This is a genomic window from Kribbella sp. NPDC050459, from assembly GCF_040655315.1.
In the GTDB taxonomy this organism is placed as follows: domain Bacteria; phylum Actinomycetota; class Actinomycetes; order Propionibacteriales; family Kribbellaceae; genus Kribbella.
Map to the genome: position 1 here is coordinate 1 of NZ_JBFAJQ010000014.1, position 210,117 is coordinate 210,117.

At 69.0% G+C, this 210,117-nt stretch carries 210 protein-coding genes, 3 tRNA genes and 1 pseudogene; 94 read left to right on the forward strand and 120 right to left on the reverse strand.

Annotated features, from left to right (window positions below; genetic code table 11):
- Nucleotides 1–121 precede the first annotated feature (121 nt).
- From AB0I12_RS33700 to AB0I12_RS33710, 3 genes are all read right to left on the reverse strand, one after another.
- Nucleotides 122–2,596: a ComEC/Rec2 family competence protein gene (locus AB0I12_RS33700; RefSeq protein ID WP_359937499.1), complete on the reverse strand. Its 2,475-nt coding sequence runs from the start codon at nt 2,594–2,596 to the stop codon at nt 122–124.
- Nucleotides 2,583–3,620, reverse strand: coding sequence for a helix-hairpin-helix domain-containing protein (locus AB0I12_RS33705; protein WP_359937502.1), 1,038 nt, complete (start codon nt 3,618–3,620; stop codon nt 2,583–2,585). Before AB0I12_RS33705 ends, AB0I12_RS33700 begins: the two co-directional genes overlap by 14 nt.
- 328 nt (nt 3,621–3,948) lie before the next feature.
- Nucleotides 3,949–4,791, reverse strand: coding sequence for a DegV family protein (locus AB0I12_RS33710; protein ID WP_359937505.1), 843 nt, complete (start codon nt 4,789–4,791; stop codon nt 3,949–3,951).
- Nucleotides 4,792–4,844: 53 nt separating this feature from the next.
- Between AB0I12_RS33710 and AB0I12_RS33715 the strand changes: the two genes are divergently transcribed.
- Nucleotides 4,845–5,363: a pyridoxamine 5'-phosphate oxidase family protein gene (locus tag AB0I12_RS33715; RefSeq protein WP_359937508.1), complete on the forward strand. Its 519-nt coding sequence runs from the start codon at nt 4,845–4,847 to the stop codon at nt 5,361–5,363.
- Between the two features lie 629 nt (nt 5,364–5,992).
- Here AB0I12_RS33715 and AB0I12_RS33720 read toward each other — a convergent pair.
- The 5 genes from AB0I12_RS33720 to AB0I12_RS33740 all read right to left on the reverse strand — a co-directional run bounded on the left by AB0I12_RS33720 (nt 5,993) and on the right by AB0I12_RS33740 (nt 13,010).
- Nucleotides 5,993–8,581: a helix-turn-helix domain-containing protein gene (locus tag AB0I12_RS33720; RefSeq protein ID WP_359937511.1), complete on the reverse strand. Its 2,589-nt coding sequence runs from the start codon at nt 8,579–8,581 to the stop codon at nt 5,993–5,995.
- A gap of 183 nt (nt 8,582–8,764) precedes the next feature.
- Entirely contained in the window at nt 8,765–8,959 is a 195-nt protein-coding gene (locus AB0I12_RS33725) for a hypothetical protein (RefSeq protein ID WP_359937514.1), read from the reverse strand.
- A gap of 100 nt (nt 8,960–9,059) precedes the next feature.
- The gene (locus AB0I12_RS33730; RefSeq protein ID WP_359937517.1) at nt 9,060–9,464 is read right to left on the reverse strand and encodes a YjbQ family protein; all 405 of its coding nucleotides are present in this window, start codon (nt 9,462–9,464) and stop codon (nt 9,060–9,062) included.
- The gene (leuS, locus tag AB0I12_RS33735; RefSeq protein WP_359937520.1) at nt 9,464–11,944 is read right to left on the reverse strand and encodes a leucine--tRNA ligase; all 2,481 of its coding nucleotides are present in this window, start codon (nt 11,942–11,944) and stop codon (nt 9,464–9,466) included. The genes AB0I12_RS33730 and leuS overlap by 1 nt, the downstream gene beginning before the upstream one ends.
- Nucleotides 11,945–12,149: 205 nt before the next feature.
- Complete coding sequence (locus AB0I12_RS33740) at nt 12,150–13,010, reverse strand: trypsin-like serine protease (protein ID WP_359937523.1); 861 nt, start codon at nt 13,008–13,010, stop codon at nt 12,150–12,152.
- A gap of 131 nt (nt 13,011–13,141) precedes the next feature.
- Between AB0I12_RS33740 and AB0I12_RS33745 the strand changes: the two genes are divergently transcribed.
- Entirely contained in the window at nt 13,142–13,486 is a 345-nt protein-coding gene (locus AB0I12_RS33745; protein ID WP_359937526.1) for a DUF1801 domain-containing protein, read from the forward strand.
- 36 nt (nt 13,487–13,522) lie between these two features.
- Here AB0I12_RS33745 and AB0I12_RS33750 read toward each other — a convergent pair whose 3' ends face one another.
- The 4 genes from AB0I12_RS33750 to AB0I12_RS33765 form a co-directional block, all read right to left on the reverse strand.
- A complete protein-coding gene (locus tag AB0I12_RS33750; protein ID WP_359937529.1) occupies nt 13,523–14,425 on the reverse strand; it encodes an AraC family transcriptional regulator in 903 nt (300 codons plus the stop codon).
- Nucleotides 14,422–15,189, reverse strand: coding sequence for a phytanoyl-CoA dioxygenase family protein (locus AB0I12_RS33755; RefSeq protein ID WP_355485842.1), 768 nt, complete (start codon nt 15,187–15,189; stop codon nt 14,422–14,424). The genes AB0I12_RS33750 and AB0I12_RS33755 overlap by 4 nt, the downstream gene beginning before the upstream one ends.
- Before the next feature lie 97 nt (nt 15,190–15,286).
- The gene (locus tag AB0I12_RS33760) at nt 15,287–15,535 is read right to left on the reverse strand and encodes a hypothetical protein (protein ID WP_359937532.1); all 249 of its coding nucleotides are present in this window, start codon (nt 15,533–15,535) and stop codon (nt 15,287–15,289) included.
- A 13-nt stretch (nt 15,536–15,548) separates the two neighbouring features.
- Nucleotides 15,549–17,228 (reverse strand): sodium:solute symporter family protein, encoded by a 1,680-nt coding sequence (locus tag AB0I12_RS33765; RefSeq protein ID WP_359937535.1) that lies wholly within the window; start codon nt 17,226–17,228, stop codon nt 15,549–15,551.
- Nucleotides 17,229–17,387: 159 nt separating this feature from the next.
- Between AB0I12_RS33765 and AB0I12_RS33770 the strand changes: the two genes are divergently transcribed.
- From AB0I12_RS33770 to AB0I12_RS33780, 3 genes are read left to right on the forward strand one after another with little or no spacing between them, the layout of a single operon-like run.
- Nucleotides 17,388–17,873, forward strand: coding sequence for a hypothetical protein (locus AB0I12_RS33770; RefSeq protein ID WP_359937538.1), 486 nt, complete (start codon nt 17,388–17,390; stop codon nt 17,871–17,873).
- A complete protein-coding gene (locus tag AB0I12_RS33775; protein WP_359937541.1) occupies nt 17,870–18,982 on the forward strand; it encodes a histidine kinase in 1,113 nt (370 codons plus the stop codon). The genes AB0I12_RS33770 and AB0I12_RS33775 overlap by 4 nt, the downstream gene beginning before the upstream one ends.
- On the forward strand, nt 18,975–19,619 hold the full coding sequence (locus AB0I12_RS33780) for a response regulator transcription factor (RefSeq protein ID WP_359937544.1): 645 nt from the start codon (nt 18,975–18,977) through the stop codon (nt 19,617–19,619). Before AB0I12_RS33775 ends, AB0I12_RS33780 begins: the two co-directional genes overlap by 8 nt.
- On the opposite strand, the gene AB0I12_RS33785 is transcribed toward AB0I12_RS33780, so the two are convergent.
- On the reverse strand, nt 19,608–20,603 hold the full coding sequence (locus AB0I12_RS33785; RefSeq protein ID WP_359937547.1) for an endonuclease/exonuclease/phosphatase family protein: 996 nt from the start codon (nt 20,601–20,603) through the stop codon (nt 19,608–19,610). The two genes, AB0I12_RS33780 and AB0I12_RS33785, sit on opposite strands and share 12 nt — an antisense overlap.
- Before the next feature lie 174 nt (nt 20,604–20,777).
- On the opposite strand from AB0I12_RS33785, the gene AB0I12_RS33790 reads away from it, so the two are divergent.
- The gene (locus AB0I12_RS33790) at nt 20,778–21,392 is read left to right on the forward strand and encodes a hypothetical protein (protein ID WP_359937550.1); all 615 of its coding nucleotides are present in this window, start codon (nt 20,778–20,780) and stop codon (nt 21,390–21,392) included.
- 939 nt (nt 21,393–22,331) lie between these two features.
- On the opposite strand, the gene AB0I12_RS33795 is transcribed toward AB0I12_RS33790, so the two are convergent.
- From AB0I12_RS33795 to AB0I12_RS33830, 8 genes are all read right to left on the reverse strand, one after another.
- Nucleotides 22,332–22,625, reverse strand: a complete 294-nt coding sequence (locus AB0I12_RS33795; protein ID WP_359937553.1) for a carboxymuconolactone decarboxylase family protein — start codon at nt 22,623–22,625, stop codon at nt 22,332–22,334.
- Nucleotides 22,626–22,710: 85 nt separating this feature from the next.
- Nucleotides 22,711–23,403 (reverse strand): VOC family protein, encoded by a 693-nt coding sequence (locus tag AB0I12_RS33800; protein WP_359937556.1) that lies wholly within the window; start codon nt 23,401–23,403, stop codon nt 22,711–22,713.
- A 66-nt stretch (nt 23,404–23,469) separates the two neighbouring features.
- Nucleotides 23,470–24,483 carry an iron-siderophore ABC transporter substrate-binding protein gene (locus AB0I12_RS33805; RefSeq protein ID WP_359937559.1) on the reverse strand — a complete coding sequence of 338 codons (1,014 nt, stop codon included), beginning with the start codon at nt 24,481–24,483 and terminating at the stop codon, nt 23,470–23,472.
- 140 nt (nt 24,484–24,623) lie between these two features.
- Entirely contained in the window at nt 24,624–26,918 is a 2,295-nt protein-coding gene (locus AB0I12_RS33810) for a glycoside hydrolase family 95 protein (RefSeq protein WP_359937562.1), read from the reverse strand.
- A gap of 5 nt (nt 26,919–26,923) precedes the next feature.
- Nucleotides 26,924–28,585 carry an ABC transporter substrate-binding protein gene (locus AB0I12_RS33815; protein WP_359937564.1) on the reverse strand — a complete coding sequence of 554 codons (1,662 nt, stop codon included), beginning with the start codon at nt 28,583–28,585 and terminating at the stop codon, nt 26,924–26,926.
- A gap of 28 nt (nt 28,586–28,613) precedes the next feature.
- The gene (locus AB0I12_RS33820) at nt 28,614–29,558 is read right to left on the reverse strand and encodes a carbohydrate ABC transporter permease (RefSeq protein WP_359937567.1); all 945 of its coding nucleotides are present in this window, start codon (nt 29,556–29,558) and stop codon (nt 28,614–28,616) included.
- Nucleotides 29,555–30,553 (reverse strand): ABC transporter permease subunit, encoded by a 999-nt coding sequence (locus AB0I12_RS33825; RefSeq protein ID WP_355689141.1) that lies wholly within the window; start codon nt 30,551–30,553, stop codon nt 29,555–29,557. Before AB0I12_RS33825 ends, AB0I12_RS33820 begins: the two co-directional genes overlap by 4 nt.
- Nucleotides 30,554–30,898: 345 nt before the next feature.
- Complete coding sequence (locus AB0I12_RS33830) at nt 30,899–31,786, reverse strand: phosphotransferase (RefSeq protein ID WP_359937570.1); 888 nt, start codon at nt 31,784–31,786, stop codon at nt 30,899–30,901.
- A 265-nt stretch (nt 31,787–32,051) separates the two neighbouring features.
- Here AB0I12_RS33830 and AB0I12_RS33835 point away from each other — a divergent pair, with 265 nt between their 5' ends.
- On the forward strand, nt 32,052–33,293 hold the full coding sequence (locus AB0I12_RS33835; protein WP_359937573.1) for an MFS transporter: 1,242 nt from the start codon (nt 32,052–32,054) through the stop codon (nt 33,291–33,293).
- Here the strand turns inward: AB0I12_RS33835 and AB0I12_RS33840 are convergent.
- The gene (locus AB0I12_RS33840; protein ID WP_359937576.1) at nt 33,277–34,263 is read right to left on the reverse strand and encodes a TerC/Alx family metal homeostasis membrane protein; all 987 of its coding nucleotides are present in this window, start codon (nt 34,261–34,263) and stop codon (nt 33,277–33,279) included. The genes AB0I12_RS33835 and AB0I12_RS33840 overlap by 17 nt on opposite strands.
- 274 nt (nt 34,264–34,537) lie before the next feature.
- On the opposite strand from AB0I12_RS33840, the gene AB0I12_RS33845 reads away from it, so the two are divergent.
- The 6 genes from AB0I12_RS33845 to AB0I12_RS33870 all read left to right on the forward strand — a co-directional run bounded on the left by AB0I12_RS33845 (nt 34,538) and on the right by AB0I12_RS33870 (nt 40,719).
- Nucleotides 34,538–35,086 (forward strand): helix-turn-helix domain-containing protein, encoded by a 549-nt coding sequence (locus AB0I12_RS33845; protein WP_359937579.1) that lies wholly within the window; start codon nt 34,538–34,540, stop codon nt 35,084–35,086.
- The gene (locus AB0I12_RS33850) at nt 35,083–36,579 is read left to right on the forward strand and encodes an MFS transporter (RefSeq protein ID WP_359937582.1); all 1,497 of its coding nucleotides are present in this window, start codon (nt 35,083–35,085) and stop codon (nt 36,577–36,579) included. Before AB0I12_RS33845 ends, AB0I12_RS33850 begins: the two co-directional genes overlap by 4 nt.
- Before the next feature lie 285 nt (nt 36,580–36,864).
- Nucleotides 36,865–37,098, forward strand: a complete 234-nt coding sequence (locus AB0I12_RS33855; protein WP_241997717.1) for a septal ring lytic transglycosylase RlpA family protein — start codon at nt 36,865–36,867, stop codon at nt 37,096–37,098.
- A 13-nt stretch (nt 37,099–37,111) separates the two neighbouring features.
- The gene (locus tag AB0I12_RS33860) at nt 37,112–37,714 is read left to right on the forward strand and encodes a cell wall protein (protein WP_359937585.1); all 603 of its coding nucleotides are present in this window, start codon (nt 37,112–37,114) and stop codon (nt 37,712–37,714) included.
- A 1-nt stretch (nt 37,715) separates the two neighbouring features.
- Entirely contained in the window at nt 37,716–38,531 is an 816-nt protein-coding gene (locus AB0I12_RS33865) for a MauE/DoxX family redox-associated membrane protein (protein ID WP_359937588.1), read from the forward strand.
- 133 nt (nt 38,532–38,664) lie between these two features.
- On the forward strand, nt 38,665–40,719 hold the full coding sequence (locus AB0I12_RS33870; protein ID WP_359937591.1) for a PQQ-dependent sugar dehydrogenase: 2,055 nt from the start codon (nt 38,665–38,667) through the stop codon (nt 40,717–40,719).
- A gap of 9 nt (nt 40,720–40,728) precedes the next feature.
- Here AB0I12_RS33870 and AB0I12_RS33875 read toward each other — a convergent pair whose 3' ends face one another.
- The 3 genes from AB0I12_RS33875 to AB0I12_RS33885 are packed head-to-tail and all read right to left on the reverse strand — an operon-like array spanning nt 40,729 to nt 42,677.
- Nucleotides 40,729–41,235 (reverse strand): NUDIX hydrolase, encoded by a 507-nt coding sequence (locus AB0I12_RS33875; RefSeq protein ID WP_359937594.1) that lies wholly within the window; start codon nt 41,233–41,235, stop codon nt 40,729–40,731.
- 27 nt (nt 41,236–41,262) lie between these two features.
- Nucleotides 41,263–42,150, reverse strand: coding sequence for an RNA polymerase sigma factor SigJ (sigJ, locus tag AB0I12_RS33880; protein WP_359937597.1), 888 nt, complete (start codon nt 42,148–42,150; stop codon nt 41,263–41,265).
- Nucleotides 42,147–42,677 carry a cupin domain-containing protein gene (locus AB0I12_RS33885; protein ID WP_359938167.1) on the reverse strand — a complete coding sequence of 177 codons (531 nt, stop codon included), beginning with the start codon at nt 42,675–42,677 and terminating at the stop codon, nt 42,147–42,149. The genes sigJ and AB0I12_RS33885 overlap by 4 nt, the downstream gene beginning before the upstream one ends.
- A gap of 143 nt (nt 42,678–42,820) precedes the next feature.
- Between AB0I12_RS33885 and AB0I12_RS33890 the strand changes: the two genes are divergently transcribed.
- Nucleotides 42,821–43,243 carry a DUF1801 domain-containing protein gene (locus AB0I12_RS33890; RefSeq protein ID WP_359937600.1) on the forward strand — a complete coding sequence of 141 codons (423 nt, stop codon included), beginning with the start codon at nt 42,821–42,823 and terminating at the stop codon, nt 43,241–43,243.
- A 57-nt stretch (nt 43,244–43,300) separates the two neighbouring features.
- Nucleotides 43,301–46,414, forward strand: a complete 3,114-nt coding sequence (locus tag AB0I12_RS33895) for a BTAD domain-containing putative transcriptional regulator (protein ID WP_359937603.1) — start codon at nt 43,301–43,303, stop codon at nt 46,412–46,414.
- Here AB0I12_RS33895 and AB0I12_RS33900 read toward each other — a convergent pair.
- Nucleotides 46,398–47,141: an ABC transporter permease gene (locus tag AB0I12_RS33900; RefSeq protein ID WP_359937606.1), complete on the reverse strand. Its 744-nt coding sequence runs from the start codon at nt 47,139–47,141 to the stop codon at nt 46,398–46,400. The two genes, AB0I12_RS33895 and AB0I12_RS33900, sit on opposite strands and share 17 nt — an antisense overlap.
- Nucleotides 47,138–48,073, reverse strand: coding sequence for an ATP-binding cassette domain-containing protein (locus AB0I12_RS33905; protein ID WP_359937609.1), 936 nt, complete (start codon nt 48,071–48,073; stop codon nt 47,138–47,140). Before AB0I12_RS33905 ends, AB0I12_RS33900 begins: the two co-directional genes overlap by 4 nt.
- Before the next feature lie 139 nt (nt 48,074–48,212).
- Here AB0I12_RS33905 and AB0I12_RS33910 point away from each other — a divergent pair, with 139 nt between their 5' ends.
- Entirely contained in the window at nt 48,213–48,887 is a 675-nt protein-coding gene (locus AB0I12_RS33910; protein WP_359937612.1) for a DUF4097 family beta strand repeat-containing protein, read from the forward strand.
- Between the two features lie 85 nt (nt 48,888–48,972).
- On the opposite strand, the gene AB0I12_RS33915 is transcribed toward AB0I12_RS33910, so the two are convergent.
- Entirely contained in the window at nt 48,973–49,854 is an 882-nt protein-coding gene (locus AB0I12_RS33915; RefSeq protein ID WP_359937615.1) for a helix-turn-helix transcriptional regulator, read from the reverse strand.
- A 101-nt stretch (nt 49,855–49,955) separates the two neighbouring features.
- Between AB0I12_RS33915 and AB0I12_RS33920 the strand changes: the two genes are divergently transcribed.
- The 8 genes and pseudogenes from AB0I12_RS33920 to AB0I12_RS33955 all read left to right on the forward strand — a co-directional run bounded on the left by AB0I12_RS33920 (nt 49,956) and on the right by AB0I12_RS33955 (nt 57,648).
- On the forward strand, nt 49,956–51,155 hold the full coding sequence (locus tag AB0I12_RS33920; RefSeq protein ID WP_359937618.1) for a multidrug effflux MFS transporter: 1,200 nt from the start codon (nt 49,956–49,958) through the stop codon (nt 51,153–51,155).
- Entirely contained in the window at nt 51,140–52,162 is a 1,023-nt protein-coding gene (locus tag AB0I12_RS33925; RefSeq protein ID WP_359937621.1) for a zinc-dependent alcohol dehydrogenase family protein, read from the forward strand. Before AB0I12_RS33920 ends, AB0I12_RS33925 begins: the two co-directional genes overlap by 16 nt.
- A gap of 125 nt (nt 52,163–52,287) precedes the next feature.
- Nucleotides 52,288–52,386: pseudogene (locus AB0I12_RS33930) on the forward strand (hypothetical protein); the annotation flags it as partial.
- Nucleotides 52,387–52,532: 146 nt separating this feature from the next.
- Complete coding sequence (locus tag AB0I12_RS33935) at nt 52,533–53,543, forward strand: ROK family protein (RefSeq protein ID WP_359937624.1); 1,011 nt, start codon at nt 52,533–52,535, stop codon at nt 53,541–53,543.
- Entirely contained in the window at nt 53,527–54,345 is an 819-nt protein-coding gene (locus AB0I12_RS33940; RefSeq protein WP_359937627.1) for an ABC transporter permease, read from the forward strand. Before AB0I12_RS33935 ends, AB0I12_RS33940 begins: the two co-directional genes overlap by 17 nt.
- Nucleotides 54,342–55,136 (forward strand): ABC transporter ATP-binding protein, encoded by a 795-nt coding sequence (locus AB0I12_RS33945; protein ID WP_359937630.1) that lies wholly within the window; start codon nt 54,342–54,344, stop codon nt 55,134–55,136. The genes AB0I12_RS33940 and AB0I12_RS33945 overlap by 4 nt, the downstream gene beginning before the upstream one ends.
- 8 nt (nt 55,137–55,144) lie before the next feature.
- Entirely contained in the window at nt 55,145–56,164 is a 1,020-nt protein-coding gene (locus AB0I12_RS33950; RefSeq protein ID WP_359937633.1) for an aliphatic sulfonate ABC transporter substrate-binding protein, read from the forward strand.
- Complete coding sequence (locus AB0I12_RS33955; RefSeq protein ID WP_359937636.1) at nt 56,161–57,648, forward strand: sulfatase-like hydrolase/transferase; 1,488 nt, start codon at nt 56,161–56,163, stop codon at nt 57,646–57,648. Before AB0I12_RS33950 ends, AB0I12_RS33955 begins: the two co-directional genes overlap by 4 nt.
- A 42-nt stretch (nt 57,649–57,690) precedes the next feature.
- Here the strand turns inward: AB0I12_RS33955 and AB0I12_RS33960 are convergent, their stop codons facing one another.
- Entirely contained in the window at nt 57,691–58,980 is a 1,290-nt protein-coding gene (locus AB0I12_RS33960; protein WP_359937639.1) for a family 43 glycosylhydrolase, read from the reverse strand.
- 65 nt (nt 58,981–59,045) lie between these two features.
- On the opposite strand from AB0I12_RS33960, the gene AB0I12_RS33965 reads away from it, so the two are divergent.
- The gene (locus AB0I12_RS33965; protein WP_359937642.1) at nt 59,046–59,528 is read left to right on the forward strand and encodes a DUF1990 family protein; all 483 of its coding nucleotides are present in this window, start codon (nt 59,046–59,048) and stop codon (nt 59,526–59,528) included.
- 78 nt (nt 59,529–59,606) lie between these two features.
- On the forward strand, nt 59,607–60,254 hold the full coding sequence (locus AB0I12_RS33970; RefSeq protein WP_359937645.1) for a dihydrofolate reductase family protein: 648 nt from the start codon (nt 59,607–59,609) through the stop codon (nt 60,252–60,254).
- Between the two features lie 3 nt (nt 60,255–60,257).
- Here the strand turns inward: AB0I12_RS33970 and AB0I12_RS33975 are convergent, their stop codons facing one another.
- Entirely contained in the window at nt 60,258–61,352 is a 1,095-nt protein-coding gene (locus AB0I12_RS33975) for a HAMP domain-containing sensor histidine kinase (RefSeq protein ID WP_359937648.1), read from the reverse strand.
- Nucleotides 61,345–62,019 carry a response regulator transcription factor gene (locus tag AB0I12_RS33980; RefSeq protein WP_359937651.1) on the reverse strand — a complete coding sequence of 225 codons (675 nt, stop codon included), beginning with the start codon at nt 62,017–62,019 and terminating at the stop codon, nt 61,345–61,347. Before AB0I12_RS33980 ends, AB0I12_RS33975 begins: the two co-directional genes overlap by 8 nt.
- A gap of 87 nt (nt 62,020–62,106) precedes the next feature.
- Between AB0I12_RS33980 and AB0I12_RS33985 the strand changes: the two genes are divergently transcribed.
- The 11 genes from AB0I12_RS33985 (at nt 62,107) to AB0I12_RS34035 (ending at nt 71,180) form a co-directional block, all read left to right on the forward strand.
- Nucleotides 62,107–62,700, forward strand: a complete 594-nt coding sequence (locus tag AB0I12_RS33985) for a M15 family metallopeptidase (protein WP_359937654.1) — start codon at nt 62,107–62,109, stop codon at nt 62,698–62,700.
- The gene (locus AB0I12_RS33990) at nt 62,697–63,824 is read left to right on the forward strand and encodes a peptidoglycan bridge formation glycyltransferase FemA/FemB family protein (protein ID WP_359937657.1); all 1,128 of its coding nucleotides are present in this window, start codon (nt 62,697–62,699) and stop codon (nt 63,822–63,824) included. The genes AB0I12_RS33985 and AB0I12_RS33990 overlap by 4 nt, the downstream gene beginning before the upstream one ends.
- A gap of 235 nt (nt 63,825–64,059) precedes the next feature.
- Complete coding sequence (locus tag AB0I12_RS33995) at nt 64,060–64,491, forward strand: VanZ family protein (protein WP_359937660.1); 432 nt, start codon at nt 64,060–64,062, stop codon at nt 64,489–64,491.
- A 9-nt stretch (nt 64,492–64,500) separates the two neighbouring features.
- Nucleotides 64,501–65,493, forward strand: a complete 993-nt coding sequence (locus tag AB0I12_RS34000; RefSeq protein ID WP_359937663.1) for a D-isomer specific 2-hydroxyacid dehydrogenase family protein — start codon at nt 64,501–64,503, stop codon at nt 65,491–65,493.
- A complete protein-coding gene (gene vanA / locus AB0I12_RS34005) occupies nt 65,486–66,553 on the forward strand; it encodes a D-alanine--(R)-lactate ligase (protein WP_359937666.1) in 1,068 nt (355 codons plus the stop codon). The genes AB0I12_RS34000 and vanA overlap by 8 nt, the downstream gene beginning before the upstream one ends.
- On the forward strand, nt 66,550–67,152 hold the full coding sequence (gene vanX / locus AB0I12_RS34010) for a D-Ala-D-Ala dipeptidase VanX (RefSeq protein ID WP_359937669.1): 603 nt from the start codon (nt 66,550–66,552) through the stop codon (nt 67,150–67,152). Before vanA ends, vanX begins: the two co-directional genes overlap by 4 nt.
- Nucleotides 67,152–67,583 (forward strand): GNAT family N-acetyltransferase, encoded by a 432-nt coding sequence (locus AB0I12_RS34015; RefSeq protein ID WP_359937672.1) that lies wholly within the window; start codon nt 67,152–67,154, stop codon nt 67,581–67,583. Before vanX ends, AB0I12_RS34015 begins: the two co-directional genes overlap by 1 nt.
- 1,053 nt (nt 67,584–68,636) lie before the next feature.
- On the forward strand, nt 68,637–69,191 hold the full coding sequence (locus AB0I12_RS34020; RefSeq protein WP_359937675.1) for a dihydrofolate reductase family protein: 555 nt from the start codon (nt 68,637–68,639) through the stop codon (nt 69,189–69,191).
- A 378-nt stretch (nt 69,192–69,569) separates the two neighbouring features.
- Complete coding sequence (locus AB0I12_RS34025) at nt 69,570–70,055, forward strand: AAA family ATPase (protein WP_359937678.1); 486 nt, start codon at nt 69,570–69,572, stop codon at nt 70,053–70,055.
- 166 nt (nt 70,056–70,221) lie between these two features.
- Nucleotides 70,222–70,581, forward strand: coding sequence for a YciI family protein (locus AB0I12_RS34030; RefSeq protein WP_359937681.1), 360 nt, complete (start codon nt 70,222–70,224; stop codon nt 70,579–70,581).
- Nucleotides 70,582–70,613: 32 nt separating this feature from the next.
- Nucleotides 70,614–71,180 carry an AAA family ATPase gene (locus AB0I12_RS34035; RefSeq protein WP_359937684.1) on the forward strand — a complete coding sequence of 189 codons (567 nt, stop codon included), beginning with the start codon at nt 70,614–70,616 and terminating at the stop codon, nt 71,178–71,180.
- Between the two features lie 244 nt (nt 71,181–71,424).
- On the opposite strand, the gene AB0I12_RS34040 is transcribed toward AB0I12_RS34035, so the two are convergent.
- On the reverse strand, nt 71,425–72,192 hold the full coding sequence (locus AB0I12_RS34040; protein ID WP_359937687.1) for a hypothetical protein: 768 nt from the start codon (nt 72,190–72,192) through the stop codon (nt 71,425–71,427).
- Nucleotides 72,193–72,303: 111 nt separating this feature from the next.
- Here AB0I12_RS34040 and AB0I12_RS34045 point away from each other — a divergent pair, with 111 nt between their 5' ends.
- From AB0I12_RS34045 to AB0I12_RS34055, 3 genes are all read left to right on the forward strand, one after another.
- Complete coding sequence (locus AB0I12_RS34045) at nt 72,304–72,930, forward strand: macro domain-containing protein (RefSeq protein WP_359937690.1); 627 nt, start codon at nt 72,304–72,306, stop codon at nt 72,928–72,930.
- Nucleotides 72,931–72,983: 53 nt separating this feature from the next.
- Nucleotides 72,984–73,529 carry a hypothetical protein gene (locus tag AB0I12_RS34050; RefSeq protein ID WP_359937693.1) on the forward strand — a complete coding sequence of 182 codons (546 nt, stop codon included), beginning with the start codon at nt 72,984–72,986 and terminating at the stop codon, nt 73,527–73,529.
- Nucleotides 73,530–73,601: 72 nt separating this feature from the next.
- Entirely contained in the window at nt 73,602–74,093 is a 492-nt protein-coding gene (locus tag AB0I12_RS34055) for a hypothetical protein (RefSeq protein ID WP_359937696.1), read from the forward strand.
- Nucleotides 74,094–74,185: 92 nt separating this feature from the next.
- On the opposite strand, the gene AB0I12_RS34060 is transcribed toward AB0I12_RS34055, so the two are convergent.
- The 7 genes from AB0I12_RS34060 to AB0I12_RS34090 form a co-directional block, all read right to left on the reverse strand.
- Nucleotides 74,186–75,139 (reverse strand): cyclase family protein, encoded by a 954-nt coding sequence (locus tag AB0I12_RS34060; protein ID WP_359937699.1) that lies wholly within the window; start codon nt 75,137–75,139, stop codon nt 74,186–74,188.
- 375 nt (nt 75,140–75,514) lie between these two features.
- Nucleotides 75,515–76,135 (reverse strand): hypothetical protein, encoded by a 621-nt coding sequence (locus tag AB0I12_RS34065; protein ID WP_359937702.1) that lies wholly within the window; start codon nt 76,133–76,135, stop codon nt 75,515–75,517.
- Between the two features lie 76 nt (nt 76,136–76,211).
- Nucleotides 76,212–76,979: a phosphotransferase gene (locus tag AB0I12_RS34070; protein WP_359937705.1), complete on the reverse strand. Its 768-nt coding sequence runs from the start codon at nt 76,977–76,979 to the stop codon at nt 76,212–76,214.
- Nucleotides 76,980–77,078: 99 nt separating this feature from the next.
- Nucleotides 77,079–77,576 carry a hypothetical protein gene (locus AB0I12_RS34075; RefSeq protein ID WP_359937708.1) on the reverse strand — a complete coding sequence of 166 codons (498 nt, stop codon included), beginning with the start codon at nt 77,574–77,576 and terminating at the stop codon, nt 77,079–77,081.
- Between the two features lie 495 nt (nt 77,577–78,071).
- The gene (locus AB0I12_RS34080; RefSeq protein WP_359937710.1) at nt 78,072–78,878 is read right to left on the reverse strand and encodes a hypothetical protein; all 807 of its coding nucleotides are present in this window, start codon (nt 78,876–78,878) and stop codon (nt 78,072–78,074) included.
- Between the two features lie 124 nt (nt 78,879–79,002).
- The gene (locus AB0I12_RS34085) at nt 79,003–79,467 is read right to left on the reverse strand and encodes a DUF6228 family protein (protein ID WP_359937713.1); all 465 of its coding nucleotides are present in this window, start codon (nt 79,465–79,467) and stop codon (nt 79,003–79,005) included.
- A gap of 133 nt (nt 79,468–79,600) precedes the next feature.
- Complete coding sequence (locus AB0I12_RS34090) at nt 79,601–79,954, reverse strand: helix-turn-helix domain-containing protein (RefSeq protein ID WP_359937716.1); 354 nt, start codon at nt 79,952–79,954, stop codon at nt 79,601–79,603.
- A gap of 155 nt (nt 79,955–80,109) precedes the next feature.
- Here AB0I12_RS34090 and AB0I12_RS34095 point away from each other — a divergent pair, with 155 nt between their 5' ends.
- The 3 genes from AB0I12_RS34095 (at nt 80,110) to AB0I12_RS34105 (ending at nt 82,908) form a co-directional block, all read left to right on the forward strand.
- Complete coding sequence (locus AB0I12_RS34095; RefSeq protein ID WP_359937718.1) at nt 80,110–80,421, forward strand: EthD family reductase; 312 nt, start codon at nt 80,110–80,112, stop codon at nt 80,419–80,421.
- 630 nt (nt 80,422–81,051) lie between these two features.
- Nucleotides 81,052–81,609: a dihydrofolate reductase family protein gene (locus tag AB0I12_RS34100; protein WP_359937721.1), complete on the forward strand. Its 558-nt coding sequence runs from the start codon at nt 81,052–81,054 to the stop codon at nt 81,607–81,609.
- Between the two features lie 393 nt (nt 81,610–82,002).
- Nucleotides 82,003–82,908 carry an aminoglycoside phosphotransferase family protein gene (locus AB0I12_RS34105; RefSeq protein WP_359937724.1) on the forward strand — a complete coding sequence of 302 codons (906 nt, stop codon included), beginning with the start codon at nt 82,003–82,005 and terminating at the stop codon, nt 82,906–82,908.
- Between the two features lie 206 nt (nt 82,909–83,114).
- Here the strand turns inward: AB0I12_RS34105 and AB0I12_RS34110 are convergent, their stop codons facing one another.
- The 4 genes from AB0I12_RS34110 to AB0I12_RS34125 form a co-directional block, all read right to left on the reverse strand.
- Nucleotides 83,115–83,426 carry a hypothetical protein gene (locus AB0I12_RS34110; RefSeq protein ID WP_359937727.1) on the reverse strand — a complete coding sequence of 104 codons (312 nt, stop codon included), beginning with the start codon at nt 83,424–83,426 and terminating at the stop codon, nt 83,115–83,117.
- A 37-nt stretch (nt 83,427–83,463) separates the two neighbouring features.
- The gene (locus AB0I12_RS34115; RefSeq protein ID WP_359937730.1) at nt 83,464–83,952 is read right to left on the reverse strand and encodes a hypothetical protein; all 489 of its coding nucleotides are present in this window, start codon (nt 83,950–83,952) and stop codon (nt 83,464–83,466) included.
- Between the two features lie 149 nt (nt 83,953–84,101).
- Nucleotides 84,102–84,371, reverse strand: a complete 270-nt coding sequence (locus AB0I12_RS34120; RefSeq protein WP_359937733.1) for a hypothetical protein — start codon at nt 84,369–84,371, stop codon at nt 84,102–84,104.
- Between the two features lie 245 nt (nt 84,372–84,616).
- A complete protein-coding gene (locus AB0I12_RS34125) occupies nt 84,617–84,952 on the reverse strand; it encodes a hypothetical protein (RefSeq protein WP_359937736.1) in 336 nt (111 codons plus the stop codon).
- 389 nt (nt 84,953–85,341) lie between these two features.
- On the opposite strand from AB0I12_RS34125, the gene AB0I12_RS34130 reads away from it, so the two are divergent.
- Nucleotides 85,342–85,866, forward strand: a complete 525-nt coding sequence (locus tag AB0I12_RS34130) for a DUF2185 domain-containing protein (RefSeq protein WP_359937739.1) — start codon at nt 85,342–85,344, stop codon at nt 85,864–85,866.
- 113 nt (nt 85,867–85,979) lie between these two features.
- Here AB0I12_RS34130 and AB0I12_RS34135 read toward each other — a convergent pair whose 3' ends face one another.
- Entirely contained in the window at nt 85,980–86,501 is a 522-nt protein-coding gene (locus AB0I12_RS34135; protein WP_359937742.1) for a hypothetical protein, read from the reverse strand.
- Nucleotides 86,502–86,869: 368 nt separating this feature from the next.
- A complete protein-coding gene (locus AB0I12_RS34140; RefSeq protein ID WP_359937745.1) occupies nt 86,870–87,145 on the reverse strand; it encodes a hypothetical protein in 276 nt (91 codons plus the stop codon).
- 198 nt (nt 87,146–87,343) lie between these two features.
- Here AB0I12_RS34140 and AB0I12_RS34145 point away from each other — a divergent pair, with 198 nt between their 5' ends.
- From AB0I12_RS34145 to AB0I12_RS34155, 3 genes are all read left to right on the forward strand, one after another.
- Complete coding sequence (locus AB0I12_RS34145; protein WP_359937748.1) at nt 87,344–88,276, forward strand: hypothetical protein; 933 nt, start codon at nt 87,344–87,346, stop codon at nt 88,274–88,276.
- Nucleotides 88,277–88,412: 136 nt separating this feature from the next.
- Nucleotides 88,413–88,829, forward strand: coding sequence for a hypothetical protein (locus tag AB0I12_RS34150; protein ID WP_359937751.1), 417 nt, complete (start codon nt 88,413–88,415; stop codon nt 88,827–88,829).
- The gene (locus AB0I12_RS34155; protein ID WP_359937754.1) at nt 88,826–89,065 is read left to right on the forward strand and encodes a hypothetical protein; all 240 of its coding nucleotides are present in this window, start codon (nt 88,826–88,828) and stop codon (nt 89,063–89,065) included. Before AB0I12_RS34150 ends, AB0I12_RS34155 begins: the two co-directional genes overlap by 4 nt.
- A 159-nt stretch (nt 89,066–89,224) precedes the next feature.
- Here the strand turns inward: AB0I12_RS34155 and AB0I12_RS34160 are convergent, their stop codons facing one another.
- Nucleotides 89,225–89,350 carry a hypothetical protein gene (locus tag AB0I12_RS34160; RefSeq protein WP_359937757.1) on the reverse strand — a complete coding sequence of 42 codons (126 nt, stop codon included), beginning with the start codon at nt 89,348–89,350 and terminating at the stop codon, nt 89,225–89,227.
- A 165-nt stretch (nt 89,351–89,515) separates the two neighbouring features.
- On the opposite strand from AB0I12_RS34160, the gene AB0I12_RS34165 reads away from it, so the two are divergent.
- Nucleotides 89,516–89,830 (forward strand): hypothetical protein, encoded by a 315-nt coding sequence (locus tag AB0I12_RS34165; RefSeq protein ID WP_359937760.1) that lies wholly within the window; start codon nt 89,516–89,518, stop codon nt 89,828–89,830.
- A 631-nt stretch (nt 89,831–90,461) separates the two neighbouring features.
- Here AB0I12_RS34165 and AB0I12_RS34170 read toward each other — a convergent pair.
- Nucleotides 90,462–90,986, reverse strand: a complete 525-nt coding sequence (locus tag AB0I12_RS34170) for a hypothetical protein (protein ID WP_359937763.1) — start codon at nt 90,984–90,986, stop codon at nt 90,462–90,464.
- A 274-nt stretch (nt 90,987–91,260) separates the two neighbouring features.
- Between AB0I12_RS34170 and AB0I12_RS34175 the strand changes: the two genes are divergently transcribed.
- Complete coding sequence (locus AB0I12_RS34175; RefSeq protein WP_359937766.1) at nt 91,261–91,608, forward strand: hypothetical protein; 348 nt, start codon at nt 91,261–91,263, stop codon at nt 91,606–91,608.
- A gap of 525 nt (nt 91,609–92,133) precedes the next feature.
- Here AB0I12_RS34175 and AB0I12_RS34180 read toward each other — a convergent pair.
- Nucleotides 92,134–93,087, reverse strand: coding sequence for a CHRD domain-containing protein (locus AB0I12_RS34180; protein ID WP_359937769.1), 954 nt, complete (start codon nt 93,085–93,087; stop codon nt 92,134–92,136).
- A gap of 470 nt (nt 93,088–93,557) precedes the next feature.
- Between AB0I12_RS34180 and AB0I12_RS34185 the strand changes: the two genes are divergently transcribed.
- Nucleotides 93,558–95,171, forward strand: coding sequence for a hypothetical protein (locus AB0I12_RS34185; protein WP_359937772.1), 1,614 nt, complete (start codon nt 93,558–93,560; stop codon nt 95,169–95,171).
- A gap of 293 nt (nt 95,172–95,464) precedes the next feature.
- On the opposite strand, the gene AB0I12_RS34190 is transcribed toward AB0I12_RS34185, so the two are convergent.
- From AB0I12_RS34190 to AB0I12_RS34215, 6 genes are all read right to left on the reverse strand, one after another.
- Nucleotides 95,465–95,537, reverse strand: a tRNA-Ala gene (locus tag AB0I12_RS34190).
- Between the two features lie 675 nt (nt 95,538–96,212).
- Nucleotides 96,213–96,857 (reverse strand): histidine phosphatase family protein, encoded by a 645-nt coding sequence (locus tag AB0I12_RS34195; protein ID WP_359937775.1) that lies wholly within the window; start codon nt 96,855–96,857, stop codon nt 96,213–96,215.
- Nucleotides 96,854–97,234 carry a ribosome silencing factor gene (rsfS, locus tag AB0I12_RS34200; RefSeq protein ID WP_355689275.1) on the reverse strand — a complete coding sequence of 127 codons (381 nt, stop codon included), beginning with the start codon at nt 97,232–97,234 and terminating at the stop codon, nt 96,854–96,856. The genes AB0I12_RS34195 and rsfS overlap by 4 nt, the downstream gene beginning before the upstream one ends.
- Before the next feature lie 7 nt (nt 97,235–97,241).
- A complete protein-coding gene (gene nadD, locus AB0I12_RS34205; RefSeq protein WP_355689722.1) occupies nt 97,242–97,853 on the reverse strand; it encodes a nicotinate-nucleotide adenylyltransferase in 612 nt (203 codons plus the stop codon).
- Between the two features lie 14 nt (nt 97,854–97,867).
- Nucleotides 97,868–98,026 (reverse strand): hypothetical protein, encoded by a 159-nt coding sequence (locus AB0I12_RS34210; protein WP_355483897.1) that lies wholly within the window; start codon nt 98,024–98,026, stop codon nt 97,868–97,870.
- Between the two features lie 87 nt (nt 98,027–98,113).
- Nucleotides 98,114–98,242: a hypothetical protein gene (locus AB0I12_RS34215; RefSeq protein WP_359937779.1), complete on the reverse strand. Its 129-nt coding sequence runs from the start codon at nt 98,240–98,242 to the stop codon at nt 98,114–98,116.
- A gap of 144 nt (nt 98,243–98,386) precedes the next feature.
- Here AB0I12_RS34215 and AB0I12_RS34220 point away from each other — a divergent pair, with 144 nt between their 5' ends.
- Complete coding sequence (locus tag AB0I12_RS34220) at nt 98,387–98,836, forward strand: Lrp/AsnC family transcriptional regulator (protein WP_355689279.1); 450 nt, start codon at nt 98,387–98,389, stop codon at nt 98,834–98,836.
- On the opposite strand, the gene AB0I12_RS34225 is transcribed toward AB0I12_RS34220, so the two are convergent.
- Complete coding sequence (locus tag AB0I12_RS34225) at nt 98,769–99,968, reverse strand: MFS transporter (protein WP_359937782.1); 1,200 nt, start codon at nt 99,966–99,968, stop codon at nt 98,769–98,771. The genes AB0I12_RS34220 and AB0I12_RS34225 overlap by 68 nt on opposite strands.
- Nucleotides 99,969–100,055: 87 nt before the next feature.
- On the opposite strand from AB0I12_RS34225, the gene AB0I12_RS34230 reads away from it, so the two are divergent.
- Nucleotides 100,056–101,123, forward strand: coding sequence for a winged helix-turn-helix transcriptional regulator (locus AB0I12_RS34230; RefSeq protein WP_359937785.1), 1,068 nt, complete (start codon nt 100,056–100,058; stop codon nt 101,121–101,123).
- Here the strand turns inward: AB0I12_RS34230 and AB0I12_RS34235 are convergent.
- On the reverse strand, nt 101,110–101,997 hold the full coding sequence (locus AB0I12_RS34235) for an alpha/beta hydrolase (RefSeq protein WP_359937788.1): 888 nt from the start codon (nt 101,995–101,997) through the stop codon (nt 101,110–101,112). The genes AB0I12_RS34230 and AB0I12_RS34235 overlap by 14 nt on opposite strands.
- A 65-nt stretch (nt 101,998–102,062) precedes the next feature.
- Here AB0I12_RS34235 and AB0I12_RS34240 point away from each other — a divergent pair, with 65 nt between their 5' ends.
- Nucleotides 102,063–102,641: a PadR family transcriptional regulator gene (locus AB0I12_RS34240; RefSeq protein WP_359937791.1), complete on the forward strand. Its 579-nt coding sequence runs from the start codon at nt 102,063–102,065 to the stop codon at nt 102,639–102,641.
- Here the strand turns inward: AB0I12_RS34240 and AB0I12_RS34245 are convergent, their stop codons facing one another.
- From AB0I12_RS34245 to AB0I12_RS34255, 3 genes are all read right to left on the reverse strand, one after another.
- Nucleotides 102,642–103,886, reverse strand: a complete 1,245-nt coding sequence (locus AB0I12_RS34245) for a glutamate-5-semialdehyde dehydrogenase (RefSeq protein ID WP_359937794.1) — start codon at nt 103,884–103,886, stop codon at nt 102,642–102,644.
- A gap of 177 nt (nt 103,887–104,063) precedes the next feature.
- Entirely contained in the window at nt 104,064–104,537 is a 474-nt protein-coding gene (locus AB0I12_RS34250) for an HXXEE domain-containing protein (RefSeq protein ID WP_359937797.1), read from the reverse strand.
- Complete coding sequence (locus AB0I12_RS34255; RefSeq protein ID WP_359937800.1) at nt 104,534–105,001, reverse strand: spore germination protein GerW family protein; 468 nt, start codon at nt 104,999–105,001, stop codon at nt 104,534–104,536. The genes AB0I12_RS34250 and AB0I12_RS34255 overlap by 4 nt, the downstream gene beginning before the upstream one ends.
- 158 nt (nt 105,002–105,159) lie before the next feature.
- On the opposite strand from AB0I12_RS34255, the gene AB0I12_RS34260 reads away from it, so the two are divergent.
- Nucleotides 105,160–105,594: a hypothetical protein gene (locus AB0I12_RS34260; protein ID WP_359937803.1), complete on the forward strand. Its 435-nt coding sequence runs from the start codon at nt 105,160–105,162 to the stop codon at nt 105,592–105,594.
- On the opposite strand, the gene proB is transcribed toward AB0I12_RS34260, so the two are convergent.
- From proB to AB0I12_RS34310, 10 genes are all read right to left on the reverse strand, one after another.
- The gene (proB, locus tag AB0I12_RS34265) at nt 105,591–106,703 is read right to left on the reverse strand and encodes a glutamate 5-kinase (protein WP_359937806.1); all 1,113 of its coding nucleotides are present in this window, start codon (nt 106,701–106,703) and stop codon (nt 105,591–105,593) included. The genes AB0I12_RS34260 and proB overlap by 4 nt on opposite strands.
- Nucleotides 106,704–106,707: 4 nt before the next feature.
- Nucleotides 106,708–108,291, reverse strand: a complete 1,584-nt coding sequence (gene obgE, locus AB0I12_RS34270; protein WP_359937809.1) for a GTPase ObgE — start codon at nt 108,289–108,291, stop codon at nt 106,708–106,710.
- 112 nt (nt 108,292–108,403) lie between these two features.
- Nucleotides 108,404–108,664: a 50S ribosomal protein L27 gene (rpmA, locus tag AB0I12_RS34275; RefSeq protein ID WP_132152713.1), complete on the reverse strand. Its 261-nt coding sequence runs from the start codon at nt 108,662–108,664 to the stop codon at nt 108,404–108,406.
- Between the two features lie 12 nt (nt 108,665–108,676).
- Nucleotides 108,677–108,994, reverse strand: coding sequence for a 50S ribosomal protein L21 (rplU, locus tag AB0I12_RS34280; RefSeq protein WP_344191216.1), 318 nt, complete (start codon nt 108,992–108,994; stop codon nt 108,677–108,679).
- Between the two features lie 161 nt (nt 108,995–109,155).
- Entirely contained in the window at nt 109,156–112,587 is a 3,432-nt protein-coding gene (locus tag AB0I12_RS34285) for an Rne/Rng family ribonuclease (protein ID WP_359937812.1), read from the reverse strand.
- A gap of 156 nt (nt 112,588–112,743) precedes the next feature.
- Complete coding sequence (locus AB0I12_RS34290; protein WP_359937815.1) at nt 112,744–113,571, reverse strand: TIGR03936 family radical SAM-associated protein; 828 nt, start codon at nt 113,569–113,571, stop codon at nt 112,744–112,746.
- Between the two features lie 34 nt (nt 113,572–113,605).
- Nucleotides 113,606–114,265, reverse strand: coding sequence for a hypothetical protein (locus tag AB0I12_RS34295; RefSeq protein ID WP_359937818.1), 660 nt, complete (start codon nt 114,263–114,265; stop codon nt 113,606–113,608).
- A gap of 147 nt (nt 114,266–114,412) precedes the next feature.
- Nucleotides 114,413–114,913: a DUF1772 domain-containing protein gene (locus AB0I12_RS34300; protein ID WP_359937821.1), complete on the reverse strand. Its 501-nt coding sequence runs from the start codon at nt 114,911–114,913 to the stop codon at nt 114,413–114,415.
- A 101-nt stretch (nt 114,914–115,014) separates the two neighbouring features.
- Complete coding sequence (locus AB0I12_RS34305; protein WP_359937824.1) at nt 115,015–116,028, reverse strand: hypothetical protein; 1,014 nt, start codon at nt 116,026–116,028, stop codon at nt 115,015–115,017.
- Nucleotides 115,934–117,250 carry a M64 family metallopeptidase gene (locus AB0I12_RS34310; protein ID WP_359937827.1) on the reverse strand — a complete coding sequence of 439 codons (1,317 nt, stop codon included), beginning with the start codon at nt 117,248–117,250 and terminating at the stop codon, nt 115,934–115,936. The genes AB0I12_RS34305 and AB0I12_RS34310 overlap by 95 nt, the downstream gene beginning before the upstream one ends.
- A gap of 167 nt (nt 117,251–117,417) precedes the next feature.
- On the opposite strand from AB0I12_RS34310, the gene AB0I12_RS34315 reads away from it, so the two are divergent.
- The 3 genes from AB0I12_RS34315 to AB0I12_RS34325 are packed head-to-tail and all read left to right on the forward strand — an operon-like array spanning nt 117,418 to nt 119,750.
- Nucleotides 117,418–118,215 carry a lysophospholipid acyltransferase family protein gene (locus tag AB0I12_RS34315; protein ID WP_359937830.1) on the forward strand — a complete coding sequence of 266 codons (798 nt, stop codon included), beginning with the start codon at nt 117,418–117,420 and terminating at the stop codon, nt 118,213–118,215.
- Between the two features lie 39 nt (nt 118,216–118,254).
- A complete protein-coding gene (locus AB0I12_RS34320; RefSeq protein WP_359937833.1) occupies nt 118,255–119,133 on the forward strand; it encodes a prephenate dehydratase in 879 nt (292 codons plus the stop codon).
- 2 nt (nt 119,134–119,135) lie between these two features.
- Nucleotides 119,136–119,750 (forward strand): AAA family ATPase, encoded by a 615-nt coding sequence (locus tag AB0I12_RS34325; protein WP_359937836.1) that lies wholly within the window; start codon nt 119,136–119,138, stop codon nt 119,748–119,750.
- A gap of 16 nt (nt 119,751–119,766) precedes the next feature.
- On the opposite strand, the gene AB0I12_RS34330 is transcribed toward AB0I12_RS34325, so the two are convergent.
- Nucleotides 119,767–120,186 (reverse strand): NUDIX domain-containing protein, encoded by a 420-nt coding sequence (locus tag AB0I12_RS34330; protein WP_359937839.1) that lies wholly within the window; start codon nt 120,184–120,186, stop codon nt 119,767–119,769.
- A 176-nt stretch (nt 120,187–120,362) separates the two neighbouring features.
- Here AB0I12_RS34330 and AB0I12_RS34335 point away from each other — a divergent pair, with 176 nt between their 5' ends.
- Entirely contained in the window at nt 120,363–121,343 is a 981-nt protein-coding gene (locus AB0I12_RS34335; protein WP_359937842.1) for a GNAT family N-acetyltransferase, read from the forward strand.
- Nucleotide 121,344: 1 nt separating this feature from the next.
- Here the strand turns inward: AB0I12_RS34335 and AB0I12_RS34340 are convergent, their stop codons facing one another.
- Nucleotides 121,345–121,956, reverse strand: coding sequence for a DedA family protein (locus AB0I12_RS34340; RefSeq protein ID WP_359937845.1), 612 nt, complete (start codon nt 121,954–121,956; stop codon nt 121,345–121,347).
- Between the two features lie 266 nt (nt 121,957–122,222).
- Here AB0I12_RS34340 and AB0I12_RS34345 point away from each other — a divergent pair, with 266 nt between their 5' ends.
- From AB0I12_RS34345 to AB0I12_RS34365, 5 genes are all read left to right on the forward strand, one after another.
- Nucleotides 122,223–124,478 carry a M43 family zinc metalloprotease gene (locus AB0I12_RS34345; protein WP_359937848.1) on the forward strand — a complete coding sequence of 752 codons (2,256 nt, stop codon included), beginning with the start codon at nt 122,223–122,225 and terminating at the stop codon, nt 124,476–124,478.
- Nucleotides 124,479–124,588: 110 nt separating this feature from the next.
- Nucleotides 124,589–124,762 carry a hypothetical protein gene (locus AB0I12_RS34350; RefSeq protein WP_359937851.1) on the forward strand — a complete coding sequence of 58 codons (174 nt, stop codon included), beginning with the start codon at nt 124,589–124,591 and terminating at the stop codon, nt 124,760–124,762.
- 24 nt (nt 124,763–124,786) lie between these two features.
- The gene (locus AB0I12_RS34355; RefSeq protein ID WP_359937854.1) at nt 124,787–126,112 is read left to right on the forward strand and encodes a M20/M25/M40 family metallo-hydrolase; all 1,326 of its coding nucleotides are present in this window, start codon (nt 124,787–124,789) and stop codon (nt 126,110–126,112) included.
- 5 nt (nt 126,113–126,117) lie between these two features.
- Nucleotides 126,118–127,431, forward strand: a complete 1,314-nt coding sequence (locus tag AB0I12_RS34360; RefSeq protein ID WP_359937856.1) for an HAD-IA family hydrolase — start codon at nt 126,118–126,120, stop codon at nt 127,429–127,431.
- Nucleotides 127,432–127,477: 46 nt separating this feature from the next.
- A complete protein-coding gene (locus tag AB0I12_RS34365) occupies nt 127,478–127,855 on the forward strand; it encodes a hypothetical protein (RefSeq protein ID WP_359937859.1) in 378 nt (125 codons plus the stop codon).
- On the opposite strand, the gene AB0I12_RS34370 is transcribed toward AB0I12_RS34365, so the two are convergent.
- The 4 genes from AB0I12_RS34370 to AB0I12_RS34385 form a co-directional block, all read right to left on the reverse strand.
- Nucleotides 127,852–129,783 carry a TIGR03960 family B12-binding radical SAM protein gene (locus tag AB0I12_RS34370; protein ID WP_359937862.1) on the reverse strand — a complete coding sequence of 644 codons (1,932 nt, stop codon included), beginning with the start codon at nt 129,781–129,783 and terminating at the stop codon, nt 127,852–127,854. The genes AB0I12_RS34365 and AB0I12_RS34370 overlap by 4 nt on opposite strands.
- A 70-nt stretch (nt 129,784–129,853) precedes the next feature.
- Nucleotides 129,854–130,306, reverse strand: coding sequence for a YcxB family protein (locus tag AB0I12_RS34375; protein ID WP_359937865.1), 453 nt, complete (start codon nt 130,304–130,306; stop codon nt 129,854–129,856).
- Nucleotides 130,307–130,343: 37 nt separating this feature from the next.
- Complete coding sequence (gene pcaD / locus AB0I12_RS34380) at nt 130,344–131,087, reverse strand: 3-oxoadipate enol-lactonase (RefSeq protein ID WP_359937868.1); 744 nt, start codon at nt 131,085–131,087, stop codon at nt 130,344–130,346.
- A 487-nt stretch (nt 131,088–131,574) separates the two neighbouring features.
- On the reverse strand, nt 131,575–132,033 hold the full coding sequence (locus AB0I12_RS34385; RefSeq protein ID WP_359937871.1) for an Lrp/AsnC family transcriptional regulator: 459 nt from the start codon (nt 132,031–132,033) through the stop codon (nt 131,575–131,577).
- A 79-nt stretch (nt 132,034–132,112) separates the two neighbouring features.
- Between AB0I12_RS34385 and AB0I12_RS34390 the strand changes: the two genes are divergently transcribed.
- On the forward strand, nt 132,113–132,517 hold the full coding sequence (locus AB0I12_RS34390; RefSeq protein WP_359937874.1) for a DUF2000 domain-containing protein: 405 nt from the start codon (nt 132,113–132,115) through the stop codon (nt 132,515–132,517).
- On the opposite strand, the gene AB0I12_RS34395 is transcribed toward AB0I12_RS34390, so the two are convergent.
- From AB0I12_RS34395 to AB0I12_RS34450, 12 genes are all read right to left on the reverse strand, one after another.
- Nucleotides 132,500–133,381, reverse strand: coding sequence for a sigma-70 family RNA polymerase sigma factor (locus AB0I12_RS34395; RefSeq protein ID WP_359937877.1), 882 nt, complete (start codon nt 133,379–133,381; stop codon nt 132,500–132,502). The two genes, AB0I12_RS34390 and AB0I12_RS34395, sit on opposite strands and share 18 nt — an antisense overlap.
- Entirely contained in the window at nt 133,330–133,761 is a 432-nt protein-coding gene (locus tag AB0I12_RS34400) for a carboxymuconolactone decarboxylase family protein (RefSeq protein ID WP_359937880.1), read from the reverse strand. The genes AB0I12_RS34395 and AB0I12_RS34400 overlap by 52 nt, the downstream gene beginning before the upstream one ends.
- 67 nt (nt 133,762–133,828) lie before the next feature.
- Nucleotides 133,829–134,536, reverse strand: a complete 708-nt coding sequence (locus AB0I12_RS34405; RefSeq protein WP_359937883.1) for a hypothetical protein — start codon at nt 134,534–134,536, stop codon at nt 133,829–133,831.
- A gap of 70 nt (nt 134,537–134,606) precedes the next feature.
- Nucleotides 134,607–135,773 carry a rod shape-determining protein RodA gene (gene rodA, locus AB0I12_RS34410; RefSeq protein ID WP_359937886.1) on the reverse strand — a complete coding sequence of 389 codons (1,167 nt, stop codon included), beginning with the start codon at nt 135,771–135,773 and terminating at the stop codon, nt 134,607–134,609.
- Between the two features lies 1 nt (nt 135,774).
- Nucleotides 135,775–137,826, reverse strand: coding sequence for a penicillin-binding protein 2 (gene mrdA, locus AB0I12_RS34415; RefSeq protein WP_359937889.1), 2,052 nt, complete (start codon nt 137,824–137,826; stop codon nt 135,775–135,777).
- Nucleotides 137,823–138,356 carry a rod shape-determining protein MreD gene (gene mreD / locus AB0I12_RS34420; protein ID WP_359937892.1) on the reverse strand — a complete coding sequence of 178 codons (534 nt, stop codon included), beginning with the start codon at nt 138,354–138,356 and terminating at the stop codon, nt 137,823–137,825. The genes mrdA and mreD overlap by 4 nt, the downstream gene beginning before the upstream one ends.
- Nucleotide 138,357: 1 nt before the next feature.
- A complete protein-coding gene (mreC, locus tag AB0I12_RS34425) occupies nt 138,358–139,302 on the reverse strand; it encodes a rod shape-determining protein MreC (protein WP_359937895.1) in 945 nt (314 codons plus the stop codon).
- A gap of 11 nt (nt 139,303–139,313) precedes the next feature.
- Nucleotides 139,314–140,330, reverse strand: coding sequence for a rod shape-determining protein (locus AB0I12_RS34430; RefSeq protein WP_167219028.1), 1,017 nt, complete (start codon nt 140,328–140,330; stop codon nt 139,314–139,316).
- 142 nt (nt 140,331–140,472) lie between these two features.
- Nucleotides 140,473–141,120 (reverse strand): CatB-related O-acetyltransferase, encoded by a 648-nt coding sequence (locus AB0I12_RS34435; protein WP_359937898.1) that lies wholly within the window; start codon nt 141,118–141,120, stop codon nt 140,473–140,475.
- On the reverse strand, nt 141,117–141,527 hold the full coding sequence (gene ndk / locus AB0I12_RS34440; RefSeq protein WP_359937901.1) for a nucleoside-diphosphate kinase: 411 nt from the start codon (nt 141,525–141,527) through the stop codon (nt 141,117–141,119). Before ndk ends, AB0I12_RS34435 begins: the two co-directional genes overlap by 4 nt.
- A 3-nt stretch (nt 141,528–141,530) precedes the next feature.
- A complete protein-coding gene (locus tag AB0I12_RS34445; protein ID WP_359937904.1) occupies nt 141,531–141,893 on the reverse strand; it encodes a DUF4233 domain-containing protein in 363 nt (120 codons plus the stop codon).
- The gene (locus tag AB0I12_RS34450) at nt 141,890–143,248 is read right to left on the reverse strand and encodes a folylpolyglutamate synthase/dihydrofolate synthase family protein (RefSeq protein ID WP_359937907.1); all 1,359 of its coding nucleotides are present in this window, start codon (nt 143,246–143,248) and stop codon (nt 141,890–141,892) included. Before AB0I12_RS34450 ends, AB0I12_RS34445 begins: the two co-directional genes overlap by 4 nt.
- A 74-nt stretch (nt 143,249–143,322) precedes the next feature.
- Between AB0I12_RS34450 and valS the strand changes: the two genes are divergently transcribed.
- Both valS and AB0I12_RS34460 read left to right on the forward strand, forming a co-directional pair.
- Entirely contained in the window at nt 143,323–145,863 is a 2,541-nt protein-coding gene (gene valS, locus AB0I12_RS34455; protein ID WP_359937910.1) for a valine--tRNA ligase, read from the forward strand.
- Nucleotides 145,864–146,417: 554 nt separating this feature from the next.
- Nucleotides 146,418–147,041: a hypothetical protein gene (locus AB0I12_RS34460; RefSeq protein ID WP_359937913.1), complete on the forward strand. Its 624-nt coding sequence runs from the start codon at nt 146,418–146,420 to the stop codon at nt 147,039–147,041.
- 139 nt (nt 147,042–147,180) lie between these two features.
- On the opposite strand, the gene AB0I12_RS34465 is transcribed toward AB0I12_RS34460, so the two are convergent.
- Nucleotides 147,181–148,107: an AEC family transporter gene (locus AB0I12_RS34465; RefSeq protein WP_359937916.1), complete on the reverse strand. Its 927-nt coding sequence runs from the start codon at nt 148,105–148,107 to the stop codon at nt 147,181–147,183.
- 69 nt (nt 148,108–148,176) lie between these two features.
- Nucleotides 148,177–148,692 carry a MarR family transcriptional regulator gene (locus tag AB0I12_RS34470; protein WP_359937919.1) on the reverse strand — a complete coding sequence of 172 codons (516 nt, stop codon included), beginning with the start codon at nt 148,690–148,692 and terminating at the stop codon, nt 148,177–148,179.
- A 71-nt stretch (nt 148,693–148,763) separates the two neighbouring features.
- Here AB0I12_RS34470 and AB0I12_RS34475 point away from each other — a divergent pair, with 71 nt between their 5' ends.
- The 4 genes from AB0I12_RS34475 (at nt 148,764) to AB0I12_RS34490 (ending at nt 151,559) form a co-directional block, all read left to right on the forward strand.
- The gene (locus AB0I12_RS34475; RefSeq protein ID WP_359937922.1) at nt 148,764–149,192 is read left to right on the forward strand and encodes a PPOX class F420-dependent oxidoreductase; all 429 of its coding nucleotides are present in this window, start codon (nt 148,764–148,766) and stop codon (nt 149,190–149,192) included.
- Nucleotides 149,189–149,647, forward strand: coding sequence for a nitroreductase/quinone reductase family protein (locus AB0I12_RS34480; RefSeq protein ID WP_359937924.1), 459 nt, complete (start codon nt 149,189–149,191; stop codon nt 149,645–149,647). The genes AB0I12_RS34475 and AB0I12_RS34480 overlap by 4 nt, the downstream gene beginning before the upstream one ends.
- A gap of 74 nt (nt 149,648–149,721) precedes the next feature.
- Nucleotides 149,722–151,002, forward strand: a complete 1,281-nt coding sequence (locus tag AB0I12_RS34485; protein WP_359937927.1) for a phosphodiester glycosidase family protein — start codon at nt 149,722–149,724, stop codon at nt 151,000–151,002.
- Between the two features lie 20 nt (nt 151,003–151,022).
- A complete protein-coding gene (locus tag AB0I12_RS34490; protein ID WP_359937930.1) occupies nt 151,023–151,559 on the forward strand; it encodes a YbhB/YbcL family Raf kinase inhibitor-like protein in 537 nt (178 codons plus the stop codon).
- Here the strand turns inward: AB0I12_RS34490 and AB0I12_RS34495 are convergent.
- Nucleotides 151,553–152,050 (reverse strand): hypothetical protein, encoded by a 498-nt coding sequence (locus tag AB0I12_RS34495; RefSeq protein ID WP_359937933.1) that lies wholly within the window; start codon nt 152,048–152,050, stop codon nt 151,553–151,555. The genes AB0I12_RS34490 and AB0I12_RS34495 overlap by 7 nt on opposite strands.
- A gap of 88 nt (nt 152,051–152,138) precedes the next feature.
- Here AB0I12_RS34495 and AB0I12_RS34500 point away from each other — a divergent pair, with 88 nt between their 5' ends.
- Together AB0I12_RS34500 and AB0I12_RS34505 are read left to right on the forward strand one after the other, a co-directional pair.
- Nucleotides 152,139–152,639, forward strand: a complete 501-nt coding sequence (locus AB0I12_RS34500) for a sigma-70 family RNA polymerase sigma factor (protein ID WP_359937936.1) — start codon at nt 152,139–152,141, stop codon at nt 152,637–152,639.
- Nucleotides 152,636–153,247, forward strand: a complete 612-nt coding sequence (locus AB0I12_RS34505; protein ID WP_359937939.1) for a zf-HC2 domain-containing protein — start codon at nt 152,636–152,638, stop codon at nt 153,245–153,247. The genes AB0I12_RS34500 and AB0I12_RS34505 overlap by 4 nt, the downstream gene beginning before the upstream one ends.
- Nucleotide 153,248: 1 nt before the next feature.
- Here AB0I12_RS34505 and AB0I12_RS34510 read toward each other — a convergent pair whose 3' ends face one another.
- From AB0I12_RS34510 to AB0I12_RS34525, 4 genes are all read right to left on the reverse strand, one after another.
- The gene (locus AB0I12_RS34510) at nt 153,249–154,487 is read right to left on the reverse strand and encodes a hypothetical protein (protein ID WP_359937941.1); all 1,239 of its coding nucleotides are present in this window, start codon (nt 154,485–154,487) and stop codon (nt 153,249–153,251) included.
- A gap of 2 nt (nt 154,488–154,489) precedes the next feature.
- Nucleotides 154,490–156,037: an alkaline phosphatase D family protein gene (locus AB0I12_RS34515; protein WP_359937943.1), complete on the reverse strand. Its 1,548-nt coding sequence runs from the start codon at nt 156,035–156,037 to the stop codon at nt 154,490–154,492.
- A gap of 126 nt (nt 156,038–156,163) precedes the next feature.
- Nucleotides 156,164–156,538 (reverse strand): DUF1304 family protein, encoded by a 375-nt coding sequence (locus tag AB0I12_RS34520; protein ID WP_359937946.1) that lies wholly within the window; start codon nt 156,536–156,538, stop codon nt 156,164–156,166.
- Complete coding sequence (locus AB0I12_RS34525; RefSeq protein ID WP_359937949.1) at nt 156,535–156,981, reverse strand: cupin domain-containing protein; 447 nt, start codon at nt 156,979–156,981, stop codon at nt 156,535–156,537. The genes AB0I12_RS34520 and AB0I12_RS34525 overlap by 4 nt, the downstream gene beginning before the upstream one ends.
- Before the next feature lie 122 nt (nt 156,982–157,103).
- Between AB0I12_RS34525 and AB0I12_RS34530 the strand changes: the two genes are divergently transcribed.
- Complete coding sequence (locus AB0I12_RS34530; RefSeq protein WP_359937952.1) at nt 157,104–158,135, forward strand: helix-turn-helix transcriptional regulator; 1,032 nt, start codon at nt 157,104–157,106, stop codon at nt 158,133–158,135.
- Here AB0I12_RS34530 and AB0I12_RS34535 read toward each other — a convergent pair.
- Nucleotides 158,122–159,021, reverse strand: coding sequence for an AraC family transcriptional regulator (locus AB0I12_RS34535; RefSeq protein WP_359937955.1), 900 nt, complete (start codon nt 159,019–159,021; stop codon nt 158,122–158,124). The genes AB0I12_RS34530 and AB0I12_RS34535 overlap by 14 nt on opposite strands.
- A 121-nt stretch (nt 159,022–159,142) precedes the next feature.
- On the opposite strand from AB0I12_RS34535, the gene AB0I12_RS34540 reads away from it, so the two are divergent.
- Nucleotides 159,143–159,994, forward strand: a complete 852-nt coding sequence (locus tag AB0I12_RS34540; protein WP_359937958.1) for an SDR family oxidoreductase — start codon at nt 159,143–159,145, stop codon at nt 159,992–159,994.
- 85 nt (nt 159,995–160,079) lie between these two features.
- Here AB0I12_RS34540 and AB0I12_RS34545 read toward each other — a convergent pair whose 3' ends face one another.
- From AB0I12_RS34545 to AB0I12_RS34565, 5 genes are read right to left on the reverse strand one after another with little or no spacing between them, the layout of a single operon-like run.
- Nucleotides 160,080–160,826 carry a sugar isomerase domain-containing protein gene (locus tag AB0I12_RS34545; protein ID WP_359937961.1) on the reverse strand — a complete coding sequence of 249 codons (747 nt, stop codon included), beginning with the start codon at nt 160,824–160,826 and terminating at the stop codon, nt 160,080–160,082.
- Nucleotides 160,823–161,650, reverse strand: a complete 828-nt coding sequence (locus tag AB0I12_RS34550; protein ID WP_359937964.1) for a fumarylacetoacetate hydrolase family protein — start codon at nt 161,648–161,650, stop codon at nt 160,823–160,825. Before AB0I12_RS34550 ends, AB0I12_RS34545 begins: the two co-directional genes overlap by 4 nt.
- On the reverse strand, nt 161,647–163,164 hold the full coding sequence (locus AB0I12_RS34555; protein ID WP_359937967.1) for a hypothetical protein: 1,518 nt from the start codon (nt 163,162–163,164) through the stop codon (nt 161,647–161,649). The genes AB0I12_RS34550 and AB0I12_RS34555 overlap by 4 nt, the downstream gene beginning before the upstream one ends.
- Nucleotides 163,165–163,191: 27 nt before the next feature.
- Nucleotides 163,192–164,040 (reverse strand): carbohydrate ABC transporter permease, encoded by an 849-nt coding sequence (locus AB0I12_RS34560; protein ID WP_359937970.1) that lies wholly within the window; start codon nt 164,038–164,040, stop codon nt 163,192–163,194.
- Nucleotides 164,040–164,921: a sugar ABC transporter permease gene (locus AB0I12_RS34565; protein WP_359937972.1), complete on the reverse strand. Its 882-nt coding sequence runs from the start codon at nt 164,919–164,921 to the stop codon at nt 164,040–164,042. Before AB0I12_RS34565 ends, AB0I12_RS34560 begins: the two co-directional genes overlap by 1 nt.
- 189 nt (nt 164,922–165,110) lie before the next feature.
- Here AB0I12_RS34565 and AB0I12_RS34570 point away from each other — a divergent pair, with 189 nt between their 5' ends.
- Genes AB0I12_RS34570 through AB0I12_RS34600 form a run of 7 tightly spaced genes read left to right on the forward strand, consistent with a single transcriptional unit; the run spans nt 165,111 to nt 173,804 of the window.
- On the forward strand, nt 165,111–166,415 hold the full coding sequence (locus tag AB0I12_RS34570; protein WP_359937975.1) for a sugar ABC transporter substrate-binding protein: 1,305 nt from the start codon (nt 165,111–165,113) through the stop codon (nt 166,413–166,415).
- Between the two features lie 2 nt (nt 166,416–166,417).
- Nucleotides 166,418–167,458, forward strand: coding sequence for a Gfo/Idh/MocA family oxidoreductase (locus tag AB0I12_RS34575; RefSeq protein WP_359937978.1), 1,041 nt, complete (start codon nt 166,418–166,420; stop codon nt 167,456–167,458).
- Nucleotides 167,455–169,593, forward strand: a complete 2,139-nt coding sequence (locus AB0I12_RS34580) for a heparinase II/III family protein (RefSeq protein ID WP_359937981.1) — start codon at nt 167,455–167,457, stop codon at nt 169,591–169,593. The genes AB0I12_RS34575 and AB0I12_RS34580 overlap by 4 nt, the downstream gene beginning before the upstream one ends.
- Entirely contained in the window at nt 169,586–170,347 is a 762-nt protein-coding gene (locus AB0I12_RS34585) for an amidohydrolase family protein (protein WP_359937984.1), read from the forward strand. The genes AB0I12_RS34580 and AB0I12_RS34585 overlap by 8 nt, the downstream gene beginning before the upstream one ends.
- Nucleotides 170,344–171,150, forward strand: a complete 807-nt coding sequence (locus tag AB0I12_RS34590; protein ID WP_359937987.1) for an amidohydrolase family protein — start codon at nt 170,344–170,346, stop codon at nt 171,148–171,150. The genes AB0I12_RS34585 and AB0I12_RS34590 overlap by 4 nt, the downstream gene beginning before the upstream one ends.
- On the forward strand, nt 171,147–172,505 hold the full coding sequence (locus tag AB0I12_RS34595; RefSeq protein ID WP_359937990.1) for a hypothetical protein: 1,359 nt from the start codon (nt 171,147–171,149) through the stop codon (nt 172,503–172,505). Before AB0I12_RS34590 ends, AB0I12_RS34595 begins: the two co-directional genes overlap by 4 nt.
- A 9-nt stretch (nt 172,506–172,514) precedes the next feature.
- Nucleotides 172,515–173,804, forward strand: coding sequence for a glutamate-1-semialdehyde 2,1-aminomutase (locus AB0I12_RS34600; protein WP_359937993.1), 1,290 nt, complete (start codon nt 172,515–172,517; stop codon nt 173,802–173,804).
- Nucleotides 173,805–173,896: 92 nt separating this feature from the next.
- Here the strand turns inward: AB0I12_RS34600 and clpX are convergent, their stop codons facing one another.
- The 5 genes from clpX to AB0I12_RS34625 all read right to left on the reverse strand — a co-directional run bounded on the left by clpX (nt 173,897) and on the right by AB0I12_RS34625 (nt 178,550).
- Nucleotides 173,897–175,195: an ATP-dependent Clp protease ATP-binding subunit ClpX gene (clpX, locus tag AB0I12_RS34605; RefSeq protein ID WP_359937996.1), complete on the reverse strand. Its 1,299-nt coding sequence runs from the start codon at nt 175,193–175,195 to the stop codon at nt 173,897–173,899.
- A gap of 157 nt (nt 175,196–175,352) precedes the next feature.
- Nucleotides 175,353–175,964 (reverse strand): ATP-dependent Clp protease proteolytic subunit, encoded by a 612-nt coding sequence (locus AB0I12_RS34610; RefSeq protein ID WP_359937999.1) that lies wholly within the window; start codon nt 175,962–175,964, stop codon nt 175,353–175,355.
- A gap of 30 nt (nt 175,965–175,994) precedes the next feature.
- On the reverse strand, nt 175,995–176,618 hold the full coding sequence (locus AB0I12_RS34615; protein ID WP_355689390.1) for an ATP-dependent Clp protease proteolytic subunit: 624 nt from the start codon (nt 176,616–176,618) through the stop codon (nt 175,995–175,997).
- Between the two features lie 392 nt (nt 176,619–177,010).
- Complete coding sequence (gene tig, locus AB0I12_RS34620; protein WP_359938002.1) at nt 177,011–178,399, reverse strand: trigger factor; 1,389 nt, start codon at nt 178,397–178,399, stop codon at nt 177,011–177,013.
- 78 nt (nt 178,400–178,477) lie between these two features.
- A tRNA-Pro gene (locus AB0I12_RS34625) sits at nt 178,478–178,550 on the reverse strand.
- 108 nt (nt 178,551–178,658) lie between these two features.
- Here AB0I12_RS34625 and AB0I12_RS34630 point away from each other — a divergent pair.
- Together AB0I12_RS34630 and AB0I12_RS34635 are read left to right on the forward strand one after the other, a co-directional pair.
- Nucleotides 178,659–178,732, forward strand: a tRNA-Gly gene (locus AB0I12_RS34630).
- 275 nt (nt 178,733–179,007) lie between these two features.
- Nucleotides 179,008–179,334 (forward strand): HAD hydrolase-like protein, encoded by a 327-nt coding sequence (locus tag AB0I12_RS34635; protein WP_359938005.1) that lies wholly within the window; start codon nt 179,008–179,010, stop codon nt 179,332–179,334.
- Between the two features lie 60 nt (nt 179,335–179,394).
- On the opposite strand, the gene AB0I12_RS34640 is transcribed toward AB0I12_RS34635, so the two are convergent.
- Both AB0I12_RS34640 and AB0I12_RS34645 read right to left on the reverse strand, forming a co-directional pair.
- The gene (locus AB0I12_RS34640; RefSeq protein WP_359938008.1) at nt 179,395–180,198 is read right to left on the reverse strand and encodes a hypothetical protein; all 804 of its coding nucleotides are present in this window, start codon (nt 180,196–180,198) and stop codon (nt 179,395–179,397) included.
- A 387-nt stretch (nt 180,199–180,585) separates the two neighbouring features.
- Nucleotides 180,586–181,188 (reverse strand): hypothetical protein, encoded by a 603-nt coding sequence (locus tag AB0I12_RS34645; RefSeq protein WP_359938011.1) that lies wholly within the window; start codon nt 181,186–181,188, stop codon nt 180,586–180,588.
- Nucleotides 181,189–181,459: 271 nt separating this feature from the next.
- On the opposite strand from AB0I12_RS34645, the gene AB0I12_RS34650 reads away from it, so the two are divergent.
- Nucleotides 181,460–182,170 (forward strand): phosphotransferase, encoded by a 711-nt coding sequence (locus AB0I12_RS34650; RefSeq protein WP_359938172.1) that lies wholly within the window; start codon nt 181,460–181,462, stop codon nt 182,168–182,170.
- Entirely contained in the window at nt 182,167–182,493 is a 327-nt protein-coding gene (locus AB0I12_RS34655; protein WP_359938013.1) for a hypothetical protein, read from the forward strand. Before AB0I12_RS34650 ends, AB0I12_RS34655 begins: the two co-directional genes overlap by 4 nt.
- A 1-nt stretch (nt 182,494) precedes the next feature.
- Here the strand turns inward: AB0I12_RS34655 and AB0I12_RS34660 are convergent, their stop codons facing one another.
- The 4 genes from AB0I12_RS34660 to AB0I12_RS34675 form a co-directional block, all read right to left on the reverse strand.
- The gene (locus AB0I12_RS34660) at nt 182,495–184,066 is read right to left on the reverse strand and encodes a nitric oxide synthase oxygenase (protein WP_359938016.1); all 1,572 of its coding nucleotides are present in this window, start codon (nt 184,064–184,066) and stop codon (nt 182,495–182,497) included.
- 45 nt (nt 184,067–184,111) lie between these two features.
- Nucleotides 184,112–184,741 (reverse strand): DivIVA domain-containing protein, encoded by a 630-nt coding sequence (locus AB0I12_RS34665; protein ID WP_359938019.1) that lies wholly within the window; start codon nt 184,739–184,741, stop codon nt 184,112–184,114.
- Nucleotides 184,738–185,919 carry a globin domain-containing protein gene (locus AB0I12_RS34670; protein WP_359938021.1) on the reverse strand — a complete coding sequence of 394 codons (1,182 nt, stop codon included), beginning with the start codon at nt 185,917–185,919 and terminating at the stop codon, nt 184,738–184,740. Before AB0I12_RS34670 ends, AB0I12_RS34665 begins: the two co-directional genes overlap by 4 nt.
- A 293-nt stretch (nt 185,920–186,212) precedes the next feature.
- On the reverse strand, nt 186,213–188,105 hold the full coding sequence (locus tag AB0I12_RS34675; RefSeq protein WP_359938023.1) for a hypothetical protein: 1,893 nt from the start codon (nt 188,103–188,105) through the stop codon (nt 186,213–186,215).
- Nucleotides 188,106–188,349: 244 nt separating this feature from the next.
- Between AB0I12_RS34675 and AB0I12_RS34680 the strand changes: the two genes are divergently transcribed.
- The 5 genes from AB0I12_RS34680 to AB0I12_RS34700 all read left to right on the forward strand — a co-directional run bounded on the left by AB0I12_RS34680 (nt 188,350) and on the right by AB0I12_RS34700 (nt 196,219).
- Complete coding sequence (locus AB0I12_RS34680) at nt 188,350–189,297, forward strand: MoxR family ATPase (protein ID WP_359938024.1); 948 nt, start codon at nt 188,350–188,352, stop codon at nt 189,295–189,297.
- Nucleotides 189,290–191,071: a hypothetical protein gene (locus AB0I12_RS34685; protein ID WP_359938025.1), complete on the forward strand. Its 1,782-nt coding sequence runs from the start codon at nt 189,290–189,292 to the stop codon at nt 191,069–191,071. The genes AB0I12_RS34680 and AB0I12_RS34685 overlap by 8 nt, the downstream gene beginning before the upstream one ends.
- Nucleotides 191,072–191,135: 64 nt before the next feature.
- Nucleotides 191,136–192,365 carry an MFS transporter gene (locus AB0I12_RS34690; RefSeq protein WP_359938026.1) on the forward strand — a complete coding sequence of 410 codons (1,230 nt, stop codon included), beginning with the start codon at nt 191,136–191,138 and terminating at the stop codon, nt 192,363–192,365.
- Nucleotides 192,366–192,683: 318 nt separating this feature from the next.
- Entirely contained in the window at nt 192,684–194,348 is a 1,665-nt protein-coding gene (locus AB0I12_RS34695) for an ABC transporter ATP-binding protein (protein WP_359938028.1), read from the forward strand.
- Nucleotides 194,345–196,219 carry an ABC transporter ATP-binding protein gene (locus AB0I12_RS34700; protein WP_359938030.1) on the forward strand — a complete coding sequence of 625 codons (1,875 nt, stop codon included), beginning with the start codon at nt 194,345–194,347 and terminating at the stop codon, nt 196,217–196,219. The genes AB0I12_RS34695 and AB0I12_RS34700 overlap by 4 nt, the downstream gene beginning before the upstream one ends.
- Before the next feature lie 44 nt (nt 196,220–196,263).
- On the opposite strand, the gene AB0I12_RS34705 is transcribed toward AB0I12_RS34700, so the two are convergent.
- Together AB0I12_RS34705 and AB0I12_RS34710 are read right to left on the reverse strand one after the other, a co-directional pair.
- Entirely contained in the window at nt 196,264–197,190 is a 927-nt protein-coding gene (locus tag AB0I12_RS34705) for an RNA polymerase sigma-70 factor (protein WP_359938033.1), read from the reverse strand.
- Nucleotides 197,190–198,122 carry an NAD(P)-dependent oxidoreductase gene (locus tag AB0I12_RS34710; RefSeq protein WP_359938035.1) on the reverse strand — a complete coding sequence of 311 codons (933 nt, stop codon included), beginning with the start codon at nt 198,120–198,122 and terminating at the stop codon, nt 197,190–197,192. Before AB0I12_RS34710 ends, AB0I12_RS34705 begins: the two co-directional genes overlap by 1 nt.
- Nucleotides 198,123–198,287: 165 nt before the next feature.
- Between AB0I12_RS34710 and AB0I12_RS34715 the strand changes: the two genes are divergently transcribed.
- The 3 genes from AB0I12_RS34715 to AB0I12_RS34725 are packed head-to-tail and all read left to right on the forward strand — an operon-like array spanning nt 198,288 to nt 204,076.
- Complete coding sequence (locus tag AB0I12_RS34715; RefSeq protein ID WP_359938038.1) at nt 198,288–201,707, forward strand: alpha-N-acetylglucosaminidase TIM-barrel domain-containing protein; 3,420 nt, start codon at nt 198,288–198,290, stop codon at nt 201,705–201,707.
- A gap of 8 nt (nt 201,708–201,715) precedes the next feature.
- The gene (locus tag AB0I12_RS34720) at nt 201,716–202,894 is read left to right on the forward strand and encodes an ROK family protein (RefSeq protein ID WP_359938041.1); all 1,179 of its coding nucleotides are present in this window, start codon (nt 201,716–201,718) and stop codon (nt 202,892–202,894) included.
- A gap of 30 nt (nt 202,895–202,924) precedes the next feature.
- On the forward strand, nt 202,925–204,076 hold the full coding sequence (locus AB0I12_RS34725) for an AAA family ATPase (protein WP_359938044.1): 1,152 nt from the start codon (nt 202,925–202,927) through the stop codon (nt 204,074–204,076).
- On the opposite strand, the gene AB0I12_RS34730 is transcribed toward AB0I12_RS34725, so the two are convergent.
- The 7 genes from AB0I12_RS34730 to AB0I12_RS34760 all read right to left on the reverse strand — a co-directional run bounded on the left by AB0I12_RS34730 (nt 204,073) and on the right by AB0I12_RS34760 (nt 209,414).
- Entirely contained in the window at nt 204,073–204,930 is an 858-nt protein-coding gene (locus tag AB0I12_RS34730) for a hypothetical protein (RefSeq protein ID WP_359938047.1), read from the reverse strand. The two genes, AB0I12_RS34725 and AB0I12_RS34730, sit on opposite strands and share 4 nt — an antisense overlap.
- Nucleotides 204,930–205,652 (reverse strand): CDP-alcohol phosphatidyltransferase family protein, encoded by a 723-nt coding sequence (locus AB0I12_RS34735; protein ID WP_359938050.1) that lies wholly within the window; start codon nt 205,650–205,652, stop codon nt 204,930–204,932. Before AB0I12_RS34735 ends, AB0I12_RS34730 begins: the two co-directional genes overlap by 1 nt.
- A gap of 150 nt (nt 205,653–205,802) precedes the next feature.
- Nucleotides 205,803–206,243: a nitroreductase family deazaflavin-dependent oxidoreductase gene (locus tag AB0I12_RS34740; protein WP_359938053.1), complete on the reverse strand. Its 441-nt coding sequence runs from the start codon at nt 206,241–206,243 to the stop codon at nt 205,803–205,805.
- Nucleotides 206,244–206,303: 60 nt separating this feature from the next.
- The gene (locus tag AB0I12_RS34745) at nt 206,304–206,723 is read right to left on the reverse strand and encodes an SRPBCC domain-containing protein (RefSeq protein WP_359938056.1); all 420 of its coding nucleotides are present in this window, start codon (nt 206,721–206,723) and stop codon (nt 206,304–206,306) included.
- Between the two features lie 48 nt (nt 206,724–206,771).
- The gene (locus tag AB0I12_RS34750) at nt 206,772–207,233 is read right to left on the reverse strand and encodes a hypothetical protein (RefSeq protein ID WP_359938059.1); all 462 of its coding nucleotides are present in this window, start codon (nt 207,231–207,233) and stop codon (nt 206,772–206,774) included.
- A gap of 88 nt (nt 207,234–207,321) precedes the next feature.
- Entirely contained in the window at nt 207,322–208,317 is a 996-nt protein-coding gene (locus tag AB0I12_RS34755; RefSeq protein ID WP_359938062.1) for a hypothetical protein, read from the reverse strand.
- A 965-nt stretch (nt 208,318–209,282) separates the two neighbouring features.
- Nucleotides 209,283–209,414 (reverse strand): hypothetical protein, encoded by a 132-nt coding sequence (locus tag AB0I12_RS34760; RefSeq protein WP_359938065.1) that lies wholly within the window; start codon nt 209,412–209,414, stop codon nt 209,283–209,285.
- A gap of 280 nt (nt 209,415–209,694) precedes the next feature.
- Between AB0I12_RS34760 and AB0I12_RS34765 the strand changes: the two genes are divergently transcribed.
- Nucleotides 209,695–210,117: hypothetical protein (locus AB0I12_RS34765; protein ID WP_359938067.1), on the forward strand; the 423-nt coding region annotated here is incomplete at its 3' end.

The window sequence follows — 210,117 nt, forward strand, 5'->3', positions numbered from 1 at the left end:
GCTCAACGCGTTCGCGATCACCTTCGGCGACCGATTCCCGGCAGCCGAAACCTACTGAAGAACACCGCCGGAAACACCGTTAGCGAGATAGTCCCGCCAAGACCCGTGGCGGCTCTGATCGTCACCTGGTGAGGTCGTTGTTTGGGGGTGGACGGGTGGTGAGGGCCAGGTGGTTGTTGGTGTTGGTGATTGTGAGAGGGCCGCTGAGGTTGGTCGTTGCTGTTTGGGTTGTGGTGTGGGACAGGAGGTCCAGGGTTCTGGGGGCTGGGTGGCCGTAGTCGTTGTTGCGGCCGGCGGAGATGATTGCCAGGCGTGCGTTGGCGGCCGCTATGAAGTTGGGGTCTTGTTGGGCTGAGCCGTGGTGCGGGACCTTGAGGACGTCTGCTTTCAGGTCGGCCCCGGTCGCTAGGACTGCGCGCTGCGACTCGGGCTCCAGGTCGCCGGTCAGCAGGATCCGGAGGCCGCCGACTACGGCCATCATGGCGATGCTGGCGTTGTTCTCGGGCGATCCTTCGTCCGTGGGCGTCGCCGACGACGTACCGGGAGCGGGTAAGGACGGCACTCTCGCCGGCCAGAGCGTAGTCCAGCTCACCTGGCCCGCGGCGCGTCGCTCGTGGAACGTGACGGTACGCACGGCGACGCCGTGCATAGCAGCAAGGGCGACCACGCGGTCGTACTCAGCCCGCGGCGAGAAGTACGGCGTCACCTCGATCTCGTCGACCTGCCGACCGCTGAGTACACCGGCCAAGCCGCCTACGTGGTCGGCGTGGAAGTGGCTCAGCACGACAACAGGGATGTGCTGGACGTTCAGATCCTTCAGGCACCTGTCCATCGCCGCCGGGTCGGGACCTGTGTCGACGACAACCGCCGTACGGTCGCCGGCTCGCAACACCAGGCCGTCGCCCTGTCCGACATCGCACGCGACGAACAGCCAGTCGTCGGGCGGCCAGCCGAGGGATCCGACGGGACGCAGTACGACGACTGCCAGCATCACCACCGCCAGGATCATCGCGATCGGGCGGGCGAGGATGCGGTGCAGGCCGAGGACGAGTGCGAGGCAGAGCAGCGTCAGTACGGCGATGCCGGCCACGGTCGCGGGCCAGGCGTTCGCGGCGCCTGGCAGGTCCGCGCCCTCGCGGGCGACGAGGATGATCCAGCGTGCCGGCCAGCCCGCGGCCCAGCCGACGACCTGTGCCAGCTCACTGCTCACGAGGGCCACGCCGGCCGCGATGAAGCCGAGGATCGTGGCCGGGCCTACCGTTGGCCCAGCCAATAGATTGGCTGCGACTGCGACCAGGGACACCTCTCCCGACAGCCAGGCGACGATCGGCGTACAGGCGAGCTGCGCGGCTAGTGGGCAGGCGATTGCGTCGGCCAGCCAACTTGGTAGCCACCTCGACAGCGCATTCCCCCAGCCCGGTCCGAGCAGGATGATGCCTGCGGTCGCGAGCACCGACAGGGCGAACCCGGGCGTGCGCGCGAGTGACGTGTCCAGGAGCAGTAGGGCGATCACTGCCACGGACAGGCTGCGTACGGCGCGGCGTTGACCCGGCCCGCCTGTCATCGCCGCCAACGCGATCAGGCCCATCGCGGCTGCGCGCAGCACGCTCGGCTGGGGTCTGGCGAGGACGACGAACACGACCACTGTCAGCAGGCCGACGACTGTGAGGCCGCGGGCGCGTACGCCGATCAGTCGAGCGAGCGGGAGGACGAACGCGAGGAGGAGGGTCAGGTTCGTACCTGAGACTGCCGAGAGGTGGGTCAGGCCGGTGGTTCGGAAGTCGGCGTCCAGGTCGGCTGATACTCCGGATACGTCCCCCATGACGAGCGCGGGCAGGAGTCCGCGTACGTCCTCGGGCTCGTCCGACACTGCGTCGCGCAGTCCGGCTCGGACACGCTCGGCGGCACGGAGCCACCACGGCGGGTCGTCCACAGTCCGCGGTGGCGAGCGGGTCGAGAGCATCGCGGCCACCTCGGCGCCGCCTTCGGCCGGCTCGAGTCTGCCGGTTGCGTCGATGTGCTGGCCGTACCTGACGTGTTGCCACTTCGCGGTGCCGATGACGAGCACCGGCGTACGTACTCGGGTGCTTGTGGTGCCGGTCGGGTTCGGTCCGGGGCGGCTGTGGATCTGCTCGATGGTTGCTCTGACTACGACGTACGGCGGGCGTCTGGTGGTGGATTGTCTGAGGGATGGATCGCTGGTGATCTTGAGTCGGACGGTGGCGGATGTGTTGTTGGCTGCTAGGTCGCGTACCGGGCCTTCGTGGAGGGCTGCGGTGTGGAGGGTGGCGGCGAGAGCCAGGCCGCTGGCGACGGTTAGCGAGCCGATGGTTGTCCAGCCTGTTGGGGCGTGGGTCGCCAAGCGGCGGCTGAGCGCCGTGCGGGTGGGGCGGCGGATCAGTAGGGCGAGGGTTGCGGCTGCGAGCAGTGCGAGGGCGGTTGCGAGTGCGCCGACGAGTGGGGGCCGGCCGAGCAGGAGTGCGGCTGTCAGCCAACCGGCGGTCGCTGGGATGAGTAGGCGCGCGTCTGCGCGTTGTTGCTCGGGACTGTCTGTGGGTGGCGGCTCGGGAGCTGGGGTGGGGTCATGTGCGGACATGGGGTCTCAGGGAGTCGAACTTCTTGGGGCCTACGCCGGGGACCTCCCGGAGTTGGTCGACGGTGGTGAAGGGGCCGTTCTGGGTGCGGTAGTCGAGGATTCTCTGGGCCAGGACTGGGCCTACGCCTGGGAGGGCGTCCAACTCGGCGAGGGTGGCGGTGTTGAGGTTTACCGGGGTGTTGGGGGTGGTGGTCGGGTCGGGTGGGGTGGGTGACGGTAGTTGGTTGGTGGGTGCGGGTTGGCCGACGATGATCTGTTCGCCGTCGGTTACCTGGCGGGCGAGGTTGAGGGAGGTCAGGTCGACGCCGCGGAGGGGGCCGCCGGCGAGGGTCAGTACGTCGGCTACTCGGGAGCCGGGTGGGGCTTTGATCAGGCCGGGGCGGCGTACTTTTCCGGCGACGTGGACTACGACGGGCGGCTGGGTGGGCGTGGCGCCGGGAGTCTGCGGGGATTGGGATGCGCCCGGTTGGGTTGGGGTGGGTTGCTGTCGGGTGGGGTTGGGTTGGGCCACGGGGCTGCCCGCCGTGGCGGTGGTCGGGCGGGTATCGGGGATGGGCTCGGGGCGGGCTCGGAGAAAGGTCCAGGCGACCCAGGTCAGCCCGAGGACGAGCAGGACGGCCAGGACCGCGATGTGGCGTGGGGCGAGAGTCCACCGCGCGTCGCGCAGCCGATCCAGGCGGGGCAGCTCAGGACGGGACGGATCACCGCGGGCGTCCTCGGGACCCAGGCGGTCGGTACGGGGTGCGTCGGTGTGCGGATGGTCGGGGCGTGGGTGATCCGGGCGTGGGTGATCCGGGCGTTGGTCGTCCGGGCGTGGGTGATCGGGGGGAGGTTGGTTGCGCGGGAGGTGGGTTGGGGGTTGTTGGTTGGGGGTCCATCCGCCTTGCACCTCTTCACGCTCCTCCGGGTGGGTGGGGGTTTGGGGGTGAAGGTGGGCGCGCGGTTGGGGGCGGGCGGCGAGGCGGGTCAGGGCTCGGGCTCGGGCGGCCGGGGTGGGGGGTGGGGTGCGGCGGAAGACCTTCACGCCTGGAGAAAGTACGAGTTCGGCGGCCTTGCGAACCTGTGACTTCGCGGCTGTGGAGAAATCCTCAGATCAGCCGCCCGCCGAAAGTCGGAAACGCCAGGCGGGCCGCAGAGAGCCGGGCCGCGGCGAGCGGGGCGCGGGCAGCCGGGCCACAGGGAGCGGGGGCGCGGGGAGCCGGGCCGCGGGGAACCGGGCCGCAGGCAGCCGGGCCACAGGACGCGTGGCCGCGCGCAGCCGGGCTACAGGGAGCGGGGGCGCGGGGAGCCAGAACGTGGAGAGGTGCTGGTCGGGTAGGGGCGAGGTCGTAGGTGGGTGGTGTGGGGGCCGGTTATTGGGGGCTTACTACTACTGCCAGGAGGCCGGGGCCTACGTGGGCGCCTATGACGGCGCCTACTTCGCGGAGGACTATTTCCTCGGCTTGGGGGAGGCGGTTGGCGAGGTCGTCGGCGAGGGTTTGGGCTTTTTCGAGGTTGGCCAGGTGGTGGACGGCCAATTGGACGGGGAGGTCGCCGGCGCGTTGGACGGCGATGTCGGCGAGGCGGGCGATGGCTCGGCTGGAGGTGCGGACCTTCTCGAGGGGGACGATGCGGCCGCCGCTGATCGTGAGCAGGGGTTTGACCGCGAGCGCCGTACCCAGCAGGGCCTGGGCGGCGCCGATGCGGCCGCCGCGGCGGAGGTACTCGAGGGTGTCGACGTAGAAGTACGACGAGATCGACTTCATCCGGCTCCGCGCGGCGGCCTCGACGGCGGCCGCGTCCTCACCGGCGGCGGCCGCTGCGGCCGCGGCGAGGACCGGGAAGCCGAGGCCCATCCCCAGGGAGCGGGAGTCGACCACGCGTACCGGGATCGGGGACTCTTTGGCGCCGATCATCGCCGCCTCGAACGTGCCGGACATGTCGCCGGACAGGTGGATCGACACCACCGCCTCGGCGCCGTCCTTGGCGCACTCGGCGTACGTGTCGGTGAACGTCTGCGGCGCCGGCCGGCTGGTCGAGACGGGGGTGAACGTCTTGAGCGCCTCCGCGACCGCGTCCGCCGAGGTGGCGCCGTCGTCGTACGACGTGCCGCCGATCACGACCTGCAGCGGTACGACGGTGAGCGGGTGCCGGAGCAGCTCGTGCGTGGACAGACCGGCCGTGGAGTCGGTGACGACCTGCACGCGGGCTGCCATGCAGCGAGGTTACCGGACGGTTTATGTCCGAGCGCAGTGCCAGACTCCACAAGATGAGGGAGACAGACAGGGAAATCACCGAGTTGCAGGAGCTGCTGGACGCGGCGTACGCGCGGTCGACAGAGCATCTGCGCGCCATCATCACGGATCCGCGGCGGCTGGACGCCGGTGAGCTGGTGCGGGTTCTGACCGGGATGTGCACGCTCAATCTGGCCACCGTGACCGCGCGCGGCGAGCCGCGGATCAGCGCGGTGGACGGCCACTTCCTGCACGCGCGGTGGGTGTTCACGACCTCGGGATCGGCGGCCAAGGCGCGGCAGCTGAAGCAGCGGCCGGCGGCGAGCATCTCGTACGTCGACGGTGAGCGGATCGGGGTGTTCAGCCACGGGAACGTCGAGTTCCTGACCGCGGATCATCCGGACTTCGCGGAGATCGAGCAGCACCTCACGAGCCACTACGGCAGCTCGCCGTCGAGCTGGGGCGACGACATCGTGTACTGCCGGCTCCAGCCCACCTGGATGGTGGGTTACGCGTTCGACAAGGCAGCTGTCCTGGACACACCAGCGAGGTGAAGGCCACCCCTCCCGGGGCCTTCACCTCGCTCTTGGTTGTGCCGGGCTACTGACGTCCCCTGTGCGTCAACAGCCCGGCTCCCGCTGACTCCCCCTGGCTGTCAGCTGAAGTTGGCGGAGCCTCGGCGAGCTACTCCCCGTGTCCGGCTCCCACAGAACCGGCTTGACCGCGAGCTCACCAAGGTCCCGGGAGGCCCCAGCGGCCGGCCGGCCGGCGGGTGACCAAACCCGCCGGTTGCTCCGCACCAGCCGGGCCGCGACACTCGTCCCCTGTGTCGTGTGCCTGACCCTGAGCTGGGACCCCGCCCCGGAAGCAGTGCCCTGACGGTGCACCGCGCCCGGTACAGGCAGAACAGGTCCGCAGTCCGCAGCACTCCGGAGCTCTCGGTCGCCGGTCGGCGCCCCCACCAACCAGCCGCCGGAGGCCCTCCGCGTCGCCTTCGCCGGGTGCCGGAGGCCGGTGGTTCGCCATGGCCTCTTCATGGGTTCACCACCTCTTTCGCTGCCGGTCGCCGGTGTCGGTCTCTGCTTCGTGGAACCTGCCCTACGGCTGTAATTCTTTGCCGGGCGGCCATGTCAGGACGAGGCAGAACAACCGGCAGTTACCCGGCAGCTTCGGCGGATCCGCGTCAGGAAAGCGCGGCGAGCACGTCGTTCGCCAGCCGCTGTACGGCGGCCGCCGGGTCCGGCTCGGGCCACCCCTCCGCGACCGACGCGCTCGCGCAGGACTCCTGCAGCACGGCCCACGCGGTGGGCAGCATCGGCGGGTCCATGGTCTGCTGCCAGGCCAGCAGCTGACCGCACACCGCGTCCCCGGCCTCGGAGCGACCGAGCGCGTGCAGGACCGCCACAGCCTCCGGAAGCACCTCGAGCAGGTAGACGACCCGCCCTTCGAGCAGCAGCCGGTTCAGCGCGTCGAGGACGGCCACCCGCGCCTGCTCGACCTCGCCGGCGTCACGCGCGAGCCGGGACCGGTAGAGCATCACCAGATAGTCGAAGTACCCACGGTGCCCGCGGATGTCCGCGTCGGCCTGGTCGAGCAGCGTCCGCGCCTCGTCGTACCGGCCCTCGTGATACTCGACCATCGCCAGGCAGCCGGCGACCTTGGTGCGCTCAGGATCGTCCGACGCCTGGCTGTCGCGCGCGAGCTCGGCCCAGTGCCGTGCGCCGGACAGGTTCCCCAGCTCAAGGTCGACGCGGCTGAGCGCCATGTACGCGATCTCGTCCGGGTAGACACCCGGATTGACCAGTGCGGCCTCCCAAGCGAGCAGCAGCTCCTTGGCCTCGACCAGACGGCCCCACCGGAGCAGGGCCAGCCCACAGGTCGCCTGCACCGTGGCTGAACGCTGTACGTCGCCATGCTTCCGGGCGTCGTCCACCAGCGCCGGTATCTCGGCCAGACTCTGCGTGTCGAGCAGATGCGAGCCGGACGACACCCAGCCGCCTCGCGCGACCAGGCCCATCTCGGTCTCACCAGGGATCCGCGTGCGCGCTTCCCCGTAGTGCCGGCGCGCGCCACGGATGTCGCCGGTCAGGCTGGACAGCCGGCCCGCGATGGCGAGCAGCCTGCCGCTCGTCTCCTTGTCGGAAACGTTCTCGGCGCACAGCGTCGCCCACCGGATCCCGCTCTCGGCCACACTCGCCTGGTACTGCCAGGCGATCCGGAACCCGAGCACGATCCGTGCCGCGGTGTCCCACTCCCCCAGCTCACCCGCCCGCGCCAGCGCCACCTCGAACAGCGCCGAGTTCGCATGCGCCGCCCGGTACCGCCGGTCGCGGTCCGGCGACGACCACGCGCCTTCCAGCCCCGATACGTACGTCGCGCACCACTCGACGGCACGGTCACGGAACTCGGTGAGATCGTCCTGCGACGACAGCCCGGCGTACGCGTGCTCCCGGATCGTCTCCAACAGCTTGTACCGCGCGCCGTACAGCTGCTCGAACTCGTGCACCGGCTGCAGCAGCGACTTCTCCACCAGCTCGGCCAGCAGCATGGGTACGTCGAGCTCGTCGATCGGTTCGCCCGTACAAACGCCCGCCACGGCCTCGAGCGTGAACGGCGAGCCGAGCACCGAGGCCCGGTAGAGCAGTTGCCGCGCCGGGTCCGACAGTGCGTCGACGCTCCACGCGATCGTGTCCGCCAGCGTCCGCTGATGCGGCGCACCGAACCGGCGCGGCCCGGACAGCAACCGGAACCGGTCATCCAGCGCGGCAAGGATCGTTTCCACCGACAGCGAGCCGGCCCGCGCGGCAGCGAGCTCCAGCGCGAGCGGCAGCCCGTCCAGCCGTCGGCACAGCCGCGACACGGTCGGAGCATTCGCAGGCGTCAGCTTGAAGTCAGGGCGCACGCGGGCCACGCGACGGCAGAACATCTCGACCGCCGGCGACGCCGAGACCTCCTCGAAGCTCTCGTCGTTCGCCGGTACGCCGAGGACCTGCACGCGGCGCACCACCTCGTCCGGCAGACCGAGCGGGATCCGGGACGTGACCAGCACGCCGATGCCCGGGAAGCTGCGCACCATCCGGTTGGCGACCGTCGCGACACCATCGAGGACGTGCTCGGCGTTGTCCTCGACGATCACCAGGTCACCGGGCTGGCGGCCGGACAAGACGTCGTCGAGGTCCGACGTACCGGGAGCTGTGCCGAAGGCGTCCAGGATCGCCGACGGTACGGCGGCGTCGCGCTGGACCGTGGTGAGGTCGACGACCACAACGGTCGTGTCGGCGCCCGAGAACCGGTCCGCGGCGGCGAGCGCCAGCTCGGTCTTCCCGACCCCGCCGGGTCCGACGAGGGTGACGAGCCGGTTCTGCCGCAGCAGTTCCTCGAGCTCGAACAGCTCCTGCTCGCGGCCGACGAGCCCGTCCGGGATCGGCCGGGTGCCGCGCCAGCGCAGACCGGTCGGCGCGGCGTCCGCGACCGAGACGACCTGAGCCGCGGCGACGGTCGGCCGGACCACGGGGCGCGCCGAGCCGTGGCCCGCGGCGGCGAGGAAGTGCTCGGTGTCGTCGGGCTGCAGGCCGAGCGCGGAGGCGAGCAGCCGGACGGATTCCTTGCGCGGCCGCGCGACGCGGCCCGCCTCCATCTCACGGATCGACCGGACACTCAGCCCGGCCCGATCGGCCAGCTCCTCCTGGGAAAGACCGGCCTGGACCCTCAAGTCGAGCAACAGATCGGCGAAGCCCCGCCGCCCGTCCGCCCGGCTTTCCGTGTCCGACACAGCCCGTCACCCCTCTGGAGGCCTCACGTTCCTGGAGGGTGTCCTCAGACATCCTCCGCACAACATAGCGTGACGGAAGGGCCGGTGCGGGTTCCGATCGGCGTGCGGGATGCGGCCTGGGTCACACAATTCGTTGACCGGAGCAACGGACGGGAAATAGCTGTGGGCTCAGAAATGCACGTTTCAAGCAGTCGCGCGAACTGCTGGGGATTCACTGTCGGCGGCGTACAGAGAAAGTACGCCGGACCAGTCGTCGAGGCGGGCGCGGGTATCGGCGCGACCGGAGTCCGCATTCAGCAGGCTGCCATCGGAAATGCCGCGGGTGGCGCGAACCAGGAGCTCGACGGTGACGTCGCGCAGCGTGTCAAGGGCAGCCATGCGGTAATTCAAGCGGAGTCGTGTTTCGCAAACGTAACGCGATCGGCAACATCACGATAAGTCACGAAAATCCCGGAATTACTTGTTACCGGGTAGTCCGCTAACCGGCCAGGAACGACAACCGGACCTGCCGGTCGGGATTGTCGCGATTGGTGTCGACCAGACAGATCGACTGCCAGGTGCCGAGTGTCAGCCGCCCGGCCAGGACCGGCGCCGTCGCGTACGGCGGGATCAGCGCGGGCAGCACGTGGTCGCGGCCGTGGCCGGGCGAACCGTGCCGGTGCCGCCAGCCGAAGTCCCGCGGCAGGAGATCCTCGAGCACCGCGAGCAGGTCGTCGTCGCTGCCCGCCCCGGTCTCCAGGATCGCCACGCCGGCCGTCGCGTGCGGCACGAACACGTGCAGCAGGCCGTCTCCACGGCCGTCGACGAACTGCGCACACCGGCTCGTGAGGTCGAGGACGACCTCACGAGCACCGGTGTGAACATCAAGGACGACGGAGTCCATCAGGCGGGGACGATGTTGACCAGCTTGGGCGCCCGCACGATCACCTTGCGGGTGCCGCGGCCGTCCAGCGCCTTCTGGATCGCCTCGGAGGCCAGCGCCAGCTGCTCCAGGTCGGCGTCGGAGATGTCCGGCGCGACCTCCAGCCGGTCCTTCACCTTGCCGGCGACCTGCACGACACAGGTGACGGACTCCTGCACCAGCAGCGCCGGGTCGACCTTCGGCCAGCCGGCCTTGGCGACCGTGGCCTCGTGCCCCAGCTCTTCCCACATCTCCTCGGCCGTGTACGGCGCGACCAGGCTCATCAGGACTGCCACCGTCTCGACCGCCTCGCGCACGGCCGGGTCGGCCGCACCGGGTCCGGAGTCGATCGCCTTCCGGGTCGCGTTCACCAGCTCCATGATCCGGGCGACCATGACGTTGAAGCGGTGCGAGTCGATCAGCTCGGAGGCGTCCGCGACCGTGCGGTGGGTCAGCTTGCGCAGCTCCACGTCACCGGTCGACGGGTCCGCGCCGGCCGGCGACTCGACCGCTCCGGCCAGCCGCCACGCCCGCTGCAGGAACTTCAGCGATCCGCCCGGCGACATGTCGGCCCAGTCGATGTCGTCCGACGGCGGACCGGCGAAGACCATGGTCAGCCGGACCGCGTCGACGCCGTACTCGTCGATCATGTCGCCCAGGTTCACGCCGTTGCCCAGGGACTTGCTCATCGACTTGCCCTGGTTGATGACCTGGCCCTGGTTCAGCAGCCGGGTGAACGGCTCGGTGACCCGCAGCAGGCCCATGTCGTGCAGCGCCTTGACGAAGAAGCGCGCGTACAGGAGATGCAGTACGGCGTGCTCCTTGCCGCCGACGTACTGGTACACCGACATCCACCGGTCGGCGGTGGCCTGGTCGAACGGGCCGTCGGTGTACTCCGGCGACAGGTAGCGCAGGAAGTACCAGGACGAGTCGACGAACGTGTCCATCGTGTCGGTGTCGCGCTCGGCCTTGCCGCCGCACTTCGGGCAGTCGACCTCGACCCAGTCGCGGGCCGCCGCCAGCGGCGACACGCCCTTGGGCTGCAGGTCGGCGCCGCGCAGGTCGGGCAGCTCCATCGGCAGCTGGTCGTCCGGGACCGGGACCTCGCCGCAGGACGGGCAGTGGATGATCGGGATCGGGCAGCCCCAGTACCGCTGGCGGCTCAGCAGCCAGTCGCGCAGGCGGTAGTTGATCGTCCGCTCGCCCAGGTCCTTGGTCTCCAGCCAGTCGATGATCCGCGACTTGGCCTCGGCGACCTCCAGGCCGTCCAGGCTGATCTCGTCGTTCGCGCTGTTGATCGCCGGGCCGTCACCGGTGTAGGCCTTGCCGTCGAAGCCCTCCTCGGGCTGCACGGTCCGGACGATCGGCAGGCCGAACTTCTCCGCGAACTCCCAGTCCCGGGTGTCCTGGCCGGGGACCGCCATGATCGCGCCGGTGCCGTAGTCGGCCAGCACGTAGTCGGCGGCCCAGATCGGGATCCGCTGCCCGGTCACCGGGTTGATCGCGTACGACCCCAGGAAGACGCCGGTCTTCTCCCGCTCGGTGCTCAGCCGCTCGATCTCGGTCTCGCCCTTGACCTTCGCCAGGTAGGTGTCGAAGGCCTCCTGCTGCTCCGGCGTGACCAGCGACGCGGCCAGCTTCGCGTCCGGCGCGACCACCATGAAAGTGGCGCCGAACAGCGTGTCCGGCCGGGTGGTGAAGACCTTGATCGGCTCGTCGCGGCCCTCGACCTCGAAGTTCGCGAACGCGCCCTCGGAGCGGCCGATCCAGTTGCGCTGCATCAGCAGGATCTCTTCCGGCCACTGCAGCAGCTCCATGTCGTCCAGCAGCCGCTGGGCGTACTCCGTGGTCTTGAAGTACCACTGGGTCAGCTCGCGCTTGGTGACCTCCCAGCCGCAGCGCTCACAGCGGCCCTGGACGACCTGCTCGTTGGCCAGCACGGTCTGGTCGTTCGGGCACCAGTTGACGAACGACGCCTTGCGGTAGGCCAGACCGCGCTCGTACAGCCGCAGGAACAGCCACTGCGTCCAGCGGTAGTACTCCGGGTCGGACGTGTGCAGCCGGCGGGACCAGTCGAAGCTCAGCGCGTAGCGCCGGATCGACTCCGCCTGGGTCTCGATGTTGGCGTAGGTGTACGTCGCCGGGTGCTCGTTGCGCTTGATCGCCGCGTTCTCGGCGGGCAGGCCGAACGAGTCCCAGCCGATCGGGTTCAGGACGTCGTACCCCTGCTGGAACCAGTAGCGCGCCAGCACGTCGTGCAGCGCGAACACCTCGGCGTGGCCCATGTGCAGGTCACCGGAGGGGTAGGAGAACATCGTGAGCGCGTAGCGGCGCTCCGCCGAGCCGTCGTCCTTCGCCCTGAACGGGTCCAGCTTCTCCCACACCGGACGCCACTTGGCCTGCATGGCGTTGAAGTCGTAGCCACCCCGGTCGATCGGGGCGTCCTCCACCTGCTCCGTCACGGTCCTACTCCTGCTTCGTGGATTGTTGAGCCTAAATCTGCCAGAAATGAAAAATCCCCTCACACAGGAGGGGGTGCCGCACTGACCGGCGCTCAGATTGCGCCTGGATGCCAGTACGGCTAACTAAGGAGCAGGCTCACTCGCATAGCGCCCAGGATAGCACCGGTGCCGCGGCTGCCCGGGGCAGGCGCGGCACCGGACGCCGTCAGCCGATCGGAACGCCGAACGTCTTCAGCCAGTCCTGGACGACCTTGATGTCGATCCGCTGCAGGCCGTCGAGGTAGCGGCAGTTGGCGGTGTAGCCGTAGCTGGTCACCGTCACCTGGTAGCCGTTGAGGAAGGTCGGGCCGCCGGAGTCACCGAAGCAGGTGCCGCCGGTGCCGCGGTTGTCGTTCTCGTTTCCGTTGACCTGCAGGATCTGCGGCGTGAGCTTCTGCCCGGGCTCCTCGGCCCAGCGGCGCAGCAGCGGGTACGACATCGGGGTCGGCTTCTGCGGGCCGGAGTCGGCCTTGCGGACCTCGGTGCCGTAGCCGACGGACGTGAAGATCGTGCTGTTCAGCTTGGGCTGCTGGTACGCGTTCAGGTAGTTGGCGGGCGCGATCTTCGCCGGGGCGATGTTCGTGACCGGCCGGTCGAGCACGATCACGCCGACGTCGTTCCAGTTGGCCAGGTCGGTGAAGTCGGAGTACTGCGGGTGCGCGTACGCCGTACCGGACTTGTAGCCGGCTGCTTCGAGCTCTGCCTGCGTGTAGCCCTTCGACGGGTCGGCGGCGACCGGGAACGGCGACGGCGGCTGCTCGGCGATCACCGAGTCGAACGTCACCAGGGTCTTGCCGAGGGTGCCGAGGGTGCAGTGCGCCGCGGTCACCACGACGGTCGGCGAGACGAGCGTCGCCGTGCACCGGAACCGCCCGTCCGGTTGGTAGAACAGGATCAGCCCGACGTTGGGGTGCGCGTTGCCGTCCGGTTGACCGCCGGTGATCGCGCTGGCGGACAGCGCCGGGGTGACGGCCAGTCCGAGAGCCAGTGCGCACAGACCGATGATGCGGCCGAGTCGTGTCCTCATACGTCCCCTCCTGGGGTATGCGGGATACCTGAGGGCATTGGAGCAATCACGCCTCGCGCTGTCCAGACTTCGTTTGACTACTGTCTGTAAGTGCCTGCGCGTTGTCGTTCTAGCAGTCGTACTGTCGGGGTATGGGGCCTGTGGACGAGTACTTCGACAGCCTGGACGCGGAACGACGCGGCGCGTTCGAGCGGATCCGCACGCTCGCGATGGACGAGGCGCCGGATGCCGAGCAGGGGACGAGTTACGGCATGGCGGCGCTCAGGTACCACGGGAAACCGCTGCTCGGCTTCCGTGCCGCTGAACGCCACCTCAGCATCTTCCCGTTCAGTTCTGCGGCGGTCGACGCCGTACGTGCGGTGCTGCCGGGCTTCGACCTGGCCAAAGGAACCGTCCGCTTCACGGTCGAGAACTCGTTGCCTGAGGACGCTGTCCGTGGACTCGTCCGTCGCCGGATGGCCGAGATCGCCGGCTGAGCAGGGGTCGATGCACAGGCGACCGTAGCAACGCCGCTACATGAACTCTGTGCCGCCGGCCCGGCGGTGGTCGCCCGGCGTACGGCCGTACTTGCGTTTGAACGCAGTAGAGAACGGCCGTACGTCGGAGTAGCCGCAGGCGCGTGCCACGTCGGTGATGGACAGGGTGTGGTCCAGCAGCAGCTGCGCGGACAACTCGAGCCGGAGGCGGCGGAGCGTCGACATGATCGAGGCTCCTGTCTGCTGCGTGAACAGTCGCTCAGCATGCCGCTCCGACAGGTGTACGACGGCTGCCACGTCCCGGACGGTGATCGGACGGGACAGGTTGTCGCGAAGGTGCCGCTGCATCGCCTCCACCACCAGCGGCCCACGGTCCCGCCTGATGGGCTCCACTGCCAGGTCCTCGTCCAACGCGAACGCACGAGCCGTTTCCAGCACGAGGGTGGCGCCAAGAGCAGCCAGCACTGTGCTGTAGCCCGATACCGGCGCAGCCGCCTCCGCAGCCAGGCCTGTGATGAGTGCCGGCAGCGAACCGCTTCTCGCGGACATGACCGGCCCATCAGCACGGGTCAGCCCTGACCACCACCCTCGCTCGTCGGACCCCGGACGAAAGGTGAAGCCCCAGAAGGCGATGCCGAGCGGCGACGTGCGCGAGGACTCGATCTCGTGGACGTCGCCGGGCCGCGCGAGGAACACCGAGCCGGGCGTCACGTCGTACTGCACGGTGCCGTTGTTGAAGCGGCCCTCCCCGGAGTACGCCAGGCACACCTCGTGGAACGAGTGGGTGTGCCAGTAGTTGCGCCAGTACTCGGGCCGGTAGTGCCCCCAGCTGAGGAAGTCCGCGCGGAAGCCGTCGACCTCGCAGGACTCGAGCAGTCCCGCGAGGTCGACGAACCGGCCCGCCGCAGCGACGCCGGACAGCATCGGGGGGACGGTCAAACAGCGCTCCTGCCGGTCGGGTCGACTCCTCGCAGCATCATGCCCTGGCCGAGCGACCACTCGTGGGTCTTCACCGTCGGCGGGTCCCCCGGGTCGCGGTACTGGATCAGCCACGTGGTGCGCGCCTCGTCGCTGGTGTTCACGCCGGACCCGTGCACGGTCAGGTACGTGAAGAACAGGACGTCGCCTGCCTCGGCCGGCTGCGGCGTCGCCGCGTCGAACGACGGCTCCAGCAGGTGGTACGACCCTTCCGGGCTGTGCTCCCGCGGCCCGTCCTTGTGGCTGCCCGGGATGACCCGCACGCAGCCCTTCTCCTCCGGCGCGTCGTCGAAGTGGAAGATCGCCGCCCCGACCCGGTGGTAAGTGTGCGGGAAGAACGGGTGGTCCTGGTGCAGCGGGAACGGCGAACCGTTCTCCGGCGGCTTCACGAACAGCTTGGTGTGGTGCAGCTGGACGTTGTCCACACCCATCACCGCGGCGGCCACGTCGGTGAACCGCGGGTCCACCAGCAGCTTCGAGAACTCGGCGTCGTAGAACTGCGCGTCGTGCAGGTGCTGCAGCTTCGTCGGCGCCTCGGTCATGTCCCGGGCGGCGCCCCAGGTCGGGTCGTCGGACCGGTTCAGCTGCGCCAGCAGGTCGTGGCTGCGCTGCCGGTAGTGGGCCGCTTCTTCCTTGCTGAGCAGGCCTTTCACCAGGACGAAGCCGTTCTCGGCGTACTGCTGCGCGAGCGTCGAGAGTTCGGGACGCCCGTCTGTGATCGTCATCTCGGAGTACCTCCTGATCGGGTACTTCGAGCCTACGAACGGCGGCGTCCGGACGGGAGGACCCGACCGGACGCCGATGTTCGCCGAACGGACATGACTACTCGCCGGCCGACGTCTCCTCGACCGGTACGACGATCGGCCGCAGCCGGGCCCAGAGCACGAACAGGACGGTGAACAGCAGCATCCCGAGGCCGCCCCAGAGGTTGATGTTGATCCCGGCCGCCTTGTCGATCTCGGCCTGCTTCTCGACCAGGCCGAGAACCGTCAGCACCAGGCCGTAGATCCCGACCAGGGCGGCGATCACGATCCGGATGTCGAATGCTCCGGACTTCTTCTTCCGTGCCATCACAAGCTCCCAATCAGCCGAAGACGATGTTGAGGACGACAGTCATCGCCAGCGAGATACCGGCCAGCAGCACCGGCCGGCGGTACCAGCCGTGGTCACCGCGCAGCGTCACCTCGGTGCGCTGCTCCTTCGGCGTCAGCGAGTACACCAGGCCGACCAGCTCGGACTCCTCCTTCGGCCGGGTCATCGTGCTGACCAGGACGCTGATCAGGATGTCGACCACGAAGGCCGCACCGGCGCCGACGAAGCTGGCGCCCTGACCGGGCAGGTTGATGACGCCGTTCTCGGACAGCACGAACACCACGATCGCGGTCGCCGTACCGCTGACCAGGCCGATCCAGCCGGCCGCCGCGGTCATCCGCTTCCAGAACATACCGAGGATGAAGGTGGCGAACAGCGGTGCGTTGAAGAACGAGAACAGCTGCTGCAGGTAGTCCATCAGGTTGCTGTAGCCGGAGGCGATCGCGGCCGTGCCGATCGCGATCACTGTGCCCGCGACCGTCACCCAGCGGCCGGTCCGCAGGTAGAAGTCGTCCGGCCGGTCCTTGATCACGTAGCGCTCGATGATGTCGTAGGACATCACGGTGTTGAACGAGCTCAGGTTCGCCGCCATACCGGCCATGAACGAGGCCAGCAGACCGGTGATCGCCAGGCCGAGCATGCCGTTCGGCAGCAGGTCGCGCATCAGCAGCAGCAGCGCGTCGTTGTAGTCGACCTCACCGCTGCCGGTGGCCTTGAACTGGGCCAGTTCGGGCACGATCACCGCGGCGATGATGCCGGGGATGATCACGATGAACGGCACGAACATCTTCGGGAACGAGCCGATGATCGGGGTCCGCCGGGCCGCCGACATGTTCTTCGACGCCATCGCCCGCTGGACCTCGACGAAGTTCGTCGTCCAGTAGCCGAACGAGAGCACGAACCCGAGGCCGAACACGATGCCGATCACCGACAGGAAGTCGTTGCTGAAGCCGCTCAGGGCGTTGCCCGGCCACGCGCTCATCTGCTCGGCGCCTCCCGGCGACGCGGTCACCTTGTCGACCAGGCCCTCCCAGCCGCCGACCTTGTGCAGGCCGATCAGCGTCAGCGGGAGCAGCGCGGCGACGATCACGAAGAACTGGAGCACCTCGTTGTAGATCGCGGCGGACAGCCCGCCGAGCGTGATGTAGCTGAGCACGATCAGGGCGGCGACGATCACCGACACCCAGATCGGCCAGCCGAGCAGCACGTTCACGATGGTGGCCAGCAGGAACAGGTTCACGCCCGCGATCAGCACCTGCGCCAGGGCGAAGCTGATCGCGTTCACCAGGTGCGCGGGCTTCCCGAACCGGCGGAGCATGAACTCCGGCACACTGCGGACCTTCGAGCCGTAGTAGAACGGCATCATCACGACGCCGAGGAACAGCATCGCCGGGATCGCGCCGATCCAGAAGTAGTGCACGGTCGGCATGCCGTACTGCGCGCCGTTCGCCGACATGCCCATGATCTCGATGGCGCCCAGGTTGGCCGAGATGAACGCCAGGCCGGTCACCCAGGCGGGCAGCGAGCGCCCGGACAGGAAGAAGTCCAGGCTGCTGGAGACCGCCCGTCTGGCCAGGTAGCCGATGCCGAGCACGAAGACGAAGTACAGGGCGATGATGATGTAGTCGATCGCCGTCGCGTCCAGTCTGAGGATGGATTGTTGGGCAAGCATCGGGCCTCCGGATCACCACAGTGACTGTTCGTGTTGTTACCGCTGAGGAACGTTACTCCTACTTTCAACCAACCCGGCGGCGACCCGGCCGGTTCTCCACCCGGATCTCCACCCCTGGTCGGTACCCAGGAACGACCGCGCCGACCTACCGTCCGTGACATGAGCCTCGGAACGTTGCCCAACGCACTCGTCGTGGTCGCCGTCGTGGTCGGCGTCCTCGCCCGGCGGCTGTCCTGGTCCGAGCTGGAGAACTCCGACACCGACGTCTGGCGCGGCCCGCTCGTGCTGATCGGGGTCGGCGTCTACCAGCTGTACGACCGGCACACCGGACTCGGCGCGCTCGACGTCGTTCTGCTCGTCGCCGGCGCCGTGCTGGCGCTCGTGGCCGGTGTCGGCTCCGGACGGGTCGCCCAGGTCGAGCGGCGCGCCGGGAAGGTGTTCTTCCGGCTCGGCCTGCCCGGACTCGGCATCATGGTGGCCTACCTGGTCGTCCGGCTCGGGCTCGCGGGTCTCGGCCACCTGCTCGGCGCCTCGGTCGCCGGCGGCGGTGCGCTGATGGTCTCGATGGGTGCGAACCTGTTGACCCAGTCGCTGATCATCCAGAGCAAGGCGAGCCAGATGGCCGAGGAGTACACCAACCAGTGAAGCTGAAGGCGCTGCTGCCGCCCCGTCCGCACGGAGAGAGCGGCTGGGTCGGCCGGGTACTCGCCAGCGGCGTCGCGGTCGCGGTGCTCTCGACGGCCCGCCCTGCGGACAGCTGGGTCTGGGTCGTGCTCGGTGTGAGCTTCGCCCTGTTCCTGGCTGGTTCAGTGCTGATGACAGCCAGGCCGTACGTCTCCTTCGCACTGCTGTCCGTCGTGGCCGTCAGCAGTGCTCTGATCGCCGGCTACCCGCAGTCGAACGCGCTGGTCCTGGTCCTGGTCGCGATCACCGACGTTGCCGTGCTCGACTTCCGACGGCATGGCAATCGCCCGATCGTTGCTGCCGGCATCGGCGTGGCAGCCGCCTACGCCGGGTCGGCGTGGCTGTTCGGCCAGTCCGACAGCTGGTACTTCACCCAGCTGCTGTGGACGGCCGTACTTGTCGCCTTCGGGTTGAACCGGCGTCAGTACGAGGTGCAGGCGCGACAGACCGAGCAGCTGCTGGAGCAGACCCGGCTGGCGCAGAGCGAGCACGCCCGCGCCGCCACGCTGGAGGAGCGCGGGCGGATCGCGCGGGACCTGCACGACGTGCTGGCGCACTCGCTCGGCGCACTGAGCGTCCAACTGGAGGTGGCCGAGGCGTTGCTGGAGGAGCGTGGCGACACGGCCGGTGCGCTCGAGCGGGTACGTCGTTCGCGGCGGCTCGCCGTACAGGGGCTGACCGAGGCACGGAACGCCGTGGCTGCGCTGCGGTCCGACGCTGTGCCAGAGCTTCCCGCCGCGCTCGCCGGGCTGGCGGAGCAGCACGAGAAGGACCACGGGACAGCTGTGCAGCTCGCTGTCACGGGCCACCCGCGGAAGCTGGACTCAGCTGTCACCGTGGCGCTGCTCGGCGCCGCTCGTGAGGCGCTGACCAATGCCGCCAAGCACGCACCCGGTCAGACGGTCGGGATGCGGCTCGACGGCGTACGGTTGTCGGTTCGGAACAAGGGCGTGACGAGCGGCGAGGGGTTCGGGTTGACCGGGATGCGGGAGCGGCTGGCCCTGGTCGGTGGGACGTTGACAGCGGGTCCGGACGGCGACGACTGGTTGGTGGTGGCAGAGGTTGAGTGACGCAATCAGGGTCGTCGTGGCGGACGACCAGCAGGTCGTGCGGGAGGGACTGGTCGCGCTGCTTGGGCTGATCGACGGCGTCGAGGTGACCGGCGCGGCCGCGAACGGCGTCGAGGCCGTCGACCTGGTTGCCGGGGGCAACGTAGACGTGGTGCTGATGGACCTGCGGATGCCGGTCCTGGACGGCACGCAGGCGACCGCGCGGATCACCGCCGACTTCCCGCACGTCGCCGTCCTCGTGCTGACCACGTACGCCGACGACACGTCGATCGCGAACGCGCTCCGCGCCGGGGCCCGCGGCTACCTCACCAAGGACGCCGGCCGCGCCGAGATCGGCGCCGCGCTGCGGTCCACCGCGGCCGGTCAGTCGACGTTCGACCCGGAGGTGACCAAACGGCTCGTGGCCGGCCTGGCGCCGGCGGCTGATCCCGGCGGCGACGGGCTGACCGCACGCGAGACCGAGGTCCTGCGGTTGATCGCGCAGGGACTGAGCAACCCCGAGATCGCCGGGCGGCTGTTCATCAGCGAGGCGACGGTGAAGACGCACATCAACAACACGTTCGCGAAGATCGGCGCCCGGCACCGCGCCGAGGCGGTGCGGTACGCCTACCGGAAAGGGATCGCGTCAGATTCGTAGCTCGGCGACGACCGGGCGATGGTCGCTGCCGGTCGGGCTCATCACCCAGGCCTTCGTCGGGGTGACGCCGCGCACCAGGATGTGGTCGATCCGCGCCATCGGGAACGCCGACGGCCAGGTGAACCCGAAGCCGGTACCGGCCGCGCCCTGCGCCGAGCGGAGGCCGGCCGTCAGCGGCGCGAGACTCCGGTCGTTCGCCGTACCGTTGAAGTCGCCCATCACGATCACGCCCGCGAGCCGCTCGTCGGCGATCTGCCGGCCGAGCGCCTTGATCGTGTTGTTGCGCTGGTCGGACGTGAACCCGCTGGTGCCGACCCGGACCGAGGCGAGGTGCGCGACGTACACCGCGACCTTGCCCTCCGGCGTGCTGACCTCGGCGCGCAGCGCACGCGTCCAGCTGAAGCCGACGTCGACGGACTTCGTCTCGACCACCGGGTACTTCGACCACAGGGCGACCGTGTCCCGGGACACCTCGTACGGGTACAGCTCGGCGAACGCGGACTTGTAGATCTTCAGGTCCCCCGCGGTGAGTTCCTCCAGCGCCATCACGTCGGCGTCGGCGGCGATCAGGTCCCGCGCGGTCCGCTCCGGGTCCGGGTTCGCCGCGTCGACGTTGTGGGTCAGCACACGCAGGTCGTACGCTCCCCCGCCGCCCTTGCCCGGGATCAGCAGGTCGCCGAACATCAGCGCCCAGATCACCGCCGGGACGAGGAGCGCGACACCGGCCGTCGCGGACCGCCGGACCAGCGCCGCGACGGCGAGGACCGGGATCGCGACACCGACCCACGGCAGGAACGTGTCGAGCAGGCTGCCGAGGTTACCGATCGAGTTCGGCACGTAACGGTGGAACAGCAGCGGCAGCGCCGACAGGATCGCCAGCACCGCGATCACCCAACCGCGCCGCCACATGCCACCCTTCCGGCGGCGCGCGTTCCTGGGCGACGACGGCTGGCGGGTGGCAACAGCGGTTTGGCGGTCCGGCATGCAGCGATTGTGGCGGACTGCCGGGCCGGACCAAAGTCCGTGCCCGGCCGGGTGCGGCGATTTCATCCGTACGGACGACCGGAGACCGCACCGGACGCAGCCGGGCACAGCCGGAATGATGAGGAATCCGTGAGGGTACTGGTGACTTCGGGTGACAGCGCCCACAATGCCCGTATGCAGTCCGCGCAGGCCACCGAGCCGTTCGTCGTCAAGCGCCACGGGCTCGGCACGACCAGGACCGCGCTCGCCGTCGGCACCGTGATCTTCGGCCTGATGGTCGCGCTGACCCTGACGATCGTCGTCGTCCAGGCGATCCGCGGCGAGTCCATCCGGGAACCGCTCGAAGCGGTCTGGCTGGCCTGGGGCGGGACGCCGCTGATCTTCGCGGTCGGCTTGCCGATCCTGCTGCTCGTCGGCGCGATCACCGCGCTCGAGGAACGGCGCGAGGAGAACGACGACGACGTCCTGCTGACCGTCGACGACGCCGGCATCCGCCTCGGCGGCGAACAGCCCCGCACGATCCCGTGGGGCGAGGTCCGCGGCGTGTGCCGGCTCGAACGCCACGAGGTCAATGACGAGGGCGAGGACACCTGGGAGCCGCACCTGGTCGTCATGCTCCTCGACGAGGACGCCCTCCCCCGCAGTACGAAAGCGTGGGGTCCGTCGTGCCCCTGGCCCGGCACACACGAGATTCTCGGGCGGACGCTGCCGTACGACGCCCTTGCCACCGCTGTGGCTCAGCACGCACCGCATGTCCCGGTGAGCAATCGCGGGCGAGTCGAGGACTGACTGACCCGCGTTTGGTGTCGTGGGACGCGGCGGGTGAAGCATGTGATGACAGACCCACGCGTGCTACGCCGGCGCTCACTTCGTCGCTACGCTCCTCAACGCACCCGCTACGCGCGCTCACACCCCCGGCTAGCGCCGGAGTATCCGTTTCCGGCTAACGCCGTGAGACTCCGGCTTGCGCCGGGGTACTTCCGGCTGGCGCCGGAGGGTTCCGGCTGCCGCCGGGAGTACCGGGCGGCTCCGCGCACTTCGACGCGGCGACCGGGCCGACGAGTTGTTGGGTGGGGTCGTCGGGGTTACTGACGACAGGACGTAGTCGTCTACGTATACGTCGCCGTGAGCATGGGACGGACCGCGCAACGAGGCCGGGAGCCGGATACCTCCTGTCCTCAGTGCACCGCTGCAGCGATGCTGGCTGCGATCGGGGTGGTAGGACGCCCGATCAGGCGGCTGAGGTCGCTGTTTCCGGCTGGCGCCGGGGTACCTCCGGCTGGCGCCGGGGGTTCCGGCTGCCGCCGGGAGTTTCCGGCTCGCGCCGGGGCGCTTCCGGCTTGCGCCGTGAGATTGCGGCTGGCGGCGGGGGTACGGCTTGCCCGGGGTGCTTCCGGCTGGCCTGGGGTGCCGGCTTGAGTCGGCGGGAGGTGGCTGGCGGCTGGGCCCGCCTTGCGTCGAGAGCCTGCGGTTGGCGCAAGGTCTGCCTGCTGGTGTTGGCGGGTGCTCGCTGCGGCTCTTGTCTGAGTGCCTGTGACGGTGGTGAACGGGTCGGTGGCCCCCGACGTGGCTGTGGATGGTTGAGCTGTGGGTGTGGCCTAGATGTGGTCGGTCCACCTTCTGCTCTCCCCATGCTCAGGCCGTACACCTGGGCCCGCCTCCGCGGTCAACGCTGCTGGTGGTGGTTGTGAAGGAGGAGATCGCGGGCTGGATGAGTGTGGCTCTGACTCAGCTCTCACGCACTGGGATTAGGTCCTGCTCGGTGAAGACCTTCTTGGCGACGGCGACCGCGTTGAGTGCGCGGGGGAACCCGGCGTACCCGGCGGCGTGAATCAGCGTCTCGACGAGCTCTTGCGGGGTGAGTCCGACGTTGAGCGACGTACGGAGGTGGACCTCGAGCTGGGGCTCGCAACCACCCAGGGCAGTCAGTACGCCGAGCGTGACCAGCTGCCGCTGCTTCGCGTCGAGACCGGGCCGTGCATAGATATCGCCGAATCCGAACGCCACAATGTGATGCGCCAACGCGGGCGCGATATCCGCCAGCACCCGACGCTAAGCCCCGACCGGTCCTCGCAAGCTGCTGGTGATGGGAGTGCCAGCGCGTGGCTCAGCCGTCTCGGCCCTGCCAGGTAGTTACGCAGGCTTCGTTTCCTTCCAGGTCGGCGAGTACCCAGAACGCGGGGGCACGCGTCGCGGATACGAGTCGACCGCCGGCCGCCAATGCGGTCTCGATGCGTCGAGTTGCCTCGTCGTGCGGAACACAGACGTCGAAGTGGATGCGATTGCGCTGCGGGCGCGGCTGATCCATCTGCTGGAACCAGATGGCGGGGCCCTGACCAACCGGGTCGACGAGCGGATCCTCCGGCCCCTCCCTACCCACCTCATCCGTGTAGCCCAGAGCTGCCTTCCAGAACGGCCGAATCCCGGCGATGTCGAGTGCGTCGATCGCGATCTCCAGAACCTGGACGGACCTGGGTGCGTCGGTGCCGATTTCCGGTTGCGCCTGCAAGCCGGACTTCTGTGCGACGGCAGTGATCCGCAGCGCGAGTTCGACATCCGTGGTGGTCACCGCAGCGCTCTCCACCGATTGCAGGGTGAAGACGACTCGATCGGGGCGAGCGTCGACCCGGAGGTGCCGGTCGGCGTCGTTGCCGCACACCGCGACAGCATCCGTCGCCAAGCCGATCGCCCGCGCCAGGGACTCGACCGGGACCGATGTCCGCAGACTGCCCAGCAAGAAGCGCCACCCAGATTCCTGAACAGCCTCCGACGCTTCCGGCCGACTCAGTACTTGTTCCATAGCTGCATCCTTGCAGCCCCACTGACAGCCCAGGCGTAAGCCGGAAGCGACGCGGGCGCGTGGGTGCTATCCCTTGGCGGCGAGCAGCTTCTGTAGATCGTCCAGGACCTTCATGGCGCCGATCGGGCCGAGGCCGAGGAACCAGACCTCGTCGTCGACGCGTTCGGCCTTGCCGGCCTTCACCGCGGCGAGGGACTTCCACAGGTTGCCGTTGACGATCTTGGTTTCGTCGGTGGTGTCGGGTTTGCCGTAGCTGGAGTAGAAGATCCGGTCGCCGGCGGCCTGGCCGATGTTCTCCTGGGAGACCTCGACGGCGAGGTCCTGCACGTCCTGGATCTTGGGCCGCGGCAGGCCGACGTCCTTCAGGATGACGCCGATGAACGACAGGTTGCCGTACAGCCGGATCTGCCCGGGACGGAACCGGACCAGCGAGATCGTCGGCGCGCCGTCGACCTTGGACTTCACCTCGTCGGCGCGCTTCTGGTAGTCGTTCAGCAGGCCGGTCGCCTTGTCCTCCTCGCCGACCGCGTCCGCGACCAGCAGGAAGTTCTCCTTCCACGGGAACCCGGGCCGGATGCTGAACACGGTCGGCGCGATCGCGCTCAGCTTCTCGTACAGGTCGTTGGCCCGCAGCTTGCTGCCCAGGATCAGGTCCGGCTTCAGCGCCGCGATCGCCTCGAGGTTCAGCTCGCTGATCCCGCCGACGGTCTTGATGCCCTGCGCCTTGTCCGCGAGGTACGACGGTACGCCGCTCTGGCCCGCCGTCGTCGCCATGCCGACGGGCGTGATGCCGAGCGCGAGGACGTCGTCCAGCTCGCCGCTGTCCAGGACGACGATGCGCGACGGCTTCTTCTCGATCTGCACCGAGCCGAGCGCGCCCTTCACCGTCCGCGGGAACGCCCCCGGCGCGGCGTCCGACCCGAGTTTCGCGGTCTCCGCGTCGGCGGTCTTGAACAGCCGCCCGCCGGTGGCCACTTCCTTGTCACCGACGCCGGTGTCCGAACTCTTGGTGTCCCCGCCGCCGCACCCGGCGAGCACCAGCAGAGCTGCCGCCACAACGACCCCGATCAGCTTCCTCACACCCACAGACCCTACACAACTTTGGTTAGGCATCCCTAACCAGACCCACTGTATGCACGGCCCAACCGCGGGGCCGCCGCCCAGACGGTTGGCCGGTGCTCAAGGACGACTTTGTGCACGGTTCGCGTGCCTCCGGGCGTCTACGGCGCGGACGTGGTGCACAAGGTCGCGCTTTCGCCGGCGGCGAGGGTGCGGGTGACGACGTGGTCGGAGGTGAGGGCGATGCGGTGGGTGCCGGCGTGGGTGGCTCGGACGACGGCCTCGGTCAGCTTGCCGTCGCGCCAGGTCGCGTCGAACACAAGCCCGCCGCGCGCCCGCAGGCCGCGGAACGACCCGTCCGGCCACTCGGCCGGCAGCGCGGGCAGGACGCGGACGACGTCGGTGTGGCTCTGCAGCAGGAGTTCCGGGATGCAGCCGGTGATGCCGAAGTTGGCGTCGATCTGGAAGATGTCGCCGTCGCGGTGCATCAGGTTGTCCGACACCAACCGGCTCAGATAGTCCTGGATCACCGCAGCGGCGCGCTCCGGCTCGAACAGCCGGGCCCACAACGCGACCAGCCAGGCGGCGGTCCAGCCGCCGTTCACCGCACCCGCCGTCCGCAACTCCAGCGAGGCACGGGCCGCCGCGGCCCACTCCGGCGTACGCAGCGGGTCGATCTCCGCGCCCGGATACAAACCGTAGAGGTGCGACTGGTGACGGTGCTGCGGCTCCGAGGGTTGCCAGTCGGTCGGCCACTCCAACAGCCGCCCGTCGGAGGCCGTACGGATCTTCGGCAACCGTTCCCGGGCGGCAGTCACCCGCTCGACGAGTTCGGAGGACAGACCGAGGACCGACGCGGCCTCGGCCAGGTTCGCGAACAGCTCGCGGATCAGCCAGACGTCGTACGTCGATGTGAGATCGACCGACGCCTTCGCGCCGGAAGGCAGGACGAAGTGATGCTCCGGAGCGGTCGACGGGACGAACTGCAGGACACCGTCCTGGTCCTCGACCAGCATCGCCAGGACGAACTCGGCCGCACCCGCCATCACCGGATAGGCGCGTTCCCGCAAGAACTCCACGTCGCCGGTGAACCGGTAGTGCTCCATGAGATGCGCCGTCAGCCACACTCCGCACGTCGCGCACATCGCCCAGACCGGATCGTCACCGCCCTCGCCCACGGGCCAGGTCGCCCTCCAGATGTCCGCGTTGTGGTGCGACACCCAGCCAGGAGCGTCGTACAGGATCCGCGCGGTATCGGCGCCGGACGCCGCCAGGCCTTCCAGCAGGTCGGTCAGCGGGTCGAAACACTCGCTCAACCCGGTCAGGTCGGCGAGCCAGTAGTTCATCTGCGTGTTGATGTTGTTGGTCCAGTCGCTGGCCCACATCGGCCGGCGGTCCTGGTTCCAGATGCCCTGCAGGTTGGCCGCCTGGGTCCCGGGGCGGGACGAGGCGATCAACAGGTACCGGCCGAGGTTGAACGCGAGCGCCACCAGATCCGGATCGTTGCCGCCGGCAGCGACCGCCTTGATCCGCTCGTCGGTCGGCAGAGTGACGACCGGGCCGAGCTGCAACTCGGCCCGGTCGTAGAGGGTGGCGTGGTCCTCGACGTGACGCTCACGCAGCTTGTCCACAGCCACCGCGTCCAGAGCGGCGGTCGCCTCCGCGAGCGCGACGGACAGGTCGCGGCCCGGCGGCACCGTCCACGCGGCGAACGTGCTGGCGGCGGCCACCAGCACAGTCAGCCGATCCGCCCCGCGAACCGCGACCCCGTCAGGCGAGGCCGTGACCGTACCGCCCTCGGCATGAGCCCGTAGCGCGACGCCGAAGCCGATACCGCGCCCGTCCTCGTACCGGATCGGGTCCGGCCGCTCGCGGTACTCGATGGTCAGGTCCGACGGCGCCCGGCCGACCACGCTGTAGCTGCCGCCGGCACCTTCCGCGGCGACCGGATGCGGGCTGTCGAGCGCGAGATCGAGATCGACAGCGCCGGCCCGGTCGGCCGTGACGGTCCACGCCAGCACCTGGTCCGGCGCGGACACGAAGGTCTCGCGCCGGAACCGCACGCCGTCGACCGTGTAGTCGACGGCGGCGATCCCGGTGCGCAGATCCAGGCTCCTCCGGTAGTCCGCAGGGTCACCCGAAGCCGACCGGATCACGAGGTCGGCGAGCGGCTGGTACGACTCCACCAGCGGCCCCTGCAGCGCACGGGTCCGCTCGGTGGCGGCCAGCTGATCGCCGTCCTCCAGCAACAACCGGCGTACGTCGGCCAGCACGGCCGGCCCGTCCGGGACGGTCAGCGTGCGCGGACCGTCACCGGACCAGACGTCGTCGAGGTTGAGCGCGATCCGCTCGTCGGCGACCCGGCCGTACACCTTCGCGCCGAGGTGCCCGTTGCCGAGCGGCAACGCCTCGAACCAGTCAGCCGCGGGGCTGCGGAACCACAGGAGATGAGACATCAGCCCTACTTCGAACCGCTCTTGTACTTGTCGTAGGCCTGCTGGTTGATCTCCAGGTACCGCGGCATGCCGGTGCTCTCCAGCCCCTTCACGTACGCGTCCCAGTCGGTGTCGATGTTCTTCGAACCCGTGATGAAGGCCAGCTGGTTCTGGTTGACGTACGTGTTCAGGTTGGTCTGCAGCGTGGCGAGCTCGCCGCTCAGGCTCGGGTCCGGCCAGACCGAGGTCTGCGGGAACCACTGCGCCTTGTCCTCGTGGCCCTCGTACAGCTTGGTGGCCTCCCACAGCCGCCGCTCCAGGCCGGCGCCGGTGTAGATGTCCTTGGGCACGACCTGCGCGTTCCGGTAGGCCAGCGTGTTGTTGTACTGACCGAGCGCGCCCCAGCTGATGTTCTTCGGCGCGTCCTGCTTCGGCTTGTACAGCGCCTTGGTGCTCGCGTCGAGCGCGATGTCACCGGCGGCGGGCTTGGTCCAGCCGACGCCCTCCGGGCCCATGTTGGTGATCATCTGGCCCTCGTCGCTGTAGATCCAGTCGAGCATCTTGATCGCCGCGACCTGGGCCTCCTTGCTGGCCTTGTTGGTCAGCATGAACGTGTAGCCGGTCGACGTCGGGTGGTTGTACCCGGTGTAGCTCTTGCCCTCGGGACCGGTCAGCGGCGGGACGGCGTCGTACTGCTTGTCCCGGCCGTCCTTGGAGTCGAGCTGGACGAAGATGCCCGGCCAGAGCACCGGCACGGAGCCGAGCACGACAGCCTTCGGGTTGTTGCCCTGCGCCTGCAGCGCCTGCGCGTTCTGGGTGAACGCGGCCTGGTCGATCAGTCCGTCCTTGTAGAGGCCGTGGATGTACTTCAGGCCTTCCTTCCACTGGTCCGAGGTGACCGGCGTGACGACCTTGTCGCCGTTCAGGGTGATCAGCGACCGGACGCCGTTGTTGGCACCGACCGGGTCGTAGGCGAACGCGTTCATCAGGTACGCGATCAGGCTGCTGTCCTGGGTGTCGGTGGTCATCGGGATCTCGTCGGCCTTGCCGTTGCCGTTCGGGTCCTTGGTCTTGAACGCCTGGAGCACGTTGCGCAGGTCGTCGGTGGTCTTCGGCACCTGCAGGCCGAGCTTCTTCAGCCAGGCGCTGTTGATCCACAGCTTGTCCGGGTAGGTGCAGTGGAAGCAGTCCGCCCACTGCGGCAGCGCGTAGATGTGACCGTCGGGCGCGGTCGACATCTCCTTGTACTCCTTGTTGGAGTCCAGCGCCTTCTGGATGTTCGGCGCGTTCTCCTTGATCAGGTCCTCCAGCGGCACCGCGATGCCCTGCTGGCCGAGCTTGAGCACCTCCGCCTGCGTGAACGCGTCGATCCACGGGATCAGGAAGAACAGGTCCGGGTAGTCGCCGCTGGCGAGCGCGATCTGCCGCTTCTCCTTGGCCGGCCCGGCGTCGTACGTCGTGGTCTGCCAGCGGAACTGGATCTTGAACTTGTCGCTGATGATCTTGGTCACCGCGTTGGTGTCCATGTTGGTGCTCTGGTCGGACGGCGTGAAGGTGTCGACGACGACCTTGCCGTCGGCCGACGTCTCGTTCGCCGCACCCTTGCTCGACTTGTCCGAGCTGCACGCCGCCAGGGCGAGCGCGCCGGCGGCGGCCAGCGCGACCACCTTGCTCACGGATGAGCGCATTGCTGTGTTCCTCTCTGAAGTGGCTGAATCAGCCCTTGACCGCGCCGACCATCACGCCCTTGGTGAAGTGGCGGGCGACGAACGGGTAGATGATCAGTACGGGCAGGCTCGAGATGACGATGAGCGCGTACTTGAGGACGTTGGCCAGCTGTTGCTGTTCGAGCTGCTGGGCCAGACTCGTCGTGGTGGTGGACCCGGTGAGGGTGTTCAGGATCAGCACGTTCCGCAGCACGATCTGCAGCGGGTACAGGCCGGGGTCCTTGAGGTAGATCAGCGCGTCGAAGTAGCTGTTCCACTGGAAGATCGCGTACATCAGCGCGATCACCGCGATCACCGGCTTGGACAGCGGCAGCACGATCGACCACAGGAACCGCAGGTCGCTCGCCCCGTCGATGGTGGCCGCCTCGTACAGCTCCTCCGGGATCGTGCTGCGGAAGAACGTCCGCGCGATGATCACCTGCCAGACCCCGATCGCGCTCGGGATCACCATCGCCCAGCGGGTGTTCAGCAGGCCGAGGTCCTGGACCACCAGGTACGTCGGGATCAGGCCGCCGGAGAACAGCATGGTGAAGATCAGCACGCTCATGATCACGTTCCGGCCGAAGAACGTCCGGCGGGACAGCGGGTACGCGATCGCGATCGTCAGCGTGACGCTGATCAGCGTGCCGCCGATCGCGTAGATGAACGAGTTCAGGTAGCCCTTCATGATCAGCGGGTCGCTGAACGCTTCCTTGTAGGCCTTGAGCGAAGGCTCGATCGGCCACAGCAGCACCCGGCCGGCGCTGACCGCCGACGGGCTGCTGAACGAGTTCGCGACGATGTAGATCAGCGGCACGGCGACCACGATCAGCGCGAGCCAGAGCATGATCTTCACGCCGGTGAGGAAGATCTTGTCGGCGCGCGTCTCTTCGATTGTGGTGCGTTCCGAACGCTGCACCGACGTACGGCGGAATCCTTGCAAGGTAACGCTCATGACCAGAGTCCGTTTCCGGTGATGCGCTTGGCGGCGAAGTTCACGCCCAGCAGCAGGAAGAGGTTGATCACCGAGTTGAAGAGCCCGATGGCGGTCGCCATGCTGAAGTCGGCGTTCAGCAGACCGGTCTTGTAGACGTAGGTGGCGATGATCTCCGACTGCGCGGTGTTCAACGGGTTCTGCAGCAGGAACGCCTTCTCGAACCCGATCGACATGATGTTGCCGACGCCGAGCACCAGGATGATCACCGCGGTCGGCATGATGCCGGGCAGGTCGACGTGCCGGATCCGCTGCAGCCGGCTGGCGCCGTCGATCCGCGCCGACTCGTGCAGCGCCGGGTCGATCCCGGACAACGCGGCCAGGTAGATCACCGCGGAGTACCCGGTGGTCTGCCAGACGTCCGACCACACGTAGATGTGCCGGAAGTAGTCCGGCCGCCCGAGGAAGTCGACCGACGGTACGCCGAACAGCCCGATCGCGTCGTTGACGAAGCCCAGCCGCGGCGACAGCACCAGGATCGTCATCGAGACCACGACCACGGTGGAGATGAAGTACGGCGCGTACGTGACGAGCTGGACGATCTTCTTGAAGCGGCCGTTGCGGATCTCGTTCAGCGCGATCGCCAGGATGATCGGGATCGGGAAGCTCGCCAGGACCGTGTAGACCGAGAGCAGGAAGGTGTTCTTGACCAGGGTCCAGAAGACCGGGTTCTGGAAGAACAGCTCGAAGTTGCGGAAGCCGACCCAGTCACTGCCCCACGGGCCCTTGATGGGGCTGTAGTTCTTGAACGCGATCACGGCGTTCGCGATCGGGACGTACTTGAAGATCACGAAGTACGCGAGCGGTACGACGACGAGCAGGTAGAGCTGCCAGTGCCGCCGAAGACTGCGCCGGGCCTGCGTCCGGCGACTCGTTCGCGGTGGTTTCCGGGCGGTTGCCGCCGCCGGCGGCGCCGGTGCGGCGGGCGCCGGTTTCACCTCGAAGGTTGCGCTCACTCCGCATCCTTTCCCTCACGCGCTGGAGTGGAACCGATATCCGATAGGATCTCGGGTTTCGCTATCCCGGAGGATGACACAGATCCCAGGGCAGCGGAAGAGTTTCCCGGCCGGTCGATACCGGACGGTGACCGATGTACTCAGATCCCTTGCCGACAAGGGATTCGCGGCGTTGCCCCCAGCAACTACCGGTCGGCAAACGCCAGCTGATCCGGTGGCCAGCCACCGGATCCGGGCACACGCCGATCACACCCGGGGTCGCTCTGAGCCACCGACACCGGACCGATCCAGAATTTATTTCTTGCGTTAACTATGTCGCAGTCAACCCGCCCACGGCGGCCCATGTCAAGACCTGGCTTTGGTCAGCTGCCGCCCGATCGCCGCCTCGTCGAACCGGCCGGCGCGCTGACCGTTCCAGAGCTCGGCCATCACCATCAGAACGCGCAGCACGACCTGCAACGACTCGATCGCAGCCAGTTCCCGTTCACTGAGCGGATCCTGGGCGGTGCGCTGGTAGCCGTCGATCATCTCGGGGGCTCTGTGCACGCGGGCGATGACGAACTCCCAGGCGCGGCTGTCCGGGTGGCACAGGTCGAAATCGATCACCCCGGCGAATCGGCCCCGCTCGTCGAAGTGCAGGTTCCAGCTCGCGAAGTCGCCGTGCACGATGGTCTGCGGCAGATCCAGCAACTCGCGGTCGGCCACGAGCTGCTTGGCGCGGTCCATCGCGCGCGATGCCCGGTCGGCGAGCGACGGACGCTGTCCGCGGAGCAGCTCGACACCCCGGGCCCAGTCCTGGAACTCCCCCATCGCATCCAGGTCCGCCGCCTGGAAGAAGCCCTCGCGACGTCCGAGGTCGAGGCCGGCGAGGTCCGCGTGCAGGCGAGCCAGGAGTTCGCCACGCTCGGCTCGTTGCGCCGCGGTCTCGTCCTGGTGCGGTCGGCCGGGTACGTAGCGGGTGACCGCCCAGAGCCGGTCTTCGAAGCGCACGGGCGGGCCGAGCTGCGCGGGCACACTCCAGCCGCGGGCCGTCAGGTGGTCGAGGACCTGCGCCTCGAAGGTCAGGTCGGATTCGGTGCGCAGGACGTGGTAGCGGCGCAGGATGTGGTGCTCGCCGTCCCGGGTCCAGAGATGCCAGTTGCCGTTGCCGATCGAGTCCGCGTCACCGGGGCGGGTGGACTCGAGCCGCGCGGTGTCGAGGCCGAAGGCGTCCAGCGGGGGTGTGCGCAGCATCCGAGCATGGTCGCAGCTCGGGAGGGGCCAGACAGGAACCTGACCCGACCATCACGGGGGAACGGCCGGGCCAGGCACTTTCGATACTACTCCTGATGACCAAGCGGGGCCGGGTAATTCGAGGGCGGACGCGCCGGGTGCTGCCCTACTCTTGGCGGCATGCGAACCCGCTCCTGACAGCGCACCACGGCGTGCGCCGAAACCAAGCGTTTGACCTCTCGTCGCGCTTCGTCCTGCCCGCACGCGTCCTCAGGAGCACCCCGCGATGCCTTCGTACCGATCGGCCGACCCGACCCGGACGTACTACGTCTACAACGCCGCCTGGTCCTTCCTCGCCGCGCTGTCCTTCACCCTGAACCTGGTGTACTACGTCCGCGACGCCGGACTCGACCCGCTGCAGATGGTCCTGGTAGGGACCACGCTCGAGGTGGCCTGCTTCCTCTTCGAGATCCCGACCGGCATCGTCGCCGACCTGTACAGCCGCCGGCTCTCGATCGTGATCGGCTTCCTGCTGATCGGCGCCGGCTTCCTGCTCCAGGGCCTGGTGCCCGCGTTCCTGGCGATCCTCGCCGCGCAGGTGCTGTGGGGCGTCGGCTTCACGTTCACCTCCGGCGCCGATCAGGCCTGGATCACCGACGAGATCGGCGCCGAGCAGGCCGGCCGGGTGTTCATCCGGGCGCAGCAGTTCGAGCTGGCGGCGAAGATCGCCGGCATCGTCACCGCCGGCGGTCTCGGACTGATCAGCCTGCCGCTGCCGATGGTGATCTCCGGCGCCGGGATGATGCTGCTCGGCCTGCTGCTCGCGCTGTTCATGCGCGAGCAGAACTTCCACCGCACCCCGCGCGCCGAGCGGGAGACGTTCCGGCACCTGGCGGAGACGTTCAAGCACGGTCTCGGGGTCGCCCGGCGGCGCCCCGTCGTCCGGACGCTGGTCGTGGTCAGCCTGATCGGCGGCCTGTCGAGCGAGGCGTTCGACCGGCTGTGGTCGGTGAAGATGCTGACCTTCACCTTCCCGGCCGTGTTCGGTACGTCGGACCCGGCGTTCTGGTTCACGGTCCTGGCCCTGATCGGCACGCTGCTGTCGCTCGGTACGTCGCTGACGCTCGACCGGCTCTCCCCGGAGCGGTTGTCGGCGGCGCACCCGACCGGGATCCTCGCGACGTTCGCGGTACTGCAGATCGTCGGGGTGGTCGGCTTCGCGCTGTCCGGCAGCCTCTGGCCCGCGCTGGCGGCACTGTGGCTGACCACCGTCGCCGGCACGGTCGCGTACCCGGTCCAGTCCGCGTGGCTGAACCGGCACATCGACTCCCGGTCCCGCGCGACCGTCCTGTCGATGGTGTCGCAGGCGAACGCGATCGGTCAGGTGGCCGGCGGCCCGCCGCTCGGCGCGGTCGGCCGCTCGTCGCTGCGGGCGGCGCTGCTCGCGTCGGGCCTGATCCTCGTCCCGATCCCCGCGCTCTACCTGCGCACCCGGGTCCCGGACGAGGCCGTCACTCGTCGATCTTGATCCGGACGGCTTCGCGGCGGTTGTCGTACGACGACTTGATCAGGCTGGCGACCGTGGTGACGAACAGGGTGCCGATGATGAAGCCGAGCGAGGTCAGGATGCCGATGTGCGGCAGGTGGATCGCGCCGATGTCGTCGATGTGCGAGCCGTGCAGCGCCTCGATGATCAGCTTCACGCCGATGAACGCGAGGATCACCGAGAGGCCGACGTTCAGATAGACGATCCGCTCCAGCAGCCCGCCGATCAGGAAGTACAGCTGCCGCAGGCCCATCAGCGCGAACGCGTTCGCGGTCAGCACGATGTAGGCGTCCTGGGTGAGCCCGAAGATCGCCGGGATCGAGTCGAGCGCGAAGATCACGTTCGCCATCCCGATCGCGGAGATCACGATCACCAGCGGGGTCAGCATCCGGCGGCCGTCGATCCGGGTGGTCAGGTTGGCGCCGTCGTAGTCGTGTGACAGCGGGAGAACCCGGCGCAGCCCGCGCAGTGCGGCGTTCTCCTGGAAGTCCTCGTCGTCGTTCTCGCCCTCGATCGCCAGGCGGACCGCGGTGTAGACCAGGAACGCGCCGAAGATGTAGAACACCCAGCTGGCCGCCGAGATCGCCGCCGCGCCGGCCAGGATGAACACCGCGCGGAGCAGCATCGAGACCACGATGCCGATGTACAGCACCTTGTCCTGCGCCAGGCTCGGGACGGCGAACCGGGCCATGATGATCACGAACACGAACAGGTTGTCGACGCTCAGGCTGTACTCGGTGATGTACCCGGCGACGAACTCGCTGCCCGACTGTCCCGGGCTGAACAGGAACAGGCCGAGCGCGAACAGCCCGGCCAGGCCGACGTAGAACAGCACCCAGCGGGTGGCGTCCTTGATCGTCACGATGTGGTTGCGGCGGGCGATCACGATCAGGTCGAACGCGACGATCGCGAGCAACCCGATGATCGTCAGCACCCAGACGGCTGGGGACATGACAGAGACCATGACGAACCTCCGGACGTCGGCGAACAGCTGCTTGGTCCGGAGGTCTCTCCCACCCGGATGACTCCGGGCCGGCAGCACCGGTTCGGCCGCCCAGGCCTCCCGTGATGACGACGCTGCCGCTTCGGGGATACTCCCCTCCACAAACGCGCCAAGTGTATCGGTACCCGGCGCGTTCGCAGCATGGTATACCGCATACTGGCTGCAGAACTAGATCGGACGCCAATATGAGACATCAATGTCTCATATGAGGTACCATCGTCTCATGGCAGTCGATCGGAACCAGGTCTTGCGGGCCGCTGCGGGCCTCCTGATGCGGAAGTCCACCGCAACCATGGACGAGGTCGCCCGGGCGGCCGGGATCAGCCGCGCCACCCTGAACCGGCAGTTCGCCGGGCGCGACGCGCTGATCCGCGCACTGGAGGAGCTCGGGATCGCCGAGTGCGAGGCCGCCGCGGCGCGGGCCGCCGTCGGCGACGGTCCGGCCCCGGACGCCGTACGGCGCTTGGTCCGCGAGCTGGAGCCGGCCGCCGGGCTGCTCGCGTTCCTGTACTCCGAGAACCAGCTGTTCGAGGGCGACGAGCAGAACGAGGGCTGGGCGCGGCTCGACGCCCGCATGGTCGGCCTCTTCCGGCGCGGCCAGGAGGCCGGCGAGTTCCGGATCGATCTGAGCCCGGTCTGGCTGACCGAGGCGCTCTACGGGCTGCTCGTCTCGGCGGCCTGGGCGATCAGCGAAGGACGCGTGGCCCCCAACGACTTCACGACGAACATCACCGAGCTGCTGCTCGGTGGCGCGACACGGAGACAGGCATGAAGCAGCAAGTGACGCGGCCCGGGCGCTGGCTCGCGCTCGCGGTCCTGGTGCTCGCCGTTCTGCTCGTCGCGGTCGACGCGACCGTGCTCGGTCTCGCGACCCCGTTCCTGTCCGAGGACCTGCAGCCGTCGGGCAACCAGCTGCTGTGGATCGGCGACGCGTACTCGTTCGTCCTCGCCGGACTGCTCGTCTCGATGGGCAGCCTGGGCGACCGGATCGGCCGCAAGCGCATCCTGCTGATCGGCGCGACGGCGTTCGGCGCGATCTCGGTGCTCAACGCGTACGCGACCTCGGCCGAGGTGATGATCCTGGCGCGCGCACTGCTCGGGGTCGCGGGCGCGACGCTGATGCCGGCCACGCTGGCGCTGATCCGCAACCTGTTCCACGATCCGCGCGAACGCAGTCTCGCGATCGGCATCTGGGGCGCCGCGGCGTCGGCCGGGATGGCGATCGGCCCGATCGTCGGCGGCGTCCTGCTGGAGAACTTCTGGTGGGGTTCGGTGTTCCTGATCAACCTGCCGGTGATGGCGGTCCTGGTCGTCGTCGGCGCTCGCCTGCTGCCCGAGTCCCGGAACCCGGCGCCGGGTCCGTGGGACCTGGTCAGCGTCGTGCTGTCGATGATCGGGATGGTCGGGATCGTCTACGCGATCAAGGAGTTCGCGGCGCACGGATTCGACTGGGTCCCGGTCGCCGCGGCCGTGGCCGGTGCGATCGCGCTGTACGGATTCGTCCGGCGGCAGCGCCGGCTCCCGATCCCGTTGCTGGACCTGAGCCTGTTCCGGAGCCGTGGATTCAGCAGCGCCGTCCTCGCCGACCTGCTCACGATCCTCGGGCTGTCGGGGCTGATCTTCTTCCTGTCGCAGTACCTGCAACTGGTGCAGGGGTTGCGGCCGATCGAGGCTGGGCTCGCGGAGTTGCCGGCTGCGATCGGGTCGATCGTCGCCGGTCTGCTCGCGGGACAGGTGGCGCGGCGGTTCTCGGTGCGCGCCGTCGTGGCCGGCGGGCTCGCGGCGATCGGCCTCGCCCTGGCGGCTCTCACCACGATCAGCGCGGACACGGGCTATCCGCTGCTCGGCGCGGCGCTGCTCGCCGTCGGAGCAGGCGCCGGGTTGTCCTTCACCGTGACGGCCGACGTGATCCTGGCCGCCGTACCGAAAGAGGAGGCGGGCGCGGCGAGTGCCGTGTCGGAGACGGCGTACGAGCTCGGCGCGGCGCTCGGTATCGCGCTGCTCGGCTCGATCGTGACCGGGGTGTACCGCAACTTCACCGGCCCCGCGGGCACGCCCGAGGCGGCTCACGAGTCGTTGGGCGGTGCGGTCGAGGCCGCCGCGCAGCTTCCGCCGCAGACCGCCGCCGCCCTGCTCGACGCTGCTCGGGAGTCCTTCGCGCACGGCGTTTCGATCGCGGCCGGCGTGGGTGCCGTCGTCCTGCTGGCCACCGCGGTCGCGGCGTGGTTCCTGCTCCGCGGCCAGCGACTCAGCACCGAACGCTAGGCAAAAAGTTTCCGTTTCTTCGCTGAGCCCTGGGAGATTTCGCCGGATCGGAGTACAAAAGAAGTTCTGTAGGTCTGTCCGCCCCTAGGCCTAGGAGGAACTGTCATGGCCGGATTCAACGGCGAAGCATCCTGGTTCTGTTGCGGAAACGCATGGGGACCCTGTGCGAGCACCGGTCACGGTGCCTGCGGCACGTGCAATTCCGGGAGCTTCCAGCACGCGTGGCCGAACACCTCGGACGCATGCCTGTCGATCACCCGTCCGGATCGCTGCGGGTTCACCGGGATGACCCGGCGTACCTGCGGTTTCCGGCACGCCACCACCAACCTGTGCAACGGAAAACGGGTCGTCACCTCGATCGCGGACTGCGGTCCGCAGACCGACCTGTTCTGCGGTGAACGCGCCTGCTGCGGCGGCACGTGCGCCGCGAACCGCCTGCTCGACCTCACACCGGCCGCGTTCTCCGCGATCGCCAGCCTGAGCGCCGGTCTGATCCCCGCGAACATCGACGTCGGCTGAGGAGTGAGCTGAGATGACTGCAACGATGGATCGCCGCGCCCTGCTCACCCGCGCCGCGCTCGGCGCGACCGGCCTGGTCGCCGCCACCGCGATGGGTTCACTCGCTCCGGAGACCGCGTTCGCGGCCGGTGCGCAGTTCCCCGACGCCGGGCAGCCGGACCCGAACTTCGCCGAAGGCCTGATCATCGGCCGGAACCAGGATCTCCTGCAGGTGCAGGGATCCGACGGCCGGCTGCACCGGATCCAGCTGACCGGCGTGACGAGTGTCTGGAAGCTCCGGCCGACCACGATCGACCAGGCCAAGATCGGCGACGGGCTGTACGCGCGCGGTGTGCTGCTGCCCGACGGGATCCTGGCCGCCGAGGCGGTCTGGGTGAACATCGTCAACCTGACCGTCGCGATCACCTCGATCGGGCGCAACGGCGTCCAGCTCGACCACCACGGGCAGAAGGTCGTCGGGCACGTCCAAGCCGGGACCACCGCGGCCGTGTACAACGGCACGCCGGCGGTGTCCGACCTGTCGATGCTCAAGGTCGGCCGGCACGCCCAGGTGATCGGCGCCTGGCGGCCGGGGACCAACGAGATCGACATCGCCACCATCTACACGTCGAACTGACATGGGCGCCGTAGCGGCTGCGCAGCCGCTCCTGATCGGACTGCTCCTGCTCTGCTCGGCCTACGGCAAGTTCAAGGCCCCCGACCAGGCCGACCGCACCGCCCTGCCGACGCTGGTCGGCGAGTCCCGAGCCAAACCCGTCTACCGGACCGTCGCCACCGTGGAGACCCTGCTGGCACTGGCGCTTCTCCTGCCGCCTTCCTGGGCGGTCGAGGCGTTCGCCGCTGCCGCACTGTCCGTCGGCTTCACCGGATTCCTGATCTACTCGAAGGTCGTCGTTCCCGAGGCCTCCTGCGGGTGCATGAAGGCCTCGGCGAAGCCGGTCGGCTACCGGGCGATCGCCCGCGCGTTGTTGCTCCTGGCAACCGCCGGCCTCGCGACCACGGCAGCCGCCGGCTGGTGGTCGGCCGGTGCGGGATTGCCGGTGCTCGTCGTCGAGGCAGCGGCGTTCGCGATGCTGTCCGCCGAGCTCGACCGGTACTGGCTGCTGCCGTTGCGGCGCTTCCGGATCCGGCTCAGCCACCCGTACGCCGGTACGGCATCCAGCACCACACCACTCGTCGCGACCCAGCGGCGCGTGATCCTCAGCCCGGCGTACCGCGCGGTCGACGGGATGCTGAGCTCCGACATCCACGACTACTGGGACGACGAGGACTGGCGGTTCGTGAGCTACGCCGCCAGGTACGACGGCCGCCGCGCGACCGCCGTCTTCGCCGTACCGCACCAGGACTCCACCCCGTCGGCGATCCGGGTCGCCGTCGTCGAGGAGACGACCGGCCTGACGCTGTACCGCCCGACGGTGCTCGCCACCGCCTAGCAGCCGAGGCCGAAAGCCCCCGCGGACCGTCCGCGGGGGCTTTCGTGCTGTTGACACGGACTCCGATAGTTAGGAAGCTTTCCTAATAGTTCGTCCCCTGCAGCTCCTCCGCCCCGGAACACCAGGAGACCTCATGACACCCCGCTCGCTCTGGGCCGTGACCGCGCTGGCGGTCGCCACGCTCGGACTCAGCTCTCCCCCGTCCGCGACCGCCACTGTCACCGCAACTGCCACCGACTACCAGGCCGAGGACGCGGCCGTCTCGCAAGGCGTGGTCGAGTCCAACCACAGCGGCTACACCGGCACCGGTTTCGTCAACTACGACAACGTCGTCGGCAGCTACGTCGAGTGGACCGTGACGGCCCCGGCCGGCCCGGCCGACGTGACGCTGCGGTACGCGAACGGTACGACGGCCGCGCGGCCGCTGGACTTCACCGTCAACGGGCAACCCGGCGCGGTCGGGATCACGTTCCCGGGGACGGGTGCGTGGACCACCTGGCAGACCAAGACCGTCCGCCTGCAACTCGCCGCGGGTACGAACACGATCCGCGCCCGCGCGACCACCGCCGACGGCGGCCCCAACGCCGACAAGCTGACCGTCACTCCCACCACCGACGACACCACTCCGCCGTCGGCCCCGGGCAATCTGACGGTGAGCGACATCAAGTCGAACGCCGCGACGTTCCACTGGACCGCCGCGACCGACACCGTCGGCGTGGTCCGGTACGAGATCAACCGCGGCGGCAACGTCCTGAAGGTTGTCGACGGCAACACCTTGAGCGCGACCGTGGACACGCTGACGGCGAACACGGCGTACGACATCTCGGTCGGCGCGTTCGATGCCGCGGGCAACGCTTCGCAGCAGAGCAACGTGGTCACGTTCACCACCCCCGGCAGCGGCGACGCGCAGCCGCCGACCGCGCCCGGCAACCTGCGCTCGACCGGCGTCACCGCGAGCAGCGTGTCGCTGGCCTGGGACGCGTCCACCGACAACAGCGGGAGCATCGCCGGGTACGACGTGTACCAGGGCACGGCGAAGGTGGCGTCGACCGGTTCGCTGACCGCGACGGTCACCGGCCTGGCGGCGAACACGGAGTACACGTTCACGGTGAAGGCCCGCGACCCCGACGGCAACGCGTCCGTTGCGAGCAACGCGGTCACGGTACGGACCGCGACCACCGGCGCGGGCGGCATTCCGGCGTACGACAAGGACATCGCGAAGGTCGATCTCGGGTGGAGTGCGGCGTTCCTGCCGGACGGCTCCGCGCTGGTGACCGAGCGGGACCGGTTCGAGGTCCTGCGGGTGACGGCGAGCGGGCAGAAGACGACGCTCGGGAAGGTGCCGGGAGTGGTCACGACGACCGGCGAAGGCGGTCTGCTCGGCCTCGCGCTCTCGCCCAATTTCGCCAGCGACCACTGGGTGTACTTCTACCACACGGCGTCCGGCGACAACCGGATCGTGCGGATGAAGTACGAGAACGGGCAGCTGGGCACGACGTCGTCGCCGGTGCTCACGGGACTCGCGAAGAACCGGTACCACAACGGCGGGCGGATCGCGTTCGGGCCGGACGGGAAGCTGTACGCGACCGTTGGTGACGCCAAGAACTCCGGCAACGCGCAGAACAAGAACTCGCTGAACGGGAAGATCCTGCGTCTCAACCCCGACGGGTCGGCGCCCAGCGACAACCCGTTCTACAGCAGCGGCGGCAACGCGCGGTACGTGTGGAGCTGGGGACACCGGAACCCGCAGGGCCTGGCGTGGGACTCACGCCGTCAGCTGTGGGCGGCCGAGTTCGGCGAGAACAGCCAGGACGAGCTCAACCTGATCCAGAAGGGCGGTAACTACGGCTGGCCGGCGTGCGAGGGCACGATCGGCGACTGCGGCGGGTACATCGCGCCGAAGCGCACCTGGTCGACGGCGCAGGCCGGTCCGAGCGGCGTCGAGATCGTCAACGACTGGATCTACATCGCCGGCGTCACCGGTAAGCAGTTGTGGGTCACGAAGATCAACTCCGCCGGCACGGGCGTCGGCACTCCACAGGCCTTGTTCTCCGGCCGCTGGGGACGCCTGCGCAGCGTCACGCGCACACCGGACGGCGGGCTCTGGCTGACGTCCACCAACAACGACAAGAACGGCGGCACACCGTCGACGATCGACAACGTGATCGTGCGCCTGAAGTTTCCGTAGCCAGGCACCTCACCGCCGTCCGAAGTCGGAGTAGACGGGGATGCCGGTGGTGAGGGATTCCTGGGCGAGGGTGAGGCGGCGGGTCATCGAGGGGCGGAGGCGTGGGGCTGCTTCGTCCAGCGGGAGAAAATAGTGGGCGCGGGCCTCGGTCGGGTCGAGGGTGAGGGTGTCACCGTCCAGGACACCACCGTCGAAGACGAACGCCAGCGAATCGGACCACGGGCCGTGCGCGGGGACCCAGTCGACGACCAGCAGGCGGCCGATGTCCAGGACGAGCCCGATCTCCTCCCGCACCTCCCGGCAGCACGCCTCGTACGGCGACTCGTTCGACTCGACGATGCCGCCGGGGATGTCGAGAGTCGGCTTGTACGTCGGCTCGAGGAACAGGATCCGCCCGTCCCGGTCCCGGATCAGCGCACCCCCGGCGGCGGTCTTCCGCGGCATCCGCGCCGCGATCCCGGGGTTGAACTCCCGCTCCGGCTCACCCTCGGCAGCAAGATCGTCTTGTCGGTTCACCGGTCCAGTGTCGTACGCCCAGCGTTTCTACGTCTGATCCAGTTGGGTGCGGAGGTAGGTGAGTTTGTCGGGGTTGAGGACGGCGCGGATCCTGGCGATGGCGCCGTCGCGGATCTCGGGGACGAGTACGCCGGTGAGGTTGCCGGACTCGTGGACCAGGATCGCGGGCGCGGCGTTGACCTCGATGACGGACAGCCGGGCCGTCAGGGCGCGGGGACCGGCGGCCAGGCCGGCCAGGTAGTGGGCGGCGTTGGAGCGGCCGAAGATCGGTTCGCGGGCCGCGATCGCCTTGCCGCCGCCGTCGGCCCAGATTGCCGCGTCCTCGGTCAGGAGCGCCTCCAGGCCCGTGACGTCGCCGTCCACGGTGGCCGCGATGAAGCGGTCGACCAGGGCCGTCGCGTCCGCGGGCCGCGCCTCGAAGCGTCGCCGCTCGTCGCCGAGGCGGGCGAGCGCGCGGTGGTACAGCTGCCGCGTGTGCCTTTCGTCGACCCCGAGCACCTCGGCGCTGTCCCGGTGCGTGTAGCCGAACGCCTCCCGCAGCACGAAGACCGCCCGCTCCGGCGGGGTCAGCTTCTCCAGCAGCACCAGGAATCCGAGCGACACCGTGTCCCGCCGCTCGACGAGCTCCTGCGGATCGTTGCCCGTAGCAATCGGCTCGGGCAGCCACGGGCCGACGTACCGCTCCCGCCGGGCGCGTGCCGACGTCAGCCGGTTGATGCACAGGTTCGTGACGACGGTGGTCAGCCAGGCGGCCGGCGTCTGCACCGGCCCGTGCCCCGATCGCCAGCGCAGGTACGCGTCCTGCACGACGTCCTCCGCCTCGCTCGCCTCGCCGAGCATCCGGTACGCGATCCCGAACAGCCGCGGCCGCTGCTGCTCGAACTCGGCGACCTCGTCCACGACGCCAATTGTCACGGACGCTCCGCGAACGGGACGAGCTGCTCCCGGTCCCCTTGCCGTACGGCGAGTTCCTGCCGCCAGACGGGGTTGTCGACGAAGTGGTTGTCGAAGCGCTCCGCGGTCGCGAGCACCTCGGCCGGCGACGCCGCACCCCGCCGGATGCGGTCGCCGAGCCGGAAGTACTCGAACCGGTTGTTGCCCGGGGCCTTCACGATCAGCACGTCGGCGCCGGTGTCCATCGGCGTACCCCAGGCGTGGTGCATCAGCGGCGGCACCAGCAGGTAGTCGCCCTTGCGGACGGTCAGGACCTGGTCGCCGGCGAGGATCCGGAGCGCGCCGTCGAGCAGATAGAACATCTCCGGCGACTCCTGGTGGAAGTGCGGCGGCGGGCCGTCGACGCCCGGGCCGAGCGTGGTCCGGACGACGTTCATGATCCCGCCGGTCTGGTCGGCGTCGGCGATCAGCCAGGTCTGGTTCGGCGCCGCGCCGAGCCGCTCGGCACCGGCGCCACGGGTCAGGACTGCGGTCTGGTCTGCGTTCATGCCCACCTGACCAGGCAACCGCCCCGATTCGTGACGACGCCGGACGTGACGGCCGTCACTGCGCGATCGATCAGTTTTCAAGAAGCACCGGAGGTACGGCCGCTCCTAGTGTTTGGAGTACCGACCAGCAGAAAGGCACTCCGATGGCCACCACGAAGAAGAAGTCGTACGACGGGTTCACCGCGGAAGAGCAGGCCGCGATGAAGGAGCACGCGAAGGAGCTGAAGAGCAAGCAGGATCCGGCCGAGGCGCAGGCGGAGAAGATCGCGGGGATGGCCGACGCCGACCGGGTGATGGCCGAGCGGCTCAACGAACTGATCCCGCAGATCGCGCCGGACCTCACCCCGAAGCTCTGGTACGGCATGCCGGGCTGGGCCAAGGACGGCAAGATCGTCTGCTTCTTCCAGGACGCCGCGAAGTTCAAGGCCCGGTACGCCACCTTCGGGTTCAACCCGCCGGCCGCCCTCGACGACGGCGACTTCTGGCCGACCTCGTACGCCCTGCTCGAACTCACCCCGGCCGTCGAGAAGAAGATCGTCGCCCTGGTCAAGAAGGCCGCCGGCTAGACCGCGGCCGGACCCGGGCGGCCGGTCCGGCTTTGCCTGCGTGGCAAAATCTGGCGGGTGCAGATCGGGATGCTGGGGCCGTTCGAGGTGCGGGCCGACGACGGGAGCGTCGTCGACGTGCCTGGAGCGCGGTTGCGCGGGCTGTTGGTCGCTCTGGCGCTCGACGCGGGACGCGTGGTGCCGAAGGCAACGCTCGTCGACTGGATCTGGGGCGAACAGCCCCCGGCGGACGCGGCGAACGCCCTGCAGCGCCTGGTCTCCCGCCTCCGCAAACTGCTGCCGGTCGAGGGGCACACGGACGGTTACCGGCTGCAACTCGACCCGGATGCCGTCGACGCCGTGCGGTTCGAGCGGCTCGTCACCCGCGCGCGCACCGACCAGGACCCGCAGGGCATCCGCCTGCTGCGGGAGGCGCTCGCGTTGTGGCGCGGGCCCGCGATGCAGGACGTCGGCCTGACCGAGAGCGGCGCGTTCGACGCGGCCGTGACCCGGCTGGACGGGCTCCGCCTGACCGCGACCGAGGACCGGTACGACGCCGAGATCACGCTCGGCCACGGCGCGGAACTCGTCACCGAGCTGACCGACCTGGTCGCCGCGCACCCGGTCCGCGAACGTCTCGTCGCCGCCCTGATGCGCGCGCTGGTCGCCTCCGGCCGCGACACCGAGGCGCTGCGCACATACGAGCGCACCCGCGAGATCCTCGCCGACGAACTGGGCGTCGACCCGTCGCCGGAGCTGTCCGCGCTGCACGTCGCGCTGCTCCGCGGCGAGCTGGTCCGACGCGACGAGAAGCGGAACACGAACCTCCGCGAGGAGCTGACGACGTACGTCGGCAAGGAGACCGACGTCGCCGCGGTCCGTGACCTGATCGCCGGGCACCGCCTGACGACGCTGATCGGGCCGGGCGGCTCGGGCAAGACCCGGCTCGCGTCGGAAACCGCCCGGACGGTGCTCGGCGATCTGCCGGACGGCGTCTGGATGGTCGAGCTCGCGGCGATCGGCGCCGACGGGGACGTGGCGCAGGCGACGCTCGGGGCGCTCGCGCTGCGGGACGCGTTGCTCGGCGACGTACCGGACACCGACCCGACCGACCGGGTGGTCGCCGCGGTCCGCGAGCGGGCGATGCTGCTGATCCTGGACAACTGCGAGCACGTGATCGAGTCCGCCGCGACGTTCGCGCACCGGGTGCTCGGCGAGTGCCCGCGGCTGCGGATCCTCGCGACGAGCCGGGAACCGCTCGGTATCACCGGCGAGGCGCTGTGGCCGGTCGCGCCGCTCGCCGTGCCCGCGGACGGCAGCGACATCGACGCGTCGCCGGCCGTCCGGCTGCTGCAGGACCGCGCTCGGACCGTGCGCGCGGACCTCGCGCTCGACCCGGAGACGATGGCCCGGATCTGCCGTGCGCTCGACGGGATGCCGCTGGCGATCGAGCTGGCCGCGGCCCGGCTGCGCACCATGTCGCTGGAGCAGCTCGCCACCCGCCTCGACGACCGTTTCCGCCTGCTGACGGGCGGCAGCCGTACGGCGCTCCCCCGCCACCGCACGCTGCGCGCAGTTGTCGACTGGAGCTGGGAGCTGCTGACCGACGCCGAGCGGTCGGTGCTGCGCAGGCTCGCGGTGTTCTCGGGCGGCGCCGGCCTGGAGGCGGCCGAGCAGGTCTGTGCGGGCGGCGAGGTCGAGTCGTGGGAGGTGCTCGACCTGCTGACCGCGCTGACCGAGAAGTCGCTGGTGGTCACCAAGGACGAGGGCGCGCCGCGGTACCGGCTGCTCGGCACAATCAAGGAGTACGCGCAGCAACGTCTCGAGGAGGCGGGTGAGACCGACTCGGCCCGCCGTACCCACCTCGCGTTCTTCACCGAGCTGGCCGAGACCGCCGACCCGCACCTGCGGCGCACCGAGCAGCTCGAGTGGCTGGCCATCGTCGAGGCCGAGCACGACAACATCGCCGGCGCGATGCGCGGGGCGCTGGCGGCGGGTGACGCGGAGGGCTCGATGCGGCTCGCCGCGGCCGCCGGGTGGTACTGGTGGTTCGCCGGGCACAAGGTCGAGGGCAGCGAGTTCCTGATGGCGGCCCCGGACGTGCCGGGCGAGGCGTCCGACGAGAGCCGCGCCGTCGTGTACGCGTTCGTGGCCAACTTCATGACGTCGGGGCGCGGCCGCGACCAGTTCGACGCCGAGGACTGGATCCGCAAGACCGCGGAACTCAGCCGGCGGGTCGAGAGCCCGCACCCGGCGGTGACCTTGTCGACCGCGCTGGAAGGCCTGCTGCGAGGGGCCGGCTCGTTCGTGTCCACGTTCGAGCCGCTGCTCACCGACAAGGATCCCTGGGTACGGGCGCTGGCGCGGCTGCAGATCGGCAAGATGCGGATCATGCTCGGCGACGGCGACCGGGACGCCGACCTGGCGCTGGCGACCGCGCTGTCCGAGTTCCGCGCGATCGGCGAACGCTGGGGCATGTCGTTCGCGCTCACCGAGCTGGCCGACCGGCTCGCGGTCCGCGGCGAGTTCGCCGACGCGTGCGCGTACTACGAGCAGGCGATCGCGGTCGCCACCGAGGTCGGCGCGATCGAGGACGTCGTCCGGATGCGGTCGCGGCAGGCACAGCTGTACTGGCTGGCCGGCGACCAGGACGCGAGCTCGGCCGCGATGGCGGACGCCCAGCGGCTGGCCGAGCGGGTCGCGTGGCCGGAGGCGCTCGTCGAGCTGGTGTTGTGCAAGGCGGAGCTCGCGCGCTGGCGCGGTGACGCCGAGGAGGCGCGCCGCCGGCTCGACCAGGCGACGGCGATGCTGGGCCGCGAGGCCGAACAGGCGACCCTGCGCGCGACGATCCAGGACGTGCTGGGGTATCTGGCCACGGATCTCGACGAGGCCTGGCAGCACCGCAGCGCGGCGTTCCAGGCGGCGGCCGAGGGCGGACACGTCCCCGGGATCGCCCAGATGCTCGTCGGTATCGCGGATCTGGCGCTGCGTACCGATCAGGACGAGCAGGCCGCGCGGCTGCTCGCGGCGAGTGCCGTCGTCCGCGGTCTGCCGGATCGCTCGAACCCGGATGTGGCCGCGCTGGAGCAGGAGACGCGCCGCCGCCTCGGTGACGCGAGGTTCACCGAGGCGACGGAGGAGGGCCGGCAGGCGAGCTGGCGAGAGCTCGTCGAGGTCACGCTCGCTTCTTGAACGTCGAGGTCGCCCAGACGTAGCCGACCACGGCGATCCCGAGGCACCACGCGAACGCGGCGATCATGTCACCGGTGTGCGGCGCGCCGTTCAGCAGGCCGCGCAGGCTCTCGATGATCGGCGTGAACGGCTGGTACTGCGCGAACTGCTTCACGCCGGGACCCATCTTGTCGGCCGGCACGATCGCGCTGCTGAAGAACGGCAGCATCACCAGCGGCACCGAGGCCAGGCCCGCGGTCTCCGGCGATTTCGCGAACAGGCCGAGGGCAACGGTCAGCCAGCCGGTCGCCAGTCCGAGCAGGACGACGAGACCGATCACGCCGAGCCACTGCGCGAAGCTCGCCGACGGGTCGAAGCCGAGCGCGAACGCGACGCCGATGATCGCGGCGATCGCGATCAGGTTGGTCAGCACGCTGGCGATCACGTGACCGGTCAGCACCGCACCGCGCGGCACGTCCATCACCTTGAACCGGTTGATGATGCCCTTGGTCATATCGGAGTTCACCGCGGTCGCCACGGCGCCGAGTCCGTAGCAGACCGCCAGCAGGAGCATGCCGGGCGTCGCGTAGTCGACGTACGGGACGCCGACGCTGAACGCGTCGCCGAGCATGTAGACGAACATCAGCATCACGACGACCGGCATCAGGACGGCGTTGAACACCGAGGTCGGGTTCCGCGCGATGTGCTTGAGGTTGCGGCGCAGCATCACGATCGAGGGGTTCTTCATTTCGCGACTACCTCCGCGGTGTCGTGCCCGGTCAGGGCGAGGAAAACGTCGTCGAGGTCAGGGGTGTTGACGGAGAACTCGTCGGCGGCGAGCGAATACTCGTCGAGCCGGTCGAGCAGTGCGCGGACGGACTGGGTGCCGCCGTCGCTGGGGACGCGCAGGGTCAGCGCGTCGTCGTCGCGGGTCGAGCCGGGCATGACCGCCGCGGCCTGGTCGAGGTCCTCGACCGAGCCGAAGCGGAACCGGACGTGGGTGCCGGGGATCTGCCGCTTCAGCTCCTCCGGGGTGCCCTGGGCAACCAATCGGCCCTTGTCGAGCACCGCGATCTTGTCGGCCAGCTGGTCGGCCTCGTCCAGGTACTGCGTGGTCAGGAAGATGGTCACGCCGTCGGCCAGCAGCTCGCGGATGATCGTCCACATGGTGCGCCGGCTGCGCGGGTCGAGGCCCGTCGTCGGCTCGTCCAGGAAGATGATCCGCGGGTTGCCGACCAGCGTCATGGCCAGGTCGAGCTTGCGGCGCATACCTCCGGAGTACGTCGCCGCGGACTTGTCCGCGGCCTCGGTCAGGTCGAAGCGCTCCAAGAGCTCGGTGACCGTGCCCTCGGCCGCGCCGGCCGTCAGGTCGACCATCAGCTGGAGGTTCTCGCGGCCGGTCAGCAGCTCGTCCACGGCCGCGAACTGGCCGGTGACGCCGATCGCCGACCGGACCGCCTTGGCGTCGGTCGCGACGTCGTGCCCGGCCACCCGGACCGTACCGCTGTCGGCCTTGGTCAACGTGGTCAGCACGTTCACCGTCGTCGTCTTGCCGGCCCCGTTCGGGCCGAGCAGGGAGAAGACGGTACCCGCGGGGACGTCGAGGTCGATCCCGTCGAGCACGGTCTTGTCGCCGAATGCCTTGCGCAGTCCTGTGACCGCGATCGCCGAAGTTGTCATGGGAACACCTTGGGCGGACGCCCTGACACGCACCTGACACGCCGCCTACACGGTGTCAGTCGCGTGTCCGCGGTCGTCGCAGGGCCCTGTCAGTGCGCGCGGCGAGAGTTGTCGGCAACCGACACCCCAAGGAGTTCAGATGTCCACCTTCACCACCCCCGCGCCGATCTCCGCCACCGTCGACATCATCTTCGGCAACATCACCGTCAAGGCGAGCGACCGCACCGACACCGTCGTCGAGATCCGGCCGACGGACCCCGCCTGGGAACTGGACGTCAAGGCCGCCGAGCAGGTGGTCGTCGAGTTCACCGACAGCAAGCTGCAGGTCAAGCACCCGAAGCTGCGGTCGATCTTCAGCAAGCGGTACGGCGCGATCGAGGTCCTGATCGAACTGCCGACCGGCTCGCAGCTGAACGGCTACACCGCCAAGGGCAAGTACGTCGTCGAAGGCGAGATCGGCTCGTGCGAGCTGAAGACCGCCAACGGTGACATCCGGGTCGGCACGGTGACCGGCAACCTGCGCGCCAAGTCGGCCACCGGCCACATCAGCGTCGACGCGGCCGGCGCCGAGGTGAACGCCCGGACCGCGAGCGGCGACATCCGCGTCGGCGCCCTCGGCACCGGCTCCGTCGACCTCTACACCGCCACCGGCGAGGTCGCGATCGGCGTCCCCGCCGGCACCGCGGCCGCCCTGGACGCGCACACCTCGGTCGGCCGCGTGTTCAACCACCTGGACACCGCCGACGCCACGACCCGCACTGTCCCCGTCCGCGCCCGCACCCACGGCGGCAACATCACCCTCACCCGCGCCTGACGTGCATTTTGGACAGGACGTCTCGGGTAGCACCTAGTGCACCTGAGCGTCGACTCGTCTGCGCGTACAGCGTCTCACCGGTGCACTACCTGTCGAGCTGCACACCGTCGTCCATCCGGTCGGCGGCGAGGGAAGCGAGGAGGCGGAGTTTCTCCGCGGACGGGGACCCCGGTTCGGCGGTGTAGACGAGGAGGACGAGGCCCGGTTCGGCCGTGATCGCGAGCTCCTCGTAGACGAAGGTGAGGTCGCCGACGGCGGGGTGGTGGAAGCGCTTGGTGCCGCTGCCGTGGGTGCGGACGTCGTGCGCGCCCCACAGCCGCCGGAAAGTCTCGCTCTGGGTGGAGAGTTCGCCGACGAGGTCCTGCAGGGCACGGTCGTGGGGGTCGCGGCCGGCCTCGGCGCGCATGATGCCGACGCACATGCGCGCGAACAGGTCCCAGTCCGGGTAGAAGTCGCGCGAGGCCGGATCGAGGAACTGGAAACGGGCCAGGTTCGGCGTCCGGCCGCCCGAGCCGATCACCGGCGAGTAGAAGACCCGGCCGAGAGCGTTCGTCGCCAGCAGGTCCTGCGCCGGGTTGCGGACGAACGCGACCCCGTCCGTGATCGCCTCCAGCGCCCACCGCAGGCTCGGCCGGGCGGCCGACTGCGCGGAGGCTCGGCGGCGACGGCGCCCCGAGGCCGGAATGCCGTCGGCCGCGCGCGCCAGATCGAGCAGGTGCGCGCGTTCGGTCTCGTCCAGCCGGAGCGCCTGCGAGATCGCCTCGAGCACCGAGGCGGAGGCTCCGGCGATCGTCCCGCGTTCGAGCTTCGCGTAGTACTCGACGCTCACGCCCGCGAGCGTGGCCACCTCGCTGCGGCGCAGACCGGCCACCCGGCGCTGCCCGACCGCGGGAAGGCCGACGTCCGACGGGGTCAGCTTCGCCCGTCGTGAGGTCAGGAACTCACGGACCTCGGCCTTGTTGTCCATGACCTCGACAGTACCGGCGCGGAACCTTCCGAGGGATGTACTGCCGGTACACCTCTCGAGCGTGACTTCTCCGGCCCGTCCCCCGGCGCTTGCATGGAGTCATGCCCCTCACCGCCACGCGGCCGACCGACCGTGACACGGCCTTGACCGCCACGGTGCTCGCCTCGGTCGTGCTGATCACCGCGATCGCGCCGCTGGCCACCGACACGTACGTGCCGGCGTTCCCGTTGGTGGCCCGCGAGCTCGGCACCGGCGCGACCGAGGTACAGCTGACCCTCACCACGTTCTTCGTCGGTATGGCGGCGGGCCAACTGCTCGGCGGTCCCTTCTCGGACCGGATCGGCCGGCGTCGCCCGATGCTGATCTCGCTCGTCGTACTGACCGCGGCCTCCGTCCTGTGCGCCTTCAGCCCGACGATCGGCGTTCTCATGGTCGCCCGGCTGCTGCAGGGGTTCAGCGGCGGCTGGGCGATGGTCATCGCCCGCTCGATCGTCGTGGACCTGACGTCGGGGGATGGGCTGGTCCGGGCGATGAACGTGGTCGCCGGTGTCGCAGGGATCGCGCCGATCGTCGGGCCGCTGCTCGGCGCGGCCGTCCTGCGCTTCTCACACTGGCGGGTGTCGTTCTGGGTCGTCGCGGGACTGGCCGCGTTGATGGTGGTGACAGTCGCAGTCGGCGTACCGGAAACCCTCCGGCAGCGCGGCGAGCCGTTCACGAGTGCGGTACTGCGGAACCGCGGGTTCACCGGCTACCTGGTGGTCTTCGCCTTCTCGATGGGCACGATCTTCGCGTACGTCGCGACGTCGGCCTTCGTGCTGCAGTCGATGAACGGCCTCTCCCCCGTCGCGTACTCGGTGGACTTCGCCCTCAACGCCGTCGGGCTGACCGTCGCCACCTTGATCTCCGCCCGGCTGGCCGATCGCGTCCCGACACGACAGGTCGTCCTGATCGGGCTGGCGGCGACCGGTGCCGCCGGCGTGACGTTGCTCGGAGGCGCTCTCGCGGGCATGCCGCTGCCCGCGGCGTTGATCGGCTTCTTCGTCCTGATGACCGCTCAAGGACTGGTCGGCCCGAACGCCGGCGCGCTCGCATCCGCCCACGTACCGGAGCATCCCGGCACCGGCTCGGCGTTGCTGGGCTTCCTGCAGTGGTGCATGGCGGGCGTCGTCGCTCCGCTCGCGGGCCTCGGCGGAGAGCGGAGCGCCGTACCCATGGCGGCCATCGTGCTCGCCCTCACCGCCCTTTCCCTGTTCGCACTGATCACCAACCAGAGAGGTTCCCACCCATGCGTGGAGTCATGATGTACGGTCCCGGCGACGTTCGCGTCGAGCACCGGCCCGACCCGGCGATCGAGCAGCCGACCGACGCGATCATCCGGCTGAGCGCCACCTGCGTCTGCGGTTCCGACCTGTGGCCGTACCGCGGCCACGACCAGCTCGACGGCCCGACGCCGATGGGCCACGAGTACGTCGGGGTTGTCGAGGAGATCGGTTCCGAGGTCCGCACGGTCAAGCCCGGTGACTTCGTGATCGGCTCGTTCTTCGCCTCCGACAACACGTGCGAGATCTGCCAGTCCGGATACCAGTCGCGGTGCGTGCACGCCGAGCTGATGGGTGCCATCGGCACCCAATCGGAGCTGGCCCGGGTTCCGCTCGCGGACGGCACGCTGGTCGCCACCGCCGGGATGCCCGACGCCGATCTGATCCCGTCCTTCCTGGCAGCGTCCGACGTTCTCGGCACCGGCTGGTTCGCCGCCGTGGCGGCAGCAGCCGGCCCGGGCAAGACGGTGGCCGTTGTCGGCGACGGCGCGGTCGGGCTCCTCGGCGTACTCGCCGCGAAGCAGCTCGGCGCCGAGCGCATCATCGCGATGAGCCGCCACGAACCCCGGCAGCAGCTGGCCCTGGAGTACGGCGCGACCGACATCGTCACCGAGCGCGGCGACGCGGGCGTCGCGCGGATCAAGGAGCTCACCAACGGGTACGGCGCGCACAGCGTCATCGAGGCCGTCGGCACCCAGGAGGCGATGATGCAGGCCATCCGCGCGACCCGGCCCGGCGGCCACGTCGGTTACGTTGGCGTGGCCCACGAAGTGGCGCTACCGGGCGACGAGCTGTTCTTCTCCGGCGTTCACCTGCACGGCGGTCCCGCGCCGGTCCGCCAGTACCTGCCGACGCTGATCGACCTGATCTCCCGCCGGGTGATCGACCCCGGCAAGGTCTTCGACCTCACCCTCCCCCTGGCCGACGCCGCCAAGGCCTACGAGGCCATGGACCAGCGCCAGGCGATCAAGGCGCTGCTGCAGCCCTGACGACGCGGAGCCCGGCACGGAGCGTGAGCGTCAGCTCACCGTCGAAAAGCGAGGTGAATTTTGTCGGAGTGTTGACGGAATAATTCCGGGTTCCTACCGTCGCCAGCGTGCAGACGTTTCCAGGAGTGCAGGCGCTGGTACGGAGGACCCACGAGGAGCGGGTCCTCCAGGTTTTGCGTGAGCAGGGGGCGCTGAGCCGGAACCAGATCGCCCGCGCGGTCGGACTGTCCCGCACGACGCTGTCGGAGATCACCGGGAGCCTGCTGCAGCGCGGCGCCATCGTGGTAACCGATACCGACGCGGCGCACCGGGAGGGCAGCGGGCGTCCGGCCGAGCGGCTGGGGCGCTGGATCCGGCCTCCGGCCAGTTCATGGGCGTCGACTTCGGGCACCGCCGCGTGCACGTCGTCGTGGCCGACGCCTCGCACGAGATCGTGGCGTCGGGCTCCGACCGGTACGACGACCGCGTGGACTGGCCTACCCGGCTCGACGTCGCGTTCCGGCTGGTGCAGCGGTTGAGCGACGAGTACGGCGTCCACTACGGCGCGTTGCAGGGCGTGGGCATCGGGATCCCCGGCCCGTACTCGGGCAAACCGGGCGTGCGCGACTACCCATCCCACGGGGCGTCCGCCGACGGTTTTCACCAGGCCTCGGTCGACGAGGCCTTCTGCGAGCGGTTCGGCGCGCCGGTGATCGTCGACAACAACACCCGGCTGGCGGCGCTCGCGGAGGCGATCTTCGGCGAGAAGGCGATCGAGAACCTCCTCTACGTCCGCCTGTCCGACGGCGTCGGCGGCGGCCTCGTCGTCGGCGGCCGCCTGGTCTCCGGATCGGCCGGTCTGGCGGGCGAACTCGGCCACGTCACCGTCCGCGCCGACGGCAACTCCTGCCGCTGCGGCAAGAACGGCTGTCTCGAGACGATCGCTTCGGTCCCCGCGATCCTGGCCGCCTGCCGCGCCGCCGGGCTGCCGGTCGAGAGCCTCGACGACCTCGCGGCCGCGGTCGCCCGTTCGCATCCGCTGGCCGACCGCGTACTGCGGGATGCCGCCGCCGCGGTCGGCCGAGTCCTCGCCGCTGTCGCGATGGCGCTCAACCCCGCCGAGATCGTGATCGGCGGCGAGATCACCCGGATCGCGCCGGTGATCGTCGCGCAGGCCGCCGCCACCGTCGCCTACGAACTCTTCCCGGGCGCCGCCTCCCCCGGCGTCCGCGCGGCGCGCCTCGCCGACGACGACGGCGCGCTCGGCGCCCTCGCCGCGGTGTTCCACAGCTCGCCGCTGCTGGCGGGCTACCCAGAGACGCCGGCGCCCGCCGGCCCCGGTTCGCGGGCGGCGATCCGCCCGCGGCAGACCCGAGGAGTGGCCGATGGCCGTGATCAGTGACCAGACCGCCCGCGGCGCCAAGCCGCGCGACCGCGCGGGAGGGCGAACGCGCACCCGAGCCGGTGGTCTTCTTCTGCTGCTGAACGCGGTGTCGGTCGGGCTCGGCATCGCGGTGTGGTGGGCGCTGGCGCTCGCCGGGCTGAAGCTGCCGACGCCGCCCGAGGTCGTCGCGCAGGCGATCACCCTGATCGGCAACGGGACGCTGGGCAAGGACGTCCTGGCCAGCCTGACGCGGGTGCTGATCGGCTTCGCGCTCGGCACCGCCGCGGCGATCCCGGTTGGCTTCCTGATGGGCTGGTACGCCGTGGTGCGCGGATTGGTCGAACCGTGGATCCAGTTCTTCCGCACCGTCCCGCCGCTGGCGATCATCCCGCTGGCCATCGTGCTGATGGGGATCGGCGAGGCGCCGAAGATCTTCGTGATCTTCCTGGCCGCGTTCCTGGCCTGCGTGATCTCGACGTTCCAGGGCGTGGTCAACGTCGACCGCACGCTGATCAACGCGGCCCGGGTGCTGGGCGCCAAGGACGCCGGCATCTTCGCCCGCGTCGTGGTGCCGGCCTCGACGCCGTTCATCCTGGTCGGCATGCGGGTCGGCCTCGGATCGGCCTGGGCGACCCTGGTGGCCGCCGAGCTGATCGCCGCCCAGCAGGGCCTCGGCTTCCGGATGCAGAACGCGCAGCTCTACTACGACCTGCCGACGATCTTCGTCGGCCTGATCTCGATCGGCATCCTCGGCCTGCTGATGGACCGGATCCTGCTGACCGCCGAACGCAAACTCACCGGATGGCAGGAGCGCCGATGAAGATCTCCGTCCAGTCCGTGACCAAGACCTTTGCCCTGGGCAAGGACACGTTCACGGCGCTCGACCAGGTGTCGCTGGACATCGCCGCCAACGAGTTCATCACCGTGGTGGGCCCGTCGGGGTGCGGCAAGAGCACGCTGATGAACATCCTGGCCGGCCTGGAGGAACCGACCTCGGGGCGGGCGCTGGTCGACGGCGTACCGGTCGAGGGGCCTGGGCCGGAGCGCGGCGTGATCTTCCAGCAGTACGCGCTCTTCCCCTGGCTGACCGTGCGCAAGAACGTCGAGTTCGGCCTCAAGACCGCGGGTGTCGGGAAGGCCGAGCGCCGCGAACGGGCGCAGCACTTCATCGACGTGGTGGGGCTCGGCGACTTCGCCGACGCGCTGCCCAAGATGCTGTCCGGCGGGATGCGGCAGCGCTGCGCGATCGCCCGCGCGTACGCCGTGAACCCGTCGATCCTGCTGATGGACGAGCCGTTCGGCGCCCTGGACGCGCTCACCCGGGTGAAGCTGCAGGAGCAACTGCTCGACACCTGGAGCCAGGAGCAGCGCACGGTCCTGTTCATCACCCACGACGTCGATGAGGCGGTCTTCCTGGCGAACCGCGTCATCGTGATGGCCGCGCGGCCCGGGCGGATCTACGACGTGATCGACGTCGACCTGCCCTACCCGCGGTCGGAGGAGTTCCGGCTCAGCGCCGAGTTCGCCGACCTGCGCAACCGCGTCTGGCACTCCGTCTACCACCAGGACGGCCGCACGGCCGCCGAATCCACCGTCACCGTTCGATCCTAAGGAACCTCATGTCTGTCTCACGCAAGCTCTCGGCCCTCGCCGCCGGGGCCGTTGCTCTCACGCTCGCGCTCGCCGGCTGCGGCGGGTCGGACGACAAGGCGGCCGACGGCGGCCCGCTGCAGGAGGTGAACTTCGGCTACATCGCCGACTACAACGGCACCAGCCTGCTGGCGATCGCGAACGACCAGAAGCTCTGGCAGCAGCACGGTCTGAAGGCGAGCACCAAGGTGTTCACGAACGGCCCGCTGCAGATCCAGGCGCTCGGCACCGGCGACCTCGACTTCGGCTACATCGGCCCGGGCGCGTTCTGGCTGCCGGCCTCCGGGCAGGCGAAGGTGATCGCGATCAACACGCTCGGCAACGCCGACCGGGTGATCGCCCGCTCCGGGACCACGTCGATCGACCAGCTGCGCGGCAAGACTGTCGGCGTACCGGAAGGCACGTCGGGTGACATGATCCTGACGCTGGCGCTGCAGAAGGCCGGGATGACGAAGAGCGACGTCAAGGTCGTGAACATGGACGCCTCGACGATCGTGTCGGCGTTCGCGTCGAAGAAGATCGACGCGGCCGGCTTCTGGTACCCCGCGATCGGGACGATCAAGAAGCAGGTCCCGGACCTGACCGAGCTCGCCAAGAACTCCGACTTCGAGGCGCAGGTCTCGTTCCCGACCGCGTTCGTGGCCGGTAACGACGTCGTGTCCGGCCAGAAGGACAAGACTGAGAAGACGATCGCCGTCCTGCGCGACGCGATGGCCTACCGCTCCGCCAATCCGGACAAGTCGATCGAGCTGACCGCGAAGATGCTCAACGTGCCGGTCGACCAGGTCAAGGCCGACGCGGGCAACGTCAAGGTGCTGTCGGTCGACGAGCTGGACGCCAAGACCAAGGACGGCACGATCGACAAGTGGCTGAACGGGATGGCCGACTACTTCGTCCAGGCCGGCAAGCTGAAGTCCAAGACCGACCCGAAGACGTACTACACCGGCGACCTGTTCACCGCGGCACGTTCCGGCTCGGTGGCGAAGTGACCGAGCCGACGAACATCCTCTTCCTGATGACCGACCAGCACCGGGCGGACACGCTCGGTGCCTACGGCAACCAGTTGGGGACCACCCCGAACCTGGACGAGCTGGCCCGGACCGGGACCCGCTTCGACCGGTGGTACACGCCGACGGCGATCTGTACGCCGGCCCGGGCCAGTCTGCTCACCGGGCAGGCGCCGTTCCGGCACAAGCTGCTGGCGAACTACGAGCGGAACGTCGGCTACCTCGAAGACCTGGGCGAGGGCACCTTCACGTTCTCCCAGGCGTTGCGTGACCGCGGGTACAACTGCGGGCTGATCGGCAAGTGGCACGTCGGCACCGACAAGTCGGCCGGCGACTTCGGCTTCGACGGGCCCGACCTGCCGGGCTGGCACAACCCGGTCGATCACCCGGACTACCTGGCGTACCTGGCGGAGCGGGACCTCCCGCCGTACGAGATCTCGGACCGGATCCGCGGCACGCTGCCGAACGGCGGGCCGGGCAACCTGCTCGCCGCCCGCCTGCACCAGCCGGTGGAGGCGACGTTCGAGCACTACCTGGCGACCCGGGCGATCGAGATGCTCGAGCGGTACGCCGCGGACGGCGGGAAGCCGTTCTTCCTGGCGCTGCACCTCTTCGGGCCGCATCTGCCGTACATCTTGCCGGACGAGTACTTCGACCTGATCGACCCGGCGGACGTCGAGCTGCCGCGGTCGGTGGCGGAGACGTTCCAGGGCAAGCCGATGGTGCAGAAGAACTACAGCGCGCACTGGACGTTCGACACGATGCCGATCGAGACCACGCGCAGGCTGATCGCGATCTACCAGGGGTACGTCGCGCTGATCGACTTCGAGCTCGGCCGGGTGCTGGACGCGATGCGACGGCTCGGGCTCGCCGACGACACGTCGGTGTTCTTCACCTGCGACCACGGGGAGTTCACCGGCTCGCACCGGCTGCACGACAAGGGGCCGGCGATGTACGAGGACATCTACCGCACGCCCGGTCTGCTCCGGGTGCCCGGGCAGCCGGAGGGCGTCGTACGGAACGAGTTCGTCAGCCTGCTCGACTGCACCGCGACGATCCTCGAACTGGCCGGGGCCGACCCGAAGAACGCGGTCGACTCGCGGAGCCTGCTGCCGCTGGTGGGTGGCGAGCCGGCCGAGTGGGACGACGACATCGTCTGCGAGTTCCACGGACACCACTTCCCCTATCCGCAACGGATGCTGCGCACGGACCGGTACAAGCTCGTCGTGAATCCGGACTCGGTGAACGAGTTGTACGACCTGGAGCTCGACCCGGACGAGTTGCTCAACGTGTACCAACACCCGGAGCAGGCCGGCGTACGGTCGCAGCTGATGCGGCGGCTGTACACGGTGCTGCGCGAGCGGGGCGACAACTTCTACCACTGGATGACGTCCATGTACGACGTGGGCGACGTCGGCTACGACCCGACGATGAGCGGCCTCGACGAGACGACCTACCAGAAGTAACGCGCCGCGGGGCCCTCTCAGTGAGAGGGCCCCGCGTTCTAATCAGGCGTTCTTCCGCCGCTGCACGTAGAGGCGGTTGGTGTCCGGGCCGGTCCACTCCATCCGGACGACGCCTGGTATGGCGGCGTCGCCGGCGCGGGCCGGATCCGCCCAGTAGCCGGCGGCCGGGTTGCGGAAGAACGTCGCCCACAAACGGCCGGCGGCGTCGGTGAAGATGTTGTTGTGGCCGGCACCGACACCGGCTGTCCACCTGTGTGAGTACGGGCCTTCGAAGTGGTCGGAGACCGCCATGATCAGGTCGTACTGGTACTGGACACGGCCCGGCGCCGGCGGGTCGTAGGCGTTCCGGGCGGTGCCGTCCGGGTTCGTCGACGCCCGGTCCCAGGCGGCGTGCAGGAGGTAGTACTTCCCGCCGTGCTTGAAGACGTACGCGCCCTCCAGGTACGGCTCGGGCGTGTACGGGCTCTGCTGGAACGCCGGCAGACCGGTCGTCGGGACGATGTCCTCCATGTCGTCGCGGAACTGCGCGTAGAGGTTGTTGTGCAGGACGAGCCAGGCCTGGTCGCCCTCGGAGTACAGGCCGCCGTCGATGTGGTGGTACGCGCCGGGCAGGATGAAGCCCGGTCCGCCGATGAAGGAGTCCCCGAACGGCTTATTGAGGTTGCCTTCGGCCAGGCGGTACGGTCCTTCGACGCCACCCTCGCTGATCAGCAGGAACGAGCCGACCTTGCGGGAGTGATCGCCCATGCAGGCCACGATGTACCAGGTGTCGCGGAAGTAGTGCAGCTCGGGCGCCCAGGCCTGGCCGCGCTTGCCGAACTGGGTGTCGTACCAGTACTCCTGCCACGGCGCGACGACGGTGCGGCCGGGCGTGTTCTCGCCGACGAACTCGGGCGACCAGACCTTGCCCCGCTCGGCGTCGGGCCGGATCCCGGTCGTGTCGGCGAGTTTCCACGGCCCGTGCAACGAGGGCGCTGTCCAGACGAAGATGCCGTCGTTCCACGGTCCGGCCGCGGGTAGGCCCGGTACGCGCGTCGTACCTGTCGCGACGTACAGCGGGCGGCCGTTGACCTTGAAGCAGTTCACGTAGGTGTCGCGCATCCACACCCGGCCGAGCTCCGCGTCGCGCGGCCGCAGCTCGAGCGGCAGCACGAAGGAGTTGTCGTCCCGCGGCCACAGATCCAGCCGCGTGTCGGCCGCGCCGTACGGCTCGGGCTGGGGCCAGGCCGCCGGGTACCGCCCCGCATCCGCGTACGCCGCCGTGGAAGGGAGCGCCGCCGCGCCGACAACCCCCGCCAAACCGCCGAGAACCGTTCTCCTGTTGATCTCCATGCGCGCACGCTAATCAGACTCATTTCAACGGTGAAGTACCGGCAAAAAGGTTCATGATGAGCGGTGTGAGACCAGCCTTGCCGGAGCTTGCGGCGACGTACGAGGGCACCCGGCGCGGGTACGAGCGCACCGTGCGTCTCGGCCACGGATCGCCGCTGTGGACCTTCGCCTCCACGGAGGTCCTGCGCTGGGGCGTGAAGACCCGCAGCGGCTTCTCCGTCGAGTCCGCCGTCGTCGACCGCGTGACTCCTGGAGACCGCTACTGGCTGGTCGCCCACCTGGGCCCGTTCCGCGTGCACGAACCCGTCGAGATCCTCGAGGTCGTCGACGAGCCGAGGCTGAAGGGCTTCACCTACGGCACGCTCAGCGGGCATCCGGTCCGGGGCACGGAGACCTTCCTGGTCGAGCGGCGGCCGGACGGCTCCGTCCAGCTGACGATCCGCTCCCGAACCCAGGCGGCGCCCGGCGCGTGGCGAGTCGCCTACCCCGTCGCGCTCCTCGCCCAGCGGTTCTACCGGAGGCGCTATTTCCGGGCTCTTTCGCGGTGATGTCAAGGTGGGGTGGTTGGCTCCGACCTTCTTGTGAGGGCGCCGGGAGGCGGTGCCGGTGATGTGAAGGAGCTGCAGATGTCCGAGGTGCGGGTTCACAACTTCGCGATTTCGCTGGACGGGTACGGCACGGGTGACGGCCAGTCGCTCAAGGCGCCGTTCGGGCATGCCGGGGAGCGGCTGCACGAGTGGCTGGTCGGAACGCGGTTCTTCCACGCCGCGGACGGGCTGCCCGGCGGCACGCTCGGCGTCGACAACGCGTACGCCGAGCAGCACGATCCGGGGATCGGGGCCGAGATCATGGGCGCCGGCAAGTTCGGCCCGCCCGGCTGGCAGGACGACCCGGACTGGAAGGGCTGGTGGGGCCCGAACCCGCCGTTCCACTCACCGGTCTTCGTCCTCACCCACCGCCCGCGCGCGTCGGTCGAGATGGAGGGCGGTACGACGTACCACTTCGTCGACGCGACCCCGGCCGAGGTGCTCGAGCAGGCGAAGGCCGCGGCGAACGGCGCCGACGTCCGCGTCGGGGGCGGGGCCACCGTCGTACGGGACTTCCTCGCCGAAAGCCTGATCGACTACCTGCACGTCGCGCAGGTCCCGATCGTGCTCGGCCGCGGCGTGCGGCTGTGGGACGGCCTGGAGGCGCTCGACGACAGGTACGCCGTCGAGGTGGTCGCGTCCCCGAGCGGTGTCACGCACCTGACGTTCACCCTCAAGAAGGCCTGAGACCTACCGGGCGGCGGGCACGTGCACGGTGGCCCGCAGCCCGCCGCCGATCCGCGGCATCAGCGCCAGGCTCCCTCCGTGGGCGCGGGCGATGGTGTTGACGATCGCCAGGCCCAGCCCGACGCCGCCGTGATCGGTGCGGGTCCGCTCGGCGCCGCGCTGGAACGGCTCGATGAGCGTGGCGACCAGCCGCAGCGAGAGCTCCTCGCCGGTGTTCTCGACGACCAGCTCCGCGGTGCCGGAGCGAACGCCGGTCGTGATCCACACGGTGCCGTGGTCGGACAGGTTGTGCACGATCGCGTTGTGCAGGAGGTTCGTCGTCAGCTGCAGCAGCAGCGCACGCGAGCCGTCGGCCATGGCGATGCCGCCGGAGACCTCGATCGTCAGACCGCGCTTCTCGGCGAGCGGCAGCAAGGTTTCGACGGCCTCCTCCACCAGCAGCGACAGGTCGACAGGCTCCGGCGTGAACGACCGCTGGTCGGCGCGGCTGAGCAGGAGCAGCGCCTCGGTGAGGTCGATCGCGCGGTTGTTGACGGCCCGGAGACGGTCGACGAGGACGCGGTTGTCGCTGTTCAGGTCGTTACGGGCGACGTCGAGCAAGGTCTGGGTGATCGCCAGCGGCGTACGCAGCTCGTGCGACGCGTTGGCCGCGAACCGCTGCTGCTCACTGACATGCGCTTCCAGCCGCGCCAGCATCGTGTCGAACCCGTCGGCAAGCTCGCGGAACTCGTCGCTCGGCCCGGGGAGCCGGATCCGGTGCGAGAGCGACCCGGTCGCGGCCAGCCTGGTGGCGTCGGTGATCCGGGTGAGCGGGGCGAGCATGCGGCCGGCCAGGAGCCACCCGCCCGCGAGACCGAAGATCAGCAGGACCAGGAGCACGACGCCGGCCCGCGGCGCGAACGTGCGCAGCAGCACGGAGCGGACCGGGAAGACGCCGTCGTCGATCCCGTCGGGCACGATGAGCATCGCCCGATCGGGCACGTACCGCAGCAGGAACGCCCAGACGGCAGCCAGCAGCAAGGCGCCGGCCAGCATCAGGAATCCCGCGTAGGTGAGCGTGAGTTTGAGCCGGACGCTCAGCCCGGGCTCCCTAACCATGCTTCGGCCCCGTGTCGATGCGATAGCCGGCACCGGCCACTGTCGCGATCAGCCACGGCTCACCGAGGCGTTTGCGCAGCGCCGAGACCGTGATCCGTACGGCGTTCGTGAACGGATCGGCGTTCTCGTCCCAGGCTCGTGCCAGGAGGTCCTCGGCGCTGACGACACCGCCCTCGGCGGAGACCAGCACTTCGAGTACGGCGAACTGCTTGCGGGTCAGCGCGACGTACCGGCCGTCGCGGTAGACCTCGCGGCGGAACGGGTCCAGGCGCAGCCCCGCGATCTCCCGCACCGGCGGGCGGTTGTGCGCGCGCCGCCGGTCGAGGGCGCGCAGACGCAGCACGAGCTCCTGCAGCTCGAACGGCTTGGTCAGGTAGTCGTCGGCGCCGAGCTCGAACCCGGACGCCTTGTCGTCGAGCCGGTCCGCGGCGGTCAGCATCAGGATCGGCAGACCGCTGCCGGAGGCAACGATCCGCTTGGCGACCTCGTCGCCGGACGGGCCCGGGATGTCGCGGTCGAGAACGGCGATGTCGTAGGTGTTGATGCTCAGCAGCTCCAACGCGGTGTCGCCGTCACCGGCCACATCCGCGGCGATCGCCTCCAGGCGCAGGCCGTCGCGGATGGCGTCGGCCATCTCGGGTTCGTCCTCCACAATCAGCACCCGCACATCCTCGATAGTACGAGGCGGCACATATCGCGCACGTATCGAAAACCGGATACGCGCCGGCAACACCGCGCCGATTTGACTGGCCACATGTCCGTCAGCGCACCGGCACCAGGCCGCCGTACCCGACTGTCGATCCGCGCGGCCCTCGTCGTCGCGAACGTGGCGATCATCGGCGTGTTCGTCCATCAGACGCTGGCGTTCCCGTCGTTCTCGGCCGGCGCCGCCCTCGGCGAGGCGGACGGCGCCGTACCCGAGGGTCTGACGGTCTTCGACGACCACATCCCGGCGGTCGGCAACCTCGACCCCGCCCTGCTCGGCGCGCTGCGCCGGGCCGCGACGGACGCCGGGAACGACGGGGTCAAGTTCTACGTCAACAGCGGGTGGCGCACACCGGCGTACCAGGAGCAGCTGTTGCGGGACGCGGTCTCGAAGTACGGCTCGATGGAGGAAGCGGCCCGCTGGGTCGCCACGCCCATCACGTCCCCGCATGTTCTGGGGCAGGCGATCGACATCGGGCGCTCCGACGCCACGGCCTGGCTGGCCGAGCACGGCGCGCGGTACGGGTTGTGCCAGATCTACGACAACGAGCCGTGGCATTACGAGCTGCGGCCCGAGGCCATCTCCCGCGGTTGCCCGCCGCGGTACGCCGACCCGACGCACGACCCGAGGATGCAGGGGTGACGCTGAGCGTCACGCCGATCAGCTCTGCCGAGCACCTCGCGTACATCGGCACGCAGCGGTCGGCCAGCTTCCTGCAGACGCCGGCGTGGGGCCGTGTGAAGACCGAGTGGCGGAGCGAGTCCCTCGGCTGGTATGACGGCCCGCGGCTCGTTGGGGCCGGGCTGGTTCTGCATCGGCCGGTACCGCGGCTCGAACGGCATACGCTGGCCTATCTGCCCGAGGGGCCGTCCATTGATTGGACCGGTGATCTCAGCGGGTGGCTCGATCCGCTGGCGGCATACCTGAAGGCGCAGGGGGCGTTCGCGATCCGGCTTGTGCCGCCGTTGCGCACGCACAGTTGGAGCGCCGATCAGGTCAAGGCGGGGATCGCCGATCCGGAGGTTGGGCGGCTTACCGAGGTGCCTGGTGCCGTTGATGCTATGGGCGCTCGCGTGACGAGCCAGCTGAGTGCGGCGGGGTGGTTGCCGCAGAGCCCGGAGGACGGGTTCGGCGCGGGTCAGCCGCAGTTCAAGTACGAGGTCCCGCTGGCCGGGCGGAGCGAGGACGACGTACTCAGGGGGATGAACCAGCTTTGGCGTCGCAACATCAAGAAGGCGGCCAAGGCGGGTGTCGAGGTCACGGTCGGGGACGACCTGAAGGCGTTCCACGATCTGTACGTCCATACGGCTGCGCGCGATCACTTCATGCCCCGGCCGCTCGCGTACTTCGAGACCATGTTCGCGGCGATGAGCGCTGAGGATCCCGAGCGGATCAAGCTCTACCTGGCACATCATTCCGGTGACCTCGTCGCCGCCACGATCCTGGTCCGGATCGGCGCGTACGCGTGGTACTCGTACGGCGCCTCCGCGACCGAGAAACGCGACGTCCGCGGCTCGAACGCCTGCCAGTGGGCAATGATCCGCGACGCATTGGCGGCCGGGTGCGACGTCTACGACCTGCGCGGCATCACGCCCACGCTCTCCGCCGACGATCCGCACGTCGGGCTCATCCAGTTCAAGGTCGGCACCGGCGGCCAGGCGGTGCGGTACGTCGGCGAGTGGGACCTGCCGCTGCGGCCGGTGATGTACCGCGCCTTCGACCTGTACATGAGGCGACGCGAACACCTGAGAAGCAAGCGGAAATAGCACGATGATCAGCGACTGGCACCACCTGCTCGGCACCTACACCGGCGTAGCGCTGCTGACCGCCGCAACCGCCCCACTGGCCATACTCCTCACCTGCACACTGGCCTTACGCCGAAGCACCCGCAAACCAACCCACACGCCTACCTCGTCAACCCCACACCACACCCCCGCATCCCCGCCGGACCCCGCGCCCAAGTCCGCGGTCCCGCGGCGTACGTCGGCGTGGGTGTGGTGGATGGCGGTCGCCGACGTGGGCATGGTCTACGGGACGGTGCCCTGGGTCTGGATGACGATGTTGCCGGGCAGCGGGGCGGGTGAGGTCCCGGGCCGGCTCAGCCTGATTCCATTGCGCGATCTGTTGTCGATGTCACCCTTGCAGATTGTCGGCAATCTACTGGTCTTCGCAGCGTTGGGCTTCTTCGCTCCCCTGCGGTTCGCGAGGCTGACGTCGATCCCGCGGGTCCTGGGCCTCGCGGCGGGCTGCTCGTTGCTGATCGAGCTCGCGCAGTACGTCCTGCGGCTCGACCGAGTGACGTCGGTGGACGACGTACTGCTCAACGCACTCGGCGCCGGGCTGGCAGCGCTGGCCTCACGCCCCTGGTGGCACCCCACATTTCGTGGGCATATCGAAAACCGGATACGGACCGGCAACACCACCTCGCCTTGACTTGAAGGCATGACCTACAGCGAACCGGCAGGGACCGCCGTACGGAGTGCCGAACGGCTCGCGGGCATCACGATCTTCGGATGCGAGCCGGACGAAGCCGCACTGTTCCAGGAGCTGTCGGCACGCTTCGGCATCACCCCGATCATCACCGCAGCACCGATCTCCGAGGCCACCATCGACCTGGTCGCCGGAAGCTGCATCAGCGTCGGCCACAAGACCCGAGTCACGAACCCCACGCTTCGCGCACTCAGCCGCGCCGGCGTCAGGTACATCTCCACCAGAAGCATCGGCTGCAACCACATCGACGTGAAGTACGCCGAACAACTCGGCATCACGGTTGGCAACGTCACCTACTCCCCCGACAGCGTCGCGGACTACACGGTGATGCTCATGCTGATGGCGATCCGCAACATGAGATCGATCCTCCGCCGCACCGACGCCCACGACTACCGCCTGGAACCGATCCGTGGGCGGGAACTGCGCGACCTGACCGTCGGCGTCGTCGGTACCGGCCGGATCGGCACCGCGGTGATCGACCGGCTGCAAGGCTTCGGCTGCCAAGTCGTTGCCTACGACAAGCGTCTACGGGCCCCGCTCGAGAACGTGTTGCTGCAGAGCGACATCGTGACGCTCCACACGCCTCTCACCGCGGAAACCCGCCATCTGCTGAACCGCCGCCGAATCGAGCAACTCAAGCCCGGCGCGTACGTGATCAACACCGGACGCGGAGCACTCCTCGACACCTCCGCCCTGATCGACGCCCTCGAAAGCGGCCGACTGGGCGGCGCGGCACTCGACGTACTCGAAGGCGAAGAAGGGATCTTCTACGCCGACCGGCGGAACGAACCCGTCGACAGCGAACTGCTGCTGCGACTGCAGCGGCTGGCCAACGTGCTGATCAGCCCGCACACCGCCTACTACACCGACCACGCACTCCGCGACACGGTCGAGAACTCCATCGTCAATTGCCTGAACTTCGGAAGCAGGGAGCACCATGGATAAGTTGAAGATCGGCATTCTCTTCGGCGGCGACTCCGAGGAACACCCGGTCTCGGTCAAGTCCGCGCAGGAGATCGCCCGGAACCTCGACCTGGACAAGTACGAGCCGTACTACATCGGGATCACCCGGCAGGGCGCCTGGAAGTTGTGCGACGGTCCCGGTCCGGACTGGGAGATCGGCAAGTCGAGCCCGGTCGTGCTGTCGCCGGACAGCAGTACGCAGGGCCTGCTCGTCCTGGAGTCCGACCGGTTGGGATCGCGAATCAGAGTGGGGCAGTACCGGACGATCAACCTCGACGTGGTGCTTCCCGTTCTGCACGGCAAGCGCGGCGAGGACGGCGCGATCCAGGGTCTGCTCGAACTGTCCGGCATTCCGTACGTGGGCTGCGACATCCAGAGCTCCGTGCAGTGCATGGACAAGGCGCTCACGTACACAGTCGCGAGGAGCGCGGGGATCGCGACGCCGAACTTCTGGAACGTCACGGCAGATCAGCCGGTCGACGCCGAGCAGTTCACCTACCCCGTTTTCGTGAAGCCGGCCCGGTCGGGCTCGTCGTTCGGGGTCAGCAAGGTCTCGCATCGGGACGAGCTGCCGGCCGCGCTGGAGACCGCGCGTCAGTTCGACTCGAAGATCCTGATCGAAGAGGCCGTCGTCGGCAGTGAGATCGGCTGCGCGGTCATGGGCAACGACCTGGATCTGATGACCGGCGAACTGGACCACATCGCGCTGACCCATGGGTTCTTCAAGATCCACCAGGAGGACTCGCCGGAGAGCGGCTCCGAGAACTCGACGCCGATCGTTCCGGCCGACATCCCGGACGAGGCACGGGTGCTCGTCCAGGAGGCGGCGAAGGCGGTGTACGGCGCGCTCGGCTGCCGCGGTCTCGCGCGTGTCGACATGTTCCTCACGACGGACGGTCGGGCGGTGCTCAACGAAGTGAACACGTTCCCGGGGATGACGTCGTACAGCCGGTATCCCCGGATGATGGCGGCGGCCGGCGTACCGCTCGGCGAGGTGATCGACCGGCTCGTGTCGGTGACGCTGACCGGGAAGCTCCAGTGAACATCGACTTCGAGTACGTCGACGTGCCGGGGATCCGGTGGGACGCGAAGTACGCGACCTGGGACAACTTCGTCGGGAAACCCGTGGACGGGTATCTGGCGAACCGCATCGTCGGAACCACGGCGCTGTGCGCAGCGCTGGAAACGGCATCGGGGAAGGCCGAGGCGCGCGGCTTCGGCCTGCTGCTGTGGGACGGGTATCGGCCGCAGCGCGCCGTGGACCACTTCCTGCGCTGGTCGACGCAGCCGGAAGACGGCAGGACGAAGTCGCGTCACTACCCGAACATCGCACGGGCCGAGATGATCTCGTCGGGCTACGTGGCTGTGAAATCCGGCCACAGCCGGGGCAGCACCGTCGACCTGACGCTGTACTCGTTGGGGACCGGCGAGCTCGCGGCGATGGGCGGCGGCCACGACCTGATGGACCCGATCTCGCACCACGGCGCACCCGGAATCTCGGAGCTCGAGGCACAGAACCGGCAACACCTCCGCGCCGTCATGGAGGCTGCCGGTTTCGTTGGCTGCGCCCACGAGTGGTGGCACTACACGCTGCAGGACGAGCCGTATCCCGACACGTACTTCGACTTCCCGATCGTGTGATGCGGATCCGACCGGCGCGCAGTACCGACGCCATCGACGCGTTGCTCGAAGAACTGGGCTATCCGCAGCAGGACCCGGCCGTCACCGCAGCCCGCCTGCAGACGTGGGCCGAGGACCCGGCCGGGGCGGCGTACGTCGCCGAGGCAGACAACCGTCTCCTCGGCGTCATCGCCGTCCACGTCATCCCGTTCTTCGAACGCGAAGGCACCTGGGCCCGCATCGTGGCCCTGGTCGTCTCATCCCAAGCCCGCCGCCAAGGCGTAGGCACCCTGCTCCTGGAGGCCGCCGAATCCTTCGCCACCACCCAAGGCTGCCTCCGCCTGGAAGTAACCAGCTCCAACCACCGCGCCCCCGCCCACACCTTCTACCAATCCCACGGCTACACCAACCAGTCCACAACCTCATCCCGCTTCCTGAGGACCCTCAAGTAGGCCGCATTTAAGTCGCCAGAGGTGGGCGGTCGAATCGTTGCGTGTGCCTCCCCATCCTCCCGCGCCTCCTCCCACCTGCCCCCACGCCTGCGCCAGGCCCCGCCCAGTCCCACGCCAGGCCCCGCCCAGTCCCACGCCAGTCCCACACCTGCTTCCACGCCAGGCCCCGCCCCAGCCCACGCCAGTTCCCTCGCCTGCCCGGGCCGCGCGTGTGCCTCGCCGTGCTCCCGCACCTCCTCCCACCTGCCCCGACGCCTGCGCCGATCCCGCCCTGCCCCACGCCGGGCTCCGTCCCAGCCCCACGCCAGTTCCCGCCCCCAGCCCCACGCCAGTTCCCCGCCCGCACATGCGCCTGCCCGGGCCCGCGCGTGTGCCTCGCCGTGCTCCCGCGTCTCCTCCCACCTGCCCCCACTCCTGCGCCAGCCCCGCCCCGCCGCAGCCCAGCCCCACGCCAGTTCTCCCGCCTGCGCACCCGCCCGCCCAGGCCCGCGCGCGTCCTCCCCCATGCCCCACGCCTGCTCCCACCTGCACCGGACCCGCCCTGCTCCCACGCCAGGCCCCGCCCCACGCCAGTTCCCTCGCGTGCGCTGACGCCTGCCCGGGCCCGCGCGCATGCCTCCCCACACCCCCACGCCTGCTCCCACCTGCGCCAGCCCCGCCCTGCCCCACGCCACGCCCGCCCCATCCCCACGCCAGTCGCCCTGCCTGCGCATGCGCCTGCTCAGGCCCGCGCGTGTGCCTCCTCACGCCCCCCACGCCTGCGCCGGCCCTGCCCTGGCCCACGCCAGGCACCGCCCCACGCCAGTTCGCCCGCCCGCGCATGCGCCCGGGCCCGCGCGTGTGCCTCCCCATGCCCCCACGCCTCCGGACGAGCACAGCACCGCCTCAACGCCGACGCCGGCGACGAACTTCGCGCCTCCGAGGATCTCGGGGCTGGCAGGTTGTCGGATCGGGGCCGGGCGGTTCGTAGTACAGGTGAGAGGTGGCCGGAAGCGAGCTGCCGGAGACTAGGAGTGGTGGCATGAGCTGGTTCGGCAACGGTGGGGTGACGGCATGTTGATCTACTCGATGGGTGTGTCGGCAGACGGCTACATCTCCGACCGCGACGGTGGGCTCGACTGGGGCGACTCGAACGACGAGCAGTACCGCTTCCATATCGCCGAGACCAGCGAGCTGGGCTGCATGCTGCTCGGCCGCAGGCTGTACGAGACCATGCTCGTCTGGGACACGGACAAGTCGCTCAGAGACAGCGAACCAGGAGCAGCCTTCGCCGAGGTCTGGTGCGCCCTCCCGAAGGTCGTCTTCAGCCGCACGCTGGACAGCGTTGAAGGCAACGCCCGGCTTGCCACCGCCCCACTGGCCGACGAGGTCGCCGCAGCGCTAGCCGCGACCGACAAGCACGTCGGAATCGGCGGCGCCGCCCTAGCCGCAGCAGCCATCGAACTCGACCTCGTCGACGAACTACGCATGCTCCGCCACCCGGTCGTCATCGGAGGCGGCACCCCGTTCCTGCCCCCGGTCACCAAGCCCATCCCCCTGGACCTCATCGAGACCAGAACAGTCGCCACCCGCCTGATCTACGAACGCTACCGCCGCACCCAACGCTGAACCGCACCACACAGAGACGAGGAGGGGCGGCCGGCCCAGCCCGTACCCGAAACCACGCAGACCCAGACCGCTCGCACGAACACGCAAGACCCGCGCCCAGGGCTCGCACCGGAAAGCACGCGGGCCGCGGCCGACCGGCCAGCAGACAACAGCCGGGCAAGAGCCCGAGCAAACCCGGCTGTGCATACCCTGCGGTCAACCACCGGGTCTGCCGCCGACGATCAGGGCCGGCGGTCGTCCATGGTCCCGGCCCAGATGCCGCGTCCAGTGCCCCTCGGCGAGCTGGACGTACTGCGCCACGGCCGCTCCGGGAACGAACGGACCCGCACGCCCCGAGAGCCAACCCAAGCGTGACCGCCGGTCGTTACGATGGCGCGCATGGCGAAGCGTAACTACCTCGTCGAAGGAGGTTCCGGGACCGGTAAGAGTTCGGTCTGCCACGAACTCCGGCGGCGTGGGTACAACGCCGTGGACGGCGACAACGAGCTGGCCTATCAGGGAAACCCGGAAACCGGTACGCCGACCGAAGGCGACATCCGCTACGAGCACCACATCTGGGACGTCGCCAAGGTCCGCGAACTCGCCGCCGACACAACGAACGAGGTCACCTTCTTCTGCGGCGGATCGCGGAACCTCCACAAGTTCCTCGATCTCTTCGACAAGGTGATCGTGCTGGACGTGGACGCCGAGACCCTCGAGCACAGACTCCGCAACCGGGGCGCTTGGGGCGGAGACGCCCAGCAAAGGGAGTTCATACTTCGCCTGCACGCCACCAGAGCAGGCGTGCCGGAAGGAACGATCATCGACACCGCACGCCCGTTGAGCGAAGTCGTCGACGCCGTCCTGAAGCTCGCCGACTCCTGATCGCGGCCCCAGCCGTACGACGGCGTACCCGGATGTGCTGGTGGCGCCCAACAGATCTACCCGCGACCGCCTGTGTATCCGGCCGGCAGCATGTCGGATTCGCAGTGCGGCGTTCGTTGCACAGTGAGAGGCGGGCGCGGATCGGCCGCCGGACAGGAGTGATGAGATGCCGCATTACCTGATCTCGTTCGAGAAGGGTTCGATGGACCACTTCGCGGAGGAGGACTGGCCCGTGGTGGGCAAGGCCGCGCACGCGGTGGTCCAGGAGGCCATCGACGCCGGGGTGTACGTGTTCGGCGGCGGCCTGGACTACGAGAACAACGACGTGGAGCATGCCGTCGTCGCCACCGATGGCTTGGTCACCGACGGCCCGTTCCCGGAGACCAAGGAGCTCATCGGCGGCTTCATGATCGTCAAGGTCCCCACCCGCGACGACGCGCTCCAGTGGGCCGCCAAACAGGCCACCGCCTGCCGCTGCGCCCAGGACGTCCGCAAGTTCATGCGCGATCCGGAGCTGGACATCTGAGCTGATCGCGCCTCGCGGATATCCTCATGCGGGTGACGCGAACCTCCAAGCCTTCGGTCATCTTCCTCAACGGCGCCTCGTCCGCCGGCAAGACCACGCTCGGCACCGCACTACAAGACGCCCTCGACGAGCCGTACTTGCTGATGGGTCTGGACACCTGCTTCGCGATGGTCCCCTCCCAGTGGGCCGGCGGCTCGATGGGGACTCATCGCGCGCAGGGTTTCCAGTACGTCGACCTGCCCGACGACAACGGCCAACCCGTGTGCGGAATCGCGTACGGGCCGATCGGACTACGCATGCTGCAAGGCTTCCACCGCGCCGTCCGCGAGTTCGTCCAGGCGGGCAATCCGGTCATCGTCGACGAGATGATGCTCGGCCCCGAGGTGAGAGACCACTGGTTCACAACCCTCGCAGACCTCGACGTACTCACGGTTGGAGTCCGCTGCGACCTGGCCGAACTCGAACGCCGGGAGGTCACCCGCAAGAACCCAGCGGGCTCTCCCGCTGGTCCGAGGCACGCGTACACGACGGAATGCACTACGACCTGTGGGTGGACACCACCAACCAGACCCCAGAAACCTCCGCCCACCAAATCCTGACCACCACACGCGCAACTTCTTGATCGACGCCGGACAGCCGTATCCCCCGCACTCCCGCTGGACACACCGCAGACCGACCAGTGCAGCGTGACGCACACCCGACGGGTACGGCACTAAGCTCAGCCGACCGGTACGGCGCGACGCGGAGCCAACGAGCGCAGCGGGATCTGACGTGACCGGTACCGTCAGGTCCCGAAACGTCAGGTCCCGAAACGTCGGGTCCCATCAGGTCGCGGCGGGTCTGTCAGGTCGGGGTAGGGCTGACGGCCAGTTCTCGGACCGTCAGGATCTCGACGCGCGCGGGATCGCGCCCCACGACATCGACCCGGTACAGGCACTCGAACGGGCGGTTCCCCGCCACCGCCGGATGGCGCAGGAACTCCTTGCCCGCGAGCAACCGGACGCCCGCCCACGTGCCGTACCCGAACGCTCCCGCGATCAGCAGCACCTCCTTCCCGAACAACGAGTTCGGGATGCGGTACATCGCCCCGTAGTCCACGCCCTCGTCCCAGCTCGGCCTGAACCACGGCGTGTAGACCTCGTTCTCGACGGTGTCCTCGATCGCGATCTCGTGGATCTCCGGCCTGCCGAGCCGAATGGTGGTGACGACGCGCTCGAGCACGATCCGCGTCAGCCAGTTCCCGTCGGGCCCGCCGAGACCGATCAGGTTGCTCTGCTTCAGGAGGTTCGCGTCGATCGCGTTCGAGTGGATGATGTCGGGCGAACCGATGCCGATCTCGTCGAAGATCCGCTGCAGTTCCCGCAACGCCATGGCATCGCCGCCACCCACGAACCCGCTCGGCTCGAAGTCCTTGAACGTGTCGTGCCGGCCGATCACGATGCTCGGCCCGACCCGCCCGCGGTACATCCGCCAGAAACCACGGGCCCGCCGCGTCCTGATCCTTCGCTTGACCGGAACCCAAGCCCATCCGGCTCCCGCAGCGATCGCGGCCGCGACCAAGTTCACCGTCAGATCAGGGACCACCGTCGTCCCACCCAGGTCACCCGCCACCCGACCACTCCCCTTCACCGGCGCGAGTCCGATGCCGCGACATCGAAGTTTTCAGTCTCCCACCGCCCAGGTCTACGCGAGCAGTCGCCGACGAGTCATACGATCGGCCCCGTGAGCCACGACGTACGTTCTCGCCACCTGCCGTCTCGGGACGGCGGTTCGACGCCGCCTCACCTGCTCCTGGTCGACCTCGACGCCGACCTCGTCACGGCGTGGCGCGCGGTCTTCGCCGCACAGATCGACGAAGGCGTGGTGGACGTACGGCGAGGGTCGTTGCTGGATGTGCTACCGGACGTCGACGCCGTACTGACCGCGGGAAACAGCTACGGGCAGATGGACGGCGGTGTCGACCGGGCACTCGCCGGCTACTGGCCGGATGTCCAACGATCGGTCTGGGCGGCCATCGCAGACGAGTACCACGGCTATCAACCGGTCGGAACAGCGAACATGATTGCTACCGGCGACGACCCTTGCCGGTGGCTGGTCTATGCACCGACGATGCGCGTGCCGATGCCGCTGTCGGGCGGGATGGACATCGCCGTACACGACGCCTTCTGGACCGCCCTCCTGGCCGTCAGCCGCGACACGACAATCGGCAGCATCGCAGCGCCCGGCTTCGGCACCGGATACGGCCGCGTACCACCGGTCCGTGCCGCACAACTCATGGCCGCCGCCTACAGCATGCGGTCCCTGCCGGCCACCACACGCATCTCACACCGCGAGGCGCTGCTTCACTGAGCCGGGATCTCGACTCCTTCCACGGCGGGGCCGCCCGGCGCTATCGTGAAATCGTGGCATCGAAGTCCTTGCCGCAACGCGTAGCTCGAGCGGTCGGGGAAAGCGCGGTCGCCGAGCGGATCGCTCGCGCCCAGGAGCTGGCGTACGGGCCGTTGACCGAGCGGATGCAGCGCAGCCCGCTGCACAGCGACGTACTCGGTCACTCACTCCATCCACCGCTCACCGACGTGACGACGGGCTGCTGGCTCAGCACGTCCCTCCTCGACCTCACCGGCGGATCAGGTTCGCGTCGCGCGTCGACCCTGCTCGCTGGATTCGGCGTACTCGCGTCTCTGCCAACCGCCTTCGCAGGCGCCGCGGACTGGGCCGACCTCTCAGGCCCCGAACGCCGCATCGGCGCAGTCCACGCCCTCGGCGCCGACACCGCGATCCTCCTCTTCACCAGCTCCCTCGTCGCACGCCTCCGCGGCAACCACCGAACCGGCGCCAAACTCGCCCTGGCCGGCAACGCGGTCATAGCCGGCGCAGGATTCCTCGGCGGCCACCTCGCCCTGCACCGCGGAACCGCCCGCCGAACTCCGGCGGCCGACCCTGACTAGGCATCCCGAACACACCGCCCGCCATCCGCAAGTCCGCTCCACGCCGCGGCAGCGACCGGAGATGATGAGCTGGTGATTATCGAGCTGCACCCGCCGAGGTCCGCCGGCCGGCTCGAGCTCGCCGCGACGGGCGACGAAATCGTCGCGACGATGAGGCAGTTCGGTGAGCCGGAGGTGCTCTGCCGGGCTGCAGGTGACCGAGCGGGATGGTGCGTGACGCATCCGAGCGGCTTGTTCCTCAGCGCGTACTTCGACGCGGACGATCGTGCCGAGGCCATCGAACTCGGGCGACCGACGGACCCAGGTGTCGCCGTGACGTACGGCGGCCTGGACATCTTCCAGACCCCTGCCGCGGATCTCGTCGAAGCCCTGCGCCGCACGACCCGAGTCCTCGAAGAGGAGAACGGACACTCGTACACCGCCCCCGACCTGCTGCTCGCCCTCTGGCGCCCGACAACCCCCGAAGACCCCGACGATGCCGAAGGCAACTACTTTGAATCCGTACTGATCGCCGAGCCCGGATACTACGACAAGGCACAGCCGGCATCGACGACAGCCGGCTGACGTACTTCTTGGTGAACTCGTTGTGGACAACGGCACAGTAGATACCGGCCACGACCACCGAGTTCAGCCCGCTCGAATGCGCCGTACTGCCATCAGAACGTGGCGATCGGGTTGACCGGACTGCCGGAGGTGCCCGCGAATCGGACCGGCGCGACCGCGAACTGGAAGTCCCATTGACCGAGCTCGGCAGCCGTCGCCGCGCACGCCTCCAGGTCGCAGTTGTCCAGCATCCACAGCCCCATCGCGACAAGGCTCACGGCATGGACCGGCATCAGTACGGCGTCGTACCCCGACGGCTGAACGTCCTGCGGAGTATCAGCGCCGATCAGCGCGACCCCGCGTTCATGCAGCCACGGCAGGCAGGACGCATGCCAGCCGGCCTGCGTGATACCGCCCGATGGACCGGCCTCGTGCCGAGCGCGGCCGTATCCGGTCCGCAGCAGCACCGCATCGCCCGGCTGCACACATACCCCTTGGCAGCGCTCAGCCTCCTCGAGGTCGTCGGGGAACACGCCCTGCCCCGGCTCCAGCCACGGCACATCACGAACCTTCGCCACGTCCAGCAGGACACCACGCGTCACGATCCCGTCCGCCGCCGCCGTCACAGCGCCCCACGCCGATCCCGTCTCGGCGTCGACCAACGAGTGCGAGCGCCCGTTGTACATCTTGCCGTCCCAGTAGATGTGGCACGGCGAATCGAGGTGCGTGATCGTGTCGCCGTGGAACAGGATCCCCAGCCGCTCGTTGGAGAACCCCCAGTGCCGATCAGCGTGAAACGCCGCCGGCATGTGCTCCGCACCCGGCATATCCGCAGCACACGGGCACGTCGTCGTCGCCCGCTCCATCTCCTCCGGTACGGCGACCTCCCACGCACACGACACACTCCGCCCATACCGCACCCCCCGAGCCGCCGCGAGCCGTACGTCGTCCGTAATGAGATTCAACGTGCCGAGCTCGTCGTCATCCCCCCACCGTCCCCAGTTGGACAACGTGTCGAAGTACCCGAGCACCTCATCCTCAGTCGGCACCACTCGCCCAGCCGCCATCCCAACTCCTCCACTCCCACAACCCAAACCACCCCAAGGCAGGCTATCCCCGCCCTCCCTCCACCGGGTCGGCCGCCATCGCTGGAACTCGCCTCTCGAAGCCTGCGACTATGTGCGGCATGGACGGCGTGAACGCTGGGCAGAGGCTGGGGCAGTTCATGAAGTCGTCGACGGCCCATTGACCGACAAGCCAGCAGCCTGGCTGATCCTCAGCAAGGATGAGATCGCAGGGCAGCTGACGGTCTGGAGCTCGGGCGAGGCTGAGATGCAGTGCGGAACTCTCGAACATCTGGATGCTCGCCACTACGACGCGTGCGTATCCGACCTCGAGGACGCACTTCGTCTGAAGTAAGAGCATCCGCTCTCAGGGGTCGGTCAGGCGTCGAACCAGACCACGAGCCGGACGTTGCGAGGCCCGTGCAGATCGATGAGGATCCGCATGACCTCGAACACGGGTGACCACTCGCCGCCGATCACGTCGCGGCGGCGCAGCCGTTCCACTCGGTAGAGGCGATCACCGACCAACCACTCGGCGCCCTCGGGAAACGCAGAACCGTCTCGCTCCAGACTGTGACCCGTCTTATCGGCCCACGCGGGATCCTGACCGGCCTTGGAGTGGTACACCCACGCGTTGTCGGCGCCGCGTATGTACCTGTGGATCCTGGCATCGACCCGTACCGCGGGCTCGTCGAGGTCGATCGCCGCCAGGTCGCTCCCGTCGAGCCAGCTCACGGAGTGCGCCTGCTCGGAGAACTGGGCAAGGTCCTCGCGGGTACGACGTGCGGCGTCGGCCGGTAGCCCTCGCTCGGCCGCTACCGGGGCGAAGCCGGCGAGGTTCTGAACGCCGAACAGACAACCGAACAGGTCGTAGTCGCGTCCCGCGTACAACAGGCTCAGGTCGACAGCCGACTCCCACGGGTCGTCCTCGTCGGGACGGAACGCGAAACCGGGGCGGCACTCGACGACGCCGTGGATGTCCGTACCCTTGCCTCGCATTCTGGCTCATCCCCACCGGCACTGTCGACCAGATACAGGTCCAAAGCGAGAAGCACCCGGCGGGTGTTGGGGCGACTTAGCGCAGCAGCGCTGTCTTGAAGGTTTCGCGGTTGTCGGCCAGCCAGGTCTGCAGGCGGTCCCAGCGTTCCCAGCCGCCGCGTTCGGTGAGCGCTTGGAGAAAGGCGGGATCCTTGTCGGCCACGCGTGCCGCGACGAAGGCTCGGCAGACGTCTGTGGCCTGCTCGATGACGCGGGGCAGCTCAGCGCGGTCCTGCGGTGCGAGACCGTAGCTGTCGGCAAGGATCCGGAGCCGCGTGGGCACATCCAGTCCGGCAGGGTAGGCGGCGGCCGCGGATGTGGGGTCGTTCATGGGTACCCAGTAGCGGGCGGTCATGGCTACGTCCCAGAGAGGGCGCCCAGGCGCCGCGAAGTCGAAATCGATGAGGGCAACCGGACGGCCATCGCGGAAGACGACGTTGTCCGGGCACAGGTCGTTGTGGCACAGCATCGTTCCGCCCTCTGGATCAGCGAAGTCCCGGGGCCATTCGATCTGGGGGTCGACCACGACGGCCGCGCTCGCCTCATGCAGGCGCCGCAGCAGGCTTCCAGCTGCTTCCAGGGCGGACCTCGTCATGGCCCAGTCCGGGTACGGCGGCAGAGGCACGTCGCCGGGGATGAATGTCAGCCGCTCACGGCCATCGTCCGTAAGGCCGACCGGTACCGGCGCCGCGTCGAAGCCATGTTCCTTCAGCGCAAGGAGATACGCGTGCAGAGTGGACGCGTTGCGCGGCGCCGGCCGCTCCACCAGCTCGCCCTGGCGAAAGACCGCCCCCGCATTCGCCATACCGCCGACCAACGCCTCACCCGTGACGCCGCCCACGCTACCGTCGAGCTCGACATCCCCGCGCGTTTGAAGCTCTCGACGAGCGCTGGGGTACGTCGTTCAGCCGAGCGACAGCAGCCGTTCTTCCAGGAGTGGCCCGGCCCGATCGATGGTCTCGCCAAGATCGAGCCAGGACTGCTCACGCGCCACCGGCTCGTCCATCCCGGCCACGGCCAGACTGAACACCCCCGTCAGCACGTCCCGCTGCCCATCCGGCTGCACCACCGACAACCCGAACGCCACGGCAAGACCGGTACGCACCACCTTTGCCTTGCCCGGATCATCCGGCAGCGGCTTGCCGCCGGTCAGGAACCTCGGCTCCGCGATGACCTTCAACCACTCGACCTTGGCCCCGTCGACCTGCTCCGCCAGCATCTCCTCGATCCGGTCGCGCACCGCTCGTCCGGGCTGATCCCCCAGCCAGTCAAGCCAATGATCCGCCTCGGTGAGCAGCTCGAAGTCGTCCCGCGGGCGCCCATGCCGCTCATTTGGCACGAAGTCACCGGTGATCTGCCCCGCGTCGTCGACCTGCCAACCCCCACGAATCGCCTCCGGCACGTACCCGTTGGGATCGTCGACCCACTCCCCGTCGATCTCGTAAACCCACCCACCCGGATTCCGAGCCGCCTCAGCCACCAGCCCCTCAGCCGGCCGACGCCGCCGCTTGAACCTGCTCACCCGACCCAGTCTGCCCCACGACAGTGCCTCACTCGCCCCAACGCGCACCGCCTCCAGCCGACCGCGGCCGCTCGCAGCAGCTTTGCGAGAAGGGCTACCGGCACGAGCTGCGGCGGGTGCTGACGAGAAGGCTGCGACGACGACCAGATCTCAGGTTGAGCGACAACCGCAGATAGGAACTGGAGTTGCAGGCTTCCCGGGCCGCCAGCCAGCCGACCCACCATGCGCTACGACCACGCCCGCACCTACCTCGACCCCCAACCCAACTACATCCTCGCCGCCTACATGGCCTCCGCCACCTGACACACCGCCCGGTACACGCAGTTGCTGTCGCTCCTGCGGCGCCAGTCTCTGCTTGGCAGCTCCTGGTCGGAGTCAGTCGTCGGGTCCAACAACGCGCGCAGCTGGGTGCAGTACTTCCAGCGGCGAGAGATCGCCGTCGTCGACCCTGGTGCCGCGGATGCGGAAGTCTCTCAGGTGACGACCGATGGGACCGGTCAGCGGCGCCAGCGTAGCGATCGCGCCGCCGAAGCAGATGCGGAGCTCGGTGAGTTGAGGGAGCTCGGCCAGGTCGGCCAGATCCAACGTGGCCTCGCCGGTGATGCGCGAATTGCCGATGATCCACAGATGCTGAAGCCGGTGTGCTTCAGCCAGCGGTGTCAGGGCTGTCGCCCGTACGGCGAGCAGTTCGACGTACTCCAGCTGTGGACAGTGCTGCAGACCCTCGAGAGACACGAGCCGGCGGGTTGCCTCCACCTCGAGTCGTCGAAGGCGCGGTTGATCGCCGAGGAACGCAAAGTCCGTCCCACGCCAGCCCCACACGCGGAACTCAGCCAAACCCATCACGGCCACCTGCCCAAGGCCTGGCCGGCTGTCGAGGCCAAGCTTCGAGACCGTCGAACCGGACAGCTCTGGCAAGGCCTTCTTGCACCGCGTCAGAAGGCACACCTCAACGACTCCCGGGATCAGCAACGCCGCGGAGTCATCGACAACAGGCCCGAGAACCTCGATGTAGCGCAAACCTGGAAGGTCGCGGAGGAACTCGAGGTCGCGCAACCTCGCGCTCCGCGCAACGCGGAGGTAGACACCATCATGGCCGCCGGCAACGTACGCGGTGTGGACGGCCAACGTATCGACGACGCCATCGACCTCGACACTGAGAACGTGGTAGTCGAACCTCACCCGTCACCCATCCCGTCTTCACCGCCTACTCAAACGAGGAGCGCACCGCAGGATGCTACGCGAATCGGCCCGCGCTGACGTGAGCCTTGCGATCATGCCGATGAGCGTGCTTGTCGGCATCGGCTCAGAGGGCGAAGAACGACGACAGTTCGTGGGCGAGGGCTGACATCTCGGCACCCGCCTCGATCTCCACGACGACCGAGGCGCTCCACTTGTCGTAGATGCTGGGCGTGATCCACCAGCGGAGTTCGACGTGCCCCCGAGACGACCAGGTGGCTTCGACCCTGAGATCGCGGTCCTGGTTCTCCCAGGTGCGTGTGCCGTTCCAGCCTCGAAAGTCCTCGCCCAATTGCTCGAGGAACGCCGGCAGCCCGCTGCCGGCAGTGTCGAGACTCAACACCAATATCTCTGCTGCCAGCCCGTTTCCCGAGACGCGAACCGTGTACTCGACCATGTCGTCGGAGGCCAGGAATGGGTCGGAGGCATCGCGGTACCGAAAGCGCGGGGATGCGAACTCGATCTCCGCCGTGCGATCCCCGCTACTCCACCGAACGGCAACGGCAGCGCCGCCCTCAGACACATGCAGCATGGCGCGATGATCGCACGAGCCGGTGGCGCGAAACGCACCGATCTGCCGCGATCCGCGCGGATGCCGATGGGCCGCTCGATCCCGGGCGCCCGGGATGTCTATGCCACGGGTTCCGAAGTACGCCAGCAGTTCGCTAGTGGGTGTCTTCGGAATCGGCGGCGGAGAGGGTCGCGGCCCACTCTGCGGACCACCGGACGAGCGGGCGCAGCGCGCGGTAGACGCCGTTGCCCAGCTCGGTGAGGGCGTAGGTGGTGTCCGGATGCTGCTCGACGAGGGCGGCGTCGACCAGCTCGGTCAGCCGTTGCCGCAGCACGCTGGAGGACATGTTGTCGCAGCGCTCCTGCAACGCACGGAACCCGACGGGCCCATGTTGCAGTTCCCAGACGATCCGCAGGTTCCACCTACGGCCGAGCAGGTCGAGGGCGGCCATCAGTGGGCGGCCGGTGCTCGACCCTCGGACCGCCCGTCCCGGCCTGGGTGCCGCCATCCGTCGTACCGTCCCCTCTTGCTGCTTCGATATCAGACACACTATCGTATCGCTCATCGATTCGATTTCCGAAGCGCTTGGGAGCGGCTTCGGGAGGCGATTACTACCGGGTCGTGCGACCGATCGCTGGTCGCACGCCCCTGAAGGAGGTTGTTGTGCACAAGCTGTTGGTTCTGTATCCCGAGCCGGCCGATCCCGATCATTTCCGCGACTACTACGTGAGCAAGCACCTCCCGCTGGTCGCGCGCATGCCGGGCCTGCTCGCGTTTCGCTACAGCTTCGAGGTGACAGCGACGCAGGGGCAGACGCCGTACTTCGCGGTCTTCGAGGCCGAGTTCGCTGACGCTGCGGCCCTGACCGCGGCGAGGTCGTCTCCGCAGGGCCGCGAGGCGTCTGCCGATGTCGCCAACTACGCGACCGGTGGTGTGGTCGTCATGCACTTTCCGGTGCAGAACGGCGCCTGCTGAGACACCGCCGTATCCGCGGTGCGCCATGTTCGCGGAGTCCGTGCCCGTACTCTCTTCGGCAGATCCGGGAGCCCGCGGCCCCTGTACAGCTAGGGCTCTGGCGGCGCCTCGCGTGGCCGGGAGCTTCGTCACGAAAGCGCGGTTGCCTGCTTGGGCGGCGGCTGAGGGGCACGCGGGGTACGGACGCGTGTCGGCCTGAGGTTCGGCCGGGCTTTCGGGTCTCGCCTCGATCGGGAGCATCCGAGGATCTGGACGAGAGCCCGCCGATGCCGCTGATATCGAAGGTCGACCTTACGTCGGGACTCCCCGGCGGGGACGCCGGTGCGGGCGATCGCCGTCCAGGTGAACTGACACACGGTCCTCGCTGCTCTGGCGCGGCCGGCGCCGCGCAGCCTGCCGAACCCAACGACGATCCCCTGCTGCTCAAGATCTGCGGCTCAAGCCGGTAGTCACTCAGGTCACGCAAGAGGCCGGTCTCCCGAGTGGAACCGGCCTCTAACCTGGGGTGGGAGCTTAGGCACTCCAACCCCTAACCTCTTCCGTGCAATGGATTCCGGACCGATCGCGCTCCTGGGAGGAGGTGCGGCGTACGAAGGAAACGCCGCCGTAGTGGCGCTAGACTCGCCGGCCATGGGACTTCTCACCTTCAGCCTCAACCTCACCCTGGATGGGTGCGTCGACCACCAGGAGGGGATCGCCGACGACGAGACACACGCGTTCTTCACCCGTCTCATGGACGAGGGCGGGGCAATGCTGTGGGGTCGCGTCACCTACGAACTGATGGAGAGCTACTGGCCGGCCGTCGCCCGCGGCGACGAGGAAGCACCGCCGGCCATGCGCGAGTGGGCGGTCAAGCTGGAGGCCAAGCCCAAGTACGTGGTGTCCTCGACGCGCAAGGACTTCCCGTGGGCGAACAGCCACCACCTCGCCGGCGATCTGCGCGAGGCCGTGCAGAAGCTCAAGGACGCGACCCCGGCCGGGGTCCTCCTCGGAAGCGGCAAGCTCGCGACCGAGCTCGACCGGCTGGACATGATCGACGAGTACAAGCTGCTCGTCCATCCTAGGATCGCGGGCCACGGCCCGACGCTGTACCAGGGCGGGCTACCCAGCACGCGCCGACTCGATCTGCTCTCGGCGGAGCCGCTCCACAACGGCGTCGTGGCCATGCACTACCGCCGCGCACGCTGAATCCCAGGGGCCCACTCACCGGCAGCGCGACGTCCTCCTCGCACTCACCGCGCCGAACGACTCCTCGACGACAAGGACCTCACGGAGACTCAGCCTCCCGGGTCACGCAAGAGGCGCTTGGGTGATTCGAGCCCCTGACCTGTTCCACGCCATCCACACCCAGTCGCCGAACGGCGAGCATCTCAACTCGAACCTCCAACGCCCATGTACGTCCGGTGCCATACAACCCCGTTGTCGCTCGGTTCACCGCCCTGGGGATCTCGGTCCCATTGAACGTCACATGGCCACCCGCCTCTGAAGAGCGCAGCATGGTCGCCGTCGCGGTGATCCACCGCCCGGCAGGACCTGGATACTCGGTTGACAGCTGACAGATCCGATCGCTCGTATGGGTTCGTGAGTCCCCGCAAGATCCTCGCCAACCGGACCGGCATCGACACACCACTCGTCCGCGAACTCGTGGTCACCCAGTTCCCGCAGTGGGCCGCGTTGCCGCTGGAGCCAGTCGACTCCAGTGGCCTCGTGAACGCGGTCTACCGCCTCGGTTCTGATCTGTCTGTACGGCTGCCGCTCCGACCCTCGATCACCGACATGGTGCAACGGGAGCAGGAGAAGCTCGCGGCCCTCGCGCCGCTCCTGCCCGTGGCCATCCCTACCGTCGAGGCGATCGGCTCGCCCACCGACGCGTTCCCGGGCGAGTGGTCCGTCCACCGCTGGCTCACCGGTATGCACCCCTCCCCCGAGGCGCTGGCTGATCCGCGTGGGCTCGCGGCGGACCTCGCGGCGTTCGTCGACGCGTTCCGCCGGATCGACCTGCCGGACCGGCCGCCGGCCTATCGAGGCGAACGCCGAACACGCGCGCCGATGCTCTCGATGGACTCCTTGACGCGAAAGGCGATCGTCGAACTGGATGGCCTGATCGACACTCGCGCAGCGCAGGCGTCCTGGGAGGAGTCGCTCGCGGCGCCGTACGACGGGCGCGAGGTGTGGGTCCACTCGGACCTGACGCCGAGCAACCTGCTCGTGTCGGCAGCGGGCCGGCTAACGGCGGTGCTCGACTTCGAGACATGCGGCATCGGCGATCCGGCGTGCGACTTGTTTCCCGCTTGGTACCTGCTGCCCGCGAAAGTCCACGACGAGTTCCGCGCCACGCTGAACGTGGACGACGCAACCTGGCTCCGCGGCCGCGGGCGCGTGCTGTCTCAGGCCCTGATCGTGTTGCGAGAATTCAAGGAAACAAACCCAACACTCGCGAACAACGCATGGCACGCCGTCGCCAAGGTACTCGCAACTCCCCGGTGAACTGTCACTGCTTCGCACCCAGCGACGGTCCGTGAACGTCCATCTATGTCCGGCTGCATACCGCCCCGTTGTCACTCCGAATGTGATCGGCCCGTAGATCTACGACACGCGTCCCCCACCTGATTCGCGACAGGCTCGATGCGTGACGACCACCTGAGAGGCCCGCCAACGCACGCACATGCCGATGTGCGGATGCTACGAAGGACCTACGCGAGAGGTTGATACGCGTCGTGCTCCCCATAGAAGATGACCGCCTGCGTGGCTTCCTCGGAAGTCGGCACTGCACCGTCTCGCCACTCACTCCAGACTCTGATGACCTCCTTGGCCAGGTCGACCTCCAAGAGATAGGCGAAGTCCGGAGCGCTCGGGGCCAGGTGGTTGACCGCATCCTCGTTCAGGACGACCGCTTCGCAGTCGACGGTCCAGGGCCTGCGCGCGAAGATTGTGGGCTGAACGTCGTACGGATCGCCGTCCGGAATTCCGTCGAGCGTCGCGATCACCTCGAGCAGGTTTGCCACGCAACGGATGATGCCAGACGACTGTCCGGTCACAAACTCATGAGTCGCGCCCGCGAGTCGGGCCGAGGCCTTGATCGTCCACCCACCAATAGCCTCCGGGTACATCGGGAAGCCGGCCGGCGAGTAATTCGTCCAGGGCACCCAGAACCTTGCGAACCCAGGAACCGAGCGCCGCGGGTGCCTCGACCGGCGGGTCCACGCCGACAGCGGCGGCACGACGCTGGAAGGCGGGATCTGTCACGTCGACCAGGGCGTCGCCGCCGAGGCGGTCCCGGATGCGCAGAATCGCGGCACGGATGAGTTCGATGATGTGATCGTTCGTCACGTAGTTGTCCAGCGCTACGTCCACAGCACCCGTAACACCCACAGCAGCGCTCAGGGCCCATCGGTCCAACAAGGCGTCGAGTTCAGGCTCGCTCCGGGTCACCGGGTCAAGCTCAGTCACAAGCAGCGCAAGAACGACACGGACCGCCGCATCTCGAGTCCAGAACGACTGCCCACGGAAATCGACCTTGCTCGTCCCCATGGCAGGAGACTAGGACGCCACGAGACGATCCGGATCTGCCGCTGTCCGTGAAGCACGGATCTGCCGTTGTGCGGTCGATGGCTGACCGCTCTTTGAATCACGAGCGTGGCGATCGTTACCTGGCACTACCGAACGACCTGCCTTGGCCGCTACTCCGACTTGCGCCCGAACACTCGCTTGGCGACGGAGCCGGTGCCGATAGCGGCGAACAGGGCGACAAACACCCCCGAGGGAACGCTGCTGAAACTCGAATCGACGCCGTGGAAGGTCGCGTCGCCTCCGTAAACGCCGACGAACAGCACGGCCACCCACATCGCGACGATCGCCAGCGTGGCCCACATCTCGCGAACAAGGATCCGTGCAGCCCAGCCTCCACGAGCGGACCGAACTGAAGACTGATCTTGCATGGTTGTTGTCATGACTGCCTCCTAAAGGTCCACTACTAGTCGATCCGGTAGCTAAACCCGCCGGTAGAGCCAGAGGTCAGGCACCGCGTAGGCAAGAGGGCCCAAGCCGCTACAACCAGAGACAACGAGGCTTCGCGGCTGTCGTGCTGTCGCGCCAAGATCCGCACATGCCGCTCTCCGTGAAGCAAGTAGCCGAGATCAGTGCGTCGAGTTACCCCCCGACGGCCGGTCAATCGCGACGCACGCGAGAACACGTGTCACATCAGGATCGAGGAGAAACGCGTACGTGGTGCGCTCACCTCGAACTGCCACAGCGCAGGCGGCTCGGTGAGCGATTCGAGCACGGCCATGAACACCCCCATTCCCGTCAAGTGAGCACCTTCGCCGCTCTCCCATCGGTCGCGCCGGACCCGGTAGGTGTGGAGATCAAGCCGTGGAGTGGACGACGAGGGTAGCCGGATCAACAGGCTGGGTTCGCGCATGATGACCGCCTCCAACGACTCCTCGCCACAAACGGTGACGTCGCGGCGCGCGATGCGAAGCAGCTCGGCGGGCTCCAGCCACCGCCTATGGGGCACCTCAGCCTCGATCACTGGTTAAGCATGTCAGTCGACCGCGGCCAGCCGCACGCTTCTGCCGCGAAGCGCGCAGTCGTACCAAGGGGCGCAGCCGTGCGGCGGTTCCTGGCAGTATCGGCGCCGTGAGTGACCCCTCTGGTTTGCCGGTCATGCTCGATGACATGGAACGACGCGTTCTCCGGGCCGCCTAGTCCTACTGGAGCGGCCCGGCTCAGCCCCCGATGAAACTCGTGAGCGTCACGTATCTGGCATCGTGTGGCCATGCCGCTATTTCGCCGTAGGGGTCCCGCGTCGACTGTCGCTTGGGCGATGCGGAGGCCCGGCACCGCGAAGCGCCGCGGACTTTCTTCATCCCTTGGCGCGCCGAACGGGAGTCCCTTCGGCCAGGCGGTCTCGCCAAGCTCATGTTCGAGGTCGTCGATCCGGTCGAGGACATGCCCGGGGCGGAGCGCATGTGGGTGCAGGCCGTGTCCGTCAACGACGGCCGTTACATCGGTCGCGTCGACAACGCGCCACATGCGATCTCCACGATCAAGGTCGATGACGACATCGAATTCGGCCCCGAGCACGTCATCTCGGTGCTGGACGACGATCCACGCCACGCTCTGAAGGTATGGGTTAGCCGCCGATCTCACGTCGAGGACCTTCGACCCCAGTTCGTGAGCCGCGACGAATCGCTGAACGCCACCGACTCCGGTTGGTGCGTGATGGTCGGTGATGAGACTCAAGAAGAGACCGACAACCCTGCAAATGTCCTCGTGCAGCCGATGGGCTTCGTCCTCGACCGTTGGCCCGAGCTTGCGCCAGTCTTCTCGACCGGCACGGTGCAGAGCGAATGGAAGCGGAACGAAGCCTCGAACTCGTACGTTCGAGTGCCGACCCGAACGCACTCATCTGCCGCTGTCGGGGAAGCACGGAACTGCCGATGAGAGCGCAGCCGACATACTGATATCGGCCTTCAGCCTGGGTCGTCCCACGAGACCCTCCGCCAGGCAACGTTGCCCCTGGGGCGGTGCGGGACGCCAACAATAAGGCGGGATATCTACTGCTGCGAGAGCAGTTCGATGCGTCGGTGGAGTTGCTTGGGAAGGTACAGACCCGAGTACAACATTCCGGCCCCAGTGAGCGCATACAGCACAGCCAAGAGTGAGCCGGACAGCGCCGCTCCAACGGAACCGATCGCCATCATTCCGCCGAGAGCCGTGGTGAGCCTAGGTCCTGGCTGCCAGCGGGACCTGATCAGGCTCTTGGAGGCGATCCGGAGGGCCGCGGCCCGGACCTCGGGATCGTCCGGTACCGGTCCACGCACAGCCGTACGCCGCGCGAGTGCCGCTTTGTCAGCGGATAGACCGCCCTCGAGTTCGTCGCGTTGACGCCGCCAGCCGGGCTCCAACCACCAGACGGTCCCCGTAGCGACAATAGTGCCGATGATGGCCACAATCCCTGATCTTGCCCAGCTTGCCTCGGTGACCACCTTGCCCCAGAGCCCAACCGCCACGCCGCCGACCACGCCATACCAGATCGCGAACAGCCACCTGGGTGGGTCAGCGAGGTATCTGTGCACGGGGTTGATGATCCCCGAACCGACCCGCTGCGCGCTACCGTCTGCAATGCCGGCGCCTTGGAGGATCGCAAGGCGGCGCCAGGATCGATCCAGACAGCAATGACACAAGCAACCGATGAGCGGGCGGAGCGAACTAGACTGCTCACGATCCCACCCAAGGCGCATCTACCCGGTAAGGGTGCGCCCTGCCCGCTGTTCGGTGAGGGTGGCTGCCCGTTCGAGCCGGGCCGGGTCCGGGGAACTCACTCCTCAGCGGGAGGTGTCGGGGTTCCCACCCACTGGACCGACGACGCGTCCGCTCATGCCCGCTGTCGGTGAAGCACGGATCTGCCGATGACAGGGCGACCCACAGTCAGGCTGGATAGGGCTTAATCCTGCGTTGGTTCGTCCCATCCCATGCGACCTGGGAGATCTCGGTACGAGTTGCGCCAACGGTCGTAGAACGGGTCGGCAGGGAGGTCAGCCGCGAGCGCTTCGAGGTCTGCGCGGAACTGTGCCCGGTCGTCATCGGACAACTGGTTCAACGTGTGCACCAGGTCCTCCATGCTCTTGACGGCCCAGTCAGGGTCGACATCTGTATCACTTGACTGGTCGTAGCTCATGATCGCGGTCGCGATTGCCCCCACTAACACTTTGTGGTCCATGGACGTCAGCGTAGAGCTCCGCCAAGAGCGGTCGAGACTGATGCCGATCTGCCCTACTGAGCCGGCACGTCCTCGCGATCTCGGCGTCCGGATCTGCCGCCGTCAGTGAAAGCGCAGACCTGTCCGATTTCAAGGACGCCAGGGATCGGGCCGGCGGCCGTGGAGCTGGCTCGGCGGCCGGGTGGTTACAGTCGGGTCATGGGTGATCTGAACGACCCTGAGGACTACTGGCTGGAGGGTGGCGTCGACGCCCAGAGGATGGGCGTCGAGAACGGCTTTCGGCAGGAGGTCGACCGGATCGTTTACCTGCTTGGTACGGACGAGTCGTGGCTGGCCTGGTGGCGAAGGACCAGCAAGGCGCCGGTGCTGGAGATCCACATGATCGTGCTCACAGCGGCGTACAACGGGGCGGTTGAGGAGCGTGTAGTTCGCGGCCGGAAGCGGCATCTCGTGGACATGCGCATCGACTTCCGCAAACTCGAGGCGCTGGAGCCCGACGAACGCAGACTGCTTGCGCTGCCAGCGGTTCTGGAGGGCGTAGCGCGCGTACAACGGGCCCTGAACGTGTCCGGTGAGCACCCGGCGATCCCGGACAGCGTGCGGCCCGCCCCGCTCGCCGCCGGGACGCTGCGCCGCAGACGTCTGCGCGAACTCCGCGGCGAGACGAATGCTCCCTTATCGCAGGACGCGTTCCCCGATCGAGGCGACAGGCAGCTCAGCACGCCGACGGTGCGATCGGTACTGCGCCCAGAGATGACGCGGTCGACATCACTTCCCGCCGTCGCCTCGCAGAATCCCATCGTGGGGCCGCTCGTCGTCGAGATCCACGTTCCGTTGAACGGTGCTGGCGGCATTGCGCCCGGCGACCCCGGGCATGAATTCGGCTGGATCGACGTCATCGAGGACTTTCTCGATGACGAGTCGAGCGACGGCAGCTTCGACATCTACGACGACGGCGAGGAGATCGACGGAGCCTATGTCTTCTTTGTTGCCGGCGCCCCCGAAGACATCCTGCTGAGCGTCGCCGCCAACGTCGCCGCACTACCCGGCGTCCCGTCCGGTGCCGTCGCCGTGGTCACCGACGACACGAGCGAAGAAGTAGGCGCGGGCCGCCGCGTCGCGCTCAGCTGAACTGGTCACTTCCGCGGAATCGAACGCCCACTGTTCCTCCAGGCTGAGGCCCGAACGCACGCACATGCCGAATTCAGGAAGTTGCTCAGGCTTCGCGAGCGGCCAACAGGGTGCGCGGTTCCGATACCGTCAGGCTATGGCTGGCCGGGAGAGTCTGCGCGCTGATCTGTGCCGGTTGCGCGAGGAGTCACCGGACGCGTTCATGGTCCTTCAAGACCCCGACAGCGAGCAGCGTGGGCGGCCGATCCACATCGAGTTGGCCGCCTGGGCAACCGACATCGCGGCCACGCTGCACGCGAAGTACGGGAGCCTGGTGGACCTGCGTGTCGGGGCGATGACCTTTCCGGCCAGACAGCTGTGGATCATGGAGCGCCGGTACCAGCACTGGTACGAGCTGCGCGGAGCTGCCGCCGAATCCGCCGGATTCGAGGTGGAACCCCAGTCTCCGTTGACGATCCGAACCGGCCGGTTCGCCTCCCAGGACGTGCTGTCACGAATCGAGCCGAACACGAGCAAGTGCTCCTCACCAACGGCGCGCTGGCATCAGCGGTGACCGACAACTCCGGCACCGTCGTCGGCCTGTACGTCGGCCCGCGCACCCTGGCCCCGGTGTGGTTCGCGATCGAACCTCGCCAGAGCCGCCCTGTGCCGGTCCTGATCGGTACAGCCTCGGTGGTTCCCGACCTGGGCTACGCCGTCCCACCCGGACAGTGGTGGCTGGTCATCGCCCTAGCCAGGGACACCGACGTCACGCTGACGCCGCCGCTGGAGATCACCATCACGCCCTAACCAGCACAGGGAGCGCCGACCAGCGCCTCATCGGGAGGCGTGCCAGCCACCGTCGACCTTGCGCCGGTAGCAACCAAGAACGCACTGATCTGGCCGCTGATAGTGGTGCGCACTCATGACGAGGAGCGGGCGTGCCGTACTCGCGCCACCGCGGCACCGTCATGCGTCATCACGGCGCGAATCCGACTCGTCCCAGGTCAGGTAGAGGTCGTCGAGCCAGCTCAGGTCGGACTCGGTGGGGGCCGAGGCGACGACCCAGAAGTCGGTCCCATCGCCACGGATCATGAGCACGGAGGCTCCGCGGTAGAACAGCGAGTGACCCGTGCCTGGCCATGACCAGGACTTACACGGCAGCGGCGTTGTTGCGCTCTCGATGCTCCGGACAGTCGCAGCATCGAAGCACTGCGCGCTGCGACTGGCGGGAAGGTTGGAAACGGCATCGAAAGCCGCGTGGCGGAGCCAGAACTCCTCGGTGCTTTCGCCAGTCTCGTGCCAAGGCACCCCGGGCTCGTTCTCCCGCTCGACGTAACGATCATCGGCGTCCTTGCCCTAGAGCCACACGCCCTGGTTCTCGACGACCAGTACTTCGACGGCACCGTCAAACGTGCCCGGCAGCGATGGACGGTTGAACCTCAGAAGTCGACCGACGGTGCTCGCCGCGTCGTCGTCCTTACCGCCGCTTTGCTGGCGAAACCACAACTCGAGGAATCGACCAAGCCGATCCACGTCATCACCTTCCACAGAGATCGCTCGCCGCGCCAATGATGCCGCGTCCCGGTTGGAGCCGGAAGTTACGGATCTGCCGCGTTCCGCGCATGCCTGAGCGGACTCACCGATCATCTACTGCGATGCGTAGCTCATGGCGAGTTGGGGCACGGTCTGGAACCGCCTGCGCCACGGGGCATGCACTCTTCTACGCGAGCATGGCAGGCGTCTGCATAGCGCTCATCGTGATCGGCGTCATGACATTCGCCGGCCGCGGCCGGCCGGCGTACTGGGGAACGTTCACGGAGACGTCGACCACCTGCTCCGGACTGCGAGGGGCATGCACCAACTCGGGTCGGTGGGTCAGCGACGACGGGACGGTCGTCAAGGACCGCGTGACGCTCGATGGCTTCGTCGAACGAGGACACTCTGTGCGGGCGAGTTACCAACCGGGTGGTCCAATGGGGGACGACGACAGCGACGTCGTGCACACCGCCTCCTGGTCGAGGGCTGGACTCTGGTTTCCTTGGGCCGGCGCAGCGGTGTGCGCCGCCGCGATCTGGTACCAGCGCCGACGGTGGCACCGTGACGCCACGGATCAATGAAGGCGTCTTGTGAAACGCTCAGCACCACGAACTGACACCTATCAACATCGGGCCGGACGGATGGCATCCGCGATGCGATCGGTCCTCTAATCTGATCGTGCTCGAGGCAGTCTCGTTCTTAGGCGATGCAGCTGCCGACGCGAGCACGAGGGATGCGCGCGACGCCAATCCTCGTAGCTCACCACCCGGTCAGCACCGACGACGTCGGCAACGACGTTTCGCTGGTCGTCGGTGAGCCAGATGGCGCAGGAGGTTCCTTCATCGCTGAGGCTGGCGACCTCTCCAAAATCGCGCCGCCAGAACGTCGCGTCGTAGGCGTGTGGCGCCACGGTGATGAAGTCGTCGCGCACCTTTGAGTCACTGGTGGACTGGACGCCTGTCTGCATGTAGTGACCGTTACGTTTCGAGTCGGGCACGAAGCGATCGCACAGTCTGGACGCTGCCTCAACGACCTCCGGCGCCCAGTCACTACGCATGGACCACGGTATGTCGGTCTCGGCACGGCCCATCTCGGCTGCAACAAGGGTCAGTGCCCCGTGGAGGGCCACGCCTCGTCTCGCGAAATCCAGACCGTCCGACAACAGCAGGTATTCGACGCGCCTATCCTTCACCCGGCGAGTGTCTCAGGGAGTCAGTCAAGACTGCTGAGTCGCGCGCTGACGCGCCGAATTGAGGACGTTGCTGCGTGCGGAGACTCGCCACTGACGGCGCCACCGCATCGACGTGATCCATTGTCGCGTTGGACCTCGATGACTGGTCCCCGGCATCCCGCGTTCGGGTTTCGCTGCCCATCTCACTGGTCAGGCCGTGTCGATCTGCCTAGAGTCGAGAGATGGCCGCACCCCGCGACCCAGGCCGGTCCATTGATCGAATTGGAGGCGGCGCATGAGCGAAGACCAGGTGGCACGCAACCTCAAGGGCATGGACGACCTTGACTTCACAGGATGGAACAACGCCGATTGGGACGGCGTGTTCGCCCATCATCACACAGCTGACGTGCTGGTCGACTGGAAGGGGACGCCGCCCACGCACGGCATCCAAGAACACATCGGCGCGATGAAAGAGTACGTCGCGTCTGCAGGTGGAACGCCGCCTCAGATCATGTCCCATCCGATCGGGTTCGGATCGGGTGAGTGGACGTGCGTGATTGGGGAATTCGAGGACGGGAGCCGAATGGTCACCGTCGCCAAGTGGAAGGACGGCGCGATCGCTGAGGAATACATCTGGGCGTGAGCGACGGCGGACAAGGCTCGGATCCGATCACGACGGCGGACCCTCAAGGCCACGCGGTATACCGCCTCGCCCTCGGACCGATGACCACCGGAAGGTTGGCGCCCGACTCAACGAAGACGACGCTGTCATCGAGCGCTTCTGGAGATTCTTCTCTCTGACCTGGGCCTTCAGACACGTTAGACCTTGGCCCAGTCTGCCGCCTGGGTTCCTCGGAGCAGCAGGTCCTACGGATCGAGCTAGCCACCCGGGGTTGAGGGAAACGCCCTTCGCCGGGGGCCGCCCACCTGACCATGTCTCCAGGTCATAGACCTCCAGCACCCTTCACACCGGAGCGAGGCGGTTGTCACTCAGTCGATCCCTCAAGCCTTCAGAACCCCCGCGCCCGGGCGTTAATGTGCGACATGGCAGCCGGCTGACCAACGATTGCCTCGATCCTTCAAGCTCAACGGGTCGAGGCAATCGCGTCGATCAAACAGAAGCTACGTCAGATGCCAGCACGCGGCGACCAATTCAGATGGAAACTGGTTAGCCGTTGATGAACAGATAGTCGGCTTGGTACGGGACACTGACGATCGGCGTGACGTGCGGGTCGCAGTTCCCGGCCGGGGCGACGCCGCCGACAGTGTTGAGGCGCAGCACCTCGACAGCGTTCGCCAGCAGGCCGGTCCGGTCGCCGATCTGAGTCGCGTCGAGGTCCAGTTCGGCGATGTTGCCCGCTCCGTTCCCGTTCCTTGTGACGACCTTGGTGCCGCTGACCGCGCTGCCGTCGGGTGCTTGCCACTGGGGCGGGCCGGCGACCGGCTGGACGAAGGTGTGGTGGATGCCGCCGGTGAGGTGCGCGTCGACATTGTTCTGCGCAAAGGCGAACGAGCCGTCGAGCTGCGCAGAGCAGGCGTAGATCTGGCTGCCGAGGACCACCGACTCCTGCAGCGCGGCCACTCCGGTCGTGCTGACCGCGTGACTGAGCAGGTGCAACTGGGCACGTACGGCGCCGTTCGGGAAGTCAGTGTTGCGCAGGTCGGTGTAGAAGCCGCTCGGGTTTGAGCGCAACGCGTCAAGCACACTTGGGTCGGTGACCGTGACGCTGCCGGAGGCGAAGCTACCCCCTCCGCTCGGCTTGGTGAACAAAGGTACGACCACCGGCCCGTCCACTCCTCGACCGGCGGCGTGGATGGCTGCCTCGGTCGGGGTGCTGATGCCGCGCCAGGACACCGAGTAGCTGAGCGTGTTGCCCTCGATCCCGATGAGTTCCAGCGCTTGCCCGTCCGGATCACCGCCAGCTACTTCGTTCCGACCTTCCAGGCTCGCGACGAGGCCGGCGGGTGCTGCGGTCGGGTCGCCCGGCACCGTGATCCCCGCCGGCGGTGTCACCTGGGTGCTCGCTTCCGCCGCACCAACGGCAAGGGTGGCGGAAGCGGCCGTCGCGACGACGGCGGCGCCGATGCCGTGGGCGAGGCGGCGTTTGATGCTCTGAGACATGGTGATTGTCCTTCCGGATCTGCGGCCGACGCCGTGTGCCCGGCCCGCATCCAGTAGCACGTCGATCCGGCGCCCGGCGCCCAACCGGAAACGGGGAGAAAGGTCACAGCCTCCTGGATGAACCGAATCGACGCCGCGTGCGTGTCCGCGATTCCTGCCGCGGGCTCGTGTCCTCAGTGCAAGCGGGGTGGAGATCGAGTAGATCTCTCTGTTGGTCGGCCACAAGGACACTGAGGTGGCGGACCGTCTACGGTCACGCGCTCCGGCCGATCCCCACCCGAGGGAGTTCAGCGATGAGCCAACTGCTGCTCCAGAACCGGTGGTCACTCAGGTAATGCAAGAGGCCGGTCTCCCGAGCGGGAAACCAGCCTCTGAGTATCGGGCCTTGGTGCGTGAGCACTTGGTGAGGGCCCCAGCTGGCAGCGACAGTCCGTGGCCAACCCGCGAAGTCCGGGACTAGGCTAAAAGGTATGCGGGCTATCAGGATCCTGTCCGTTGCGCTGGTATCGCTGGCGCTGGCCGGATGTACCGTTTCGTCGCCGCCGACGTTCAAGGTCGGCATTATTGCCGACTCGGGATTTCGTCCTGCTCCCGATGGCTTCACGTTTGACAACTACGGCGACACGCTCGACGACGGGACTGTCCCCTCCGAGTTGACGTCCGCTGACGTGCGGTCATTGTTCGGCCAGAGCGTGTGTGCAGATGCCGCCATCGGCAAGTGCGATCTGATCCCCCAGGCCCAGGCTTGGATGGACACCATGAACCAGCAGATGGCCAATGGCCACTGCTTCGGGTTCTCGGTGGGGGCCCAACTGATCTGGCAGCACAAGGTGAACCCCGACCGCTACGGGGCCACGACCATCGGCGGTCTGGCGATCGACGACAACGCCTCCTTGCAGCGGGCGATCGCCCGGGCCTGGGTGCTACAGACCTTCGAGTACGAGCAAGCGCAGAAGATCACCGGCACCCCCAAGAAGATCCTGCACACCCTGACGAAGGTGCTCAGGCCCCACCCGGCGGAGACCTACACCGTCACCATCTGGAAGAGTGACGGCACTGAGGGCCACGCTGTCACCCCCTACGCCGTGCGCTATAACGGGAACGGGAAGTACGAGGTCCTGATCTACGACAACAACTGGCCGGGCGAGAGCCGATCCATCGCCTTCGACACGTACAAGGATACGTGGAGCTACCAGGCCTCCACCGACCCGAACGAGGCGGACTCGCTGTACCACGGGAATGCTCACACCAAAACGATTTCCCTGTTCCCAAACTCGCCCGCGCAGGGCACCCAGCCGTGTCCGTACTGCCGCGAGGCGGGGCAGACGGGCTCCACCGCCGGCACCACCGGGGCGACGCCAACGGCGATGGTCCATTTCCTAGGCAGGCCCAGCAACCACTCCCATGTCACCGTCACCGACCAGGCCGGGCACCGCCTCGGCCGAGTGAACGGTCAGGTGGTAAACGAAATCCCCGGGGCGCGCCACGTCTTTTTGACCGCTGACAGGGTCAGGAAGCACAAGCTAGAGCCGATCCTTTATCTACCGGTCGACGTGGCCTACACCTTCACCATCGACGGGAGCACCCTCACCGCTCCCGATACTGAAAGCATCACCATCATCGGCCCCAGGTGGCACATCGCCATCAAAGGCATCACTATGCACCCTGGCGACAAGGACATTCTGACTGTCGACCCCAAGACCACGACGCTGACCTACCGCACCACTCGGGCCAAGTCCGCCAGCATCGAGGCCTCGCAGTCGAATACCCGGGGTCACTACGCCTTCTCCGTCACGGGCGTCTCCAATCAACCGGGTGACACCATCAACCTCAGCATTCCGCCCGGACGCGGCAGTCTGATCATCAGCACCGTCGGCTCGCCCGGGACATCGAGCGTGAACCTCAAAATGACCCGCTCCACCCAGCAAGGGGTGCAGCAATTCACCCACACCGCGATCCCCCTGACCGGCGGGGACACTATCGACCTTCAGTTCGCCGACTGGACCAACCCCAGCCAAGGCATCCCCCTGGTCACCACGCACAACGGGCAGCAGACCAGACAAACCCTGACCAGTCACCGGTGAGGCTCCGCCTCTGACCGCCGAGTTTGGGGCTGGTGTGGGCGCTCGGGTGCGGGCAGGCTCGGTGGATGTGGCTGGCGCGTTGACGGTGAACGAGTTGCTCGAGGGTCATGTCGGGTTGGACATCGAGTGCCTGGATCGGGTCTATCTGAACGGGTCTGACACCACAGCAGACTCCGCACGCCGACCGTCAAGTTGGTGGGAGGCGAGCACTTCTCCCAGATCTCTCCCACCGGGGCCCCTAACGAAAACAGGCCAGGTGGCGAAAGTGCCTCCTGACCTGCCAACTCGTGCGGTGGAGCTTAGGGGATTCGAACCCCTGACCTCTTCCATGCCATGGAAGCGCGCTACCAACTGCGCCAAAGCCCCGCGGTGTCTTGCGACTCCGAAAGCTTAGCGGATGAGGGCCTGCAAAGAAAAATCGGTTCCCTCGTGGGGCTGGTGAGGTACGCGACACCCCTTCCAGGGCCCGCTGACGGGCGTGTCTAAGCTGCTCGACTGCGGGCCCACGGTATGTCGCAGCGCCGCCAGCAGCACGTGAACCAGGCCCTGGGGCAACGGTACCCAGGACCTCACCTGTGCGCGGTGGACTAGGCCCATTGGAGGCCGATCCGGCAACGCTCTACTCCAGCACGCGGCGGCCCAGTCCGGCCCAGGACAGGCCAAGCCGCCGGCGGCGCCGGCCAGAGACAGTCACGCGAAGCGGTGTCCTTTCGGCGCGTCGCCACACGACAGCAGCCCGTACGCCGGGCGGTCGCCCGCGGACCGGATGTGCGCCGCCGGAGGCGGCCAGAAAGACAGTCGCCGCGGAGCGGTGTCCTTCGGGGCGTCGTCACCAGACAACAGCTTGTACGCCGGGGCGGTCGCCCGCGAGGCACGCCGACTGAGGCGGCCAACAGTCAGCCGCCGCGAAGCGATGTCCTTCCGGGCGTCATCACACGACCACAGCTCATACGCCGGGCGATCGCCCGCGGACCAGGTACGCGCCGCCGGAGGCGGCCAGAAGACGGAGCGGTGTCCGATGGGCGGTGTCCTGCAAGGCCTCTAGCGTTGGGGGTCGTCGCTCATGACCGGCTCGGGGAGGGAGCCGGCGTTCCATTCTTCGATTCGCCAGCCGGAGCGGCCGGGGAGGAGGGAGACCCAGTTGCAGTTGGAGAGGCCTCCGAAGGCGGGCCAGTTGGCTTGGGGGATGCCGAGGAACAGGCAGATGCCGACGCGGGCGGCGAGGCCGTGGGTGGCGACGACGATGGTGTCCTCGGACGTGCCTTCCAGCGAAATCCGGGTGAGGGCGTCGGAGAAGCGGGTGGCGACCTCTTCGACGGTTTCGCCGTTGGAGCCGCGGCGCTGGGGTTCGCCGCTGCGGATGCGGGCGGCGGCCTCCGGGTTCATGGCGGCGAGCTCGGACATGGTGAGGCCGGCCCAGTCGTCGACGTCGATCTCGCGGAGCGCTTCGTCGTACTCGATCTTCAGGCCGGTCAGCAGCGAGAGCTCACCCGCGGTGGCCGCGGCGCGTTGCAGGTCGCTGGCGAAGAGCCGGGTGGGCGCGAGGGAGGCGAGCCGGGCGGCCGCGGCTCGGGCCTGCGTCAGGCCGACCGAGTCGAGCGGGATGTCGGCCTGGCCTTGGATCTTGTCCTGCAGGTTCCACTCGGTCCGGCCGTGCCGCCAGACGATGAGCCGTCCTGCGCTCATTCAGAGACGCCGGGGACGGGCGACGGCAGCGGGATGGCCGGGCAGTCGCGCCACAGGCGCTCCAGGGAGTAGAACGAGCGCTCCTCGTCGTGCTGGACGTGGATGACGATCTCGAGGTAGTCGAGCAGCACCCAGCGGCCTTCGCGGGCGCCTTCGCGGCGGACCGGCTTGGCGTCGAAGTCGACGCGCAGCTTCTCCTCGATCGCGTCCACGATCGCGCGGACCTGGCGGTCGTTCGAGGCGGACGCGACCAGGAAGGCGTCGGTGATGGCGAGCTGCTCGGAGACGTCGAAGGCGAGGACGTTCTCGGCCTTCTTGTCGTGGGCCGCTTCCGCGGCTGCGGTCAGCAGCTCGATGGCGCGTTCACTGGCAGACATAGACGTCCTAACGGTTGGTGTAGAGCTCACGCTTGGCGATGTACTGGACGATCCCGTCCGGCACCAGGTACCAGGTCGGGTTGCCCTTGGCGACCCGGGCGCGGCACTCGGTCGACGAGATCGCCAGCGCCGGCACCTCGAGCAGGGTGATCCGGTCCATCGGCAGCTGGTCCAGCGGCAGTTCGAGTCCTTCGGTGCCGGGCCGCGTACAGCCGACGAACTGGGCCAGCTTGAACATCTCGTCGACGTCCCGCCAGGTGAGGATCTGGGCGAGCGCGTCGGCGCCGGTGATGAAGAACAGCTCGGCGTCCGGGTACAGCCTGGACAGGTCGCGCAGGGTGTCGATCGTGTACGTCGGACCCGGCCGGTCGATGTCCACGCGGCTGACCGAGAACCGCGGGTTGGACGCGGTCGCGATGACGGTCATCAGGTACCGGTCCTCGGGCGGGGAGACCTTCCGGTCCGACTTCTGCCAGGGCTGGCCGGTCGGGACGAAGATCACCTCGTCGAGGTCGAAGTAGGACTGCACCTCGCTGGCCGCGACCAGGTGTCCGTGATGGATCGGGTCGAACGTGCCACCCATCACGCCGATGCGTCGTACCCGCTCCACCGCCGCCATGCCCATCGAGCCGCTCAGCTGTGCGGCCGGCCCTTGCCCATGATGACGGTGACGAGCAGCAGCAAGACGAGCACGAACAGCGCGAACCCGCCGAACCACCACTTCGAGATGTGCGAGGCCTCGACCGCGGCCTCTTCGACCGCCGCGATCTGCGGCACCAAGTACGTGAGCATGAGGCAGAGCCTATCTCGTGACCGCGGAGACGACAGCGACCGGTGGCCCTGGACTCTCGCCCAGGCGCACCGGTCGCGATAGGAAGGTCAGCGGAGGCGGGCGGAACGGGTCAGCAGCCGGCGCCAGTTGGACGGCGCGGCGTGCGCGCGGCGGGCCTGCGCGGCGACACGGTGCATCTCGTCGATCCGGGCACGGGCAACATCGGGGGTGATCATGATTCCTTCACTGGGTTGGTACGGCGGAACCGGGGTGGACTGTCCCCGGTACCTCAAATTGTACGGTAGGAGCTACGCTCTCACAAACGAATTAAAGGCACAGAGCATTCCTGACCTTAGAATCTGTGGTGAACGGGAGGCGTCATGGACGCGATCGACCGGCAGCTGATCGAGGCGCTCCGGCTGAACGGCCGCTCCAGCTGGGCCGAGCTGGGCCGGGAGGTCGGCTTGTCCGGCCCGAGCGTGCAGGAGCGGGTACGGCGTCTCGAGGAGCGCGGCGTACTGCTCGGGTACCGCGCCGTGGTCGCCCCGGAACAGGTCGGCCTGGGCACGAGTGCGCTGATCGGGCTGTTCCAGCGCGACGACGTCGAGACCGACGACGTGGTGGAGCAGGTCCGTGAGATCCCCGCCGTCGAGGACTGCTGGTTCGTCGCCGGCGACCAGGAACTCGTAGTCAAGGTGCGGGTCGCCGACGTGACCCAACTGGAGGCGGTCGTGGGGTCGCTTCGCCGCGTGAACGGCGTGGTCAGGACGCGGACGACGGTTGTGCTGTCGACTCGCTGGGAAGGGCGTCCCGCGCCCCTGCCCGACTGAGCAGCAGTACGGCGCCCGCCGCGAGTGCGAGGCTCGCGGCGACGGGGTAGAGCAGCCCTGGGGCGTGCTGGTACGTCGTACCGCCGATCGCCGGCGCGAGGAACATGCCGCTGATCGAGGCGGCGGCGTACAGGCTGGAGTACCGCCCGACCATTCCGTCCGGCGCCGCGTCGGCGACGTGCGCCGTGGCGGTCGGCTTGTAGAGCATCTCCCCCGCCGTCATCACGGCGATCGCCACCGCCGCACCACCGAGCGCCGGCCAGACGCCGAGCACGGCCAACCCGATACCGATGCACGCGAAGCCCGCCGCGATCACTCGGGTCGCGCGATGGCCGCGCAGCCGCACGGCGAGCGAGGCCTCGCACAGAACGATCACGACCGAACTGGCGCCGAGCAGCACGCCGTACGCCACCGTCGGCGCGCCCGCGTCGCGTAGCAGCAGCGGCATGGTCGCGAAGATCTGCCGGTAGACGGTGTCGACGATCACGATCGTCACCAGCACGACCAGGACCGCGCGATCCCTCAGGACCGTCTTCCACAATCCGGTTGTCGACAATCCTGTTGTCTGTCGGGCATTCGGGACCCAGCGCCAGATGATCGCGGCCATGACGAGGCTGGTGACGGCGTCGACGACAAACACCAGCGAGAAGTCGTACGCCGCGAGCAGGCCGCCGAGCGGCGGGCCGATGGTGAATCCGGCGTTCGAGGCGGTGCGGGACAGCGCGATGCCCTCACGCCGACGCTCGGCCGGGAGCGAGATGGCGACGAGGGCGCTGAGATTCGGGCGCCCGGCACCGCCGAAGAGGCCGGCCAGGGCCGCGACGACGGCGATCGACGGGCCGGGCACCAATGGCATGGCCAGACAGGAGATCGCCCACAGCAACTGGCTCGCGAGCGCCGCCGTACGCAGGCCGAAACGGTCGCCGAACCACCCGCCGCCCAGGTTGCCGCCGACCAGACCGACGCCGTACGCCGCCGCGGCGAAGCCGGCCTGTTGCGCCGACATGCCGCGGTCTTCGACGAGGTAGAGCGTGAGGTAGATCCAGGCGAGCGCCCCGGCGCCGTTGACGAGCTGGCCGACCATCACGGCCCGGAGCCAGGCGGGCAGTTCCGCGATTCGGCGCCAGTACACGTCCGCCCCCTGAGCTAGAGTGAGTTCCTGTCGGGAACTTACTCGACGGGCCGTCGGGGCGGCAACTGGATTCGAAGGAGTGCGAACGTGCGGCGGAGCACCTTCTCGCCCGAGCCGGACTGTGCGATCGCGCAGTCCCTCGGCGTCATCGGCGACGGCTGGGAGCTGCTGATCGTCCGCGACCTGGCGCGCGGGTTGTCGCGGTTCGACGAGCTCGCCGGCTCGCTGCACATCTCGCGGAAGGTGCTGACCGAGCGGCTGAACAGCCTGGTCGACAGCCGGATTGTCAACAAAACTGCGTATCAGGACCGGCCGACGCGGTACGCGTACGAGCTGACGCCGCGCGGCCGCGCGCTGCTGCCCGTACTCGTCGCGCTGCAGGACTGGGGCGACCGCTGGCTGCTCGGGGACGGCTCGCTGACCGGAACGAACGCCGCGGACGAGCCGCCGGCACAGCGCCTGCACGAGCTCGTGGGTCAGCGGATCCCGTACGTCGCGCTACCGTCCACCCGCAGCACGACAGCCGACGCCCCGTCAGCCAACGGCACGACAGCCGACGCCGACCCCCCGTCACTCCACGGCGCGACAGCCGACGCCAACGCCCCGTCCACCCGCGGCACGTCGGCCGACGCCCCGCCAGCCCACCCCACGACAGCCGACGCCGACGGCCCGCCGACTCGTGGCTCGGCGGTTGGCGCCGATGGTCTGTCGGCGCGTGGCGCCGCGGTTGACGTGGTTGATGTGGGCGCGCGGGCCACTGTGATCTTCGGGTATCCGGCGACGGGTCGGCCGACTCCGTTGCCGGACGGTTGGGGTGAGATCCCCGGGGCCGCCGGCTGCACCTTGGAGAACCGGCTGTTCGCGGCGCGGTACGACGAGTTTGCGGCGAAGGGGATCGCTGTGCGCGGGGTGAGTACGCAGCGGACCGACGAGCAGCAGGCGTTCGCACAAGCGGAGGAAATCCCACACCTGCTGCTGTCCGATCTCGATCTGGAACTGACGGCCGCGCTGCGGCTGCCGACGTTCCGCGCGGGCGGGTACGAGCGGCTGAAACGGTTCGTGCTGATCGTGGGCGCGGACCGGGTGATCCGATCGGTCCGGTATCCCGTCACCGACATCGCCGACGCGGTCGACTGGGCGCTCACGACTGGCTGAAGAACGACTTCACCTCGGCGGCGATCCGGCGGACGGCCTCGGGCTTGCCGTTCGGGTTGACGCCGCCCGGGTCCGAGGACGAGCCGTGGTCGTAGCCGTCGAACTCGATCCGGCGGCAATGCGGCAGCACCTTCTCCAGCGTCGCGCGACCGGGCTCGAGGCCAGGCAGGCCTTTGCTGCCGCCAAGGAGCAGCACCTCGGCGTCGACCGTACGGAACGCGTCGAAGGTGCCGGCCAGTTCGGCGACGATCGTGCCCTCGGCGTGGATCGTGGGGGCGAGCTGTCGCATGGTGATCGCACCCGGCGCGGCCTGGCGCTCTTCCTTCGCCATCATCTTCTCGGTCATCCAGCGGAGCAGGCCGCGCGGCATCACCTTCAGGAACGGCGGCGCCATCTCGAAGCCGAACATGCTCGTCACCATCGCGCCGGCGACATCCCCGCGGGCGATCTCCCGATCGAACCGCGCCAGCCACTCGCGGTGCGGAGCGCCGTCGGCGACGATCGCGGGCTCGTAGAGCGCGACCTGCTTCAGGGACGGGAGGGTGCGGGCCGCCTCCAGGACCACCGCTCCCCCGGCGCTGACACCGAACGCGCGCTGCGCCCCGGCCGCGTCGAGGACGGCTTCCAGGTCCTCGATCTCGGTGCGGACGTTGTGGTCCGGCCGATGCGGACCAGAGAGCCCGCGGCCGCGGCGGTCCGGCAGGTAGACGGTGTACTCGTCGGCCAGCGCCTCCGCGAACAAGGTGTGGCTGCGGGCCGACTCCATGCTGCCGTGCAGGACGACGACGGCCGGTCCCTGGCCGGTCGTGTAGTAGCCGATCTCGGTGCCGTCGCGAGAGGCGACGGTGTGTTGGGTCAGTTCTGCTGATCTCATGGATCGATAGTTACATGCGCTCTAGTTACATTGCAACTAGTTTCGATAGCCTCTATGGTTGGAACGTGACTTTTCGACGCTCGTCGCTGGCGCTCGCGATCCTCGGCCTGCTGGAGAACGGGCCGCTGCATCCGTACGGGATCCAGCGGCTGCTGAAGCAGTGGGGCAAGGACCAGGTGGTCAACGTCGGCCAACGGACCAGCCTGTACCGGATGATCGTGCGCCTGGAGGAAGCCGGACTGATCACGGCCGGCGCGACGGAGCGGGACGAGCGGTACCCCGAGCGGACCGTCTACCACCTCACCGACGAGGGGCGCACGATCTGCCGGGAATGGCTGGCGGAGATCCTCACCACGCCGCGCAACGAGTTCCCCGAGTTCCCCGCGGGCCTGTCGTTCGTGATGCTGCTACCACCGCAGACAGCCTGCGAGCTCCTCGCACAACGCCGCGAGCGCCTGACGAAGCGCATCGCCGAACTGCACCTGGAGCTCGGCTCCGAGGTCGACGGCCACCCGGTCCCCCGCTTCGCTCTCCTGGAGTCGGAGTACCAGGTCGCCGTGACGGTCGCCGAAGCCGAATGGATCGACAGAGTGCTCGACGACCTCCGGACCGGCGCCCTGACCTGGACGCCCGGCCCGGCCTGATCAGGTGCGGATCTGGCCTTCGCCGGTGACGACGTACTTGGTAGAGGTCATCTCGGGCAGGCCCATCGGCCCGCGGGCGTGGAGTTTCTGGGTGGAGATGCCGATCTCGGCGCCGAAGCCGAACTCGCCGCCGTCCGTGAAGCGGGTGCTGGCGTTCACCACGACCGCCGCCGAGTCGACCGCGGTCGTGAAGCGCCGCGCGGCCGCCTGCGAGCGGGTGATGATCGCGTCGGTGTGACCCGAGCTGTACCGGCGGATGTGCTGCACGGCGTCCTCGAGCGAGCCCACGACCGCGGCCGACAGATCGAGCGAGTTGTACTCGGTCCCGTAGTCCTCCTCGGTCGCCGCCACCACACCATTGCCAGCAGCAACTACCGCCGCGTCCCCGTGCACGGTCACACCGGCTTCGGCGAGGGCGGGCAGCGCGCGGGCCAGGAACTCCTCGGCGACATCCGCGTGGACCAGCAGCGACTCGGCCGCGTTGCAGACGCTCGGGCGCTGGGTCTTCGAGTTCAGCAGGATCTCCAGACCGAGGCCGAGATCCGCGTCCGCGTCGATGTACACGTGACAGTTGCCGACACCGGTCTCGATGACCGGCACGGACGACTCACTCACGACGGTCTGGATCAGCCCGGCGCCGCCGCGCGGGATCAGTACGTCGACCAGCCCGCGCGCCTGCATGAGCTCCTTGACCGCGGCCCGATCCGTCGGCACGCCCTGGACCACGTCGGCCGGCAACCCCGCCGACTCGGCAGCATCCCGCAGTACGGCGATGATCGCCTTGTTGGACGCGGCCGCGGACGACGAACCGCGCAGCAGGACAGCGTTGCCGGACTTCAGGCAGATGCCCGCGGCGTCGGCAGTCACGTTCGGACGCGCCTCGTAGATGATGCCGACGACGCCGAACGGCACCCGCACCTGGCGGAGCTCGAGGCCGTTGGGCAGCGTGTATCCGCGGACGACCTCGCCGATCGGGTCCGCGAGGCCGGCGAGCTGCTCCAACCCGGCCGCCATCCCGTCGACGCGCGCCGGGTTCAGCGCCAGGCGGTCGACGGTGGACTCCGGCGTACCGGCTTCCCGCGCCGCGGCGACGTCGACGGCGTTCGCCTCGACGATCGCGTCCGTGTTGTCCCGCAGCGCCGCCGCCATCGCGTGCAACGCCGCGTCCTTGGTCGCCCGGGACGCCTCCGCCAACGCGTACGACGCCACGCGCGCCCGCCGCGCCAGCTCGATGATCTCGCTCACCCCTTCATCGTAGTGCGGCCCCGCCGCCTCCCTGCCCCTCGTCTCTCAGGTGGACTTTGTGCACCCACCGACCATGAGATCGCCCCGGTGAAAATGTGCGGTGCGTGCACAAAGTCGGCCAGATGATCGACCGCGTCGTGTTCGCGCCGGCCGACGGCGGTACCGACGTACCGCAGATCAGCGGCGGCGTAGGCGTGGCAGGCGGGCCAGCGCGTGGGCCAGCGGGACGACTGCGGCGAGGGCGAGGTTGAGGCGGCGGTCGGGCGGTGCGATCGGGACGCCGTCCGCGCGCAGCCGACGCCAGGCCCACACGCTGAACGGGATCACGACCAGCGGCGTGGTGACCAGGCCGGGCGTGTAGCGCCGCAGGACCACCGACTGGGCGATGTGCGTGCCGGCGTGCAGACCGAAGCCCAGCAGCGACGTCTGGAAGAACTTGCTGCGTCCGCCCGTCGCGGCGCCCGCGGCGGAGGCGGCCGCCATCGCGATGCCAGTCAGGCCGATCGCGGTGGCGGCCTCCGTCCGCGACATCGGCAGCACCTTCGTCAGCGGTGCCGGCAGATCCGGCTGCTGTGAGAACGACGGCATCGTGGCGAGTTCCTCGAGGTCGTGGACGATCCAGGCAGCGAGGAGACCCCAGGCGAGCTTCACACCGTCATCGTAGGTTCTGGCACCGCAGGCTCTGGCTCGAGAGGCTCCTGCTCGCGAGACTCCTGCTTACGAGGCTCTTGCTCGGGAGCCCGCTGCCGGCGGTCGCGGAGGATCTTGAACAGGGTCCGCAGCGTCAGCAGGGCCACGATGCCTACGATCTGACCGCCGAGAACGACCTTGGTGACGTCGACTGCCGGCGACCAGGTGACCTCGTCGTCCTTGATGACGTAGACGCCGACCGGCCGTGCCGACAGGCCGATCCCACCGCCGGACCCCTCGGCGCCGCGCCCGTTGGCGTCCTCGCCCCGGCCGCCGCCTCCGCCGCCGGCGATCCGTGCGACCGGAAGCACCGTGAGCCCCTTGTAACTCACCGGAGTACCGAACACCGTTCCGGCCTTCACACTGTCCACCACTCCGCGCAGCACTTCGAGAACGTCCGACTGCGTCTTGTCCGGCTTTCCCATGTCTGTCGGCCTCCCCTGGTCTCAACCGCTCACACATCGCCTCCAGACTCGGCACGACGACGTACGGCGTCCAGAGGACTCGGTCCCGGCAGAACGGGACCTCTGGGACGGGACAGTCGCCACCGCCTCGGCGAGACTCGTGCCGAGGAGGTGCGATCATGCTCAAACAGACCGAACGCCGCCCCTCACGGGCGAGCCGGCGGACCGGCTACGTGTTCGCCGTCGTGTTCAACGCCGTCGCGCTCTACGCCATCCATGTCTGGCCCGGCTGGCAGCAGGTCCCGTTCCTCACGTCCGACACCGAACAGGTGCTCGGTTGGGTCAGCGCGACGCTGATCGCGGGACTCGCGGTGAACGTCGTCTATCTGCTGACGGACCCGCGCTGGCTGAAGTCGCTGGGTGACCTGACCGTCACCGGCGTGGGGCTGGTCGCGATCATCCGCGTCTGGCAGGTCTTCCCGTTCGACTTCGGGGACCCGTGGGTGCCACTCGCCCGGATCCTGCTGGCGATCGGGTTCTTCGGGTCGATCGCCGCCATGATCGTCCAGCTCGTCGTCCTGGTGGCGGACGGGAGCCGAGCGCGCCGCCGTTAGAGCAGGACCAGGTCGTCGCGGTGCACGACCTCGCGTTCGTACGCCGCTCCGAGCTCGCGCGCGAGGTCCCGCGTGGAACGCCCGAGCAGGTCGGGCAGTTCGGACGCGTCGTAGTTGACCAGCCCGCGCGCGACGACGACACCTGAGGGCGAGACGAGGTCGACAGGGTCGCCGGCCGAGAACGTGCCTTCCACCGCAGAGATACCGGCCGGCAACAGCGACGCGCGGCGGTGCGTCAACGCGCGCACCGCGCCCTCGTCGAGGTGCAGGATGCCCTGGCCGGAGGTCGCGTGCGCGAGCCACAGCAGGCGTGTCTTGCGGCGCCGGCCGGTGGGATGGAACAGCGTGCCCACCGGATCCCCGCGGAGTGCCTCGCCGACCCGGCCGGCGGAGGTCAGGACCACCGGGATCCCTGCCTCCGTGGCGATCGCGGCCGCCTCGACCTTCGTCTGCATCCCGCCCGTGCCGACACCGGACGCCCCGGTCTTCCCGATCGCCAGCGGCTCCAGGTCGGCGGGGCCGCGGATCTCGGTGACCATCGACGTACCGGGCTTGCGGGGATCACCGTCGTACAGGCCGTCGACGTCGGACAGCAGGAGCAGCAGGTCCGCGTGCACCAGGTGACCGGTCAGCGCCGCGAGCCGGTCGTTGTCGCCGAAGCGGATCTCGGTGGTCGCGACCGTGTCGTTCTCGTTCACGATCGGCACGACGCCGAGCTCGAGCAGCCGGGCGAACGTCCGGTACGCGTTGCGGTAGTGCGCTCGCCGGGTCACGTCGTCGACCGTCAGCAGCACCTGCCCGACGCGCAGCCCGTGGGCCGCGAAAGCGTCGCTGTAGCGGGCCATCAGCAGTCCCTGGCCGACCGACGCGGCCGCCTGCTGCGTCGCCAGGTCCCGCGGCCGGGTCCGCAACCCCATCGGGGCGAGCCCGGCGGCGATCGCGCCGGAGGAGACGAGTACGACCTCGGTGCCCTCCACCCGGCGCGCCGCGATGGCGTCGACGAGCAGCCGGAGCCGTTCCAGGTCGATCTTGCCGCGCTGGGTCAGCGACGACGAGCCGACCTTCACGACGATTCGCGTGGCGTTCAGCGCCTCCGCGCGATGCTTCATGAAATCAACCGTTCTGGTCGAGATCCTCCGCCGCGGCCAGCTCGCGCGCCTCCTTGCGCGCCTGCTTCGCCGCGGCCTCTGCCGCTCGCTTCGCCGCGGCCGGGGACAGGTCGACCTCGTCGGCGTCCCAGTTCGCGCCGTACTGCGACCAGTCCTCGGCGCGCTCCCCCTCGCGGAAGGCGTGGTACTCGGTGTCCTTGGCCTGCCGCCGCTGTGCCGCGGGGCGAACCTCCTCGAGCCGGTGGTCCTCACCGCGCCGGGCGAGGATCTCCGCGCCGGCCTGCACGTCGGGCGCGAAGTCGAACACGATCGCGTTCGGACCGTCGCCGATCACCACCGCGTCGCCCGGCCGCGCACCGAGCTTCAGCAGCTCCTCCTCGACGCCGAGCCGGTTCAGCCGGTCGGCGAGGTAGCCGGTCGCCTCCGCGTTGGCGAAGTCGGTCTGCTTCACCCAGCGCTCGGGCTTCTGGCCCTGGACCAGCCAGCCGCCGTCGTCCGGCAGCTTCTTCACCTTGAACTCGGGCCCGCCCTGCATCTGCGGCCGGATCACGATCCGCGTGGTGTCGGGCTTCTCCTGCTCCGCGCGCCGCCGTACGACGATCTCGGCCATCGCGAACTTCAGCGCCTCCAGGCCCTCGTGCGACGCAGTCGAGATCGGGAACACCCGGTACCCGCGCTCCACCAGCTCGGCCTGCACCATCTCGGCGATCTCACGCGCGTCCGGTACGTCGATCTTGTTCAGGGCAACGAGTCGGGGCCGGTCCTCGAGCCCGCCGTGCGCGGTCAGCTCGGCCTCGATCGTGTCCAGGTCGCTCAACGGGTCGCGGCCCGGCTCGTACGTCGCGCAGTCGACGACGTGGACCAGCGCGGCGCACCGCTCCACGTGCCGCAGGAAGTCGTACCCGAGGCCACGGCCCTCGCTCGCACCCTCGATCAGACCGGGGACGTCGGCGACAGTGAACGTGGTGTCACCGGCAACGACGACGCCGAGGTTCGGGATCAGGGTGGTGAACGGGTAGTCGGCGATCTTCGGCCGGGCGCGGCTAATCGCGGCGATCAGCGACGACTTGCCGGCGCTCGGGAACCCGACCAGGCCGACGTCCGCGACGACCTTCAGCTCCAGGACGAGCGTGCGCTCCTCGCCGTCCTCACCGAGCAGCGCGAAACCGGGCGCCTTGCGGGAACTGCTCGCCAGGGCCGCGTTGCCCAGACCGCCCTTACCGCCCTGCGCCGCGACGAACTCCGCCCCCGGTCCGACGAGATCGGCCAGGACGTCGCCGTCCGCCGTACTGATGACGGTGCCGTCCGGGACGCCGAGGACCACGTCGCCGCCGTTGCTGCCGGCCTGGTTGTCACCCTTGCCCTGGGCACCGTTCGTCGCGGTGCGGTGGCTGGAGCGGTGGTAGTCGACGAGCGTCGTCACGTCCGGGTCGACGCGCAGGATCACACTGCCGCCGTCACCGCCGTTGCCGCCGTCGGGACCGCCGAGCGGCTTGAACTTCTCCCGGTGCACCGAGGCGCAGCCGTTCCCGCCGCGGCCCGCGGTGACGTGCACCGTGACGCGGTCGACGAAACTGGGGATGGCCATCGGTGTTCTCTACTTCCTGCAGGAGCCAAGTACTACTTACACAGCAAAAGGGCGGGTGCGCGGTATTCCGCGACCCGCCCTTCGACAGAGCTTCGTGAACCGGGTGGCGGTGTTACTCCGCCGGCGCCGGGACGATGTTGACGACGCGGCGACCGCGCCGGGTGCCGAACTCCACGGTGCCCTCGGCCAGCGCGAACAGCGTGTCGTCGCCGCCACGGCCGACCAGGTTGCCCGGGTGGAAGTGCGTGCCGCGCTGCCGGACGATGATCTCGCCGGCGTTCACCAGCTGACCGCCGTACCGCTTCACGCCGAGGCGCTGGGCGTTGGAGTCACGACCGTTGCGGGTCGAGGCCGCTCCCTTTTTGTGTGCCATCTGTTGATCAGCTCACTTCTTCTTTGCGTCGATCGCGGTGACCTTGACCTGGGTGTAGTGCTGACGGTGCCCCTGGCGCTTGCGGTAACCGGTCTTGTTCTTGTACTTGAGGATGTTGATCTTCGGGCCCTTGGTGCGGCCGAGAACCTCAGCCGACACGGCCACGTTGGCCAGCGCCGCGGCGTCGGCCGTCACGGTGTCGCCATCGACGACGAGGACCGCCGGCAGCGCGACGGTGTCGCCCACCTTCTCGGTCAGGCTGTCGATCTCGATGACATCGCCGACGGCGACCTTCTGCTGGGTGCCGCCACTGCGCACGATCGCGTACACCGTGGATCTCACTCTCTGCTGGATCGGAAAACTTACGGGTGTGATGGTGTGAGGTCGTCGCGAGGACGAACTCCTCACACACTTTCACACCGACACGAGTAGGGTGCGCCGAGCGCACCCGCTCAACTTTACAGGGTTGAGCCTGCAAAGTTGAAATCGGGTCAGCTGCCGGTGGTGACGAGTTCCGAAGGCTCGGTCGCGTCACTGTCGGTAGCGGTCTTGCTCCGGCTGCGGCTGCTGCGCCGCCGCCGGGTGGTCTTCGGTGCGCCGTTCTGCGCCGCGTCGGCCTCGACGACCTCGGTCGCCTCGGCAGACTCGGGTGCGGTCTCGGCGGCCGGAGCCGGGAAGCCGGTGGCCTCCGGACTCACGTGCTCCTCCGCGTCCGCGGAGACCGGGTAGCCGGTGGGCTCCGGCGTACCGTCCACCGCGCCCGGCGTGGCGTCGGCCTCGTCCTTCTTCGCGGTCGCCGCAGCGATCTGGGCCAGCCTCTGGGCGGCGTCGCCGTTGTGCTGCAGCGCCTCCGGCTCGGCGGCCTGCTCGTCCTCGCCGCGACCCTTGCCGCGGCGGCGGCGCGAGCTCTTCCGGCCGCTCTCCTCCGCCTGCTTGCCGTGGTCGTGACCGCTCTGGCCGCTTCCACTCTGGCCGCTTCCACTCTGGCCGTTTCCACTCTGGCCGTTTCCGCTCTGGCCGTTGCGACCGTCGCGGCGACGGGACTCCTTCGGCTCGTCGTGCAGGATCAGCCCGCGGCCGCCGCAGTGGTCGCAGTTCTCGCTGAACGCCTCGAGCAGACCGGTGCCGATCCGCTTCCGGGTCATCTGGACCAGGCCGAGCGAGGTGACCTCGGCGACCTGGTGCTTGGTGCGGTCGCGGCCCAGGCACTCGACCAGCCGGCGCAGCACCAGGTCTCGGTTCGACTCCAGCACCATGTCGATGAAGTCGATCACGATGATGCCGCCGATGTCGCGGAGCCGGAGCTGCCGGACGATCTCCTCGGCCGCCTCCAGGTTGTTCTTGGTGACGGTCTCCTCGAGGTTGCCGCCGGAGCCGGTGAACTTGCCGGTGTTCACGTCGACGACCGTCATCGCCTCGGTGCGGTCGATGATCAGCGAGCCGCCGGACGGCAGCCAGACCTTGCGGTCCAGCGCCTTCTTGATCTGCTCGTCGATCCGGTAGTTCGCGAAGACGTCGCCGTCGCCGCTCCACTTCTCGACCCGGTCGGCCAGGTGCGGCGCGACGCCCTCGACGTACTCCCGGACCTGGTCGTAGGCGCGGTCGCCGGAGATCACCAGCTTGGCGAAGTCCTCGGTGAACAGGTCGCGGACGACGCGGATCAGCAGGTCCGGCTCGCCGTACAGCAGCTGCGGGGCCTGGCCGTTCTTGGACTTCTTGTCGATGTCCTCCCAGGCGGCCTGCAGGCGGCTGACGTCGGCGGTCAGCTCCTCCTCCGACGCGCCCTCGGCCGCGGTCCGGACGATGACGCCGGCCTCGTCGGGGACGATGTCCTTGAGGATCGCCTTCAGCCGGTTCCGCTCGGTGTCGGGCAGCTTGCGGCTGATGCCGCCGTTGCCGCCGCGCGGCACGTACACGACATACCGGCCGGGCAGGCTGATCTGGTTGGTCAGGCGGGCGCCCTTGTGGCCGATCGGGTCCTTGGTCACCTGGACCAGGACCGACTGGCCGGACTTCAGCACCTGCTCGATCTTGCGCGGGCCGTTCGCGCCGCCGAGGGTGACCCAGTCGACCTCACCGGCGTACAGCACCGCGTTGCGGCCTTTGCCGATGTCGATGAACGCGGCCTCCATGCTGGGCAGCACGTTCTGCACGCGGCCGAGGTACACGTTGCCGATCAGCGAGGTCTGCTCCGCCGTCGTCACGTAGTGCTCGACCAGCACGTTGTCCTCGGAGACCGCGATCTGGGTCAGGTCCTCGCGGGACCGGATCACCATCGTCCGCTCGACCGACTCGCGCCGGGCCAGGAACTCGGCCTCGGTGACGATCGGCGCGCGGCGGCGGCCGGCGGCGCGGCCCTCGCGGCGGCGCTGCTTCTTCGCCTCCAGGCGGGTCGAGCCCTCGACCGCGGTGATCTCGTTCGCGGTGTTCTTGCTGCGCGGCTCCCGGACCCGGACGACGGTCTCGTCGGGGTCGTCCGGGGAGGCGGCGCTGTCCTCGCCCTTGCGGCGGCGCCGGCGACGGCGACGGCGCGACGAACTGCTGCCGGACTCGCCGTCCTCGTCGGTGTCCGCACCGTCCTGGTCGGCGTCCTCGGCCTGGGCGTCGGCGTCCTGCTCGGAGTCGTCGTCGTGGTCGTCGGCGTCCTGCTCGTCGGCGCTGTCCTCGGCGCCGTCCCCGTCACCGGACTTGCGGCGGCGGCGACCGCCGCGGCGGCGCCGGCGACGACGGGTCCCCTCGCCACCCTCGTCGCCGTCCTCGGCTTCGGTCTGCGCATCCGTCTGCGCATCCGTCTGGGCGTCAGTCTGGACGTCCGTCTGGGCCTCGGTCTCGTCGGCGACCGCCTCGGCGGCCTCCAGGACCGGCTCGGCGCGGTCGGCCGCGACCTCTTCGGGGGTCTCGGCGGTCTGCGGCTCCGCGTCGCGGTTGCGGCGGCTCCGGCGGCGGCGCGTGGTCGGCGGCTGCTCGTCGTCGCCCGGCGCCGGGGTGGTGTCGGAGGTCGCCTCGACCGGGCTGGTCGCCTCAGCCTGCGCGGGCGCCTTCTGCGCCTTGACCTGGGACGTCTCGACGGGCGCCTGGAACAGCACGGCCGCGGGGGCGGCGGCGCGCCGGCGGGTCCGCCGGGTGCTCGTCTCCTCGGCCGGGGCCTCGGCAGCCGCCTCAGCCGGGGCAGCGGTCGGCGCGTCGGCGCCGTCCTCGGCTGCGGCCCGGGCGCGAGTGTTGCGGCTCCGGCGGGTGCTGCGGCCACCGTCCGCGTCGGCGGGCGTCTCGCGGGGCGCCTCGACGGCAGCCGCGTCGACCGTGGCGTCGGCAGCGGGGTCGACGGCTGCGGTCTTCGACGTACGGCGGCGGGAGGTGCGCTTGCGAGCCGGCGCGTCGTCCGCCGGCGCCGCGTCCGCGCTGGTGGTGACGTCAGCGGTGGCGTCGGCGACAGGGCCGTCCGTGACCGGGGAGTCCTCGGCCGGAAGCGGGGCGGCCGCCTTCTTGGCGGTGCGCTTGCGGGTGGTCTTCTTCGCGACCGGCGCGTTCTCGACGACCGGGCCGGCGTCCGCGGTGGACGTCGCGGTCTCCTCGGCGAACTCCGGGAACGCGTCCTGGCCGGCCGCCTTCTTCGCGGGGCGCCTGGCGGCGGTCTTCTTGGCCGGGGCCTTCGCGGCGGCCTTCGTGGCCGTGGTCCTCTTCGCGGCGGCCTTCTTGGCGGCCGCCTTCTTCGCCGGCGCCGGGGCCGGGTCGGCCGCCTGGTCGTCGGACTGGGTCGGGACCGCCGTCACGTCGTCGGCGACGGTCTTCTTCGCCGCGCGCTTGCGCGGCGTGCTGGTCTTCTTCGCGGCCGCGGCCTTCTTGGCGGTCCTGCGCGCAGAGGCGGCGGGCTGGTCGGGGGTAGCCGTTTCGGCTGCTTCGGTGGTCGGCTCGTTGTCGAGCATGTAGTGCGGGTCTCCTCAAGCCCTCCGGCGCATCCTGCGACCCCTGTCACGGGTCCGGGCGCGGCCACAAGGCGGTCACGGTTCGCCCCACCTGGCCCTCGGGTACTGCACGGGCCACGGTACGGCGGAAGCCTGCTGGATCCGCTCCGCCCGCGCTCAGGGCACAGAGGGAGCGGCGGCGTCGCCCTCCGCTGTGTGCGTCTGGTGGGGACCTGCCTGGCCAGTCGCGGTCGCCTGGTTGGCGTCGCGGTCACGAGCGAGCGGGTCTTCCACCGTGCCGGTGTCCGTGGTGAGCGGGCCCTGGGCGAGCCTGGTCAAAAGAGCCGGGCCCGTCACCGGGAGCGTCGCTACCTCGAGCACGCCGGCGAGAACGTCGTCGGGTCTCACGGCCGGGGTTCCGTGCCGTAACACCACTTGCAGTATCGCACACGCCGCAACCGACCCCGGTTCACTCGCGACGGTGAGTCGGAGAACGGCAGCCCGACAGTCGAACGAGCGAAGCCCTCGTTTGGTCATGCGCTCGACCGGAATTTCCTCCCGGTCGAGGAACGCCCGCACCGCCGCCGCGGCCGCCTCCGGATCCGCCCCCGGCAACGCGATCCGCCACTCACTGGCCTCCAGCCGCTCCGCCAGCGCACCCGGCCCGGCGACGACCACCTCGAGGACGTCCAGACCGGGCGGCAGTGCCTCGTCGAGCGCGGCCCGGACCTGCTCGGCGTCCCGCTCCTGTGTGAGCGAAATCTCCAGGTATTCCGCTTCCGAGGCCGCCCCGGTCGGCGCGGCACCGGCGTACGAGATCTTCGGGTGCGGGCTGAAACCGTGCGAGAACGCCACCGGCAGCTCGGCGCGCCGTACGGCGCGCTCGAACGCCCGCTGGAAGTCGCGGTGTGAGGTGAATCGCAACCGCCCGCGCTTGGCGAACCTCACCCGCAGTTTCTGGACGGCGGGGAGCTGCTGCGACGGCGGAGCTTGAACTGGTGGCACGCCGACAGTGTGTCAAAGACCGGCCGCCTCGCGCTCATTCGGACGCGGTGTACCGCTCCTCCGGCTCGAAGGCGAACTCGGCGTCCAGGTCCAGCTCGACGTGCACGACCCCGCGGAGATCGTCGAAAACGACCACCCGGCTGCCGTCGGCGGGCACCCGGTCGGGCGAGGTCCGCATTCGCCCCCGCAGCACGTGGGTTCCGGCCGGCGACTCGTACGCGATGACGACGTCGAGCTCGGGATTGCGCCCGAGCCAGACCCTGACGTCGCCGAGCGTCACGGTTCCGGGGAACCGGCGGCCGTCGCGCCGGAGCCGCTCGATGGTCTCCTGCCGCCGGCGTGCGTGGCGCAGCGCCGACGGCAGCCGGGTCACCACCGTGATCCACCAGAGGGCCGCCAGCACCGTGACGACGGCCGAGACGGCGATCGCCTCGGTTCCGAGGAGGCCGTCGAGCGTTCGGCGGAGCGTTCCGGACCGGTCGGGCGCGAGCGCGGCGCCGGCCGAGAGGCCCGCGCCGACCGCCAGCCCGGCGAGCAGCGGGGCGGACCACACGAGCGACGCCACCCGGCGCTGACCGAGCCGTTGCCGCGCCTGCTCGCCGAGGTCGAGCGTGACGAGGAGGAGCAGGTAGCCGGCGACGACCAGGGCGAGGATGCGCCACACCAGCGACACATCGCCGGGAAGGCTGACCACGCAGGTATTTTCGGGCGCCGGCGTCGCGCCGCAGAGCCACGACGTACCCAGCAGGCTCACCGCGCCCCAGACGGCGAAACACAAGGCGCTCGTGACCGCTGCCTCCCCGGTCGCCGGTTCGTGACGAACGCTACCGGCCAGACGGCCTCAGGGCTGGACCGCGGACTTGCCGGTCAGGTAGAGGGCCCAGCCGAGGATCCCGAACGAGACCAGCGCGAGCAGGGTCCGGACCAGGTTGAAGGTCACCCACTTCGCCTCGTCGAACGCCGCGCGGGCCGCGGCGACGTCGATCGTCGCCGGGTCTCCGGCCGCCTTGAGCGCGTCGTTCAGCGGGACGTTGACCGCGATCGTCAGGATCACCGTGACCAGGTACAGCACGAACGCGACCGCGATCCACGGCAGCGCCTTCTCCTTGAGGCTGAACAGCCCCGCGAGCAGTGTGAAGAGCAGTGCGCCGACGAAGCCGAGGCCGAGGAACAACGGGTTCACGATGGCCCGGTCGACCGCCTGGAACGCGCTGACGAAGGTCCTGTCGTCGGTTTTCGCCAGGCCCGGCATGAACGCGTTCGCGTAGATCGCGTACACGCCGGCCACCAGCCCCGTCGTCATCGTCGCCAGCATCAACGAGGCCACCCGCAGTCCGTTCATCTCTCTCCTCCAGTACGGCGGGAACTCCCCGCACCAGAAAAGTTAGAGGCGCTGCCTCGCCGCGAACATGTCGGCGAGGCTCACGTGCATGTCCGGCTCGCTCAGAGCTTCGCGCACTGCCCTGAGCGCGGCCCCGACACCTGGTTCGGCGCCTCCAGGTTGGTCGGCGTGGGAGCGTTTCCGGAGCAGGTCAGCGGGCCGTCGACGGTGTTCCCGGCGAGCGTGGCCGGGTCGGTCGTGCGGCTGTTCGTGACGGAGAGCGGCCCCTGGACCGTGCTGCCGACCGCGACCAGGCTGCGGCTGACGCCGTTCGCACTGACCGGCCCGGTGATCATGGAGCGCAGCAGGTGCAGATCGGCGGCCTGATCGGCCCGGACCGGGCCGTTGAGGCGCGAGTCGGTCGCCACCAGAGACGCGCCGGCGGCCACGAGGATCGGGCCGTTCACGGTCGCGCCGGTCAAGCAGGTGACGCCGGTACGCACGTACAGCGCGCCGTCGTGCGTCCCGGTGACGGTCGTCGTGCAGGCCGGTGCCGGGCGCAGCAGCGTGACGGCGAACGAACGCGGGTCGCCGATGTTGCCGGTGGCATCGATGGCGCGGTACTCGACCCGATGGCGCCCGTATCCAGGCGGTACGTCGTCCCACGGCACGACCCGCGGTACGCCGAGCTTGCCGTACACGAGCTGGTCGATCGTCGTCCCCTCGGCGGTGAATCGGAACGGAGCGGACGCATCGGTCGGCCAGCCGTAGTAGTTGTACCAACCGTCGCCGTCGACGCGGAACTCCGGGACGACGTACCCCGCGCTGTCGTCGCGCGCCGCCAGCCCCATCGTGAACGCGTCGTTGTAGATGTACTCGGGTCCGCTCGGTTTCTGCACTGTGAGCAGGGGTTTCGACATCGTTGGCGTGACCACCGGTTGGATGCCGTCGACGTCCCAGGTGCGTGTCTCGCCGCCGGCTGTCGCGGTCAGCGTGTGCCGACCGGTCAGCGCCAGCGGCGCCAGGTCGAGGTCGCGGTCGTTACCCGGATTGTCGACAATCCGACCGTCGACCTTCCAGGTGATCGCACCGGCGGACTGCGCGGTCTCGGCGTACACGACCTCGTCGGCGCTCACCGGGTGCTCGGTCGACGTCGAGGTGGTGAACGTCGGCGTCGTGGGCTGCGGTGCGGTGGCAGCCGGGTCGATTGTCCACAATCGGACTGCGGTCGGGCGGACGGCGGGATCGCGGATGAACTCGGTCGGGTCGACGATCGTCGCCGTCAGCGTGTGCGTGCCGGGCGCGAGGCCGAGCGCCGACAGGTCCACGCTCCGCGTTCGCCGTCGGCAGCGCCGTCCCGTCGAGCGTCCAGGTGACATCGAGCTCGTGGTCGACCGGATGCAGTGTCTGCAGCCAGACGACCTGGTCAGGAGCGACGCGGCCGGCCGGGGTGCTGTCCTGGAACAGATTCGCCTTCGCGGAGAGGCGCTGCGTCATCCGCTCCCGCGACGGCTGGTCGAAGTAGTACCCGAGGGCCTTCATCATCGAGTGCGCGCTGGGCCGCCAGACGCCCGATCCGGCGTACATCCCGCCTTCGTACCGGCCGATCGTCCCGCCGGACTCGGACGGCTGACCCAGCCAGCGGTACCACTTCTTCTGCTGCGCCAGCAGCTGCTGCTCGGTCAGCAACGTGTGGTGGATCGAGGACGGCTCGGGCCCTTGGTACGGCGCTCCGCGCTCACCGCGGGCGTAGTAGTCGTACTCGTCCTGCAGCCCGCCGAGCGAGTGGCCGAGCTCGTGCGGCGTGATCAGGGCGGAGAGCGCGTTGCCGCCGGACGCGGTGGCATACGTCCCGCCCGCACCGCCGTACGTGTCGCTGTTGCCGATAGCAAGAATCTGCCGGTTGGCGCTGGTGGTGCCGGGGACCAGGTCGGCGTACTCGGTCGCGGCCGCCTGGCTGACGGTCAGCAGCCGCTGCACGCTGCCCGGGTTGCAGCCGCCCCAGAACCCCATCTGCAGCGGGGTGTCGCGCTTCGGGTCGGTCAGGCCCGGATCGCAGTCGACGCCGGACTCGGGCGAGGCGATCTCGACGGCGTACACGTTGACGTAGTTCCGGTACGACTTGAACGGCTCGATGCTCCAGAGGATGTTCAAGTGCTTGTCCAGCTGCTCCCGGAACTTCGGCAGCTCGGCCGCGGTGTAGCCGTCGCCCATCACCACCAGGTTGAACCGTGACGCGGCGGGGCCCGTGACCTGGATCGGTGCGACGGTCGCGTCCGGCGCGGCCGCCCGCGCGGGCAGCGCCGCCAGGACGCCGGCGAGCAGCGCGAGGACCGCGGTCAGGAGCTTGATGCGCATGGTTCTCTCCCCCACCTGGGCGACGGTGCCGTCAGCAGCTTACGAAGCTCCGGCCGGGCGTGTGAGGAGTTCCCGCGTGGCGACGTACGAGCCAAGCGGGCGATCGTGCGGCATCATGAGGGGTCGGGGAAGCGTGAGGCTGCGTCCTCTCAGATGAAGGGAATTCGATGACGGAACCGGCACAGTCGCCGCGGCGGGAGCCGGACCCTGCGGTCGTGGATGCCGGTGACGGCGACGGCAAGGGCATCTACTGGGTGCTGAAGAACGTGATCGTCGGACCGCCGGTGAAGCGGATCTTCCGGCCGAACGTGGTCGGCGCCGAGAACGTCCCGGAGACCGGGCCCGCGATCATCGCCAGCAACCACCTCTCGTACTCCGACTGGATCTTCATGCCGCTGGTACTGCGCCGGCGCGTCACGTTCGTCGCGAAGTCCGACTACTTCACCGGCGCCGGGATCAAGGGCCGGTTCCAGCGCGGGTTCTTCAAAGGCACCGGCCAGGTGCCGATCGACCGCTCCGGAGGGTCGGCGTCGGAGGGCGCGATGCGGGCCGGGATGAAGGTGCTCGAGCGCGGCGAGCTGTTCGGGATCTACCCGGAGGGCACGCGCTCGCACGACGGCCGGCTGTACAAGGGCCGGACCGGGGTCGCGCGGCTGGCGCTGGAAGCCAAGGTGCCGGTGATCCCGTGCGGCGTGATCGGCACCGACGTGGTCGCCCCGCCCGGCAAGGTCGTCGCGTCGTTCGCCTCGCCGACGGTGAAGTTCGGCGAGCCACTGGACTTCTCGCGGTACGAGGGCATGGAGGGCGACCGGCTGATCCTGCGCGCGGTGACCGACGAGATCATGTACAAGATCATGGAGCTGTCCGGGCAGGAGTACATCGACATGTACGCCACCAAGGCCAAGGCCCTCGAGGGCCGCGCGGTCACCGGGGCGCCGGAGAAGGTCCGCAAGACGGACACCTGATCCGGTTGGTGAGATCGGGTGGGTCTACCCTGGGAGATCGTGGACGGACCGATCGCTTACCAGGGTGAGCCAGGCGCCAACTCGGCGATGGCGTGCACCGACATGTTCCCGGACCGCGAGCAGCTGCCCTGTACGACGTTCGAGGACGCGCTCGAGGCGGTCAGCAGCGGCCGGGCCGGGCTGGCGATGATCCCGGTGGACAACTCGATCGCGGGCCGGGTCGCGGACATCCACCACCTGTTGCCGGAGTCCGGGCTGCACATCGTCGGCGAGTACTTCCTGCCGATCCACTTCCAGCTGCTCGGCGTCCCGGGCACGTCGCTCGACCGGATCCGGACCGTGCGCAGCCACGTGCACGCGCTCGGGCAGTGCCGCAAGATCATCCGCGAGCACGGCTGGTCGACGGTCGTCGCCGACGACACGGCCGGCGCGGCGCGCGAGGTGTCCGAGCTTGGCGACCCGACCGTCGCGTCGCTGTCACCGCGGGCCGCGGCCGGGCTGTACGGGCTCGAGACGCTGGCCTCGGACGTCGAGGACGAGCACCACAACACGACCCGCTTCCTCGTCCTGTCCCTCGAGCCCGACGTACCGCCGGTGCACTCCGGCCCGGTCATCACGTCGTTCGTGTACCGCGTGCGGAACGTGTCGGCGGCGCTCTACAAGGCGCTCGGCGGATTCGCGACCAACGGCGTCAACATGACCAAGCTGGAGTCGTACCAGCTCGGCGGCATGTTCTTCGCCACCCAGTTCTACGCCGACATCGAAGGTCACCCCGAGGACCCCAACGTCGCCCTCGCCCTCGAGGAACTCGCCTTCTTCTCCGTCGAGGTCCGCATCCTCGGCGTCTACCCCGCCAACGAGTTCCGCGCCCAAATAGCCGAACCCGCCGCCAACCGAGCCCTCCGCCCCCACCACTAGCGTTGCGCGTCGTCCTGATCGGCGGCACCTCGAACGTCGGCAAGTCCACGGCCGCAAGGGTTCTCGCGGAACGGCTCGGCTTCGACCTGGTCTCCACCGACCAGCTCGGCCGGCATCCCGGGCGGCCGTGGACCGACCCCGGGCGAGAGGTCCCGGCACATGTCGTCGAGCACTATCAGTCGCTGACCGGCCAGCAGTTGGTGAACGCGTTGCTCGACCACTACGACCGGATGTGGCCACGGATCGAGGAACTGATCACGGGTCGGTCGGCGGCGGGGCTGGTGCTGGAGGGGTCCGGGGTCTGGCCCGCGAGCGTCGTACAGCTGTCCACGCCGTACACGGCTGTGTGGCTCAGTGCGGACGACGACGTCCTAGCTGCGCGGATGCAGAAGGCAAGCAGGTACGACGAGTTACCCGACGAGAGCCGCCAACTGGTCGACAAGTTCCTGGCCCGATCACTGGGCTACCAGACGAGAATGCTGACCCTCGTCGAGCAACTCGCCTTGAACCACCTGGACGTGACCGCACCCCGGTCCCCCGAGCACATCGCAGACGAGTTGCTTCAGCTGCCGCCCAACTGTCGTCCCTCCGGAGGAGACAACTCCCAGGGTCTGTGAACAAGCTATTACCTGTTCACAGACCCCGGCAGATGTTCCCGACGCCTGCGCGTACGGCGGCGCTCAGGCGCGTCCTGTCGTCGGTGTGGAGGTCGAACCACTCGTGGCCGGCGGTGTCCGGGGAGGTGACCGCTGCGGGTGGTGAGGGGAGGGTGAGGTCCAGGACCACGCCGCAGTGGTGGAAGTCGATCGGAGTGCCGGTGGACGACTGTCGGACGTGAATCGCGAAGGGCCGGAAGTCACCGATGGCGCTGACGGTCAGGCCGAGTTCTTCTTGCAGTTCGCGTTCGAGGGTTTGTGGCCAGGTTTCGCCGGGTTCGGGGCAGCCGCCGGGGAGGTCCAGGAGACCGGTGTACGGCCCGCGGGTCTTCTGAACCAAGAGGAGCCGGCCCGCGTCGCGGATCCGTGCGTACACCCCGAAGTGGTACTGCGGCATCCGGGGATGCTAGCTCGGGTGTGCGGCCCGACAGGAGGTGTCGGGTTGGTGGGTAGTGCACCTGAGCGTGAATTTGGGCGCGCGTACGGTGTCTCGGCGGTGCACTACCTGTCCGCCGTGCACGTCACAGGCGTAAATGGGGAGCAGGGTGGGGGGCGGGTGCATAAGGTCGGCGGGTGGAGATCATCAGGGTTGACGGGTCGGATGCGGACGTGTTCCGGCGGTTTTATGCGGTGAAGTTCGGGGTGCGGCGGGAGGAGTTGGAGTTTCCGGCCGGGATGGGGGTGGAGGAGGCTCGGGTGGTGATGGCTCGGGAGCATGCCGAGGTGCGGGCGGACGGGCTGGGGCTGGTGGACGGGGACGCGTGGCTCGGGATCGCGTGGCTCGACTGGTGGCTGGTGGGGGACACGGACACCGTCGACGTGGAGCTGGCCGTCGCGCCGGAGTATCGGCGGCGCGGGGTCGCGACGAAACTGCTCGACGCCGCGATCGACCGCGCGAAGGCCGAGGGCCGGAGCATCGTGTCGGGGACGAACATGGCCGGCGATCCGGTGACCGGTGAGAGCCCGGGTACGGCGTTCGCCGCGGCGCGCGGGTTCGTGAAGAAGCACGCCGAGCTGCATCAGGTGGCCGAGCTACCGCTGGCCGGTCTCCCGGAGCATCCGGTCGACGGGTACGAGATCGTCCAGTGGCGGGAGCACGCGCCGGACGAGTGGATGCCGCAGTTCGTCGAGCTGCTCAGCGGGATGAGCGAGGACGTACCGACCGGCGACCGCACGACCGCGGCGGTGCGGTGGACGCCCGAGCTGGTCCGCGACACCGAGGAGCGGCGGCTCGCCCAGGGCCGGTTCACCTACACCACAGCCGCCGTCCACACCGCCTCGGGCGAGCTCGCGGCGTACACCCAGATGGGCGGTACGCCGGAAACGCCCGAGCGCCTCAACCAGTACGACACCTACGTACGCCGTACCCACCGCGGCAAGGGCCTCGGCATCGCGGTGAAGTCCCCGAACCTCCGCGCCCTGCAGGCCGGCGTCCCGCTCCCCGCCGTACTCCACACCTGGAACGCCCCGGAGAACGCGCCGATGATCGCCGTCAACACCAAGCTCGGCTTCCGCCCGGTGGCCCAGCGCACGATGTGGGAACGCGCGATCTGACCTACCGCACCCGCTCGGCCCGGTGCCGGCGGACCCGCCAGGCCACGATCGCGGCCAGGACGACGCCCGCCACGACCAGAGCCGCGACGCGGCCGAACGTCTTCTCCACGCGGGTGTACGAGTTGCCGGCGAGATACCCGAGCAGCACCACGGCCGTGCCCCACACGATCCCGCCGGCCGCGTTGAACGCGAGGAACTTCAGGTACCGCATCCCGGACATCCCGGCCAGGGCGGGCATCGTCGCGCGCAGGAACGCCACGAACCGCCCGAGGAACACCGCCGCACCGCCCCGCTCCGCGAGCTGTTTCCGTGCTGCCTCGAGTCGTCCCGCCCGTCGCTGCAGCACGCGGTGCGTGAGCAGGCGCGGCCCGAAGGACCGCCCGACTTCGTAGCCGACGGTGTCGCCGAGGATGGCCGCACCGACGACGACCACCAGGATCACCGGCAGTGAGGTGTGCCCGAGCGCGGCCGTCACCCCGCCGAGCACCGCCGCGGTCTCCCCCGGCAGCACGAACCCGACGAACAACGCGTCCTCGGCGAAGACCAGCAAGCCGACCATTCCGTACACGGCGATGCCGTGCAGACCCAGCAACCAGTCGGTCAAACTCTTCACCCTGCCAGGGTCCCACCTCCCACCAGGCCGCTGCTGAAATTCTCCAACCGCCACAAGGGGTTCCGGCGAAGTTGACTGCCGGGTGTATGAAGCCTTGTGCGCGGTCGGTGATCGGCGGATCGTAAATCGCAGAGCAGGGCGTTTGGGGGCCGACTGTTCGGTGGGGGAAGACGGCAGGACCGTCTTCGATCGAGGGCGCGCTGGGGGTGATCGCTTCGGTTCGGCGTACGCCGGCCTGCTCGGGTGCCCCCGCGGAAGGGGGAAAGATGCCGAGGAAGGCCAACGGGCGAGCGGACAAGCACCGCGACGAGCACCGGATGCCGGGCGAGTCACCGGCGACCGAGCCGGACGTGCAGACCGCGAACGGACAGCCCGCGGCGGACGGCATGCCGACGGCCGGGATGAACAGCCCGGCCGCATCGAGCGGTACGGCGAACATGACCAGCAGCGGATCGCCCGCGGCCGGCATGGGCGGTGGCGGGTCGCCGGCCGCGAACATGAGCGGCGGCCAGGCCGGTGGTGCCGGTATGAGCGGCGCGACCGACGGCGGGCGGACCGAGTACCCGACCCGTCGCGAGTGCGGTGTGATGGACGTGCACCGGCGGCTGCTGTCGACCTCGCCCGGGTACGCCGCGGCGCGGTCGGCGCTCGAGACCGCGACGATGGCGTACGTCGCCGGCGGGGAGCGCTTCACCGGGATCGCGCGCATCCCGGTCGTCGTGCACGTCGTCTGGAACACCAACGCGCAGAACATCTCGCAGGCCCAGATCGACAGCCAGATCGACGTGCTGAACCGTGACTACCGCGCCACCAACCCGGACACCAGCATCGTGCCGGGTGTCTTCAGCGGCCTGATCACGGACTCGAGGATCGAGTTCTACCTGGCCACCGAGGACCCGAACGGGAACCCGACGACCGGCATCACCCGGACCCAGACCACCAGCACGAGCTTCGGCACCGACGACAAGGTGAAGTCGTCGGCGACCGGCGGCATCGACCCCTGGGACACGGCGCACTACCTGAACATCTGGGTGTGCCAGCTCGGCGGCGGCCTGCTCGGGTACGCACAGTTCCCGGGCGGACCGGCGAACACCGACGGCGTCGTGATCCTGCACAGCGGGTTCGGCACGAACGGCACGGCGGCGGCGCCGTTCGACCTCGGGCGCACTGCCTCCCACGAGGTCGGGCACTACCTGAACCTGTTCCACATCTGGGGTGACGACGGCAGCGGCTGCAGCGGCAGCGACGAGTGCGCCGACACCCCGAACGCGGCCGGCCCGAACTTCGGCGTACCGACGTTCCCGCACGTGACGTGCAGCAACGGGCCGAACGGCGACCTGTTCTACGACTACATGGACTACACCGACGACCGCGGCATGGTCATGTTCACGGCCGACCAGGTGACCCGGATGCAGGCCTGCCTGGACACCGTCCGCAAGGACCTGCCGGACTTCGGCGGCGGCGCCGCCGGGACGCCGGAGCCGGCCGGATCGGTAGTGGCCTGGGGCGCGAACCGGCTGGACGCGTTCGTGCTCGGCACCGACCTGGCGATGTATCACAAGTGGTGGGACGGATCGGCCTGGGGACCGTCCGTCGCGGGTTACGAGTACCAGGGTGGGATCTGCATGAGCGCTCCTGAAGTCGCGTCCTGGGGGCCGAACCGGCTGGACGCGTTCGTCCTCGGCACCGATCACGCGCTGTACCACAAGTGGTGGGACGGCTCGTCCTGGAACGGCTACGAGTACCTCGGCGGCGTCTGTACGAGCCCGCCGCGGCTGGCGACCTGGGGCCCGAACCGGCTCGACGCGTTCGTCCTCGGGACCGACCGGGCGTTGTACCACAAGTGGTGGGACGGCTCGTCCTGGAACGGCTACGAGTACCTCGGCGGGATCTGCATGAGCCCGCCCGAAGTCGTTGCCTGGGGCGAGAACCGGCTGGACGCGTTCGTGCTCGGCACCGACAACGCGGTCTACCACAAGTGGTGGGACGGCTCGTCCTGGAACGGCTACGAGTACCTCGGCGGGGTCTGCGCCTCGCCGCCGCGGGTGGTGGCCTGGGGCGAGAACCGGCTCGACCTGTTCGTGATCGGCACCGACTCGGCGCTGTACCACAAGTGGTGGGACGGCTCGTCCTGGTCGGGCTACGAGTACATGGGCGGTGTGTGTACGTCGGCGCCGACCGTCGTCTCGTGGGGCTCCGACCGGCTGGACGTGTTCGTCCTCGGCACCGACTCCGCGCTCTACCACAAGTGGTGGGACGGCTCCGCGTGGGGACCGTCCGTCACCGGGTACGAGTACATGGGCGGGATCTGCACCGACGAGCCGCGCGTGGTCTCGTGGGACGCGAACCGGCTGGACGTGTTCGTCACCGGCACCGACAAGCAGCTGTACCACAAGTGGTGGGACGGCTCGGCCTGGGGACCGTCGGTCACCGGGTACGAGGCGCTCGGCGGCGTGATCAGCGACTTCAAGGTCACGATCCCCGAGACACCCGCCGCGATCGGACAGGAAGTGAAGATCTGACCGCCTCACCGATCGGGCACTGGACGCATTCCGCCGAGGAGGACCACGACGGGATCAGCGTCTACCGCCGCGACGACTTCGCCTTCCCGCCGGCCCGCGGCCGGCGGGGGGTGGAGTTCCGCGCCGACGGCACCTTCGTGGAGTTCCTGATCGGTCGCGGAGACGCCCCCGAGCCCGGGCCGACAGGACGCTGGGCGGCCGATGGCCGCCTGACCGCCGGCTCCGGCACGCCCGCCCACTTCACCACCACAGCCGACCGCCTCGACATCACCTGGCAGCACTGAAGTCCCGAGGCGGGGAGGAGTGACATGACCGCTGCACCTGTGCGTTATCTCGTTGTACCGACCGCGGATGCCGCCGGAGGGGCGCGGGCGGCGCGGTTCGGGGACAAGACCCTGCTCTGGGTGCCCGCGGACCAGCGCCTCGGGCGCGCCTCCCGCACCGCGCCCGGCCTGCTGCTCGTCACGCAGATGGGCCGGAGCTTCCAGAACGACTACCCGGACGTCGCCCCCGTGCTCGATCACGGCCGGCATCTGGTGATCTCGGCCGCCGACAAGCCGCGTCGACGGTCCAACAACTGCTGGCGGATCGAGCCCCTCCGCGCCGGCACCACGGTCGTCGACGTCCCTCCCGTCGTCGCCGCGCGCGCGGATCCGTTCGTCGCAGACCTGGTCGCCGAGGTGTCCACGGCGTCGTACCAGAACGACCTGACCTGGCTCGCGAACCTGCCGACCAGGCATTCGCTGAGCGCCGGATTCACGCAGGCGATGGACTTCGCCGCCGACCGGATGGTTGCCCTCGGCTACCAGACGGCCCGGACGCCGATCACGGTCGGCGCCGGGCAGTCGGCGAACCTGGTCGGCGACCGGGCGGGCGTCGGCACCAGCCGCGGACTCGTGATCGTCACCGCGCACCTGGACTCGATCAACATCGCCGGCGGCTCGGCCGCGGCGGCGCCGGGAGCCGACGACAACGGGAGCGGTTCGGCCGGTGTGCTCGAACTCGGCCGGCTGCTGGCGGGCAGCACCTGGCAGCACGACCTCCGGCTGATCCTGTTCGGCGGCGAGGAAGAGGGCCTGTTCGGCAGCAAGCAGTACGTCGCGGCGCTGCCGCCGGCCGAGCGGACCCGGGTCCGCGCCGTCCTGAACATGGACATGATCGGCACCCGGAACACCGCGACACCGACCGTCCTGCTCGAAGGCGCGGCGGTGTCGTCCGCGCAGATCGGCGCGCTGGCGACCGCCGCCGCGACGTACACCGGCCTGCACGTCGAGACCTCGCTGAACCCGTTCGCGAGCGACCACGTCCCGTTCATCACTGCGGGGATACCCGCCGTGCTGACGATCGAGGGCGGCGACAGCGCGAACGGCCACATCCACTCCGCGAACGACACGCTCGCCTTCGTCGACTGGGCGTTCGCCGCCGAGATCCTGCGGATGAACATCGCCGCGCTGGCCGGCTGGCTGGAGCCCGCGGCCGCTCGCCGGCGTCCGCAACCGGCGGGTTCGGTGGTCGCCTGGGGTCCCGGCCGGCTCGACGTCTTCGCGGTCGGCACGGATTCCGCGTTGACCCACAAGCCGTTCGACGGAAGCTGGCACGATTTCGAGTCCTTAGGAGGCGTTGTCCTAAGCTGACAGGCATGTGGAGCCCGAATGCGCGTGACGTCGGCGGACTTCCGACCCGGTACGGCGTACCGACGCGCTCGCGGGCGCTGGTGCGGACCGATGCGCTCGGCACCGTGCACGACGAACTCGTCGCTCTCGACGCGGGGCTCGTCCTCGATCTGCGGTCCGACTGGGAGCTGAAGCAACCACATCCGCTCGACGGCACACCGGCGTACCGGCGGATCCCCTGGATCGACCCGGACGCCGAGCGGCTGCGGGATCCGGAGGCGGAGCCGCGGCTGCTCGACGTCTATCGCAACAGCCTGACGCGGAACGCCGCCCACGTCGGCCGGATCTTCGCCGCGATCGCGGACGCGCCCGCGGACCGGCCGGTCGTGGTGCACTGCAAGGCGGGCAAGGACCGGACCGGTCTGACCGTCGCGGTGCTGCTCGAGGTGGCCGGCGTGCCGCGCGCCGAGATCGCCGCCGACTACGCGATCAGCGAGGTCCACCTCGGCACGCAGAACGGGCCCGAATTCTCCCGGACCCGCCCGGAGACGATCATCGGATCGCTCGAGCATCTCGACGAGCTCGGCGGCGTGCGCGCGTACCTGTCCTGGCTGGGGCTGAGTGCGGCCCAGATCCATCGGCTGGCGACCCGGCTGGTGCCGGTCGACGTACCGGCGATCGTCTTCGACTTCGACGGCCTGCTGATGGACACCGAGACGACGATGGTCGAGAGCTGGCAGGCCGAGTGGGCCCACCACGGCCTGGAGCTCGACCTGGCCGGCTTCTGGCCCGGCCACGGCGGCGACATCACCGAGGAGCGGTACGCCGTCCTCGCCGCGGCCGTCGGCGCCGGCTTCGACCGTACGGCGAGCCACGCCCGCCGCGTCGCGCACCGGAACCGGTTGCACGCCGAGCTCGACTTCCGGGCCGGGATCCGGGACTGGATCGCGACCGCGCGGGAGCTGGGCCTCCAGGTCGCGATCGCCAGCAGCTCACCGCGTACGTGGGTGCTGCCGCACCTGGAGCGGGTGGGCGCGGTCGACCTGTTCGATCACATCGTCACCGGCGACGAGGTGGCCGCGCACAAGCCCGACCCGGCGATCTACGAGCTGGCCCTGCGGCGGCTCGGCGTGCCGTGGGCGGTCGCGGTGGAGGACACGGCGCACGGCGTCGCGGCGGCGCAGTCGGCCGGGATGTACGCGGTCGCCATCCCCAATCCGTATGTGCAGGCTGCCGCGGTGGCGGCCGCCGACCTCGTTCTGGGCAGCGCTGACGATCTTTTGCTCACCGAACTGCTGCTCCACGCCACGCCGAAGGGCTCGACGGTTGTAACTGAGTGACCTAATCTGCTGACACTCTGTAGGTTTCCAACTGAAGGGTGCTCAGATGCGGAAACTCGTTGGTGCGGTCGCGGCCGCTGCTGCTGCCGTCGCCGGTCTGGCCGTGGCGACGCCGGCCCAGGCCTCGACCTCCGGTACGCAGGCGTGCGATCTGGTGACAGCCAGGTCGGTCGGGTACTCGGCCTTGATGCTGTACGTCGCCGTCGGTCTCGAGGGGTGCTCGAACAGCGTGACCGAGGTCCGGGTCGAGCTGCAGAAGGGCTCGAGCGCGTCCGGCCCGTTCACCACCGTCGCGGAGACGTACGCCTACTCCGGCGGCGGCGCCTGGTTCGACGAAGGCACCGGCTGCGGGTACTACGTCGGCGTCGCGCACTGGCAGGACCAGACCGAGACGACGCCGACCCCGGCGTACTACTGCAACTAGACGACTGAGAGTGGGAGGAGCTTCTTCCCGGTCGGGCCGATCTGGATCTCGGTGCCCATCTGAGGACACACGCCGCAGTCGAAGCAGGGGGTCCAGCGGCAGTCTTCGACCTCGATGGCGCCGTCCTCTTCGAGCGAGTCCTGCCAGTCCTCCCACAACCAGTCCCGGTCCAGTCCCGAGTCCAGGTGGTCCCAGGGCAGCACTTCTGCGTACTCACGCTCGCGCGTCGTGTACCAGGCGAGGTCGACCGGCTCGTCGGCGAGGGCCTTCTCGGTGCACTCGACCCACCGGTCGTACGAGAAGTGCTCGCTCCAGCCGTCGAACCGGCCGCCGTCACGCCAGACCGCCTCGATCACGCGGCCGACGCGGCGGTCGCCGCGGGACAGCAGGCCTTCGATGATTCCGGGCTTGCCGTCGTGGTACCGGAAGCCGATCGCCTTCGCGTACTGCTTCTCCGAGCGGATCGCGGCGCCGAGCTTCGCCAGCCGCGCGTCGGTCTCCTCGGGTCCGAGCTGCGCCGCCCACTGGAACGGCGTGTGCGGCTTCGGCACGAACCCGCCGATCGACACCGTGCAGCGGATGTCGCGCCGGCCGGAGGCCTCCCGCCCGGTCGCGATCACCTTCTTCGCCAGGTCGGCGATCGCCAGCACGTCCTCGTCGGTCTCGGTCGGCAGCCCGCACATGAAGTACAGCTTCACCTGCCGCCAGCCGTGGCTGTACGCCGCCGCGACGGTGCGGATGAGGTCCTCCTCGGTGACCATCTTGTTGATCACCTTGCGCATCCGGTCCGACCCGCCCTCGGGCGCGAACGTCAGGCCGCTGCGCCGGCCGTTGCGGGAGAACTCGTTGGCCAGCGTGATGTTGAACGCGTCGACCCTTGTCGACGGCAACGACAGCGAGACGTTGCTGCCTTCGTACCGGTCGCCGAGGCCCTTCGCGACGTCGGCGATCTCGCTGTGGTCGGCGCTCGACAGGCTGAGCAGGCCGACCTCCTCGAACCCGGACTGCTTCAGCCCGTTCTCGACCATGTCGCCGATCGTGGTGATGCTCCGCTCACGCACCGGCCGGGTGATCATGCCCGCCTGGCAGAACCGGCAGCCGCGGGTGCAGCCGCGGAAGATCTCCACCGAGTACCGCTCGTGGACGGTCTCGGCGAGCGGGACCAGCGGCTTCTTCGGGTACGGCCACGCGTCCAGGTCCATGACCGTGTGCTTCGCGGTCCGGAACGGTACGCCCGGCCGGTTCGGCATCACACGCTGGATCCGGCCGTCGGCGAGGTAGTCGACCGTGAAGAACTTCGGGATGTACACACCGCCGGACTTCGCCAGCCGGAGCAGGACCTCGTCGCGACCGCCCGGGCGGCCCTCGTCCTTCCACTCCCGGATCACCTCGGAGATCGCGAGCACGATCTCCTCACCGTCACCGAGCACCGCGGCGTCGAGGAAGTCCGCGATCGGCTCCGGGTTGAACGCGGCGTGCCCGCCGGCCAGCACGATCGGGTCCTCGTCGGTCCGGTCGGCGGCGTGCAGCGGGATGCCGGCCAGGTCGAGCGCGGTCAGCATGTTCGTGTAGCCGAGCTCGGTCGAGAACGACAGCCCGAACACGTCGAACGCCCGCACCGGCCGGTGGCTGTCCAGCGTGAACTGCGGGATCGCGTTGTCCCGCATCACCTTCTCCATGTCCGGCCAGACGGAGTACGTCCGCTCGGCCAGGATGTGGTCCCGCTCGTTCAGCACCTCGTACAGGATCTGCACGCCCTGGTTCGGCAGCGCGACCTCATAGGCGTCCGGGTACATCAGCGCCCACCGGACACTGACCGCGTCCCACTCCTTGCTGACCGAGTTCAGTTCACCACCGACGTACTGGATCGGCTTCTGCACACTCGGCAGCAACGCCTCCAGGCGCGGGAACAGCGATTCCACAGTCATAACAACTTCCAGTCAGCGATCAGAGCGCCTACCAGCCTAACGCCGCAGTACGCCGACGCCGGAATCGCGCTCAGGCCGGGGCGCTGGAGCGGGCGGCCAGGAAGGCGCGCCACTCGGTGATCTGGTCCGGGGTCATCGCGCGTTCCGGGAGCACGAAGCCGCCGCCTGCAGGGAGCCGGACGACCCAGCCGGGCCTCACCTCCCGGATCGACGTCACCGCGTTCCAGTCGAACTCGAGACTGGTGACGGCGCTCCGCGCCCGGACACCCGCATCGGTCAGTGTGTACGTGAAGACGCGGCCGTACCTGCGGGTCAGAGCGTGCCTGATCAGGCCGAGCAGTTCCGGAAAGACCAGGAAGATGATCCCGAAGAGCAACCCGGCCAGATTCCAGGGATCGGACAGCCACCAGATCAGGTAGGCGAAACCGACGAGTCCCGTCACCCATCCGATCCAGCGGTTCACCAGCCGCACGTTGCGCATGCGTGATGCGGCCGTCACCGTCACCGCGATGGTGATGTTCACCGTTCCTCCCCACCTCAGGAAGGTGCAGCCTATGGCCTTAGCCGAGGTGGGCGAGGAGGAGGGGGTTGATGACGTCGGGGTGGGAGTAGGTGACCAGGTGGGCGGCGTTCTCGATGACTTCGAGGTGGGCGCCGGGGATCTGGCCGGCCAGCGGGACGACGGTTTCCGGTGGGACGGAGGTGTCGGAGTCGGTGGTGATCAGGAGGACGGGGGCGGTGATGGTGCTCAGGCCCGGAAGGAGGTCGAGGTTGCTCAGGGCCTCGCAGCAGGCGGCGTAGCCCTCGGCGGGGCAGTTCAGGAGCATGTCGCGGATGGGCTCGATGTCCTTGAACTCCGGGAGGAACCAGCGGCCCAGGGTCGCGTCGACGATGGCCTGGGTGCCCTCGGCGCGGACCTGCGCGGCGCGCTCGGTCCACGGCTGCGGGTTCGCGGCCAGGTTCGACGGCGGGCAGATCGCGACGAAGCGGTGGAACCTGTCGGGTGCGTTCTGCGCGAGCCACAGCCCGACCGCCCCGCCGAGCGAGATCCCGACGTACGACGCCTGCTCCACCTCGAGCGAGTCCAGCAACTCAAGGACGTCACCGCCCAGGTCCTCGATCGTGTACGGCCCCTCCGGTACGTCGGACCCGCCGTGACCGCGATGGTCGAACGCGATCACCCGGAACCGCTTCGCCAGCACCTCGACCTGCGGCGCCCACATCCCCTGGTCCGCACCGAGCGACGACCCGAGCAGTACCACGGGCGCGTCGGCCGAACCGGTCTCCACGTAGTTGAGTCGCATACCCACCACCCTACGAAACCCCATCCCCCGCCACGCCCACCGTGATGCGCCGCCCGACCCCGACGGGTTGATGAGGAGCGCGAGACAGTTTCGGCGTTTGTGGCTGATGTGTGGCTGGTTCGGAGGTGCAGGTGGACAGGAGATGTCGGGCAGTGGGCTAGTGCACCTGAGCGTGATCGTGTCCGCGCGTACAGCGTCTCGCGGTGCACTACCTGTCGAGCCTGCAGATCATCCGAGCGTGGCCGCCGTACCCCCGTCCCGGCCGCGATCGCGCGGCAACTCGAGACCTGAACCGGTAACCAGAGCCCTGCTATTTCAGGTCCCCGGTCATCACGGCGGGTCTCCGCAGACCACAACCGCTGTAGCTGACGCACAGCGGACGTCGGTCACGGCAGGATCGGGTCGCCCGCACATCAGTCAGGAGGGCCGCTATTTCCTGTTCACAAACCCCGCGAGTTGTCGTCAGACCCGCCTCAGCCGTACAGGGTCAGTGATCGGGTAGGGGCATGATCGTCGTGCGGCGGTGGTGTTCGAAGACGACCGAGCTGCGGATGTCGGCGATCTCCTGGCGTTTGGCGAGGGCCAGGACCAGGTCGCGGAGCGCCTCGGTGTCCTTGACGGCGACGTGGGCGAGGAAGTCGGCGCCGCCGGAGACCATGAACATGTCCAGCGTCTGCGGCAGGTCCATCACGTACGCCTGGAACGCCGTCGCCACCGCCATCGCCTGCGGCCGGAGCTTGATCGAGATGATCGCCTGGGTGGACCGGTCGATCGCCTTCAGGTCGACGGCCGCGTGGTACCCGCTGATCACGCCGCGGTCGCGCAGCCCGCGGATCCGCTCCAGGCAGGTCGACGGCGCGATCTTCAGCTCGGCCGCCATGTCGCGGTTCGTACGGCGGGCGTCGTTCTGCAGCATCCGCAGCAGCGCCGTATCAAGTTCGTCCATGCCGCCCAGTTTCGCAGATCCACCGAACGATGTTCGGGATCAGCCGCGAATCTCCGCCCAACGGGCTACGGTTTTCGCCGTGCTGACGAACAAGATGGTCGTGATCATCGCGACCGAGGCTCCCATCGGCGTCGCCCTCAACACCGCCGCCCTGCTCGGCGTCGGGCTGGGCAGCCATCACGACGACACCGTCGGCCCCGACACCGCCGACGCTTCCGGAACGCCGCACACCGGCATGTGCGCCTACCCGATCCCGATCCTCCGCGGGGACGACCTGCAGGCCCTCCGCGCGCAGGCGGCCGCCCGCCCGGACGTGACCGTCCACGACATGCACCAGGCCGCCCAACGGGCGCGCACCTACGAACAGATGTCCAGCACCCTCGCCGGCACGAAGCCCGAGGACATCCAGTACCTGGGCCTCGCTCTCTACGGCCCGCGCCAGTCGATCGACTCGCTCACGGGCGCCCTACCGCTCTACCGATGACAGCTTCTCCGGGTTGGCCTGGAGGTGGATCGCGGTGATCCCGGAGCCGTCGGTGTGCACGGTGAGGACGTGGGGCTCGCCGCGGACGAGGACCTTCAAGGCAGGCCCGGTGGCCAGGTCCACCTCGGTGACGGCGAAGCCGGGGCGGGTGTAGATGTGCGCGAAGAAGTGCGCGACCCTCTCACGGCCGATGACTGGCCTGCGGGCGGCGCGGAGGCGCCCGCCGGAGTCGGTCCAGGACGTCACAGAGTCCTTGAGCATCGACTCCAGACGTGCCAGATCACCCTCGCGGGCGGCGGCCACGAAGTCCAGGAGCAGGCGGCGTTGCTCGGCCGCGGACGGGCGGAACCGCGGCCGGTCGTCGTCCAGAGCCTGCCGGGCCCGGCGGTGCAGTTGGCGGCAGTCCTCCGGCGTACGTTCGAGGATCTCGGCGATCTCGTCGTACGGGAGGGTGAACGCGGTCCGCAGCACATAGACGGCGCGTTGCGGAGGAGTGAGGCGCTCCAACAGGTGCAGGAGCGCCAGCGACACGTCATCCAGCTCGAGGGTGTCGGCCGGCACCGGCTCGGGGAGCCACTCGCCGATGTAGCTCTCGCGGCGCGCCTGCCGGGTTCGCAGTACGTCGACCGACAGCCGCGTCACCACTCGGGTCAGGTAGCGGCGCGGCTCAGCCACGTCGGTACGGTCCGCGGCCGACCAGCGGACGTACGCGTCCTGCAGCACGTCCTCCGCGTCGTGCCAGCTCCCCAGCATCCGGTACGCAAGCCCGGCGAGCATCCCGCGCGCCGACGCGAACTCGGTCAGCGTGCTCGTCAGCCCGTGACCTCCGGCAGCTTCCGGGTCGCGATCATCAGGCGGTTCCACAGGTTGATCATGCCAATCGCGAGCAGCACGTGCGCGGTGCCCTCTTCGCCGAACTGCGCTACCGCGGCGTCCCACACGTCATCGGGCACGCCGCCGCGCCCGAGCAGGGTGACCGCGTCCGTCAGGGCCAGGGCAGCCCGCTCGCGCTCGTCGTAGAAGGGCGACTCGGTCCACGCGGCCAGCCCGAACAGTCGCTGCGTGGTCTCGCCGTCCTTGAGAGCGTCGGTGGTGTGCATGTCAACGCAGAACGAGCACTCGTTGACCATCGACGCACGCACCTTGATCAGGTGCAGCAGCGTGTGGTCGACCTGACTCTGGGCATAGCTCTCCACGCCGAACACGGCCCGGAAGGCGGCCGGGGCGATCCTGCTGAAATCCATCCGTTGTTCCATGCCAACACGACGGTCCGCCCCACGGCCGGCGTGACGACGAGGGTTGTGACGCCGGTCACGCCGGCTCGAGCACGTGGCGCGCCTTCGTGACCGCTGCCTCGGTGGCTGCGTCGAGTTCGGTGCCCTGGCCGGCGAGAACGCCGACCGACACGATCACGTCGTCGACGCCGGTCACGACTGCGGCGTACTCGAGTCCGCGCTTCGGGCCGCTGGTGCCGGTGAGCCGGAACGCGAACGGCTTCGAGCCGTACTCCGGGGCGGTGATCGTCTCGACCTTCATCGACGTGCTGCCGGCGCCGTCGGTTTTGAGCGTCACCTTCGGGCAGGACTCGACCGCTTCGGCGTACGAGTCGCGCAGCTCGGCGACCTTCTCGGCGGTGCTCATCGAGTCGAGGCCGAAGTCGATGTAGGGGCCCTCCTGACCGCCGGTGAACGTCCGCGCCACGCTGGCCTTGGAGCCGGGCGCCTTGGTGGCGTTCAGGTATTTCACGAGCGTCTTGCAGCGGCTGCTCGGCGAGGAGAACGGCTTGGCGTCCTCGTCGGGCTCTTCCTTGTCCTCGGTGAAGCCGCCCGGCAGGTCGGCCAGCTCCAGCAGCGCCTTGGTGAGCTCGGCGGTCGTCCGGGCGACGGGCGCGGCCGGCGTCGAGGCCGTCGGGCTCGGCGTCGGAGTGGCGGCCGGCGGCGCGGCGCTCTGCTTGTCGTCACCTCCGCCGCAGGCGGACAGCGACAGCACGAGAACGGCGAGCATCACAAACCTCGTCATGGGGCGGACCTTCCGAGCTCCGGGCGGGGGCCGAGCAGGAAGCAGCGTACCTGACCTGTCAGTCGGCGGGTCAGTAGCGGTGCGAGCGGAGGTGGATGTTCTGCAGCAGGCCGATCGCGAGCAGGCAGGCGAACATCGACGAGCCGCCGTACGACACGAACGGCAGCGGCAGGCCGGTGACCGGCATGATGCCGAGGGTCATCCCGATGTTCTCGAACGCCTGGAACGCGAACCAGCAGACGATCCCGGTCGCCACCAGCCGCCCGAACACGTCCCGCGCGTTCACCGCGATCCGCAACCCGCGGAACAGGATGATCGCGAACAGCACGATGATCGCGCCGGCTCCGATCAGCCCGAGCTCCTCGCCGGCGACCGTGAACACGAAGTCGGTGTGCTGCTCGGGGACGAACGCGTTCTGCGTCTGGCCGCCGTGGAACAGGCCCTGCCCGAACACGCCGCCGTTGCCGATCGCGATCCGCGCCTGGTTCACGTTGTACCCGATGCCCTGCGGGTCCGAGGACGGGTGCATGAACGCGGTGAAGCGGTCGATCTGGTAGGTCTTCAGCACCTGCAGCTTGATCGCGATCGCCGCGACCACCACACCCGCGGTGAGCAGACCGAGCATCCAGCGTTTCGGGACGCCGGAGACCGCGATGATCCCGAACACGATCGACCCGAGCACCATCACCGTGCCGAGGTCCGGCTGCAGCATCACCAGCACCACCGGCACGGCGGCGACCGCGACCGCTTGCGCGACGTCGAGGGTGCGGGCGTCCTCGTGACGGTCGGTCTCGCTCTTCTCCGCGATCAGCAGCGCCATGCCGACGATCACCGCGAGCTTGGCGAACTCGCTCGGCTGGATCGACATGAACGGCAGTTGGATCCACGACCGGGACCCGTTGATCGTCGAGCCGACGCCGGGCACCAGCACCAGGATCAGGCCGATCACCGAAGCGACGTACAGCAGCGGGGCGAGGATCCGGACCCGGCGGTGGTCGGTGATCGCGGCGCCGACCGCGAGCACCAGGCCGATCGCGAAGTTCAGCGCGTGCCGGACCAGGAACGCGTCCGGCTTGCCCTCGGTCAGCGAGGTCCGGTTGTGGGTCGCGGACCAGATCAGCATCGCGCCGAGGAACGACAGCGCAGCCACGCTCAGGACCAGGACCCAGTCGACGTGCCAGACCGTCGACCGGCGGTCCATCCGCGGCCGGGTCCGGATCGGAGTCAGCAGCGCCATCTCACTGCCCCGGCTTCTGCTGGGCGGGCGGCGCCGGCTTGATGTCGTACAGGGTCTCGTAGATCTTGCGGACCGCGTCACCGCCGGCGCCCGAACCGGTACCGGCCTGGCTGATCATCATCACCACGGCATACCGATCGGTGTACGACGCGAGCCACGACGTGGTCTGCTTCCCGTAGACCTCGGCCGTCCCGGTCTTGGCGCGGACCGGGATCTTGTCGAGCGGGAAGCCCTGGAACTTCCACGCCGCCGTACCCGACACCGTGGTCTGCTTCAGCGCGGTGTCGATGTACTTCAAGGTGTTCCGCGGGACCGGGAGCTTCGCCTTGACAACCGGCTTGATCTCGTGCGGTTTGCCGTTCGCGCCGACCCAGGACTGGACGACGCGCGGCTCGTACAGCGTGCCGCCGTTGGACAGCGCCGAGTAGACGGTCGCGAGCTGCAGCGGGGTGATCGTGGTGTCGCCCTGGCCGATCGCGAAGTTCACCGCGTCACCGGCGCGGTACTTGTACCCGTCGACGCAGAACTCGCGGGCGAACTGCTTCAGGAACGCCGACGTCCCGGCGGGCGGGTTGTCCGCGATCTTGCAGTAGTAGTCCTTCTGCGCGTCGTAGTACGTCTTCTTCCACTTGCGGTCCGCGATCCGGCCGCTGACCTCGCCGGGCAGGTCGATTCCGGTCGGCTTGCCGAGCCCGAACTTCTGCGCCATCTCGACCAGCGGGTCGCGGGTCGTGACGTCGCTGGAGTTGCCGCCCTCCTTGAGCCAGAGCGCATACGCGATCCGGTAGAAGAACGTGTCGCAGGACAGCGCCAGCGCCTGGTCGAAGCCGATCATCCCGTGCGACGCGGACTCGTAGTTCTTGAACTTGCGGTTGCCGACCTCGAAGAACGACGAGCAGTCGAGCCGCGTCTTTGGGCTGTACCCGGCGCCCATCGCCGCGGCCGTGGTGATCGGCTTGAACGTCGACCCGGGCGCCAGCTGACCCTGCAGCGCGCGGGACACCAGCGGCGTCCCGGACTTGGTCGAGTAAAGGGCGTCCAGCTCGCGCTGGGTGATGCCGCCGACCCAGACGCCCGGGTCGTACGTCGGGTAGCTGGCCATCGCGACGATTCGGCCGGTCTTGGTGTCCATCACGACCGCGGCGCCGGAGTCCGCGACGTACTTCTTCTTGGTGATCTTGTCGTACTGCTTCCGCGCGGTCATGATCGCGTTCTTCAGCTGCGCCTCGACCGAGGCCTGGATCCGCGCGTCGATCGTGGTGACCAGCGTGGCGCCCGGGACCGGAGCGGTCTGCTTCTTGATGCCGGTGGTGTACCCGACCGCGTCGACGATCACGTCCTTCTCACCGGGCGTGCCGCGCAGCAGCTTGTCGTACGACCGCTCGACGCCGGCCCGGCCGACCAGGTCCGAGCGGTGCGGCACCGAGTCCTGCCCGGCCTTGTCCATGTCCTCGAGCTCTTCGGTCGTGATCGGCGACAGGTAGCCGAGGATGTGCGCCGCGTTCACCTTGAACGGCGAGGGGTAGGCGCGCAGCGTCTGCGAGTCGGCGGCGATCCCCGGGAAGTCCTCGCGGCGCTCCATCACCTCGATCGCGACCTGCTCGCTGACGTCCTTCGCGACCGGGATCGGCTGGTACGGCGTGCCGTTCCAGCAGGCGGGCGGTTTGGACGCGCCCGGCTCACCGCACAGCATCGTGCGCGCCTTCAGGTCCTTCGGCTTCTGGCCGAGCACCTTCGCGAGCCGGGCGAGGACGACGTTCTGCTGGCTGTCCGGGAGCTTGGCGAGCACGGACCGGTCGACCGTGATCACCACCGAGACCCGGTTGCCGACCAGCGTCCGGCCCTGCGAGTCGACGACGGTGCCGCGCGGCGCCGGGATCAGGACCTGGCGGATGTGCTGCTGGGTGGCCGCCTGGCTGTAGTCGGCGCTCGACATCACCTGCATGTACCAGAGGCGGCCGAACAGCGTGCACAGCAAGGAGAAGACCAGCACCCCGATCACGAGCAACCGCAGCCGCGCCTTCAAAGGCGCCTCGAAACCGTCCCAGCTCATGGCGTGACTCGCCTGCGCTCACGAGCTGGTTTGAGGCGGCCCATGAGCCACATGACCAGCGGGATCACCACGATCGCGCCGACCACGTCGTACCCGGCGGCGATGCCGAGGCGGACGCCGAACTCGCTCCAGTCGACCGTCGGGTCGTGCAGCAGCGATCCGGTGGCGCAGTACAGGAAGAACGAGATCGCGGTCCCGAGCACGACCGTCAACGCGACACCGAGCGGCCCGACCGGGCTGCCGGACGTCTCGCGGCGGATCAGCCCGGCGACGTAGCCGGCGATGGCCAGGCCCAACGCCCAGCGGCCGGCGGTGTGGTCGGCCGGTGGCACGACGTCGAGCATCAGCCCGCCGGCGAACCCCGCGATCGCACCCCACTCCGGGCCACGGGACAGCGCCAGCGCGATCACCACGATCAGCGTCAGGTCGCAGGTCACGCCGGCGACCGCGATGTTCGTCAGCACGGACGTCTGCACGGTGACGGCGATCATCAGGAACAGGGCAGCCAACCCGATGCGCAGTGCTATCACGTCAGTTCCCCTTCCCGGTGATTTGTGCGCGCGGCGGCCGGGCGGGAGGCCCGGTCACCACGCCGACGGTGTCGATCCGGGTCGGATCGACATACGGCTTGACGGTCGCGGTGGACCCGAGGGCGCCCTGGTTCGGCGTCACCGAGGTGACGACGCCGATCGGGACACCCGGCACGTACGGCGCGTTGCCGCTCGAGCCCCAGGTGACGATCCGGTCGCCGGCCTTCGGCCGCGCCTTCGGGTCGACCAGCTTGTAGTCGAGGGTGCCGGCCACGTCTCCCCGTCCGGAGACGAAACCGAGCGCCATCGTCGCATTCAGCCGGCCGCCCACGGTCGAGTTGCGGTCGCCGATCAGCAGCACGGTCGCGGTCCCCTGGGTGACTCGCACCACCCGGCCCACCAGACCGGTCCCGTTCAGCACCGTCATGTCGGTGCGCACACCGTCCGCCGTCCCGGCGTCGATCGTCACCGTGTGGCTGAAGTTCTGCGCGCCACCGATACCGATCACCCGGGCCGGCGTCATCGTGTACGCCGGGGCGACCTTGAGCAGCTTGTCCAGCTCCTGCGCCCGGTTGCGGGCGTAGTCGGAGGTGTTCAGCTCCCTGGTCAGGTCCTCGTTGTCCTTCTTCAGTTTTTCGTTCTCTGCTTTCAACCTATCCATTTCCGCGAAGCGGTCGCGGAGGTTGTCCACAGGCTGCCGGGCGGAGGTGGCGGTGGACTCGAGCGGGCCGAAGACACCGGCCGCGGCCTCCCGCAACGGCTCGACCGGCGATCCGGCCGAGCGGCGGGCATCCAGCACGATCAGCGTGAAACAGGCCAGCACCACCAGCAGCAGAACGGTCCGGCGGCGGCGCACTTCGCGCGGCGTACCCGCCGAACGCAGCGGGGCCTCCCCTGCCGAGCGGAACGCGCTCCGGGTCGACGGCGTACCGAGGTCTTTGAGCATCGCCTGCTACCTCAGCGCCGGTTGTCGGTGACCAGGATGCGGTTGAGGGTCTCGATGTTGTCGACGCACTTGCCGGCGCCCAGCACGACGGCGTCCAGCGGGTTCTCGGCGACGTGGATCGGGATGCCGGTCTCGTGCCGCAGCCGCTCGTCCATGCCCTTCAGCAGCGCGCCGCCGCCGGTCAGCACGATGCCCCGGTCGACGATGTCGCCGGCCAGCTCCGGCGGGGTCTTGTCCAGCGTCGCCTTGACCGCGTCGACGATCGCGGTGATCGGCTCCTCGATCGCCTGCCGCATGTCCGCCGACGACACCTTCACGGTGCGCGGCAGACCGGAGACCATGTCCCGGCCCCGGATCTCGCTGTCCGGGCCGTCGGTGGTCGGGAACGCCGACCCGATCGTCATCTTGATCTGCTCCGAGGTGGCCTCGCCGAGCAGCAGCGAGAACTCCTTCTTGCAGTAGTTCACGATCGCCTTGTCGATGGCGTCGCCGGCCACCCGGATCGACTGGCTGGTCACGATGCCGCCGAACGAGATGACCGCGACCTCCGTCGTCCCGCCGCCGATGTCGACGACCATGTTGCCGGTCGCGTCGCGGACCTCGAGATTGGATCCGAGCGCGGCGGCCATCGGCTCCTCGATGATGTACACCTTGCGGGCGCCGGCCATGTACCCGGCGTCGCGGACCGCTCGCTGCTCGACCGCGGTGATCCCGGACGGCACGCAGACCACGATCCGCGGCTTCGCGAAGTATCGCCGGCGGTGGACGCGCTGGATGAAGTACCGCAGCATCTGCTCGGCGGCGTCGAAATCGGCGATCACGCCGTCCTTCAGCGGCCGGATCGCGGTGATGTTGCCCGGCGTCCGCCCGATCATCTTCTTCGCCTCGTGACCGAACGCGACCGCCTCCTGCGGCTCGTCGGTCCGCGTCGCCACCACGGACGGCTCGTTCAGCACGACGCCCCGGCCACGCACATACACCAGCGTGTTCGCCGTCCCGAGATCTACCGCCATGTCGCGGCCCAGCATGCTGTTCGCCACCGCGGCACCTCCCACTCGACCCCCGACCAGGCTAAACGCGCCCCGCGCACAGCCCGTGGACCGACACGACCCGTCCGCCCAGGACAGATCGTATCGGTCCGAGCACCTGCAGTCCGCAACGGCCTTGCAATTACAGCGATTCGGCGGCCTTCTCCAGGTCGTCGACGGTGCCGGACATGACGGTCGGGAGGTGCTTGGTGAGGTGGTCCAGGGGCCAGTTCCACCAGGCGATCGCGAGCAGGCGGTCGACGTCGGCGTCGCTGTAGCGGCGGCGGATGAGTTTGGCCGGGTTGCCGCCGGCGATGCCGTAGTCGGGGACGTCGGTGGTCACGACCGAGCCGGAGGCGAGGATCGCGCCGTGGCCGATCCGCACTCCGGGCATCACCAGGGTCTGGTAGCCGAGCCAGACGTCGTTGCCGATCACGGTGTCGCCGCGGCCGGGCAGGCCGGTGATCAGGTCGAAGTGTTCGGACCAGGAGCCGCCCATGATCGGGAACGGGAACGTCGACGGGCCGTCCATCCGGTGGTTGGCGCCGTTCATGACGAAGCGGACGCCTTCGCCCAGTGCGCAGAACTTCCCGATGACCAGCTTCTCCGGGCCGTAGTGGTACAGCACGTTGCGCGTCTCGAACGCGGTCGGGTCGTCCGGGTCGTCGTAGTACGAGAACTCCCCGACCTCGATCAGCGGTGACGTGACGAGCGGTTTCAGGAGCACCACCCGGGACTGGCCGGGCATCGGGTGCAGCACGCCGGGGTCGGGGAGTTCGGGCTGGTTCACGGCAGGTCGGGGAACCAGATCTTGATCTCGCGGGCGGCGGACTCCTCGGAGTCGGAGCCGTGCACGAGGTTCTCGCGGTTGGACAGCGACAGGTCGCCGCGGATCGTGCCGGGGGCGGCCTTGCGGCCGTCGGTGGCGCCGTTCAGCGCGCGGACGACCTCGATCGCCTCGTCGCCCTCGAGGACCATCGCGACCATCGGGCCGCTGACCACGAAGTCCCGCAGCGGCGGGTAGAAGGCCTTCTCGACGTGCTCGGCGTAGTGCTGGTCGGCCAGCTCGCCGTCGATCGTGCGCAGGTCCATGGCGACGATCCGGAGCCCCTTGGCCTCGAACCGGCCCAGCACCTCACCGATCAGGCCACGGCGTACCGTGTCGGGCTTGAGCAGGACCAGAGTGCGCTGCGACATCTGTCAACTCTCTTTCGAAGTGGTCTGGCCGGCTGAGCCTAGCTGCTCTTGCGCTCTCTTGGTCTCCTCGATGCGGCGGCCGAGGACGATCGCCGCGACCCAGAAGGCCGCGAAGGCGAGGCCGAGGACGAACATCACCGGGACGACGAAGCCGAGCCCGACCGCGCCGACCTGGACCAGCGAGCCGAGCACGTACCCGGCCCGGAACCGGAGCAGACCGGTCGCGACGAGCGCCAGCGCGAACAGCCCGACGCAGACCGGGACGGCCACCGCGGGGCGGACGTCGGCGACCGAGATCATCACCGGGGTGACCAGGGCCAGGACGACCGACTCGAACGCGAGCACGATCGACGCGAGCGACCTCATGTCTGGTCCTTGCCCTTGCGGACCAGCAGCGCCCGCGCCTCACCGGCGGTGATGACGGAGCCGGTGATCAGTACGCCGCCGCTGCCGAGCGCGACCGCGTTCTCCTCGGCGAGTCGGATCGCGTCGTCGATCGCGTCGATCAGGTGCGGGCGGACCAGCACCCGCTCCTCACCGAACACCTCGGCCGCCAGCTCGCCGAGCTCCTCGGCCGGCATCGACCGCTCGACGAAGCTGTTCCGGGTGCAGATGACGGTTTCCATGATCGGCTCGTAGGCCTCGAGGACGCCGTACACGTCCTTGTCCTTCATGCAGCCGAGGACGCCGATCAGCGGCTGGAACTGGAACGCCTCCGACACCGCGGCCGCGGTCGCCTCGGCGCCGTGCGGGTTGTGCGCGGCGTCGACGACGATCGTCGGGCTCTGCCGGACCACCTCGAGGCGCCCCGGGCTGGTGATCTGCTCGAAGCCGGCCTGGAGCAGCTCGGTCGTGACCCGGCCCTCGGTCTCGGGGCTCGCTCCGAGCAGGGCCTCGACGGCCGCGACCGCGGTGGCGGCGTTGTGCGCCTGGTACTCGCCGTGCAGCGGGAGGAACAGCTCGTCGTACTCACCGCCGAGGCCCTTGATCGAGACGACCTGGCCGCCGACCGCGAGCGTCCGGCTGACGACGCCGAACTCGATCCCCTCGCGGGCCACCTGCGCGCCCACCTCGGCGGACCGGCGGAGCAGGACCTCGAAGACGTCCAGGCTCTGCTGCGCCATCACCGCCGTACCGCCGGGCTTGATGATGCCGGACTTCTCGCCCGCGATCGTGACCGGATCCGCGCCCAGCAGGTGCGCGTGGTCGACCGCGACCGGGGTGATGACCGAGACCGTGCCGTCGGCGACGTTGGTGGCGTCCCAGGTCCCGCCGAGGCCGACCTCGATCACCGCGACGTCGACCGGGGTGTTCGCGAACACGGCGTACGCCATCCCGACCATCGCCTCGAAGAACGTCAGCGGGTGCTCCTGCTCGGCGTCGACGAGGTCCAGGTACGGCGCGATCTCCTCGTACGCCTCGACGAACAGTTCCTCGCTGATCGGCTCGCCGTCCAGCGTGATCCGCTCCCGCACCGACTCCAGGTGCGGGCTGGTGAACCGGCCGGTACGCAGCCCGGCCTCGCGCAGCAGGGTGTCGATCATCCGGGCCGTGGACGTCTTGCCGTTGGTGCCGGTCAGGTGCACCACCGGGTAGGCCTTCTGGGGGTCGCCGAGCAGCTCGACGAGCCGCCGGACGCGCTCCAGGGTGGGCTCGATCTTGTGCTCTGGCCAGCGCTGCTGGAGCCGTGCCGACACTTCGGCGAAGGAGAGGTCGCTCATCAGGAGGCCAAGTCTAGAGAGCGCTGTGGATAACCGGTCGGAAGCACCCCTTGACAACCACTAACATTGTGCGCATGAGCCAGACGTCCCGCGTTCCAGACAAGCCCAGCCTCGACGGCCTCGAGGAGAAGTGGGCTGCCGTATGGAAGGAGCAGCAGACCTACGCCTTCGACCGCACCGCCGAGCGTGCCGATGTGTATTCCATCGACACCCCGCCACCGACGGTCTCCGGGTCGCTGCACGTCGGGCACATCTTCAGCTACACCCACACCGACCTGGTCGCCCGCTTCCAGCGGATGCGCGGCAAGAAGGTCTTCTACCCGATCGGCTGGGACGACAACGGCCTGCCGACCGAGCGCCGCGTCCAGAACTACTACGGCGTCAAATGCGACCCGTCGCTGCCCTACGAGGCGGACTTCACCCCGCCGGAGAAGCCGGACCCGAAGAAGCAGCTCCCGATCTCCCGGCAGAACTTCGTCGAGCTGTGCGGTGAGCTCACCCACATCGACGAGCAGGCCTTCGAGGCGATGTGGCGCCGGGTCGGCCTCAGCGTCGACTGGGAGCACCTCTACACCACGATCTCCGAGGACTCCCGGCGGACGTCGCAGCGCGCCTTCCTGCGCAACTTCGCCCGCGGCGAGGCCTACCTGTCCGAGGCGCCGACGATGTGGGACGTCACGTTCCAGACCGCGGTCGCGCAGGCCGAGCTCGAGGCCCGGCCGTATCCGGGCGCCTACCACCGGATCTCGTTCCACGGCGCCGACGGCCCGATCTACATCGAGACCACCCGGCCGGAGCTGATCCCGGCCTGTGTCGCGCTGATCGCGCACCCGGACGACGACCGCTACAAGCACCTGTTCGGGACGACGGTGACGTCGCCGCTGTTCGGTGTCGAGGTCCCGGTCCTGGCGCACGAGGCCGCCGAGATGGACAAGGGCGCCGGCATCGCGATGTGCTGCACGTTCGGCGACCAGACCGACATCCAGTGGTGGCGTGAGCTGCAGCTCCCGGTCCGCACGGTCATCGGCCGCGACGGCCGGCTGCTGCGCGACACCCCGGCGTGGCTCGAGGGCTCCGAGCTGTACGGCGAGCTCGCCGGCAAGACCGTCTTCAGCGCGCGCGAGCTGATCGTCCAGAAGCTGCGCGACAGCGGCGACCTGGACGGCGAGCCGAAGAAGACCGAGCGGATGGCGAACTTCTACGAGAAGGGCGACAAGCCGCTCGAGATCGTCTCCACCCGGCAGTGGTACATCACCAACGGCGGCCGCGACGCGGGCCTCAAGCAGGAGTTCATCGAGCGCGGCAACGAGCTGGCCTGGGTCCCGGAGCACATGCGGCACCGCTACCTGAACTGGGTCGAGGGGCTGAACGGTGACTGGCTGATCTCCCGCCAGCGCTTCTTCGGCGTCCCGTTCCCGGTCTGGTACCCGATCGACGCCGACGGCGAGGTCGACTACGACCACCCGCTGATGCCGTCCGAGGCCGAGCTGCCGATCGACCCGACCTCGCAGGCTCCCCGTGGGTACGACGAGGCGCAGCGCGGCAAGCCGGGCGGGTTCGAGGCCGACCCCGACGTGATGGACACCTGGGCGACGTCGTCGCTGACCCCGCACATTGCGTGCGGCTGGGAGCGGGACGAGGACCTGTTCCGCCGGACCTTCCCGATGGACCTGAACACGCACGCACACGAGATCATCCGCACCTGGCTGTTCTCCCGCGTCGTCCGCGCGCACTTCGAGAACGGCTCACTGCCGTGGGCGCGGTCGATGATCTCCGGGTTCGTCGTCGACCCGGACCGCAAGAAGATGTCGAAGTCCAAGGGCAACGCGATCGTCCCGTCGGAGATCCTGGAGAAGTTCGGCTCCGACGCGGTCCGCTGGCGGGCGGCGATGGCGCGGCCGGGCCTGGACTCGCCGTTCGACGAGTCGCAGATGAAGGTCGGGCGCCGGCTCGCGATCAAGGTCCTGAACGCGTCGAAGTTCGTCCTCGGGTTCGGGGCGACCACGGTCGACACGTCCGCGGTCACCGAGCCGGTCGACCTCGCGATGCTGCAGCGGCTGCGCGCGGTCGTCGCCGACGCCACGGCGGCCTTCGAGCGGTACGACTACACCGGTGCGCTGGAGATCAGCGAGCGGTTCTTCTGGACCTTCTGCGACGACTACGTCGAGCTCGTCAAGGAGCGGGCGTACGGCGGGCAGGGCGAGGCGCCGGCCGCCTCCGCGAAGGCCGCGCTGGCGGTCGCGTTGTCGGTTCAGCTCCGGCTGCTCGCGCCGTACCTGCCGTTCGCGACCGAGGAGGTCTGGTCGTGGTGGCAGGAGGGTTCGATCCACCTGGCGTCCTGGCCGACGCCGGACGGTGACGTCGCGGTCGCGGCGCAGGAGCCCGAGGTGCTGGACGCGGTCTCCGAGGTCCTCGCGGGGATCCGGGGAGCGAAGTCCGAGGCGCAGGTCTCGATGAAGACCGAGGTCTCCAAGGTCGAGGTCACCGGTCCCGCCGCGCGACTGTCGCTGGCCGAGCGGGCCGAGCCGGACCTGCGCGCCGCCGGCCGGATCACCGGCGAGATCGTCTGGAACGCGGATGACTCCGATGCGGTCAAGGTCGTCGCGACACTCTGACCGGGTACGCCGAATGCCCGCCGCCCCGGCCCGGGGAGGCGGGCACTCGCACGTTCCGCCGGGTGAATCCTCACCCTGTGAGATCGGTTTGTCATCATGTGGAACCATCGGGGCGAGCCAAAAGCTGCACCCCGTGACCCGACCGTCCGAGGAGCCAACCGATGAGCGACCCCACCAACCCGGCGCATCCAAAGGACCAGCCCACCACCCCGCCCAACAGCCCCGCCGCGGCCCCATCTGACGGCCCGGCCGACACCGGCGCCGACACCCCGGCCGACACCGCCGCCGACACCGCCGAACTCCCCGCAGTTCCCGCCTCCCCCGAGCCGTCCGATCCCCCGGCGACCCCGACACCTGATCCCGGCTCGGGCGCGGGTACGGCGGGCACGGGTACAGCGGGCACGGGTACAGCGGGCGCAGGTACAGCGGGCACAGGTACGACGGGCGCCGCCTCGGGAGCTGGTACCGCGGTTGGTGCTGGCGGGATGGGGACGGGGGCTGGGGCGGCGGACGCGGGCCGGCGTGAGCAGGCGGGTAGTGGCGGGGTGGCTACCGTGACTGCGGAAGCTGACGGGCCGGCGGCTGGGAAGACCGCTGCAGATGGGGACGGGCAGGCGGCTGCGGGTGGGAAGGCGGGGAAGAAGGGGCTGCGGCGGTTCAAGGTTCGTGGGCCCTGGGTGACGGTGGGCGGGGCTGTTGTGGTGTTGGGGGTGCTGGCCCTGCTCGGGTACGTGTGGGGTCTCGGGCCCTTGAGCAGGCTGAACGCCGAGCGTGCCATCACCCCGCCGGCGAAGGTCGCGGGACTGGACCGGATCACCGATCCGAAGATCCGCACGGAGGCCCAGCTCGACCAGATCCGCGACCGGCTGAGTCAGATCAACGACGGCAAGAAGGTGATGGTCGAGGCGTACGGCAGCCTCGAAGGTGACCGGTTCTACGTCGTGATCGCGCTGCGCGGCCGGGTCGACGTCGACAAGGTGGTCGCGGACTCCGGCGCGAGCCCGGACAAGATCAAGAAGATCGGCCATTCCACCTGTATCGACGCGGTCGGCAACCTCCTCACCCAGTGCTACCGCGGCTCCAACAGCCTTACCGTCATCGCCCAGGTCGCCAACGAAGGCGTCACGGTCGACCAGGTAGAACCCGTCGCCGAAGAAGCCTTCAAAGCCATGCGCTAGCCGAGAAGACAACCAAATTTGGTCTGCCCATCTTTGGTTGTCTCTGGCTTGGGCCTCTTAGGCCTGAGCCGCTTGCACATTCACCGATCTCAGGTGTTCAGGCGGTCGATCCCGAGCAGTTCCTCTGCCTGGCGGTGAGTCAGGTGAGGAGGCCGGCGATGAGGATCATGACGGGGATGGAGAGCAGGGTGCTGAGGAGGACTGCGCTTCGGGCGAGGGTTCGGCTGGCTCGGTAGTGGACGGCGTAGACGTAGACGTTCTGGGCGGTGGGAAGGGCGGCCAGCAGGGTTGGGGCCAGTAGGGCGGGGCCGTGCAGGTCGAGGACCCAGCGTGCAACCGCGTAGGCGACCAGCGGCTGTGCGAACGTCTTCAGCCCGACGGCAAGTACGACGTCACGCCGCAAGGTGATGGAGTCCTTCGTCCCGGCGCTGAGGCTCAGCCCGTAGGCGATCAGCGCGACCGGTACCGCCGCCGCGGCGATCAGGTCGATCGGGCGCATCACCAGCTCCGGCAACCGCACCCCGAGCAGCGACACCAGCAGCCCGAGCAGTGAGGCCACAGTCAGCGGATTGCGGAGCGGTCGCGTGACGACGGTCCGCAGTGACACGCGCCGCCCGCTCCCCTGCCGGTCACCGTCCAGTACGGCGAACGCGACCGGCGCCATCACCAGCACCTGGAACAACACGATGGGTGCGACCAACGCACCGTCGCCGAGCACGTACGCCGCCACCGGTACGCCGAGGTTGCCCGCGTTCACGTACGACGACGCGAGCACGCCGATCGTCGCCTGGGACCTGCTCCGCCGCCAGATCACCGCCGCGATCAGCAGGAACACCACCTGCACCACGAACAGGCTGATCAGGTTGGTGACGAGGACGACCGAGAAGATCGCCTGCAGGTCGGCCCGCGCGACGGTCGTGAACAGCAGCGCCGGCGTCGCGACGAAGAACGCCAGCCGGGACAGGACGAGCTCGTCCTGTGAGCGCAGTACGCCGAGAACGCCGACGACGTACCCGAGCACGGCCACCGCGACCAATGCGCCGAAGGCACCGACGACGGCGGACATCTCAGGTACTCAGCGGGCTGGACACGCTGACGATGGTAGAGGTAAGCGCTGTCCGTCGAACCCGGATGCTCAGGAGCTGGACGGTGACGTGCGGCACCTCGCGACGATCCCGGCCAGGACTGCCCGGAAGTGTTCCCGGTCGGCCGCACTGAGCTGCCCGACCAGGTCGTCGAGGGCCTTGCCGACCTCCGCATGGAACGCGGTGGCAGCGCGGCGGCCAGGCTCGGTGAGGGTCACCCGCACGGCCCGCCGGTCACCAGGAACGGGCGACCGTTCGGCCAGGCCGCGCTTCTCGGCGCGGTCCATCAGACCCGTCAGCGCCGCCTTCTCGACGCCGAAGCACTGCGCGAGCTCGGCCATCCCCTTGGGGCCGTCCAGCAGGACGCACAGCAGCCTCGCCTGCTGCGGTGTCAGGTCGTGGCGCTCGGAGATGCCGCCGTAGATGCCCTGCACCAGACCGGTCACCTGCACGAGCCCGGTCACCGCATCCATCTCCGCAGGGTCCAGGTCCGCGCCGTGCACCTGCGCCAATCCGGCGAAGCGCCGTGCGCGAGCCGCTTCCGGCGGCGTCTCCGTCTCACTCACCACTCCACGGTACATGGGATGTATAGTTAATGACACATACAGTAAATGCCATGAACTATCGAGGAGGATCGATGTCCTTCAGCGAAGCGGAGACTGCCTATCTGCGGTCGCAACCCCTGGGCCGGCTCGCCACTGTCGCGGACGACGGCCAGCCGGACGCCATCCCGGTCGGCTTCGAGTACGACGGCACGCACCTCTACATCGGCGGGATCGACCCGGTCCGGACCCGCAAGTACCGCAACGTCCGGGACGGGAACACGAAGGTCGCGTTCGTGGTCGACGACCTGGTGTCGGCCCGCCCGTGGATCCCCCGCTACCTGCGGATCTACGGCGAGGCGGAGCTCGTCGAGCGGGACGGCCAGTTCGGCACCGCGGCGTACCTGCGGATCACGCCGACCGTGTCCTGGAGCTTCAACCTGGACGGACGCCCCTTCACCCACGACGAGAAGGTCGTCACGACCCGCACCGTCCACACACCGGAAGGGGTGCCGAGCCGATGAGCTTCGACACCCGCCCCGGGACCCGCGGCGCCCGGCAGCCGAAAGGCCGCATGCTGCGCTGGATCAACACCCTGCTGGCCCGCCGGATCCGGCGCCGCGGCGGCAAGTTCATGGGCTTCGACGCGCTGGTCCTGCACACCATCGGGCGGAAGACGGGTGCGGAGCGTATGACCCCGGTCGGCTGGTTCCCGGCGGCCGACGGCAGCCGGTTGATCGTCGCCTCCGCGGCCGGCGCCCCGGGCAATCCAGCCTGGTACTACAACCTCGCCGCCAACCCCGATCAGGTCCGGATCGACGTCGGGGGGCAGACCGTCGCGGTCCACGCGGAGCAGCTGCACGGAGCGGAGCGCACCGCGGCCTGGGAGCGGATCGTCGAGGCGGCGCCACGCTTCGCCGAGTACCAGGTGAAGACCGATCGGGAGTTGCCGGTGATCCGGCTGGTCGAGCGGCGCTGAACCGTAACCTGGAAGATGCTTACGAGTCGGGGCGAGGTCTAGAAAGATTCCACCGCATCCTTCGAGGATGGGGTATGACTACTTCCGCTCGAGTCTTCACGACCGCGCTGGCCGCGGCCGCGGTGTTCGGATCCCTGACCGTCGGCGCTCCCACCGCCACTGCAGCTCCCGCCGGAGAGCACGCTACGCAGGGTTTGCCGCTCGGCGACGCCGATCTGGCCGAGACGCGCACCGACCGGACGCTGGCGCCCGGCGTCACGCTGACCCGGATCGTGCGCGGTACCGACCCGGCGCCGGCCGACCAGATCAACACGACGCCGCGCGGCCCCTGGGTCGTCAACGTGCTCACCATCGACCCGCGGACGGCCCGCGGTCACCTGAAGGCGACGTACGGGCCCGACCTGGCCCGCGTCGAGAAGACCTCCGACCTGGTGAAGTCGGCCGGCGCCCTCGCCGGCGTGAACGCGTCGTTCTTCACGTTCACCGCGAACCCGCAGTACCCGGGCGATCCGGTCGGCCTCGGCCTCTTCGACGGCAAGCTGCTCAGCGAGCCGCTCGCCGACCCGACCGAGGCCAATCTGGTGATCGATGCCAACAGCAACAGAGTCGTGACCGGCCACCTGCGCTGGACCGGCACCGTCCGCAACCGCGCCACCGGCGCCGAGCTCCCGCTCGAGTTCCTCAACCACCCGGCGGTCGTCCCGACGGCGTGCGCCACGCTGCCCGATCAGACCGCGTGCACGGTGCCGGGTGACGTCGTGCGATTCACGCCGGAGTTCGGCGCAGCGACCCCGGCCGGTGCCGGCGTCGAGGTCGTGCTCGACCGCCGCGGCTGCGTCGTCCGTACGGCGACCACGCGCGGCACGACGCTCAGCTCGAGCCAGACGTCGTTGCAGGCGACCGGCCAGGACACCGTCGCGCTGCTCCAGCTGGCGAAGGGCTGCCTGCGCACGGACCTCGCGGTGTCGGACGAGAGCGGCCGCAAGGTCGCGCTGCGCAGCGGACTGTACGGCGTGACCGGCCGCTACCAGCTCACGAAGAACGGCGAGATCGTCGTACCGGACGGCACCGGCAGCTTCTTCGACCGCAATCCGCGCACGATCGCCGGGACCACGCGCGGCGGGACGATCGTCCTGGCCACCATCGACGGCCGGCAGACCACGAGCGTCGGCACGACCATGGCCGAGACCGCGGCGGTCGCGGACGCGCTCGGCCTGCACGACGCCATCAACCTCGACGGCGGCGGCTCGACGGCGATGGCGCTCGGCGACGGCACCGTCGTCAACCACCCGAGCAGCACCGGCGGCGCCGAGCGAGCCGTCGGCGACGCAGTCGTCTTCGTCCCGGGCCGGTGAACCGGTAGTACGTTGAAGGTATGCGACTGGTGCTGTGGGCTGCCGTGCTGGTGAGCGCGGCAGCCTGCGGTGCCGACCAGTCGGGGAAGGAGCCGGCCGTGACCGCACCGGACAGCATCACCGTCACCAGTACGGCGTTCCGCGACGGTGAGACGATCCCGCGCAAGTACACCTGCGACGGCGCGGGCGTGGCTCCACCGCTCACCTGGAAACAGATCCCGGCCAACGCCGCAGCGTTGGCCGTGGTCGTCGACGACCCCGACGCACCGCGCGGTACGTTCACCCACTGGGTCGTGCTCGATCTCGAGGCGACCGCCGCCACGCTCGCGGAGGGCGGCGTGCCGCCGGGCGTGAAGCAGGCGAAGAACTCCGGCGGAAAGACCGGGTACTACGGACCCTGCCCCCCGAGCGGCACGCACCACTACCGCTTCACCGTCTACGCGTTGTCCGGGCCGACCGGTCTTCCCAACGGCGCCGACGTCGGCGAGGCGCTGGAGGCGATCGACGGCAAGAGCATCGCCCGCGGCCGGCTGACCGCGGTCTACGCGCGTCAGTAGCCGTAGCCGCCGCCCGACGACGACGGTGCCTTGGTCGGGGCTGCGGCCGCCGTCGTGGTGGCCGCGTGCCAGGTGAAACCGACGCCGGAGAAGGCGTCGGAGAAGTTGTTGCCCTTGGCCTCGCCCGCGGCGGTGTCGAGCTTGAAGGTGTAGAGCGGCTTGCCCTGGAACGTGAGCTGCTCCGCACCGGTGTCGGACCGCTTGATCGTGGCCAGCCCCTGCACCGCCTGCGAGTTCCCGGTCGCGGGAATCCAGAAGCTCAGGCAGCCGCCCGTGCACTTGATCGCGCCGCCGGCCTCCTGGTCGGCGAAGTACAGCGTCTTCCCGGAGGCGTCGACGAGTGTCTGCCCGACGCCGTTGACGTCCTTGACCGAGACCGCGGCGCCCGCCGGCGCCGCGCCGCCTCCCGCAGCCGGCTGGGAGCCGCCGCAGGCAGTCAGCCCGGCCAGCGCCGCCACCGTTGCGCCTAGCAACAAGATTGTGGTTTTCATCAGGATCTCCTCTCCCCCAGCAGATACGCGGGATCCGGCGCGACGGTTCAGTTGAACCTTCCACCGCCGCCGTGCGTACTCCTTGGGTGTGGATGACGACACAGTGGTCCGCGCGCTGTACGACAAGTACCGGCGGCCGTTGTTCGGATACGTCCTGCGCTCGGTGGGCGACCGGCAGTACGCCGAGGACATCGTGCAGGAGACGATGACGCGCGCCTGGACGCACGCGGCCGACCTGGATCCGGACCGGGCCGGGCGCTGGCTGTTCACGGTCGCCCGCAACCTGGTGATCTCCGGGCGGCGCCGGCAGGGGGCCCGGGTGACGGAGGTGCCGATCGACGACCGGGAGTTCCCGGCGCTCGGCGACGACATCGACCGGGTGCTGCAGGTGTGGCAGGTGGTCGACGTACTGCGGGGGCTCAGCCCGGACCACCGGCAGGTGATCGTCGAGCTGTTCTACCGCCGGCGCACCGTCAACGAGGCGGCGGCCGTCCTCGGCGTACCGCCGGGAACGGTGAAGTCACGCAGCTACTACGCACTGCACGCGCTGCGCGCAGCACTGGAGGAACGAGGTGTGACCGGATCATGACGTGCCCGGAGACGATGTCGATCGGCGCCTACGTGCTCGGTGCGCTGGAGGCGTCCGAGCGTCGTGCGGTGGAGGAGCATCTCGTGTCGTGTACGGCATGCCGCGAGACCCTGCTGCAGTTCGCGCATCTGCCGGGGCTGCTGCACGCAGTGCCGGTCGAGGACATCGAAGCGGATCAGCCGGAGCCTGCGCCGCTCCAGCTGAGCAAGAAGCGTGCGCGACGTAGGTGGGCGGCGCCTGTCGCCGCGTCGGTGGCAGCGGTCACTACTGGTGTCCTCAGCTGGGGTCTGCTGACCGCACCGGCGTCAGCGACCTGGACAGCGACGGACGGGGTCGGTGGGATCGACACGACAGCCCAACTGACCAGTCGGGGCTGGGGCACAGACATCCAGCTCCGACTGACCGATCTGAAGCCGTACGAGCACTGCGTGCTGGTCGTCCACGGCCGCGACGGGACCGTCGAGAAAGCCGGCTGGTGGGCAGCGAACGGCAGCTACAAAGCAGACGTCCCGGTCAGTACGTCGATCCCGCTCGGCGACATCGACCACCTCGAGGTGGTCGACGCAGGGAACACCGTGCTGAGCACGGTGTCCCCCACGACGCACTGATTCACCAGCTGTTGTTGGAGATTCCCGTGCCCAGGATGACCTGGTCGTAGGTGTTCCCGTCGCTGTCGTCGGTGTACGCGACGGCCACTTCGGCGTACGGCGAGACAGCGAGCGTCATCTGCTCCTGCCGGCCGTCGGTCGCCGAGCTGAGCCGCTGCGACGACAGACGTCCCGTGTCGGTCCCGTCGGTGCCGAAGCCCCGCACCCAGACGTCCGGGTCGGTACCTGACACGGACCAGCCGACGACGGTCTGCGCCTGGTCGTCGATACCGATCGGCGGGCCGACGCCGGCCGACGCGACCTGTACGTCGCCGTACCGGGCCGTGCCCGCGCTGGTGAACGAGCGCGTCCAGACACCGGCCGACTCCCAGGCGACGGCGAAGTCGCCGTTGAAATTGGCCGCCGCGGCCGGATGGGTCTGCTGGCCGGTGGTGTTCACGTTGGCGACCCGGCGCGACAGCGTGGCCGCGCCGTTCGTACGCGCCAGCCGGATCAGTCCGATGTTGTAGTCGCCGTTGGCGTCGCCGTCCTCGTCCCACACGACAACCGCGTCACCGGACGCCGATACGGCCACATCCGGGTTGTGGTGCTGGCCGGTCGTCTGCGAGGCGGTCACCTCCCAGGCACGTGTGGTCGGACCGGTGTAGCCGGCTGCCTTCACAGTGGCCGGCGTACCGGTCTGGATGTCTTCCCAGGCGACGGTGAACGCGACGGCCGCACCGGACGGCGCGCCGTCCGGGTCCACAGCGACGCGTGGGTTGATCTGCTGACCGGTGGCGCTGCTGTTGGCGTTGCCGGAGGCTGTGACGGTGCCGGCAGTGTTCACGACGCGGTATGGGATGTTGTAGTACCCGTTGCCGTCCGGGTCGTCCTGCCAGACGACGACAGCGTTGCCCTTGTCGTCCAGGCCGACGTCCGGGTGCAGGTGCCGCCAGTTCGTCACACCGCTGCTGCCGCCGGCCGACAGCTTCGTCTCGTACACAGCTGTGCCGTTTCGGAACAGGCGGAGGTAGATCTCGCTGTGCACGGGGTCGGTCGCATTGTCCGTGTCGCGGTCGTCCTCCCACGCCACAGCGACGTACCCGTTCCGGTTGATCGCAACGGATGCGGCGTCCTGGTCGCCGGTGGACACGCTGTTCGCCGTCACCCAGGTGGGCGCGGCAATGTGCGCGTCGGCCGTGGCCGCGGTGAAGGTCAGCGCAGTGGCTGCCAGTGCGGTGATCGCCAGAGTTCTCTTCATCGTCACACCGCCTGCAATCCGGGCCGGCCTTCCTCGATGACGAACGACTTCGCCGTGCTGACCGCGCCGTCATGCTCCGACACCTTCGCGACCGCACGGAAGTCGGCCCGCAGCTGCGTCGGGCTGATCGTCGTCCGGATGTAGCCGCGACGGTTCTGGTAGAACTTCAGCCACGGGTTCTCCGCCAGGTTCGGGATCGTGGTGGATCCGTCGCCGTCACCGCTCGAGGTGACCGAGCTGGTCACCAGCTCGGACCCGATGACGGCCGAGCTCGCGTTGCTGTAGTCGGCCTTCAGGTCGCTGGCCCAAGCCCGGTGGACGTCGCCGGTCAGCACCACAGGGTTGCGAGTGCCGCGGTCGATCCAGCCTTGCTGGATGCGGGCCCGGGAGGCGCGGTAGCCGTCCCACGAGTCCATGCTCCCGGCACCGGCCGCGTCGAACCGGCGGGCGAAGAACACCTGCTGTCCCAGGATGTCCCAGGTGCCGTAGTGCTGGTTGAGACCGTCGAGCAGCCAGGTCTCCTGGGTGTTGCCCGGCAGGCTGCGGCTGGCGAGATCGGCGTCGGAACACACCTTCCAGCCGTCGCTGCACGCCTGGTCGTCGCGGTACTGCCGCGTGTCGAGCATGTGGAACGTCGCGAGACTCCCCCAGCGCAGCCGGCGGTACAACGGGATCGAGTTGCCGCTGTTGGCCTGCGCCGGCCGCAGCGGCATGTTCTCGTAGTACGCCTGGTACGCCGCCGTCCGGCGCGCGGTCCACTGCGCCGCGGTGAGCGACGGCGTACTGTCCGCCCGCACCATGTTCGCGTAGTTGTTCTCCACCTCGTGGTCGTCCGGTACGACGATCCACGGCGCGACCGCATGCGCTGCCTGCAGGTCGGGATCCGACTTGTACTGCGCGTACCGGCGGCGGTAGTCCGCGAGCGACACGATCTCGCTCGTGCCCGCGTGCAGACGGGGCCGGCCGGTGGTCGCGCCGTACTCGTAGATGTAGTCGCCCAGGAAGAGGATGAGGCCCGGGTTCTCCTCGGCCATCCGCCGGTAGACGGTGTAGTAGCCCTCCTCGTAGTGTGCGCACGAGGTGAACGCCATCACCAGGTCACGTCCGTTGGTGCCGACGGCCGGTGCGGTCCGCGTGCGGCCGACCGGTGAGAGATGGCCCTGGGCGCGGAAGCGGTAGTAGTAGTCGGCGTCCGGGCTGAGGCCGCCGGCGACGATGTGCACCGAGTGGGCGGAGGCGTACTGCGCCGTGACCGTTCCGGATGCGACCAGGGTGCTGAAGGTGTCGGTGGTCGACACCTGCCAGTCGACGGCGACATCGGCGTTCGCCATCCCGCCCTGGCCGTCGGCGTTCAGCGGCGACGGCGCCAGACGGGTCCAGAGCACGACGCTGGTGGCGTCCGGCTCGCCGGACGCGATGCCGAGCTGGAAGGGATACGGGACACCGGCGGTGGCGGTGATCACGGATGACTGGGCGGCAGCCGGGAGGGCGCCGGCCCCGGCCGCGGCGAGTCCGCCGAGAACAAGGGTCCTGCGACTGATTGGGCTCATGAGCCTCACCTTCACGGGTACTCAGGGCGGTAGGCCCCCGGACCGGTCGAACTCCTGGTGACCGTTCGGGAACCTTGAGTGTGCGTGGTGCTCCGTGCCCATGATTGCGCAGAACTGGTAAATTTCCTACAGCAGGACGAGCAACAGCAGAACGGCGGCCGGAACGCCCTCGAGCAAGGTGTTCAACCAGAGTCGCCGCTCCGTTGCGAGCAGCACGAGCGCAAGGAAGACGTGCTGCCCGGCCGTGAACGCGACCAGCGCCTCACCCTGCGGTACGTGCCCGGTCCGGGCCAGGACGACGCCGAGCGCCAGCGCAATGCCGGTCGTGAGGTTGTAAAAGCCGAGGTTCACGATCCACAGCCGGACCGCGTCGAAGTCCCGCCGCTCGAGCAGGAACATCGGGTACAGCCGCGGGTGGCGGTAGAAGAACGACTCCATCAGCCACACCGACCCCAGCATCACCGCGATCGCGATCGCCAGGGCCTGAGCGGCGGTGCTCACAGCGACACCGTGACGCCGTGCCTGCTGGTGATCTCGCCCAGCGCGGCGTTGTCGCTAGGATCGGCGCCGGCCAGGTCCGCGAAGAACGCGCCCATCCGGCCGGTCTGGCTGATGGCCAGGAACTTCGCCGACGGCGTGAGCACCGAGAACGTGTTCACGGTGCCGGCTGGGATGCTGATCGAGGCGCCGGGCCCGAGGTCGTAGCCCTGATCCCCTGCCTGCACGAGGATTCGGCCCTGCAGGACGTAGAACGCCTTGCTCCACGACTCGGTGTGCGGCGGCGAGGCGTCGGCGCGCGGGGCGTCGATCTCGAACACCTCATACTGCCCACCGGTGTGCTCGGCACCGATCTTCACGGTCACGGTCGCATCCGGCGCGACGTACTCGACGCCGCTGCCCGCGTTGCTGAGGTGCACTGTCTCGTTCCTGGCTGTTTCGTTCATGGCTGCGACGGTAGGGAGCGCCGTACGCCGGCGGTATCCCGTGCGGACGGGCTCCTCCGGGCCGCCGGAATCCCCACATTTCAGGGATAGGCGGCACCGGGACGGCGGCGCATACTGAGCGCATGTGGGAGGGCCGGGCGCGGGCCGCGCGCCGGGAGATCGCAGCACTCGCAACCTCGGGGATGGGGGTCGCCGAACTGCACACTGCCGCGATCGAGGTGGTCGAACAGGTCGTCGGCAGCGAGCTCACCTGCTGGGCCGGGATCGACCCGGGAACGCTCGTGATCAGCTCGATGACCAGCGGCGCGGCCCGGACCCCACCGGAGTACGAGCCGCTGCTGGCGGAGACGGAGTACGCCGGAACGGTGCCGAACTCGTTCGCCGAACTGGCCCGCACGTCCCACCAGGTCGCCCGGCTGTCGGACCTGCCGTACCGCGAGGTCGTCGGGCACCGGCGGCTGAACGAGGTGTGGCGGCCGCTCGGGATCGAGCACGAGGTCCGGACGACGTTCGTCGTCGACGGGGACTGCTGGGGCGCGGCCGGGTTCGTCCGCAGCGGCCCGGACTTCAGTGACCGGGAGGTGGAGTTCCTGGGGTCGGTGGCGCCGGTCATCGGCGCGGCGACGCGGGTCGCCGTTCGCACGGACGCGCACGGGTACCGCGGAGGGGTCGGCCCGTCGATCGTCGTCACCGGCCCGGCAGGCGAGCCACGGGCGATCACCGCGGCCGCCCGGACCTGGCAGGACGAGCTGGACGAGATCGCGCCGGGCCGTTTCGGCGTACTGCTGCGGGCCGTCGTCACCGGAACGCGCGCAGCGTCGTCCGGGACGTTCCAGGCGCGGGTGCAGACCGCGGCCGGCGAATGGGTCCTGCTGCAGGGCAGCCGGCTGCTCGGTGACACCGCCGACGAGGTCGTCGTCACGATCGAGCCGGCGAGCGGTCACCACCTGCTCGGCATGCTGCTCGCGGCGTACGGCCTGACCACGCGCGAGCGGGAGATCTGCCTGGAGGTCATCTCCGGGCACGGCACCGGCGCGATCGCCGACCGGCTGTCGATCTCGCCGCACACGATCCAGGACCACCTGAAGTCGGCCTTCGCCAAGGTCGGCGTCCGCAGCCGCGGCGAACTGGTGGCGACCCTCAGGCCGGAATGAGCTGCTTGCGGTAGGTCCCCGGCGGTACGCCGAAGTCGCGCTTGAACGCTTTCGCGAACGCGAACTCCGACGTGTAGCCGATCTCCTTCGCCACCGCGGCGAGCGGGCGGTCGTGGTCGCGCAGCAACCGCGCCGCGGTCGTCATCCGCCAGCGGGACAGGTAGGTCAGCGGCGGCTCCCCGACCGCTTCGGTGAACCGCCGGGCGAACGCGGCCCGCGACAACCCGACGCCGGACGCCAGGTCGGCCACCGTCCACGCCGCACCGGGCTGCTCGTGGATCAGCTCCAGCGACTGCACGACCGCCGGATCGGTCAGCGCCCGTGCCCAGCCGCGATCCGTCGGGCAGTCGTTGTTCTCGAACCAGGCCCGCAGGATCAGCACCAGCAACGCGTCGACCAGCGCCGGCACGACCGCGGCCGCGCCGGGCCGCTGCGCGTCGAGCTCCTCGCCGAGGATGCTGATTGCCGTGTGCAACGACCGATGGCGTGCCGGACTCGCCGGGACGACGACCACGTCGGGCAGTCTGCTCAGCACCGGGTGCGGGCGCTCACGGTCGAGCCGGTAGGTCCCGCACAACAGCAGCGACCGCGCGCCCTGCCCCTGCTGCGGCTCCTCGACCGACGGGTCGAAATCGACCAGCGGCGAGTCGGGGTGGTCGGCCAGCGCGTGCTCGGCGCCCCGCGGCAGCAGCACCGCGTCGCCCGGCCCCAGCGGGATCGGGTCGCCGTCCGTCGGCAGCAACCACGCCGTACCTTGCAGGATCAGGTGGAACGTCGCGCCGAACGAGTGCACGAAGCGCAGTCCCCACGGACCCCGGACGTCGGTGCGCCCGGACGTGGCCGGACCGGTCCGCATCGCGGCAACGACATCGGCGAGCACATCCATACCTGTCATGATACGCGCACCGATCAAGACGATCGGACATAAATCAGCGCTCTATGGACATAGATCGGCTCGCATCCGCGGCCTACTGTCGATGACAGAACGTCAACGACAAGGAGCAGGAATGAGTATCGTCGTCACCGCCGCCACCGGTCACCTGGGCACGCTCGTCATCGACGAGCTGCTGCAGCGGGTGCCCGCCGAGCAGGTCGTCGCGGTCGCGCGGAACGCCTCGAAGGCGGCCCCGATCGCCGACCGCGGCGTCGAGGTCCGGATCGCCGACTACAACGACCCGGACGCGCTGGCGAAGGCCTTCGGCCCCGGCGACACGGTCCTGCTGATCTCCAGCAGCGAGGTCGGCAACCGGCTCGCTCAGCACCAGGCCGTCATCGACGCCGCGAAGCACGCCGGCGTCGCGCGGATCGCCTACACCAGCATCCTCGGCGGCCCGGAGGCCGACCTCGCCCTCGCCGCCGACCACAAGGCGACCGAGCAGGCGATCCTCGACTCCGGCCTGACCTACACGTTCCTGCGCAACGGCTTCTACAACGAGGTCTACACCGAGCAGCTCGCGACGCAGCTCGAGCACGGCGTCGTCGGCAGCACCGGCGACGGCCGGCTCGCCACTGCCTCCCGGCGCGACTTCGCGGCGGCCGCAGCTGTCGTCCTCAGCACGGACGGCCACGACAAGGCGGCGTACGAGCTGAACGGTGACACCGACTGGTCGCTGGCCGACTATGCCGCCGAGCTCTCGCGGAAGACCGGCAAGGAAGTTGCCTACAACAACGTGCCCGGCGAGGTGCTGCTCGGCATCCTGACCGGCGCCGGCCTGCCGGAGCCGCTCGCCGAACTGCTCGTCGACATCGACAAGGCTGTCGAGCGCGGCCTGCTGACCGGCCGCGGCAGCGACCTCACCCGCCTGATCGGCCGGCCCACCACCCCGATCGCCGACAGCATCGCCGCGGCTGTGCACTGACGACAGGAGGTATCCGGCCCGCGGCCTCGTTCGCGGTCCGTCCCACGCTCACGGCGACGTATACGTAGACGACTACGTCCTGTCGTCAGAGCCACCTGACTCGGTGCCGGAAGTTCTCCAGGAACTCGGCGTTCGCCTCGTCGCCGCCCGGGGCGTTGCCGCTACGCCAGATCGGCGGCGTGACGCCGCGGGCGACGAGTTCCTCGAGGGTTCGCAGCACGATCGAGTTCAGCGCGAAGGCGTTCGCGAACGTGGAGACCGCGCCGGCCCGCTCCGGCAGTCCGTCGAGCTCGATCACCGCGTCGCCGATCGGCACCAAGGTATCGACGGCGACGTCGACGAGGTCGTGCAGGTTCGCCCGCGACGGGTGCCGCGCCGGATGGTCCGGCGCGGTCCGCTCCGCATGCTGCCGCGAGCTCACCCCGATCGTCCGTACGCCGCGCTCCTTCGCCGCGAGCGCCGCGTCGATCAGGGCCGCGTTGATCCCGTACGCGTTCACCAGCACGAGCACGTCGTCCGCGCCGAGGCCCGCGGTGTCGATGACGATCCGGCCGTACCCCGGCGTACGCTCGACCGCCATCGAGCGCAGGGCGCCGTTCGACAGCAGGGTGCCCTCGTCGAGGATCGCGGAGACGTGCATCAGCCCGCCGGCCCGGAAGAAGATCTCCTGCGCCGCCAGGTTCGAATGCCCGCCCGGACCGTAGACGTGGACGAGCTGGTCGGCGGCGATCTGGTCCGCGAGGACATCCGCGGCCGCCGCGATCGACTCCTGCTCTTCCGCCTCGATCCGCCCGAGCAGCTCGGTGATCGCGGTCAGGTACGCGCTCGTCACGGTGCCGCGACGAGCTTGTTGTGTTGTTCGCCCAGGCCGTCGGCCCAGACCCGCAGGACGTCACCTTCGCGCAGGTACCGCGGCGGTTTCTGGCCCGCGCCGACGCCGGCCGGAGTCCCGGTGCTGATCACGTCGCCCGGGTAGAGCGTCATGAACTGCGAGATGTAGTGCACCAGGTGCGCGACGCCGAAGATCATCTCGGCCGTCGAACTGTCCTGCAGCGGCTCGCCGTTCACGTCCAGCCCGAGCTTGAGCTGTTGCGGGTCCGGCACCTCGTCCGCGGTCAGGATCCACGGCCCGAGTGGGCAGAACGTGGCCGAGTTCTTGCCCTTGTCCCACTGCCCGCCGCGTTCGAGCTGGAAGTGCCGCTCGGACACGTCGTTCACCAGGACGTATCCGGCGACGTGGTCGAGCGCCGCCGCCTCGTCTGCGATGTACGCCGCCGTCCGGCCGATCACGACGCCGAGCTCCACCTCCCAGTCGGTCTTCTCACCGCCGCGCGGAATCACCACGTCGTCGTACGCACCGACCACGGTGTCCGGTGCCTTCATGAACAGGATCGGCTCGGCCGGGGCCTGCTGCCCGCCCTCGGCCGCATGGTCGGCGTAGTTCAGCCCGACGCACACGATCTTCCCGGGGCTGAGCGGTGCGGCGAGCCGCACCGCCCCGAACTCCACCGGCGCGTCGGTGGCCGCGGCGGCGCGTTCCCGCCAGCGGCCCGGGTCGAACGCCTCGGACGCTCCCGGCAACGTCACCACCCGGCCGTCGCCGGCCAGTACGGCGTCGCGCAGTCCGTCGTCGGCGTGGATCCGGAGCAGTCTCACTTGTTCCTCCAACCAGAGTTCTTGGCCCAGTTCAGGTAGGCGATCCCCAACGCGTGCGAGCCTTGCACCGGAACCAGCTGTACGGCGTCGTACACGCGCAGGGACTGCTGGTAGACGAGCAGATCCTGCTCGGCGTACTCGCCCCAGCGCGCGCACTGCACCGCGTTCGCCGGCACCGCGACACCCGTCCCGTCGACCCGGTACCAGACCTCGGTCGCCGAGCGGACCAGCTTCTGCGTGAACGTCTTCGTGAAGCGCTGGATGTCGGTCGCGGGCCCGCCGTCGATCCCCGCGTCGGACGCCGCGTGCACGAACTCGGTGCTGATCGCGGCGTGGCTCAGGTCCTCGATCTGCTTCGCGGCCGGGTACGACGGCGTGTACTCCGAGATGCCCGCGGTCTTCGCGTACCCGGCGTACAGCTCGCTGTACGGCGGCCAATAGGTCCAGACGTAGGCCTCACCATCGAGTCGCAGCGCGGGCTCGTACGCCTTCAGCATCTGCAGCACGCGCGTCCGGTACTTCGGCTGCTTGGTCACGCGGAACAGCTCGACCAGCACCTGACCGATGCCCTGGCTCTGGTTGTACGGCTGGATGGTGCCGTCGAACGGGATCGGCGCGCCCTTCGGCCACACGTAGTCGCCAGTGCCGTCCGCGCGCGAGACCCACTCCGGCTCGTGGAACGCCACTGCCGCCGTAGCGGCGTCGAGAACCTCTCGCGCGAACTCCTGCCGCGGCCCGCGCCGGAGCGTGGCGGACTGCAGCACCATCCGGGCGTAGCGGGCCAGCGGGAACGCGATCATCCCGGTATGCACCGCGAAGACGTAGTACTGCGACGTGAACGGAATCGTGGCCGCCGCCGGTGCCGGCGCCGCGGCGGGAGCCGTGCGGAGGTCGACCGCCGTCCAGCGCAGGGACGCGTTGTAGGCATTGTTGACCGCCGTCACGACGTATGCGGGGGACGCCGGATCGAGACTGACCGCCGGCAGCGTGACGACGGTCGTGGTGGCGGGGTTGCGGAGGACGAGGTCGAAGGTGCCGTCGGCAACGTTCAGGACCTCGGCGGTCGACTCGGCCGACCGGGTGCCGGCCCAGCGGAGCTGAACCGCGGGGGCACCATTGCCGTCGGCAAGGATGCCGTGGCCGGCGGTGTAGTTCCCGGCCGTGCGCCAGACCTTGCCGGAGCGGCCCGCGTAGTCCCGGACCTTCCGGGCGTGGTCGGTGGTCTTCATCAGGTGCCGGGCGCGGTCCTCGAAGGTGCGCAGGTAGCGCTCGTCCTGGTAGGCCTCGTACATCCGGAGCAGACCGAGCAGGAAGTAGGACTCGCCCCAGGCGTACAGGCCGGCCTCGTTGTTCTGGGCTTTGGAGGCGAGGTAGCCCGCTTGGGCGGCGTCGAAGGCTTCGGGTGAGTCGTAGACGAGTGGATCGGCGGACGCTGAGAGGGCCGGGAGACCGGCCCAGGCGGCGACACCGCCCGCTGTGGTTCCGAGAACGAACGTGCGGCGGGTGGGGTTCATGATTGCCTCACAAGGGTGGTGGGGAGGTCAGCCTTTGACTGCGCCGCCCATGCTGTTGAGGATGCGTTTCTGTAGCAGGAGGAAGACGATGACGACCGGCACCAGTGAGATCACGGTGCCGGCGGCGAGACCGCGGACGTCGGTGCCCGAGACGCCGCTCAGGTAGGCGATCCCGAGGGCGATCGGGAACTTGGACTGGCTGGTCAGCACCACCAGCGGCCAGATGAAGCTGTTCCACACCGAGACGAAGCCGAGGATCGCCAGCACGGCGAGCGTCGGCGCGACGATCGGCACGCAGATCCGCCAGAAGATCGCGAACTCGTTCGCCCCGTCGACGCGGGCGGCTTCGACGATCTCGTCCGGGATCTGCGAGAACGCCTGGCGGAGCAGGAAGATCCCGAGCGACGACAGGACAGCCGGCAGGATCACCGCGGCGAACGTGTCGGTCAGGCCGAGCTGGCTCATCACCAGGAACCGCGGGATCAGCATCAGCTCGCCGGGCAGGAACATGATCGACAGGAACAGCATGAAGAACACCCCGCGGCCGCGGAACGCGATCCGGGCCAGCGGGTACGCCGTCAGCGCGGACACCACGAGGTACACCGGGACCGTGATGCCGACGTAGATCACCGAGTTCACCAGGAACCGCGCGTACGGGATCGTCGTCCAGGCTTCGCGGAACCAGTCGGCCACCGGAGGCCGCGGGATCAGGTCGGGCGGGAAGCCGAACACGTCCTGACTGGCGGGCTTCGTCGCCGCGCTGAGCAGAATCAGGAACGGCCCGACGAACAGCGCCGCGACCGCGATCAGCAGCACGTACACACCGATCCGCCGGCCGTTGATCCGCCGCTTCGGCCGGTACAACCTGCGCGCCATCAGACGTCCCTCCGCCGGGTCACCAGGAGGTTGAAGCCGGCCAGGACGATCATGATCGCCCACAGCAGCAGGCCGACGGCGCTCGCGTAGCCCATGTCGTAGTCCTCGAAGGCTTTCGACCAGATGTAGTAGCCGAGGGTCAGAGTGGAGTCGAGCGGCCCGCCGCGGGTCAGCACGTAGACGGACTCGAAGGCGCGCATCGCCTCGAGCATGCTGAGCACGAGCGTCACCGCGAACGTCGGCCGCAGCGACGGTACGACGACGTGCAGCAGCCGCTGCCAGGCGTTCGCGCCGTCGATCGTCGCGGCCTCGAGCTGGTCCGCCGGCACCGCCTGCAGGCCGGCCAGGTAGATCATCATGAACAGACCGGCGTTCTTCCACGCCTCCAGCAGCACCACGGTCGGCAGCGCCCAGTGCCGGTCGAGCAGGAAGTCGGTCGGTCCGGCGCCGAACAGGCCGAGCAGCCAGTTGACGACGCCCTCGCGGTTGAACACGTACCGCCAGGCGACCGCCACCGCGACCATCGACGTGATCACCGGCAGGTAGTACAGCATCCGGAACGCCTGGATCGCGCGCAGCTTGAGGTTCACCAGCATCGCCAGGAACAGCGGAGCGACCACGGTCAACGGCAGGAACATCAGTACGAACAGCAGCGAGTTCCGCAGCGCGATCCAGACCCGCGGGTCGTGCCCCAGCCGGACGAAGTTGTCCAGCCCGGAGAAGCGCACCGGATGCACGATGTCGTAGTCGGAGAACGCCAGCTGGATCGCGATCGCCGCCGGCCAGGCGAACATCGCGGCGTAGAACAGCAGTCCGGGCAGCATGAACACGTACGGCGTGTACCAGTGCTGACCGACGACGCGGCCCTTGAGACCGGGCATGTTGCTCCTCGTGTCTGAAACCCAGATTTCAGATACCAAGCTGACGGGAACCGTAACGCACAACCGTCGGCGCCGGAAGCGGCAACTCCAGAAAATTCCGGGCAGTTTCCGTTGACTCCGTCGAGTAGATGGCGAACACTCTGGTGTCTGTAAGCCAGGTTTAGGACATTCCGTTTTGAGGAGCCAATGATGGCCCGACCCCTGCTCAGACTCCGACTCGCTGTTGTTGCCACTCTCGTGCTGGCGCTGGCCGGCTGCGTGTCCGGCAGTCCGGCGGGCGGTGACAGCGACCAGAAACAGTCCGGCGACGCCTACTCCGGGGACGTCGAGTGGTGGACGATCAACCTGCAGAAGAACTACGGGCCGGACATCCAGAAATGGATCGACGCCTACCAGAAGGAGCACCCGAAGGTCCACATCAACTGGGTGGACGTGCCGGGGGCGGACATCACCACCAAGCTGCTGGCCTCGATCGCCAGCGGCAAGGTGCCGGACGTCGTCAACTTCACCTCGGCCACGACCGGGTTGTTCGCCGGCTCGATGACCGACCTGAACTCGTTGTTCAGCAAGGAGGACGTGGCGGCGTACCTGCCGAACCTGACCGAGCCGCTGGTCGTCGACGGCAAGCGCATCGCGATCCCCTGGTACAACGGCGGTACGTCGCTGGCCTTCTACAACAAGGACCTGCTGGCCAAGGCAGGCTTCGACCCGGCCAAGCCGCCGACGACGTACGACGAGGCGCTCGCGCTCGCGACGAAGTACCACGACGCGACCGGCAAGTCGGCGACCAACTTCATGGCGTACTCGAGCGTGGTGCAGGCCAACGGCATCCCGCTGCTGTCCGAGGACGGCAAGCAGGCCGCGTTCAACACCCCGGAGACGCTGGCCCTGCTGGAGAAGTTCAAGCCGCTCTTCAGCTCCGGCGCGATCGCGCCCGGCAGCCTCGGCGAGAACCCGCGGGACCTGCCGCAGTCGCTGGAGAACAAGCTGATCGCGTTCAACCCGGCGGCCGTGTCCAGCTCGCTGCTGAACGTCGAGAAGAACGCGCCGGCCGTCTACTCGTCGATCGTGGTCGGTCCGCCGGTGACCGGTGCCGACGGCAAGTTCTACATGCCGGGCCAGCAGGTGATGGGGATCCCGGCGAAGTCGGACAACCAGGCCGCCGCGGCCGCGTGGCTGAAGTACGTCGCCGCGCCCGAGCAGCAGCTCGCGCTGTGCAAGCTGGTGCCGATCTACCCGTCGTCGGTGAAGGCCCTCGCGGACCCGTTCTTCACCGACATCAGCGGAACCACGCCGGCCGACCAGGCCCGGAAGATCCTCATCGACACCTTCAAGCAGAGCGTCGACGCGTCGATGGGCTCGGGTAACGACGAGCAGCTGCGGCAGTTGTTCGACGACCAGGTGCGCGCGTACATGTCGGGCACGAAGACTGGGAAGCAGGCACTGGACGACGCCGAGAAGGCGTGGAACGACACACTGGCGAAGGGTAAGTAGACGTGACGGACACACTGCGGATCGGGATCGTCGGCGCGGGGATCATGGGCCGCGGCAACGCGTTGTCGTTGTCCGGCCGGGCCGACGCCTCGATCACCGCGGTCACGAGCCGCTCGGCGGAGTCGGCCGAGCGGCTGGCCGACGAGATCGCCGGGCGGGGCGCCCGGCCGGTCGTCCATCCCGATCTCGAAGCTTTGCTGGCCAGTGACAGCGTCGACGCCGTCGTGCTGACCACGCCCGACGACCTGCACGGCGAGATGATGGTCCGGGCCGCGGAGGCCGGGAAGCACATCCTGGTCGAGAAGCCGATGACGACCTCGGTCGCGGAGGCGGACGCGGCCGTGAAGGCGATCCGGGAGAACGGCGTGATCGCGATGTGCCTGTTCAACCATCGCTGGGTGCCGGCGTACGCCCAGGCCTACGAGCTGCTCGATGGCCTCGGCGACGTCGCGGTCGCGTACGCCCGCAAGGACGACACGATCTTCGTGCCGACCGAGATGCTGTCCTGGGCCGACCGCACGACCTGCGCCTGGTTCCTGTCCAGTCACGACATCGACCTGGTCTCCTGGCTGCTCCGCGACCAGGTCAGCCGGGTCTACGCGACCGCACGCTGGGGCAAGCTCCGGTCGCTCGGGATCGAGACCCCGGACGCCATCCAGATCCAGGCCGAGTACTCGCGCGGCGCGGTCGCGACGTTCGAGTCCGCGTGGATCTATCCCAACACGTTCCCGACGACGGTCGACTCGTACGTCGCGGTGGTCGCCGACAACGGCGTCGTACAGCTCGACCGGCAGAAGGAAAACGTCGTACTGGCGCGTCCCGACGGCTACACGTACCCGCGGAACATGCTGCAACGCGTCATGCACGGCATCCCCGCCGGCGCCTACGCCGACGCGATCGCCCACTGGGTCGACTGCTGCCGCACCGGCCGCGACCCCCTCATCACGATCGAGAGCAGCCGCAACGTCACCGCCGTACTGGAAGCCGCGCACCTCTCCATCGAGACCCGCCAACCCGTCGACGTGTCCATGCTGGTCGCATGAGCGAGGGACCTGAGAAGCTGCGGCACATCGACGGGCGGATCAATCGGATCGGGACGGACGACCTGATCAAGGCGTTCGGGTCGCCGGCTGCTGATCTGGCGGGGTTGCGTGCCTTTGTCGGTTGGCAGTTGCAGCGGCCTGCCTGGCCGTTGCCCGAGTGGGCCTCGGCGACGCGGGCCACTCCGGCAGCGGATGCCGTACTGGCTGCGGCTGCTCCGTTGCTGGATGGTGTGGATGTCACGGGGAGTGGGCTGGGCCGGTCGCAGCTGTACGGCTTCCACTACCTCGGGTGGCTCGCTCCTGGTGTGCAGGCCTGGCAGCTGACCGGGGACATCCGCTATCTGCAGGTCTTTGAGCAGCATCTGGACGAGTGGGTGTCACGCCGGGACTCGGTGACTGGCGAATGGCCGGGGCTGGACGTCATCTGGTACTCGCTCGGCACTTGGGCCCGCTGCCGCAGCCTGCTGCCGGCACTCGAAGTACTGACCGACTCGCCGCTGTCCGACCGTGTGTGGAGCCAGCTGGTCGCAACACTCGTCGGCGGAGCCCGGTGGGCGTACGACGAGCATGACGTGTTCCGGCACGGGAACTGGCAACTCGTGTGTGCCACGGAGCTGCTGCATCTCAGCGCCGTACTGCCGTCGCTGGTGGAGTCGGCGGCGTGGGCGGAGCGTGCGCGACAGCGGATCGAGGAACACCTGGTGCTGGACGTCTATCCGGACGGTGGGCACTATGAGCGCTCACCTGGGTACCACCGGATGGTGTTGACGGCACTGCAGACCGCTGCACGGATCGACCCGGCGGTGGCGGCGCATCCCCGGTTCGCCGCCATGCACACGTGGATGTGCGAGCTGGTGTCGACGGGCGGCTGGTTGCCGCATCTGCAGGACAGCGGGATCGAGTGGCCGGCAGCGTCGTTGCTGCGCGGGAGTTACTTGCTGAACGACCCGGTGCTCGCACAGATCGCGGGACAGTGGCTGTCGCCTTCGGAGTTCGCTGCCGAGGTGGCGACCTTTCCGACGCGGCCGGACCGTGCGGAGTGGCTGTTGCCGGCAGCGGTTCCTGAGTTGCCGCCGGCGACCGTGCTGCCCGAGTCCGGGTACACGATCCTGCGCGGTCCCGAGGTGCGTGCGGTGATCAACCACGGGCCGCACATCGAGCACGAGCTGGAGTCGCACTCGCATCGCGCCGTACTGGATCTGGTGCTGGACGGGTGGGGACAGCCGTTGCTCTGGGAGGCGGGCGGCCCCCCGAGCTACGACGATCCGCTGTATCAGACGTGGTACCAGTCAGGCCGCGGTCACAACACGGTGCTCGTGGACGACCAGGAGCTGTCCACTGACCGTCGCGTCGCCGTCGACTCGCTGGTGGACGCCGACGTAGTAGCGATCTTCTCCGCCCGCCACCACGGCAACGGCCTTGAGCAGGCGCGGACGGTCGCGATGGTCCGCGAGGAACCGTCGTACGTCGTCGTCACTGACCACGCGGACGGCCGACACACGTTCCAGGCGAACTGGCACGCCCTGCATCCATGGCGCCAGGTAGGGCCTCTCGCTTACGACGCCACCGGCCCCGACGGACCCGGCCTGCTGCTGGTCGAGGCGGCCGATCCAGCAACAACCACCGCCCGGGTCTCCGAGGGGGTCGCCCGTCGTCCGGTTCTCGCCCGTCGGGTCGGCGAATACGGCCCGCTGCATTCACTCGGCCTCACGCGGTCGACCGGGGACTTCACGACCGTACTGATCCCGCACGCCGGCGCCGAACCGCCCGAGGTGTCAGTGCACAGCATCGACGGCGAACTGGTCGTCACATCCGGCAAGACGGTCGACCGGATCGGTCCGTCGACCTGGACGCGGCACGTCGACGGACAGTTGTCGTGGGCAACCGGTTGGCGGGTCCGGCAGCTGGCCGAGGTGCTCCGGAGCACCGACGAGGTCGACGTCGTGGCCAAGGTGAGCGGGGACCACGTGCGTTTCTCGATCACCTGCGCGGGGCGATGCGGCCTGTGGGTCCGGGCGGGTGGCGAGATCCGGCTCGGCGGCACGATCATTGACACGACGACCGAGAACGAATGGGCTCACCTCACCCTCCCGTACGCCGGGCCCTGGACTGTTGACGGGGTGTGGCATGGGTGACGCCGTGACCGAGGGCTGGTTCGATGCGCGGATCGTGAGCGGCGCGCATCCGGCATCGCTGCTGCCGCCCACCGACCGGGACGCGATCGCCGCCCACCTCGACCGGTACGCGCTGTCTGGTGCCCTGGTGAGCGCGATGGCGTCCTGGTTGCACGATCCTGTCGGCGGGAACGCGGAAGCCTCCGCGGTCGCGCACAGTCTGGCCGATCGCGGCGTGCTGGCCTGCTGGACGGCCGTGCCCGCGACACCCGGTGAGCTCGACTCCCTGACAGGGCTGGTGAATCGCGCCGTCGACGACGGGGTCGCCGCCTTCCGGATCCACCCGGCGTCCCACGGCTTCTCCCCCGCGCTGCTCGACGAGTTGTACGACGCGCTGCAGGCCCGTCACCTGCCGTTGTGCGCGGACGCCGCGGAACTGCCGTGGCCGGACCTGACCCGGATCGCGCTCCGCTTCCCGGAGCTGCCGATCGTCGTGTCGAACCTCGGCTACCGCAAGCTGCGCGAGCTGTGGGCCGTGCTCGACGCGCACGCAGGCGTGTACGTCGATCTGGTCGACTTCGCCGCACACCAGGGCGTCGAGTGGCTGGCCGCCAACAACCTCGCCGACCGGCTGCTGTTCGCGACCGGCCTCGGCGTCCGCGATCCCGGCGAAAGCGTCGTCCGGCTCGCGTGGTCGGGCCTCGACGACGCGACGGTCCGGCTGGTCGGGTCCGGCACCGCGGGCAGGCTGTTCCGGAGCTGGGTCCGGTCATGATCGGGCGCCGGCCGCAGCATCGGATCGTCGACGTGCACGCGCACCTCGGCCCGTACTCGCTGTTCTTCATCCCCGAGCCGGACGCCGCGACGATGGTCGCGGTGATGGACCGTACCGGCACCGACGTCACCGTGCTCTCGGCGAACCGCGCGATCCAGCAGGACGCGCACCTGGGCAACTCCGAGTCGCTCGCCGCGGTCGACGCGTACCCGGACCGGATCGCGGCGTACGCGGTCGTCAACCCGTGGCAGGACCCGGAGCGCGAACTCGAACGGGTCGCGAGCGACGAACGGTTCGTCGGGATCAAGGTGCATCCGAGCCTGCACCGCTACCCGGTCACCGGCGCGCGGTACGCCGCGGTGTGGAAGTTCGCCGAGTCCACCGGCTGCCCCGTCCTCAGTCACTCCGAGCACCAGTCGCCGTACGATGCCCCCGCGCTGTTCCGGACCGTCGCGGAGCGGTACCCGGGGACGTCGGTCATCCTCGGGCACGCCGGCATCACACCGGCCGGTGTGGACGAGGCGATCGCGGCGGCGAGCCGGTACGACTCGCTCTGGCTCGAGGTCTGCGGTTCGCAGATGACCGGGCCGCTGATCCGCTCGATGGTCGACCAGGTGGGCAGCGGCCGGGTGCTGTTCGGTTCGGACTTCCCGTTCATCGACCAGCGGATGTCGCTGGGCCGGGTGGTCTGCGCACCGCTGTCGGAGAGTCAACGCCAAGATGTTCTCAGCGGGAACGCCCGCAAGCTGTTCCGGTGGCGGCCGTTGCCGGACGGGCCAGGAGAACGAGGGGTTGACCTATGACCGACGAGACACAGCAGACCGAGCAGGTGTCCGGCGAGCGCCTGCCGTCCGTGACGGTCGGTCTGTTCGGGCCGCGCCGGCTGGTGAAGACCATGTCGGAGGTCGGCCAGGAGGTCGCGGAGCGGTCCGCGCACGGCGTGCGGTTCCTGACCGGCGGGTACGACGACCTGTCGGAGGCCGAGGAGCGATATCTCCGGCTGCGGGACCGGATCGACTCGGCGGTCTTCCCCGGACCGTGGGCGTTCGACCTGGCGACCACCGGCCACTGGCTCACTGTCCCGTCGACGCACCTGCCGCTGACCGGCGCCGCGCTCTACGCCGCTCTGCTGCGGGCCTCGCTGACGATCCCGGACGTCGACCTGAGCCGCGTCAGCATCGACTCGCTGTCCCTCGCGGACGTCTCCGAGGCGTACAGCGAGATCGGCCTCGACACCGCGCAGGTGTACGACGTCCCGTACGAAGGGCCCGAGTCGGTGGCCGGCTTCGCGGCGTTCCACCGGGAGAAGTTCGAGCGCCAGCACACCACCGTCGCGCTGACCACGATCCTGTCCGTGGAGCGCGAGCTGCGCGCGGACGGCGTACCCGTACTGCGGATCGCGCCGACACGGTCGAGTGTGCGGGACGCGCTGGAGACCGCCGTACTGCTCGGGCAGGGCACGCGGATGGGTGCACACCAGCTCGCGATGATCGCCGTACAGGTCATTCCGTCCGGTGCCGAGTCAGGTGACTACTGGCAGCAGGAGTTGGCGTTGTCGACGCACCAGAAGCTGCTGTCCGAGGCCCGCCAGGTCGGTGCATCGGTAACGCGTCGCTCAGACACACTCTTCCTCGTCACCACGACGTACGGCGCTCTGCTGCGGCTGACAGAGCAGTTCGCCGTCGCGCCCTTCCTTGGTGCGTTGACGGCACAGCTGGGCGTACCTGTCGCTGTAGGCGCGGGCACCGGCCAGACTGCGCGTGCTGCCGAGGCAAACGCGCTCATGGCCGTTGAGGAATCTGTTGCGGCCGGCGGCAAGGTAGCGGTGTATCTGGACGGCAGCAGCGACCGGCTGGACCTGGAGTCCGGTGCTGCGACGACTGACGCCGCACCGATCGACGGTACGTCGCCGATCGACCAGCGGGCGCTGGAGATCGTCACCTCGATCGCCTCTGCCATGAGCTCCGCGCCGGGCCGGCAGGTCGTGGTTGACGTCGAGAGCGTCGCCGCGATCATGCAGGTCACCCAGCGCACCGGACGCCGGATGCTGAAGGAGCTGGTCGAGGCAGGCCTCGCCTGGCCGCTCCCGCCGGCTCGCTCGACCGGGGGCGGACGGCCACGCCAGCAGTTCCGGCTACTGACCGAGAAGCTCGACTAGGAGGACGCTGTGCCCACACAAGCCGACCACCTCTATGCACGCGCCAAGAAGGTGATCGCCGGCGGCGTCTCCAGCGACGCGCGGCGCGCCGACAAGCCGCTGTTCGTCGACCACGCCCGCGGCGCCGAGCTGTGGGACGTGGACGGCAAGAGGTACCTCGACTACGTGCTGGGGCAGGGCCCGAACCTGCTCGGCCACGCCGCGCCGCTCGTCGCGGACGCGGTCTCCGCACAGGTACGCCGTGGCGTCGCGTACGCGGCGCAGCATGAGCTGGAGGCCGAGGTCGCCGAACGCCTGTGCAGCATGGTGCCGGCGGCCGAGCTGGTCCGTTTCAACAGCGTCGGCTCGGAGGCGGTGCATGGCGCGATCCGGCTGGCCCGCGGGCACACCGGACGGCCCAAGATCGTGAAGTTCGAGGGCAACTACCACGGCTGGCTCGACCCGGTCCTCTACAGCGTGCACCCCGACCTCGCGCTGGCCGGCGACGCCAAGCACCCGACCGCGGTCGGCGGTACCGCGGGCCAGCCGCGCCACGACGCGGACGACCTGATCGTCCTGCCCTACAACGATCTTCCCGCCGTCGCCGCGGTGCTCGACCAGTGCGGGGACGAGGTCGCCGCTGTCATCCTCGAGCCGCTGCTCTGCAACACCGGCTGCATCACGCCCTCCCCCGGCTACCTCGAAGGGCTGCGGGAGCTCACCAGGCAGCACGGGTCGTTGCTGATCTTCGACGAGATCATCACCGGGTTCCGGGTCGCTCCGGGCGGGGCGGGCGAACTGCTCGGCGTCGTGCCCGATCTGGCCGCGTTCGGGAAGGCGATGGCCGGCGGGATGCAGGTTTCCGCGCTCGTCGGCTCGGCCGAGGTGATGGGGTCGATCGCCGACGGCAAGGTTGCGCACGCGGGCACGTTCAACTCGCACCCGGTCGCGATGGCCGCGGCCGACGCCGTCCTGACGTACCTGGACGAGAAGCGTGCCTCGGTCTACCCACCGCTCACCTCGACCGGTCAGCGGTTGATGGCCGGCCTGCGGACGGCGGCGGAGCGCCACGGCGTACCGCTGCTCGTCGACGGGCCCGGTCCGGTGTTCCAGACCTACATCACGGACCAGGCCGCCGTCACGGACTATCGGTCGTTCGCTGCTTGCGACCGGGCCGCGATGGCTCGGTTCCACGCGGGGTTGTTCGCTGCCGGGATCAACATCGTCCCGCGCGGGCTGTGGTTCCTGTCCACCGAGCACACCGCGGACCAGGTCGACGAGACTCTTGCGGCAGCGGACTCAGTGCTTTCCTCCCTGTAGGAACGGGATCGAACGGCCTGCGATCCTGCCCACGAGAAGGAGGCCGGGAACCCGCCGTACGGCGGACCCGGCCTCCTGCTGAGCAACGAGTGTCAGGCGCTCTTCTCGCGCCGGTCGCGCTTGCTGCGCTCGATCTGGTCGCGCGGGATCAGCGTCGGGTTCACGTTCTCCAGGACGACCTCGCCGGTGACGACGACCTTCGCGACGTCCTCGCGGCTGGGCACCTCGTACATCACGTTCAGGAGGACTTCCTCCATGATCGCCCGCAGGCCACGGGCGCCGGTGCCGCGCAGCAGCGCCTGGTCCGCGATCGCCTCGACCGCGTCGTCATTGAACTCGAGCTCGACGTTGTCGATCTCGAACAGCCGCCGGTACTGCTTGACCAGCGCGTTCTTCGGCTCGGACAGGATCTTGATCAGCGCCTCGCGGTCCAGCGGGGACACCGTCGTGATCACCGGGAGCCGGCCGATGAACTCGGGGATGAGACCGAACTTGAGCAGGTCCTCCGGCATGACGTCGGCATACCCGCCGAGCTCCTTCGGCTTCTCCGGCTCGCGGCTCGTGTTGAAGCCCAGCGTCTTCTTGCCGACCCGCTGCTCGACCATGTGGTCCAGGCCGGCGAACGCGCCGCCGACGATGAACAGCACGTTGGTCGTGTCGATCTGGATGAACTCCTGGTGCGGATGCTTGCGGCCGCCCTGCGGCGGCACACTCGCCGTCGTCCCCTCGAGGATCTTCAGCAGCGCCTGCTGGACACCCTCGCCGGAGACGTCCCGGGTGATCGACGGGTTCTCGCTCTTGCGGGCGATCTTGTCGACCTCGTCGATGTAGATGATCCCGGTCTCGGCCTTCTTGACGTCGTAGTCCGCCGCCTGGATCAGCTTCAGCAGGATGTTCTCGACGTCCTCACCGACGTACCCGGCCTCGGTCAGCGCCGTCGCGTCCGCGATCGCGAACGGGACGTTCAGCATCCGGGCGAGCGTCTGGGCGAGATAGGTCTTGCCGCAGCCGGTCGGGCCGATCAGCAGGATGTTCGACTTGGCCAGCTCGACGGCCTCGTCCTTCGCGTGCCGGCCGGCGCTCGACGCGCCCTGGCCGTCGCGGACCCGCTTGTAGTGGTTGTAGACCGCCACCGCGAGTGCCTTCTTGGCCACGTCCTGACCGACGACGTATGCGTTGAGGAAGTCGTAGATCTCCCGCGGCTTGGGCAGCTCGGTGAGTCCGACCTCGGAGCCCTCGTTCAGCTCCTCCTCGATGATCTCGTTGCAGAGATCGATGCATTCGTCGCAGATGTAGACGCCGGGACCGGCGATGAGCTTCTTGACCTGCTTCTGGCTCTTTCCGCAGAACGAGCACTTGAGCAGATCGCCGCCGTCACCAATGCGTGCCACCGGGACAGATCCCTTCTATGCGCAGTCGGACCGTTTTCGACGGTACCCCGTCCGGGGCCGAAAAACCGCGCTCGCCACCGGGTTGTGACTACGCCGGTGGCGAACGCGTCAAGCTCTTGACAGCCGGTCAGACCGGCCGAGCCTGATCTGAACCTGTTCAGACGCCGGCGGGAACCGGGGCCTTGAGGGACTGCAGGACGTCGTCGATCAGGCCGTACTCGATCGCCTGCTCGGCCGTCAGGAACTTGTCCCGCTCGATGTCCCGGGACACTTCCTCGTGCGACTTGCCGCTGGCGTCGGCGATCATCTTCTCCAGCAGCGCGCGCAGCCGGAGGATCTCGTTCGCCTGGATCTCGATGTCACTCGACTGGCCGTAGGTGCCCTCGGTGGCCGGCTGGTGGATGATGATCCGGCTGTTCGGCAGGGCGAGCCGCTTGCCCGGCGTACCGGCGGCGAGCAGCACGGCGGCGGCCGACGCGGCCTGGCCGAGGCAGACCGTCTGGACGTCCGGCTTGATGTAGCGGACCGTGTCGTAGATCGCGGTCAGCGCGGTGAACGAGCCGCCGGGCGAGTTGATGTAGATGCTGATGTCGCGGTCGGAGTCCATCGACTGCAGGCACAGCAGCTGCGCCATCACGGCGTTCGCGATCTCGTCGGTGATCGGCGTGCCAAGGAAGATGATCCGATCCTCGAACAGCTTCGTGTACGGGTCGATCCGGCGCATGCCGTACGACGTGCGCTCCTCCCACTGCGGGATGAAGTAGTTCATTGGTGCGTCCTTAACTGACGGAGTGGGAGATCAGGAGTTCGGGCTGCCCTGGCTGAGCTGAGCGGCGCTGCTGACCACGTGGTCGATGAAGCCGTACTCCTTCGCCTGGTCGGCGGTGAACCAGCGGTCCCGGTCGGCGTCGTTCTCGACCTGCTCGAGCGGCTGACCGGTGTGCTCCGAGATCAGCCGGAACAGCAGCGCCTTCAGGTGCAGCGACTGCTCGGCCTGGATCTTGATGTCCGACGCCGTTCCGCCCATACCGCCGGAGGGCTGGTGCATCATGATCCGCGCGTGCGGCAGAGCGAAGCGCTTGTTCTTCGCGCCGGCGCAGAGCAGGAACTGACCCATCGAGGCCGCCAGGCCCATCCCGACGGTGGCGACGTCGTTGGAGATCCACTGCATGGTGTCGTAGATCGCCATGCCGGAGTCCACCGAGCCACCCGGCGAGTTGATGTACAGCCAGATGTCCGCGTTGGGATCCTGCGCGTTCAGCAGCAGCATCTGCGCGCAGATCGCGTTCGCGTTGTCGTCGCGAACCTCGGACCCCAAGAAGATGATCCGATTTTTCCGCAGCTCGCGGTAGATGTCGTCGTCTTGTCCGCCGGATCCATTGCCGCCCGCGGCGGTGGGGCTGGCTGCAAATGTCTCGTTCACGAACCCGACATTACTGGTCGGCGGCGACAGACCTAAGGCTGGGCCGGAGGTGTTCGCTCACGGCGCATCGCCCGCCCGCCGTTCGTCTGCTGTGAGCGAATTCGGGCGCGTTCACCAGCCGCACAGGACAACGGATCCGGATTCGTCGACCGCTGCCTCGTCAGGTACCTCTGGCGGGGCCGGGCGCTCCGGTTCCCGCCGTACCTCCGGCTCCTGCAGCAGCGCGGTCACACCCTGCCCCCTCGCCTGGAAATCGTTTCACCAGCCACCGTAGGCGAGGTTTCTTGCGATCGTGTCGCGATCGTCCGGCGAACATGCGTACGGTCCGGATCCCACCTGGGGTCCGGACCGTACGGGGTCTTGCTCTGTTCTTGCGGGGGTCGTGCGGCGGGTCAGGCCTTCGCCGGCTCCGGCTCCTCGGCGGTCGCCTCGGCCTCGGCGGCCTCCGGGTCGGCGTAGGTGCCGTCCGGCTGCAAGGTCTTCAGCTCGACCGTGTTGCCGGAGGCGTCGGTGACCTTGGCGTTCTCCACCAGGTAGGCCAGCGCCTTGCCGCGGACGACCTCGGACACCAGGCTCGGGACCAGGTTGTTCTCCACCGCGTGCTGGGCGAACTGGTCCGGGCTGACGCCGGAACGCTGCGCGTGCCGGACGATGTGCTCGGTCAGCTCCTGGTCGTTGACGCTCAGCTCCTGCTGCTCGGCCACCAGGTCGAGCACGAACTGCGCCTTGATCGCGTCCTCGGAGCGCTTCTTCAGGTCCTCGTCGAACTCGTCCTGGGTCTGCTCCTCGCCCTCGAGGAACTGCTCCATGGTCATCCCGGAGTAACCGAGCTGCTGCTCCAGGTTCTCCTTGCGGGCGGCCAGCTCGTCGGTCAGCAGGCCCTCGGGGACCGGCACGTCGACCAGCGTCAGGATCTTCTCCAGCACGGCGTCGCGCGCCTCGCCGGCCTGCTCGAGCCGCTTACCGCGCTCCAGCCGGCCCTGCACATCGGCCTTCAGCTCGTCGGCGGTGTCGAACTCCGACGCGGTCTGCGCGAACTCGTCGTCGAACTCCGGCAGCTCCTGCTCCTTGACCGCGGTCACGGTCACCTCGACGTCGACGTCGTCGCCCTTCAGCGAACCGCCGACCAGCTGGGTGACGAAGGTCTTCTTCTCGCCCGCGGTCAGGCCGATGACCGCCTCGTCCAGCCCGTCCAGCAGCTGACCGCTGCCGACCTGGTAGGACAGGCCGGTCGCCTGCGCCTCCTCGACCTTCTCGCCGTCCTTGCTGGCCGACAGGTCAATCGTGATGAAGTCCTTGTCGGCGACCGCGCGCTCGACCGGGTTCAGCGAGCCGAACCGCTGGCGCAGCGCCTCGATCTGCTCGGTCACCTCGTCGTCGGACACCGCGATGTCCTCGACCTCGGCCTCCAGGCCCTCGAGGTCCGGCAGCGTGATCTCCGGGCGGACCTCGACCTCGGCGGAGAACTGCAGGCTCTCCTTGTCGTTGAACTCGGTCACGTCGACCTCAGGCCGGCCGATCGCCTTCACCTGGTTGTCACTGACCGCCTGCGAGTACAACTTCGGGAGGGCGTCGTTGATCGCCTCCTCGAGCACCGGGCCGCGGCCGACCCGCTGGTCGATGACCTGCGGCGGGATCTTGCCCTTGCGGAAGCCCGGCACCACGATCTGCTGGCCGATGCTCTTGTACGCCGCGTCGAGGCTCGGCTTGAGCTCCTCGAACGGCACCTCGACGATGAGCTTGACCTTGGTCGGGCTCAAGGACTCGACGGTGCTCTTCACGGTGGCGGTTCTCCTTGATTCGGTGACATGTTGCGACGCCGGACAGCCGACGCCACAGCCGGTGCTGCACGGGGTTTGTCGGGGCGACAGGACTCGAACCTGCGGTCTCCTGCTCCCAAAGCAGGCGCGCTAGCCACTACGCTACGCCCCGCAGTGACCGCACGAGTCTAGCCGCCCGAAACCAGTGCTCGCGCCACCGGGTCCCCCGAAAACCCGTTTTGGGTCCACAGGGCTCCGTATGGAATCATGTCCGAGCACCGCGGGTGTAGCTCAATGGTAGAGCCCCAGTCTTCCAAACTGGCTACGCGAGTTCGATTCTCGTCACCCGCTCCAACAGCAGCAGGCCCAGCCACAGGTATTCATTCGGCTCGGGGCCGTCTTTCACGTCCGGCTGCGATCCGCCCACGTGCGATTAGCCGGCGATCAGGAGGCCGGCACCAGCGCCGCCCGCATCGTGCCGTGGCCCACCGGTGCATCAGCTCCTTGGTCGACGCGCCAGCTCTCCGAGGCCAGATGGTTACCGTTGTGACGCAGGTCATGGAAGTGGAACCACATAGGCAGACCGGCCTCCCTGACCTTTGCAGTCCAGGCTCGACGTGCTCCGGTAGGTGAGTGTGCAGTTGGTCGACGAGTACAGCCGGCGTCGGGAATGTATGGACGCCTGCCATGTCGAGACGGCGCTTCAGACAGCCGAGACAAAGGCCGTCGAGAGCGCCACGCCGACGCCCGGTGTCGCGGAATTCCTGCAGGCCTGCCGTGCGACCGGTCGGCAACTCGCGATCGTCAGCAACAACGCACGCGTATCGATGCGGGCGTACCTCGACCGAGTCGGCCTGACCGACCTAGTCGACCACATCGAGACCAGGGACCCCATCAGACCGGCGCTCATGAAGCCGAGCCCCCACCTGGTCGAGAAGGCACCTCAGCCGCGCTGACGTCAGCTATCGGACTCTGTTAGGGCGAAACCCTACCTCGCATGAACTGACGGTCGCTCGTTACAGACCTCCCGAAGATCCAGATAGCTGCGCGAGGTGACACCCAGAGCGTTCCGCATACAGACGGAGGAAGCGCTCTAGGAGCTGGAGAGCGGCGAGCGCCGGGTACAGGGCCCTCATCAGGTCGCTCGTCAGCCGGACATTCACGATGTTCGCATTGTCTTTCGATGTCTCTTCTTCTCGATTGGACATGCCTAGGTATGCCCACGGGCGGCCGTGCGCGAATCCGGAGCACAGTCTCCAAGGCAGCACGACACCGAGCGGCAACTGCGGTGCGTTCGCTTCGGCGTACATGACTGTCTCCGTGCTGGTGTATCCGCCCCTGATCGATGCCGCGGGAATGGATCGCTTCGCGCCCACAGCGAAGATCTTGTCCATCTTGTCCGCCAGGAGCACATGCCCAGGCAGATTTAGCGGCTGGGTGGCGGTATCACCATCTTTGAAGTTCTTCGCGTACCAACGCAGGGTCCGGGTCACCCGGTCGTCTCGCTCACGCGGTCCCAGGATCCAATATGCAGCACCGAAGTTCTCAAGAGCACCACGCGCCAAAGAGCTCGGCGCAGCAACGTGGAGCACCTGCTGATCCAGCACCAGGACTTTGATCGCGTGCAGATGGTCGACACCAGCCGTCAGACACATCCTCAGCGCGTGCGATGTCTGATATGGATCCGACGCCTTGTCATCCCCAGCCAGCGGCGATCCAGCCTCGACGGGGAACTCGCCCTTCGTCCCGACCCGCTCCATCATCCTGTCGATGAGCGGCGCCATCTCAAGCCACTTCCGGCTGACGTCCTGGTCACTCACCTGCGTCTGAGCCGCTCCCTGCATTCCGCCTCAACCCCCTGATCTACGGCGATCCCCCAACGCGTTGACTGTACGCGACTCTCTACCGAGTTTGGCTCTTTTGGATCAAGGACCCCGGCTGCAGGCAGCGCCGGAGCGCCGTCCTCGCCGGAGCCCAGGAGCAGGACGCTTCTCATCCACACGATCCCAACCGCCTGATCCGCCGCCCTGGCGTCTGATCCCTCGGGCAGCCCAGTCCCGGCCGCTCGATTGTCCGGCCACCACGACCCATATCAAGAGCGCCTGCGGCGTCCTACTGGATCGGCAAGCCGACTCTTGACCTGCGCTGCGCCGCGCTGTCCTGGGTTTGGCAGCTATCGGGGAAGAGGCAGGTGTGGCTACGAAGACCTACTTCGGCAGCTCACGCCTTGTCCGGTCGATTGTGACTAGACCATCGACCAGTTCCAGGCCGACTTGGTAGGTCGAGCCGTCCGGGCCGATAAACTGGGCCGATGCCCGCACGCCGTCGGTCTCGATTGACTTGAGTCGGAGGCCGTCGTCCGGGATTTTGTACCTTTCGCTGAGCAACCACCGGACCCGGTTCTCCGCCTCTTCCTCGCTAAGGGTCGTGGGTCGCTCACCTCGGTCCCGAATCCGCTCCGCTACTTTCTTGGCGAGAGCTCGGAGACCTTCCCAGGCCGCTGCGCCCAGAACGGCCGCTGACACTTCCATGAGGATTTGTTGGGTCGCAGCGTCGAATCCCCACGAGGCCTTCGTCTCGCGCACCTTGAGGATGTACATCGGCTCGCCGCTGTCGGGGTCGTGCCCCAGCGACTCGACTTCGCGGACCAACCAGTCTTGAGACCACGCCGCGGATCCGGCGGGAACCATGGTCCACTCCTCGACAATCTCGGAGCCGGTCTGATCGGTGACAAACGTCAGACGGACCGTGACCTCATCTGCCCAGTTGCGGTATTTCTCCCAATCCTCCGCGGTCCATGTGTACGGCATGGCCTAACCGTACTGGTCCCGCAACCTGTCCGTGTGCAATTAGCGTGCTAAATAGCAGGCTCACCGGCGACCAGCGAGCAAGGGTCAGCCGTCCTTCTAAATTGGCTACGCGAGTTCGATTCTCGTCACCCGCACCGGCGGGGGGCTAGGTGTGGCTACGGAGAGCGTCGGCCTGCCTCGCCCTCCCTTATTGTGCGCGGCTTCGCCAGCCCTACGCCGTAGGGTGTGGCGGGTGGGATGGGATGTGTTGGGGTTGTGGGGCGACGACGCTGTGCGGGTTGAGCGGTTGTCCGGTGGGGTGGCCAATGACGTTTGGCGGGTGCGGGTTGGTGGGCGGACGGCGGTTGGGCGGCTGGGGCGTCGGAGTGATGCTGATCTTGCCTGGGAGACCGAACTGCTGCGGTATCTCGACCGTGAAGGGCTGACCGTGCCGGTGCCGATCCCAACCCTGGACGGGCGGCTGTTTGCCGACGGGTTGGTGGTGATGACGCATCTGGAGGGTGGACCGCCGGAGACGCAGGCCGACTGGCGTCGGGTGGCCGGCACGCTCCGCGAGTTGCACCGGTTGACGCAGGGCTGGCCGCAGCGGCCGGGGTGGCGGTCGTCTACCGATCTGCTGCACGCCGAGACCGGTACGAAGATCGATCTCGGCGCGATGCCTCCCGAAGGCGTTGTCCGATGCCGAGCCGCGTGGGCTCGGCTCGTTGGGCGTGAGACGTGCGTGGTCCACGGCGACCCCAACCCCGGCAACATCCGCATGACCGCCGACCACGTCGGGCTGATCGACTGGGACGAGTCGCACGTCGACGTCCCGGACCTCGACCTCGTCCTGCCCGAGAACGCCGCCGACCTCGACGACCAGGCGTACGACGTCGCCGCCCAAGCCTCCGCCGCCTGGGAAGCCGCCGTCTGCTGGGACGACGACTACTCCGTCAAACGCCTCGCCGAAGTCCGCCCCGTCCGGGACAGCGACCTGACGTGACGATTGAGTGGAGCGCCGAGGACCGGCGCTGGTTCGAGCGGCACGCGGCGCGCTTGCGGGAGCTGCTCGAGGAGCGGCTGGCGGAGTACCGGCGTACAGGCGTCTACGTGTTCGACATGTTCATCGCCGAGGACGACGACTCGACGGACGGGCCTCCTAACCGCTGGGTTGCGCGGGATCACTACACAGGTGAGCTGATCCAGCGGGTGCCGGCTGAAGAGTTGGACGAGTTCTACGCGCAGCACCCGGACTGGGTCGAGTACACCGGACTGGAGGACGAACTGAGCGACCAGGCCAAGGACGAGATCCATGAGGAGCCCTGACTCAGGAGAACGCGGGTGGGCCGCCGTGGAGGGAGCGGCAGGTGGCTCCGGGGTCGGTGAAGAAATTCGGGACCTGGGTCTTGGCGTCGTAGTAGCGGTGGAAGACGGGGGTCTGGGAGCCGGACAGGGGCGGGACGATCCAGCTCCAGTCGGCGGGGCATTCGCGGCCGGCGCGCTCCTCTTTCTCCAGGTGGATGAGGAACCTGCGGGACTCGGTGTGGTGGTCGCTGACGGTGACGCCGTTCAGGTTGAACGAGTGCAGGACCGCGCGGTTGATCTCGACCAGCGCCTGGTCGCGCCACAGCGTCGCCTCGTGTGAGGTGTCCAGCCCCATCCGCTCGGCGACCTGCGGCACCAGGTCGTACCGGTCGCTGTCGGCGAGGTTGCGGGCGCCGATCTCCGTGCCCATGTACCAGCCGTTGAACGGCGCCGCCGGATACGAGACACCGCCGATGTCGAGCCGGTTGTTGCTGATCACCGGTACGGCGTGCCAGCGCAGCCCGAGCCCCGCGAACCAGGGCAGCTCGGGGTGCTCCAGCGGGACCTCCTGCACCGCGTCGCCGGGCAGCTGGAACATCCGCGGCCCCTCGTCGACGGTCTCCACGACGAGCGGGAGTACGTCGAACGCGCCGGGCCGGTCGGGCGGCCGCCACCCGCGCTGGATGAGCTTCGTGGTGAACGCGCGATAGCGGGGATCGCCGAGCGATCGCCCGTTCGGCTGCTCGTACCCGGCGTACCGGATGAGTTGCTCGTTCCAGATCCTGGGCGCGGGCCGGTTCGGCGTCTCGGGGGCGAACACGCTGATCATCGGCCGGATCTTGCCGCCGTTGTGCGCGCTCCGCAGGTGATCGAAGCAGTGCGCGGCGACGCTGCCGGCGTCGGACACCGTCCGCAGGTCGCGCACCTGCAGGCTCCGCCAGTACAGCCTGCCGATGCACCGCTTGTTGTTGCGCCACGCGACGCGGGCGCCGAACGTCAGCTCGTCGGCGGTGTGCCAGTACGTCCCGGTCAGGTCGATCTCCTGCATGACCGCGGCGAGCCGTGGCTCGAGCCGCCCGGCCCGCGGGTTCTCGGCGTGGAAGAGCTCGAGGAACTCCTTCGCCGCGGCCCGGACCGCCTCGACGTCGGCGACGTCGGGCGCAGGCTCCGGTACGGGCGCGCCTGACGAGACCGGACAGCCGGTACGCCGGTCACCGCCCGGCTGCTCGGCGTCAACCTGGAGCCGAGGGCCGCCGCCCTGCAGGCGAGACCTGGCGCCCCGGCGGCGAGATCCGAGCCGAGGCTCGCCCGCTGGGGGTCGGGAGTCGCCGGCCTGGGCTCGGGATTCGCCGGGTTGGGGACGCTGGGTGCCGGGGCGCGCCTCGATGGCGTACGCGACGCAGATTCCCACCGCCAGGAAGAGAATTGCCGCGCCGAGGGCGATCGCGACGACTGTCGGGAGGTCGCCGCCGAGGCCGAGCGCGCCGACGACGCCGGCCGCCACGGCCAGCCCGAGAGCCGCCAGCGGGCGGGCCAACGGGCGTGCGGGCAGGCGGCGAACAGGCGCCGGCGCTTGATGGGCCGGAAGGCCCAACGTGTCGTCCTCTGCGGGAGCGGGTCTCAGAGGAGCTCGCACCGGTCAGTCCGAGCTCGGAGACGCGGGGCCGCTCCCGTTCCGCAGGCGGACCTGCCAGTCGCTCATGTCGTCGAACCAGGCGTCCTTCTGGCGGGCCTCCGGCTCGCCGGGGACCGCTGCGCTCCCGATCCGGTCGACCTCGGTGGCGAACGTGTCCACGATCGACTGCATCCGCACGTGGGCCGTCTGGGCGTACGAGCGGACCTGCTGCCCGGCCGAGTCCATCGCCTCCTCGACGATCCGGCGCTCGTGGGCGCGTGCCTGCCCGATCCGCTCGCGGGCATCGCGGCTGACGTCCTGGACCATCTCCTCGGCGACGAGCTGCGCCTGGCTGAACAACTGGACGATCTGCTCGTTCACGCGGTCGCCCGCCTGCTCGTACTCGTCCACCTGCGTCTGCGCGCGCTGGAGCTCGGCCCGGGTGCGCTGCAGCTCTGCCTGGAGACGCTGGTTCTCGGCCCGGCTCTCGCTGAGGTCGCTGGCCGTCGCGTGGACCTGCTCGGCCACCACGTCGAGGTAGTCGTACACCTGGTCGGCGTCGAGACCCCGTAGCCGGCGCTGGAACGTCTCGCCCCGGATCGCTTCGGGTGTCCGGTAGTGCGGAGAGCCGTGGCGGTGCTTTCCGTTGGTCACTTGTTGTCTCCTGACCTGGTCAACGCTGGGCCGGCGGTAGCGGTGTGCTCGTCAACGGCCGCGTAGTAGAAGTGCTCGTACTTGATGTGCTCGGTGTCGACACCGGCGGCGGCGAGCCTCTCCAGCGTGTGCGCGACCATTTGCGGTCCGCCACACACCATCGCCGTACGCCCGTGCAGGTCCTGCTGCGCCGCGATCGTCCCGGCCTTGCCGCGCGTCCCCGGGTAGGAGGCGTCGTCGGACACGACCTCCGTATAGTCGAACCACGGCCGGGTCTGAGCCAGCTCTCGCAACCGGGGGCGCTCGTACAGGTGCCAGGGCATCCGTACGCCGTGCAACAGCTGGACCCGCGGCGCTGTGCGCGTCCGGTTCCACTCGTTGTCGATCTGCTCCAGGACCGCGAGCAGCGGGGCGAGACCCGTTCCGCCGGCGACCATCAGCAGGTCCCGTACGTCGTCGTCGCGCCGGGTCAGGCGCTCGCCGACCGGCGCGCCCAGCTTCACGGCGTCACCGGCTTTGAGCGACCGTACGACGCTCGGGCTCACCTGACCGCCGTCGATCTGCTGGACGTGCAGGTCGATCGAGCCGTCGGCGCGCGGGGCGTTCGCCGGGCTGAAGTACCGCCACATCTTGGGGCGCTGCGGGATCTCCATCGAGATGGACTGACCGGGCCGGAAGTAGTACGCGCGCCGCGGCCGGACCGTGAGCAGGGTGAGATCCATGGTGCGCCGCTCGACCGAGAGCACGTCGGCGTCCCACCAGTCCGGGCTGGTCTCGGAGGACGTCTCCGCGGACTCGACCATGATCCGGGCGATCACCTGGTAGGCGGCCGTCCAGTGCATGGCGAGGTCCTCGTCCCACTCGGGGCCGAGGAAGTGCTTCAGGGTCGCGCAGAGCGAGGCGCCGACGGCGTTGTAGTGCTCCGCGACGACGGCGTACTTGCGGTGGTCGCGGCCGAGGTGCTGCAGGAAGGCCGCGTCCTGGTCGATGTGGTTGGCATGGCTGACGATCCGGCCGAGCGCGCTGACGAACTTGTCCCGCTGGCCCGACATCGAGAGCGGGAACATCGCGCGTACTTCGGGATAGGAGACGAACAGGTGTGAGTAGAAGTACAGCGGCACCTGTTCACCGTGTCGCGTCACCCGGTCCCAGCTGTCCTGGAGGGCGTTGGCATCCATCGGGCTTCGCTATCCGGCTCGAGAAGGCAGCTCCTCGAAAGGTGCGAACGGCCCGTCAGCGGGCGCGATTGACTGCCGGTCGTCGGCAGGTCGCGCCGACGGATACTGCGTTGACAAGGGTGCCCTCCCAGTTCCAGTCCCCGAGTCTTCTTCTTCAGTCCTCCGTCTATCTGCGCGGAGACCTACCCAGGCCCCAGAACGCCGAAACCGCAATCGGACTACAACGTGCCGAATATCCGCGGTCACTATCCGAACACTCTCAGCTGAGCGTCGCACTCAAACGATTGAGTGCCTCAGGGCGCTCGGAGGAAGGCGATGCCGTCGACGGTGGCGGGGGCTGTGGAGGTGGAGATGATCTTCAGGGCTCCGGTGCGGAACGGGGTCGTGGGGAGGTAGGTGACCACTCGGCTGGTGCTGGTGGCCGCGAGTGAGACGGTGCCGATCTTGATGTTGGCGTGGTAGATGTCCACGCGGCCTTGGCCCGGGCCGTGCAGGGCTACCAGGGCGATGCGCAGGCCTGCCTCGGTCGCCTTGGTCAGGTAGGCGCCGTTGGCCTTGAGGATGGTGGTGGTGCCCTGGAACGCGAGCGTGCTCGTGGAGCGGGTGACCGTGCCGGCCGACGTGAGCGCGCGGTCGTCCTCGGGGGCGACCGAGCAGATGGGAGCCGACCAGGCGGAGAGGTTGCCCAGGTAGTCGCGGGCGCGAACCATGAAGCACTCGTCCCAACCGAGACGCGGCGCCCAGGTGATCGACGTGATGCGCGTGCTCTGCCAGACCGCCGGGTAGATCCACTTCCCGAACGCGACGCCCGGTGCAGCGGTCTTGTAGACCACGTCGTACGACGCGATGTCGGTGTCGTCCTTGTACGCCCAGCGCACCGTGGCGGATCCACTGAGCTGGACGCGATCACCGATCCGCCACGTGACCAGCGACGGAGCGGTCCCGTCCACCTCACTGCAGTACGACGCGCTCCACGCGCTCAGGTTGCCGGCGTAGTCACGCGCCCGCACCTGCCAGCACGTATCGGTGCCGATCGGCGCGGTAAGACTCGCTCCGGTCGTCTTCAGCCCCTGCCACGCGGCAGGCTGGACCCACGCGCCGTACGGCGATGTGCGGTTCGGGCGCTGCTGGTACTGCAGGTCGTAGCTGTTCACACCCGTCGCCGGCGAGTTCGGGTCCTGCGGGTCGTCGTACGCCCACTCGAAGGACAGACTCGTGTTGTCGCGGATCCGGTCACCCGCCGACGCAGTGGTCAGTACAGGCGCCACGGTGTCGGGGTGCTGCTGCGGGTCCGCGGTCAGCCAGCTCAGCGTGATCACGCGAGGCTTGCTCGACGCGTCGGCGTACACGATCTTCGCCAGTCCGGAGCCGTCCGCGCGGAAGCTGGGAGTAGCGGTGCGGATCGGCCCGTACCGCCGCTGGCCCAGCGCCGGGTCGTTCAGATCGGTCACCAGCAGGTCGGAGCCGGACGTCTGCACCGCGAAGCCGTTGCCCAACTGAGAATCCGCAGCCACGGACAGGTTGCGCGGCGGCTGCGGCCCGTTGACGTCCACGACCTGGTTGCAGCCGCTCAGCACAGCCCACCGGCCGTTGACGTCGTCGGAGCCGACTGTGCACGCGCCGGCGACCAGCACGGTCTTCACCACACCGGTCGTCAGGTTCTTGCCGTCCAGATGCCCCGGCTCGGTCACCTTCCAGACCGTGTCGCCCGCCATGGCGAACGGCGGGGCGAAGTCGGCCAGCTTGGCCTTCGTCGCAACGTCGTACACCTCAGCCGTCGCCGCCGCGGCCGCCCGGTGCGAGACGAGCTTGCCGCCCTTCCCCAGCAGCACCTCGTCCGTCGCGGGGAACGTGAGCCCGCCGACCTTCGCCGTACCGCTGTCGAAGGTCAGCAGCGACGACCCCTCGACCTGCAGCGGCTTGCCGTCGTTCGAGCCTCCGGAGGCCGTCCAGGTGGTCCCGTTGTTGCTCGTCTCGTAGACAGGGTTCGAAACGACCACGCGCGTACCCGACATCCCGACGTCGACCGCGGTCTTCCCCGGAACGAGCACACCCTCCCCCAGGTGCTCCGGCGGGTCTGCCGCCATCACCTGCGACGACACCGTCAACGGCAGCAGTACGACGGCACAGACAGCAACCGCCTTCACGCGAAAGCTCGGCACAGCAGACCCCCAGTACTCCTTCATCGTCGCGCCGCACCCTAGCCAGTAACCACCGGTAACGGAAGCACCCTGGAAAACCGCGTGACACACAGTGACCGCAGGAGGATCCTGAAGGGCTGGCCAACAGTCACTCACCAACCATGAAGGGAACTGATGCAGGCGGGAATCACGGTGTCGGCGGCCGAGCTGCCCGAAGTACTGCTGCACGTGGCAGTGGTGCGCCCGGTCTTCCTCTGGGGGCGCACCGGGGATCGGGAAGAGCAGTCTGGTGCGAGCGTTCGCGGAATCGCTGGGTCTGGAATGCGTCACGCTCCTGGGCACCCAACTGGCGCCGGAGGACCTGATCGGCGTACCGCAGATCGTCGACGGCCACAGCCGGTTCGCACCGCCGGTGGCGATCGCCCGCGACGAGCCGTACTGCCTGTTCCTGGACGAGCTGAACGCGTCCTCCGCCGAGGTACAGAAGGCCTTCTACTCGCTGATCCTGGACCGCCGCATCGGCGAGTACGAGCTGCCCGAGGGCTCCGTCGTGATCGGGGCCGGCAACCGCGCCACCGACAACGCCCTGGCACGCCCGATGGCCAGCGCCCTGGTCAACCGGCTCGTGCACATCCACCTGCGCGCCTCCGCGACCGACTGGCTGCGGTGGGCAGGGACGGCGGGCATCCACCCGTGGGTCCTCGAGTACCTGCGCAACCGTCCGGACCACCTGTGGACCGCGCCGCCGAAGACCGAGGAGCCGTTCTCGACGCCGCGCAGCTGGCACATGCTGTCGGACGCCCTCCTGTCGTACGGCGACGACGTGTCCGACGAGACCCTCCGCGTCCTTGCCTTCGGCACCTTGTCGGCGGCGCACGCGTCGACGTTCCGCGCGTACGTGAAGACGGTGCGGCACGCGTTCGGCCTGGACGCCGTACTGAAGGGCGAGACCGGCTGGCCGTCCGCGCCGGAGGACCGGGACCTGCTGTACTTCCTGGCCGAGACGTTCCGGGCCCGGCTGGTCAAGGAACTGGCCGCCGACAAGGCGTCCGCGAGCCCCGCGGCCCGTCAGCTCGCACACCGTGGCAAGGCGCTGCTCGTCGAGCTGGCGGAGATCTCGCTGGAGGTGGCGCAGCTGGTGATCGCGGCCGACGACGACGGCCGCCCGGTGTTGCCGACGTGGTTCCTGGTCGAGGTCAGCCGCGATCTGCCGCGTCTTGTGGCCGCACGTGCCTAAGAAGAAGGCGCGACGGGACCCGGCCTGGGAGACGATCCAGGCCGGCTGGGGCGTCATCGCCCGGCACCCGCTGTTCGCGCCGATGGCGGACTGGGCGCACAGCCCGCTCCGCGACGACAGCTGCCCGGCGGACGGCTGGGCGACCATCGACTCGAACGGTCAGATCCGTACGCACCGGACGCGCCGAGCGACGCCGGAGGAATGGTCGTGGGTCTTCGCGCACCTGCTGATCCACCTCGGCCTGGGTCACGCCGAGCGGGACCTGCCGGCAGCTGACCAGGCCAGGAGCGCCTCGTACGACGTGGCGGTCAACCGCTACCTCCAGTCGCTCAAACTCGGAACGCCGGTCGTCGACCTCCCGGTGTCCTTCCCAGCGATGGAGGAGGACGCGCTGGCGCGGCTGTGGCGGCGCGAGGGCGTACCGGCAGACTACGAGCGCCTCGGCGTTGCCGGTCACGCACCGGACGTCCAGACCGCCCGCTGGAACGGCTGGGGTAAGCCGCCGAACTGGAGCGAGCTGTTCGCCGCCGGCCTCTCGGCGGCCGCCGCAGCGGCTGTCGACGTTGCAGGCGGCGCACGCTCCTCGCTGACCGCGGGTCGCGACGGGAGGGACAAGTGGGATCTGGCTCTCGGCTGGTTCGTGTCGTCGTACCCGCTGCTCGGCGCGATCGCGTCGAGCATGAAGGTCGTCGCCGAGACCGAACTCGCGCGCGGCTGGGACATCCACACCGCGGCGGTCAACGCGTCCGCCGGCGAGATCTACATCAACCCGCTCACCGACCTCACGCTCGGCGAGTGGCGGTTCGTGATGGCGCACGAGATGCTGCACGCCGCGCTCCGGCACGGTGAGCGCGTCGGCGGCCGCGACCCGTACCTGTGGAACGTCGCCGCCGACCTGGTGATCAACGGCTGGCTCCTCGAGATGGGAGTCGGCACGATGCCCGACGGAGCCCTCCACGATCCCGCGCTCAAGGGCATGTCCGCCGAGGAGGTCTACGACCGCATCGCGACCGACCTGCGCCGCTACCGCAAGCTGGCGACCCTGCGCGGAGTCGGCCTCGGCGACGTCCTCGGGCACCCGCTCCCGCATGCAGGCGAGGCTGCCCGCGCGGCCGGGCTGGACGACATCTACCGTCGCGCGTTGAGCACCGGGCTGGCGTACCACGACTCCTCCCGGGGCACGCTGCCTGCCGGACTCGTCGAGGAGATCCGCGCGCTGGACCACCCGCCGCTCGCCTGGGACGCGCAGCTGGCGCGCTGGTTCGAGGAGCACGTCCCGGCGGTCGAGAAGACCCGGACGTACGCCCGTGCCTCCCGGCGCCAGTCCGGTACGCCGGACATCCCGCGGCCCGGCTGGATCCGCCCCGTCGAGCTCGAACGGCTCCCGACGTACGGCGTCGTTCTGGACACGTCGGGCTCGATGGACCGCGAGCTCCTCGGCAAGGCGCTCGGCGCGATCGCGTCGTACTCGCGCGCCCGCGATGTACCGGCCGCGCGGGTCGTGTACTGCGACGCCGCGGCGTACGACGCCGGCTACGTGCCGGTGGACGACATCGCGGGCCGCGTGAAGGTGCACGGTCGCGGCGGGACCGTGCTGCAGCCCGGTGTCGACCTTCTCGAGCGCGCAGCCGACTTCCCTGCGCACGGGCCGATCCTGCTCATCACCGACGGCCAGTGCGACGTCGTCCGAGTACGGCGGGAGCACGCGTGGCTGATCCCCCGTGGCGCGTCGCTGCCCTTCACCGCAAGGGGTCCTGTGTTTCGCGTCGAGTGAACTGCATCTGCTCACGGCGAACAGGCGTAGTCGGACGACTCTGCTGAGTGACAGGTTCGAAGGCATGGCATGGGTCGTGAGAGGCGAGTTCCGCAAGCTGTGGATCGGGCAGCTGGTGTCGGCGTCGGGTAGTGCGGTCACCACTGTCGCGTTGCCGCTGGTGGCTGTCGTCAGCCTGCAGGCGTCAGCAGTGCAGATGGGTGCGTTGGCGGCGTTGACGATCGCGCCGCACCTCGTGTTCGGGCTGCTGGCCGGCGTTTGGGTCGACAGGTGGTCCCTGCGTCGCGTGCTGATCTGGACCGATGTCGGGCGGCTGTTCATGCTCGGCTCAGTGCCAGCCGCGGCGGCACTGGGCTGGCTGCGCATCGAGCAGCTGTACGCCGTCGCCGTACTGACCGGAGTGCTGACTCTGCTGTCCGACACCGCGTCCCAGACGATGATCCCGTGGCTGGTGCCACGGGCGGAGCTGATGCAGGCGAACAGCGCCGCGCTGCTCAATCTCAACCTCGCCTCCACGCTCGGTCCTTCCGCGGCCGGCTTCCTCGTGCAGCTGCTCACGGCACCGTTCGCGATCGTCGTCGACGCGGCGTCGTACGTCGTGTCCACGGTCGCGGCGTACCTCATCCGTGAGCCCGCCCGTGGAGCTGTGCCGGAGCGGTCCCAGGTACGGCTGTCGGCCGGACTGCGCGTGCTGTTCGGCGACCGGATGCTCCGGCCACTCGTGGTGTCCGCGGCTGTTGCGGCCATGGCCGGAGCGATGCAGGGACCGCTGGTCGTGCTGTTCCTGATCCGGGAGCTGCACAAGTCACCGGCGTTCGTCGGGCTCTCGCTGACCGCCTTCGGTGCTGCCGCGGTGGCGGGTACGTTCGTCGCCCCCGGCTGGTGCCGGCGCGTGGGAATCGGCCGCTCCTATCTCAGCGGTGTGTTTCTGGCGTCACTCAACGGCGTCGCATTGTTCACCGGCGTGACGCCGCTCATCTTGCTCGGACAGGTACTCGCCGGGCTCGGTATGTCCCTGTTCGCCGTCCCGCAGCGGACCCTGCGGCAGTCCATGGCCCCACCGCACCTGCTGGGCCAGGTGACCGCCTCATGGCGGACCCTGGTAATCGGCGGCCAGACCGTCGGCGCAGCCGTCTCCGGCGTGCTGGCCACCGCGATCCAGATCCGTCCGACGCTGCTGCTGGCCACCGGCGGCATGCTCGGCGGGCTGCTGATCGCCCTCTGCTCCCCGCTCCGGGACCTCCGGGAACTGCCCGAAGAGGCATCAGGCCGGCGATCGATCGCCACGCACTGATCATGGAACGTGATAGGTCCGGAACCCCTCGCCGCCTGGCACCCGGACGGCCTATTGCGACAAGCGGTAATTCATCGCCCGGGAATGGAATTGGCAGGACAAGCGCTTACCCACTGGGCGATACTGGAAAGTGCGCCGTTTTCAGGTCGCCGAAACCCTTTGACGAAGTAGATGGGAAGTGCGCCCGTCCAGATGCCCTCCGAGCACGCTGTCCAAGCGCCGTCGATCGCTGCCCCTACCACCCGTGCCCCCGAACGTAGCCGCAATCTGTGGCGGCTGCGTCCCTATCTGAAGCCCCACCGCTGGCGCCTCTCGGTGATGTTCACCACCGCGATGCTCGGCGTCGCCGTCAGCCTCACCGTCCCGCTGGTCACCAGGGCCATCATCGACGGACCGGTCACCCGGCGCGAGCTGAGCATGCTGGTCCCGCTGGCCCTGCTGGCGCTCGGACTCAGCATCTCCGAGGTCCTCCTGGTCTGGATGCGCCGCTGGGCGCAGTCCCGGACCGTCAGCGACCTGGAGGCCACGCTCCGGCACGACCTGTACGTCCGGCTGCAGTCGCTGCCGATGGAGTTCCACACCCGCTGGCAGAGTGGCCAGCTGCTGTCCCGCGTCACCACCGACCTGTCCACCATCCGCCGGTTCATGGGCTTCGGCCTGCTGTTCCTGGTGATGAACATCCTGCAGCTGGTCGTGGTCACGATCCTGCTGCTCCAGCTCTACTGGCCGCTCGGTCTGGTGGTCCTCGTGGCCGCCGTGCCGATCGTGATGGTCTCGCTGAAGTTCGAGAAGAAGTACCTGCGGATCTCCCGCAAGGTGCAGGACCAGCAGGGCGACCTGGCCACCCGGATCGAGGAGTCGGCGCTCGGCTTCCGGGTGATCAAGGCGTTCGGCCGCCGGCCGCACGTCCAGGCGCAGTTCGACGACGAGGCGACCACGCTGTACCACACAGAGGTCGAGAAGGTCCGGCTCGCATCCCGGTTCTGGAGCTTCCTCGGCGTCATCCCGAACCTGACCCTGGTGATCGTGCTGCTGCTCGGCGCGCTCGCCGTTGGCCGGGAGGCGATCACGCTCGGCACCCTGGTCGCGTTCATCACGCTGATGCTGTCGCTGGTCTGGCCGGTCACCTCGCTCGGCGCGATCCTCGCGATGGCCCAGGAGGCGATGACCGCGGCGGACCGGATCAGCGAGATCCTCGACACCCACTCGGTGATCAAGTCCGGCGCGGAGGAGCTCACCCACCCGCGCGGTCACCTGCGCTTCGAGCACGTCGGGTTCCGGTTCTCCGACGACTCGACCGAGGTGCTGCACGACATCAACCTCGACCTGACCCCTGGTACGACGCTCGCACTGGTCGGCGCCACCGGGTCCGGCAAGACCACACTGACCGCACTGATCCCCCGGCTGTACGACGTGACGGCGGGGCGGATCACCATCGACGGACACGACATCCGGGACCTGACCCTGGTGTCGCTGCGGACCGCGGTCGCGTCCGCGTTCGACGACCCCACGCTGTTCTCCATGAGCGTCCGGGAGAACCTCACGCTCGGCCGTCCGGACGCCACCGACGCCGAGGCCCAGCAGGCGCTGGAGGTCGCCCAGGCGCAGTTCGCCAACGACCTCCCGTGGGGCCTCGAGACACGCGTCGGCGAGCAAGGCATGTCACTGTCGGGTGGTCAGCGCCAGCGGCTCGCACTGGCGCGGGCAGTGCTCGCCAAGCCCGCCGTACTGGTGCTGGACGACACCCTGTCGGCTCTCGACGTACACACCGAGGCCCTGGTCGAGGAAGCGCTGCAGAACGTGCTCTCCGAGACCACCGGCATCGTGGTCGCGCACCGCGCGTCGACAGTGATGCTGGCCGACAAGGTCGCACTGCTGCAGAACGGCACAGTCACCCACGTAGGAACCCATCAAGAACTACTGGCCACGGTGCCCGAGTACCGGCACCTGCTCGCCGCAGAGGAAGAGGAGGTTCACGCATGACGACAACCCAGCAGACACCTCCTCCCGAGGACGTAGAGGACGACCAGCTGCCGGAAGAGCAGAGCTGGCGGGGTCAGTTCGAGGAAGACCCCGACCGGGAGATCTCCCGGGCCACCAGCATCCGGCTGAAGGAGGACTCCCGGAAGCTGCTCGGCGAGCTGCTCAGGCCGTACCAGAAGCTGATCTGGCTGCTGATCGTGATCGTGATCGTCGAGAACGGCGCCCGGCTCGCCGTGCCGTACCTGGTCCACCTGGGCATCGACAACGGCATCCCGCCGATCCTCGCCGGCCAGGGCTCGCGGGAGCTGATCACGATCGTGATCGCGGTGCTCGCCTCGGCACTGCTGCAGGCCTGGGCGCGGCAGCTGTTCCTGATGCGCTCCGGCCGGCTCGGCCAGACCATCCTGCTCGGTCTGCGGCGCCGGGTCTTCGACCACTTCCAGCGGCTCAGCCCGGCGTTCCACGACAAGTTCACCTCGGGCCGGGTGATCTCCCGGCTGACGTCCGACGTCCAGGTCATCGACGAGATGCTGGCGAACGGGTTCGACGGTCTGGTCACCGCAGCGCTGACCCTGGTGGGTACGGCGATCATCCTGCTCACGCTGGACCTCAAGCTCGGTCTGCTCGCGCTGCTGTCGTTCCCGGCGCTGCTGATCCTGACGGCGTGGTTCCGGAAGCGGTCCGCGGTCGTCTACCGGCAGACCCGGGAGGCGGTCGTGCTGGTCATCGTGCACTTCGTCGAGTCGATGACCGGGATCCGCGCGGTGCAGGCGTTCCGTCGCGAGCCGCGCAACGAGGAGATCTTCCACGGCGTCAACGACCGCTACCGGAAGGCGAACCTGGAGTCGTTCCGGCTGAACGCGATCTTCATGCCGTCGATCAAGGGCGTCGGCAACATCACCATCGTCGCGATCCTTGCGTACGGCGGTTACCAGGCCTACCACGGGCACGTGACGGTCGGCGTCCTGACCGCGTTCCTGCTGTACCTGCGGCAGTTCTTCGAGCCGCTGCAGGACATCTCTCAGTTCTACAACACCTTCCTGTCCGCGTCGGCGGCGCTGGAGAAGCTGTCCGGTGTGCTGAACGAGACCCCGGACGTGCCGGAGTCGATCCAGCCGGCCAAGCCGGGCCCGGCGCACGGTCACCTCGAGCTGCGGAACGTGCGCTTCGAGTACGTCGACGGCGTACCGGTGCTGCCCGGTCTGCAGCTGGACGTGCCGGCCGGTCAGACACTGGCCCTGGTCGGTACGACGGGTGCCGGCAAGACCACGATCGCCAAGCTGGTGGCCAGGTTCTACGACCCGACGGGCGGGCATGTGCTGCTCGACGGTGTCGACCTGCGGGACCTGTCCGAGGACGACCTGCGCGAGCGGGTCGTGATGGTGACGCAGGAGAACTTCCTCTTCACCGGCTCGGTCGCGGACAACATCCGGTTCGGCAAGCCGGACGCCACGATGGAGGAGGTCGTCGAGGCCGCGAAGGTGATCGGCGCGCACGACTTCATCATGGCGCTGCCGAACGGCTACGAGACCGCGGTCGAGAAGCGCGGCTCGCGGTTGTCCGCGGGGCAGCGGCAACTGGTCGCGTTCGCGCGGGCGTTCCTGGCCAACCCCGCCGTACTGATCCTGGACGAGGCGACGTCGAGCCTGGACATCCCCAGCGAACGGCTGATCCAGCGGGCGCTGAAGACGATCCTGGCCGACCGTACGGCGATCGTCATCGCCCACCGGCTGTCCACGGTCGAGACCGCCGACCGCGTCCTGGTGCTGGAATACGGCCAGATCATTGAGGACGGCGCACCCGACCACCTGATCACGGTGGACGGCCACTACGCCGGACTGCACCAGGCCTGGGAAGAATCCTTGGCCTGACCTGACGGCACACAGCGGGGCGCAGGGGTCTTCCCTGCGCCCCGCTACCCGTTTCGGCGGGCCGCGTTCGTGTCCCGGACGACGGCCCACGCGTCGGCGACCGGGCCGACGTGCCGGAGCTTGTCCGGGTTCACCACCGCACGGATCGCCTGGATCTGTCCGTCGGCGATGTCGAGCGTCCAGGTGTTGACCACGCGACCCGCGTTGTCGCGGAAAATCGCGCCTGGCTGGCCGTTCACCACGTGCGGCTCCACGACACCACCGATCCGGGTGAACGGCGCGGACAGGGCAGCCAGCATTCCTGCGACGTTGTGAGCGCCCGTGACAACACCCCGGCCCCACTGCGGCGCCTTGCCACCGGCGTCCCCCACCAACTGGACGTCGGCAGCCAGAAACTCCAGCAAGTTGTCGACGTCGCCTTCTCTGAAGGCGTCGAAGAAGCGGACCGCCAACTCCTCCCGCTCACGCTGGTCCGCAGCGAAGCGCGGCCGCCCTGCCTCCATATGGCGACGCGCTCGAACCACCAACTGACGGCAGGCGGCCTCAGTCCGTCCCAGCGCCGACGACACCTCAGCAAAGTCGAACCCGAACACTTCCCGCAGCACGAACGCTGCCCGCTCCAGCGGAGACAGCCGCTCCAGCAGGAGCAGCGCGGCCATCGACACCGAGTCGGCCAGCTCGGCCGCTCGCTCCGGGTCCTCGTACGGGTCGGACAGCAGCGGCTCCGGGAACCACGGTCCGACGTACGCCTCCCGACGGCGCCGAGCAGACCGCAGTACGTCGACGCAGATACGCGTCACGACAGCGGACAGGAACGCCTTCGCGGACGCCGGTTCCGTCCGTGACGCGGCGTACCGGAGCCACGTGTCCTGTACGGCGTCCTCCGCCTCGCTGACGCTGCCGAGGATCCGGTAGGCGATCGAGAACAGCAGCGGTCGCAGTTCCTCGAACTCCTCGTCGCGAGTGCGCATCACGCCAGCTCGGCCTTGAAACCCTGACGCCACGACGGGTACTGCAGCTCCCAGCCCAGCTCCCGCTTCGCCTTGGCGTTGGAGAACCCGCGGCCCTCGGTCATCATCACCACAGCCTGGTCCCCCGCCAGCCGTCGCGCCAGCCACACCGGAACACGCAGCGGCGGCTTCGCGCCTGCACACTCCGCCAGGTAGGGCAGCCAGTCGCGGGCCGGTGCCGGGTCGTCATCGACGATGTTGAACACACCGCCGGCCTTCTGCTCGACAGCCAGCACTGTCGCGCCGGCCGCGTCGTCGAGATGCACCCAGGAACTGTAGCCAGTACCGCGTCCCACCAGCGGGTACTGGCGTTTGCGCACGAGCTCCACCTGGTCGTCGATGGCCCCCGGGCCGTAGAACGCGCCGTACCGCATGACGGCTCCACCGATCTTCAGCACGAGGTCCTCGATCCGGCTGAGCGCCTTCAGGCCGACGTACGCGGCTGTCCCCTCCAGAAGGTCCAGCGGGTCCTCCTCGGTCTTGACCCACCCGCCTTCGCGGATGCCGTTCCAGCTCGCGTAGCCCTGGGCAACGAAGTGCGGCACACCCACTGCCTCGGCCGCGGCCAGCAGGTGGTCGGTCCCCTCGGTCCGCAGCCGGTTGGTCTTCGCGAACCAGCGGTCCGGGTGCTTGATGTCCGGCTTGCCCGCATGCGCCATCGAGATCGCGGTCATCTGGTGCACGATCACGTCCGGCCGTGCGAGCGCGACCGCCTCGCCGACCGCCGCGCCGTCCAGCCCGTCCATCACCACTGCTTCGGCGCCCGCTGCTCTGACCAGGTCCAGCTTGGCCGCACTGGTCGTCGTAGCCGTCACCTGATGCCCACGTGCTACGAGCTGCGGCACCAGCCGCCGCCCTAGAACTCCACTCCCACCAGCCACGAACACACGCATCGCTCTTCACGCTCCTTGATCGGTTGCGCTCCCGAGACGAGACAGCGCGGCCGGCTGTGACACGGCAGGTTTAGGAAGAATATTTTCGAAAGTCCTTGCCGAGCTGTTGACCGGTTGCGCGCCGCCATTTAGTTTGGGCCGCGATCAAAATCGGAGGTCAGGTTGATGAACCGACGTACCAGGGTCCGGCGATGGCTCGCCGCGACGACTGCGGCGGCCACTGTGGCAACGGTGGCGCTGCTGCTCGGCGCGCCGCCCGCACTGGCGGACTCCCCGGAGCAGGGCCCGTCCGCCCGCCCGCTCTTCGACACCGGTCCGGCCAAGGACGCGATCCGGCGCCTGGTCGGCACGCGGCACGGCAGCCAGATCACGCTCGCCACGATCCCGGCGTCCGCGGGCCGCGACACGTTCCGGATCACCAGCCGCGGCGCGCGGCCGGTCGTCGAGGGCAGCAGTACGTCGGCCTTGCTGATGGGGTTCAACTGGTACCTCAAGCACGTCGTGAAGGCGGACATCTCCTGGACCGGCGACCAGCTCGACCTGCCGCCGGTCCTGCCCGCGCCGCAGCGGCCGATCGAGCAGTCGTCGGTCGTCGAGCACCGGTTCGCCGGCAACGACACCGAGGACGGGTACTCCGGCCCGTACCGGACGTTCGAGGACTGGGAACGGCTGATCGACGTCCAGGCACTGCACGGTGTGAACGAGATCTTCATGCCCATCGGGACCGAGGCCGTGTACTACGAGGCGCTGCAGTCCTTCGGCTACCAGGCGGACGAGTTGCGCGCCTGGATCCCGACGCCCGGGTACCAGCCGTGGTGGCTGCTGCAGAACATGTCCAACTTCACCGCGCCGGTCAGCGCCCAGGTGATCGGCGAGCGCGCGGAGCTCGGCCGGCGGATCGCGGACCGGATGCGATCGCTCGGGATCACGCCGGTCCTGCCCGGCTATTTCGGCACGGTGCCACGGGACTTCGCGGCGAAGAACCCGGGCGCTACCACCGTGCCGCAAGGCACGTGGGTCGGGCTGGACCGGCCGGACTGGCTGGCGCCGACCGACCCGCTGTTCGACCGGGTCGCGGCCCGGTTCTACGCCGTCCAGGAACGGATCCTGGGTCCGTCGACGATGTTCAAGATGGATCTCCTGCACGAGGGCGGACGGCCCGGCAGCATCTCGGTCGGTCAGGCGTCGGTCGCGGTGCAGAACGCCCTGGAGAGGGCACATCCGGGCGCGATCTGGGCGATCCTCGGCTGGCAGAGCAACCCGCGTCCGGAGACGATCGCGGCCATCGACCGTAGCCGGATGCTGGTCGTCGACGGGCTGTCCGACCGGGCCTTGAGCCCTGACCGCGAGAAGGACTGGTCAGGGACGCCGTACGCGTTCGGGTCGATCTGGAACTTCGGCGGCAACTCCACCATGGGCGCCCCGATCCGCGCCTGGAACGAGCGTTTCTGGGCCTCGCTGGCGAAGCCCGGCTCGGCCCTGTCCGGGATCGCGATCATGCCCGAGGCCAGCTACAACAACGCGGTGGCGATGGAGTTCCTGGCCGAACTGCCCTGGCACGACGGCCCCGTGGATCTGGACCAGTGGTTCGCCGACTACGCGGACGCCCGGTACGGCGGGACGGACCCGAAGGCGCGGGAGGCGTGGCGGATCCTGGCCGAGACCGCGTACTCGATTCCGCCGAACGGCGGCCGCTCGTCGGGCCACGGCGGCCTGTTCGCCGCGATCCCGAGCCTGACGGTCCAGCGGCCGCACAGCTGGGCGCAGGCGGCGTTCGCGTACGATCCGGCCGAGTTCGCGGGTGCGCTGCCCGCACTGCTCGCGGTCGGCAGCTCGTTGCGGAACAACGCGGCGTACCGCAACGACCTGGCGGAGGTCGCACGTCAGTCCGTCGCCGACCGGTCCCGTACGTTGCTGCCGCAGATCCGGTCGGCGTACGAGGCCGGGGACCTCGGGCGCTTCACGCAGCTGACCGACACGTGGCTCGGGTACATCGCCGGCGTCGACGACCTGGTCGGTACCAACGAGCAGTACCTGATCGGACGCTGGCTGGAGCAGGCCAGGAGCTGGGGTGCGGACAGCACCGAGTCCGCGCAGCTCGAGTACGACGCGCGCAAGCAGCTCACGTCGTGGGGACTGCGCACCACAGACCTGCAGGACTACGCGTACCGCGAGTGGTCCGGGCTCCTGGACGGCTACTACGCGCCACGCTGGAAGCAGTACTTCGAGGCGCTGAAGGCCGGCACCCCGGCACCACAGATCGACTGGTACGACGTGGCGGAGCAGTGGTCGCGAGACCGCACCAGCTACCGCACCCAGCCGACCGGCGACACCTACACAGAAGCCGCCAAGCTGCTGGACCGGCTGAAGAACGACGACTACGACGTGACGCTGGCACTCCGCCCGACCGGGACCGTGGATGCGTCAGGGGCTGCTCAGGTCACCGCGACCATCACCAACACGAACTACTTCGGCGCCCTCACCGGGCTGACCCTCGACGTCACGGCACCCACTGGGGTCACTGTCGAACCAACAGGCGACGCACCGAGCCAAGTCGGACCAGGAGCCACGGTGACGCGTTCCTGGACCGTGCGCGCCGGCAGTGGTCTGCCGGACAAGGTGACACTGCAGGTGTCGATGCGGTCCGACCAGTCCGGGCTCCAGAAGGCCAGCGCGGTTCTGCCGGTCGCAGCGGCCGGGCGCTATCAGCTGAGCGACCTGGACTTCGCGTCGTCGCGGAACCACGACGGCCTCTACCCGGTCGCACGCGACACCGTCACGCCGGCAACGCCGTCCGGCAACGGCCAGCCGATCCTGCTCGACGGTGTTGCCTACAGCAAGGGCCTCGGCACCAACGCGAACGCCGACGTCCGGTTCGAGCTCGGCGGTGGCTGCGGACGCTTCACCACGGTGGTCGGGATCGACGACGCCATGAATCACACTGCCGACGGCGATGTGGTCGTCCGCGTCTACGGTGACGGCCGACTGCTGACCGAGTCCGGCGTGCTGCGCAGCGGGATCGCGGGCGACGCGTCGAAGGCGGTCGTGCTCGACGCGGACGTCACCGGCGTACGGCAGTTGCGGCTGCAGGTGCACCAGTACGACGCGAACCGGTACTTCGACGCGTTGTCGTTCGGCGTACCGACGGTCACGTGCTCCACGCCACCGCCGGTCTCCTTGAGCCTGGGGAAGCCTGTAGCGGCTACCAGCGCGGAAGGCGGCCACGCGGCGGCCAGCGCGGTTGACGGCGATCTGAGCACCGGCTGGTTCTGCGCGCCCGCACAGTGCGCAGGGCAACCGTCGTCGTTGCAGGTGGATCTCGGCGCTGCTCACGCGCTGTCCGCTATCCGCGTCACGCCGTACTACGCCGACGGCCGGTCGTACCTCTATCGTGTCGACGGAAGCGTGGACGGGCAGACGTGGACCCGGCTGGCGGAGAAGGTGACCCACAAGGCGCAGACTGATGTGGGCGACCGGTACGACGTGACGGGCGCCTACCGGTACGTCCGGGTGACCGGATTCGCGAACACCACCAACGCCTACACGCTCCACCTCCAAGAGCTGGCGGTGTACGGCGTGTACTGAAGGCAGGGATGACGAAGGCGATACGGATCACCGAGAAGGTGACGCCCGGCGTACTGCGCGAGCGCAACACCAGACTGGTCCTGCAGACCGTGCTGATCGGCGACGGCAGCATGTCGCGCGCGGACATCTCCCGGTCCACCGGTCTGGCGCGCGCGGTGGTGTCGGAGATCGTCGAGTCCCTGATGGCACGGCATCTGGTGGTCGAGGAGGCCGGGACGCCGAGCGGCCGCGGCAAACCCGCGAAGCCGCTCCGCGTCGACACCGGCCGCCAGTGCCTGCTGATGGCCGACCTCCGGCCGACCGAGATCGTCGCGGGCGTAGTGGGACTGGACGGAGTGATCAGCACGACCGGCCGGGTGGCCCTGCCGCCCGGCCCCGGCGTCGACGACGTGATCTCGGTCCTGGGCAGCTTCCTGCGGCAGCTGGCCGCCGACGACGGGCGGACGGTACGCGCCGCGGGCGTCGCCGTCCCGGCCATGCTGTCGCCGGAGCAGGGCATCGTCGAGTCGATCCAGTTCCGCTGGCACGACGTCGACCTCGCCGGGCCGTTGCGGGAGGCCCTCGGGTACGACGTGGTGCTCGTCAACGACGCGACCGCGGTGGCGATGTCCGAACTGTCGCACCGCAGTCAGGCCGGCGGCAGTGTGATCGTGCTGCACATCGCCGGCGGAATCGGGTCCGCCATCATCCTCGACGGACGCGTGCACCTCGGCGAACGGCAGCGGGCCGGCGAGGTCGGGCACATCGACGTCGGCGTCAGCGACCGGCGCTGCGAGTGCGGCCGGACGGGCTGCCTGGAAACGGTGGCGAACCTGCCCGCGATCCTCGGCGACGCCTCCGTCGAGGACCTCGACGCGGTCGCGTCCCCCGGCGAGCCACCGGAGCTGCGCGCCCTCGCCGAGCGGGTCGAATTCGCGGGCCGGAGCCTCGGCGCGCTGGTCTGCGTCCAGGCGGCGATCCTCGACATCCCGGACGTCGTGATCGACGGGCCGGTCCGCCGGGCCGGGGCGCGGCTGCTCGACGCCATCGAGCAGGAGCTCGCCCGCCGCCTGCCCGCGGTCGACGTACGCCGTCCGCGGTTCTCGACGATGGCGGACCGGAGCAAGATGCACGGCGCGGCGGCCGCGGCGATGCTGCAGGAACTCGGAGTCCTCTGGCACATCTCCCCGGACCGCGCCGAAACCTGATTGTCGGAAGGCGTCGGTACCTTGACTGACATGCTGACGACGCTGGCGGTGGAGAACTACCGGTCACTGCGGCGGATCGTCATGCCGCTGCGCGGTCTGAACGTGGTGACCGGTGCGAACGGGTCGGGCAAGTCGAGTCTGTACCGGGCGCTGCGGTTGCTGGCCGACGCCTCGCGGAACGGCGCGGTCGCGGCGCTTGCCCGTGAAGGTGGGTTGCAGTCGACGCTGTGGGCCGGGCCGGAGCATGTGCGGAAGGATCGACCGACGCAGGGCACCGTGCGGACCGGGCCGGTGACGTTGCGGATGGGCTTCGCGGGCGACGACTACGGCTATCTGATGGATCTCGGCTTGCCGATCGCGCACGGATCAGAATTCGACCTGGATCCGGTGATCAAGCGCGAGGCCCTGTGGGCCGGCCCGTTCCTGCGGCCCGCGGCGCTGCTGGTCGAGCGCAACAACCACGAGGTGCGGATCCGTTCGGCGAGCGGTGAGTGGCAGCGTGGCGGGCACCCGCTCCAGACGTTCGACAGCATGCTGAGCGAGTTCGCGGATCCGGAGCGCGCGCCCGAACTGCTGCTGGTGCGGGAGCGGCTGCGCGGGTGGCGGTTCTACGACCACTTCCGGACCGACGCGACAGCGCCTGCCCGTCGGGTGCAGGTCGGCACGCGCACCGCCGTGCTCGCCGCGGACGGCGCGGATGTCGCGGCCGCCCTGCAGACGATCCGGGAGCTGGGCCCACGCGGGGCATTGGACGAGGCGATCGAGCTGGCCTTTCCCGGCAGTCGGGTGCAGATCGTCAACACCGCGGGCCGTTTCGAGATCGCGTTCCACCAGCACGGTTTGCTCCGCCCGCTGTCCGGAGCCGAGCTGTCCGACGGCACCCTCAGGTATCTCCTCTGGGTCGCCGCGCTGCTCACCCCGCGGCCGCCCGAGCTCCTCGTCCTCAACGAGCCCGAGACCAGCCTGCACCCGGATCTCCTGCCCGCACTGGCCAACCTGGTGGTCACCGCCGCGAAGGAGACCCAGGTCATCGTGGTCACCCACTCCCGCCCGTTCATCGCCGCACTCGAAGCCCTCTCCCCCGACCTCCAGACACTCGAGCTCGTCAAGGAGAAAGGCGCCACGACCATCACCGGCCAGGGCCCACTCGACGAGCCGCCGTGGAAGTGGCCGACGCGCTAGGGACCGGCCGGTACGTCCTGGGGCTTCACGCTCTCGAAGCGGACCAGGACGACCGAACCCGCCGCGGACAGGAGGAAACCGATGATCGCGGCCGGCCACCAGCCGGCACGGACGGCGTCGTCGAGCACGAAGACGCCGACGGCCGCAGGTGTGATGGTCTGCAGCGCGATCATCGGCGTGGTGGCCAGCGTCACCGACCCCCGCTGCAGCGCCAACGAGTACAGGATGAACGCCAGCGCGCCACTGATCGGCAAGGTGTAGAGCGTCGGGCTTCGTACGAGCTCGCTCATCGACCCGTCCTGCAGCAAGCGGGCCGAGATCGCGACTCCGGCGTACCCGAGACCGGCCAGCAGGCCGAGCAACGCCGTGGAGACACCGTGCTGCGAACGGCTCGCGACGGCGCCCAGGACCGCAATCGTCACGAGCCCGATGATGATGCCGATCGTGAGGCCGTGGTGCTGCGCGCTGTCACCGGCATCACCGGCAGCCACCGCGAGCAGACCGAGCCCGACGCAGACGCCGATCACCGCGGACCATTCCAGCGCGCTCAGCCGGTCCGACATCAGCCGCGTCGCGAGCAACGCGGTGATCACGAGACTGACGGCGATCCCGGCCTGCGCCAGGTACAGCGGCAGCAGGCGCAGCGCGACGAAGTGCAGCCCGAAGCCGGCGAGGTTCAGCGCGAGCGCACCGAGGAACGCGGGCTGCTTGAGCAGCGCGGCCACGAATCCGCCGAGCCGGCGCGGATCCAGCTCCGACTCGGTCGGCACCTTCCGCGACCCGACGGCCTGCAGGATCGCCGCGATACCGAACAGCACCGCGGCGCCGAGCGCCGCGCTCAGCCCGAGAACCACTACGCGACGGCCCTACGGCGCCAGGTGAGGTAGAGGCTCAGGCCGCCGTAGTACACCAGGTACGACAGCGAGATCGCGACCACGACCACGTTCGGGTCCGGCATCTGCGCGAGCAGCACGGCGTACGACGCGAGCCAGATCGCGGTCGTCAGCAGATTCAGCGAGCGGAACGCCTTGGTGCGCGACGGGTACACGTACTTCACCGGGATGAAGACGAGCACCGAGCAGACCACCAGGATGATGCCGGTGGTGACCGGGCTGAGGCTCAGGACCACGACATAGAACGCGACCACGTTCCAGTAGCTGGGGAAGCCGAGGAAGAAGTGGTCCTCGGTCTTCGCGTCGACCCGGCAGAACTGGTAGCTGGACGCGAGCAGCGGCAGCGCGCCGAGCACGGCGCCCCAGGTCCCGGCCGGGAGATAACCACCGGTCCACAGCAACACGATCGGCGCGAACGCGTACGTCAGGTAGTCGACGATGTTGTCGAGCATCGCACCGTCGAACCACGGGATCGTCTCCTTGACCCGCAGCCGGCGGGCGAGCATCCCGTCCGTGCCGTCGATCACCAGGGTCGCGAGCCCGAGCCAGAGCGCCCGCACGGCGTCGCCGTCGATGGCGGCGATGACGATCAGCAGCGCGAGCACCGTTCCGCTCGCGGTATAGGCATGCAGTGCCAGTCCGGCCAGACGCAGCCGCGTCGACCCGACGAACGGTTCCCGCACCGCGTCGTGTGTGGTCAGGACAACTCCCAGAACTCAGGCGACGCAAGGCGTCGGGCCGGGTCGAGGTCGACCCAGCCGTCGCCAGCGTCTCACAAGCCTGGCCCGCGCCTCGTCACCGACCGTCAACCGAGGCGAGATCTTTGCAAGGACTTAGTTGACCGGGTCGAGCAGGAAGAGCGGGATCTTCCGGGTGGTCTTGGTCTGGTACTCGGCGTACGGCGGGTACGCGGCCACCGAGCGCTGCCACCACTCGTCGTACTCGTCGCCCTCGATCTCGCGGGCGACGTACTCCTTGGTGACGTCGCCGTCCTGGAGGCTGACCTTCGGGTCGGCCTTCAGGTTGTAGTACCAGACCGGGTTCTTCGGTGCGCCGCCGAGCGAGGCGACCGCGGCGTACACGCCGTCCTTCTCGACCCGCATCACGGGCACCTTGCGGATCTTGCCGGACTTCGCACCGCGCATAGTCATCAGCACGACCTTGAGCCCGATGATGTCGACCGCGTCGGTGGTCCCGGCCTCGGTGACCTTCTCCACCTGCTCGCGGACCCAGTCGCTGGTGCTGGGGGCGTACTCGTCGCTGTTGGTTGTCATGTCACCCATGATAATGGTGACGCATCACCATCAACAGCCCCGGCGCGTCGCACGGACAGGTCAGAGCGCCGGAGCCAGCTCGGTCAGGGCCGCGAGCGCGTTGTCCCAGGCCTGCGCGGACTGCTCGGGGTCGTGCTTCTCGTCCAGGCGGTCGAAGCCCGACTCGACCACCAGCAGCCGGGTGCCGTCGCCCTCGGGCGTGAGCGTGAACTCGACCAGGTTCGCGTTGCCCGGCACCGGCTCCACACCGGGCTCCACGGCGTACCGGTAGGCGAACCGGCGGCCCGGCTCGACCTTCTCCACGAAGCCGCGGAACTCGCCGTGCTCGTCCCAGCGCATCACCAGCCGCCCACCCGGGCGCAGATCGATCTCCGCCCCGCCGAACGCGTACCACCGGGCAAAGGTCTCCGGCTGCGTCACCGCGGCCCACACCACCTCCGGCCGGGCCTCGACGTACACCTCACGCTCCACGCTGTCCATGACGCCTATCCTCCCCGTTCGGGGGTGCCCAGTTTCGCCGGGCTTGATTCATCGGGCGCAGGAGCGGAGCTGGGTTGCGGTCGCGATCGTCGCTTCGATCCAGCGCCGGCGCAGGAAGTGCGCCTTCAGCAGCCGGTGGACGCCGTCCAGCACGACCAGCCGGCCGCGGTACGCGACCAGGTTGATCGGGAAGTCGAGGTCCGCGTCCATCACCCGCTGGTAGTGCGCGCGGAAGTTCATCGGCGTCTCGGCGACCTGGTGCGGCGTCACCCTGAACCGTTCGCCCTCGAGCTGCCACAGCGGCAGGTCGAACATCCAGACCAGGTCGGCGATCTCGACCGGCTCGACCTTCAGGTCGAGCTCCCACAGTTTCGCGAGCTGCCAGCGGTACGGCGGGAACACCTCCCGCAACGTCTCCGGCATCATCGCGACGAGTTCCTCGAACGACACGTCCGGCGCCGCCGGATCCGCGTCCGAGCCGAACGTGTCACCCAGCCCATCGATCGTCACGACGGAGCAGGCTACGCCATCGCCGGGGCGACGACGGACCAGTACGCGGCCGCCCCTGACGGAGCGGGCGGCCGCGTGCGGATGACGGTCAGGCGGTGTGCTTCCCGCGGCGGCGGAAGGTGACCACTCCGGCGCCGGCCATCAGGATGCCGCCGGCGGCGAGCAGCAGGCCGCCCGCGAGACCGAACGCACCATTGCTGTTGGCAACCGAGTCGCCGTCGGATCCGCCGAAACCGGCGTCGATCGCGGTCGGAACACCGGCGGTCGGCGTGTCACTCGGCACGTCGGAGACCGGAGTCGACTCGGTCGCCGTGCTCGTCGGGTTCACCGACGTGCCCGGGGTGGACGGTGTGTCCGTCGGCGTCGCAGGCGGAGTGTCCGTCGTCGTGGGCGACTCCGTCGGACTGGTCGGAGGCGTGGTCGGCGGAGTGTCCGTCGTGGTGGGCGACTCCGTCGGGCTCGTCGGCGGCGTGGTCGGCGGAGTGTCCGTGGTCGTCGGCGGAGTCGTCGGCGGCGTCGTGGGCGGCGTGTCCGTCGTGGTCGGCGGAGTCGTCGGCGGCGTCGTGGTGCAGCCCTCGACCCAGAACACCTTGTGCTTGACGTCGTTGCCGATCGAGCCGGGGGCGTTCACGGTCAGCTTCACGTGGTAGCCCTGCTGCGGGTGCGGCTCGCCGGTGAACTTCAGCGTGTACACCTCACGCGCGTCCAGGTCCGTGCCGCCACCGGCCTCGTCCTCGCCGATGAACGGGTTCAGGTTGCCGGACACCACCTGCAGTCCGGCGTCCGCCGTCGGGGCCTGGTCCTCGAAGGTGACCGTGGCCTTGTACGAGTCGTCCTTGTCGTAGTTGTAGAACTCGACGGTGAACGTGCAGCCCTGGTGCGGGTTGTTGTCCGGCGGTCCGCTCTGGATGTCGGCGCCCTCGATCTTCACCGTGCCGTTGTTGCCCGGTGGGTTGTGGCCGGCGGTCTGATCCGCGTTGGCCGAGGGCGCGACGAGCAGAGCCGCCGCGCCGAGAAGCAGTGAAAGCGCTCCGGCGCCGGCGAAGATGCCGGTCGCGCGGGAGCGAACGCCCGTGTGGGTCATGTCCGTCCTCGAACGAGTGCAGGGGTTAGGCCTTGGAGAAGTATTTCGGTTCCGTTACGGCAGTCAAGCTCGTTCGGTAACGATTAGCCCGCGTGTCGCAGGGTTTTCCACAGCCCCCGCTGCCCAAGACCTGTGGACAGCGCACAAGACGACAGACTGAACCGGTCCCACCGACCCCGGGCGCAGGCCGGCGTTCACCAGAACTCCGATCTCGCGCGACGCGTCGCCGCCGGACTCGTCGTACTCGCCCACGGAGGCCTGCGGACACCACGTCCCAGCGTTCGTGACAGCAAAGTGAACCAACCGCGCCACCCACGAGATGCACACAGCCGACCTCGGACAGCCTGTCGTCACCGCTTGCCGCCACCGAACAGATCGGCGCAGGTCTGAGCCGATCGCGCCACCGGCCAGAAGCACTCTTCCACGCGTCATCAGTTGCCGCTGGCCCCGGTCCGCCTGTTGTCACTGCTTGCCGCGACCGGACGGGTCGGCGCATCCGGCGTTCACCGGAGTCGATACGCCGGACCTCACCGAGCTCGTACGGCGCGTCGGCGCCCACCTCGTCGTACGCGACGACGCAGGGCCGCGGACACCGCGCGTCCCAGCGGCTGAGACAGCGGAGTGAGCCAATCGCCCCACCGGCCACAAGCACTCCGCGCGTCATCAGGATGCCGCCGGCCCCCGTCGGGCTGTCGTCGCCGGTGGTCGCGACCGGGCGGGTCGGCGGACCGCGCAGGCCGGCGTCCACCGCAGTCGGTACGCCGGAACTCGCCGAGCTCGTACGGCGCGTCGGCGCCGGGATCGTCGTACGCACTTGCGGAGCGCTAGGGACAGCGCGCGCGTCCGGCGTTAGTGACAGTTGAGCGAGCCGATCGCGCCACCCACGGGAGCATGCCGCCGGCCTGGGACGGCCTTCATCACCACTTGCCGCGACCGGTCGGCACAACGGCAGACCGGCGTTCACCTCAGTCGGTACGCCGGAACTTGCCGAGCTCGTGCGGCGCGGCGGCCCTGGGGTTGTCGTACTCGCCGGTGGAGGGCTGCGAACAGCACGCGTCCCGGCGTTCGTGACGGCGCAGTGAGCCGATCGCGCCCACCCGCGAAAAGCATGCCGCCGCCCCGCGTCGAACTGTCGTCGGTTGCCGCGACCGGACAGGTCGGCAGGCCGGGGTCCGCCGCAGTCGGTACGCCGGAGCTTGCTGAGCTCGTGTGGGGCGTCGGCGCCGGCGTACTCGTGGGTGGAGGGCTGTGGACCGCGCGGGTCCCGGCGGTTGTGACGGCCGCCGGAACCGGGGCTGCTATCTGGTGTGGCGGCCGTGGCGGCGGAGTGAGCCGATGGCGCCGCCGGCGAGGAGCATGCCGCCGAGCGTCATCAGGATGCTGCCGGCCTCGGACGGGCTGTCCTCGCTGGTGACCGCGACCGGACGGGTCGGCGGACCGGGCAGGCCGGCGTTCACCGCAGTCGGTACGCCGGAGCTCGCCGAGCTCGTGCGGTGCGTCGGCGCCGGAGTCGTCGGCCTCGTCGTCGTACTGGCCGGCGGCGTACTCGACGCCGTCCCCGGAGGCACCGTCGGCGTCGTCACCGGAGTACCAGGCGGCGTCGTCACAGGCGTGGTCGGCGGCGTGGTCGGAGGCGTGGTCGGAGGCGTGGTCGGAGGCGTGGTCGGCGGCGTGGTCGGCGGCGTGGTCGGCGGCGTGGTCGGAGGCGTGGTCGGCGGCGTGGTCGGCGGCGTGGTCGGCGGCGTGGTCGGCGGCGTGGTCGGCGGCGTGGTCGGCGGCGTGGTCGGCGGCGTGGTCGGA

Coding starts and splice junctions, on each gene's coding strand:
- AB0I12_RS34585 (WP_359937984.1), top strand. CDS start 169,586: ATGGGTGACGCCGTGACCGAGGGCTGGTTCGATGCGCGGATCGTGAGC.
- AB0I12_RS33845 (WP_359937579.1), top strand. CDS start 34,538: ATGGCAGTCGATCGGAACCAGGTCTTGCGGGCCGCTGCGGGCCTCCTG.
- vanA (WP_359937666.1), top strand. CDS start 65,486: ATGGATAAGTTGAAGATCGGCATTCTCTTCGGCGGCGACTCCGAGGAA.
- AB0I12_RS34360 (WP_359937856.1), top strand. CDS start 126,118: ATGTGGAGCCCGAATGCGCGTGACGTCGGCGGACTTCCGACCCGGTAC.
- AB0I12_RS34450 (WP_359937907.1), bottom strand. CDS start 143,248: ATGAGCGACCTCTCCTTCGCCGAAGTGTCGGCACGGCTCCAGCAGCGC.
- AB0I12_RS34535 (WP_359937955.1), bottom strand. CDS start 159,021: ATGGATGTGCTCGCCGATGTCGTTGCCGCGATGCGGACCGGTCCGGCC.
- AB0I12_RS34160 (WP_359937757.1), bottom strand. CDS start 89,350: ATGATCCGTGGCGATGGGACCGACTTCTGGGTCGTCGCCTCGGCCCCC.
- AB0I12_RS34465 (WP_359937916.1), bottom strand. CDS start 148,107: ATGTCCGCCGTCGTCGGTGCCTTCGGCGCATTGGTCGCGGTGGCCGTG.
- AB0I12_RS33940 (WP_359937627.1), top strand. CDS start 53,527: ATGGCCGTGATCAGTGACCAGACCGCCCGCGGCGCCAAGCCGCGCGAC.
- AB0I12_RS34745 (WP_359938056.1), bottom strand. CDS start 206,723: ATGGACAGCGTGGAGCGTGAGGTGTACGTCGAGGCCCGGCCGGAGGTG.
- AB0I12_RS34580 (WP_359937981.1), top strand. CDS start 167,455: ATGAGCGAGGGACCTGAGAAGCTGCGGCACATCGACGGGCGGATCAAT.
- AB0I12_RS34715 (WP_359938038.1), top strand. CDS start 198,288: ATGAACCGACGTACCAGGGTCCGGCGATGGCTCGCCGCGACGACTGCG.
- AB0I12_RS33905 (WP_359937609.1), bottom strand. CDS start 48,073: ATGACAACTTCGGCGATCGCGGTCACAGGACTGCGCAAGGCATTCGGC.
- AB0I12_RS33835 (WP_359937573.1), top strand. CDS start 32,052: ATGCCTTCGTACCGATCGGCCGACCCGACCCGGACGTACTACGTCTAC.
- AB0I12_RS34700 (WP_359938030.1), top strand. CDS start 194,345: ATGACGACAACCCAGCAGACACCTCCTCCCGAGGACGTAGAGGACGAC.
- AB0I12_RS34030 (WP_359937681.1), top strand. CDS start 70,222: ATGCCGCATTACCTGATCTCGTTCGAGAAGGGTTCGATGGACCACTTC.
- AB0I12_RS34175 (WP_359937766.1), top strand. CDS start 91,261: ATGAGCGAAGACCAGGTGGCACGCAACCTCAAGGGCATGGACGACCTT.
- AB0I12_RS33830 (WP_359937570.1), bottom strand. CDS start 31,786: ATGCTGCGCACACCCCCGCTGGACGCCTTCGGCCTCGACACCGCGCGG.
- AB0I12_RS33745 (WP_359937526.1), top strand. CDS start 13,142: ATGGGGCCTGTGGACGAGTACTTCGACAGCCTGGACGCGGAACGACGC.
- AB0I12_RS34090 (WP_359937716.1), bottom strand. CDS start 79,954: ATGGCGGCACCCAGGCCGGGACGGGCGGTCCGAGGGTCGAGCACCGGC.
- AB0I12_RS33755 (WP_355485842.1), bottom strand. CDS start 15,189: ATGACGATCACAGACGGGCGTCCCGAACTCTCGACGCTCGCGCAGCAG.
- AB0I12_RS34720 (WP_359938041.1), top strand. CDS start 201,716: ATGACGAAGGCGATACGGATCACCGAGAAGGTGACGCCCGGCGTACTG.
- AB0I12_RS33920 (WP_359937618.1), top strand. CDS start 49,956: ATGCCCCTCACCGCCACGCGGCCGACCGACCGTGACACGGCCTTGACC.
- AB0I12_RS34515 (WP_359937943.1), bottom strand. CDS start 156,037: ATGAGCCCAATCAGTCGCAGGACCCTTGTTCTCGGCGGACTCGCCGCG.
- AB0I12_RS34130 (WP_359937739.1), top strand. CDS start 85,342: ATGTTCGAGGTCGTCGATCCGGTCGAGGACATGCCCGGGGCGGAGCGC.
- AB0I12_RS34495 (WP_359937933.1), bottom strand. CDS start 152,050: ATGAAAACCACAATCTTGTTGCTAGGCGCAACGGTGGCGGCGCTGGCC.
- AB0I12_RS33945 (WP_359937630.1), top strand. CDS start 54,342: ATGAAGATCTCCGTCCAGTCCGTGACCAAGACCTTTGCCCTGGGCAAG.
- AB0I12_RS34020 (WP_359937675.1), top strand. CDS start 68,637: ATGTTGATCTACTCGATGGGTGTGTCGGCAGACGGCTACATCTCCGAC.
- AB0I12_RS34405 (WP_359937883.1), bottom strand. CDS start 134,536: ATGACGAGGTTTGTGATGCTCGCCGTTCTCGTGCTGTCGCTGTCCGCC.
- obgE (WP_359937809.1), bottom strand. CDS start 108,291: ATGGCCATCCCCAGTTTCGTCGACCGCGTCACGGTGCACGTCACCGCG.
- AB0I12_RS33790 (WP_359937550.1), top strand. CDS start 20,778: ATGCAGTCCGCGCAGGCCACCGAGCCGTTCGTCGTCAAGCGCCACGGG.
- AB0I12_RS34000 (WP_359937663.1), top strand. CDS start 64,501: ATGACCTACAGCGAACCGGCAGGGACCGCCGTACGGAGTGCCGAACGG.
- AB0I12_RS33925 (WP_359937621.1), top strand. CDS start 51,140: ATGCGTGGAGTCATGATGTACGGTCCCGGCGACGTTCGCGTCGAGCAC.
- rpmA (WP_132152713.1), bottom strand. CDS start 108,664: ATGGCACACAAAAAGGGAGCGGCCTCGACCCGCAACGGTCGTGACTCC.
- AB0I12_RS34345 (WP_359937848.1), top strand. CDS start 122,223: ATGCCGAGGAAGGCCAACGGGCGAGCGGACAAGCACCGCGACGAGCAC.
- AB0I12_RS34525 (WP_359937949.1), bottom strand. CDS start 156,981: ATGAACGAAACAGCCAGGAACGAGACAGTGCACCTCAGCAACGCGGGC.
- AB0I12_RS33800 (WP_359937556.1), bottom strand. CDS start 23,403: ATGGAACAAGTACTGAGTCGGCCGGAAGCGTCGGAGGCTGTTCAGGAA.
- AB0I12_RS33820 (WP_359937567.1), bottom strand. CDS start 29,558: ATGAGCGTTACCTTGCAAGGATTCCGCCGTACGTCGGTGCAGCGTTCG.
- AB0I12_RS34315 (WP_359937830.1), top strand. CDS start 117,418: ATGACGGAACCGGCACAGTCGCCGCGGCGGGAGCCGGACCCTGCGGTC.
- AB0I12_RS34565 (WP_359937972.1), bottom strand. CDS start 164,921: ATGCCCGGTCTCAAGGGCCGCGTCGTCGGTCAGCACTGGTACACGCCG.
- AB0I12_RS34560 (WP_359937970.1), bottom strand. CDS start 164,040: ATGGCGCGCAGGTTGTACCGGCCGAAGCGGCGGATCAACGGCCGGCGG.
- AB0I12_RS33885 (WP_359938167.1), bottom strand. CDS start 42,677: ATGAACGCAGACCAGACCGCAGTCCTGACCCGTGGCGCCGGTGCCGAG.
- AB0I12_RS34260 (WP_359937803.1), top strand. CDS start 105,160: ATGCTCAAACAGACCGAACGCCGCCCCTCACGGGCGAGCCGGCGGACC.
- AB0I12_RS34210 (WP_355483897.1), bottom strand. CDS start 98,026: ATGCTCACGTACTTGGTGCCGCAGATCGCGGCGGTCGAAGAGGCCGCG.
- AB0I12_RS34060 (WP_359937699.1), bottom strand. CDS start 75,139: ATGGCGGCTGGGCGAGTGGTGCCGACTGAGGATGAGGTGCTCGGGTAC.
- AB0I12_RS34115 (WP_359937730.1), bottom strand. CDS start 83,952: ATGGGGACGAGCAAGGTCGATTTCCGTGGGCAGTCGTTCTGGACTCGA.
- AB0I12_RS33935 (WP_359937624.1), top strand. CDS start 52,533: ATGGGCGTCGACTTCGGGCACCGCCGCGTGCACGTCGTCGTGGCCGAC.
- AB0I12_RS34365 (WP_359937859.1), top strand. CDS start 127,478: ATGCGGAAACTCGTTGGTGCGGTCGCGGCCGCTGCTGCTGCCGTCGCC.
- AB0I12_RS34385 (WP_359937871.1), bottom strand. CDS start 132,033: ATGGACGAACTTGATACGGCGCTGCTGCGGATGCTGCAGAACGACGCC.
- AB0I12_RS34085 (WP_359937713.1), bottom strand. CDS start 79,467: ATGCTGCATGTGTCTGAGGGCGGCGCTGCCGTTGCCGTTCGGTGGAGT.
- rsfS (WP_355689275.1), bottom strand. CDS start 97,234: ATGTCTGCCAGTGAACGCGCCATCGAGCTGCTGACCGCAGCCGCGGAA.
- AB0I12_RS33850 (WP_359937582.1), top strand. CDS start 35,083: ATGAAGCAGCAAGTGACGCGGCCCGGGCGCTGGCTCGCGCTCGCGGTC.
- AB0I12_RS34300 (WP_359937821.1), bottom strand. CDS start 114,913: ATGAACGGACTGCGGGTGGCCTCGTTGATGCTGGCGACGATGACGACG.
- AB0I12_RS34070 (WP_359937705.1), bottom strand. CDS start 76,979: ATGGCGAATGCGGGGGCGGTCTTTCGCCAGGGCGAGCTGGTGGAGCGG.
- AB0I12_RS34220 (WP_355689279.1), top strand. CDS start 98,387: ATGGACGCGATCGACCGGCAGCTGATCGAGGCGCTCCGGCTGAACGGC.
- proB (WP_359937806.1), bottom strand. CDS start 106,703: ATGAAGCATCGCGCGGAGGCGCTGAACGCCACGCGAATCGTCGTGAAG.
- AB0I12_RS34145 (WP_359937748.1), top strand. CDS start 87,344: ATGGGTGATCTGAACGACCCTGAGGACTACTGGCTGGAGGGTGGCGTC.
- AB0I12_RS34480 (WP_359937924.1), top strand. CDS start 149,189: ATGAGCTTCGACACCCGCCCCGGGACCCGCGGCGCCCGGCAGCCGAAA.
- AB0I12_RS34285 (WP_359937812.1), bottom strand. CDS start 112,587: ATGCTCGACAACGAGCCGACCACCGAAGCAGCCGAAACGGCTACCCCC.
- AB0I12_RS34485 (WP_359937927.1), top strand. CDS start 149,722: ATGACTACTTCCGCTCGAGTCTTCACGACCGCGCTGGCCGCGGCCGCG.
- AB0I12_RS34140 (WP_359937745.1), bottom strand. CDS start 87,145: ATGGACCACAAAGTGTTAGTGGGGGCAATCGCGACCGCGATCATGAGC.
- AB0I12_RS34755 (WP_359938062.1), bottom strand. CDS start 208,317: ATGACCCACACGGGCGTTCGCTCCCGCGCGACCGGCATCTTCGCCGGC.
- AB0I12_RS34255 (WP_359937800.1), bottom strand. CDS start 105,001: ATGGGAAAGCCGGACAAGACGCAGTCGGACGTTCTCGAAGTGCTGCGC.
- AB0I12_RS34195 (WP_359937775.1), bottom strand. CDS start 96,857: ATGAGCGCAGGACGGCTCATCGTCTGGCGGCACGGCCGGACCGAGTGG.
- mreC (WP_359937895.1), bottom strand. CDS start 139,302: ATGCTCAAAGACCTCGGTACGCCGTCGACCCGGAGCGCGTTCCGCTCG.
- AB0I12_RS33785 (WP_359937547.1), bottom strand. CDS start 20,603: ATGCCGGACCGCCAAACCGCTGTTGCCACCCGCCAGCCGTCGTCGCCC.
- AB0I12_RS33890 (WP_359937600.1), top strand. CDS start 42,821: ATGGCCACCACGAAGAAGAAGTCGTACGACGGGTTCACCGCGGAAGAG.
- AB0I12_RS34510 (WP_359937941.1), bottom strand. CDS start 154,487: ATGAAGAGAACTCTGGCGATCACCGCACTGGCAGCCACTGCGCTGACC.
- AB0I12_RS34025 (WP_359937678.1), top strand. CDS start 69,570: ATGGCGAAGCGTAACTACCTCGTCGAAGGAGGTTCCGGGACCGGTAAG.
- AB0I12_RS34180 (WP_359937769.1), bottom strand. CDS start 93,087: ATGTCTCAGAGCATCAAACGCCGCCTCGCCCACGGCATCGGCGCCGCC.
- rodA (WP_359937886.1), bottom strand. CDS start 135,773: ATGGCGCTGCTGACTCCGATCCGGACCCGGCCGCGGATGGACCGCCGG.
- AB0I12_RS33715 (WP_359937508.1), top strand. CDS start 4,845: ATGAGGGAGACAGACAGGGAAATCACCGAGTTGCAGGAGCTGCTGGAC.
- AB0I12_RS34445 (WP_359937904.1), bottom strand. CDS start 141,893: ATGAGGTCGCTCGCGTCGATCGTGCTCGCGTTCGAGTCGGTCGTCCTG.
- AB0I12_RS34645 (WP_359938011.1), bottom strand. CDS start 181,188: ATGCCGTACACATGGACCGCGGAGGATTGGGAGAAATACCGCAACTGG.
- AB0I12_RS34370 (WP_359937862.1), bottom strand. CDS start 129,783: ATGACTGTGGAATCGCTGTTCCCGCGCCTGGAGGCGTTGCTGCCGAGT.
- AB0I12_RS33840 (WP_359937576.1), bottom strand. CDS start 34,263: ATGTCCCCAGCCGTCTGGGTGCTGACGATCATCGGGTTGCTCGCGATC.
- AB0I12_RS33810 (WP_359937562.1), bottom strand. CDS start 26,918: ATGTCTCATCTCCTGTGGTTCCGCAGCCCCGCGGCTGACTGGTTCGAG.
- ndk (WP_359937901.1), bottom strand. CDS start 141,527: ATGTCGCAGCGCACTCTGGTCCTGCTCAAGCCCGACACGGTACGCCGT.
- AB0I12_RS34185 (WP_359937772.1), top strand. CDS start 93,558: ATGCGGGCTATCAGGATCCTGTCCGTTGCGCTGGTATCGCTGGCGCTG.
- AB0I12_RS34595 (WP_359937990.1), top strand. CDS start 171,147: ATGACCGACGAGACACAGCAGACCGAGCAGGTGTCCGGCGAGCGCCTG.
- AB0I12_RS33870 (WP_359937591.1), top strand. CDS start 38,665: ATGACACCCCGCTCGCTCTGGGCCGTGACCGCGCTGGCGGTCGCCACG.
- AB0I12_RS33910 (WP_359937612.1), top strand. CDS start 48,213: ATGTCCACCTTCACCACCCCCGCGCCGATCTCCGCCACCGTCGACATC.
- AB0I12_RS33770 (WP_359937538.1), top strand. CDS start 17,388: ATGAGCCTCGGAACGTTGCCCAACGCACTCGTCGTGGTCGCCGTCGTG.
- AB0I12_RS34675 (WP_359938023.1), bottom strand. CDS start 188,105: ATGAAGGAGTACTGGGGGTCTGCTGTGCCGAGCTTTCGCGTGAAGGCG.
- AB0I12_RS34235 (WP_359937788.1), bottom strand. CDS start 101,997: ATGAGATCAGCAGAACTGACCCAACACACCGTCGCCTCTCGCGACGGC.
- AB0I12_RS34355 (WP_359937854.1), top strand. CDS start 124,787: ATGACCGCTGCACCTGTGCGTTATCTCGTTGTACCGACCGCGGATGCC.
- AB0I12_RS34505 (WP_359937939.1), top strand. CDS start 152,636: ATGACGTGCCCGGAGACGATGTCGATCGGCGCCTACGTGCTCGGTGCG.
- pcaD (WP_359937868.1), bottom strand. CDS start 131,087: ATGCGACTCAACTACGTGGAGACCGGTTCGGCCGACGCGCCCGTGGTA.
- AB0I12_RS34120 (WP_359937733.1), bottom strand. CDS start 84,371: ATGACAACAACCATGCAAGATCAGTCTTCAGTTCGGTCCGCTCGTGGA.
- AB0I12_RS33730 (WP_359937517.1), bottom strand. CDS start 9,464: ATGGACTCCGTCGTCCTTGATGTTCACACCGGTGCTCGTGAGGTCGTC.
- AB0I12_RS34065 (WP_359937702.1), bottom strand. CDS start 76,135: ATGCGAGGCAAGGGTACGGACATCCACGGCGTCGTCGAGTGCCGCCCC.
- AB0I12_RS34590 (WP_359937987.1), top strand. CDS start 170,344: ATGATCGGGCGCCGGCCGCAGCATCGGATCGTCGACGTGCACGCGCAC.
- AB0I12_RS34725 (WP_359938044.1), top strand. CDS start 202,925: ATGCTGACGACGCTGGCGGTGGAGAACTACCGGTCACTGCGGCGGATC.
- AB0I12_RS34690 (WP_359938026.1), top strand. CDS start 191,136: ATGGCATGGGTCGTGAGAGGCGAGTTCCGCAAGCTGTGGATCGGGCAG.
- AB0I12_RS33970 (WP_359937645.1), top strand. CDS start 59,607: ATGTCCGAGGTGCGGGTTCACAACTTCGCGATTTCGCTGGACGGGTAC.
- AB0I12_RS34100 (WP_359937721.1), top strand. CDS start 81,052: ATGGGACTTCTCACCTTCAGCCTCAACCTCACCCTGGATGGGTGCGTC.
- AB0I12_RS33765 (WP_359937535.1), bottom strand. CDS start 17,228: ATGCTTGCCCAACAATCCATCCTCAGACTGGACGCGACGGCGATCGAC.
- AB0I12_RS34215 (WP_359937779.1), bottom strand. CDS start 98,242: ATGATCACCCCCGATGTTGCCCGTGCCCGGATCGACGAGATGCACCGT.
- AB0I12_RS33740 (WP_359937523.1), bottom strand. CDS start 13,010: ATGAGGACACGACTCGGCCGCATCATCGGTCTGTGCGCACTGGCTCTC.
- AB0I12_RS33725 (WP_359937514.1), bottom strand. CDS start 8,959: ATGGCTGCCCTTGACACGCTGCGCGACGTCACCGTCGAGCTCCTGGTT.
- AB0I12_RS34610 (WP_359937999.1), bottom strand. CDS start 175,964: ATGAACTACTTCATCCCGCAGTGGGAGGAGCGCACGTCGTACGGCATG.
- AB0I12_RS33995 (WP_359937660.1), top strand. CDS start 64,060: ATGGCGGTCGCCGACGTGGGCATGGTCTACGGGACGGTGCCCTGGGTC.
- nadD (WP_355689722.1), bottom strand. CDS start 97,853: ATGGCGGCGGTGGAGCGGGTACGACGCATCGGCGTGATGGGTGGCACG.
- AB0I12_RS34555 (WP_359937967.1), bottom strand. CDS start 163,164: ATGAACCCCACCCGCCGCACGTTCGTTCTCGGAACCACAGCGGGCGGT.
- AB0I12_RS34015 (WP_359937672.1), top strand. CDS start 67,152: ATGCGGATCCGACCGGCGCGCAGTACCGACGCCATCGACGCGTTGCTC.
- AB0I12_RS34670 (WP_359938021.1), bottom strand. CDS start 185,919: ATGGATGCCAACGCCCTCCAGGACAGCTGGGACCGGGTGACGCGACAC.
- AB0I12_RS33975 (WP_359937648.1), bottom strand. CDS start 61,352: ATGGTTAGGGAGCCCGGGCTGAGCGTCCGGCTCAAACTCACGCTCACC.
- AB0I12_RS33860 (WP_359937585.1), top strand. CDS start 37,112: ATGACTGCAACGATGGATCGCCGCGCCCTGCTCACCCGCGCCGCGCTC.
- AB0I12_RS33985 (WP_359937654.1), top strand. CDS start 62,107: ATGTCCGTCAGCGCACCGGCACCAGGCCGCCGTACCCGACTGTCGATC.
- AB0I12_RS33865 (WP_359937588.1), top strand. CDS start 37,716: ATGGGCGCCGTAGCGGCTGCGCAGCCGCTCCTGATCGGACTGCTCCTG.
- AB0I12_RS34310 (WP_359937827.1), bottom strand. CDS start 117,250: ATGCGCATCAAGCTCCTGACCGCGGTCCTCGCGCTGCTCGCCGGCGTC.
- AB0I12_RS33855 (WP_241997717.1), top strand. CDS start 36,865: ATGACCCGGCGTACCTGCGGTTTCCGGCACGCCACCACCAACCTGTGC.
- AB0I12_RS34710 (WP_359938035.1), bottom strand. CDS start 198,122: ATGCGTGTGTTCGTGGCTGGTGGGAGTGGAGTTCTAGGGCGGCGGCTG.
- AB0I12_RS33900 (WP_359937606.1), bottom strand. CDS start 47,141: ATGAAGAACCCCTCGATCGTGATGCTGCGCCGCAACCTCAAGCACATC.
- AB0I12_RS34475 (WP_359937922.1), top strand. CDS start 148,764: ATGTCCTTCAGCGAAGCGGAGACTGCCTATCTGCGGTCGCAACCCCTG.
- AB0I12_RS33960 (WP_359937639.1), bottom strand. CDS start 58,980: ATGGAGATCAACAGGAGAACGGTTCTCGGCGGTTTGGCGGGGGTTGTC.
- AB0I12_RS34330 (WP_359937839.1), bottom strand. CDS start 120,186: ATGCCGCAGTACCACTTCGGGGTGTACGCACGGATCCGCGACGCGGGC.
- AB0I12_RS34490 (WP_359937930.1), top strand. CDS start 151,023: ATGCGACTGGTGCTGTGGGCTGCCGTGCTGGTGAGCGCGGCAGCCTGC.
- AB0I12_RS34400 (WP_359937880.1), bottom strand. CDS start 133,761: ATGGATTTCAGCAGGATCGCCCCGGCCGCCTTCCGGGCCGTGTTCGGC.
- AB0I12_RS33710 (WP_359937505.1), bottom strand. CDS start 4,791: ATGGCAGCCCGCGTGCAGGTCGTCACCGACTCCACGGCCGGTCTGTCC.
- AB0I12_RS34540 (WP_359937958.1), top strand. CDS start 159,143: ATGAGTATCGTCGTCACCGCCGCCACCGGTCACCTGGGCACGCTCGTC.
- AB0I12_RS34530 (WP_359937952.1), top strand. CDS start 157,104: ATGTGGGAGGGCCGGGCGCGGGCCGCGCGCCGGGAGATCGCAGCACTC.
- AB0I12_RS33760 (WP_359937532.1), bottom strand. CDS start 15,535: ATGGCACGGAAGAAGAAGTCCGGAGCATTCGACATCCGGATCGTGATC.
- AB0I12_RS34430 (WP_167219028.1), bottom strand. CDS start 140,330: ATGCTGGGCCGCGACATGGCGGTAGATCTCGGGACGGCGAACACGCTG.
- AB0I12_RS34740 (WP_359938053.1), bottom strand. CDS start 206,243: ATGACAACCAACAGCGACGAGTACGCCCCCAGCACCAGCGACTGGGTC.
- mrdA (WP_359937889.1), bottom strand. CDS start 137,826: ATGAGCTGGGACGGTTTCGAGGCGCCTTTGAAGGCGCGGCTGCGGTTG.
- AB0I12_RS34705 (WP_359938033.1), bottom strand. CDS start 197,190: ATGCGCACTCGCGACGAGGAGTTCGAGGAACTGCGACCGCTGCTGTTC.
- AB0I12_RS33700 (WP_359937499.1), bottom strand. CDS start 2,596: ATGTCCGCACATGACCCCACCCCAGCTCCCGAGCCGCCACCCACAGAC.
- AB0I12_RS33815 (WP_359937564.1), bottom strand. CDS start 28,585: ATGCGCTCATCCGTGAGCAAGGTGGTCGCGCTGGCCGCCGCCGGCGCG.
- AB0I12_RS33915 (WP_359937615.1), bottom strand. CDS start 49,854: ATGGACAACAAGGCCGAGGTCCGTGAGTTCCTGACCTCACGACGGGCG.
- AB0I12_RS34570 (WP_359937975.1), top strand. CDS start 165,111: ATGGCCCGACCCCTGCTCAGACTCCGACTCGCTGTTGTTGCCACTCTC.
- AB0I12_RS34695 (WP_359938028.1), top strand. CDS start 192,684: ATGTTCACCACCGCGATGCTCGGCGTCGCCGTCAGCCTCACCGTCCCG.
- AB0I12_RS34150 (WP_359937751.1), top strand. CDS start 88,413: ATGGCTGGCCGGGAGAGTCTGCGCGCTGATCTGTGCCGGTTGCGCGAG.
- valS (WP_359937910.1), top strand. CDS start 143,323: ATGAGCCAGACGTCCCGCGTTCCAGACAAGCCCAGCCTCGACGGCCTC.
- AB0I12_RS33950 (WP_359937633.1), top strand. CDS start 55,145: ATGTCTGTCTCACGCAAGCTCTCGGCCCTCGCCGCCGGGGCCGTTGCT.